Origin of the sequence: Chitinophaga qingshengii, assembly GCF_014529935.1 — a bacterium.
GTDB classification, from domain to species: domain Bacteria; phylum Bacteroidota; class Bacteroidia; order Chitinophagales; family Chitinophagaceae; genus Chitinophaga; species Chitinophaga qingshengii.
The window spans coordinates 864,880-1,095,565 of sequence record NZ_JACVFC010000003.1 but is presented as its reverse complement, the minus strand read 5'-3'; the positions used below and the strand labels follow the sequence as shown (position 1 = coordinate 1,095,565).

Annotated in this window: 218 protein-coding genes and 3 tRNA genes (2 of these 221 running past the window's edge); 126 read left to right on the top strand and 95 right to left on the bottom strand. The window is 48.3% G+C overall.

The window, feature by feature from the left end; genetic code table 11:
* Nucleotides 1–3,678, bottom strand: part of the annotated coding region (locus ICL07_RS24365) for a PKD domain-containing protein (protein WP_188090637.1) (this coding region is incomplete at its 3' end). 388 nt of the annotated region lie to the left of the window's left edge; 3,678 of its 4,066 annotated nt are in view.
* Between the two features lie 431 nt (nt 3,679–4,109).
* Between ICL07_RS24365 and rpmI the strand changes: the two genes are divergently transcribed.
* Nucleotides 4,110–4,307 (top strand): 50S ribosomal protein L35, encoded by a 198-nt coding sequence (gene rpmI, locus ICL07_RS24360; protein ID WP_078673351.1) that lies wholly within the window; start codon nt 4,110–4,112, stop codon nt 4,305–4,307.
* A gap of 49 nt (nt 4,308–4,356) precedes the next feature.
* Entirely contained in the window at nt 4,357–4,701 is a 345-nt protein-coding gene (gene rplT / locus ICL07_RS24355; protein WP_078673350.1) for a 50S ribosomal protein L20, read from the top strand.
* Nucleotides 4,702–4,704: 3 nt separating this feature from the next.
* Here rplT and ispE read toward each other — a convergent pair whose 3' ends face one another.
* The 4 genes from ispE to ICL07_RS24335 all read right to left on the bottom strand — a co-directional run bounded on the left by ispE (nt 4,705) and on the right by ICL07_RS24335 (nt 8,137).
* Complete coding sequence (gene ispE / locus ICL07_RS24350) at nt 4,705–5,514, bottom strand: 4-(cytidine 5'-diphospho)-2-C-methyl-D-erythritol kinase (RefSeq protein WP_188090636.1); 810 nt, start codon at nt 5,512–5,514, stop codon at nt 4,705–4,707.
* 74 nt (nt 5,515–5,588) lie between these two features.
* Nucleotides 5,589–6,191 carry a bifunctional nuclease family protein gene (locus ICL07_RS24345; protein WP_188090635.1) on the bottom strand — a complete coding sequence of 201 codons (603 nt, stop codon included), beginning with the start codon at nt 6,189–6,191 and terminating at the stop codon, nt 5,589–5,591.
* 197 nt (nt 6,192–6,388) lie between these two features.
* Nucleotides 6,389–7,360: an electron transfer flavoprotein subunit alpha/FixB family protein gene (locus ICL07_RS24340; RefSeq protein ID WP_188090634.1), complete on the bottom strand. Its 972-nt coding sequence runs from the start codon at nt 7,358–7,360 to the stop codon at nt 6,389–6,391.
* Between the two features lie 36 nt (nt 7,361–7,396).
* Nucleotides 7,397–8,137 carry an electron transfer flavoprotein subunit beta/FixA family protein gene (locus ICL07_RS24335; RefSeq protein ID WP_188090633.1) on the bottom strand — a complete coding sequence of 247 codons (741 nt, stop codon included), beginning with the start codon at nt 8,135–8,137 and terminating at the stop codon, nt 7,397–7,399.
* Between the two features lie 157 nt (nt 8,138–8,294).
* On the opposite strand from ICL07_RS24335, the gene ICL07_RS24330 reads away from it, so the two are divergent.
* Nucleotides 8,295–8,606 (top strand): tetratricopeptide repeat protein, encoded by a 312-nt coding sequence (locus ICL07_RS24330; RefSeq protein ID WP_188090632.1) that lies wholly within the window; start codon nt 8,295–8,297, stop codon nt 8,604–8,606.
* Between the two features lie 18 nt (nt 8,607–8,624).
* Complete coding sequence (gene tilS, locus ICL07_RS24325) at nt 8,625–9,968, top strand: tRNA lysidine(34) synthetase TilS (RefSeq protein ID WP_188090631.1); 1,344 nt, start codon at nt 8,625–8,627, stop codon at nt 9,966–9,968.
* A gap of 24 nt (nt 9,969–9,992) precedes the next feature.
* Here the strand turns inward: tilS and ICL07_RS24320 are convergent, their stop codons facing one another.
* Nucleotides 9,993–10,598, bottom strand: a complete 606-nt coding sequence (locus ICL07_RS24320; RefSeq protein ID WP_188090630.1) for a rhomboid family intramembrane serine protease — start codon at nt 10,596–10,598, stop codon at nt 9,993–9,995.
* A 28-nt stretch (nt 10,599–10,626) separates the two neighbouring features.
* The gene (locus ICL07_RS24315; protein WP_188090629.1) at nt 10,627–11,100 is read right to left on the bottom strand and encodes a 23S rRNA (pseudouridine(1915)-N(3))-methyltransferase RlmH; all 474 of its coding nucleotides are present in this window, start codon (nt 11,098–11,100) and stop codon (nt 10,627–10,629) included.
* 124 nt (nt 11,101–11,224) lie between these two features.
* Here ICL07_RS24315 and ICL07_RS24310 point away from each other — a divergent pair.
* From ICL07_RS24310 to ICL07_RS24300, 3 genes are all read left to right on the top strand, one after another.
* Nucleotides 11,225–11,298: transfer RNA gene (locus ICL07_RS24310), tRNA-Arg, on the top strand.
* A 129-nt stretch (nt 11,299–11,427) separates the two neighbouring features.
* Complete coding sequence (locus ICL07_RS24305; RefSeq protein ID WP_188090628.1) at nt 11,428–11,625, top strand: class I lanthipeptide; 198 nt, start codon at nt 11,428–11,430, stop codon at nt 11,623–11,625.
* Nucleotides 11,626–11,764: 139 nt separating this feature from the next.
* Nucleotides 11,765–11,974, top strand: coding sequence for a class I lanthipeptide (locus ICL07_RS24300; protein WP_188090627.1), 210 nt, complete (start codon nt 11,765–11,767; stop codon nt 11,972–11,974).
* Between the two features lie 81 nt (nt 11,975–12,055).
* Here the strand turns inward: ICL07_RS24300 and ICL07_RS24295 are convergent, their stop codons facing one another.
* The 5 genes from ICL07_RS24295 to ICL07_RS24275 all read right to left on the bottom strand — a co-directional run bounded on the left by ICL07_RS24295 (nt 12,056) and on the right by ICL07_RS24275 (nt 20,621).
* Nucleotides 12,056–12,748 carry a DUF4998 domain-containing protein gene (locus tag ICL07_RS24295; RefSeq protein WP_188090626.1) on the bottom strand — a complete coding sequence of 231 codons (693 nt, stop codon included), beginning with the start codon at nt 12,746–12,748 and terminating at the stop codon, nt 12,056–12,058.
* 6 nt (nt 12,749–12,754) lie between these two features.
* On the bottom strand, nt 12,755–13,990 hold the full coding sequence (locus tag ICL07_RS24290) for a DUF5000 domain-containing lipoprotein (protein WP_188090625.1): 1,236 nt from the start codon (nt 13,988–13,990) through the stop codon (nt 12,755–12,757).
* Nucleotides 13,991–14,010: 20 nt separating this feature from the next.
* On the bottom strand, nt 14,011–15,936 hold the full coding sequence (locus ICL07_RS24285) for a RagB/SusD family nutrient uptake outer membrane protein (protein WP_188090624.1): 1,926 nt from the start codon (nt 15,934–15,936) through the stop codon (nt 14,011–14,013).
* 11 nt (nt 15,937–15,947) lie between these two features.
* Nucleotides 15,948–19,226 carry a SusC/RagA family TonB-linked outer membrane protein gene (locus ICL07_RS24280; protein ID WP_188090623.1) on the bottom strand — a complete coding sequence of 1,093 codons (3,279 nt, stop codon included), beginning with the start codon at nt 19,224–19,226 and terminating at the stop codon, nt 15,948–15,950.
* 516 nt (nt 19,227–19,742) lie between these two features.
* Nucleotides 19,743–20,621, bottom strand: a complete 879-nt coding sequence (locus ICL07_RS24275) for an AraC family transcriptional regulator (RefSeq protein WP_188090622.1) — start codon at nt 20,619–20,621, stop codon at nt 19,743–19,745.
* 266 nt (nt 20,622–20,887) lie between these two features.
* Between ICL07_RS24275 and ICL07_RS24270 the strand changes: the two genes are divergently transcribed.
* A complete protein-coding gene (locus tag ICL07_RS24270; RefSeq protein WP_188090621.1) occupies nt 20,888–21,088 on the top strand; it encodes a class I lanthipeptide in 201 nt (66 codons plus the stop codon).
* A 310-nt stretch (nt 21,089–21,398) separates the two neighbouring features.
* On the opposite strand, the gene ICL07_RS24265 is transcribed toward ICL07_RS24270, so the two are convergent.
* A complete protein-coding gene (locus tag ICL07_RS24265) occupies nt 21,399–21,581 on the bottom strand; it encodes a class I lanthipeptide (protein WP_188090620.1) in 183 nt (60 codons plus the stop codon).
* A gap of 132 nt (nt 21,582–21,713) precedes the next feature.
* Here ICL07_RS24265 and ICL07_RS24260 point away from each other — a divergent pair, with 132 nt between their 5' ends.
* From ICL07_RS24260 to ICL07_RS24240, 5 genes are all read left to right on the top strand, one after another.
* The gene (locus tag ICL07_RS24260; RefSeq protein WP_188090619.1) at nt 21,714–21,944 is read left to right on the top strand and encodes a hypothetical protein; all 231 of its coding nucleotides are present in this window, start codon (nt 21,714–21,716) and stop codon (nt 21,942–21,944) included.
* 40 nt (nt 21,945–21,984) lie between these two features.
* The gene (locus ICL07_RS32830; RefSeq protein WP_188090618.1) at nt 21,985–22,206 is read left to right on the top strand and encodes a class I lanthipeptide; all 222 of its coding nucleotides are present in this window, start codon (nt 21,985–21,987) and stop codon (nt 22,204–22,206) included.
* Between the two features lie 28 nt (nt 22,207–22,234).
* Nucleotides 22,235–22,420 carry a class I lanthipeptide gene (locus tag ICL07_RS24250; RefSeq protein ID WP_188090617.1) on the top strand — a complete coding sequence of 62 codons (186 nt, stop codon included), beginning with the start codon at nt 22,235–22,237 and terminating at the stop codon, nt 22,418–22,420.
* Nucleotides 22,421–22,467: 47 nt separating this feature from the next.
* Nucleotides 22,468–22,686: a class I lanthipeptide gene (locus tag ICL07_RS24245; protein ID WP_188090616.1), complete on the top strand. Its 219-nt coding sequence runs from the start codon at nt 22,468–22,470 to the stop codon at nt 22,684–22,686.
* Nucleotides 22,687–22,932: 246 nt separating this feature from the next.
* A complete protein-coding gene (locus ICL07_RS24240) occupies nt 22,933–24,615 on the top strand; it encodes a hybrid sensor histidine kinase/response regulator (protein WP_188090615.1) in 1,683 nt (560 codons plus the stop codon).
* Between the two features lie 82 nt (nt 24,616–24,697).
* On the opposite strand, the gene nikR is transcribed toward ICL07_RS24240, so the two are convergent.
* The 12 genes from nikR to ICL07_RS24180 all read right to left on the bottom strand — a co-directional run bounded on the left by nikR (nt 24,698) and on the right by ICL07_RS24180 (nt 33,373).
* Complete coding sequence (gene nikR / locus ICL07_RS24235) at nt 24,698–25,099, bottom strand: nickel-responsive transcriptional regulator NikR (protein ID WP_188090614.1); 402 nt, start codon at nt 25,097–25,099, stop codon at nt 24,698–24,700.
* A 16-nt stretch (nt 25,100–25,115) separates the two neighbouring features.
* Nucleotides 25,116–26,327 carry a porin gene (locus ICL07_RS24230; protein WP_188090613.1) on the bottom strand — a complete coding sequence of 404 codons (1,212 nt, stop codon included), beginning with the start codon at nt 26,325–26,327 and terminating at the stop codon, nt 25,116–25,118.
* Nucleotides 26,328–26,372: 45 nt separating this feature from the next.
* Entirely contained in the window at nt 26,373–27,080 is a 708-nt protein-coding gene (gene hypB, locus ICL07_RS24225) for a hydrogenase nickel incorporation protein HypB (RefSeq protein ID WP_223152081.1), read from the bottom strand.
* A gap of 12 nt (nt 27,081–27,092) precedes the next feature.
* Nucleotides 27,093–27,434, bottom strand: coding sequence for a hydrogenase maturation nickel metallochaperone HypA/HybF (locus tag ICL07_RS24220; protein ID WP_188090612.1), 342 nt, complete (start codon nt 27,432–27,434; stop codon nt 27,093–27,095).
* Nucleotides 27,435–27,452: 18 nt separating this feature from the next.
* A complete protein-coding gene (locus ICL07_RS24215) occupies nt 27,453–28,286 on the bottom strand; it encodes an urease accessory protein UreD (RefSeq protein ID WP_223152080.1) in 834 nt (277 codons plus the stop codon).
* Nucleotides 28,287–28,372: 86 nt separating this feature from the next.
* Nucleotides 28,373–28,981, bottom strand: coding sequence for an urease accessory protein UreG (ureG, locus tag ICL07_RS24210; protein ID WP_188090610.1), 609 nt, complete (start codon nt 28,979–28,981; stop codon nt 28,373–28,375).
* Between the two features lie 25 nt (nt 28,982–29,006).
* Nucleotides 29,007–29,693: an urease accessory protein UreF gene (locus ICL07_RS24205; protein WP_188090609.1), complete on the bottom strand. Its 687-nt coding sequence runs from the start codon at nt 29,691–29,693 to the stop codon at nt 29,007–29,009.
* Nucleotides 29,694–29,696: 3 nt separating this feature from the next.
* Entirely contained in the window at nt 29,697–30,155 is a 459-nt protein-coding gene (locus ICL07_RS24200) for an urease accessory protein UreE (protein WP_188090608.1), read from the bottom strand.
* Nucleotides 30,156–30,167: 12 nt separating this feature from the next.
* Nucleotides 30,168–32,036: an urease subunit alpha gene (gene ureC / locus ICL07_RS24195; RefSeq protein ID WP_281389692.1), complete on the bottom strand. Its 1,869-nt coding sequence runs from the start codon at nt 32,034–32,036 to the stop codon at nt 30,168–30,170.
* A 45-nt stretch (nt 32,037–32,081) separates the two neighbouring features.
* Nucleotides 32,082–32,453: an urease subunit beta gene (gene ureB, locus ICL07_RS24190; RefSeq protein WP_188090607.1), complete on the bottom strand. Its 372-nt coding sequence runs from the start codon at nt 32,451–32,453 to the stop codon at nt 32,082–32,084.
* A 33-nt stretch (nt 32,454–32,486) separates the two neighbouring features.
* A complete protein-coding gene (gene ureA / locus ICL07_RS24185) occupies nt 32,487–32,792 on the bottom strand; it encodes an urease subunit gamma (RefSeq protein ID WP_188090606.1) in 306 nt (101 codons plus the stop codon).
* Between the two features lie 311 nt (nt 32,793–33,103).
* Nucleotides 33,104–33,373, bottom strand: a complete 270-nt coding sequence (locus tag ICL07_RS24180) for a hypothetical protein (RefSeq protein WP_223152079.1) — start codon at nt 33,371–33,373, stop codon at nt 33,104–33,106.
* A 358-nt stretch (nt 33,374–33,731) separates the two neighbouring features.
* Here ICL07_RS24180 and ICL07_RS24175 point away from each other — a divergent pair, with 358 nt between their 5' ends.
* Genes ICL07_RS24175 through ICL07_RS24150 form a run of 6 tightly spaced genes read left to right on the top strand, consistent with a single transcriptional unit; the run spans nt 33,732 to nt 40,262 of the window.
* Nucleotides 33,732–35,882: a TonB-dependent siderophore receptor gene (locus ICL07_RS24175; RefSeq protein WP_188090604.1), complete on the top strand. Its 2,151-nt coding sequence runs from the start codon at nt 33,732–33,734 to the stop codon at nt 35,880–35,882.
* Nucleotides 35,883–35,891: 9 nt separating this feature from the next.
* On the top strand, nt 35,892–36,902 hold the full coding sequence (locus ICL07_RS24170) for an ABC transporter substrate-binding protein (RefSeq protein ID WP_188090603.1): 1,011 nt from the start codon (nt 35,892–35,894) through the stop codon (nt 36,900–36,902).
* A complete protein-coding gene (locus ICL07_RS24165) occupies nt 36,899–37,588 on the top strand; it encodes a class I SAM-dependent methyltransferase (RefSeq protein WP_188090602.1) in 690 nt (229 codons plus the stop codon). Before ICL07_RS24170 ends, ICL07_RS24165 begins: the two co-directional genes overlap by 4 nt.
* Nucleotides 37,585–38,598 carry a FecCD family ABC transporter permease gene (locus ICL07_RS24160; RefSeq protein WP_188090601.1) on the top strand — a complete coding sequence of 338 codons (1,014 nt, stop codon included), beginning with the start codon at nt 37,585–37,587 and terminating at the stop codon, nt 38,596–38,598. The genes ICL07_RS24165 and ICL07_RS24160 overlap by 4 nt, the downstream gene beginning before the upstream one ends.
* Nucleotides 38,598–39,368 (top strand): ABC transporter ATP-binding protein, encoded by a 771-nt coding sequence (locus tag ICL07_RS24155; protein ID WP_188090600.1) that lies wholly within the window; start codon nt 38,598–38,600, stop codon nt 39,366–39,368. The genes ICL07_RS24160 and ICL07_RS24155 overlap by 1 nt, the downstream gene beginning before the upstream one ends.
* A gap of 33 nt (nt 39,369–39,401) precedes the next feature.
* A complete protein-coding gene (locus ICL07_RS24150) occupies nt 39,402–40,262 on the top strand; it encodes a hypothetical protein (RefSeq protein ID WP_188090599.1) in 861 nt (286 codons plus the stop codon).
* 22 nt (nt 40,263–40,284) lie between these two features.
* On the opposite strand, the gene ICL07_RS24145 is transcribed toward ICL07_RS24150, so the two are convergent.
* Complete coding sequence (locus tag ICL07_RS24145; RefSeq protein WP_188090598.1) at nt 40,285–41,103, bottom strand: XRE family transcriptional regulator; 819 nt, start codon at nt 41,101–41,103, stop codon at nt 40,285–40,287.
* Nucleotides 41,104–41,173: 70 nt separating this feature from the next.
* Between ICL07_RS24145 and ICL07_RS24140 the strand changes: the two genes are divergently transcribed.
* The 4 genes from ICL07_RS24140 to ICL07_RS24125 are packed head-to-tail and all read left to right on the top strand — an operon-like array spanning nt 41,174 to nt 47,257.
* Nucleotides 41,174–41,908, top strand: coding sequence for an ImuA family protein (locus ICL07_RS24140; protein ID WP_188090597.1), 735 nt, complete (start codon nt 41,174–41,176; stop codon nt 41,906–41,908).
* A 4-nt stretch (nt 41,909–41,912) separates the two neighbouring features.
* The gene (locus ICL07_RS24135) at nt 41,913–43,406 is read left to right on the top strand and encodes a Y-family DNA polymerase (RefSeq protein WP_188090596.1); all 1,494 of its coding nucleotides are present in this window, start codon (nt 41,913–41,915) and stop codon (nt 43,404–43,406) included.
* An 11-nt stretch (nt 43,407–43,417) separates the two neighbouring features.
* Nucleotides 43,418–46,633: an error-prone DNA polymerase gene (locus ICL07_RS24130; protein WP_188090595.1), complete on the top strand. Its 3,216-nt coding sequence runs from the start codon at nt 43,418–43,420 to the stop codon at nt 46,631–46,633.
* A gap of 6 nt (nt 46,634–46,639) precedes the next feature.
* Entirely contained in the window at nt 46,640–47,257 is a 618-nt protein-coding gene (locus ICL07_RS24125; protein ID WP_188090594.1) for an alpha-ketoglutarate-dependent dioxygenase AlkB family protein, read from the top strand.
* Between the two features lie 58 nt (nt 47,258–47,315).
* Here the strand turns inward: ICL07_RS24125 and ICL07_RS24120 are convergent, their stop codons facing one another.
* From ICL07_RS24120 to ICL07_RS24110, 3 genes are all read right to left on the bottom strand, one after another.
* Complete coding sequence (locus tag ICL07_RS24120) at nt 47,316–48,614, bottom strand: outer membrane protein assembly factor BamB family protein (RefSeq protein WP_188090593.1); 1,299 nt, start codon at nt 48,612–48,614, stop codon at nt 47,316–47,318.
* 125 nt (nt 48,615–48,739) lie between these two features.
* Nucleotides 48,740–48,813 (bottom strand) — tRNA-Arg (locus ICL07_RS24115).
* A gap of 146 nt (nt 48,814–48,959) precedes the next feature.
* A tRNA-Arg gene (locus tag ICL07_RS24110) sits at nt 48,960–49,033 on the bottom strand.
* A 290-nt stretch (nt 49,034–49,323) separates the two neighbouring features.
* Here ICL07_RS24110 and ICL07_RS24105 point away from each other — a divergent pair.
* The 3 genes from ICL07_RS24105 (at nt 49,324) to ICL07_RS24095 (ending at nt 50,997) form a co-directional block, all read left to right on the top strand.
* Nucleotides 49,324–49,776 (top strand): hypothetical protein, encoded by a 453-nt coding sequence (locus tag ICL07_RS24105; protein WP_188090592.1) that lies wholly within the window; start codon nt 49,324–49,326, stop codon nt 49,774–49,776.
* Nucleotides 49,777–49,802: 26 nt separating this feature from the next.
* Complete coding sequence (locus tag ICL07_RS24100) at nt 49,803–50,423, top strand: SMI1/KNR4 family protein (protein WP_188090591.1); 621 nt, start codon at nt 49,803–49,805, stop codon at nt 50,421–50,423.
* Between the two features lie 91 nt (nt 50,424–50,514).
* Nucleotides 50,515–50,997, top strand: coding sequence for a hypothetical protein (locus ICL07_RS24095; RefSeq protein ID WP_188090590.1), 483 nt, complete (start codon nt 50,515–50,517; stop codon nt 50,995–50,997).
* On the opposite strand, the gene ICL07_RS24090 is transcribed toward ICL07_RS24095, so the two are convergent.
* The 3 genes from ICL07_RS24090 to ICL07_RS24080 form a co-directional block, all read right to left on the bottom strand.
* Nucleotides 50,994–51,398, bottom strand: a complete 405-nt coding sequence (locus ICL07_RS24090) for a hypothetical protein (RefSeq protein ID WP_188090589.1) — start codon at nt 51,396–51,398, stop codon at nt 50,994–50,996. The two genes, ICL07_RS24095 and ICL07_RS24090, sit on opposite strands and share 4 nt — an antisense overlap.
* A gap of 8 nt (nt 51,399–51,406) precedes the next feature.
* Nucleotides 51,407–51,967 (bottom strand): hypothetical protein, encoded by a 561-nt coding sequence (locus ICL07_RS24085; RefSeq protein ID WP_188090588.1) that lies wholly within the window; start codon nt 51,965–51,967, stop codon nt 51,407–51,409.
* An 86-nt stretch (nt 51,968–52,053) separates the two neighbouring features.
* Nucleotides 52,054–52,452 (bottom strand): tetratricopeptide repeat protein, encoded by a 399-nt coding sequence (locus ICL07_RS24080; protein ID WP_188090587.1) that lies wholly within the window; start codon nt 52,450–52,452, stop codon nt 52,054–52,056.
* Between the two features lie 39 nt (nt 52,453–52,491).
* Between ICL07_RS24080 and ICL07_RS24075 the strand changes: the two genes are divergently transcribed.
* The 8 genes from ICL07_RS24075 (at nt 52,492) to ICL07_RS24040 (ending at nt 63,045) form a co-directional block, all read left to right on the top strand.
* On the top strand, nt 52,492–52,797 hold the full coding sequence (locus ICL07_RS24075) for a hypothetical protein (protein WP_188090586.1): 306 nt from the start codon (nt 52,492–52,494) through the stop codon (nt 52,795–52,797).
* Nucleotides 52,798–52,888: 91 nt separating this feature from the next.
* Complete coding sequence (locus ICL07_RS24070) at nt 52,889–53,092, top strand: hypothetical protein (protein WP_188090585.1); 204 nt, start codon at nt 52,889–52,891, stop codon at nt 53,090–53,092.
* Nucleotides 53,093–53,314: 222 nt separating this feature from the next.
* Nucleotides 53,315–53,755, top strand: a complete 441-nt coding sequence (locus ICL07_RS24065; RefSeq protein WP_188090584.1) for a response regulator — start codon at nt 53,315–53,317, stop codon at nt 53,753–53,755.
* 54 nt (nt 53,756–53,809) lie between these two features.
* Nucleotides 53,810–55,657 carry a malto-oligosyltrehalose trehalohydrolase gene (gene treZ, locus ICL07_RS24060; RefSeq protein WP_188090583.1) on the top strand — a complete coding sequence of 616 codons (1,848 nt, stop codon included), beginning with the start codon at nt 53,810–53,812 and terminating at the stop codon, nt 55,655–55,657.
* A complete protein-coding gene (treY, locus tag ICL07_RS24055; protein ID WP_188090582.1) occupies nt 55,647–58,334 on the top strand; it encodes a malto-oligosyltrehalose synthase in 2,688 nt (895 codons plus the stop codon). Before treZ ends, treY begins: the two co-directional genes overlap by 11 nt.
* Nucleotides 58,335–58,528: 194 nt before the next feature.
* Entirely contained in the window at nt 58,529–60,271 is a 1,743-nt protein-coding gene (locus ICL07_RS24050; RefSeq protein ID WP_188090581.1) for an ABC transporter ATP-binding protein, read from the top strand.
* Nucleotides 60,255–62,009 carry an ABC transporter ATP-binding protein gene (locus tag ICL07_RS24045; protein ID WP_188090580.1) on the top strand — a complete coding sequence of 585 codons (1,755 nt, stop codon included), beginning with the start codon at nt 60,255–60,257 and terminating at the stop codon, nt 62,007–62,009. Before ICL07_RS24050 ends, ICL07_RS24045 begins: the two co-directional genes overlap by 17 nt.
* 115 nt (nt 62,010–62,124) lie before the next feature.
* Nucleotides 62,125–63,045: a class I SAM-dependent methyltransferase gene (locus ICL07_RS24040; RefSeq protein ID WP_188090579.1), complete on the top strand. Its 921-nt coding sequence runs from the start codon at nt 62,125–62,127 to the stop codon at nt 63,043–63,045.
* Here the strand turns inward: ICL07_RS24040 and ICL07_RS24035 are convergent.
* Nucleotides 63,020–64,084 carry an App1 family protein phosphatidate phosphatase gene (locus ICL07_RS24035; protein ID WP_188090578.1) on the bottom strand — a complete coding sequence of 355 codons (1,065 nt, stop codon included), beginning with the start codon at nt 64,082–64,084 and terminating at the stop codon, nt 63,020–63,022. The two genes, ICL07_RS24040 and ICL07_RS24035, sit on opposite strands and share 26 nt — an antisense overlap.
* Before the next feature lie 14 nt (nt 64,085–64,098).
* Between ICL07_RS24035 and ICL07_RS24030 the strand changes: the two genes are divergently transcribed.
* Nucleotides 64,099–64,995: a diacylglycerol/lipid kinase family protein gene (locus ICL07_RS24030; RefSeq protein ID WP_188090577.1), complete on the top strand. Its 897-nt coding sequence runs from the start codon at nt 64,099–64,101 to the stop codon at nt 64,993–64,995.
* Here ICL07_RS24030 and ICL07_RS24025 read toward each other — a convergent pair.
* From ICL07_RS24025 to ICL07_RS24015, 3 genes are all read right to left on the bottom strand, one after another.
* On the bottom strand, nt 64,990–65,397 hold the full coding sequence (locus ICL07_RS24025; protein WP_188090576.1) for a hypothetical protein: 408 nt from the start codon (nt 65,395–65,397) through the stop codon (nt 64,990–64,992). The genes ICL07_RS24030 and ICL07_RS24025 overlap by 6 nt on opposite strands.
* Nucleotides 65,398–65,409: 12 nt before the next feature.
* The gene (locus tag ICL07_RS24020; protein WP_188090575.1) at nt 65,410–65,772 is read right to left on the bottom strand and encodes a DUF1304 domain-containing protein; all 363 of its coding nucleotides are present in this window, start codon (nt 65,770–65,772) and stop codon (nt 65,410–65,412) included.
* A gap of 114 nt (nt 65,773–65,886) precedes the next feature.
* A complete protein-coding gene (locus ICL07_RS24015; RefSeq protein WP_188090574.1) occupies nt 65,887–66,210 on the bottom strand; it encodes a KGG domain-containing protein in 324 nt (107 codons plus the stop codon).
* A 111-nt stretch (nt 66,211–66,321) separates the two neighbouring features.
* On the opposite strand from ICL07_RS24015, the gene ICL07_RS24010 reads away from it, so the two are divergent.
* The 3 genes from ICL07_RS24010 to ICL07_RS24000 all read left to right on the top strand — a co-directional run bounded on the left by ICL07_RS24010 (nt 66,322) and on the right by ICL07_RS24000 (nt 68,273).
* On the top strand, nt 66,322–66,930 hold the full coding sequence (locus ICL07_RS24010) for a DUF6496 domain-containing protein (RefSeq protein WP_246485151.1): 609 nt from the start codon (nt 66,322–66,324) through the stop codon (nt 66,928–66,930).
* Between the two features lie 116 nt (nt 66,931–67,046).
* Nucleotides 67,047–67,301 carry a hypothetical protein gene (locus tag ICL07_RS24005; protein ID WP_188090573.1) on the top strand — a complete coding sequence of 85 codons (255 nt, stop codon included), beginning with the start codon at nt 67,047–67,049 and terminating at the stop codon, nt 67,299–67,301.
* 87 nt (nt 67,302–67,388) lie between these two features.
* Entirely contained in the window at nt 67,389–68,273 is an 885-nt protein-coding gene (locus ICL07_RS24000) for a mechanosensitive ion channel family protein (protein ID WP_188090572.1), read from the top strand.
* Here the strand turns inward: ICL07_RS24000 and ICL07_RS23995 are convergent.
* Nucleotides 68,270–69,400, bottom strand: a complete 1,131-nt coding sequence (locus ICL07_RS23995) for a histidine decarboxylase (protein WP_223152078.1) — start codon at nt 69,398–69,400, stop codon at nt 68,270–68,272. The genes ICL07_RS24000 and ICL07_RS23995 overlap by 4 nt on opposite strands.
* 167 nt (nt 69,401–69,567) lie before the next feature.
* Here ICL07_RS23995 and ICL07_RS23990 point away from each other — a divergent pair, with 167 nt between their 5' ends.
* Nucleotides 69,568–70,032 (top strand): Lrp/AsnC family transcriptional regulator, encoded by a 465-nt coding sequence (locus tag ICL07_RS23990; RefSeq protein WP_188090571.1) that lies wholly within the window; start codon nt 69,568–69,570, stop codon nt 70,030–70,032.
* On the opposite strand, the gene ICL07_RS23985 is transcribed toward ICL07_RS23990, so the two are convergent.
* Complete coding sequence (locus tag ICL07_RS23985) at nt 70,033–72,036, bottom strand: tetratricopeptide repeat-containing sensor histidine kinase (RefSeq protein WP_188090570.1); 2,004 nt, start codon at nt 72,034–72,036, stop codon at nt 70,033–70,035.
* A 276-nt stretch (nt 72,037–72,312) separates the two neighbouring features.
* Between ICL07_RS23985 and ICL07_RS23980 the strand changes: the two genes are divergently transcribed.
* The 3 genes from ICL07_RS23980 to ICL07_RS23970 all read left to right on the top strand — a co-directional run bounded on the left by ICL07_RS23980 (nt 72,313) and on the right by ICL07_RS23970 (nt 75,001).
* Complete coding sequence (locus ICL07_RS23980; protein WP_188090569.1) at nt 72,313–72,588, top strand: Rdx family protein; 276 nt, start codon at nt 72,313–72,315, stop codon at nt 72,586–72,588.
* Nucleotides 72,589–72,723: 135 nt separating this feature from the next.
* The gene (locus ICL07_RS23975) at nt 72,724–73,902 is read left to right on the top strand and encodes a BamA/TamA family outer membrane protein (protein WP_188090568.1); all 1,179 of its coding nucleotides are present in this window, start codon (nt 72,724–72,726) and stop codon (nt 73,900–73,902) included.
* 85 nt (nt 73,903–73,987) lie between these two features.
* Nucleotides 73,988–75,001 carry an outer membrane beta-barrel protein gene (locus ICL07_RS23970; RefSeq protein WP_188090567.1) on the top strand — a complete coding sequence of 338 codons (1,014 nt, stop codon included), beginning with the start codon at nt 73,988–73,990 and terminating at the stop codon, nt 74,999–75,001.
* A 56-nt stretch (nt 75,002–75,057) separates the two neighbouring features.
* On the opposite strand, the gene ICL07_RS23965 is transcribed toward ICL07_RS23970, so the two are convergent.
* On the bottom strand, nt 75,058–76,008 hold the full coding sequence (locus ICL07_RS23965; protein ID WP_188090566.1) for an aldo/keto reductase: 951 nt from the start codon (nt 76,006–76,008) through the stop codon (nt 75,058–75,060).
* A gap of 113 nt (nt 76,009–76,121) precedes the next feature.
* Here ICL07_RS23965 and ICL07_RS23960 point away from each other — a divergent pair, with 113 nt between their 5' ends.
* The 5 genes from ICL07_RS23960 (at nt 76,122) to ICL07_RS23940 (ending at nt 83,174) form a co-directional block, all read left to right on the top strand.
* The gene (locus tag ICL07_RS23960; RefSeq protein ID WP_188090565.1) at nt 76,122–76,937 is read left to right on the top strand and encodes a DUF6630 family protein; all 816 of its coding nucleotides are present in this window, start codon (nt 76,122–76,124) and stop codon (nt 76,935–76,937) included.
* A gap of 95 nt (nt 76,938–77,032) precedes the next feature.
* A complete protein-coding gene (locus tag ICL07_RS23955; RefSeq protein WP_188090564.1) occupies nt 77,033–77,374 on the top strand; it encodes a hypothetical protein in 342 nt (113 codons plus the stop codon).
* 47 nt (nt 77,375–77,421) lie between these two features.
* Nucleotides 77,422–78,816, top strand: coding sequence for a TolC family protein (locus ICL07_RS23950; protein WP_188090563.1), 1,395 nt, complete (start codon nt 77,422–77,424; stop codon nt 78,814–78,816).
* Nucleotides 78,817–78,852: 36 nt separating this feature from the next.
* Complete coding sequence (locus tag ICL07_RS23945) at nt 78,853–82,056, top strand: efflux RND transporter permease subunit (RefSeq protein ID WP_188090562.1); 3,204 nt, start codon at nt 78,853–78,855, stop codon at nt 82,054–82,056.
* Between the two features lie 23 nt (nt 82,057–82,079).
* Nucleotides 82,080–83,174, top strand: a complete 1,095-nt coding sequence (locus ICL07_RS23940; protein WP_188090561.1) for an efflux RND transporter periplasmic adaptor subunit — start codon at nt 82,080–82,082, stop codon at nt 83,172–83,174.
* Between the two features lie 413 nt (nt 83,175–83,587).
* On the opposite strand, the gene ICL07_RS23935 is transcribed toward ICL07_RS23940, so the two are convergent.
* From ICL07_RS23935 to ICL07_RS23925, 3 genes are all read right to left on the bottom strand, one after another.
* The gene (locus ICL07_RS23935) at nt 83,588–84,232 is read right to left on the bottom strand and encodes a MarC family protein (RefSeq protein ID WP_223152077.1); all 645 of its coding nucleotides are present in this window, start codon (nt 84,230–84,232) and stop codon (nt 83,588–83,590) included.
* A gap of 64 nt (nt 84,233–84,296) precedes the next feature.
* Nucleotides 84,297–84,911, bottom strand: coding sequence for a trimeric intracellular cation channel family protein (locus tag ICL07_RS23930; protein ID WP_188090560.1), 615 nt, complete (start codon nt 84,909–84,911; stop codon nt 84,297–84,299).
* Nucleotides 84,912–84,975: 64 nt separating this feature from the next.
* Nucleotides 84,976–85,233, bottom strand: a complete 258-nt coding sequence (locus ICL07_RS23925; RefSeq protein ID WP_188090559.1) for a hypothetical protein — start codon at nt 85,231–85,233, stop codon at nt 84,976–84,978.
* Nucleotides 85,234–85,515: 282 nt separating this feature from the next.
* On the opposite strand from ICL07_RS23925, the gene ICL07_RS23920 reads away from it, so the two are divergent.
* On the top strand, nt 85,516–87,693 hold the full coding sequence (locus tag ICL07_RS23920; RefSeq protein WP_188090558.1) for a S9 family peptidase: 2,178 nt from the start codon (nt 85,516–85,518) through the stop codon (nt 87,691–87,693).
* A 131-nt stretch (nt 87,694–87,824) separates the two neighbouring features.
* A complete protein-coding gene (locus ICL07_RS23915) occupies nt 87,825–88,211 on the top strand; it encodes a hypothetical protein (RefSeq protein WP_188090557.1) in 387 nt (128 codons plus the stop codon).
* Nucleotides 88,212–88,218: 7 nt separating this feature from the next.
* Here ICL07_RS23915 and ICL07_RS23910 read toward each other — a convergent pair whose 3' ends face one another.
* The 6 genes from ICL07_RS23910 to ICL07_RS23885 all read right to left on the bottom strand — a co-directional run bounded on the left by ICL07_RS23910 (nt 88,219) and on the right by ICL07_RS23885 (nt 95,550).
* Nucleotides 88,219–88,860, bottom strand: coding sequence for a VIT1/CCC1 transporter family protein (locus tag ICL07_RS23910; protein WP_188090556.1), 642 nt, complete (start codon nt 88,858–88,860; stop codon nt 88,219–88,221).
* Nucleotides 88,861–88,869: 9 nt separating this feature from the next.
* Nucleotides 88,870–90,108, bottom strand: coding sequence for an ornithine--oxo-acid transaminase (gene rocD, locus ICL07_RS23905; RefSeq protein ID WP_188090555.1), 1,239 nt, complete (start codon nt 90,106–90,108; stop codon nt 88,870–88,872).
* Between the two features lie 185 nt (nt 90,109–90,293).
* The gene (locus ICL07_RS23900) at nt 90,294–91,322 is read right to left on the bottom strand and encodes a DUF4249 family protein (RefSeq protein WP_188090554.1); all 1,029 of its coding nucleotides are present in this window, start codon (nt 91,320–91,322) and stop codon (nt 90,294–90,296) included.
* Between the two features lie 2 nt (nt 91,323–91,324).
* Nucleotides 91,325–93,925, bottom strand: a complete 2,601-nt coding sequence (locus ICL07_RS23895) for a TonB-dependent receptor (protein WP_223152076.1) — start codon at nt 93,923–93,925, stop codon at nt 91,325–91,327.
* Between the two features lie 37 nt (nt 93,926–93,962).
* Nucleotides 93,963–94,934, bottom strand: coding sequence for a FecR family protein (locus ICL07_RS23890; RefSeq protein ID WP_188090552.1), 972 nt, complete (start codon nt 94,932–94,934; stop codon nt 93,963–93,965).
* A 55-nt stretch (nt 94,935–94,989) separates the two neighbouring features.
* Nucleotides 94,990–95,550 (bottom strand): RNA polymerase sigma-70 factor, encoded by a 561-nt coding sequence (locus tag ICL07_RS23885; protein WP_188090551.1) that lies wholly within the window; start codon nt 95,548–95,550, stop codon nt 94,990–94,992.
* A 340-nt stretch (nt 95,551–95,890) separates the two neighbouring features.
* On the opposite strand from ICL07_RS23885, the gene ICL07_RS23880 reads away from it, so the two are divergent.
* The 11 genes from ICL07_RS23880 to ICL07_RS23830 all read left to right on the top strand — a co-directional run bounded on the left by ICL07_RS23880 (nt 95,891) and on the right by ICL07_RS23830 (nt 110,726).
* Nucleotides 95,891–98,323 (top strand): glycoside hydrolase family 3 C-terminal domain-containing protein, encoded by a 2,433-nt coding sequence (locus tag ICL07_RS23880; RefSeq protein ID WP_246485150.1) that lies wholly within the window; start codon nt 95,891–95,893, stop codon nt 98,321–98,323.
* A gap of 110 nt (nt 98,324–98,433) precedes the next feature.
* Entirely contained in the window at nt 98,434–99,915 is a 1,482-nt protein-coding gene (locus ICL07_RS23875; protein WP_188090550.1) for a hypothetical protein, read from the top strand.
* A gap of 193 nt (nt 99,916–100,108) precedes the next feature.
* Nucleotides 100,109–101,359, top strand: a complete 1,251-nt coding sequence (locus ICL07_RS23870) for a hypothetical protein (protein WP_188090549.1) — start codon at nt 100,109–100,111, stop codon at nt 101,357–101,359.
* 105 nt (nt 101,360–101,464) lie between these two features.
* Nucleotides 101,465–102,823 carry an acyl-CoA dehydrogenase family protein gene (locus ICL07_RS23865; RefSeq protein ID WP_188090548.1) on the top strand — a complete coding sequence of 453 codons (1,359 nt, stop codon included), beginning with the start codon at nt 101,465–101,467 and terminating at the stop codon, nt 102,821–102,823.
* 78 nt (nt 102,824–102,901) lie between these two features.
* Complete coding sequence (locus ICL07_RS23860; RefSeq protein WP_188090547.1) at nt 102,902–103,657, top strand: SGNH/GDSL hydrolase family protein; 756 nt, start codon at nt 102,902–102,904, stop codon at nt 103,655–103,657.
* A gap of 62 nt (nt 103,658–103,719) precedes the next feature.
* Entirely contained in the window at nt 103,720–104,571 is an 852-nt protein-coding gene (locus tag ICL07_RS23855; protein ID WP_188090546.1) for an alpha/beta hydrolase, read from the top strand.
* A 104-nt stretch (nt 104,572–104,675) separates the two neighbouring features.
* Nucleotides 104,676–106,775 carry a copper-translocating P-type ATPase gene (locus tag ICL07_RS23850; RefSeq protein WP_188090545.1) on the top strand — a complete coding sequence of 700 codons (2,100 nt, stop codon included), beginning with the start codon at nt 104,676–104,678 and terminating at the stop codon, nt 106,773–106,775.
* A gap of 84 nt (nt 106,776–106,859) precedes the next feature.
* Nucleotides 106,860–107,981, top strand: coding sequence for an SPFH domain-containing protein (locus ICL07_RS23845; protein WP_188090544.1), 1,122 nt, complete (start codon nt 106,860–106,862; stop codon nt 107,979–107,981).
* A 75-nt stretch (nt 107,982–108,056) separates the two neighbouring features.
* Nucleotides 108,057–109,184, top strand: a complete 1,128-nt coding sequence (locus ICL07_RS23840; RefSeq protein ID WP_188090543.1) for a TFIIB-type zinc ribbon-containing protein — start codon at nt 108,057–108,059, stop codon at nt 109,182–109,184.
* Between the two features lie 215 nt (nt 109,185–109,399).
* Nucleotides 109,400–109,960, top strand: a complete 561-nt coding sequence (locus ICL07_RS23835) for a DUF4142 domain-containing protein (protein ID WP_188090542.1) — start codon at nt 109,400–109,402, stop codon at nt 109,958–109,960.
* A 196-nt stretch (nt 109,961–110,156) separates the two neighbouring features.
* Entirely contained in the window at nt 110,157–110,726 is a 570-nt protein-coding gene (locus ICL07_RS23830; RefSeq protein ID WP_188090541.1) for a DUF4142 domain-containing protein, read from the top strand.
* 79 nt (nt 110,727–110,805) lie between these two features.
* Here the strand turns inward: ICL07_RS23830 and ICL07_RS23825 are convergent, their stop codons facing one another.
* The 6 genes from ICL07_RS23825 to ICL07_RS23800 form a co-directional block, all read right to left on the bottom strand.
* Nucleotides 110,806–111,078: a GNAT family N-acetyltransferase gene (locus ICL07_RS23825; RefSeq protein ID WP_188090540.1), complete on the bottom strand. Its 273-nt coding sequence runs from the start codon at nt 111,076–111,078 to the stop codon at nt 110,806–110,808.
* Nucleotides 111,079–111,080: 2 nt separating this feature from the next.
* Nucleotides 111,081–111,512, bottom strand: a complete 432-nt coding sequence (locus ICL07_RS23820; protein ID WP_188090539.1) for a (4Fe-4S)-binding protein — start codon at nt 111,510–111,512, stop codon at nt 111,081–111,083.
* 1 nt (nt 111,513) lies between these two features.
* Nucleotides 111,514–111,915, bottom strand: coding sequence for an OsmC family protein (locus ICL07_RS23815; protein ID WP_188090538.1), 402 nt, complete (start codon nt 111,913–111,915; stop codon nt 111,514–111,516).
* A gap of 10 nt (nt 111,916–111,925) precedes the next feature.
* On the bottom strand, nt 111,926–112,555 hold the full coding sequence (locus tag ICL07_RS23810; RefSeq protein WP_223152075.1) for an alpha/beta hydrolase: 630 nt from the start codon (nt 112,553–112,555) through the stop codon (nt 111,926–111,928).
* Nucleotide 112,556: 1 nt separating this feature from the next.
* Nucleotides 112,557–113,492: a ring-cleaving dioxygenase gene (locus tag ICL07_RS23805; RefSeq protein WP_188090537.1), complete on the bottom strand. Its 936-nt coding sequence runs from the start codon at nt 113,490–113,492 to the stop codon at nt 112,557–112,559.
* 125 nt (nt 113,493–113,617) lie between these two features.
* Nucleotides 113,618–114,151: a YceI family protein gene (locus ICL07_RS23800; protein WP_188090536.1), complete on the bottom strand. Its 534-nt coding sequence runs from the start codon at nt 114,149–114,151 to the stop codon at nt 113,618–113,620.
* 231 nt (nt 114,152–114,382) lie between these two features.
* On the opposite strand from ICL07_RS23800, the gene ICL07_RS23795 reads away from it, so the two are divergent.
* The 8 genes from ICL07_RS23795 to ICL07_RS23760 all read left to right on the top strand — a co-directional run bounded on the left by ICL07_RS23795 (nt 114,383) and on the right by ICL07_RS23760 (nt 124,040).
* Nucleotides 114,383–115,837 carry a TolC family protein gene (locus tag ICL07_RS23795; RefSeq protein WP_223152074.1) on the top strand — a complete coding sequence of 485 codons (1,455 nt, stop codon included), beginning with the start codon at nt 114,383–114,385 and terminating at the stop codon, nt 115,835–115,837.
* A 12-nt stretch (nt 115,838–115,849) separates the two neighbouring features.
* Nucleotides 115,850–116,830: an HlyD family secretion protein gene (locus ICL07_RS23790; RefSeq protein ID WP_223152073.1), complete on the top strand. Its 981-nt coding sequence runs from the start codon at nt 115,850–115,852 to the stop codon at nt 116,828–116,830.
* Nucleotides 116,827–117,996, top strand: a complete 1,170-nt coding sequence (locus ICL07_RS23785; RefSeq protein WP_188090535.1) for an ABC transporter permease — start codon at nt 116,827–116,829, stop codon at nt 117,994–117,996. Before ICL07_RS23790 ends, ICL07_RS23785 begins: the two co-directional genes overlap by 4 nt.
* Nucleotides 117,989–119,161, top strand: coding sequence for an ABC transporter permease (locus tag ICL07_RS23780; RefSeq protein WP_188090534.1), 1,173 nt, complete (start codon nt 117,989–117,991; stop codon nt 119,159–119,161). Before ICL07_RS23785 ends, ICL07_RS23780 begins: the two co-directional genes overlap by 8 nt.
* Before the next feature lies 1 nt (nt 119,162).
* Nucleotides 119,163–120,533, top strand: a complete 1,371-nt coding sequence (locus tag ICL07_RS23775) for an exonuclease domain-containing protein (RefSeq protein WP_188090533.1) — start codon at nt 119,163–119,165, stop codon at nt 120,531–120,533.
* 84 nt (nt 120,534–120,617) lie between these two features.
* Entirely contained in the window at nt 120,618–121,547 is a 930-nt protein-coding gene (locus ICL07_RS23770; RefSeq protein WP_188090532.1) for a phosphoribosylaminoimidazolesuccinocarboxamide synthase, read from the top strand.
* Between the two features lie 104 nt (nt 121,548–121,651).
* Nucleotides 121,652–123,448: an ABC transporter ATP-binding protein gene (locus tag ICL07_RS23765; protein ID WP_188090531.1), complete on the top strand. Its 1,797-nt coding sequence runs from the start codon at nt 121,652–121,654 to the stop codon at nt 123,446–123,448.
* Nucleotides 123,449–123,605: 157 nt separating this feature from the next.
* Nucleotides 123,606–124,040, top strand: a complete 435-nt coding sequence (locus ICL07_RS23760) for a DUF3276 family protein (RefSeq protein ID WP_188090530.1) — start codon at nt 123,606–123,608, stop codon at nt 124,038–124,040.
* A 112-nt stretch (nt 124,041–124,152) separates the two neighbouring features.
* Here the strand turns inward: ICL07_RS23760 and pgi are convergent, their stop codons facing one another.
* The gene (gene pgi / locus ICL07_RS23755) at nt 124,153–125,805 is read right to left on the bottom strand and encodes a glucose-6-phosphate isomerase (protein ID WP_188090529.1); all 1,653 of its coding nucleotides are present in this window, start codon (nt 125,803–125,805) and stop codon (nt 124,153–124,155) included.
* A gap of 46 nt (nt 125,806–125,851) precedes the next feature.
* Nucleotides 125,852–126,658: a hypothetical protein gene (locus tag ICL07_RS23750; RefSeq protein ID WP_188090528.1), complete on the bottom strand. Its 807-nt coding sequence runs from the start codon at nt 126,656–126,658 to the stop codon at nt 125,852–125,854.
* 164 nt (nt 126,659–126,822) lie between these two features.
* Between ICL07_RS23750 and prfB the strand changes: the two genes are divergently transcribed.
* From prfB to ICL07_RS23735, 3 genes are all read left to right on the top strand, one after another.
* Nucleotides 126,823–127,918 (top strand): peptide chain release factor 2 gene (gene prfB / locus ICL07_RS23745; protein WP_188090527.1). Its coding sequence is split into 2 segments (ribosomal slippage): nt 126,823–126,882 and nt 126,884–127,918, totalling 1,095 coding nucleotides; the frame shifts between segments, so codons are not numbered across the junction.
* A gap of 102 nt (nt 127,919–128,020) precedes the next feature.
* Nucleotides 128,021–129,652: an L-glutamate gamma-semialdehyde dehydrogenase gene (pruA, locus tag ICL07_RS23740; RefSeq protein WP_188090526.1), complete on the top strand. Its 1,632-nt coding sequence runs from the start codon at nt 128,021–128,023 to the stop codon at nt 129,650–129,652.
* 88 nt (nt 129,653–129,740) lie between these two features.
* Complete coding sequence (locus ICL07_RS23735) at nt 129,741–130,121, top strand: hypothetical protein (protein ID WP_188090525.1); 381 nt, start codon at nt 129,741–129,743, stop codon at nt 130,119–130,121.
* A gap of 4 nt (nt 130,122–130,125) precedes the next feature.
* Here the strand turns inward: ICL07_RS23735 and ICL07_RS23730 are convergent, their stop codons facing one another.
* Complete coding sequence (locus ICL07_RS23730) at nt 130,126–130,641, bottom strand: peroxiredoxin (protein WP_246485149.1); 516 nt, start codon at nt 130,639–130,641, stop codon at nt 130,126–130,128.
* Between the two features lie 74 nt (nt 130,642–130,715).
* Nucleotides 130,716–131,354: an outer membrane beta-barrel protein gene (locus tag ICL07_RS23725; RefSeq protein ID WP_188090524.1), complete on the bottom strand. Its 639-nt coding sequence runs from the start codon at nt 131,352–131,354 to the stop codon at nt 130,716–130,718.
* A gap of 155 nt (nt 131,355–131,509) precedes the next feature.
* Here ICL07_RS23725 and pyrR point away from each other — a divergent pair, with 155 nt between their 5' ends.
* A complete protein-coding gene (gene pyrR / locus ICL07_RS23720) occupies nt 131,510–132,040 on the top strand; it encodes a bifunctional pyr operon transcriptional regulator/uracil phosphoribosyltransferase PyrR (protein WP_223152072.1) in 531 nt (176 codons plus the stop codon).
* 50 nt (nt 132,041–132,090) lie between these two features.
* Nucleotides 132,091–133,020 carry an aspartate carbamoyltransferase catalytic subunit gene (locus ICL07_RS23715; RefSeq protein WP_188090523.1) on the top strand — a complete coding sequence of 310 codons (930 nt, stop codon included), beginning with the start codon at nt 132,091–132,093 and terminating at the stop codon, nt 133,018–133,020.
* Nucleotides 133,021–133,245: 225 nt separating this feature from the next.
* On the opposite strand, the gene ICL07_RS23710 is transcribed toward ICL07_RS23715, so the two are convergent.
* From ICL07_RS23710 to ICL07_RS23700, 3 genes are all read right to left on the bottom strand, one after another.
* Nucleotides 133,246–136,635: a TonB-dependent receptor gene (locus ICL07_RS23710; protein WP_188090522.1), complete on the bottom strand. Its 3,390-nt coding sequence runs from the start codon at nt 136,633–136,635 to the stop codon at nt 133,246–133,248.
* A 22-nt stretch (nt 136,636–136,657) separates the two neighbouring features.
* Nucleotides 136,658–137,647, bottom strand: coding sequence for a FecR family protein (locus ICL07_RS23705; RefSeq protein WP_188090521.1), 990 nt, complete (start codon nt 137,645–137,647; stop codon nt 136,658–136,660).
* Nucleotides 137,648–137,718: 71 nt separating this feature from the next.
* A complete protein-coding gene (locus ICL07_RS23700) occupies nt 137,719–138,261 on the bottom strand; it encodes an RNA polymerase sigma-70 factor (RefSeq protein ID WP_188090520.1) in 543 nt (180 codons plus the stop codon).
* A gap of 231 nt (nt 138,262–138,492) precedes the next feature.
* Here ICL07_RS23700 and ICL07_RS23695 point away from each other — a divergent pair, with 231 nt between their 5' ends.
* From ICL07_RS23695 to ICL07_RS23640, 13 genes are all read left to right on the top strand, one after another.
* The gene (locus ICL07_RS23695; RefSeq protein WP_188090519.1) at nt 138,493–139,065 is read left to right on the top strand and encodes a carboxypeptidase-like regulatory domain-containing protein; all 573 of its coding nucleotides are present in this window, start codon (nt 138,493–138,495) and stop codon (nt 139,063–139,065) included.
* 421 nt (nt 139,066–139,486) lie between these two features.
* Nucleotides 139,487–139,975 carry a hypothetical protein gene (locus ICL07_RS23690; RefSeq protein ID WP_188090518.1) on the top strand — a complete coding sequence of 163 codons (489 nt, stop codon included), beginning with the start codon at nt 139,487–139,489 and terminating at the stop codon, nt 139,973–139,975.
* Nucleotides 139,976–140,140: 165 nt separating this feature from the next.
* Entirely contained in the window at nt 140,141–140,644 is a 504-nt protein-coding gene (locus tag ICL07_RS23685) for a helix-turn-helix domain-containing protein (protein ID WP_223152071.1), read from the top strand.
* A 33-nt stretch (nt 140,645–140,677) separates the two neighbouring features.
* Nucleotides 140,678–141,124 (top strand): hypothetical protein, encoded by a 447-nt coding sequence (locus ICL07_RS23680; protein ID WP_188090517.1) that lies wholly within the window; start codon nt 140,678–140,680, stop codon nt 141,122–141,124.
* 12 nt (nt 141,125–141,136) lie between these two features.
* A complete protein-coding gene (locus tag ICL07_RS23675; RefSeq protein WP_188090516.1) occupies nt 141,137–141,466 on the top strand; it encodes a DMT family protein in 330 nt (109 codons plus the stop codon).
* 72 nt (nt 141,467–141,538) lie between these two features.
* Entirely contained in the window at nt 141,539–142,099 is a 561-nt protein-coding gene (locus ICL07_RS23670) for an RNA polymerase sigma factor (RefSeq protein ID WP_223152070.1), read from the top strand.
* Nucleotides 142,100–142,189: 90 nt separating this feature from the next.
* Entirely contained in the window at nt 142,190–143,254 is a 1,065-nt protein-coding gene (locus ICL07_RS23665) for a FecR family protein (protein ID WP_188090515.1), read from the top strand.
* Between the two features lie 219 nt (nt 143,255–143,473).
* The gene (locus ICL07_RS23660) at nt 143,474–146,716 is read left to right on the top strand and encodes a TonB-dependent receptor (protein WP_188090514.1); all 3,243 of its coding nucleotides are present in this window, start codon (nt 143,474–143,476) and stop codon (nt 146,714–146,716) included.
* A 7-nt stretch (nt 146,717–146,723) separates the two neighbouring features.
* Complete coding sequence (locus ICL07_RS23655) at nt 146,724–148,166, top strand: RagB/SusD family nutrient uptake outer membrane protein (RefSeq protein ID WP_188090513.1); 1,443 nt, start codon at nt 146,724–146,726, stop codon at nt 148,164–148,166.
* Nucleotides 148,167–148,337: 171 nt separating this feature from the next.
* Complete coding sequence (locus ICL07_RS23650; RefSeq protein ID WP_188090512.1) at nt 148,338–150,824, top strand: PIG-L family deacetylase; 2,487 nt, start codon at nt 148,338–148,340, stop codon at nt 150,822–150,824.
* A 4-nt stretch (nt 150,825–150,828) separates the two neighbouring features.
* Nucleotides 150,829–151,002: a hypothetical protein gene (locus ICL07_RS23645; RefSeq protein WP_188090511.1), complete on the top strand. Its 174-nt coding sequence runs from the start codon at nt 150,829–150,831 to the stop codon at nt 151,000–151,002.
* A 22-nt stretch (nt 151,003–151,024) separates the two neighbouring features.
* Nucleotides 151,025–151,153 (top strand): hypothetical protein, encoded by a 129-nt coding sequence (locus ICL07_RS32630; RefSeq protein ID WP_281389679.1) that lies wholly within the window; start codon nt 151,025–151,027, stop codon nt 151,151–151,153.
* Nucleotides 151,150–152,847 carry a sodium:solute symporter family protein gene (locus ICL07_RS23640; RefSeq protein ID WP_188090510.1) on the top strand — a complete coding sequence of 566 codons (1,698 nt, stop codon included), beginning with the start codon at nt 151,150–151,152 and terminating at the stop codon, nt 152,845–152,847. Before ICL07_RS32630 ends, ICL07_RS23640 begins: the two co-directional genes overlap by 4 nt.
* Nucleotides 152,848–152,944: 97 nt before the next feature.
* On the opposite strand, the gene ICL07_RS23635 is transcribed toward ICL07_RS23640, so the two are convergent.
* From ICL07_RS23635 to ICL07_RS23615, 5 genes are all read right to left on the bottom strand, one after another.
* Complete coding sequence (locus ICL07_RS23635; RefSeq protein WP_188090509.1) at nt 152,945–153,799, bottom strand: DUF2911 domain-containing protein; 855 nt, start codon at nt 153,797–153,799, stop codon at nt 152,945–152,947.
* 24 nt (nt 153,800–153,823) lie between these two features.
* Nucleotides 153,824–154,480 (bottom strand): response regulator transcription factor, encoded by a 657-nt coding sequence (locus ICL07_RS23630; RefSeq protein WP_188090508.1) that lies wholly within the window; start codon nt 154,478–154,480, stop codon nt 153,824–153,826.
* Between the two features lie 133 nt (nt 154,481–154,613).
* Nucleotides 154,614–155,408, bottom strand: coding sequence for a sensor histidine kinase (locus tag ICL07_RS23625; RefSeq protein WP_188090507.1), 795 nt, complete (start codon nt 155,406–155,408; stop codon nt 154,614–154,616).
* Nucleotides 155,395–156,051, bottom strand: a complete 657-nt coding sequence (locus tag ICL07_RS23620; protein ID WP_188090506.1) for a hypothetical protein — start codon at nt 156,049–156,051, stop codon at nt 155,395–155,397. The genes ICL07_RS23625 and ICL07_RS23620 overlap by 14 nt, the downstream gene beginning before the upstream one ends.
* A gap of 45 nt (nt 156,052–156,096) precedes the next feature.
* Entirely contained in the window at nt 156,097–156,516 is a 420-nt protein-coding gene (locus tag ICL07_RS23615) for a hypothetical protein (RefSeq protein ID WP_188090505.1), read from the bottom strand.
* Nucleotides 156,517–156,898: 382 nt separating this feature from the next.
* On the opposite strand from ICL07_RS23615, the gene ICL07_RS23610 reads away from it, so the two are divergent.
* Nucleotides 156,899–157,786: a hypothetical protein gene (locus ICL07_RS23610; RefSeq protein ID WP_188090504.1), complete on the top strand. Its 888-nt coding sequence runs from the start codon at nt 156,899–156,901 to the stop codon at nt 157,784–157,786.
* A 70-nt stretch (nt 157,787–157,856) separates the two neighbouring features.
* Here the strand turns inward: ICL07_RS23610 and xerD are convergent, their stop codons facing one another.
* The gene (gene xerD, locus ICL07_RS23605) at nt 157,857–158,768 is read right to left on the bottom strand and encodes a site-specific tyrosine recombinase XerD (RefSeq protein WP_246485148.1); all 912 of its coding nucleotides are present in this window, start codon (nt 158,766–158,768) and stop codon (nt 157,857–157,859) included.
* Between the two features lie 42 nt (nt 158,769–158,810).
* Between xerD and ICL07_RS23600 the strand changes: the two genes are divergently transcribed.
* Nucleotides 158,811–162,266, top strand: a complete 3,456-nt coding sequence (locus ICL07_RS23600; protein ID WP_188090503.1) for a pyruvate carboxylase — start codon at nt 158,811–158,813, stop codon at nt 162,264–162,266.
* A gap of 315 nt (nt 162,267–162,581) precedes the next feature.
* On the opposite strand, the gene ICL07_RS23595 is transcribed toward ICL07_RS23600, so the two are convergent.
* Nucleotides 162,582–162,998: a nucleoside-diphosphate kinase gene (locus ICL07_RS23595; RefSeq protein ID WP_160711102.1), complete on the bottom strand. Its 417-nt coding sequence runs from the start codon at nt 162,996–162,998 to the stop codon at nt 162,582–162,584.
* Between the two features lie 164 nt (nt 162,999–163,162).
* Between ICL07_RS23595 and ICL07_RS23590 the strand changes: the two genes are divergently transcribed.
* Nucleotides 163,163–164,167, top strand: a complete 1,005-nt coding sequence (locus ICL07_RS23590) for a DHH family phosphoesterase (protein WP_188090502.1) — start codon at nt 163,163–163,165, stop codon at nt 164,165–164,167.
* Between the two features lie 39 nt (nt 164,168–164,206).
* Nucleotides 164,207–165,085: an FKBP-type peptidyl-prolyl cis-trans isomerase gene (locus tag ICL07_RS23585; RefSeq protein WP_188090501.1), complete on the top strand. Its 879-nt coding sequence runs from the start codon at nt 164,207–164,209 to the stop codon at nt 165,083–165,085.
* Nucleotides 165,086–165,208: 123 nt separating this feature from the next.
* On the opposite strand, the gene ICL07_RS23580 is transcribed toward ICL07_RS23585, so the two are convergent.
* The 3 genes from ICL07_RS23580 to folP are packed head-to-tail and all read right to left on the bottom strand — an operon-like array spanning nt 165,209 to nt 167,332.
* On the bottom strand, nt 165,209–165,601 hold the full coding sequence (locus tag ICL07_RS23580; RefSeq protein ID WP_188090500.1) for a thiol-disulfide oxidoreductase DCC family protein: 393 nt from the start codon (nt 165,599–165,601) through the stop codon (nt 165,209–165,211).
* A gap of 33 nt (nt 165,602–165,634) precedes the next feature.
* Complete coding sequence (locus tag ICL07_RS23575; RefSeq protein WP_188090499.1) at nt 165,635–166,447, bottom strand: diadenylate cyclase; 813 nt, start codon at nt 166,445–166,447, stop codon at nt 165,635–165,637.
* Nucleotides 166,448–166,468: 21 nt separating this feature from the next.
* A complete protein-coding gene (gene folP / locus ICL07_RS23570) occupies nt 166,469–167,332 on the bottom strand; it encodes a dihydropteroate synthase (RefSeq protein ID WP_188090498.1) in 864 nt (287 codons plus the stop codon).
* 407 nt (nt 167,333–167,739) lie between these two features.
* Here folP and ICL07_RS23565 point away from each other — a divergent pair, with 407 nt between their 5' ends.
* From ICL07_RS23565 to ICL07_RS23535, 7 genes are all read left to right on the top strand, one after another.
* Nucleotides 167,740–168,276 carry a DUF1599 domain-containing protein gene (locus tag ICL07_RS23565; protein ID WP_188090497.1) on the top strand — a complete coding sequence of 179 codons (537 nt, stop codon included), beginning with the start codon at nt 167,740–167,742 and terminating at the stop codon, nt 168,274–168,276.
* Between the two features lie 45 nt (nt 168,277–168,321).
* Nucleotides 168,322–169,404: a BT_3928 family protein gene (locus tag ICL07_RS23560; protein ID WP_188090496.1), complete on the top strand. Its 1,083-nt coding sequence runs from the start codon at nt 168,322–168,324 to the stop codon at nt 169,402–169,404.
* A 6-nt stretch (nt 169,405–169,410) separates the two neighbouring features.
* The gene (locus ICL07_RS23555; protein ID WP_188090495.1) at nt 169,411–170,463 is read left to right on the top strand and encodes an ABC transporter permease; all 1,053 of its coding nucleotides are present in this window, start codon (nt 169,411–169,413) and stop codon (nt 170,461–170,463) included.
* 128 nt (nt 170,464–170,591) lie between these two features.
* A complete protein-coding gene (locus tag ICL07_RS23550; RefSeq protein ID WP_188090494.1) occupies nt 170,592–171,104 on the top strand; it encodes an RNA polymerase sigma factor in 513 nt (170 codons plus the stop codon).
* Complete coding sequence (locus ICL07_RS23545; protein WP_188090493.1) at nt 171,094–171,603, top strand: hypothetical protein; 510 nt, start codon at nt 171,094–171,096, stop codon at nt 171,601–171,603. The genes ICL07_RS23550 and ICL07_RS23545 overlap by 11 nt, the downstream gene beginning before the upstream one ends.
* Before the next feature lie 41 nt (nt 171,604–171,644).
* Nucleotides 171,645–172,160: a DUF4252 domain-containing protein gene (locus ICL07_RS23540; RefSeq protein WP_188090492.1), complete on the top strand. Its 516-nt coding sequence runs from the start codon at nt 171,645–171,647 to the stop codon at nt 172,158–172,160.
* A gap of 18 nt (nt 172,161–172,178) precedes the next feature.
* On the top strand, nt 172,179–172,685 hold the full coding sequence (locus ICL07_RS23535) for a DUF4252 domain-containing protein (protein WP_188090491.1): 507 nt from the start codon (nt 172,179–172,181) through the stop codon (nt 172,683–172,685).
* 6 nt (nt 172,686–172,691) lie between these two features.
* Here the strand turns inward: ICL07_RS23535 and ICL07_RS23530 are convergent, their stop codons facing one another.
* Both ICL07_RS23530 and recF read right to left on the bottom strand, forming a co-directional pair.
* Complete coding sequence (locus tag ICL07_RS23530; RefSeq protein WP_188090490.1) at nt 172,692–172,979, bottom strand: DciA family protein; 288 nt, start codon at nt 172,977–172,979, stop codon at nt 172,692–172,694.
* Between the two features lie 153 nt (nt 172,980–173,132).
* Nucleotides 173,133–174,212, bottom strand: coding sequence for a DNA replication/repair protein RecF (gene recF / locus ICL07_RS23525; RefSeq protein ID WP_188090489.1), 1,080 nt, complete (start codon nt 174,210–174,212; stop codon nt 173,133–173,135).
* A gap of 210 nt (nt 174,213–174,422) precedes the next feature.
* Here recF and pdhA point away from each other — a divergent pair, with 210 nt between their 5' ends.
* The 7 genes from pdhA to ICL07_RS23490 all read left to right on the top strand — a co-directional run bounded on the left by pdhA (nt 174,423) and on the right by ICL07_RS23490 (nt 179,792).
* Nucleotides 174,423–175,433, top strand: a complete 1,011-nt coding sequence (gene pdhA / locus ICL07_RS23520; protein ID WP_343071112.1) for a pyruvate dehydrogenase (acetyl-transferring) E1 component subunit alpha — start codon at nt 174,423–174,425, stop codon at nt 175,431–175,433.
* A 110-nt stretch (nt 175,434–175,543) separates the two neighbouring features.
* Nucleotides 175,544–176,242, top strand: a complete 699-nt coding sequence (locus tag ICL07_RS23515; protein WP_188090488.1) for a tetratricopeptide repeat protein — start codon at nt 175,544–175,546, stop codon at nt 176,240–176,242.
* A gap of 94 nt (nt 176,243–176,336) precedes the next feature.
* Complete coding sequence (ribH, locus tag ICL07_RS23510; protein WP_188090487.1) at nt 176,337–176,840, top strand: 6,7-dimethyl-8-ribityllumazine synthase; 504 nt, start codon at nt 176,337–176,339, stop codon at nt 176,838–176,840.
* An 89-nt stretch (nt 176,841–176,929) separates the two neighbouring features.
* On the top strand, nt 176,930–177,649 hold the full coding sequence (locus tag ICL07_RS23505; protein ID WP_188090486.1) for a (Fe-S)-binding protein: 720 nt from the start codon (nt 176,930–176,932) through the stop codon (nt 177,647–177,649).
* A 16-nt stretch (nt 177,650–177,665) separates the two neighbouring features.
* The gene (locus ICL07_RS23500) at nt 177,666–178,076 is read left to right on the top strand and encodes an EVE domain-containing protein (RefSeq protein ID WP_188090485.1); all 411 of its coding nucleotides are present in this window, start codon (nt 177,666–177,668) and stop codon (nt 178,074–178,076) included.
* 155 nt (nt 178,077–178,231) lie between these two features.
* A complete protein-coding gene (locus ICL07_RS23495; protein ID WP_188090484.1) occupies nt 178,232–179,092 on the top strand; it encodes a DUF4349 domain-containing protein in 861 nt (286 codons plus the stop codon).
* Between the two features lie 22 nt (nt 179,093–179,114).
* On the top strand, nt 179,115–179,792 hold the full coding sequence (locus tag ICL07_RS23490; RefSeq protein ID WP_188090483.1) for an SIR2 family NAD-dependent protein deacylase: 678 nt from the start codon (nt 179,115–179,117) through the stop codon (nt 179,790–179,792).
* A gap of 83 nt (nt 179,793–179,875) precedes the next feature.
* Here the strand turns inward: ICL07_RS23490 and ICL07_RS23485 are convergent, their stop codons facing one another.
* Nucleotides 179,876–181,204 (bottom strand): saccharopine dehydrogenase C-terminal domain-containing protein, encoded by a 1,329-nt coding sequence (locus ICL07_RS23485; protein WP_188090482.1) that lies wholly within the window; start codon nt 181,202–181,204, stop codon nt 179,876–179,878.
* A gap of 421 nt (nt 181,205–181,625) precedes the next feature.
* On the opposite strand from ICL07_RS23485, the gene gyrA reads away from it, so the two are divergent.
* Together gyrA and ICL07_RS23475 are read left to right on the top strand one after the other, a co-directional pair.
* Nucleotides 181,626–184,208, top strand: coding sequence for a DNA gyrase subunit A (gene gyrA / locus ICL07_RS23480; protein ID WP_188090481.1), 2,583 nt, complete (start codon nt 181,626–181,628; stop codon nt 184,206–184,208).
* Between the two features lie 182 nt (nt 184,209–184,390).
* Complete coding sequence (locus tag ICL07_RS23475) at nt 184,391–185,644, top strand: tetratricopeptide repeat protein (protein ID WP_188090480.1); 1,254 nt, start codon at nt 184,391–184,393, stop codon at nt 185,642–185,644.
* A gap of 214 nt (nt 185,645–185,858) precedes the next feature.
* Here the strand turns inward: ICL07_RS23475 and ICL07_RS23470 are convergent, their stop codons facing one another.
* The 3 genes from ICL07_RS23470 to ICL07_RS23460 all read right to left on the bottom strand — a co-directional run bounded on the left by ICL07_RS23470 (nt 185,859) and on the right by ICL07_RS23460 (nt 189,231).
* The gene (locus ICL07_RS23470) at nt 185,859–186,059 is read right to left on the bottom strand and encodes a hypothetical protein (RefSeq protein WP_188090479.1); all 201 of its coding nucleotides are present in this window, start codon (nt 186,057–186,059) and stop codon (nt 185,859–185,861) included.
* Nucleotides 186,060–186,214: 155 nt separating this feature from the next.
* Entirely contained in the window at nt 186,215–188,362 is a 2,148-nt protein-coding gene (locus tag ICL07_RS23465) for a response regulator (protein ID WP_188090478.1), read from the bottom strand.
* Nucleotides 188,363–188,535: 173 nt separating this feature from the next.
* Entirely contained in the window at nt 188,536–189,231 is a 696-nt protein-coding gene (locus ICL07_RS23460; RefSeq protein WP_188090477.1) for a LytR/AlgR family response regulator transcription factor, read from the bottom strand.
* A gap of 103 nt (nt 189,232–189,334) precedes the next feature.
* Between ICL07_RS23460 and ICL07_RS23455 the strand changes: the two genes are divergently transcribed.
* The 5 genes from ICL07_RS23455 to ICL07_RS23440 all read left to right on the top strand — a co-directional run bounded on the left by ICL07_RS23455 (nt 189,335) and on the right by ICL07_RS23440 (nt 197,153).
* Nucleotides 189,335–189,637 (top strand): DUF6660 family protein, encoded by a 303-nt coding sequence (locus ICL07_RS23455; RefSeq protein ID WP_188090476.1) that lies wholly within the window; start codon nt 189,335–189,337, stop codon nt 189,635–189,637.
* A 97-nt stretch (nt 189,638–189,734) separates the two neighbouring features.
* Complete coding sequence (locus ICL07_RS23450; protein WP_223152068.1) at nt 189,735–192,866, top strand: efflux RND transporter permease subunit; 3,132 nt, start codon at nt 189,735–189,737, stop codon at nt 192,864–192,866.
* Nucleotides 192,863–194,098 (top strand): TolC family protein, encoded by a 1,236-nt coding sequence (locus ICL07_RS32330; RefSeq protein ID WP_223152067.1) that lies wholly within the window; start codon nt 192,863–192,865, stop codon nt 194,096–194,098. Before ICL07_RS23450 ends, ICL07_RS32330 begins: the two co-directional genes overlap by 4 nt.
* A 13-nt stretch (nt 194,099–194,111) precedes the next feature.
* Nucleotides 194,112–195,305, top strand: coding sequence for an efflux RND transporter periplasmic adaptor subunit (locus tag ICL07_RS23445; RefSeq protein WP_188090475.1), 1,194 nt, complete (start codon nt 194,112–194,114; stop codon nt 195,303–195,305).
* 222 nt (nt 195,306–195,527) lie between these two features.
* Complete coding sequence (locus ICL07_RS23440; protein ID WP_188090474.1) at nt 195,528–197,153, top strand: hypothetical protein; 1,626 nt, start codon at nt 195,528–195,530, stop codon at nt 197,151–197,153.
* A gap of 3 nt (nt 197,154–197,156) precedes the next feature.
* On the opposite strand, the gene nfi is transcribed toward ICL07_RS23440, so the two are convergent.
* From nfi to ICL07_RS23425, 3 genes are read right to left on the bottom strand one after another with little or no spacing between them, the layout of a single operon-like run.
* Entirely contained in the window at nt 197,157–197,846 is a 690-nt protein-coding gene (nfi, locus tag ICL07_RS23435) for a deoxyribonuclease V (protein ID WP_188090473.1), read from the bottom strand.
* Nucleotides 197,847–197,863: 17 nt separating this feature from the next.
* Nucleotides 197,864–199,063, bottom strand: a complete 1,200-nt coding sequence (locus ICL07_RS23430; protein WP_188090472.1) for a DUF763 domain-containing protein — start codon at nt 199,061–199,063, stop codon at nt 197,864–197,866.
* Nucleotides 199,064–199,069: 6 nt separating this feature from the next.
* A complete protein-coding gene (locus ICL07_RS23425) occupies nt 199,070–199,735 on the bottom strand; it encodes an MgtC/SapB family protein (protein ID WP_188090471.1) in 666 nt (221 codons plus the stop codon).
* 90 nt (nt 199,736–199,825) lie between these two features.
* Here ICL07_RS23425 and ICL07_RS23420 point away from each other — a divergent pair, with 90 nt between their 5' ends.
* The 3 genes from ICL07_RS23420 to ICL07_RS23410 all read left to right on the top strand — a co-directional run bounded on the left by ICL07_RS23420 (nt 199,826) and on the right by ICL07_RS23410 (nt 202,250).
* Nucleotides 199,826–200,023 carry a hypothetical protein gene (locus ICL07_RS23420; protein WP_188090470.1) on the top strand — a complete coding sequence of 66 codons (198 nt, stop codon included), beginning with the start codon at nt 199,826–199,828 and terminating at the stop codon, nt 200,021–200,023.
* 69 nt (nt 200,024–200,092) lie between these two features.
* Nucleotides 200,093–200,353 carry a hypothetical protein gene (locus ICL07_RS23415; RefSeq protein WP_188090469.1) on the top strand — a complete coding sequence of 87 codons (261 nt, stop codon included), beginning with the start codon at nt 200,093–200,095 and terminating at the stop codon, nt 200,351–200,353.
* Nucleotides 200,354–200,471: 118 nt separating this feature from the next.
* Nucleotides 200,472–202,250, top strand: coding sequence for an ABC transporter ATP-binding protein (locus ICL07_RS23410; RefSeq protein ID WP_188090468.1), 1,779 nt, complete (start codon nt 200,472–200,474; stop codon nt 202,248–202,250).
* 2 nt (nt 202,251–202,252) lie between these two features.
* On the opposite strand, the gene ICL07_RS23405 is transcribed toward ICL07_RS23410, so the two are convergent.
* Together ICL07_RS23405 and ICL07_RS23400 are read right to left on the bottom strand one after the other, a co-directional pair.
* Complete coding sequence (locus tag ICL07_RS23405) at nt 202,253–202,726, bottom strand: acyl-CoA thioesterase (protein WP_188090467.1); 474 nt, start codon at nt 202,724–202,726, stop codon at nt 202,253–202,255.
* Nucleotides 202,727–202,889: 163 nt separating this feature from the next.
* Complete coding sequence (locus ICL07_RS23400; protein ID WP_188090466.1) at nt 202,890–205,385, bottom strand: TonB-dependent receptor; 2,496 nt, start codon at nt 205,383–205,385, stop codon at nt 202,890–202,892.
* Between the two features lie 414 nt (nt 205,386–205,799).
* On the opposite strand from ICL07_RS23400, the gene ICL07_RS23395 reads away from it, so the two are divergent.
* Entirely contained in the window at nt 205,800–206,558 is a 759-nt protein-coding gene (locus tag ICL07_RS23395; RefSeq protein WP_188090465.1) for a DUF695 domain-containing protein, read from the top strand.
* 32 nt (nt 206,559–206,590) lie between these two features.
* Here ICL07_RS23395 and ICL07_RS23390 read toward each other — a convergent pair whose 3' ends face one another.
* Nucleotides 206,591–206,752, bottom strand: coding sequence for a DUF1328 domain-containing protein (locus tag ICL07_RS23390; protein ID WP_188090464.1), 162 nt, complete (start codon nt 206,750–206,752; stop codon nt 206,591–206,593).
* Nucleotides 206,753–206,888: 136 nt separating this feature from the next.
* Here ICL07_RS23390 and ICL07_RS23385 point away from each other — a divergent pair, with 136 nt between their 5' ends.
* Nucleotides 206,889–208,817 (top strand): BamA/TamA family outer membrane protein, encoded by a 1,929-nt coding sequence (locus tag ICL07_RS23385; RefSeq protein ID WP_188090463.1) that lies wholly within the window; start codon nt 206,889–206,891, stop codon nt 208,815–208,817.
* A gap of 17 nt (nt 208,818–208,834) precedes the next feature.
* On the top strand, nt 208,835–209,917 hold the full coding sequence (locus ICL07_RS23380) for an NAD(P)H-dependent flavin oxidoreductase (RefSeq protein ID WP_188090462.1): 1,083 nt from the start codon (nt 208,835–208,837) through the stop codon (nt 209,915–209,917).
* Between the two features lie 24 nt (nt 209,918–209,941).
* On the opposite strand, the gene ICL07_RS23375 is transcribed toward ICL07_RS23380, so the two are convergent.
* The 3 genes from ICL07_RS23375 to ICL07_RS23365 are packed head-to-tail and all read right to left on the bottom strand — an operon-like array spanning nt 209,942 to nt 212,363.
* The gene (locus ICL07_RS23375; RefSeq protein ID WP_188090461.1) at nt 209,942–210,490 is read right to left on the bottom strand and encodes a putative glycolipid-binding domain-containing protein; all 549 of its coding nucleotides are present in this window, start codon (nt 210,488–210,490) and stop codon (nt 209,942–209,944) included.
* Between the two features lie 53 nt (nt 210,491–210,543).
* On the bottom strand, nt 210,544–211,344 hold the full coding sequence (fdhD, locus tag ICL07_RS23370) for a formate dehydrogenase accessory sulfurtransferase FdhD (protein WP_188090460.1): 801 nt from the start codon (nt 211,342–211,344) through the stop codon (nt 210,544–210,546).
* Between the two features lie 8 nt (nt 211,345–211,352).
* Nucleotides 211,353–212,363: an NADP-dependent oxidoreductase gene (locus ICL07_RS23365; protein ID WP_188090459.1), complete on the bottom strand. Its 1,011-nt coding sequence runs from the start codon at nt 212,361–212,363 to the stop codon at nt 211,353–211,355.
* 144 nt (nt 212,364–212,507) lie between these two features.
* On the opposite strand from ICL07_RS23365, the gene ypfJ reads away from it, so the two are divergent.
* Complete coding sequence (gene ypfJ, locus ICL07_RS23360; protein ID WP_188090458.1) at nt 212,508–213,368, top strand: KPN_02809 family neutral zinc metallopeptidase; 861 nt, start codon at nt 212,508–212,510, stop codon at nt 213,366–213,368.
* 138 nt (nt 213,369–213,506) lie between these two features.
* On the opposite strand, the gene pncB is transcribed toward ypfJ, so the two are convergent.
* A complete protein-coding gene (gene pncB, locus ICL07_RS23355) occupies nt 213,507–214,676 on the bottom strand; it encodes a nicotinate phosphoribosyltransferase (protein WP_188090457.1) in 1,170 nt (389 codons plus the stop codon).
* Between the two features lie 62 nt (nt 214,677–214,738).
* Between pncB and ICL07_RS23350 the strand changes: the two genes are divergently transcribed.
* Nucleotides 214,739–215,134 carry a hypothetical protein gene (locus ICL07_RS23350; RefSeq protein WP_188090456.1) on the top strand — a complete coding sequence of 132 codons (396 nt, stop codon included), beginning with the start codon at nt 214,739–214,741 and terminating at the stop codon, nt 215,132–215,134.
* A 2-nt stretch (nt 215,135–215,136) separates the two neighbouring features.
* Here ICL07_RS23350 and ICL07_RS23345 read toward each other — a convergent pair whose 3' ends face one another.
* On the bottom strand, nt 215,137–215,967 hold the full coding sequence (locus tag ICL07_RS23345; protein ID WP_188090455.1) for an ion transporter: 831 nt from the start codon (nt 215,965–215,967) through the stop codon (nt 215,137–215,139).
* Nucleotides 215,968–216,113: 146 nt separating this feature from the next.
* On the opposite strand from ICL07_RS23345, the gene ICL07_RS23340 reads away from it, so the two are divergent.
* Nucleotides 216,114–216,554, top strand: coding sequence for a DinB family protein (locus ICL07_RS23340; protein ID WP_188090454.1), 441 nt, complete (start codon nt 216,114–216,116; stop codon nt 216,552–216,554).
* A gap of 4 nt (nt 216,555–216,558) precedes the next feature.
* Complete coding sequence (locus ICL07_RS23335) at nt 216,559–217,200, top strand: phosphatase PAP2 family protein (protein ID WP_188090453.1); 642 nt, start codon at nt 216,559–216,561, stop codon at nt 217,198–217,200.
* Here ICL07_RS23335 and ICL07_RS23330 read toward each other — a convergent pair whose 3' ends face one another.
* From ICL07_RS23330 to ICL07_RS23320, 3 genes are all read right to left on the bottom strand, one after another.
* Nucleotides 217,201–217,707 carry a hypothetical protein gene (locus ICL07_RS23330; protein WP_188090452.1) on the bottom strand — a complete coding sequence of 169 codons (507 nt, stop codon included), beginning with the start codon at nt 217,705–217,707 and terminating at the stop codon, nt 217,201–217,203.
* Nucleotides 217,708–218,112: 405 nt separating this feature from the next.
* Complete coding sequence (locus ICL07_RS23325) at nt 218,113–218,913, bottom strand: phosphatase PAP2 family protein (protein ID WP_246485147.1); 801 nt, start codon at nt 218,911–218,913, stop codon at nt 218,113–218,115.
* 63 nt (nt 218,914–218,976) lie between these two features.
* Nucleotides 218,977–219,495, bottom strand: coding sequence for an FUSC family protein (locus tag ICL07_RS23320; RefSeq protein ID WP_188090451.1), 519 nt, complete (start codon nt 219,493–219,495; stop codon nt 218,977–218,979).
* A gap of 106 nt (nt 219,496–219,601) precedes the next feature.
* On the opposite strand from ICL07_RS23320, the gene ICL07_RS23315 reads away from it, so the two are divergent.
* Complete coding sequence (locus ICL07_RS23315) at nt 219,602–220,663, top strand: PCMD domain-containing protein (protein ID WP_188090450.1); 1,062 nt, start codon at nt 219,602–219,604, stop codon at nt 220,661–220,663.
* Between the two features lie 17 nt (nt 220,664–220,680).
* Complete coding sequence (locus ICL07_RS23310; RefSeq protein WP_188090449.1) at nt 220,681–221,442, top strand: outer membrane beta-barrel protein; 762 nt, start codon at nt 220,681–220,683, stop codon at nt 221,440–221,442.
* Nucleotides 221,443–221,511: 69 nt separating this feature from the next.
* Here ICL07_RS23310 and ICL07_RS23305 read toward each other — a convergent pair whose 3' ends face one another.
* Nucleotides 221,512–223,056 (bottom strand): S10 family peptidase, encoded by a 1,545-nt coding sequence (locus tag ICL07_RS23305; RefSeq protein WP_246485146.1) that lies wholly within the window; start codon nt 223,054–223,056, stop codon nt 221,512–221,514.
* Nucleotides 223,057–223,146: 90 nt separating this feature from the next.
* On the bottom strand, nt 223,147–223,941 hold the full coding sequence (locus tag ICL07_RS23300) for a helix-turn-helix transcriptional regulator (protein ID WP_188090448.1): 795 nt from the start codon (nt 223,939–223,941) through the stop codon (nt 223,147–223,149).
* Between the two features lie 86 nt (nt 223,942–224,027).
* Here ICL07_RS23300 and ICL07_RS23295 point away from each other — a divergent pair, with 86 nt between their 5' ends.
* Genes ICL07_RS23295 through ICL07_RS23285 form a run of 3 tightly spaced genes read left to right on the top strand, consistent with a single transcriptional unit; the run spans nt 224,028 to nt 228,037 of the window.
* Nucleotides 224,028–225,362 (top strand): TolC family protein, encoded by a 1,335-nt coding sequence (locus ICL07_RS23295; RefSeq protein ID WP_188090447.1) that lies wholly within the window; start codon nt 224,028–224,030, stop codon nt 225,360–225,362.
* A 3-nt stretch (nt 225,363–225,365) separates the two neighbouring features.
* A complete protein-coding gene (locus ICL07_RS23290; protein WP_188090446.1) occupies nt 225,366–226,439 on the top strand; it encodes an HlyD family secretion protein in 1,074 nt (357 codons plus the stop codon).
* Between the two features lie 2 nt (nt 226,440–226,441).
* Nucleotides 226,442–228,037, top strand: coding sequence for an MFS transporter (locus ICL07_RS23285; RefSeq protein WP_188090445.1), 1,596 nt, complete (start codon nt 226,442–226,444; stop codon nt 228,035–228,037).
* Nucleotides 228,038–228,152: 115 nt separating this feature from the next.
* Here ICL07_RS23285 and ICL07_RS23280 read toward each other — a convergent pair whose 3' ends face one another.
* Complete coding sequence (locus ICL07_RS23280) at nt 228,153–229,286, bottom strand: TlpA family protein disulfide reductase (protein ID WP_188090444.1); 1,134 nt, start codon at nt 229,284–229,286, stop codon at nt 228,153–228,155.
* A gap of 29 nt (nt 229,287–229,315) precedes the next feature.
* Nucleotides 229,316–230,686: the 3' portion of a RagB/SusD family nutrient uptake outer membrane protein gene (locus tag ICL07_RS23275; RefSeq protein WP_188090443.1), read on the bottom strand. It continues 210 nt past the right edge of the window; the window shows 1,371 of its 1,581 coding nt (coding positions 211–1,581); its start codon lies off the right edge, out of view — the gene reads right to left on this strand; the stop codon is at nt 229,316–229,318.

The following is a 230,686-nucleotide window of genomic DNA, read 5'->3' as shown; positions in this document are numbered from 1 at the left end:
GAAGCCAGGCATTGCCTTGGTGGAGGCAGGTTTAATGGTGTATTTGGTGATAATACCTACCTGGTTGGAAGTAACCAGATCGAAGGTAGTACCGCTGTTACATACAGAAGCGTTTACAGCAGCGTCTACACTGGGCACTTTGTTGACGGTGAGGTCAATAGTGGAAGTTTTGTCTTTACAAACGCCGTTGCTGATGGTCCAGGTCAGGGTAACGGTTACCGGAGGAGTACCGGTTACAGTAGCGGTAGTATTGTACAGCGTCGCGTTACCGAAGCTAACATTTGCAGGGCCGCTCCATTTACCTGTTTCACCATCAGCGGTAACAGGCTGGCTGCCGTTGAGCTGGAACTTATTATTACCGCACTGAATGATCGGATCACCAGCTACACTTTCAGAAAGTGATTTGGTGTTTCTCAGCGTGATATTGGCACTGTTCTGACAGTTGTTGTTATTCTTACTACGTACTGTCCAGGTCAGGGTTACTGTTTTACCGGCTTCCAATCCTGTAACCGTCGTTTTAGGATCGGTAGGTGTTGTGATAACAGCTCCATTAGCGCTGCCGGAAATCGTCCACTCGCCTTCCTGGTCAGCAGGCAGGGTAGCGTCCATGGTGAAGTTACCGTTATCACACTGGGGCAGTACAGTGCCTGGTTTGGCTACCGGTACTTCCGTTACCACCACTGTGAAGTTTTTGGTATCGGAGCAGGTTAAGTTGGTAATGGTAACACTATAGTTATAGGTACCAGCGGCAGTAGGTGTATGTGTGAGGCTTTGGCCGGTGCTTGATTGCACAGTACCATTGATCGTCCATTTTTTAGTGTAGGTGCTGTTGGAAGCGTCTACACTCAGCGTAACAGTAGTACCCAGACAGATGGCAGCTGTTCCGCTGATGGTCGCATCTGGTTGTGCATCTACTCTTAATTTAAACGGTACATCAAGGCTACATCCCAGGTTATCATCGTTCTGTACGGTGAGGATGAAATCATAGGTACCAGCTGCTGTGTTATCAGGCAGTGTTACATTAATGGCGCCGCTGGCAGTGATGGAGCCCGTTGCATTCGGGAAACCTGACAATGGGTTGCCAGTGCCTTGTTTCACGGTGTATTTGGTAATCGCTCCGCTTCCGGCTAAAACAGTGGCGTTGACGGTAAACTGTTTAGCAGTTTGACAAACCGGGTTGGCCGTAGCGCTTACTTTAGGAGCCGGGCGTAAATGCAGGTTTACCAGTGATTTACCATCCGCGCATTTACCGTTGCTGAGCGTCCAGGTGAGGGTGATGTCCTGTGTAGTGGCGGTACCGGTAAGGGTGGCAGTGGTTTTGAATTTGGTAGGTTCCAGGATATTTACGCCGGCAGGTCCTGTCCATACGCCTGTTTCCCATGCAGCTGGTTCTGTACCGGTGATATCAAATGTCTTGTTATTACATTGCGTGATATCTACCGTAGCAGCGGAGGTGGGTTTGGGCATGTTGATCAGTACCACTTCATTGCTGGCGGAACATCTGGACAGGTTGTTGTTGGTAACCGTCCAAACGAGTGTCACTGTTTTACCTAAGCCAAGGCCGCTGACAGTAGCGTTATAGGCAGTAGGGTTGGTCAGTGTGGTGCCCTGGTTGTCGTTATTTTTGTAGGTCCACACACCGCTCTGGTCCGCCTTGGGAGGGGTGCCATTGAGCGTGAAGGTACCATTCTCACACTGTTTGATATCGGGTTGCGGTGTGAGTTTGGGCATCGAGTTGACAATCACTTCTGCCTGGTCTTGTGGTGCGCAGACACCATTCTTCACAATAACCGTATAGATATTTCTTACCGGTGGAGTGGCAGTCAGATCCGTCACCTGGGTGGGAGTATGGGTAATGGAGGTACCTGTTTCACCGGGTATTATCACACCATTATATTGCCAGGAAATAGTGTATTTACTATTTTCCTTCTCGATTTCCAGTTTGGCTTCTTCGCCTTGACAAATCGTCTTTGGTGTTACCAATGTAACATTTACAATTGGTTTCGGATAAACGACAATTTGTGCGCGGTTACTATCGCGGCAGACTTTATTATTACCGTAGGTTTTTTCGCCCACTACTTCGTAGGTGGTGGTAACGTTAGGACTCACATCGAGTTTGGTACCGTTTACCAGCGGATCTACTTTCCAGAAATAAGACGTATACCCACCGGTTACTTCCAGGTGGGCTTGCTGACCGTTACAGATTTCATTACCTGTTACCGAAATTTGTGGTTGAGGTAAGACGGTGATTTCTACCGGTCGGGAGGGAGCGGCACAGTTTCCAAGGCTAACGTTATCTTTTTCTGTGATGTTAACCCTGAAATAATAAACTTTAGAGACATTGGGATCGCCTTTCAGCGCACCAGCGGTGAAGCTCAGTACCGGTGTGGTAGCACCGGATACGCTACCAGTGTTCATCGCACCATTTGATATGGGGCTATAAGGACCGGTTGCGCTGACAGTACTCATTTCCCATTGATAGACCGGATTCGTGAAGTAAGAGGCTGGTTCCAGGTAAGCTGTCAGGTTTAACGGAGCACCACCGCAGATCTGGTCTTTTATTCTTTTTTCGTCTTTCAGGCCATCTACATATGCAAAGAGGTCTGGGCTGCAATAGGTAAACTGAATATCATCAATGGCGATGTCATTACCGCAACCACCGGGGTTGTTGTTTAGGATCGTTAATTTAACGGATGTCTTGCCCGCAGGAATCTTAAAGCTGCCACCATATTGTTGCCATTCGGGGTAGGCCAGGTTCATAGATACATCGTTGGTATTGAATCTTTTCAGTTCTGTATTGGTAACAGGATCAGTAAGAATGAATGTCACTCCCGCATAGTGGTATCCATCCGGTGGCGTATCGGATGCTCTTGCACAGGTTTTATTAAATACTTCAATGCCGTTCACGTTCATGAACCAGGCAGAGAAGTTGTAAACAGAACCAGGGCAGAGATTGTTGATGGTTCTTTGGTAAAATGCTTTTTTCTTGATAGAAGAGTTGGCGACCAGCATACCTCCCCGTTGTGGGTAGGAAACGCCGCCGGTGTGGTCATAGGCAAACACCCATTCCGGTTTGGCCTGTGTGTTCCAGTATTCTACATAGTAGTCATCGCCAATATTCAGTGGACTGAGTTTGGTAGGGAAGGTATAGGACAGTGTTGAGCCCATCCCTTCAATAATAGCGTTTTTACGAGGTTTGTCGCCATCATTGAATACACCAAAGTCCTCCTTAAAGCCGGCCATGGTACTAATGGTGCCTGTACATTTACTAATGCTGCAGTCCTCGACCTTGATCGTTTTGGAGGCACTGATATAGTTACCGTTCGAATCGTAAAGTTTTACCGTGAAGGTATAGCTCCCGACTTTTTTAAGTCGGATTGTCATCGCGGTTACTCCGGGATAGTTATCAATGTCCGGAGTACGGTTAAGCCATTCATCTGTGCCTGTTCCGTCATTGGTGTACAGCATTTCATAGTCCGTGGCGGCCAGGGCCGGAGATACACTCCAGTCCATATGGTGCACTTCCCATGATCCGCTCCATACCAAACCGTTCATGGTGGCGAAGCTGCCTGCGCAAACGGAGGTAGGGGCGTTCATAAACGCCGTTTGTGCTATCGTCTTGGCAGACGGTAACACAAAGCCCGTTAACAGGAGTAAAAAGGTTATAAGTCGTTTCATAGGTGTAAAACAGTTAAGTGAAAAAAGTATCAGTTCTGAGGGCTTTCGCCTGTTCAGTAACTGCTGTTTTTCAACCGCTTACGAGGGTCTTTTGGCTCGGAAATCCTTTTCCGGTCCGGGTGAGGGAAGGTGTAGAATGTTTTCATAGGCATCAGGTGTTTAAACGTTATATGGCTAAAATATGTGACTATTTTAAGATTAAAATTAAAAATAATATAGTAAAATAAAAAAAGTGATGTTTTTTATAATATGAAATGCACACTAGATAGGAAGAGGGGGAAGGTTAACCAAAATTGATTCTCAACCGGTTACCAATGATTAAAAAAATATTAAAAAAGTTATCCACATATAAGGGCAGGCTGGATTTATTTATCTGGTACTGTGCTTTATTAAATTATTTTCCTACCTTTGCAGACCAAATTTGATGTAAGATGCCCAAAGTAAGAACACATTCCCGCGCCAAGAAAACCTTCAAGGTTGGCGGGAACGGACAGATTAAGCGGTTTAAAGCCTTCAAAAGCCACTTACTGACTAAGAAAGCTACCAAGAGAAAACGTAGCCTGAGAGGAAGCACGCTGGTTCACGAAGCAAATCTTAACCTGGTTAAGAGAATGCTCGGCCTCCGCTAGTATCCGTCCAAACAATCGAATTTTATAACCTGAGAAAAAACAAAAGACAATGCCTCGTTCAGTTAACGCCGTAGCTTCAAGAGCCCGGAGAAAAAGGATCTTAAAGCAAGCCAAAGGCTTCTACGGTAAAAGGAAAAACGTCTACACCGTAGCGAAGAACGTCCTGGAAAAAGGACTCACTTATAGCTATGTAGGTCGTAAATTAAAGAAAAGAAACTATCGTCAGCTGTGGATCGCCCGTATCAACGCTGCCGTAAGAGCAGAAGGTCTGACCTACTCTGTGTTCATGAACAAATTAGCTGGTAAGAACATCGATCTGAACAGAAAAGTGCTCGCAGATCTGGCTATGAATGAACCAGAAACTTTTAAAGCACTGGTAGCTTCTGTAAAGTAAGCACTAACTAACTTTAAATACCCGGTAGCTGGCATCCCAACGGATGTCAGCTATTTTATTTTCAGGAAAGATACCAACCACAGCCGACCCGCTGCCACTCATCGTGGCATAAATAGCCCCGCCTTCATACATCATTTCCTTTATAGCAGCCAATACCGGATGCGCGGCAAACACCGGCGCCTCAAAGTCATTGCTGATCACTTCTTTCCACTCACTCACCGGTAACTGTATCGTTTCTTTTAATGCCCGGACAGGCGCTTGTGGCGTAATCTGCCGAAAAGCCCAGCCGGTATTGACATGAATCCCCGGGTGAACCAGCAAAAAGGAATACCCGGAAAGATCCAGCGATACCGGCTCCATGATTTCTCCCCGGCCCGTGGCGTAGCAGGGCTTGTTCACAATAAAGAAAGGGCAGTCGCTTCCCAGCCGTGCGGCATAGTTGATCAATTGCTCCTGGCTAAGCTCCAGCTGAAACTTCGTATTGAGCAGCTGCAGCATAAAAGCCGCATCGGCAGAACCGCCGCCCAGACCGGCGCCAATAGGAATGTGTTTGTGCAGGTGGATGTTGACCGGCTGTAGCTGCGGGAAATCCTGTTGTAACAACTGAAAGGCCTTTAAACATAAGTTATCGGCGGCATCACCGGGAACGGGAATACCACTGCCGGTAAACTGCAAAGTACCTGGTGCAATCACCTCCAGGGCATCGGTCACCGGAAGGGGATAAAAAACAGTCTCCAGGTCATGAAAACCATCGGCTCTCTTCCCGGTAATATACAGTCCCAGGTTTATCTTACAGTTGGGAAAAACAATCATGTTTGTGGTATTACACAGAAAACCCGCAGCGGCAGGGGGGCCCACCGGCAGCAGCTACCTGTTTTTAAAAATAATTATTTGCTTTTTCTGCTGTTGATCTCGTCGCGTATGGCGATGGCGCGGATATAGTCTTCCTGTTCCAATACCTCTTGCAGGAGTTGTGTCAGCTCGTCTACATTCATGGCTTTGAGGTCGTCTTCTGCGCCTCTTTCATGTTCGGAGATAGTAGGAGTAACCGGCTTATTGGTGCTCTTTTTACCGGCAGGATCATCCAGCAGGATGCCGGCACTATTGAGGATATTTTCGAATGTGTAAATCGGGCAACCAAAACGAACGGCCAGGGCCAGCGCATCGGATGTACGGGAGTCAATCTCGATGGTTTCGTCGTTACTGGAACAGATAAGCTTGGAGTAAAAGATGCCCTCTTGCAGGTTGCTGATCACTACTTCATGCAGCTCTATGTTAAAAGCGTTCATGAAGTTCTTCATCAGGTCATGTGTGAGGGGGCGGCTGGGTTGCATTTTTTCTAACGCTACGGCTATCGCTTGTGCTTCAAAGCCTCCAATTACGATGGGCAAACGGCGTAATCCATTTACCTCTCCCAATACCACGGCATATGAATGAGTCTGCGTAATGCTGTGCGATAAAGCAACTATTTCCAGTTCTATTTTTCTCATATCTGTCTTGCGTTGTCGCTGAATGTTTTGTAAGACCGTGAAGTTAGAAAAATATTCCTTATCTAAAAAAAATCTATCATTTTATTCGATTACGAATGACGGATTATGAATTACGAATTAAAAGAATTCTTACATAAAAACGTTTACTATATAGTGATTTTTTAATTCGTAATTCATAATCCGTCATTCCTAATTGATTATTGGCCTTTAAATTCTTTCACCGCTGCGGTCAGTTTCGGCACCACTTCAAATGCATCACCAACTATGCCATAATCGGCGGCTTTAAAGAAAGGCGCTTCAGGATCTTTGTTAATGACCACGATGACCTTGCTGCCGTTTACACCTGCCAGGTGCTGAATAGCGCCGGAAATACCGATGGCGATATACAGGTTGGGGCGTACGGTTAAACCTGTCTGACCCACATGTTCATGATGCGGACGCCAGCCGGAATCGGCTACCGGACGGGAACTGGCTGTAGCTGCTCCCAGCACTTTGGCCAGGTCTTCCAGCATCCCCCAGTTTTCAGGGCCTTTCATACCACGGCCACCGCTGACAATAATCTCTGCTTCTGTCAAGGGGATATCGCCGCTGACGGTTTCTACCTTCACTACTTTTACTTTGAAATCGGCATCACTGATAGCCGGAGCAAAAGCCTCGACCGTCGCACTGCCGGCACCAGCCACAGCAGGGAAGGTGTTGGGTGTCAAAGCAATTACTTTACGATCAGATGTAATGTTTACCTGCGCAAACGCTTTGCCGGAGAACACTGTTTTTTTAACCACAAACCCGTTGCTGGTATCAGGATAGGATACTGCGCCGGCTACCAGTCCAGCTTTCAGACGGGCTGCTACCCGCGGGGCAACCGCCTTGCCATCGAAATTATGGGGGAAAATAATCACGGTAGCGCCTTCTTTATCGGCTGCTTCCGCAATGATTTTAGTATATACGGTGCTCTCTACTTCCTGTAATCTGGCATCTGCCACATGCAGTACTTTGGTGGCGCCATAGTTACCCAGTGCAGCCAGTTCTGCATTGTCTGCAGGCCCCAGTACCAGGGCGGTAGCGCCGGTGCCCAGTTGGGCGGCAACCTTTGATCCGTATTGAACTGCTTCCAGTGCTGCTTTCTTGATCTTTCCGTGTGCCTGATCGGCAAATATTAATATAGACATGAAATTCAATGATTAAATAAACAAATAGCGAAATAATTAAATCACTTTGGCTTCTTCGTGCAGCAATTTCACCAGCTCGCCTACATTATCAGGGCTGATCAGCTTCACACCCGCTTTAGCCGGCGGTAGTTCGAAGCTCACCACGCTGGTCAGTGCGTCTGCTGCTACAGGTGCTATTACGGTCAACGGTTTGGTACGTGCTGCCATGATGCCGCGCATATTCGGGATACGCGCTTCTGCCATGCCTTTCTGGCAAGACACTACTACCGGCAGGGATACTTCACAAATCTCTTCACCTCCTTCAATTTCCCGGTTGATGGTCGCTACCGTGCCATTCAGCTGAAATTTGGCCGCGATGGACACATAGGGGAGCTCCAGGAGTTCTGCTACCATGCCGCCGATACCGGAACCATTGTAGTCAATGGTTTCTTTACCGGTAAATATGATATCGTATTGTTTTTCTTTTGCCAGTGCCGCTATCTGTGCCGCAATATAATAGCTGTCTGCACTATCGCCATTGATACGGAATGCTTCATCACCTCCGAGTGCCAGCGCTTTCCGGATAATAGCATCATTGTCGGCTCCGCCGACAGTCACCAGGTGTACATCTGCACCCACCGTTTCTTTCAGCTCCAGTGCTCTTACCAGGGCATACCATTCATCATAGGGGTTAATAATAAACTGGACACCAGCCTCATTGAATTTCGTGTTATTGTCCGTGAAAGCTATTTTTGCAGTCGTGTCCGGAGTTTTACTGATACAAACTAAAATCTTCATGGCCTTAAACTGTTTGGTTTAAAAATGCGGTAAGAGCAAATATATCTTATTTATGTACGCCAACCGCAAGGCTATATTATGATTTTAATCAGTATAATCAGCATAAATATGAATGGTATTTATAATTTGTTTACACCGGTAAAAGCACAACAACGACATGGACAGAATCGCACAGATTAAACAAATGCTGGAAACCAGTCCGAACGATAGTTTCCTGAAACACGCCCTGGCACTGGAATACATTAAATTAAACAATGACACTGCGGCCCGGCAGCTGTTTGAGGAATTGCTGGCCTATGAACCGGGATATACCGGTTCCTATTATCACCTGGGCAAACTGCTGGAACGGCAAAACGATAAGGATGCTGCCATAGCGGTATATGAAAAAGGAATGTCCATGGCCAAAGCTGCCAATGAAAGACATACCTATAACGAATTACAATCGGCTTATGAAGAGCTGGTTTATTAATCCATTTAATGCACCTCGATGCCGCAACACTTACTGACTAATTTTATTACCTATATCGCCGGACAACGGCTGTTTGACCCCTCCCAGCGCATCCTGCTGGCAGTGAGCGGTGGGGTGGACTCCGTGGTGATGGCCCACCTTTTTAAACAGGCAGGTTTCTCTGCAGGGATAGCCCACTGTAACTTTCAGCTGAGGGGAGAGGAATCCCTCCGGGATGAACAGTTCGTACAGCAACTGGCAGCTACCCTCGACATTCCGCTGTACACCACCCGGTTTGATACCACCGCCTATACCCAAAGACATAACGTGAGCATCCAGGTGGCTGCCCGGGAACTCCGCTACCAATGGCTGGAGGAGGTCCGTCAACGGGAAGGGTACAGTCATCTTGCCACCGCTCACCATATGCAGGACAGTGTGGAAACAGCGTTGATGAATTTCTGCAAAGGCACCGGTATTGCCGGACTGCACGGTATTCTCCCTAAACAGGAGCGGATTATACGGCCATTGTTGTTCGCTGATAAGGACATCCTCGTGGCCTATGCCGCCCTGCATCAAATCAATTTTGTGGAAGATAGTTCCAATATAACGGATAAGTATACACGTAATTTTTTCCGCCATCAGATCATTCCCCGCATGCAGGAGGTATTTCCGGCGGCGGTGAAAAATATGGATAACTCCATTCAGCGCATGCGTGAGGCGGAAATCCTTTACCAGGAATCAGTGGCCCGGCATCGCAAGCGGCTGCTTTTCAAAAAAGACAATACCTGGATGATCCCGGTGCTGAAGCTGCAACAGACGGTACCTCTGCAAACAGTGGCCTGGGAACTGCTGAAAGACTTCGGGTGCAGTGTTGCGCAACTGCAACAGGTGCTGCAACTGCTCCACAGTGAATCCGGCCGCTACGTGGAAACGGGCACGCACCGTATTATCCGTAACCGCGCCTGGTTGCTCATTACACCGGTGGAACAGGCGGATGCACCCATTCATGTCATCGATTCCCCCTCCGAAAATGTACGCTATGATAACGGACAGCTACATTTCCGGGAACAGGAGCGGGGACAGGCTGCTATTCCCACCGCTGCGGAGCTGGCCTGGCTGGATGCTGCTAGAGTAAGCTTCCCGCTGATATTACGGAAATGGAAACAAGGTGATTATTTCTACCCGCTGGGTATGCCCAAAAAGAAAAAGGTGAGCCGCTTCCTGATCGATCAGAAATTGTCGCTGCCGGAAAAAGAAAAAGTGTGGGTATTAGAATCTGCCAAAAGGATTATCTGGATAGTGGGGATGCGCATCGATGACCGGGTTAAAATCACTTCGGGGACCAAAAATATACTGGCAATAGCACTAAAAAACCGGGACTGATCAGTCCCGGTTTTTTTATGAAGATTAGTGATTCAGTATTTGATACAGGAACCCTCTCCACAGCTCAGGCATAAAAAGCAGGGGGGCCAGAAACCCGAATACGGCGCCCCAGAAGTGAGCATCGTGGTTAATATTGTCACCGCCTTTCCGGGAAAGATAAGCTGAAAGGAACAGGAACAATACGCCATAAATCACCGCGGGCATCTTAATAACGAAGAATACGCCGATAGACGCCCAGGGATGCATCAGGATAAAGGTAAAGAGCACGGCGGAAATTGCGCCGGATGCGCCCAGGGAAGCGTAATGGCTGCTATTGCGGTGTTTGATGTAAGAAGGAATGTCAGACACAATGATCCCCAGCAGATAATACAAGGGGTATATCAGCTTCAGGCCAAACAATTCTACAAAAATACTTTCCACATGCGGACCAAAGAAGAAAAGGGTCAGCATATTGAAAATAAGGTGGGAATAGTCGGCATGTACAAATCCCGATGTGATAAAGCGATAATACTCCCTGTGGTTTTTTACCATATAGGGCTGCATGGTCAGCTTATCCAGCTGGTCATAATTATTCAATGCAGTATAGGAAATAAGGCAGGTAACAATGATAATAATAATGCTGATGGACATAAGCTCAGGTGTTAAACTATAAATGTAACTATTGATGATGATATTTTTCCCGGTTTAATACTGTATAGGCACGATACAGTTGTTCGGTAAAAATAAGCCGCACGAGTTGATGCGGAAAAGTAAGCGGGGACAAAGATAGCTGCAATTGTGACCGTTGCAACACTGACTGGTCGATGCCGAAAGCGCCGCCGATCAGGATAATCAGCTGTCTCGTGCCGGCATTGGTACGTTGTTGCAGGAATTCGGAAAACTGTACGGTGCTCATCATCTTCCCCCTTTCATCCAGCGCCAGGAGGTAATCGGTGGGCTGCAGGAGGTCCAGGATAATTTTAGCTTCCTGTTTTTTCAGCTCAGGTACCGATAAACTGGCCGCCTGTTTTACAGTAGGGATCAGTTTTACCTCAAAATCCACATAATGTTGTAACCGTTTCTGGAATACAGCCATACCCTCCCGGATGTAAGGGTCATGCTCTTTTCCAATGCTCCAGAGTTGAATTTTCACTTGTAATAATCATTAAACTACAGTTGTAAAAGTAAGTGTAAACCAGGAAATTGCAGAAAAAAAAGATAAAGAATTTGGTAGTTTCAAAAAAAGCACTACTTTTGCAATCCCATCACAAACAACTGGCTGCGTAGCTCAACTGAATAGAGCATCTGACTACGGATCAGAAGGTTTCAGGTTTGAATCCTGACGCGGTCACACACAAAGAGGCTGATTCTATCTGGAATCAGCCTCTTTTTTTATGGCCTTCACCCCGGCATTCCTTGGGTGCCTGCTGTACCGGTGCAGACGTAAGCCCGAATTTTATACCTCACCAAAAAAAGCGTTATGAAAAAGAAGCGGCTGAATCTACCCAAACTCTCGCTCAGCAAAGAAATTATCAGCAGTTTATCACAGGAAAAAATAACAGGTGGGGCAACTATTAATACCTGCTACAAGACCTGCATCTATAACTGCCAGCCTCCAACCCTGAGACAGCTTTCCTGTATATGCCCTGTTACTACCGACTTGTGCCCGGTGAATTAGGCTATTACTGTCAGTTACGAGTTCAAAAACAGCCAGGTTCAATATGAAACCTGGCTGTTTTTATGAGTTCTCCTTTTGAAGCCTGCTGTACCGGTGCAGACGCAAGCCCGAATTTTATACCTCACCAAAAAAAAACGTTATGAAAAAGAAAAGACTGCATCTCCCTAAGCTCTCGCTCAGCAAAGAAATCATCAGTAGTTTATCACAGGAAAAAGTAACCGGTGGCATCACCGTAACCAGGGTGATCTCCTGTGCCCCGACCTGTACTTTAGCTTGTCAGGAGAGCCAGCAGGGGGTTTCCTGTATTGAAGTATGCCCTGTTACTGCTCAATTTTGCCGGAAGAATTAAGCTGTTACTGTAGGTTACGTTTGTTCAAAAACAGCCAGGTTCGATATGCAACCTGGCTGTTTTATTGCTGAAGACAGCCTGTTATTTTAGCGTGATAGTATCGCTATAGGCCACATTGAAAGTATCCAGGGCTTTCCGTTCCGGGATATAGGAAGAAAGAACGGCCACCTTTGTTCCCGGATTAACTGCATGTAATACAACGGAATCGCTTAGGGCGGGAAGATTAACGGTCTGTAGCTGATTAGCGGCATTATAAAAGCTAAGTCGTGTATTGATATTCAGCGCTGTGTCGGTGGCCGAGAAAAAAAGGGCGTAGGCGTTTCCCGATAGTGCCACCGGCGGCTTTGAGCTGTTTAACTGACGATTTACCAGGGAGGAAATATACAAGGGGCCGTATATCCTCACACCGGAAAGCGATTGGCCTACCGACTTATTCCCTTTACTGTCTGTTGTATATAAAACAAAATTCTGCACATACTCGCCCATCCCTGTGATCAGCGTTTTCAACGTATCGTTAACTGTACCGGTAGCGGGTAACTTCATTGAATCGGTATTGTTGTTCCAGTAAATGATATACCCCGTGATACTGGGATCGGGACTGGGTTGCCATTGTAATAGTGCCCGCAGGTTGCCGGACCTGGCTGTTAAGCTGCTGACGGGCCCTGTATAGATAATTTCTGTTCCGTTCAGCAGCTCCCTGTATTTTGTCGCCTCTTTTGTACAGGACGCTGTACAGGACAATAAGACCAACAACAAAAATGTATATGCTTTCATGTTAGTTTAATTAGTGTTTCCAAAAATGGTTATCTCCATGGCATGTGCGAAAGTGGCGCCGGACCAGGATTCTGAAACGGCCAGTCTCAGGAATCTCGCTTTGGGTGCGGTAAAGGGAAAGGTGAATTCCATCCCTTTGTTAAAGAAAGCTTTGTCAGCGGCAGTGGCGGCGGTAGGAGGGGCGCCTGAAGGTGGCCCCGGCCATACATAGTTTCCCATATTTACCCAGTCTCCCAGCACGGTTCCCACTTCGGCAAATACCGGCAGGGTTGCATCTGTGGGAGATGGATTATTGGAACCCCAGATAGCAAACACTTTCGGATTTCCATGGCCGTACTCATATCCGGCTCTCCCATAAAGAACAAACCGGCTTAGCTTGGCAGAAATACCCAAGCCCCAGGTAGCGGTAATGGGTAACGGCATATTCTCCTGCACGGTATGCCAGCCAGTTCCGTCGGTAGCGCCATTCCACAGATTGCTCAACGCCCAGCCGAACCCGATTTTGGTATCACTGGGTAACCGGTTTTCAAAGAATTTGCTTTTGTCGAGTTGGGTTTCAAATAAAGGGTTGACTGTTTGATAAACCGTGTCCGAATTGTTACCCCATTGATCTGTAACGTAAGTGGCAAATGCTTTGGGCAGCGTGTCAAACCCTCTCGCTGAAAAGTTGATAAGCGAAAAATCACTGAAGTTCTGCTGGTAGATGCTGTATTTAGGGTCGCTGCCCGCTTTATACAGTAATATAGCACCAACGGGCTTTTTATACGGATTGTTTGTCTGCACGTTCACACCACCGAAATCGGCCTGCATTTTAATGGTCTTTGCCACCAGCTGATAAACAGGTGTATCGGGATTCACTTTTACTGTCACTATATCTGATGCCACATCTCCACGGGAAACGGCTGTCAGTTTTACTTCATATTCTTTCTTTCTGGCAAAACCTTCAACAGTAATAGTATCGCTGTAGTAGCTGGATTTTGTTTCCCTGGCTTTTCCCGTTTCATCGTTAATGATGTAGGATGCCTTTACATACAACACATTACCTGTTTTGGGCAGTGAATAGGTAATAAAAGCTCCCCCTTTGAAGTTGGTCACTTTAACATTGGAAACCACATCGGGTTTGGTTTTATCGGAAGAAACAGGCGTATTGTAATCCACTTCTTTACTGCACGAAAAATGGATATATACCAGGGCAATCAATGCCGGTAGTGTGATTTTCAGAAAACGGGATGTCTGATGCATAACGTTTTATGTTTTTGTGGTTACCAGTAGAGTGTCTGAACAAGATTGGGATTGTTGGACATGGCCCCGTCTGAGAGCGGCCAGAAATAGTCCTTTACCGTAACAGCGGGGATGAAAAGCGTCTGCAATGTATAGAAGCCGCTGTTGCTGTTCTGGAAAATGCTCCAGCCCTGGATGGGATTAGACAATACGGTCAACATCTCCTTCCAGCGGCGGAGATCCCAGCCACTCCGGCCTTCAAAACATAATTCAATCCGCCGCTCCCGGTGAATGATTTCCCGAAGGCCTTCTTTGCTGGCTGGTTTGGAAGGGAGTTTACTGTACTGTGCCCAGGATTCTACTACGCCTTTGAGGCCTGCGCGGGCGCGTACCATGTCAATATACCGGTACACTTCAGCGCCGGGTCCAGCCACTTCATTCAGGCATTCTGCATAGAGCAGGTAAAGATCTGCCAGCCGGATACGTGGTAAACGAAAGGAGGTTTGCTGTACTCCTTCATTAAATACAGTCAGGTAATTAACCAGCTTTTTAGGCCATGCAGCCAGCATATTGATCCTTACCCTGTCTTTAGGGCCTGCCTTTGAATTGGGGCCCTTGGCTTCAATATACAACGGGTTGTTGGGATCGGTCACACCATTACCAAACCAGATGCCACCATCAAAACCAATATTGGCATAATACCTGGCCTCTCTGGCGAAATTATTTTTTACAGTCACGTACCCGTTTTTGATATAGTATTTATTGGCGTCGTTGCCAGTCTGTAAATCAAAACGGTGGGCATAGTCCCAGTTCAGGTCTTCATTGATAGGAACGCCGTTATTGGTGTAAAAAAGATCTGTGGTGAACATAGGAACGGTAAAGCTGCCAGCGGCGGAGGTGGAGTTTTCCACAGCCTTGCTGGTGAGCCTTGGTATGCAAAAGGACTGATACCCGAAATTAGGATTCAGTGCCCAGATGACTTCTGCATTGAGGTCCCATTTTTCGGTGACCGCATTTTGTATGGTCAGCACCTTGCGCAGGGAATCGTTGAGGGCAGGCAGGTTGGCAGGTTGTATAAAAGTATAAAGACGCATATTCAGGGTGGTGGCTTCCTCAAGCGCTGCCTTGCAGGCATCTGCCGCGCGCTGCCACTTGGACTGATCCGCTGCTGCGGGGAAGAGCTGTTGGCCGTCTTTGTTTTTAAACTGTGCGTAATCCGCATTGCCATTGAACAACGGGCTGGCCTGCATGGCCAGCACCTCTGCCTTCACGGTCATCGCGGTTATCCTGGTAATTCGTCCCAGTTCCAGCTGCAGGTTGCCGATCTGTTGCGGCAGATCGGGGATGGCTTCATCCAGCAGCTGTACTACATAATTGAATACGGAGTCTACCGGTTGCCGTTTTACACGGATCTCACTGATAGGAGCGGTGATGCTCTGATTGACCTTGTAAATGGGTATGGGCCCATACATCCTGGCAAGTGTATAATGATAATAGGCTTTCAAAAACTTTGTTTCTGCTATCCAGCGGGCTTTTTCCTGTGGACTGAGGTCAATCGGTTTGTCGATATTTTCCAGCATGATATTACAGCGCCGGATGGCCTGGAAGGTGGCCTGGCCGCCATTGTCACCGTCCCAGTAGTTCAGCACAGGATTGGAAATGTTTTGTACCGTACCCCGCATCAGCTGAAAGCCGGCATCGGAGATCGGTCTTTCTGAAAGGTCGTTGGGGTACACTATCTCACCGGATGTGGTGAAGCCGGGATCGTTCACCACATCACTCATATTTTGCAGGGTGCCGTAGCAGGTGAACAGGTAGTTTTCGGCTTCATTCCTGTTACGGAAGGCATAGTCGATTGTTCCCACGTTCTCCGGCGTTACATCGAGGTACTTTTTGCATCCCGGTACAATGGCCAGGGTAAAGCAAAGCATCGCGGTAATCCATATCCGGTCAACTATATATTTCATATATGCGGTGTTTATAAGTTAACATTCAGGCCGATATTGTAGACTCTCTGTATCGGATAGTTGAATCCGTTGCTGCCCAGTTCCGGGTCCCAAAGTTTGAACTTCGTGATATTGAAGAGATTCAGGCCGTTGACATAGATACGGCAATACCTTACGCCAATTCGCTGCAGCACGGAGGTGGGCAGTACATAGCCTATTTCTGCCGTTTTCAGTCGCAGGAAACTGCCATCACGCATCCACCAGGAACTTCGTTGCAGGTTGTTTTCTATGACCTGTGCACTGGTGCCCAGCCGGGGATAGAGGGCGTAGAGGTTCTGGTTTTCTTCGGACCAGTGATTGTCTGCGAACGCTTGCAGTATCTGCGACTGGCTTTGGATCTGAGGAGAAGGAGGTATTACAAAGGGACTTACAGATCTTGGATCGATGAAGAAACTTACCCTGGCTTGTCCCTGGAAACGGGCATTCAGCTCAAAGCCTTTGTAATTGATGGAAAAACCGAAACCATACATGATCTGCGGCACAGTGGGGAATCCCAGCGGGACCATGTCTGCCACGGTAATACGGCCGTCCCCATTCAGGTCGCGGTATTTAATATCGCCGCCACGTGGAGGATTACCGCCAAATGTTTGGGAAGGAGAAGCCAATGCTTCTTTATCATCCACAAAAAGTCTTTCGGCGATATAACCAAACTGCTGGTTCAGCATGGTGCCGGACACATAACGCCAGGGTTCTGCATACTGCGGCTCTTCGTAGGTGCCATAGGTGCCTTTAGAGTAGGTAAAGTTGGACATGTACTGTATCCGCAGGTTTTTCGAGAAAACCTGGTTATAGTTGGCAGTGAGATCCAGCCCGTTTACTTTAACGGTTCCCACGTTTGTCAGGATACCCGCTTCCAGGCCCATGCTCGATGGGATGTTGCGTGCCATGAGGATGTTGCTGCGGTCTTGCCGCCAGTACTCTGCGATGAAGTCAAAGTTTTTGAATAACGTGAACTCAACGCCGGCATTGAGGATTTTGGCGGTTTCCCAGGTTACATTGGTGTTTTCGTAGTTGTTGATTTTGACACCGTTGCGGTTATACCCGTTCAGTAACCCGAAACTGGATCCATTATTAGCATTGAGATTTACATCGGAGAGGTAGAAGAAACGTTGTTGCCCGATATCGTCGTTGCCGCTCAATCCATAGCTCCCCCTCAGTTTCAGTGAAGTGACCACCTTTGTCAGGCCCTCGCTCCAGAAATTTTCCCTGGACACTATCCAGGATGCGCCAACAGTGGGAAAGAAGCCGAAACGGTTGTTTTTAGAAAATCTTTCGGAGCCGTTATAACCAAAGTTGAACTCCACAAAATAGCGGGTAAGGTAATTGTAACTCAAACGGCCGGCCAGATTCAGGTTGCGGTAGGGAAGGGAGTATTGCAGACTGGGTTGCTTTGTAACCGGGTCGGTACCATTGGCAATCAGCCTTTGTTGTCTTACACCAATTAACGAGGCAGAGATATCATGATCGCCTAACTGTTTTTGATATTCCAGCTGGCCCTGGAACTGAAGAAAAGTGTTGGCGTCTTTAGTCCCCGGTGTATAGATCAGGTATTCAGTAGCAGCGCCATTATTGCCGGAGCCCAGGCTTCCCAGAAAGGTACCGCCGGGAAGAGAATTGAGCCAGGTGAGCCGGTATTCACCGGTGGCTTTGTTGTAATCTGAAGGTTGTACGGTATAATAGAAAGGGTTGTAGGCCATGGTATTGTCGAAATAGGAATAGCGGTTGGTATTGAAGAAACCATGGAGTTTCAAACCTGGTGTGATAAAGCGGAGGTCCTGGTGCAATTCCAGTGTCGCCGACATCCGTGATTCGGAGAAACGTTTGTATCCTCTCAGCATTTGAGCGTACGGATTGGAATATCCTACACCGGTCCCAATGCTGGAGGTACCACCGCTCTGGCTGGAATTACCAAACAGGATATGTTGTACCAGCCTGTTGGCAGAATCGGGAGCGTAGTAAGCGGGAAATAGTACGGGACTGGTATGTACTGCCGCGCTGTATAGGTCTGATGAAAATGATGCATCGTTGGTCATCGGGCCGTTGTAGTCATTGAAGTTGCCCCAGAGTCTTAGTATCAGCTCCGTGGTTTTAGTGAGCTTTACGTTCACGTTGGAACGTAACTGGTAGTTCTTGTAGTTTACGTTGTTGTTAAAATTGTTGGCGGGACTTTTCTTCAGCATGCCATTGTCGTTGCTGAAAGAACCGGAAACCAGGAACCGGGCGATGTCTCCGCCACCACTGACATTCAGATTAGCCCGCTGGGTACTGGCATATTTTTTAAACATCAGGTCGAGCCAGTCAACCGCGGGGTATACGTAGGGGTTACTGCCTGGTGTTTTGTCGATGGTCTGTTGAGTGTTGTATATTTTATCAGCGTCAAATACAATAGGCTGTAGCGGATCGCGGGTAGTGCCGGCCTCGTTGTATAACTTCATATAGGTAATAGGATCGGCCAGTTTGATGCTTTTCGTAGGGGTGGAAATAGCATTTTCGAGAATGAGGTTAAGCCTTGTTTTTCCTTCTTTACCTTCCTTGGTAGTAACGAGGATAACGCCGTTGGCGCCTCTTGCTCCGTACAAGGCCGTGGCGCTGGCGTCTTTTAGTATGGAGAAACTGGCGATATCATTTACCTGGAGACGTGCCAGATCATTGGTGGTGAGTTCCACGTTGTCTATTAATATCAGTGGATTCTGCCTGTACCCGAAAGTGGTGACACCCCGGATAAAAAAGTTGGAGTTGTCGAGGCCGGGCTGCCCGCTTTGCTGAAAACCAATAATGCCGGCTACCTGTCCTGCCAGTGCGTTGGTGAGATTACTGCCGGAGGTCCTGAGGTTGTCTGCTGTGATGGTAGATACAGAACCCACTACAGATTCTTTTATTTGTTTCCTGCCGAAGGCGGTTACGACAACATCTGTCAGTACGGTCTCCAAAGGTTTGAGTTGAATGGAGAAGGTATGTGTTTTCTCCGTTACAACGACCGTATCTCCCTTGAAACCAACAAACTTGAACAGTAGTGTGGTGCCGGGTTTTACCTGGATGGTAAATCGTCCGTTATTGTCTGTTGCGGCGCCGAGGGATTTATTATCCGCCGCTACAATGGTGACGCCGGGAAGTGGCCTTCCGCTGGTGTCTGTAACCGTGCCGTTGGCCGGAACCTTTTGCTGCGCGAAGGTTTGCTGCGACAGTAAAAGGAAAAGGAGGAACATGGCGTGGTAGAACCATCTTCCGAATGGTTTGTGGAATTTCGTCATGTAATTTGAAGTTATGGGTAAGAAAAAGAGATCCCCTGTTCGCCTTGCGGCAAACAAAATATTTTGGTTGATAATAGCGCATACGGGCGCTGTACGTTGTGTTTACAACATCAATGCTACTTCATAACGTAATAGATTTTTTTTGAAAAATGTTTAAGCTGTAGGAATCGATACTGGTACAAAAATTTGTTTTTACATGGGTGATTGGGTTGATATTACACTGATGGATTTTGACAGAAATAGTTCATTGCTGACTGCCTGTTGATGTTGTTTGGTCGTTCACTGTATTTCTGCAAAATGGATCTGTGATACGTGGTTATTACTATTATTCGGCTTTTCTGGTCTTCATCTTCGGGTGTTGATGGGGGGATTTTTTTCCATCAGCATGCATTATGATCGTTGTTACCAAATTTATTAATAAGAGAGAATTGATTTGCAGGTAAACTTGACTTATTTCGGCACAATATTGCCATTTTTTGTTTTTGCTATCGACAGATAGTAATAATAAAGGATCACTTATCCTGGCAGTTGAAGACTTTTCCGGTATTCCTTGGGTGTTAATCCTTTCTTTCTTTTGAATAGCCGGTTAAAATGGGTAGTGTGATTGAATCCTGCCATGGACGCCAGTTCCGACATGTTCATTTCTTTCTCTTGAATGAGTCGGCAGGCATAGCTGATACGGAGTTCATTTACAAAATCAACGAATGACTGTTGGGTTCTGCTTTTAAAAAAGCGGCAAAAGGAGTAGGTATTCATGGAAGCGACCGCAGCAATTTCGGTCAGGGGGATTTCCCGGCGGAAATGGCGGAATATATGTTTAAAAACGGCTTCCATGCGTGTTTGATCTTTATCCTTAAATAGGTTTTCATAATTCTTACTGGTCAGTAACCGGTGTTCTTTTGCTTCTGTCAGCAGGACGATCAGTTCCATGAAGGAGCTGCTTTGCCGGATTCCCTGTTCTGTCAGCATGCGTTTCATTAATGTAACGATATTGTCTTTACAGGGACCATAAAATTGAATGCTCCGCTGTGCCGTATGCATCCATGATTCCAGCTGCGACAGATTCCCGAACAGGGAAAAGCACTCTTTCAGCAGCGAAGGTTCTATATTGATGACCATAGAGCGTGCCTGTAATTGTTTTTTGTTGCCGAAGTAACTGGCTTCATTATACCATACATGAGGAACGTTGGAGCCCACAAAAACCAGTTCTCCGCTTTCGAAGTATTCCACGTTGTCGCCAATGATACGTCTGCCCGCACTTTCCACTACGTGTACCAATTGACATTCTTTATGAAAATGAAATTCCGTCGAAAATGCGGGGAGGTTAATCTCTTTTATCACAAAGAGTTTATCGGATATCAGGTTATGACCCAGGGTAGCTAAAATTGCTTTCATGTCTTTTTTTGGAAAATCAAAATAAAAAATATTCCCAAATATTTTTCCTGATAGGGGAGTGTTCTTTATAAATTTCAATCAGTTATCCTTATTATCTTTTATAATATGCATTTTATTTTAATGTATTGCTGAATGTCCTATGCAGTCCCATTGACTAACTTTAATGTATACCCTGGAATGGGACCGTTATGAAAAAGAGAAAGTAGCTTGTTACCCGCATGTATTCTTAATAGTAAACCCAATATTTTAACCCAAAAAACTTCGTTATGAAAAAGAAAAAACTACATCTCCCTAAACTCTCTCTGAGCAAAGAAGTCATCAGTAATCTATCCCAGGAAAGGATTGTAGGCGGAGCTACCGTGCGGGAGTTCACCTGTATTCAAACGTGCCGTAATACCTGCTACTGTTCTTTGCGGCTTGACGGTTGCGTTACCGCGGACCGTACCTGCCGGTATGCTGCTGATTGAGTAACAAAAAAATCCATTATGAAAAAGAGAAAACTACATCTTTCTAAGCTCTCTCTGAACAAAGCGGTGATCAGTAGTCTGGCACAGGAAAAGATAGTAGGAGGAGCCACCATGCCGTGGGAAACCTGTGGGCAAACCTGTTTTGGGACCTGTTTTTGCACGGAAATTAATTGCGTGTCCCGGGATCCTAATGGTGTTACCTGTGTGCTTGAATGCAATACAATGATATGCAGCCGGGCATGCCAGCATGGATAGATATTTTCCAAAGCGGGTGCCATTTGAGACACCCGCTTTTAGAAAGATGTTCGACCTAACATCTCGCGGTTTGACAGGTGGTCCTGGTATTACAGATAATAGCCTGTGTGGAACACATACAGTCGCTAGGTAACGTGGCGCCGCCAACGACGCCGGCTTGTTTTTCGTCGCTCAGGGCAGCGATCTTGATTTTTCCCAGCAGTAATTTTTTTTCTGCTCCGACTTTTACTTTTTTCATACGTGTGATTTTAATGAGTTCCAAAGGTCTGGTTAGTTGCCGCAGGCTTTTCTCAGTGACTAAATGATGCAGGCGCTACTGCTTATTCCCTGCAGCTGAAACAGCGATATTCATAGTTCACCAAATAATTCCATGATGAAGAAAAAAAAACTAAACCTTCCCCAACTCACCCTTAACAAAGCAGTAATCAGCAACCTGTCGCAGGACAGAATAACAGGCGGTGCGTCTTCGCCAAGGATTACCTGCTTTGAAACCTGTGTTCAGACCTGTCTGGAGACCTGTCAGTTCGGTTGCTCCGTCAGTGAAGTATCCCAAATGGGTACCAGCTGTGCCGGATGCAATACCACCATGATATGCCCATGATAATGCCTGTATTTATCGTTTAACCTAAAACAAATCTGTTATGAAAAAGAGAAAATTAAATCTGTCCAAACTTTCCCTGAAGAAAGATGTGATCAGTAATTTATCCCAGCTGCGGCTGGTGGGTGGGGCCAGCACAACAACGGACACTTATTTTGCATCTTGTCTTTGCATTACCGCAGTTAATTGTCCTACAAAAAGAGATACCTGTAATTTCTGTACTGCTGATTGCCCGCCTACACTCCCTCCGGTTTGTATTGACTGACGCCATTATTCACCCTAAACAAATCGTTATGAAGAAGAAAAAGTTAAATCTGTCCAAACTATTCCTGAACAAAGACGTGATCAGCCATTTATCCCAGGAAAAAATACTCGGAGGAGCTGCTACTGTCCTGGAGCAAACCTGCCGCAGGTCCTGCTATGCAAGTTGTATTGCCTGCGTTACCAAAGACGTTTCCTGCGTGGTTACTTCTTGTTGATTAAGTACTGAAGAGCAAATGCAACACTTAACCCAAAGCCTTTCGTTATGAAAAAACGAAAATTGAATCTCTCTAAACTCACTCTGAACAAAGACGTGATCAGTAGTTTAACGCAGGAAAAAATACTGGGAGGCGCCACTGTGGAGCAAACTTGTCGCAGATCCTGCAATGGAAGCTGCCTTTGTCCTTCCGTTATTATTGAATGTGTTACCCAATGGGCTTCCTGTCATTCCTGTATTTTTCCTGTCTGTCTGCAGGCCCGCTGATATGCGTTATTGAGTAATTGCATTGGTGAAGAGAGGAGGTTGATTCACAGGAGATCAGCCTCCTCTCTTATATTGGATAATTAACAAATTATTAACAGTTGCCCTTGGATTTGCTTCGTTTTTACTTTTAAATTCATAAGGAGCTGTATTAAAAGTAATTGCGAATTGTGTGATCGACATATAATCCAGTAAAAACAGTTTTGAGAATAGCCCTATGAATCATCCCTTCAATAATAACCTGAGATCATGAATCTGTTTAGCTCATCAACAACCGAATCAGTATTCCGCAAGATTTGTTATTTAATTGCTGCGTTGTCATTGACGCTGGGGTTGTATGTTTATGCTATATTGGATTTTGAGCCCATTAAATATATCGAAATTGGTATCGGTATTTTTTTCTTATTAATGCCGGTTTTTACCAGGTGGATCGGACTTTATCTCAATATATCCATATTCTTTATTGTATTAAATGCGGCACTGTGTTTTTATGGTATTCTGTTGGGTCCACTATCTGAAATTCATATTCTGGTTGCTTTTCTTTTAGGGGCTTCCACTTTTTTATTGAGGGGGAAAAAACTGATGATTTTTCCAGTCACCCTGGTCACCGTAATGCTTGTTTTCCTGGAACTGAATTACTATAACAGATGGTTTACTCCACTTGAAATAGATTATAGAAATGCTATGAAAGTTAGGTGGGTAGTGGTCTTTACCGGATCATCACTCTCTGCTGTAACTGTTTTTTATTTCGCGATAAACTGGGTGAATGAGAGGACCCGAAGAATAAATCAACAACTACAGGAAGCGGTTAAGGTAAACATGTACAAAACAAAATTTTTAAGTGAAACATCGCACGAACTACGCACGCCTCTCAGCAATATTTTAGGCATCGCGGAATTCCTGAACTTGCGTAAATATGACTATACTCCCGAGGTAAGAGTGGAAATAGACAGCCTGCTGCAATCTGCTTACCTGGCAGGACAAATAGTCAATAACCACCTTGACCTTGCCAGGATCGAAGCCGGAAAATTTACGGAGCTTAACCCCGAAACGGTGGACCTGAAATTTGTGGCAGATACCTGTATGGCTATGCAACGGGTTATCGCCAATACCCGGAATATTAAACTGGAAATTGAGATTGACAGCGCTCTACCGCAGTTTATTAAGGTTGATAAGGTGGCCCTGTATACCATTATCAATAACTTAAGCTCTAATGTCGTTAAACATACACCGGAGAATAAAACAGCTCAGATAAGGATCTACCGGGAGGGTGAAAGAATGATCATCGAAACAAAGAATGCAGGTCACATCGATCAGGATATCCTGCAAACAATATTTAAACCCTTTGTTGCTTCCAATACACAGAACAGCACCGGGTTGGGACTACCCATTATCAAACATATAGCCCAATTACTGAAAGGGGATGTGTACGTATATACACTTATGGAATTCGTTGTATTTAAGTTTGAAATGCCTTTGATCGCCGCTAAAGAACCAATAACCAGGCAGGTAACGAATAAAATCAAAGGGGCATTGAGAGGCTATAAAATTATGATTATCGATGATAACGACATTTTTAGAAGGAATATTGAAAGGAATGTACTGCATACAGGCGCACAGTGTATAACGATGGAAAGTGCCGTTAATGCCCTGCAAGCGATCGGAACGGAACTTCCCAATCTCATTATATGCGACATGAAATTGCCGGGCCTTTCCGGCCCTGATTTCGCCCAAAAGCTAAAACAACAACCCGGGCTGGCTCATATCCCCATTATATTTCTATCAGCGGACGCTTTTGAAACTTCTGCCAATATAAGACAAACAACAGCAGGGGATGAATTTCTATGTAAACCATATTTAAGCGAAGACTTGTATGCTTTGCTGACAAAGTACCTAACACCCATAAGGTTAATTGTCAGAGATTCTGCCTGAAAAATAATCTGATTAAATACCAAAAGGTGTCTCAAATATGAGACACCTTTTTTCATCCTTCTTTACGCCATCCTATTGCTTCTTAACTAATCTTCGTCATCGATAATTGCCCATGTATAACACCTTTTACCGCGGTCAGTGCATTGGCGAGCTGCTTTAATAACGACGCTTTCCCTTTCACGGCAATAATTTCCAGGCAGTTGTCGTGATCTAAATGGATATGCTGGGAACAGAGAATCAGGTCGTGATAATCATGTTGAATATCCGTGATCTTGTCCAGCAGGTCCCTTTTGTGATGATCAAACAATAGGGTGATAGAGCCTCCCACCACTACATCGGACTGCCATTGCTTTTCTACTTCTATCCGCTGAATCAGATGCCGGATCGCCTGTGAGCGGTTGGGAAATTGGTTGTCTTCAATATAATTATCCAACAGCTGCAATACATTTTTTTCTATAGAGACACCAAATCGTACAACTTTCATATGCGGTGTTTAATGGTTAAAATGCGTTGACTAAATACAGCACACCCACTGCAAACAGGCCGGAACGCTGCGTTGCATTGGCGTCCGCGATCACATTCCGGTATTTTACCTGGTTGTTATAATAATATCCGAACAGCTTCATATTTTGACTGGCGATAGGCTTGTATTCCAGGCCTGCCAGCAGGCCGATGTTTTCCCGGAAATTTTTTCCGAAGACACTGTTGCCTTTCGTTTGACTGGCGGATTCGAAAATACCCTTGGTTGTGAGGAACCATCCGGGGATAAACTCATAATCCAGTCTTAATACCGCACCTTTATAATTGACGTCCCTGGCAAATACCGGTGCAAAATCCGGATGGAGTTTTTGCCGGTATTTGTTGATGGAAGGGGATGCAATATTGACATAATCTACTGCCATAGCTGCCCACTGGAGATCGAGGTAACCTTTTAGTTTGTTCAGCACCACTTTATTACCCAAAGCAACGGCGTGATTGGTTTTACCGGATGCATATTGAGAAATATCATAGCTCCAGAAAGTATGCAGCTTTTGATCGAACATCTTGCCCAGCCAGCTGGCATAAACACCCATGGGTGTTTTGGAACCCTTCAGGCCATCAGCACCATAGCCGGCAGCGGTATGCGTGGTATTGAAGGCATTGTTGTAGGTGTTGTGCAGCTGAAGGAAGAAACCATGGTTTTTGTCCGCCTGGTAGCCGAGCCGGATGCCCATCATAAATAAATTCGTCTGGAAGTTTACAAACTCCGAGTACTGGTACTCGTAAGTGGGGTTCGTTTCAAATTCCCAGCTGCCTGCATAGGCGGCCTGTTTCCCTACATTGACAGACCATTTTTTATCTGTTCCGAATTTGTAGTTAACAGACGCGATGTCCAGAGAACCAGGCGCATTGTCCAGATCCCGCTGTGCCTGCGATCTATTGAGCCGGTAGCGGACCCTGAAATCCAGGTCGGGCACAATGGTACCCAGTACTTCAAACCGGGCCTCATTCAGGCGCATGGAGGACTGTTTGTCTCCATCCGGAATTTCCAGGGAACTGCGCAGCAATAAATTCATATGCACGTTTTGCAGTGCTTCGGGTCTTTTTTTGATCAAAGTTGACGGCTCCGCCCGGGTGGTATCGCTGGCTGGCGCCGATGGAGGAGCGGTCTGGGCAAACAAATAACCAGTGGAACAAATACAGGCAATGGTCAGTACGAGTTTCATTTTCATATGTCAGATTCAATTTAATAGCGAGAAAAAACGAGCCGGATAACATCACTGTTTCCGGGCTCTTTTCTCTTTTACTTTTTCTTCCAGCCAGGTGCACCATTCATCGATACCTTCTCCTGTCAGGGTGCTCACTTGTATGGCAGAAAGATCCGGATTCACTTCCTGTGCATCTTTAACAGCCGCTTCTACTGAGAACGGAACATAAGGCAAAAGATCCGCCTTGGATACCAGCATCAGCTCGCTGGTTAAAAACATCCGGGGGTATTTCTTGGGTTTATCGTCTCCTTCGGTAGATGCCAGTAAGGTAACGCGGTAGTCTTCTCCCAGATCAAACGCTGACGGACATACGAGGTTTCCTACGTTTTCGATGATCAGCAGATCTGCGTTGGTGAGGTCTATATGATCCAGCGCCTGGTATATCATCTGCGCTTCAATGTGACACATGCCGCCGGTTACGATCTGTAGGGCGTTGATACCAACATCCCGTAGGCGCACGGCGTCTCTTTCCGTTTCCGGATCTCCTACCAGAACGGCGATGCTTAATTTATCTTTCAGCCGTCTGCCGGTTTCCTGCAGCAGCGTGGTTTTACCGCTTCCGGGAGAAGAACAGATATTAATGATCAATACATCCGGCACTTTATCTTTAATCGCTTTCGCAACAAAATCGTTTGCCTTCAACAGGTTCAGGGTGGTATTATCACACTGCACAGATCCGGCAGGCATACGGTTGCTCTTAGGTTTCATATCAATCATGGTAATTATCTTTTAGGTTAAAAATTCTATTTTGCTGATACGTAGTTCTTCGCCCTGCAGAATTTTCCTGGATGGTGTTCCGCAGGCACACACGAACTTGTGGCGGACCACTTCAAACGATTGGTTGCATTGCTCGCAATGCGCTACAATCGGCAACAACACCACTTCCAGGTCAATATGGGCCAGATGCGGCTCGTCTGATATCAGCGCTTCAAAGGCATTTTGAATCAGGACAGGTTGTACATTACACAAAAGGCCGGCTTCGACTTGCACCTTAGTGATGCGGTCAAATTTGTCCGGATGACTTTCCTGTAACGTGTTGAAAATATCTCTCACTATCGGCACTTCATGCATAGTTTCGTTTTTTTATCCCTAAGCAGTTATTTTCTTTACCGGCTGTTTTTTGGTAGCGGCGGCTTTCTTTTTTACTGCTGGCTTCTCCGTTGTTACTGACTCCATTGGCGTTGTTTCTGGCATATGATGCCGGATATAACTCCAGCACATATCACCGATGTTAGACAACCATTCGTGCATAGCATCGCCACTTTCACCCAGTGTTCTTATCAACAGCGCATTCGGGTTACACATGGTAAAACCGTAATGCATGTCTGTAAACTGTTCTGTCAGCACTTCATCCAACTCCGCTTTGATGGCCTGGGCATAGTCAGAAACAATCAGTAAAGTACCCTGGTGCGTATGGCCTTCAAAGAATAACATGCGCTCCAGTGGCTGCTTACGAGGCTCCATTAGCTGGTTGTCGAAGAAAACCAGTTTCCCGCCGCGGTATACTTTCGTGCGACTATGCAACCGGGTAAACTCAAACCTTTCGCCGGAGTGGATACGGCCGCCGCCGATAATGTCTCCCCATACCAGGTGCCCGCTCTCCGCTACCTCCACCAGGTTTTCCATATCGAAAATGGAATGTTTGAAGGGGATAGTAGGCTGCGGCAGGTATTGGAATAGTGCCCTGTCTTCCACTTTGACATGCATCAGCTGGGAGGCCCCTTTTTTCATGGGGTGCACCTTATTGAAAGATTGGGTAAACAGTTTCATTTCGGAGTGCTGTGGACAATGCACACTGATTTGCAGCGCATCGCCGTCCATTACGCCGGGAGAGTAGCACATCATCATTACTTCCAGGTGGTCATGGAGCAGCTTGGAGCCGTAGTGTACTACTTTATAGGGAATGTCAAAATAACTGTTCACCAGCAAGGTTTTCGAACCTTCCCGCTTGCAGCTGATATCAACCCTGCTTGTAAGTGAATTATCCCTATTGATCATGGTGCTTCAGATTATGCTTCGAGTAATGCGTATTTCTTAATCCAGGTAATGACGTCATCCAATCCTTTCTTTTCCCTGATATTGGTCTTCAGGAATGGTTTGTCGCCCCGCATTTTTTTGGCGTCTCTTTCCATTACTTCCAGGCTGGCGCCTACATAAGGGGCGAGGTCAATTTTATTGATCAGCAGCAGATCGGAACGGGTAATGCCAGGACCGCCCTTACGCGGGATTTTTTCCCCTTCTGCCACATCAATGACGAAAATGGTCACATCGGCGAGGTCTGGGCTGAAAGTCGCCGCCAGGTTGTCGCCGCCGCTTTCAATGAATACAATTTCGGTGTCGGGATGCAGCTTCACCAGTTCCTCTACGGCTTCCAGGTTCATGGAGGCATCTTCCCGGATGGCGGTATGCGGGCATCCGCCGGTTTCTACACCGCGGATTCTCTCTGCCGGCAGTTTGGAGTTTTTGATCATAAACTGCGCATCTTCTTTGGTGTAGATATCGTTCGTCACTACGCAGATGCTGTAGTCGCCGCTCATTTTCCTCGTCAGCGCCTCTATCAGGGCCGTTTTACCGGAACCTACGGGGCCGGCTACACCTATTTTTACATATTTTGTCATGTTACGGGAGTTTAAAATTTGATGATCAGGAGATGTAAATGCGGGTACGCAGCTTTTCGTGTTGCATACACTTTATTTCCTGTCCTATGCAGCATAAGCCCAGTTGCTGCTCGTCCATGTCTTTTTGTTTTTTCACCAGTCTGGCAATGACAGGCTGCAGGTTGAACAGTATTTTCTGTCCGGCTGTCTGACTGATGGGTACTGCTTTGGCGCAGTTGGTAATAATACCATTCAGGGTATTGTAGTAAAATGCGCTCAATGCATCTTCTGTGGCGATACCGGCTGCTTTTACATACAACCCGAAGGCGATGGCGTAATGCCCATGCAATGCCGACTGCCGTATGGCTTCCGCATATTTTTTACAGGCAGGGTAGGGCTTCAGTTCCATCGTCAGTTTCAGGAACCGGATGGCCAGCTTTTTACTGGCATCTCTTATTTCGTAAGATGCTTTTATGGCTGTTACCAGTGTATCCAGCTCCGTTAGCTGGTCCCATCCCTTTTTACCGGCAGGCAGACAGAGGGTTTTATACAGAAAAGCAGCGTCGTTGTAATAAATGCTGTGCTCCAGCATAGTGCGGGCATACTCGGCGGCGGAACTGTTGTCATTGACAATCCGGGCATCCACATAAGACTCCAGTCCATAGGAATGCGTGAAACTTCCTATGGGGAACATGGAGTCATTGACCTGCAACAGCGTTAATAGTTTCTGCATTGGTTAATAGTTTGTAGTGTTACCATGGCCGTTGGCCCGCAGCATATGTGTCTGCAACAGTTTCCTTTCTTCGATGCGGGGTGCATACCCAGCCCGTTGCAGCTGCACATATAAAGGCGATTCGTAGGCAACACTGATGTTATTCTCATCATCAATATAAATGGGGATATGTTTGTTGCCGATTTCAAAACAAATAATCCCCATTTCTTTTAGTGTATTCGGTGTAAACACGATACACTCGCAGGATTTTATCACCAGCACAACGTATCTTTCATCGTCCATCCAAAGGATATCGCCATCGGCCAGCGGTACCCTGCTATTTTTCCTGATCACTAATTCCATTCCCGACTGCGTAGGACGCCGGATAATGGTTTTGGTGGTCTCATACCATTCGATCTCGAAAATGTCCTTTGTTCTGTTGCCTACAGACGGATTAGTCAATACTTCTTCTATAATGATCATCCTTGCGTGATTTTAAAACAGCAGGTAACGCTGCGCCAGCGGAAGTACCTTCAGTGGTTCGCAGGTGGCTACTTTGCCATCTATTTTGACGGTGTATGTTTCCGGATCTACTTCCAGTTTAGGCATGGCGTTGTTGTGTACCATGTCTTTCTTCTGTACGGTTCTGCATCCTTTTACCGGCAGCGATTTCTTTTTCAGCCCCAATTTGGCTATGTTGCCGGACTCGATGGATATTTTGGAAACGAAGTTGTAGCTGGTTTGTGCCAGCGCGTTGCCATAAGCGCCATACATTTTCCGGTACAGCACAGGCTGCGGTGTGGGAATGGAAGCATTGGGATCACCCATTTTCGATGCCACGATCATACCTGACTTATAGATCATCTCGGGTTTGATACCGAAGAACTCCGGTCTCCACACTACGAGGTCGGCGATTTTGCCGGGTTCAATGGAACCTACGTATTCATCGATGCCGTGTGATTTTGCGGGGTTGATGGTATACTTGGCCATGTATCTTTTTACCCGGAAGTTGTCGTTGCCCTGTCTGTTATCTTCGGGCAGCGCACCGCGTTGTACCTTCATTTTGTGGGCGGTCTGCCAGGTACGGGTGATCACTTCCCCTACGCGACCCATGGCCTGGGAATCGGAGCTCATCATACTGATAACGCCCAGGTCATGCAGGATATCTTCTGCTGCAATCGTGGAAGGACGGATACGGGAATCGGCAAAGGCGACGTCTTCCTTGATGGCCGGGCTCAGGTGATGGCATACCATCAGCATGTCTACGTGCTCGGCGATGGTATTCACGGTATAGGGCTTGGTAGGATTGGTGGAAGACGGCAGGATGTTGGGATACATCGCGATCTGGATGATATCCGGTGCGTGCCCGCCGCCGGCGCCTTCCGTGTGGAAGGTGTGGATCACTCTTCCGTTGATGGCTTTAACGGTGTCTTCGAGATAACCTGCTTCGTTTAAGGTATCGGTGTGTATGGCTACCTGGGTATCGTATTTATCGGCTACCCGCAGCGCCATGTCGATGGTGGATGGTGTGGCGCCCCAGTCCTCGTGCACTTTCATGCCCAAAGCACCCGCACGGATCATTTCCGCCTGGGCTTCTTCGTTGGATACGTTGCCCTTGCCAAAGAAGCCGACGTTGATAGGCAGCTCTTCGGATGCATGGAGCATCTTCTCCATAAAGAATTTACCGGAGGTAACAGTGGTGGCGTTGGTACCATCATTCGGACCGGTACCACCGCCGATGAGAGTCGTCAGGCCGCTGTACAGCGCTGTGTCGATGATCTCCGGGCAGATAAAGTGGATGTGTGTGTCCACACCGCCCGGAGTAACGATATACCCCCAGCCACCATGTACTTCGGTACCCGGACCGATGATCATACCTGGTGTTACGCCATCCTGCGCATCCGGATTGCCTGCTTTGCCGATCGCTTTGATTTTACCGTCTTTGATACCGATGTCGGCTTTTACAATGCCCCAGTGATCGATGATCACGGCGCCGAGGATACACATGTCCAGTACGTCTTTATCCAGGGCCGCAGCGGCTTGTCCCATGCCATCCCGCACGGTTTTCCCACCACCGAATTTATTTTCCTCTCCGTAAACCTGGAAGTCTTTTTCTATCTCAATAAACAGCTCAGTATCGGCCAGCCGCATTTTATCGCCGGTAGTAGGACCGAACAGGGAAGCATATTTATCCCGTTTGATATAAAGGTTACCATTCTCAAACCTTACTTCGTTGCTGTTTTGGGCGAAGGCCTTGTTGAGCCCCATTACCGTTAAGCCGGCGGTGGTTACCCCAACGATTTTAATCCATTCCCGCCGGTTCCAGGTACCACCTTTTTTTCTATTCTCTTTATTCTCGGACATACTGTTGTATTTAATGAAATGTGAATGCATTTCAAATGTTGCCGGTTATTTGGCGCCTTTGAAATTGTTCTTCTTTGCCTTGGCAATGGCGGCGGTTTTAACGCTGTTTTCGGAAGCGTTGCCGTCGGTTAGGTTATTGAATCCGTAGATGTTTTTCTTACCGCCGATTTCGACGAGGATCACCATCTTTTTTTCTCCTGGTTCAAAACGGACTGCGGTACTGGCCGGAATGTTAAGCCGCATACCGAAGGAACGGTTCCTGTCAAAATCAAGTGCCTTGTTTACTTCAAAGAAGTGGAAGTGTGAACCCACCTGGATAGGGCGGTCTCCCGTATTTTTCACTTCTATTCTTTCTGTTTTCTTTTTTGCATTACAGATAATATCTTCTTTCTTCAGAATAAGTTCTCCGGGTATCATAATAATTTCATTTAACAGGTTAAGCAACTGATGTTAGCGGATGGGGCTATGAACGGTCACGAGTTTGTTCCCATCGGGAAACAACGCTTCAATCTGAACGTCATGAATCATTTCCGGGACCCCTTCCATGACCTGGCTTCTGGTCAACAGCTTCGTGCCCCATTCCATGAGCTCTGCTACTGATTTTTTGCCATCCCTGGCCTGTTCCATGATTTCACTGGAGATGTAGGCAATACATTCCGGGTAGTTTAATTTCACCCCGCGCTTTAGCCGTTTGGCAGCAAGCTCTCCTGCCTGGTGTAATAACAGCTTCTCAATTTCCCGGGTGGTTAGATGCATAGTAATTGTATTTTTTTATGATGTAATATTCTTGGTGCACAGCTGTACAGGTATGCTACATACCCGGACACAGCTATCGCAGGGACAGCCGGAAAACGGCTGAACGGAACAACGTTTTAAGTCGGTATGCATGAGGGAAAGAAAGAGGATGACGCACAGGTAACAGCCTTAAAAAGGCAGTACAGCACAGCATACCCTGCACGTTATTCATAATGAAAACGAGCACGAATGCAACAAATGACAACCTTGAAAAAATGGCTGGACAGAACAACGCCTTCTACACGTTATTCATCATAGAAACGAAAATAAAATCAGGCTAAGGTAAGCGGGCGTTCCGGAGGCGGGGTTATTAATTCGAGAGAATGGTTATCCAGATAAAAGGTATCTTCTCCCATAATGTGCTGAACATGGTCTATCACAACAGTGACAGCATCTTTCCTGTCACAAAGGTATTCGGAAAGTGGTGCATCTTCTTCTACCCGTTCTTCGTTAATGCCGGAATAGGAGCTGCTATCTTCTTTACTGACAGAAGAATATATTTTGTGTTTGTTCTCTGCTTGTTTAATGAGAATATATGGCATGCTAACAGTCACCCATGTGAACAACAACATGGCGAATACGGCGGAAATGCGGCGAATAAACTGATATGTGTATTTCGATAATCGCATAGAAGCGTGACTGTGTATGAATTGCAGCGAAAGTAGTAAAAAGTTGGTAAACAACAAGAGCTTGATCAATTTATTCTACGTTGTTATAAATCTTTTAACATATCGTTGGAAATTTTTTCTGCGCGAAAGTTTTGTACTACCATAAAAAAAACGACCTTCGTGTCACGAAAATAAAATTCTTGCTACTTCTACCGGCATACATGGCTACACTCCGCTGATTCCCGGAACTTCTACTTTGCCAATTTTCATTAGTTAATTTCTTTTATTCGATATGCTTAGGAAAACTATGTCCATGGCGGCATTGGCCTTTTCATATCTGAGTGTTGCTGCGCAGGAGCGGCAGACACCGGATTCATTAAAGGTGATGTCACTGGACGAACTAACGGTGACCAGTAAATACTATAAGAAGTACAATCTTAGTAAGATCTCTTCCGATTTGCGATTACAATCGCCATTGATAGAAACACCACAGAATATACAAATTATCAGTGCTGAAGTTTTAAAAGACCAGGTTGTCTATAATATCATTGAAAGCGCTACCCGCAACGTGAGCGGCACGATGCGCGAAGAACTGCATAATGCTGTGTCGCCGGATATCTATACACGCGGCGGATATATCAATGCGCAACGGAACGGCGTAGACCTTAGACCATTAATTAAAGGTCCGCTGGGAGATGATGCGGCTATCATTGAAACAATTGAGTTTGTAAAAGGTCCGGCTGGATTTATGTCGGCTCTCAGCGATCCTGCAGGTTCCTACAACATCGTTACCAAAAAGCCAACCGGCAGAAAACACCACACATTTAAAATGATGTATGGCAGTTTCGATTTTTTCCGCGCCGAATCTGATATGGGTGGTACACTGGACACCAAAGGGAAATGGCAGTACCGCTTTAATATGATGGGCATGAGTACCAAAGGGTTTATGAAGTTCGATAATAATACCCGCATATTGATAGCACCTTCTGTAAAATATATAGCCGGTAAAAAAACATCTTTTACGCTGGAATACATTTACCAGGGTATGAATTATATGTTGCTGAGTGAAGCACAGATATCACCCTATGGTTTTGGCACGCTGCCGGTTGATTTCTCCATATCTGATCCCAACACCAGACCCTACAGAGCGAAGGATCACAGCCTTTTCTTCACGGCAGAACATCAATTCAACGACAACTGGAACCTGACGGCCCGTATCAGTAACATCAACAACGAATACAATGGCAGCATATTCTGGGTGTATGGTAAAAACAACGATAACCCGGATATACTGAACCGGTATTATGTATACGACGGTGTAGGTTACAATACTTTTTCTACGCAAGCCTATATCCAGGGCCGGTTCCGGACAGGCACTGTCAAACATGCGCTCCTGGCCGGTATCGACTTCAACGATAAAAGAAATAATACAACAGACACCTGGGGGACAGCCAGCACCGTATATCCGTTGAGTATATCCAACCCGGTATACGGCAACGTGATCAACAACCATGGTATCGGCGGCTCCTTTGATTCGGAGAATGATATCAATGGTGAAGGCAACCGTACCCAAGGCCATTTATATTATATCTCGGCCTATGTAATGGATGAAGTATCGTTAACGGATAAACTGAAATTAAATGCAGGTCTCCGTATAACCCAATCCAACGCGGATTTTAATCAATACGGCACCCAAACGGATGCAAACGACCTGGTGGTAACGCCACGCCTGGGTATCAGTTATATGCTGCGGCCTGCCATGAGCGTGTATGCTTTATATGATCATTCTTATTTACCGCAGGCAGGGGTGGCCTATGATAAGTCGCCACTGAAACCGTTGACGGGTAAGAGTTACGAGGCGGGTATCAAAAAAGACTGGCACGATGGTACCTGGAACACGACTTTGTCCGTGTACCAGATTTACCGCAAGCGTACTATCCTGAGAGACCCGGTGTCCAACGATATTTATCAGACAGGAGAAAACAGGTCAGAAGGCGTGGAGCTGGATGTGAGAGGCCGCGTAGCCAAAGGCCTGAACGTGGTCATGAACTACGCTTTTACGGAATCGAAAATCACGAAGGACGAGAAGAACCCGGAAATGGTAGGCATGGCAACGCCCAACAGGATCAAACATATCCAGAATACCTGGCTGAACTACGCTTTGCCGGTTCGTAAACTGCAGGGACTCTCCGTATCTGCCGGTTATCAGTATATGGCCGGCAGGGCAGAACGATATACTAATGCCAATCCGGAAACATTAAAGGATTTTTTCCGACTGGATGCGGGTATCGGCTACTCCCGGAAAAAGTACAGCATCAACCTGATCGTCAACAATATCCTGAACGATCACCTGTACAGCACTGCCTGGAAACGGAACAATATGTATTACTGGGTACAGACAGCACCCCGGAATTTCCGTTGTGCCCTTACCATTAACTTATAAAACCATCACATGAGACATGTTTTTTTATTGTCAGCGTTGCTGGTCTTTCTCTCAGCCTGCGGTCCCGGGCGGCAGCAGCGTAAGGAAGGAGCTATCACACTGACGGATGTACAAGGGCATAAAGTGGTATTAAACAAACCCGCCGAAAAGGTGGTGTGTTTGTTTGATCCCATGATGGACGCCATTTTTATGCTGCAAATGCAACATACACTGGTGGGAATACCGGCGGAGACATACGCCGACAAGGAATTATTTATTCCCTACAGTCTGATCGATGACCGGATCAAAAACAAGCGTCTGGCTATTCCGGGTAGTAATGAAACGGCTAATCTCGAAAGTATCATCGCGCTCAAACCGGATCTTGTCATTGCCAAACACATGAGCGAAGGTACTATTAAGGCTTTGGGAGAAATGAGCATAGCGGTATACCTGGCTTCTTCCGAAAAATATGAACAGGTGTTAAAGGAGCTGGCAGATGTAGGTCAACTTTTAGGCGCCACGGAAAGGGCCGCTGAACTGGTGGCCTATACGAAACAACAGTTCGAAATGATGCAGTCAGCTGCTGCCGCCGTACGGGAAAAAGACCGGAAAAAAGCCTATTTCACCTGGGCCAATGGCCGCATTTACGCTACCACCGGGCGTAACAGCATGATGAACGATTGCCTGGAGTTTGCCGGGGTATCCAACGTATGTACGGCGCCGGTAGATCAACCTAACGTCAACGCAGAAACGCTGATCAGCTGGAACCCGGATATGATCGTGATGTGGAATGATCCGGCAGTCTTGTTTTATGCGAAAAAGGAATTGTCAGCTATCACTGCTGTGAAACAGAAAGCAATCTTTAACCTGATGCCGATGTTTTTCTATAATCCGCATACAATCAAGTCACTGACGGCATCTATGCGTATCAAAGCATGGGCGGCAGGAGAAGCTCCGGAAACATCATTGGAAGAAGTAAAAAAAATGATGATAAAATATTACGGTGAAACTAACGGTAACAAATTAATTACACTATTATGATGCAGGAAATAGCAGCTTACTGGGATAAGCAAAGTGCCATCTGGCGGGAAGAAAAGCAAGATGCATGGATGCAGCCGGTAACACAGCAATGGCTGACTTACTTTAAGGAATTATTACCGCAACTGAAAGGAAACAAAGTGCTGGAAGCAGGTACTGCCTCCGGTTACTTCGCCAATATTTTAGCGCAGGCAGGCTACGAAGTAACAGCAGTGGATATTTCAGCGAATATGATCGCGGAAGCGAAAACGGTATCAGAAGCGCTCCATCTCCGTATCGATTACCACGTAATGGATGCGCAGCAACTCTGTTTCCCGGAAAACCAGTTCGACCTGGTATTTACACGGCTCATGACCTGGACCATACCGGATATACAGACATTTTACGCCGAATGTTTTAAAGTACTGAAACCTGGCGGATTGTTGCTGAACTTCGATGGTGACTTCGGCGCCTGTCAGTTTAGCCAGGAAGGACACGAAAGATACCCGGCGGATATTATGGAACAGGCGAATAAGATCAAAAGCCAGCTAGACATCTCCCGGCATCAGCGTCCGGCGAGGGATGTGGAAATACTGGAAACAGCAGGTTTTGTGCAGGTTTTCGCCGATGAGAAAGAAGAACGGTTACTGCGGCAACCGGAAGGGACATCTGATCTGTTTGCACTCAAAGGATATAAACCAATACATTGAAACAAGGGATTATTTATTTGATATGTTACGCGTTGCCGTTGCCGGTTATCCTGGTGTCGCTCTTTATCGGGTCTACCGGTCAGGCAGACGTGGGGGCCGCCCTGGGACTGGCGTACAAGAAGATAGCCATGTCGTCGCTTTCGCTGTTGGAGGAAGATAGCTGGGCGCTGATAAAGAATATTATCTGCAACGTCCGGTTGCCGCGTGTGCTAACTACCTTTTTGGTGGGAGCAGCGTTGTCTGTCTCCGGTTCGGTACTGCAAGGCATATTCCGTAATCCCCTGGTCGATTCTTATGTGTTGGGTATCTCATCCGGCGCCGCTTTCGGAGCGGCGCTGGCCATGACCTTCGCCTTTGTTCCGGTAAGCCTGGCGGCTTTTGCGGGTGGAATACTGGCGGTATTGCTGGCTTACCTGGTTGCCCGTTCGGGATCGAATGCAACGATTATCACTATTGTGTTGTCCGGTATGGTGATCTCCGGCATGTTCTCCGCAGGATTGGCTATCGTGCAGTATATCAGCAATCCATATAAACTGCAGGCTATCGTACAGTGGACGATGGGCAACCTGCATGCGGCGTCATGGGAGGAACTGAAACGGTTATACGTTCCGGTGATACTGGGACTGGTAGTGGTGTTCATCTACCGGTGGCGGGTAAACGTTTTGTCGCTCGGGGACGATGCCGCTAAAGCAGCAGGCGTAAATCCGGGCCTGGACAAATGGATATTGATTGGTTGCGCCACCCTGCTGACGGCCATCACCGTGGCTTCGGTAGGTATTATCAGTTTTTACGGACTGTTCCTGCCGCATATTGTTCGCATGATGCTGGGGGCAGATAACCGGAAAGCTATTCCGGCCAGTATTTTCCTGGGAGGAACTTTTTTACTGGTGATTGATGATTTCTCCCGTTCCCTGTTTGCTTTTGAAGTACCGATAGGCATCTTCACCATGCTGCTGGGCGGACCGTTTTTTATATACCTGATGCGTAAAAACAAATTAAACTGGCACTAATGGCAACAGCTATCGAGATAAAGAACATGAGTTTTGCCTACGGGAAACAAACCATCCTCAAGGAGGTGAATGTAAAATTTTGTGAACGTAAGTTCTCCGTATTGCTGGGTACCAATGGCAGCGGTAAATCAACGTTGTTTAAATCCATTACGGGAATACTGTCCGGTTACAAAGGCGATATACAGGTAAAAGGAATACCCATAATGCAGCTCACGCATAAACGAAAAGCTGCTCTGATAGGATTTTTACCACAGTTTTATCAGACCGTGTTTACGTTTACGGTAGAAGATATTTTGCTCACCGGACGTGCGGCTTTCTCTGGTTTCGCACCTACCGCAAACGATCGTACGCTGGCTCAACAGGTACTCGCAGAACTGGGGCTGGAAGGGCTTCGTAGGAAACTCTTCCCCCAGTTGTCGGGTGGAGAGCAACAGATGGTCATGATTGGCCGCCTGCTGATGCAGGACCCGGAAATTATTATCCTGGATGAACCTACCAACCACCTGGATGTATACTACCAACATTTTTTAATGAATAAGCTCCGCGGGTTTGTGGCCAATGGCCGTACCGTTATTGCCATCATGCACAATCCAACACTGGCTTATCAGTTTGCGGATGAAGTTTTTTTTATGCTGGACAAAACGGTGATGCCCGCGGTAAATGCGGACCTGCCGGACCTGGAGATGCTGAAAGCCGTGTACAATACTAATTTCCTGGATATCCGGCATGAGGAGTTAAAAATTGTATTACCAACCGGGCATAGAATATAAAGATCATTTAAAATTTTTTTAGTAATTTTTACGATGATGAAATCATTAACCCACCCCGCATTGTTTTTTTCCATGATGGTAGCCTGTACTTCCTGCGCCCAGTCCAAATCCGGACCGGTAACTTATGGCATCCACCTGCAATTAAAAGCAGACAACGAAGTATTTATAGATGATATACTGGCAGGCGCTTCTTTTCAAGAAGATGCAGACAATGCTGCTTATTTGCTGAATCCTTTTCTGCTGACGGGAGGAAAACACAGAATCCGGCTGAAAGTATATCCTACGGAGGCTGTTGCCGGCAGTATCAAACTATTGGCTACGGAAGATGCCAACGGGCATGAGCAGCTATTAGCTTCTTTCCCTGTTAATGTGAGTGCGGGTAAACCCACGGAGTTTTCCTGGGAGGTGGACTTTAAAAAGATACCATATCAACTGCCGGGATGGACTACTGGCGTGGATCTCCGTAAGGAAGACAATAATGCCTTGACAAAGGAAGTGTTATCATATTACCAACACTTGCACAGCCTTTATCAGAACGGGGGCCATGCGGCGGAACTGATAAAGCTGGAGGCTAAAGCTGCAGCAGAAAAAAACGTCTACAATTTCCGCGATAGTAAAGTGACAGCATATACTGATAAACTGAAAGCAGCATCGCTTAATGATAAAGTAAAGATGGAGCCATTGGAAGATTATCAGATGGTGATCTATGGCAATGGAAAACTGGTAACCCTGGAACGGCGTCCCATCGATAGTATTGCCGGATATCGGCGTTCATCCCGGTTTGCGCACTGGAGCGCGCTGATCGGTCATTTTGATGACGGAAGTGGTATTTACCAGCTACCGGTCATGCTCTATCGCCCTGCGCCTGGTGCGCCGCTGGAAAGGATACGCTGATAGTATCCGGTAGCTGAAAATATTATTCTGCTGTTTTATGCATCAGGGTTTCCACCTTTGCATCCAATTTCCCCAATGCCTGTAAAACCGCGTCCATATCCGATTGCGGCGCTAAGTCCGTGTTGGTCCAGTAGCTGTTGTACTTCCACATTTCCAGTACTTCACTTACCGGAAGATCGTAGGGTTTAAATAATGGATTCAATGAAACCAGGTGCAGCAGGCCGTTTGGCTGAATACGATTGTATACTACTTTAAAAACAATGCCTTCATTTTTAGTGATCACCACGCAAGGGGTGCCATCTTTCAGATGGGACCAGTCCTGTAGGTATTCTACGATTACAAAAGAGCCTTCCGGAACAGGCAGCATGGATTCCCCTTTCACCGGAAACATCCGGAACTTCCGGTCAGCCGGGAGTTGTGGCATATGGAACACCGGTAGGCTGGAAATGTAGTCAGGATCGGCATAACCCACCGTATATCCCGCCTGTGCCTGGTGGGATACCATTTCCACCTGTTCTTTGTTATCTGCGGTAATGGTAGTAGCCAGTACGCGCATTTTTTTTCCTGTGATGTAACTCATATCACCGGCTTCCAGTTCTCTTAAACGCAGTTCTCCCAGTTGAGACAGGTCGAGGCGGATAAAAGTATCGATGTCAACCTTGAAAAAATCAGAGATCAGCACCTGGTCTTCCAGCGGTGGATTTTTGGTGGCGCCGGTTTCCAATGCTTTCAGTTTGGTACGGGTACATTGAAGGGCTGCTGCCAGGTCGTCCTGTGTCATCTTTTTCCGGTTCCGGAGAAATTTCAGGTTTTGGGCCCAAAAATTATTTTGTTCTTTCATATTTTTTTGGCATTATTACTGCCGGTAATTTGGCATTATTAGTGCCAAATATAAGTCAACTTTTTGAAATATGAAACAGCCAGCTGAAAGAAATGAGGTGATAGCCAGGCTGAGAGGAGAATTGCTTTCTGCCAGGGGGCCGGTGTTTTCATCCCATTCCCATGATTATCCGGATCTGGGGCCGTTAAACAGGGCTTTTCCGGAACATTGTTTCCCTTATCAGGGTACCCATGAATTTATCAGTCATAATAGTGAGGCGGCTGCCGCTACCTTAGGGTTTATGGCGGCGGTGCTCAGCCGTTTTATGAAAGAACAGGAAACGGCCATCTGGGTAGGGGCGCATAGAACGCTTTTCCCGCCCGGGCTCAAAGCATTTTGCCTGGTACCTGACAGGATCATTTTTGTAGACCTGGTATCGGAGAAAGAAATGCTATGGGTAGTAGAGGAGTGTCTGAAATGTAATGCGCTGGCGGCAGTAGTGGGAGAGATCCCGGATATCCATCCCATCGCCTTCCGGCGCCTGCAGCTGGCCGTGGAAAAAAGCGGCGTGCCTTGTCTGCTGCACCGGCATCGGCCGCGGAATATTGAGAATACCGTTTGCACTACCCGTTGGGAAATCAGGCCGGTAGCCAGTTTGATAGAGGATGGCTTGCCTGGTGTGGGGTATCCGCAGTGGCAGGTGGCCTTACTGAAAGTGCGCAACGGCAAACCGGGCAACTGGCAGCTTTCCTGGGATGGGCAACAGTTTCAGCAGGGCAATACAACAAGCATGGAGGAACAACAGGTATATATCAAAGCAGGTTGAGTGTATGAAACGTTATATGTCCGTTTGGTTTCGTCATCTGGCGGCAGACCGGCTGGCGCTGCGTTATCCGGGGCTGGGCGGGCAGGTGTATGTACTGGTGGCGCCGGAACGTGGCCGTATGATGATTCGTTCCGTGAGCAAAGCGGCCGGGCAACTGGGCATACTACCGGGAACCGTGCTGGCAGACGCGAGGGCGGTCTACCCCGACTTATTATTTTATGATGATGATCCTGCACAGGATAAACTATTGCAATCCCTCGCTGTCTGGTGTTACCGTTATACGCCGGTAACCGGTATAGATGGCGATGACGGCCTGATACTGGATATCAGCGGCTGTGCGCACCTGTGGGGCGGAGAAGCCGCTTATTTTGAACATATCGTGAGCCGGTTGCAGGCAGGTGGTTACCACGTAAGGGCAGCAATTGCCGACACTATGGCGGCTGCCTGGGCGGTAGCCCGCTATGGTACCACGCATCCGGTGCTGCCTTCCGGCAGCCAGGCGGAAATATTGCGGCCTTTGCCTCCTGAAGCGCTGCGGCTGGAACTGCCGGTGGTGGACCGTCTGCGGAAATTAGGCCTTACACAGATAGGGCTGTTTATCGATATGCCGCCATCCGTGTTGCGGCGTCGTTTCGGTCAACTGCTGCTGGACCGCGTAGATAAAGCCCTCGGACGCATGCCGGAAACACTCGAACCGGTAACGCCGCCGGAGCCTTATGTGGAAAGGCTGCCCTGCCTGGAGCCGATAAAAACGGCGCATGGTATTGAGGTGGCTATTCAAAAACTGCTGGAAGGTATCTGCCAGCGCCTGCAACAGGAAGAGAAAGGGCTTCGTAAAGCAAGGCTGCGCTGTTACCGTACCGACGGACAACAACAATGCGTGGAAATCGGCACCAACAGCCCGGTACGTAATCACACACACCTGTTCCGGCTTTTTGAACTGAAGATCGATAGTATTGAACCAGATCTGGGCATTGAATTATTTGTGCTGGAAGCGCCGGTAGTAGAGGGGTTGACAACCCAGCAGGAACGCCTGTGGGACCTGGATACCGGCGATAAAAAAGATGCTGTCATGAAACTGCTGGATCGCTTGCAGAGCCGCATTGGCGCCGCGGCTATCCGCCGTTACCTGCCGGAAGAACATCACTGGCCGGAACGGTCTATCCGCAGTGTCAGCGACATCAATGAAACTACCAGCGTTACCTGGCCGGAGCATCAGATGCGGCCGGTAAGCCTGCTGGGGGCGCCGGTACGGATTGAAGTATCGGCGCCCATCCCGGATTATCCGCCTATGTTATTTATCCATAAAGGCAAAATCCATAAGGTGGTAAAGGCCGACGGACCAGAACGCATTGAACGGGAATGGTGGATTGAAAAAGGATTGCAAAGAGACTATTACCAGGTGGAAGATGAAGACGGTGGCAGGTACTGGCTGTTCCGTTCCGGGTATTATGGGGAACATAAACCGGAATGGTATATACACGGGTACTTTGCTTAAATAGTAACGGTATGGGCTATACGGAATTACAAATCACAACGAATTTTAGTTTCCTCCGGGGGGCATCGCATCCGGAAGAGCTGGTGGAACAGGCCGTCAGCCTGGGATATAGCGCCATCGCTATAACAGATCATAATACACTGGCCGGTATTGTACGGGCGCATGTGGCGGCGAAAGAAAAAGGTATCCGGATTATTCCGGCTTGTCGTCTCGACTTGCAGGATGGTCCGCCATTACTCGCTTATCCCACGGACAGAGCGGCTTATGCCCGTTTGTCTGCCTTACTGTCTACCGGTAATCTCCGTACGGAAAAAGGTAAATGCGAACTGTATAAAAGAGATGTATACAAGTATGCGGCTGGGATCAAATTTGTGATGATACCGCCGGCAAGCCTGGATGGCGCCTTTGAGCTGGATGCGGCATTCAAAAAAGCGGCCCGGGAATACCGGCAATATTTCCGGTCGGAGTTATACATGGCCGCTTCCTGGTCGTACCGGGGCAGCGATGGTAAAAAACTATACCGCATTGCGCAACTGTGCGAGGAGCTGCATATTGCCATGGTAGCTACGAATGATGTATACTATCATCATCCCGAACGGCGGGAATTGCAGGACATCGTGACCTGTGTGCGTGAAAAATGCACGATCCATAATGCGGGTTATCGCTTGTATCAAAATGCAGAAAGATACCTGAAACCGATCCCGGAAATGCAGCGTTTATTCCGTCGTTATCCGGAGGCATTGGAAAAAGCGCAGGAAATAGCGGTGGCCTGCCGGTTTTCACTGGACAGCCTGGAATATGTATATCCCGAAGAAATTACTACCGAAGGCCGGACACCGCAGGAAGAGCTGGAAATGCTAACCTGGCAGGGAGCGGCGGAACGTTTTCCGGATGGTGTGCCGGAGAAAGTGGAGAAAACCATCCGGGAAGAACTTTCTTTTATGGCCCGGAAAAATTATGCAGCTTATTTTCTGACAGTATACGACCTGGTACGTTTTGCCAGGAGCCAGGATATTTTATGCCAGGGACGCGGCTCTGCGGCTAATTCGGTAGTGTGTTACTGTCTCGGTATTACGTCCATTAATCCGCAAACGGTGAACCTTTTGTTCGCCCGTTTTATGTCGGATGCCAGGGATGAAGCACCGGATATAGACGTTGACTTTGAACATGAACGCCGGGAAGAAGTGATTCAATATGTTTATGCCAAATATGGACGCGACAGGGCGGGCATTGTGGCTACTGTTACGCAGGTACACTGGAAAGGCGCTGTACGCGACGTAGGAAAGGCCATGGGTTTGTCGATGGATGCAGTAGACCATCTGGCGAAATCCGGATATGAACTTACGGAAGAATGGGAAGAAGGCAAAACAGTTACCAGTGAAGGTTTTAGCGCCAAAGACCCGATGTTGATGAAAACATTGGAGCTGACGGAACAGTTCATGGGCTTCCCGCGGCAACTTGGGCAGCATACCGGCGGATTCGTCATCACACAACATCAGCTCTCTGATCTGTGCCCTATCCTCAATGCCAGGATGGAAGGCCGCACCAATATTGAATGGAACAAGGATGATATAGAAGCACTTGGATTTCTCAAGGTAGATGTGCTGGCGCTGGGAATGCTGACCTGTATTCGTAAAGCGTTTGATCTGCTCCGGAAACATTATGGCCACCATTGTACTCTAGCCAATATTCCACAAAAAAAGAAGGTGTATGACATGATCTGCCGCGCAGATACTATCGGTGTGTTCCAGATCGAAAGCCGGGCACAAATGTCTATGCTGCCAAGGCTCAAACCCCGTGATTTTTACGACCTGGTGATTGAAGTCGCTATTGTAAGGCCGGGGCCTATTCAAGGTGACATGGTGCATCCTTATTTACGCAGACGAAATAAAGAAGAAGATCCGGTGTATCCCAAACCGGAATTAGAAGCAATTCTAAAGCGCACATTAGGCGTGCCGTTATTTCAGGAGCAAGCGATGGAAATAGCCATGGTAGCGGCCGATTTTACTGCTGCGGAAGCAGACGGTCTTCGCCGCAGTATGGCAACCTTTAAGGCTCCCGGACAGGTGGCAAAATGGCGGGAGAAGTTAATATCAGGAATGGTGAAAAAAGGGTATGAACTGGAGTTTGCGGAACGCATATTTAAACAACTGGAAGGATTCGGCTCTTATGGGTTTCCGGAAAGTCATGCCGCCAGTTTTGCACTACTGGTATATGTTTCCTCATGGATTAAATGTTATTTCCCTGATGTTTTTGCCTGTGCATTACTGAATAGCCAGCCAATGGGATTTTATGCCCCCTCGCAGATCGTGACCGATGCGCGGAACCATAAAGTGACCGTACTTCCGGTAGATGTAAATCGTTCTTACTGGGACAATTCTTTAGAAGAACGTAAAGGAGATTACTGGACATTGCGTCTCGGATTCCGCCAGGTAAAAGGACTGGCGCAGGAAGAAATGGAAAAACTGATAGCAGGTCGTACTATTGCTTACACGCACATTCACGGCATCATGGATACGGGCGTGTCTTTAAGTACCCTGGAACGATTGGCAGATGCAGACGCTTTCCGCTCTATGAAAATGGACCGGCGCCGTGCTTTGTGGGAAGTATCTGCCCTGGCCGACCGGCCACAGGTGCTGTTTGAAGGACAACCATCAGAGAGTGCCAGCGAAGCGGAAGTGAAGTTACCACTCATGACGCCTTCAGAACATGTAGTACAGGATTATGCTACCATGGCTTTATCGCTCAAGGCGCATCCGGTGAGTTTTGCCCGGCAGCAGTTATTTGCCCGGAATGTATTGTCCATACGGGAACTGGAACGGTGGCCTGATGGGACACCGTTGCGGGTAGCGGGTCTGGTACTGGTTCGCCAGCGGCCGGGAACGGCCAGTGGCATTTGTTTTATCACTATTGAAGATGAAACCGGCAGTGCTAACCTGGTAGCCTTTGAGAAAATATTCAAGCGTTTCCGCAAGGAAATTGTGACCTCCCGTTTGCTGATAGTAGAAGGAACCTTGCAGCGGGAAGGAAGTGTAACCCATGTCATCATTAAAAAATGTTATAACGGTAATGGTTTGCTCAATCAGCTTTCCCTGCCTACAGACCAGGAACAATTGATGAATGCCGCCTATCAGGGTGATGAGGCTAAAGCGCCTCCGGCTGGAAAGAAAACTGCTCCGAAAATGGTGCAGGCAGAGCTTTTCCCGGCGGGTAGAAATTTTAAATAGAAAATAATGCAACTGAAATTATTTGATGATGACCGGCAACTGATGCTCCCACAGGATTTGATGGAGTACTATCCGTCTTTTCTTAGCCGGGAAGAAAGTGATCAGTTATTACAAGTGCTGTTAAATACGGTGCCCTGGCAGCAAAGCAAAATCATGATGTACGAGAAGGAAGTACTGACACCGCGGCTGTCTGCCTGGTTCGGGAGTGAGCCGATACGGAACGGGGACCAGCGCCCCGTATTACCCTGGCCGGAAACGTTGCAGGTACTGAAAGCTAAAGTGGAGGCGCATACCGGCATGTTGTTCGATGGTGTATTGCTGAATTATTACCGGGATAACAACGATTCGGTAGCCTGGCATGCTGATAAGGACACGGTACCGGGATTAAAAACGGAGATCGCATCTATCAGCATAGGAGAGGAGCGGAATTTTGATTTCCGTCGTAAAGATAATCACCGCCATCGGTACACGATCCGGTTACAACACGGCTCATTACTGCTGATGAAAGGGGATTTGCAAAAGTATTGGGAACATCGGATCGCTAAAGCTGTGCAACCCATGAAAGCGAGGATCAACCTGACTTTCAGAAAGGTAGGAGCGGTTCAGGAACGCGCTTATTCATAAAAAAAGCGGACCCCTCATGGATGGTTGAGGCGTCCGCTATGAAAATCCGTTTGATATTTTATGGCAGAACTATTCTGTTGTGCTGGTTGTAAATTATTCCTTTCTCTTCATAAGCAAATTTATTCGGGAAAATACCTGGCTTCATAGGTATACTGATGACTTCTTCACCTGCCAGGTTCAGAAAATGCATCAACGCTTTGTAATGACTGTAATCACTACTATGGCCGGAAACTGTAGGGAAAATAATATAATCACTGGTCAGCAGCGGGGCAAACATCTCTATGTCGTATTGCCCCTGCACATGTTCAAAGTGCCGCTCCCAGCTTAGTTTTTGGGTTGACAGGTCAAAACATCTGATGGCCAGTGAATCATCGCTCCGTTTATTAACGACGATTAGTTTATTATTATAATAGCTGCATCCACCCACTTCTTTCTCACGGATTGTGCCGGTAGGTGCCTGTATGCTGGCTTTTTTCAAAAGTTTTCCGTCCGCCGTGTTCAGTGTGTATACGTCATACCGGGCGTCATACAATCTTACCACTACCGGTTCATTATTGTTGAAAAATGTGGAAGTGCCCGTCAACCAGTCACCCTGGCTGGTTTGCCATTGTAAGGTACCATCGGTGGCGCTATAACAGGACACGCTTGTTTTTTCAAATGAATAAATCCGGTTATTTACCCCCTTGGGGCGGGTACTCAAATTATCATTGATAGCGGAAGTCCATTGCTGCACACCATCCGATACCCGATAGGCTGTCAGGTGTTTATGATTGGCGGCATCCATTGTGCCCAATATCACCCGATCGTTTAATACCACTGGGGTAGTATTGAAATAGCTGTTTAAAGAACTGTTATCAACTTTGACAGACCATTTCTGTACGCCGGTAATTTTATCGAAACAATACAGCATGGCCGGTGTGGAGTTCTTATCTGTGGAAGCTGTAAAAAAGACCTGGTTGTTTTGTATTACTGGTTCGCTATATAATAAGGGAGCCGGCATAAACATCTGCCAGCGAAATAGCCATTTATTGCTGCCGTCCTTTTTACTGTATCCGGCAACAGCTGTGCTACTGCCATAATAAAAAAATGTGGAATCCAGTACCATAGCACTTCCCATTGATCCAAATAAAGTATAGTTACCGCTCTCCCATATAATGGAGCTGTCAACCACATTTATTTTATTCAGTGTAGAACCATAATCCACATATAATGCTCCCGATGGCCGGTTGGGAGTGGCAGGTATTGTAGGATCGGGTACGGGACTGGTTTCAGGCGCTGTTTCATTGGTTTTGGAGCAACTAAACATGCTTGTTACCAGCAGCAATAAAACGGTGCGCGTTACAATCGATGAATGCATTAAAATAACATTTAAGTATAAGGAATTGCGCTACAATGTATACAAAAAACAGATAATGTAATCGTGTGTAATATTTTAGAAAACAAAAAAGGACGTCCCATATGGAGACGTCCTTTTAAAATTTGTGACCGCGTCAGGATTCAAACCTGAAACCTTCTGATCCGTAGTCAGATGCTCTATTCAGTTGAGCTACGCAGCCGGTTTTTCTCTTTCGAGATTGCAAAGATAAGTAATTATTTTTATCTTAACAAATTATTTTTCAATTCTTTACATCTGCTACTTTTTAACAGGATGTTTCTATTGAGCTAAAAAAAACTGCAAAGCGTGTTGCAGCATTTTTTGTTGTGACCCTGTCAGGATTCAAACCTGAAACCTTCTGATCCGTAGTCAGATGCTCTATTCAATTGAGCTACAAGGCCATTTCCCCGTTTGGGATTGCAAATGTAGGATTAGTTTTTATTTAAACAAATTTTTTTGAAATATTTTTTGACAGTGACGAGCATGAATGTCGCTGATCTCCTTAATGGGACAGGGTTTGATGGAGAGTTCCGGTAGATGGAATTTCTAAAAAAAAGACGTTGGCCCATTGACGTTAGAACGGATTTTCGCGGCTGCTTTGCGAATATTGATCCGCCTCCGGCGGATGATAAACAGGGATGATAGATAAGGAAGATTGACGGATGTTTGTACTACCAAACACCTGTTTCCCATGAAGAAAACTTTCATTCTGATGGTATTGGCCATCCTGTGCAGCGCCTGGAAAATCTCCGCACAGGATACAGATACACGTATCCCCGAACTGTATGAAGGCAGCATAGATGACAAACTGCCGATTACCTTGTACCTGGTAGCTATTCCCGGCAATTGCGGTGGAGAACCCTATTACCAGGCTATTTACCGCTACGATAAAAAAGGTCCGGATCAATGGTTATTGCTGGAAGTACGCCATAACAGGTCCGGCCGGTATGCGCTGGTGGAGGAACGTTTCTCCGGCCTGATGATACTGCAGAAAAACGATAACGGATTCTCCGGCACGTGGATACATCCGAATGGCGTCATCCGGAAAAAGGTGGTGCTACGCAATAAACATCTTCCTAAAACAGATGTAAAAAAATACGAAAACTACCTCGATGCTGCACAACGGGAAACCGATGATTGTTAATACGGCTAATACTTTATTTTTACACCATGAAAACAAATGAAATCGTTGACCAATACTTAAAAGGCCTGGAAGAAAGGCTCTCCGCCGAAGATAAAGAGCAGTTTTCCTATACTTATGGCGCCACTGCCACACAGCTGGAAAGCCTGAAGGAACATTTTCCGGACTGCCCGGATGCCTTGCTGCAATTATTATCCCGCGTCAATGGCACCTACTGGCAGGAGTATGGCGACAAGAAAGTAGTTGTATTAATACTGGGTTCGGATGTGTACGAATACCCGTATTATCTCAAATCAATAGCGCAGATATTGGAAAAAAATACTTTTAAACAAAGCATCCATGAAATGTATGCCGGCTACCTGGATGAATTTCCGGATCTGATAGGAACTGGTATCAATCCGGATCTGAACATGAGCCGTTGGCTGTGTTTTTCTGATTGTATGAATAACGGCGGCACTTCCCGGCTGTTCCTGGACTTCGATCCGGCGCCCGGCGGCACCAAAGGCCAGGTGGTCCGTTTCCTGCATGATCCGGACAGCTTCAAAGTAATCGCCACCAGTTTTGAAGAATACCTGCAGAAACTGATGGAACATGACTATGACTTTATACAGCCGGAAGAAGAGGACGATGATGATGTTCTATCAACATAAATGACAGGAAGAGTATATAACCATCCGTACGAAAATGCTTTCAGAAGTTCCTCAAAAATGTTACCTTACATAGTAAGGAAACGGAAACCCAATGGAAGTTACAAAAAAGGTACAGTCAGATTATAACAGTATACTCCGGGCAAAACTATATTTCTTTTTTAGAAAAAGCCTGTGGTTGTATTTATTGGGCATGTTGTTGCTCGCTTATGAGCTTCCCCTGCCATCATGGGGGGTTATTCCTTCAGCAATTGTTTACTTTTTTGTTTTTGTGGTGCTGGTGCTGATACCAGTATATCATTTCAGTACAAAAATGCTGGAGAAAAAAATCGGTTTTGATGCTGTGATAACATTCAGTGAGCAAAATATCGTTATCCGGCATATTAATAAGGAATTGACAGAAATAAAACAGTGGGACTGGATAAAACAAATTAACCTGGCCCCAAACGCTGTTTGGCTTGTTACTGACCAATCCTTCCGCTTCGCTATCACTTTACCCAAAAATAAGCTGGATGAAAACGAATGGGAGTTTTTCAGCAGCATGAAAACAAAACTGTCAACCGGAAAAGCAGCCTAGAACATTAACAGGTTCCTGATTTCACCCAGGAAGAGACGCTTCTTCAGAAACTCGATTTTATTTTCTCCAAAGCGATACAACTGGCCAAAGCTATAGCCGGAGTCCTCATTCATATCATACAGCTGGCAAACAATCGCTTCAAAAGTGCCATCATTCAGCTTGATATTGTCTTTGTATACCAGTATGGCGGTGGTACTATCGGCCATATCTCCCAGCAGCTCTTCGGCTATCTCAAACATCTCTTCTTCGTCACGGGTTTTTATACGCTCAATTGTATCAAGCGTATCCCCGCACAGGATGAAAGGCTGAAAGTCCCGTTGTGACTGCAATTCATCGATCGCGATATTTTCCGCTTTTACAATGGCGGCTTGCAGCGATGGTGTAAGGTCAGTATATTCCATAATATGCGTTATTCCGTTACATTGTCCTGGATAGAAATATTCACCGGAATCTTCACTTCCTTTTTTGCGCCTCCCGGTGCTGTAAATTCACAAACGATATGTCCCTGCAGCTTTTCAAAATTTTTATTGAGGGTGATCTTCAAGCCTAAACTCTGATGTGGTGTATTATCATCACCGGTAATGCCGTATAGTTGAAGATGATCAGGCTTGCCGGTGTCAGGAAAAGTGAGCTGTTCGTTTTTTTCATTGGTCAGCGTGTACCCCTTGATGATATAAGTCACCCGGTTAGCAATATCATCGTCATTATTCATCAGCGTCCCACCATTTTTCCGATAAGCTGTCAACTGCGCTCCCGAAAGGGGAAACTTCGTTACAATATGAAACTGGGATGCTGGTTGCCGGTCCCGTTCCGTCTTATCGGTAATAGATACCGTCGCATTTTTACACAATTCGTTCAGGAAAGTTTGCATGTCGGCGTTATTGACGGTGGGGGATGACTGACAGGCCACAGCGAGTGGTAATGCTAACAATACAGTAGGGCTTATCCATGTCTTAATTTGATATTCCATGCAGCTATATATAATGGGTTATTAGGTGTATCCGGCACAATTTAATACACTTCCGCCAAACAAGGGTTAATATTATCGGGAAACGTTTAGTGGTGGGCCAGTTTCTGCTGAAGATTTTCTTTTCTTCTTTTCCAGGTCACCACCTGCGCGGGTTGATTTACCGGCATCCCTTTTTTATCGGTCAATCCGAGCGCCTTCACCAGTTCCCGGCTGATACTGGCGGCTTTCCGGTTCTGTTTGGCCCAGGCGGTTTGTTCGGCTTTCACATTGTCTTCATAGGCTTTAATGGCTTCGGTAATAATACTCATCTCTTTGCGGGGTGCTTTCTGTTTCCGGTAAAGTACCATCAGCCGGTTGTAGGCTGCTGCATTCAACGGATCTTTTTTTACAATATCCAGGTACTGTTGTATGGCCTTTTCGGTTTCATGCTGTTTTTCCAGTTGCAGGCCTTTTTCCATCAGGCTCTTATGTGATTCGCGAACCATGATAATATCGGTTTGGTGTATCCTGTTCACCACAAAAATGTGACCGTTATTGAAGGCCGGAAGTGTATAGTACTTGACTTCGTATTCCAGGATAATTATCCGCTATTGCCTTTATCCCAGCTGGAAAAATTTATCCAGGAGAAAAAACATCTGCCCGGTATGCCATCCGAAAAAGAGGTGATGGAAAAAGGCATAGAAGTGGGAGAGCAGCAGGCGCGTCTGCTGCAGAAAATTGAAGAGCTCACCTGCTATATTATTGCACAAAACAAAAAGCTGGAGGAACAGACACGCCTGCTCCAGGCACAGGAAGAACGGCTGAAAGCATTGGAACAAACCACCCGCTGACGCCCCTGTTTGCCAGCAAATTGTTAAAATCATTTCCCTGCAGTTTCGTGGCACAACTCTTGGCAGGCTACAGAATAAAACCTTTGTCACCATGAAAAAAATATTGATAGCGTCTACGATAGTGGGTACTGCTGCTGCAGGGGTGATTGTTTACCTGATCAGAAAAAGCAGGGCACGGATGCTCGACCGGTCTGCCGGCGTGCTGGAAGATGATGTACATACCCGGCAAAAATTATTCAGCGATAACCATCATCCGGTAGACCAGCCAGACGTTTACAGCAACGCGATGGGGTAGCGGAAAAAATATCCCGCATATGACCGGGGTCGCCAAAAAATGACTGCCGGTTTTTTATTTTTCCTTTTTTAAACGGCCTCCGGCTACGGATACGGCGGTTATTTTACACGAAATGGGATTTTTATCTACAACGATTAAAATAACCGTAATTTTGCGCCGGCATTTCGATGATGACCTGCCGTTGTTAACCACTTTTACCATGTGACTAAACTATCCGTTAAAATGAGACAGAAGATTTCCTGCTTTTTGATTGATGAACAACGCGATAACCGTAACCAGTTCTTTCTTGCGCTCGACCTGTTACAGGCAACGAAAGCCTGTATCTGCTTTGATAATGCTGCCCACGCGTTATCCTACGCTGCTCAACAGACCGGTAAACCGGACTACATCTTCCTGCATACCCGCCAACCCACGGTAGATGGCTGCCGCCAACTGGAAGAACTATTGCAATCCCCGCTGCTGGCAGATGTTCCGGTAGTCTTTTATGCTGCCTCCTTTAATCCGGAGGATATGACCCGCATGAAATTCCTCGGCGCTACCGACTGGATGGTAAAACCTTCCAATCTGCATGCCCTGCGGGACGGCCTGAAACTGATATTTGAAACAGTACGGCAAAGGCCTCAGCCACTTTCGCCAACACTGTCTGCTGCGGTATTGGTATAGTGTGCTGCCGGTAGCCGTGCAACGAGTTGTTCCTTTCATTAAATAACTGATGAGATGATGACACGTTTCCAACAACAAGGGGCATTGCTAAAAGACAATGGAGCATGTGAGTTCAGGGTATGGGCGCCTTTCAGAAAGAATGTGACGCTACTGCTGCTGGGTGGGGAAGATGTGGCCTACCCGCTCACCCCGGAAAAGAACGGCTACTGGACTACTACCGTAGAAAACGTGACCGCAGGCACACACTACTACTACCTGCTGGATGAACAGCTGCAACGGCCGGACCCCGCTTCCAGGCGCCAGGAAAGTAGCGTACACCACGCTTCCTGCGTGACAGATCCCAATAGTTTCGATTTCACTGACCAGGACTGGAAAGGCCTGTCACCGGAAAAATTGATTATCTACGAAATACATATCGGCGCCTTCACCCCGGAAGGAACTTTTCAGGCAGCCAGGGAAAGACTGCCCGCATTGGAAGCACTCGGTATCACTGCCATAGAACTGATGCCGGTAAGCCAGTTCTCCGGCGATCGCAACTGGGGCTATGACAGCGTTTACCCATTTGCGTTGCATAACCGCTACGGTACTACCGACGACTTTAAGGCACTGATTAACACTGCGCACCACCTCGGTATGGCGGTGATCCTGGATGTGGTATACTGTCGTACCGGCCCTGAAGGCAACTACCTGCCCGATTACGGTCCTTATTTCACCGAAAAATACCAAACGCACTGGGGGCCAGGTGTCAACTTCGACGACGCCTGGTGTGACCCGGTACGGGATTTTTATATCCAGAATGCACTCATGTGGCTGGACGAGTTCCATATAGACGGACTGCGGCTCGATGCCCTGGACACCTGTCAGGATAACAGCGCCCGACATTTTGCCTGGGAACTTGCGGACGCAGTGGCGGAACTGGAACAACAGACCGGGCGCCGTAAACTACTTATTACCGCTACCGATCGTAATGATCCCCGTTATACAAACCCTGTCGCCATCGGGGGATATGGCTTCACCGCCCAGTGGGCGGATGAATTCCATCATGCGCTGCATGCATTGCTGACGGGGGAAACACAGGGTTATTACGAGGACTTCGGACAGCTGTCCCACCTGGCGCAGGCGTTTACGCAGGCCTTTGTATATACCGGGCAGTATTCGCCCTACCGCAAACGGAAATTCGGGCGCCCGCTGCGGGACAACGATGCCAGGCATTTTATCGTTTTCTCACAAAATCATGAACAGGCCGGTAACAGGATGCTGGGAGAAAGACTCAGCGCCCTCGTTTCATTTGAAGCCCTGAAACTGGCTGCCGCCACCGTCATACTGTCTCCCTTTATTCCTTTGTTGTTTATGGGAGAAGAATATGGGGAGAAGAACCCCTTCCTGTTTTTTACATCCCATAGCGATCCCGACCTGGCAGAAAAAATTAAAAAAGACCGCAGCCGTGGATTCTCTGCCTTTTTTAATACCAGTAAATCCATTCCCGACCCTCAGCTGGAAGATACTTTCCGGCGCAGTTGCCTGCAATGGGATCAGACATTGCCCCCCAATGCCGCCATGCTGGCCTGTTATCGTTTCCTGATTGCTTTCCGGAAACACCGTCCCGCTATGCAAACCGGCGATCAGGCTTCTTTGCAGATTTATCCCGCAGGAGAACTACCCTTACTGATCATAAAACGAACCAGCGGGCAGGATGCGGTGTTGATATTATTGAATTTTGATAAGGCAGTGCAAACTTATCATCATATGGCCCCAACACCATTAAAGAAAATATTTGACTCCGCGCATGAAATGTGGAACGGTCCGGGTGTGAAAGCCGTTGATGAAGTACTGGAAAATGAACCGATTTTGCTACAGCCCTTTTCGGCTGTTGTATATGAAATGGCGCATCATGAGGAATGAGTTCTTTACCCCGGTAGCCACCTACCGTATCCAGTTTAACAAGGATTTTACCTTTACCGACCTGGAAAAGCAGCTCGACTACCTGCATCAGCTGGGTATTACCACTATTTATGCTTCGCCGGTTTTTGAAACCGCGCCTGGAAGCCACCATGGCTATGATATTACGAATCCCCGTGAGATCAACAGCGCCATCGGCTCCCTGGCCCATATGCGCCAATTACATGTTAAACTCCGCGGACTGGGAATGAGCTGGATACAGGACATCGTGCCTAATTACATGGCCTTCCATTGTAACAATGCCCGTCTCATGGATACGCTCGAAAGAGGAACAGCTTCTCCCTATTACAATTATTTCGATATCGACTGGCATCATCCTGATCCGGACCTGCATGGCAAACTCATGGTCCCCTTTCTCAAAAAAACGTTAAGGGAAACTATGGACGACGGCGGTATCCGCCTCAGCGGCAGCCGGCAGGGACTTAGCCTGGCAGCCGCAGGACAGTATTATCCGCTGTCTGCCCAAAGCTATAAATGGCTCCTGAATATCCTGCCCGCCGGTACGGACCCGGTAAAAGACTGGCTCACTGAAATGAAAACCAACGTCCTCCAGCGCCGCTCACTGCTGGATTGGGACGCCATGAAATCGCTGTTGAAACCGCCACGCAAACAGGCTTTCCAACCGCTGCTGAACCTGGTCAATAATAATACACCGCTGTTATACGAACTGCTGGACCTGCAGCACTATACTTTCACTGCCAGGAGTGAAGCCGATTTCCGTATCAATTACCGCCGCTTCCTGGGTGTTAATGAACACATCGCGCTGCGGATGGAAGATAAAGCGGTATTTGATGAATACCATGGTTTTCTGCACCGGCTATACCAGGAAGGCATCATCCAGGGCTTACGCATTGATCAGATTGATGGCCTGCTGGACCCGGCACAATATATTTACCACCTGCGCGAACTGTTCGGCAACAATTGTTATATCATTGCCGAAAAGATGCTGGCAGGTCATGAAACGCTGCCGGAAAGATGGGCTGTGCAGGGGAGTACCGGCTACGATTTTCTGGCCGGCGTTAGCCAGTTGCTGACCGACGCCGAAGGCATGGAAAAACTGGGACGTTTCTACCGTACCCAGTTCCCGGGTTTCTCTCAATATTCAAAACTGGCCCGCAGCAAAAAACAGCTGGTGCTGGAAAAACATATGAACGGAGAATGGGATAACCTGGTCCGGGAGGTATTCCGGTTGAAACTGGTGCTGCCGGAAACCGACAAAGGCCGTCTGAAAATGGCGATGGGCGATTTTATGGTATGTCTGCCTGAAAACCGTATCTATCCGGAAGGATGGCCTTTTTCACCTGCGGATGTGTTGCAGCTGGATAAGGCCGTGGAAGACGCCCTCCTGCGAAACCCCGCAACAGGTACGGCGCTGGAACTGATCCGCTCCTGGTGGGACGCTGATAAGAAGCAGCAGCAGGCGCAGGCTGCGTTAACGCTGCTGAAAAAAATCACACAGTTCGCCGGGCAGCTGTACCGGGAAGGCGTAGAGGAAACGTTGTTCTATGTGTACAATGCGTTGCTGTCGCACAACGAAACCGGCGACTCGCCGGTACAGCGCAAATTTACGCTGGAAAGTTTCCATGAACGCATGGCGGTACGGCAATACCTGTCACCCTTCTCCCTCAATACCACCGCCACACAGGATACCCGTTGGGGAGAAGATGCCCGCATCCGGCTCAACGCACTGACCATTATCCCGGATCTATGGATACAACAGGTAGAAGCATGGCACACCTCCAACCGGGAATACCTGACGCTGATAGAGGAAAAACCGGCGCCCGACCTGAACGATGAATACTTTATTTACCAGGCAATACTGGCGGGCATGCCCGTCTCAGGCGAAACAGATGAAGAATTTTCCGCACATATTACCGCTACCTTCCTGAAAACAGTGCGGGAAGCCAAAGTACACAGCAGCTGGCTGATGCCGGATACCGCCTATGAACTGGCCTGCCTGCAGTTCATAGAAAAAATTCTGGCACCCGGTGGCCCCTTTGTGGAAGGGATGCGACAGCTGGTAGAAAAACTGGGGACGCATGCCCACATTTTTTCGCTGGCGCAAACGCTGATTAAAATAACAGCGCCTGGTATACCGGATATTTATCAGGGTTGTGAACTATGGGATTTCAGTGCCGGCAACGGCGATGGCAGGCACCAGGTAAACTATACCCTGCGACGTAAATTACTGTTCTCCTGGCAGACAGAAGGGCATGCCGACGGCTGGCCGAGAGAACATTCCGGTACCAAAGCAGCCATAGGAAAGGAAAAACTCTACCTGATGAGTAAAGCGTTGCAACTCAGAAATACCCATTTGTCCCTTTTTATTCATGGAGAATATATCCCGCTGACCAGCGGTGAACGTAACAACCAGATTGCCTTTGCCCGTAAATACAGGCAGGACTGGTGCATTGTGGCTGCGCCATTACTGCCGTCGGCCCACCTGGGCAAACACAACCTGGCGCCATTGTCGCTGCCTGCCAACGCCCCGGTAAAATGGAAAAATGTTTTTACCGGCGAAATACTTATCGCGCAAAATGGACAATTATTATTGCCAGGTACCCATAATTGCCCAGTGGCATTGCTTTCTCCGGTGTTGGACCAGAAATTCCACCGCTGAAAAAAATATATTTTGTAATATTGTTTTAAAATTTGAACACTGTTCAATGTTTTTGTGTCGCAAAAAATAAAATCTATAGACGGAAACAATATTTGCGGATTTCATTCGTCTTCTCTGTTGATATTATCGTAAAATTTTTAAGTTTGTATGATCGCTCATCACCCTCTTTCATACGCTAATCACCGCCCAACAATATGAAACAACCCTCCGGAAAGGAAAAAAAGTCGCCTGGCATCTTTGGATTGTTACAACCATACAAAGGATTGATAGCCCTATTGGTGCTGTTTGCCTTATTGGGCAACAGTCTCAACCTGTGGCTGCCAAAAATCATCGGGAAAGCGATTGACGACTTCTCCCGCGGCATCTTTAACTATGAATCACTGACCATCAAATTTGGACTGGCCGCAATACTGATTTTCGTTTTTACCTATCTGCAGAACATCATCCAGACATATGCTTCGGAAAGAGTGGCTAAAAACCTGCGCACCCGGCTGGCGGAAAAAATATCCCGTCAAAGTTACGCCTGGATGGAACAGTCCAATCCTTCCCGCTTATTGACCAATCTCACGGCAGACGTGGATTCCATCAAACTGTTCGTGTCCCAGGCGATCGTTTCCCTGGTATCTTCGATATTCATCATTATCGGCGCCAGTATCCTGCTGCTCACGATTGATTGGAAACTGGCACTGGTAGTCATTGCCGCTATTCCGATCATGGGCGTCACTTTTTTCCTGGTATTAAAAAAGGTAAGAAGCCTGTTCATGAAAAGCCGGGAAGTGATGGACCGGCTCAATAAGGTCATCAACGAAAGTATCCTGGGCGCGGCGCTCATTAACGTAGTAAATGCCCAGCAACGCGAATATGAAAAATTCCTCGACGCCAATAGCAAAGCGCTGGACTTCGGATTGGCTATTCTGCGGTTGTTTGCCGGCCTTATCCCGGTGATCGTTTTTACGGCTAACATGACCGGTCTGGCTATCCTGGTACTGGGCGGCCGTTTTGTGATCAACGGCAGCATGACTATCGGTGATTTCGCAGCATTTAACAGCTACCTGACCTTGCTGATATTCCCCATCCTGGTGATCGGTTTTATGAGCAACGTGATAGCACAGGCCTCGGCTTCCTATCAGCGTATCAGCGTGGTGTTAAACTCTCCGGATATGCTGGAAACAGGCTCGCTTGTGAAACAACTCGAAGGGGATATCGTGTGCGATCACATCTCCCTGAATTATGGTGAAAAGCCTGTGCTGAAAGATATTTCGTTTCACGTAAAGGCCGGATCTAAAATAGCGATCATCGGTCCTACAGCAGCTGGTAAAACACAACTGCTGTACCTGCTGATGCGGCTTATCAAACCCAGTGAAGGCACTATCAAAGTCGACGGAGAAGATATTGCAGCCTACGAAAGCGAATCTTTCCACCAGCAGGTGGGATTTGTATTCCAGGACAGCGTGGTCTTTAACCTCAGCGTCCGTGAAAACATCGCCTTCAGTGATGTGGTGACGGATGCTTCCCTGGAAAAGGCGATTGTCACGGCAGAAGTGAAGGAGTTTACCGATCAGCTGCCGGAAAAACTCAGCACCATCGTTTCGGAACGGGGCACCAGCCTGTCCGGCGGACAGAAACAACGCCTGATGCTGGCCCGCGCCCTGGCACTGAACCCGAAAATATTGCTGCTGGACGATTTTACCGCGCGGGTAGACTCCCACACGGAACGGAAGATCCTGGCCAATGTACACCGGAATTATCCGGACCTGACGCTGGTATCTGTCACCCAGAAAATAGGCGCCGTCATGCATTATGATCAGATCATCCTGCTCATGCAGGGCGAAATGATCGCCGCCGGCACCCATGAAGAACTCATGGAGAAAAGCCCGGATTACGTACAGATTTTTAACTCCCAGCAAAGCACCAGCAACTATGAACTACAATCTTAATAAACCGGTTACAGGAAAAGGCGTGTCTAACTACACTGCCTTCAAAGGCCTGCTACGGCTGATTTCCCACGAAAAACAAAAACTGGCGGTCGCCTTGCTGGCTACTATCGGTAACTCCACGCTTAACCTGCTGGGACCACTACTCACCGCTTATGCGATCGACCATTATGTGATGCAGAAGCAGTACCATGGCGTGTTGGTGTATTCCGGTATCCTGCTATTGGTGTATTTAACTGCTTTCGGCATCAACTACCTGCAAACAAAACTCATGGGCACGGTGGGGCAACGTACGCTCTACACACTGCGTAATGCTGTCTTCCATAAACTGCAACAGCTGCCGGTGGCTTTCTTTAACCAAAACAAAGCGGGTGACCTGATTTCGCGGGTAAACAACGATACGGATAAACTCAACCAGTTTTTCTCCCAATCCCTCATGCAGTTCATGGGCAGCATTATTTCCATGACCGGCGCGGGTATTTTCCTGCTGGTATTAAATGTGAAACTGGGGGCTATCGCGCTGTTGCCGGCATTGTTATCACTGATTTTTACCAGGGTACTGTCACCCTGGGTGAAAAGAAAAAACGCACAGAACCTGAAAACGGTGGGTGGCTTAAGTGCAGAGATACAGGAAAGCCTGAGCAACTTCAAAGTGGTAGTGGCTTTCGGCCGCCGCGATTATTTCATGCAGCGGTTTAATGATGCCAATCAGAAGAACTATACTTCCGCTACCGCTATGGGTATCGCCAATAATATTTTTCTTCCTTTTTATAGTTTGATGTCCAGCATCGCGCAGCTGCTGATATTGGTGTATGGAATGTACCTCATCGGAACAGGTAATTTCACGGTCGGACTATTGGTCAGCTATATTGCCTACGCCAACTATTTCTACAGTCCCTTACGCCAGCTGGCAGCGCTCTGGGCCAACTTCCAGACGGCCATGGCAGGATGGGAACGTATCTCAGAATTGCTGGTGATGGAAAACAATATGGGTACCATCGAAGATCATAGGCGGCAGCAAAGCGCACCGCTGCTGGAAATGAAACAGGTACATTTTGGTTATTCCGAAGACCGCGAAATACTGCATAACATCAACCTTAGCCTGGAGAAAGGCAAAACATACGCCCTGGTAGGGCCTACCGGAGGTGGTAAAACCACCACGGCATCGCTGATCGCCCGGCTCTATGATCCGCTAAAAGGCAGCGTATTGCTCAACGGAAAAGATATACGCGCCTACGATGCGGCCGAACGTACCCGTCGTATTGGTTTTATCCTGCAAGACCCCATTCTGTTTACCGGCACCGTCAGGGAAAATATTCTCTATGGCAACGAAGAATACGAAAACTACAGCAACGAACAGCTGGAAGAAGTGCTCCGTACCGCCAACCTGGAGAAGCTATTGGGTCTCTTTGAACAAGGACTGGAAACACCGGTGCAGTCTGCCGGCGAAGGCGTAAGCCTGGGGCAGAAGCAGCTCATCGCCTTTATGCGGGCGGTATTACGTAAACCTGATCTGCTCATCCTGGATGAAGCCACCGCCAATATCGACACCGTCACCGAGAAACTGCTGGGTGAAATCCTGGATAAACTGCCCGCTGAAACCACCCGTGTTATCATTGCACACCGGCTCAATACCATCGAAAATGCGGATGAAATTTTCTTTGTGAACGATGGCGCTGTTACCAATGCCGGATCGTTCCACCAGGTAGTGGACCGGCTGCTGCATGGATCCAGACATTAATAGTAAAAATCGTATAGGTATAATCGTTAGGGCCAGCCGTATCGGTTGGCCTTATTGTTTTACCGCCGCGCCGCCACCTTTTTGCATCCCGTTCTTTTTCATTTATTTTTACAATATGATTTCCACCCTTATCCGTCAAAGTATCGATTGTCAATACCGGCAACATGCCCGGCATAATTTCTTCTACCCCGGAAACGACATCGCCTGGACGAACGTGACCCGCCGGCTGGCGACGGACGGTCTCCCGGAAGTGCTTGCCCTCCGGGATGCGGATAAGGCCGCCGCGGTGGTGGATTATCTGACTGCCGGCGCCCGTCGTACTTTTTGCAACGTAAACCAGTACCTCGATATGAGCGCTGCCAGTACTGCCGCTTTGCGGGAGATATATACGGCCCTGGTCACCGACGTTGTAAACGCCGCGGAATCCGGCCATATGCAGGAGTCCCGGCTGACTGCCAGGCATACCCGGCGTTTGCAGGGATGGTTACGCCGTACAAACCCCTTTTTTGAAACATTATATGCAGATGCGGGGCCTCAGTTGAAACCGGTGGTTTGTGCGGAATATGAGGCTGCTTTGCAGCTGAACGTACTGCGACTGGACCTTGCCATGCTGCAACAACCGGTGCTGGATCTCGGCTGCGGTTCGCAAGCCACGCTGGTACGGTGGTTGCGGCAACGAGGTATTGCTGCTTACGGAGTAGATCGTTTCATCGCTTCGCCGGAACCTTACCTGAAAACAGGTGACTGGCTTGACATCTCCCTGCCGCCAGGATACTGGGGCACTATTATTTCCAACCTTTCTTTCTCCAATCATTTTCTGCACCATCACTACCGGGATAGTCCGGACTGTACACGGTATGCGGCCAAATACCGGGAAATCCTGCAAGCGCTGAGGCCCGGAGGTAGTTATCATTATGCGCCTGCTTTGCCGATGGTGGAAACGTATTTGTCTCCCGAAGAATTTCAGTTACAGCGCATGCCGGTGACCGGACAATTTACGGGCAGTATTGTTACAAGGCTGCCTGCAGGGGCTTGATGAGTCCCTGTTGACGGGAATGGGCGATCGCTTCTTCACTGTGCTGAAAATAACAGCAGGGGATACCGAGTGCTTCCAGCTTTTGAGCTACAGTTATTACTTCCGGTTTTTTTTGATGACCCAGGTGGCGCAGGTACACGCTAATGATCCGCTGGGGGAAATGCCTTGCGATGGCTTCATAGATATAGGGGTCCTGTTGGGTATCATCTCCCAGCAGTATAAACGGCATATGGGGGTAACTTTCCAGTATACGCGTAATACGGGTGAATTTGGTATGGTGTTTTCCACGGCCCGTCTGCAACAGCTGTGAAAAATGTTTCAGTTGGTTGAGCAGATATACGCCTTGCGGTAACCGCCAGGCATTTGCAAATACCCGGATGTAATCATAGAGGTTCCATTCGCTGCTGGAAACATAAAAAAACGGGTTTGGAATGGCAGGTGAGCTATGTCCCTCGCTGAGCAGCTGGTAATGATGCACCACGCCTTTGAATGGTTTCCTGTTGCCGGGATTATGGGTGAGCATAACCCATATTTTTTTGAACAAACGTTCCGAATGGGAAATCAGGAAGGTATCGTCTATATCGGAGATACAACCATATTGGGTGCGGTGCGGAATATATACTTCACCGGTTCCTTCCGCGATAAATTGGTTATTTTGTATGTGCGTCACCGTTACAGCATGCCAACCGGCGGCAGTAGGATATTCAGGTTTCCATTGAAAATGAAAAAAGCCGTCATCCGCTGTTTGGGTATGGATTGTTTTGCCCTGCCACTGCAATTGTACTATAGCATAAGGTGTAGGCTGCACCATAAAAAGGCGGAGCATTGCCCAGATATTGCCCAGCAGGCGATAACGGGTACGGGCCTCCGGAGCGGGACTGCGTGACAGTACATGCCCGAATACCTGTAGCTCGCCGCTATGGCCGTATCCACGGTAAACTTTTACAACGGTGCTGGTGTTGATACCGATACGCGCCCACCATGGCGAGGTGCGGTTTTTTTTTGCGGCGTCATATTTGTGTTTGCCGGTTGAATGCATATCAGCTACTGGAAATGGAAAAGAAGTTAAGATTATTATTTGTCATTAATCCTGCATCGGGAGCTGCCCGGAAAGTTGCTCCGCAAGAAGTAGTCCAACGTTTTTTGGCGTACCACGCCGGGGTGATGGGGGAGTTGTTGTTGCTCACGGGGCACCCGGCCGATGATGACGCCCGTCTGCGGCAACTGCTGCAACAAGGAGGGTGGAATGGGGTGGTTGCTGCCGGTGGTGATGGTACGGTGAAGATGGTGGCTACCTGTTTATTGCATACGGATATCCCGTTAGGCATTCTGCCGGCGGGATCTGCTAATGGCATGGCGCGGGACCTGTGTATTCCCGAATCCTGGGAAGCGGCCCTGGACCTGGTATTACAGGCGCATGTCCGTAAAATAGATGTGATTCAGATCAATGGGCGGGAAATTTCCATTCACCTGAGTGATATCGGGCTCAATGCGTTGCTGGTAAAGTATTTTCAGCAGTCGGGGGTACGGGGTATGGCCGGATATGCCCGGATGGTGGTCAAAACGTTCTGGTACCGGCAACGGTTTGCCGTGGAAATAGACAACGGAGCTGACCAGGTAAAGCGGGAGGCTTTTATGATTGTATTGGCTAATGCCGGCAAATACGGTACAGGGGCCTGCATCAACCCTGTCAGTGACCTCAGTGACGGTATTTTTGAGGTGGTGCTGATTAAACAGCTTTCGCTGCTGGAAACACTGAAGATGTTGTTTATCCGTCGCCCGTTTAATCCGCATAAAACGGAGATTATCCGGGCCCGGAAAGTATATATCCATACCCCTAAAAAAGCGGAATTTCAGATCGATGGTGAATATATGGGTAAGGTAACCACGGTGGCAGCGGAGATAATACCACGTTCCCTGGCAGTTTTTGTGCCGGCGCAGGGGTCATAGGGTTAGCTCATCGCGGCTGAGGGCATGAAAGAGGTTTTGTAACTGATGTACATGCACCAGCGGGCGGCCATAGGGCACAAATCCGTCGGCGGATTCCGTGACGGGCTGGAAACAGCCGTTTTCATGCCGGATATGGAGGCTATTGAGCCGGTTGTATTTCAGGGAGTAGATGTTTTCATCTTCCCCTTCCTCCCGTACGCCGCGGATAAAGTCGAATTTAATCAGTTGATAGAGGTCCAGTAGCACCGGGTTGGCTTTTTCGCAGGATATTTTACTGCGTGGCAGGCCGGAATTGTAGATATAACCATTCAGAATCCCTTCCACCACAAACACGGATTCCTCCATATTGTAGTCAAAATAAGACACATAATTGCCAATCCTGATATCTGCTTCGTCAATCATAGGACTCTTGTTTTACGCCAGATGAAGCAATACCAGGGTAACCAGGGCAGGTAATGCCTGCACCAGGAATATCTTTTTCTCTGCTGTGAGCGCGCCGTAAATACCAGCTACCGCTACACAGCCGAGAAAAAAGACTGCCGTATGCCGTGCCCATTCCGGGTCGGAAATTAGCAACGACCAACACAAACCTGCCGCCAGGAAGCCATTGTACAGGCCCTGGTTGGCAGCGAGTGGTTTGGTGGCAGGGAAAAGTGCTTTGGGGAATTTCTGGAAGATTTTAGGCCCTTTCGTGGTCCAGGCAAACATTTCGAACCACATAATGTAGAGGTGTTCCAGCATTACAAAAGCGATCAGGAACTTGGCCAGTACTAACATAACCTTAGATTTGATGGTTATGCTAAATATAAGAAGAATTATGACGAATTGCGGATGACGAATGGTGAATTTTGAGCTGAGAATCTTCTTCACGATCCGCCATCCCTCAATTCACTAGAAGTTATTTTCTTCAGTGGGCGCATTATTCTTCTTTTTACCGCGGTTGGTGCCACCTTTTCTTCCAATTGCCGCCATATGTTCGCGGTTGCGGCTAACAGCTTCGCCACCTTTTTTGCCGGCAGCACGGGCTTCTTCAGAGGTAAATTTATGGGCGACACCTTGCTGGTGCGCAGCCCTGCCACCTTCTCTGGAGATCGCGCGCTGTTGTTCAGGGTCCATGGATGCAAATCCCCGTTTACTGTGTTTGGATTTGTCTGTTGGACTCTTCTCGTGGTTCTCGGCACTCGGTGCGAGTTGTTGATACCTGATGTGTTCCATAATCCTGGATTTTATAGTTTAGTGAACAATATTGCGAAGAAATCGATCAATATACATGCCACCGGCTGAATCGCCTGATACCGGGCTTTTCCTGTTTATCTCCCGCTGTGGATGGGGCAATTCGTTCCACAATGCATAGAATTTTTAACACAGTTTCAGCCCCCTTTCCCCACATTTCCAATTGATTTCGACTGCTGTCAGCTGGCGTGTATTTTGTTTCGTTCATACCTGTTACTTCTTTTTTTAACCCATTTAAATCTTCAAATCATGGCAAAGTATTCCAGGAAGTCTCAGGAGAAGGTGGAAAAATCCATGCATGAGATGCACGAAGGCAAACTAAAAAGTGGCCGTAGTGGTAAAAAAGTAACCAACCCTAAACAAGCTATCGCTATCGGATTGTCTGAAGCCAGAAAAGAAGGGGCAAAAGTTCCCAAAAAAGCTGCCGCTAAAAAGTCAACCACTAAAAAATCAACCGCTAAAAAAGCGACCGCAAAAAAAGCGGCACCTAAAAAAGCGGCCGCCAAAAAAACAACGGCTAAAAGAGCTACAGCTAAGCGGGCTACTACTAAAAAAGCTACTGCCAAAAAGACAACTGCCAAAAAAGCAACCGCAGCAAAAAAGACTACCCACCGTAAAACATCTGTTAAAAAATCAACCGCGAAAAAGGGAGCTGCTGCACATAGAAAAACAACCAGGCACCATGCTATGGCCTCTGCCTGAAATGAACCGTTTTATCCTTTCATTTATATACTACAAAAGGCCGGTAACTACATGTCACCGGTCTTTTTATATGGCATAGGCCTTGCAGTTTTCACAGTGGATCAAAACCAGTTTGTATGGAAAAGTATAGTATAACGGTGATGATTAATGGAAAACCATACGGCCTGACGATTAGTATCAACAGGATTGCTTATGAAACTATTTATGAGGTAATTCCTGATGTCCGCGAACACGTGCTGGACGATTTTCAACCCCAATCCCAGACCTTCATGATCGATCACACAGATACCCCCGAAGCCAATCTACGCATTGTGGAAAGCGAGCAAATTGCACGCATTATCTGGACTGAAATACTGAATAAGATGGAATAAAACTGACGCCCGTCATCATTTGCTGCTTTTTTAGCCGCATGCCTTTTGTACTTTTTGTACTTTTGCGGGAAAGCGCGTGGGATAACTATGATTGTAACCGATAAAACCTATAAGTACACCAACCGCCGGGAGCGGATCATCTTCCTCATTAAATTACTGGTTTACGCTGGCATCATCTATTTTAACCTCGAACATCCGGCATTCTACGATGGTATCAGCTGGCTGTTGAAAGTCATGAACGCCCTGTCTTTTTTCCTGGGCGCTAATCTCGTTATCTCGCTGGCATGGCTGGTAGTACTGTCCTGGTATACCCGTCGCCACCGTACTAAGCCCATGGAGAAAGATAACTTCATATTGGGGATTAACCGCATCACTTCTGTACTGAATACCGCCTTTTTCCTGCTCGCCATTCCCATTTTTTTCGGGAAAGACCTGATGCAGCTCATCACCAGCATTACCATCGTGGCGGCAGCCATCGCATTGCTGACAAAAGACTATATCTCCAATATGATCAACGGGCTGATTGTGATGTTCTCCGATCAGCTTTCCCTGGGAGACCAGGTCAGAATAGGCGACTACAGAGGCAAAATCATGGATATTACACTGATCAACGTAGTACTGCAGAATGATGACGACGATATCGTCATCATTCCTAACTCGGTAGTATTTACAACTATCGTGGTCAACCAATCCAAACAAAATATCAAAAAACTAAGCCTCGAATTTGAACTGGACCATAAACACAAATTTACCCCCGAAGAGCTGGAAATAAGGCTGCGAAAGTGTATAGAGCCCTATCAGCGTTATTACCGCGATGATAGCTTCTCGCTTAAAACCATGGAGATCAAAAAAGACTTTGTACAGTTTAAACTGCAATTACTTGTACCGCATTCCGATAAAGAAAAAGAGCGCCTCATTAAACGGGCGCTCAATACAGAAATCATCGCAATAGCTGAAGGCGGGAAAGGTTAAACCATCACCGATGCTGCCGTCATCTCTGCCAGCAAAGCATCAATCTGTACCGTCTCCACATTGGGCATACAGATAACATGCGACCAGCCATTTTCAGAGGCCAGCTGCCACTTCCGGCGGATATTTCCGGATGGTTCCGGAAACACCACCGTGATGGAGTCGGGGTTACGCCAGGCGTCGATACCGTTTTCACGGAAACGGTCAACGGTATAGGCGGCTACGGACAAGCTGTGCCGGGCTCTCTTTTCAAGGCCGGCCAAACCAAGGCTTTTCAGCGCGTACCATAGAAACAACGGACTGTGGCCGTTTCTTGAACCGGTAATGGTGGTGTCCATACTGCCAATGTAGGCGACTGAACGGGCAATCCTGTCCCGGTAAGATTTTTTGGCTACCACCACGCCACAGGGGATAGGGGAGCCTATAAATTTATGCCCGCTGATAGCGATGCTATCCGCTCCGTCAACGAAGTCAAAGGCGGGCCTGGGGTCTAAAAATGCGCAATAACTGCCGGATAACGCGCCGTCCGCATGGATGTAATGGTGACGGATAGCTAACCGCTTCAGAATATTTTTAATGCGACCGATATCATCCCGGGCTTCTGTCATGGTGGTGCCAATATTAGCCAGCATAATCACCGGCATATGCCGGTTCATACTCATGGTTTGCTCCAGGTCGTCGTAGTCAATTTCCCCGTTAGGCAGGGTCCGGATCATAATGCTGGGCATGTTCAGCAAATGCAGGTTCTTTTGCACACTGTAATGCGTGGCTTCGGAATAATACACCATCGCTTTAGGATACAGCTCCCTCGCCAGGTACAGCCCATAGAGATTGCCTTCTGAACCGCCATTGGTCACATAACCCCACCAGTCATTGGCCGGTGCGCGGAACAAGCGGGCAAAAAATTCCACGACATATTTTTCCATCTCCCGGGAACCAACGGTATACGTGGAATCTACAAAAGGATCTCCCAGGTTATTGAGCGGATATTGTAAAAAAGGGAACAGCGGACGGTAGTCAAAGTCCTTGGATACCGGGTATCCCAAAAAATGCCGGGTATGGTCTTGCACTTCGGTCAGCAAACCCTCCAGCATGGCCGCATCTGCGGCAGGTAACGGGTGATTTTTCATAATCGGCGATTACAGGTGTATGATGCTGCGAAGCTAGGGAAATGCCATTGAATTGAACTGCTGGTATGGCATAATCAGAAAATATATACTAATTTTGATGGAATAACAGTTCTAATTAACTAAGATAGACTGCCTGCTGCCACTTTCGCAGAAAAAAAATGCTGTTTATGGAGACACTGGATAAAACAGACCGGCGCATCCTGGAAGTACTTCAGAAAAATGCCCGCCTCAATACAAAGGAAATAGCACACCGTATAGGCCTGAGCGTTACACCTACCTATGAACGGCTGAAAAAAATAGAGAAAATGGGCGTCATCCGCAACTACGTCACGTTGCTGGACCCTGATAAGATCGGGAAAACACTGGTAGCTTTCTGTAATGTGTCACTACAACTGCATTCCCAACTGCTGCTGAAAAAATTTGAATCGGCCATCAACCCGATGGAAGAAGTGATGGAATGTTACCACGTTGCCGGTACATTCGACTACCTGCTGAAAGTAGTGGTGGATGATATGCGCAGTTATCAGTATTTCCTGACCAACAAACTGGCGGTGATCGAAAATATCGCACAGGTACATAGTTCCTTTGTGATGACGGAGATCAAGCACACCACGGCTTTTGGACTGGTATAATTACCTTCTCAGCACGCTCATACCGCCAATAGGATTGTCCTGCAATACTACCGTATAGCCGCGGGCGTTAATATCCTGTTCGTCTGACAGGGGAACGGTGAAACTGAAACAGCTGCCTTCTCCGGGTTTACTTTCAAACCAGATATGGCCATGGTTGCGCTCTACGAAGTCTTTGGAGAGATGCAGGCCCAACCCGCAGCCCTTTTCGTTACGGGTGCCGGTAGTGGAGTAGTAGATATTGGAGAAAATACGGTGCTGGTCGTCTATCGGAATACCGGTACCGTTGTCTCTAACGGATACCTGCGCCTCGCCTTTGTCCAGCTGCGCTTTTAGCACAATCTCCCCACCGCCGGGAGTAAATTTGATAGCATTGTTGATCAGGTTTCGCAACACCAGCCGGATCATATCCGGATCGGCGTATACCAGCACAGCGCCTTTCAGCTCATGGGTGAGTTTTACATCTTTCTGCCGGGCCATGGTCTGCAATAACTCAAACTCCTGGTTGAGCAACAGCGTCAGGTCAAAATCATCTGCTTTTACACTGATGCCTTTCATCTGGTTGCTGGCCCATTGCAGCATATTGTCCATCATATAGGCGGTGTTTTTTACATCGCGCCATAATTCATCGGTATAAAAGCGGAACTGCTGGGCATCAATTTTTTCATCTTTCAGCAGAAACAACAAACCCTCCAGTATGGCCAGGGGAGACCGCAGGTCATGCGATATCACGGAAAATATTTTGTCTTTTACCTGGTTGAGGTTCTCCAGGGTGGCATTTTGTTCCAGGATGATCCGGTTCTGCAGCGATACCTCCTGGTTTTTGCTGTTCAGCTGCTGGTATAGCTCCTGCTGATGTTTATACAACCGGTATACCATCGCAGTAATCAGCAGCAGGGCGAGGAAAAGGGCGGCGCCGGATAATACCAGTACCCGCTGCTGCTGGATGGTGGCCAGATGCAGCTGCTGTTCCTTTTTTAGCATCACATTCTCCCGTTGTTTTTTCTCTGCTTCATACCGGGAAGTAGAACGGGTGATCTGCCGGCTTTTTTCCAGGTTGAAGTAGTCAATATTCAGTTCGCTGAAAGCCTGATAATGTTTCAGTGCGGATGCAAAATCATGGCGGGCCGAGTCCAGCCTGGAACGGATCTTATAATAGATCATTTCGTTTTTAACGTTGCCCAGCTTGTCGTTGATGCTTCTGGCGGTGTCCAGGTTCTTTTCTGCACTTTTCAGGTCGCCCAGCATCGTCTGTATTTCGGCCAGGTTAAGGCTTGCCTTGGTAATTCCCGGCAGGTTGTCGGTGGACTTATAATATTGCGCCGACAACTGATGATATCGTAATGCCGTCTCATAACGATGTTCGAGCATGGCCACAATACCCATGTTTTCATAGGTATACGCCAGCCCGCGATCATCGTGCAGTGACAGTTTGAGTTTTTCGGATTTGGCTAAATACAGTAAGGCGGAATCGGTTTGTTTCAGGGCAATGTAGGCAGAGCCGATATTATTAAGGGTTTTACTGATTTCGGGGAGTTCCTTGAGTTGCTCTTTTATCTGAAGGGATTTTTGCAGATAGATCAATGCATCCCGGGGACTGTTTTGTTCGGTGAAGATATTCCCCACATCATTATTAAGGATGCCCAGGGTACGCAGGTCTCCTTCCTCCTCTGCCATTTTCAGGGCATTTAGGGTGTACTGCAATTGTTTGTCGAGGTTGCCTTTGGTGTTTTCTACCAGGGCCAGGTTACGGGTAGCCCATATTTTTCCCTTTGTATAGGCCAGATCATTGCTGATATTGAGCGCTTCTTCACCCAAACGCGCAGCGATGCCCGCATCTTTGGTAAAGTATAGGCGTGACAGTTGGTTGAGTATGTTTACCCGAACGGTATCCCGCTGAGGGTGCGCATTAAGGTTGTGCTGAAGGCTGTCTATTCCGCTTTGTTGCGCTCTGGTAGAAGGAGAGAGCAGCAATAAACATAACGGAATAATGATACACTTTTTCAAAGGTATGGCCGGCAGCATAAGGTATTATTGTTGGCTGTGACATAGTAGAGCGATTCGGGGACGTACGCTTTAATTATGGCATAAAAATAAAGATAATGGCCGACGATTCAAAAGAACCGGTAATAAATTCCGCCGCAGGACGTGTGATTTTTGTGTTATGTTGCCTGAAATCCGAATACAGTCGTATCTTTCCTGCGCCGGGCTATCTACCGGTAATGTATATACTTGTCGAGCTGCTTCGGGCTTATCTAAAACGCTAAACATCAGATGATTATCATGAAACCAGTGCTTACTATCGAATATTGCCCGAAATGCGGCTGGCTCCTGCGTGCTGCTTATATGGCGCAGGAACTGCTGACAACATTCACGGCTGAACTGGGAGGGGTGACACTACGCCCCAGTGAAACGTCCGGTACTTATACCATCTTTATAAATGACCAGGTACTCTTCGACCGGAAGGAAGCCGGGCATTTCCCCGAAATCAAATTCCTGAAACAATTGGTGCGCGACCAGGTTGCTCCTGATAAACCGTTGGGACACTCGGACCGCTGAAGCATGTACGATTTTGGCATTTACAATTTAGACGGTGGCTCCGGGTATGGCGTCATAATGGAATTATCAAAATCCCCCCAATCGTAAATCCCCCCAATCGTAAATCGTAAATTCTAATTGATTATCTTCGCGCCCATGTATAAAGCACTTAATATCACGGCGTTGCTCGTTTCATTGGCCATCGGTACACAGGCGCAGCAGGATACAGCTTCTAACGGTAACACCCCTCCTCCGGCAGATAGCCTTGCCTTCCGGAAACGGAGCTTTTTCCCGTTACCCGTGCTCGGCTATTCCCAGGAAAAAGGACTGGAAATAGGGGCAGCCATGTTATATTCTTTTTATACAGATAATAAAAATCCGGATATCACTACCCGTAATTCTACGCTCAACCTGATACCGGCTGTTACAACGGAGAGTCAGTTCAAAATTGACCTGAAAGCCAATATATGGACCCGCGGCAATACCTGGCATTATAAAGGGAATCTGCGCTATCATAATTTCCCGCTGTATTTCTTTGGTATTGGCAACGATACCCGCCATGATACCCGCTCCCTGCTGAATAATACCCGTTATAAAGCGCAGGCGGAGGCCGAACGCCGTATTAGCGGGCACTTCTATGCAGGCGCTTCGCTGTTGTATCAAAACGATTCCTACAGCAGCCGCGATGATAAAGGTATCTATAACACCATGCAGCTGGTAGGCAGAAACGGAGGACATGTAACCTTTATTGGACTGACAGGCATCTTCGATAACCGCGATAACCAGAACTATACCCGTAAAGGGTGGTGGCTGAAATTAAACGCAGCTTATGCGCCGTCATTTCTCAGCTCCGAACCCTTGTTTAAACTGGATGCACAGGGCTCGCATTTTATCTCCCTGTCACCCAAAAGTACGTTGGGGCTGAATGGTGTGTTCAACAGTCTGCAGGGCGACAAGCTGCCGTTTTACCTGTTGCCTGAATTAGGCAACGATATGATCATGCGCGGGTATTACACCGGTCGTTACCGCGACCAGAACTACCTGGCAGGACAGGCGGAATACCGCTATTTTATCGATCCTAAAATGCACATCAGAATATGGTTTGTGGACGTGAAGCCTAAATTTGCCCTGGCAGCCTTTGCCGGCGCGGGTTCTGTGTTTAATAACCACAACTTCGCCCTGAATGGTTTTAAACCCAGCTTCGGCGGCGGTATCCGTTACTTCTACGATGAAAATGCAAAACTGACTATTCGTATAGACTATGCCGTTGGGGAAAAGCTGGCAGGAGAATCCAGGCAGAAAGGACTGTATCTGTCGCTCGCGGAAGCATTTTAAACAAGTTGGTGGGCCGCTTGTTATATGATAACAATTCTTTAACTTCCGATAGCGTCGAAAGACCTTCTCACCAAAACCACTGTTTATGAAAAAAGTGCAGCTATTAACAACAACCATGCTGGCATTGGCACTCGCAGGAAACGTCCGGGCCCAGGACCATTCCAGTGCCGCTCCTTCTTCAAAATTTTATATCAAAGTAACCGGTGGGTACTTCTTTAGTGTTTTCCCGGGACAGTACCCAAATGTTGGTCCATTTCCACCACAGGACCTGCACACTGAGCTTAATCCTCCGCGACTGGACACCATCAGCCGTAAAGTGCTCACCGGCTCCTACGGAGAAGGAGCCAGGGGAGGCCTTGCTTTCGGGTACAACATCAATAAGTATATGGCCGTGGAAGCATCGTTCAACTACTACCACAGCCGTAAAAACCTGATGACAAGAAACCTCACCACCCTGGCCGGCAGCGGTAAACAGCTGGTATCCGTTGAATCCTACGGCCATGTTAATGCAGTAGATTTTGCCCCCAGTCTTGTACTGAATCCCGGATTTGAAAAAGTAAATCCCTACGTTCGTTTTGGTGTTGTGGTACCGTTATGGGGCCGCCTGTATATCGATACCGATGTGGACCAGCTCAGCAGCCCGGCCGGTATTCCGGCAGGTACCATGGTTCACACAGTGATCCACCGCAAGGAGCAGGTGAAACCGAATATCACCCTCGGCTTCCAGGGTGCGCTCGGTGTATCCTTCTATGTGAGTCCCCGCATCGATATTTTCGTAGAAGCGGAATACCGCAATGTGCCGGTGCGAAGCAAAGAAAAGGAAATCACCGCCTACGAACAATCCACCAATATTGTCAATGCCAGCACAGGCGCAGTAGTGGCGCCGGTACCTGGTCAGCCTACCGGCCTCAACGACCTGAGTGTGGCGGAAAAAAATACGAAGTATGTGACTACGCTGGATAAAAATTCCAATACGCCCATCAATCAGCAGGGTAGTAAAGTGTATTACAAAAATGATAACGAACCATCCAACGATTTAAAATCATATATCAACATCGGTGGTCTGGGGGCAAATGCAGGCATCAAAATTAAATTCTGATAACATAAATAAAACAACGCGAGCCCCATTGATCAATGGGGCTCGTGTTATTTTATTTAGTACGCAGAAGCGGTATTCAATATCTCCACGGCTTCACTATCCAGCTTTAGCTGAACCCCCTTTATAATTTCATGCAATTGCGGCACGCTGGTAGCGCTGGCGATAGGCGCCGCCACGGTAGGGCGGGTGAGGAGCCAGGCCAGGGCTACGCCTGCAGGCGTACTGTTATATTTGTCCGCTACTTTGTCGAGCGCAACTAAAATACGCAGTCCGCGATCGTTCAGGTAACTCAAGGCTTTCTGACCACGGGCTTTGCTTTTTTCCACATCTGCTTCGTTACGGTACTTACCACTCAGGAAGCCGCTGGCCAGAGAATAGTAGCTGATAACACTTAATCCGTATTGCTCACACAGAGGCATATACGTAGTTTCAAAACCGGTGCGGTTATAAAGATTATATTCCGGCTGGAAGGTGCTGTAATGCGGAAAACCGTGCTGCTCACTGGCTTTCATGCTTTCCACCAATCTCTCTGCGCTCATATTGGAAGCGCCGATAGCCCGTATCTTACCTGCTTTCAGCAGGGCGGCATAGGCTTCCAGCGTTTCTTCCACGGGTGTGCCGGTAGCGTCGTAATGTGTCTGGTACAGATCGATATAGTCTGTCTGTAGCCGCTGTAGCGAGTCTTCCACGGCCTTGATGATATATGCTTTGGAGGTATTGACTCCCTGACCCATATCGGCGCCTACTTTGGTGGCAACGAGCACCTGGCTGCGGTTACCGCGTTGTTTTATCCATTTGCCGATAATGGTTTCCGATTCCCCGCCTTTGTTGCCAGGCACCCAACGGGAGTATACATCTGCGGTGTCGATAAGGTTGAAACCATTGCCGGTAAAGGTATCCAGCAGTGCGAAAGAGGTGGTTTCATCGGCCGACCAGCCAAATACATTACCGCCAAAAGCAAAGGGCGCTGCTTCCAGCCCCGATTTTCCCAGTTTCCGTTTTTCCATGGTAGTTAAATTTAAGTCTGTTGTAATGAATCCCACTACTAATTTAAATACTTTTATGGATGCTCCGGCCCTCAGCTAATTTCATTACATTTGAGCATCAATGGTGATTTTTTATGCAGATGCCAACAGGTATATCACAGGCGGATTTTAACTGGATGACCGCTACATTCGGCCAGCAGAGCGGTAATTCCCATATCGATACGGAAGAGGATGTGATACACGAAATATTTCCTGACAAGGTGGTGATTGGTACCCGCTTTTTGAATTGCGCTACCTATGAGCTGTCTTTTGCAGGAGAGCAGCTGGTGGTGAAAAAAAGCAGGCTTGACAATTACAAACTGGGAGAAAAAGCAGTGATGGTCACTGATGAACTGCTGGCAGAGGATGTGGAAGAACTTTCCCTGCGCTGGGATGCCATGTTACGTGGACTGAAAATGGCAGATAAACTAAGAAAGGCCGGTAATGCCCGGGAACTGTTGTCTCAATTATACTTGGATATTTTTGAAGAAGAAGCGGCGGAGGAACAGATTGCCAACCTGCCCGATACAGTACCCGCCAATGTAACCGCTATCTGGGAAGAATTACAGGTGGCGCTGCAACAGGCCGGTAACCTGGCTGATTTTGAATGGAGATCCCTGTCGGATGAAGGTGTATTTGCACTCAATGAATTGTCACCACTGGTAAATGTGGGCGCCATATTAGAAGCGCCCGCGCCGGAAGAATACGAAACGATATTAGCCGCAGAGGACTTCGCTAAGGCGCTGCTGAATCATTTTAATGACCAGCTGGAAGCCTTTGACCTGAAGATTGTGGCGATCGGTCCCTCGTTGGACGAATTCCAGTCTTTTGCCTGCTTCCCCATGCAGGATTTCCGGTTGGCCAACGCCGCCCAAAAAATGAAAGAACTTTGCCTGGTTTGCTTTTTCTAGTTTTTCCCGGAATTAAAATCTTATTAAAATGTGATGAGTGGTCTGGTAAAAGCCGCTATCATTGAATATCTTAGTAGCCATTAAGTTAGTTGGATGTGAAAATACTAAGGCTGCTATTCCTTGTACTCATTACTGTGTGCCTGCTTCCGCAAGCGGAGCGGGGTGACGGTTGTGCACTTCCCAAATCACATGATCCTTCTTTCAGCATCACCCAATATGTGCTGAAACATACTCCCCGGTATAAGACGACGATCAAAAAATTAAAACGCCGGCCGGTAGGTATTAATGAAAGCCATAGCCGGATATGTCCCGTTTATGCCGTTTCCCTTCCCCCTTATTTTATTTATGTAGATGATAACCGAAGCGGATATCATTGTAATCCTTTCCTCAGCGTTCCCGTTCCGCTACGAAGCTGGCGAGGCCCTCCTGTAGCCTGATCCCTCCTTTAGTGTTTTTTTTCTTTTACTAATCTTTTCAGCGAATTATGCGTATACATATGACCGCGAAAAAGAGGTATGGGCTATTGTTATGTCTGCTCCCGTTCACCTCTTTGTTCGCAGGCCCCGTCGCGGACAGCCTTTCGCTTAAACAGGCTGTCGACCTGGCCATTACCCATTATCCTGCCGTAAAGGCTAAACAGGCACTCGTGAAAGCAGGACAGGCCAATATCACCGATGTGAATCACAATTGGTACCCGGCCCTTAAACTACATGAGCAGATTGATGCAGGCACCGACAACAGTATCTACGGTTCCTATTTTACCATGGGCATGATCCCATCTACCTCCGGCGGTATCCGGAATGAAAACAATGCCGCCCTCATGAGCGGCAACATCGCCATGGCCTCCATGCAGTGGGAAATCTACAACTTCGGCGCCTATGGCTCCCAAAAAGCCGCCGCCCGCCAGGATTTACATGTGAACGAGGCGGACCTGGGCAACACGACCAACCAGCTTACGGTAACGGTTATCCGAGACTACCTCGAACTGTTACGGCTAAACGAACTACAGAAAATACAGGAAGATAATATCCGCCGTAATGGCGAAATGGCCCGCGCAGTGACCGCCATTGTGCTACACGGCCTGAAACCGGGCGTGGACAGCGCCGTGGCTGCGGCTGAGCTATCCAAAGCCCGCCTGAGCCTCCTGGAAGTATCTAACCGCTATAACCAGGTACGTATTGAACTGGCTTCCCTGACTGGTCTTGATACGGCGCAGGTGGTGCCGGTATTTGGTAGCGGCGCGGCTTTGCCGCAACTGCTGCAACCGGATTCGGCGCAACTAGCAGACAGCCACCCGTTGCTGGAATACTACCATGCCCTGTATCAGCGTCAGCAGGCACAGGAAGATGTCGTACGCAAACAACAGCTGCCTAAAGTTAACCTGATGGCCGCCGGCTGGATGCGCGGCTCCAGTGGCAGTTTCAATGATGTGTATGATAAAAATCTCTTCAGCGGTTTGGGATACAGCCGGTATAACTACCTGCTGGGATTAGGTATCACCTGGAATGTGGCCGATCTCAAACATACCCGCGACAAGCTGGCCGTGCAACGGCAGAAATCAGCCGCTGCGGAGCAGGAACTGGCTACCTCCCGCACCAACCTGCAAAGCCTGTATCAACAGGCTCAGGCCGATATACTAACGGCACAGGCTAAACTAAAAGAGCTACCCCTGCAGCTGCAGGCTGCCCAGGCTGCCGCCAAACAAAAAATGGCGCTGTACAAACACGGTCTTACCAGTATCATCGACGTCACCAACGCGCTGTTTGTGCTCAACCGGGCAGAAACAGATATGGTCCAGGCCCACGACGAAGCCTGGAAAGCGCTGTTCAGGGCAGCCTATGCGGATAATAACCTCCGGCAGCTGATCGGCAGCCTCTGATAAGGGCAACGGTTTTTTCATTTTAAAGTAACGCTTATGTCTTTAGTCTCTTCAGCCTTGAAAAAGCCAGTCACGGTGGTGGTGCTCACCGCCGGTCTGTTGCTGTTTTCAATCCTGGCTATGTTTAATATACCCATCGATATATTTCCCAAACTAAACCTGCCCACGATATACGTGATAGAACCTTACGGTGGTATGTCGCCTAAACAAATGGAAGGTTTCTTCGCCACCCGTTTGCAGGACCAGTTCCTGTATGTAAACGGCGTAAAAAATATCACGACCAAAAACATACAGGGGTTAACGTTATTAAAACTTACCTTCTACGAAAGCACTGATATGGCGGAGGCTTCCGCCCAGGTGGCATTACAGGTGAACAGGGCTATGAAATTTTTCCCGCCCGGCGCTTTGCCGCCACAGGTGCTGCGCTTCGATGCGTCGTCTTTACCGGTAGGGGAACTGGTGTTCAGTAGCCCCAACAAATCGCTGAAAGAGATTTATGATCTGGCGGCCACCCGTATCCGGCCTATGTTTGCGTCGGTGCCGGGATTATCGGCGCCGCCACCTTTTGGTGCCAACTCCCGCTCTGTAGTGGTGAACGTTGACCCACAACGGTTGCGTGCCTTCAACCTGTCAGCAGACCAGGTGGTAGAGGCCATCGCTAAAAACAACGTGATGACGCCTTCCGGCAACATCCGTATTAATAATACCATGTTTGTCACCACGATCAACTCTCTCGAAAAAGAAGTGACTGATTTCGGGGAGATTCCGATCGTGACCAACGGTAATGCGACTATCTTCATCAAAGACGTAGCCCGCGTGGCCGATGCAGCCGACGTTACCGTGGATTATGCGCTGGTCAATGGCAAACGCTCGGTATATATCCCGGTGGTAAAAACAGCCGATGCCTCCACCTGGGACGTGGTAAAAAAGCTGAAAGCCAAACTGCCGGAGATGCAGAGCCTGCTGCCGGATGACGTGAAAGTATCCTATGAATTTGACCAGTCCGTGTTTGTAATTAATGCTGTGAAAAGCCTGATCACAGAAGGTTTGCTGGGTGCCTTGCTCACAGGGCTGATGGTGCTGTTGTTCCTGCGCGATCTGCGCAGTAGTCTGGTAGTGGTGATCACCATTCCTATTGCAGTGCTGTGTGCGGTACTGGGCCTGCAAATGGCCGGACAAACCATCAACCTGATGACGTTGAGTGGATTGGCGCTGGCCATCGGTATCCTGGTAGACCAGGCTACGGTGACTATCGAAAACATCCACCAGCACCTGGAAATGGGTAAACTGGTAAGGCGGGCTATTTACGATGCTTGTGAAGAAATCGCCTTCCCGTTGTTGCTGATCCTGTTGTGTATCCTGGCGGTGTTTGCACCTTCGTTTATTATGACAGGCGTGCCCAGGGCCATGTTCCTGCCGCTGTCCCTGTCAATCGGCTTTGCGATGATTGCTTCTTTCTTTGCCGCACAGACGCTGGTTCCGGTGGTATCCAACTGGTGGCTGAAGGCGGAGAAGTTCAGCCATGGCCATAGCCATGCCGGGCTGGCGCTGGATAATGCGGAAGTGAAAGAAGTAAATGAACACCTGGAATACCAGGAGACGGAGCCGGAACAGAAGAAGGATTTTTTCGAACGTTTCAAAGGCAGGTTTATCGGCATATTGGAAAGAAGTATGAAACGTTCCGGACTGATTGTCGGCATCTACGTAATCGGTGCCATAGCATTGGCAGGCGGCTGTTACTGGTGGATAGGGAAGGACCTGATGCCCCATGTAAACGCCGGTCAGTTTCAGCTGCGCCTGCGCATGCCCGATGGTACCCGCCTGGAACGGACCGAAGCCAGTCTGCATGAAGCCCTTCATATCATTGATAGTACGGTAGATGGACATGTGGCTATCAGCTCCGCATACGTAGGATTGATTCCCAGCAGCTACGGCACGAGTAACCTCTACATCTTCAACAGTGGCACCCACGAAGCGGTGCTGCAGGTAAACCTGGATGAAGATTATAAAGTAGATATAGAAAAGCTGAAAGACCAGCTACGGACCAATATTACCAATAAGATACCGGACATCCGCTTATCATTTGAACCCATAGATCTTACCGAAAAAATCATGGCGCAGGGGGCATCCACCCCGATAGAATTGCGGGTAGCGGGTAAGGATATGAAACAGATTGCCGGTTATGCAGAAGGACTGGTATCGCAACTCAAACAGTTGTCCTTCCTGCGGGATGTGCAGATAGCGCAGCCGCTGCATTTCCCGGTGATCAGTATTGAAATAGACCGTCTCAAACTGGCGCAGATGGGGCTGAATATCTACCAGGTAGCGCGTTCTGTGACAGCGTCCACTTCTTCCAGCCGTTTCACGGAGAAGAACCAGTGGCTGGACGAGAAGGTGGCTTATACCTACCAGGTGCAGGTACAGGTGCCGGAATACAGTATGACTGCCATCAACGATCTGAAGGAAATACCGCTGGTGCCGGGGCAGCCAAGGCCGGTACTGGCTGATGTGGCCACTTTCCGTACCACGGAAATGCCTGGCGAATACGATCGTGCCGGTCCACGTAGGTTCGTTACCGTTAGTGCCAATATCACGGGGAAAGATTTGGGAGCGGCGACTGCTGCCGTACAGAAAGTAGTGGCCGATGCCGGTACGCCGCCGAAGGGACTGATCGTGGAATTAAAAGGAGCTTCAAGCCTGCTGGTAGAAACATTGGACAGTCTCCAACGCGGACTGGCTATGGCAGTAGTCGTGATCTTTTTGTTACTGGCAGCCAATTACCAGTCTTTTAAACTGTCACTGGTAGTGCTGGTAACGGTACCTGCGGTAATTGCGGGCGCGTTGCTGGCTTTGCTGATGACAGGGGCCACGCTCAATCTGCAGTCCTATATGGGCATGATCATGTCTACGGGGGTATCGGTGGCGAATGCTATCCTCATTGTCACCAATGCGGAGAAACTACGGTTATCCTATAAGGATGCCGGTAAGGCGGCCATTGTCAGCGCTGGTATCCGTTTGCGCCCTATCCTGATGACAAGTCTGGCGATGATTGCGGGAATGATACCCATGGCTACCGGTTTGGGAGAAGCCGGCGACCAGACCGCGCCATTAGGCCGCGCGGTGATTGGAGGGTTAATAGCCTCCACCCTGGCAGCATTGCTGGTGTTACCACTGGTATATGCACGGATGCAAAAGAAATCCACGCTCGAATCTCCTTCTTTAATGCCTGCTGATCTTTAAATTCTACATAAAAAATTATATATATGAAAAATATGACTGCTAATTGGATGATATTGGGACTGGCGACAGCGTTGGCAGCCTGTCATTCGACTGCTGCACCTGAACACAAGCCGGTGGCACATGAAAAGCAGTACCAGACGGCTAAAGTGGTACAGGAACCCCTGACAGGCAGTATCCGTCTGCCTGGAACGCTGGAAGCATTTCAGAAAGTAAGTATTTACCCCAGGGTGAATGGTTTTATCAACCGTATACTGGTAGACCGCGGTTCCCGTGTAAAAAAAGGCCAGGTACTGCTGGTGCTGGATGCACCGGAGGTAACGCAGCAATATTATGCGGCGCAGTCCAAATACCTGCAGGCAGCGGCTATGCATGAAGCCAGCAAGGACAACTACGAACGCACGATCGCTACAGCCAATGAAACACCCGGTACTATTTCTCCGCACGACCTGGAGCTGTCAAAAGCCCGTATGCTGGGCGACAGCGCGCTGATGAACAGTGAGCAGGCCAACTTCCGCGCCCGGGGCGTTATGCGCGACTACCTGACTGTTACCGCTCCTTTTGATGGCGTAATTACTGAAAGGAATATCCATCCCGGCGCCCTGGTAGGTCCGGATACTAAAGTAGGTGATAAGCCCATGCTAATGCTGGAACAGGAAGATAAACTGAGGCTGATATTACAGGTACCCGAAATATATAGCGGTCAGCTAAGAGATAAGGCAGTGGTTAACTTCACCGTCAACGCAATGCCCGGGAGAGTTTTCACCGGTGCTGTTTCCCGTGAAGCGGGTACTTTAAATGACCGTTATCGTTCCGAAGCAGTGGAGGTAGATGTGCAAAATACAAATGGCATGCTGAAAGCCGGTATGTATGCAGAAATCACCATGCCGGTCAATGGATCGGCATCCGCCATGGTGGTGCCGGCATCCGCAGTGGTGATGTCTACGGAAAGAAAATATGTGATCGTGGTACGCGATCACCGGACCATGTGGGTGGATGTGCAGGAAGGCAATCATCATAATGATTCTACGGAAGTATTCGGCAACCTGAAAGCAGGAGATGAAGTGATCGTAAATGCTACCGACGAAATCAAAGATGGTGTTACGATTCATAATGATTAACACAAAAACGCCGTCCCGATGATTCGGGACGGCTTTTTGCTAACTGTTCCGTCTATATTGATTTCTTCTTGTTCCTATTGAAAAAAGGGAACGGTAACATCCACCTAGTAATCAATAACGGATATTTACCTGTTGTTCAACTAAGAAAAATGTACACATAAGTATGAGGGCATGCCTTGCGGCATGAATCGTTGTAAAATTGAAGAAAGGAGGATTGGTTAAATCAGACTGCCCTGTATTGCATAACGTTTGTCAGGCCGGGTTCCAACATGCCCCGGATCACTGAATATAAACTCAAAGTGGTCAACGCCAATAGCTGTTTATCAAATCACAGAATAAATACATACCTGTCTCGCTCGCGTCATTGTTTAAATAACACGAAACGTTTTGAAATTGTTGACGAGAAATAAAAATTACAGATTGAACAGTTCTTTGATGCCGAGGGCCAGCATTTGTACACCAATAACGGCGAGTATCAGTCCCATCATTTTAGTTACCACCATCATTACATTGGTGCCGATCACTCTTACAATGCGTTCTCCGGCGATGAAGAGTAAATAGGTGATGTAACATATAACTGCGTATACCGCCATAACAATGGCAAGGTGCGTCAGGTCTTTGGCTGCGGAGTAACTCATGGAAGTGGTAATAGCGCCCGGTCCGGCCAGTAGTGGCATCGCCAGCGGGGTGATCGCTACACTGATGCCCTGGTCCGCTTTTACGGGTTGGTCGCCCAGCTTCTGCGACTGGACAGCTTCATCCTTGCTGCGCACCATTTCATAACCGATCACAAATACCAGGATACCACCGGTCACACGCAGTGCGGCCAGTGTAATCCCGAATACGTGGAAGATCAGTTTGCCCGCCACACTGAAAACCATGATAATGCAAAAGGCTATCAGCACCGATTTGGTGGCGATGTTGCGTTTCGCTTTTTTATCCATGTAGGAAGTCAGCTCCATGAAAACCGGTATAGCGGAAATTGGATTGACAATCGCCAGCAATCCCATGAACACGGTGGTGGCAAACGCGAAGTAGTTATCGAACAGAGACATCATACCTCAATATAGGAAATTTATTAATTCGTAATTTCCCAAAACCGGTTTCCGGAAAGATTATTTTTTACTGCCGTAAGCGGGGGAGTTGCCAGTTGTAACGCAGGCTTAAAAGACGAATACCTACTATAACGGCAACGGATATACTCTGAACGAAGCCGCCTGGCAATGGCGTGAAAACACTGGCCAGCACATATAGTGAGCCACCGGCAATGGAAGCTACGGCATAAATTTCCCGGGTAAAAAGAATGGGTTGTTCTCCGGTGATCACATCGCGGAGCAGGCCGCCGAAAGCGCCGGTAATTACGCCGAGGGCTACACATACGGGAATAGGAAGGCCTGCGGCGATACCTTTGTTAATACCGGTAATGGTAAACATACCCAGCCCGATGGCATCGAAAATATTCAGCCAGCGTTGAAGTATTTTAACGTAAGAGAAAAAGAGTGCAGCGATGACGGCAGCAACAATGATAGCAGTATTGCTCAGTTCATCCGTCATCCAGGCCACAGGGGTGGCGCCGATCAGCAGATCACGGATGGTACCGCCGCCGATAGCGGTAACAAAAGCCAGGGCCAGCAGCCCTATGACGTCGTAGGATTTATTGATGGCCGCCGTTGCACCGGAAATGGCGAAGGCAAAAGTACCGGATAGCTCCAGTCCCTGAATAAACGTGAGTGACATTCCCCTGTCTGATTTTCGCGCTAAGATAGGCAGTATAGGGGAATATCCGTAGGAGGGGGATAGATCAATAATCGTAATCGTATTCGCCGCGCAGTGTACGCTCTATCTGGTTACGCAGGTCGTTGCTGAAACCTTCTACTTCAATTTTAGGGTGAGCATCCAGATTGATACGGAAACGGCCTTTTTCAACGGCCAGGAGATCATAGATATCTTCCAGCAGGGCATATAACAGTTTTTTGGTGTTCTCTGCTATCTGAGCCAGGAAAGTATCTTCAAATTGAAAGAATTCGCGGTTTTTATAAGATAAGGTAACTTGTATCATAACTAGATGGTTTTTCCAGGATTTAGAATTTGTTTTCAGGAAGGTTGGCCAGCCTACTAACCAACTGATAATCATTATTTAATTATTAATATTTGCATAAAAATATAAAAAAAGAAATAAACTTTTCCCTATACCGGTTCTTTTTTATCCACATTGGACAAAAAATGTTAAAAAAGGTTATATCTTCAAAAGTTGGCCGTCCGGCACCGACCCTCTCCACTGGCCACAATCTTGCTTTTTACTTTTAAAATTTTGGTTACCATTGTGTTTTATATATCCACAATGAAGAAAATAACACTATTGGTCGTCTTGCTGACGGTGAGCTGTTTCACCGTTTTTGCACAGCCAGGCAAAGGAATCAGATGGTCGCGCGATGGACGGGCCACTTTAAAGGCAGAACCACAAGGAATCGTTGCTACTCCATTATCCGGTGCGGCACCTGCGGTGATAGTACCAGCGCAGAAATATACGCCCGCCGGCACTGCCAAAGCACTTCCCATCCGGGACTTCTCCTTCTCAGCAGACGAAAAAAAATTGCTGATCTACACCAATTCAAAAAAAGTATGGCGCTACGAAACGCGCGGTGACTACTGGTTGCTGGACCTTTCGACCGGCAAACTTCAACAGTTAGGCAAAGGTCATGCCGCTTCTTCGCTTATGTTCGCGAAACTGTCGCCAGACGGCACCAAAGCGGCTTATGTGAGTGATCATAACCTCTACGTGGAAGACCTGTCCACCGGCACTATCAAAGCCTTAACCGCCAACGGTACCCGGCGCTTTATCAACGGTACCTTCGATTGGGCTTATGAAGAAGAATTTGGCTGCCGCGACGGCTTCCGCTGGAGCCCCGACAGCAAAAGCATCGCGTACTGGCAGATAGATGCTACCAAAATCCGCGACTTCCTGATGATCAATAATACCGACTCCATCTATTCTTTCAATGTACCGGTAGAATACCCGGTAGCCGGCCAAAGTCCGTCCGCCTGCCGTATCGGCGTGGTGGACGTCGCAACTGCCACCACCCGCTGGATGGACGTTCCGGGGGATCAGCAACAACATTATATTCCCCGCATGGAGTGGGTGCCCGGTAAAAAACAACTGATCATCCAGCAACTTAACCGCAAGCAAAATGAAAGCAAAATCATGCTCTGCGACGCGGCCAGCGGGAAAGTACACACGCTGTACACAGAAAAAGACAGCGCCTGGATCGATGTGAAATCCCGTTGGGATGATGATAATATCGCCGGCTGGGATTTTATCCGTAACGGTAAAGACTTTATCTGGGTAAGTGAACAGGACGGATGGCGCCATCTGTACAGTGTTTCCACGGAAACAGGTAAAGCCACCCTGCTGACGCCGGGCAACTACGATGTGATCACCATCGCTAAAATAGATGAAACCGGTAACCAGATCTGGTTCACCGCTTCACCTGATAACCCGGTGCAGGAATACCTTTACCGCATTCCGCTGAGTGGCGGGAAAGCCGACCGTATCACACCGGCTGATCAACCCGGAAGCCATGAATACAGCATTTCTCCCTATAGCTCCTGGGCTGTGCATTCTTTCAGCAATGCCTGCATGTATCCGGTAAGTGAAAACGTAGAACTGCCGGCGCATAAAAGCAGCCCGGAGGTAATGCAAACCCTGAAACAGGCAGCTGCACAGGGTAAATGCCTGGAGTATTTCGAGGTACAAACTGCTGATGGTATCAACATCGGCGGCTGGATGCGTAAACCGAAAAACTTTGATCCGGCTAAAAAATATCCGATTGTATTTTATGTATACGGCGAACCTGCCGGCGCTACTACCCGTGATGTAGCCGGCGCTGGCCGTAACTTCCTCTATGATGGCGATATGGCGGCAGATGGTTATATCTACGCTTCCATGGACAATAGGGGCACACCGCTGCCGAAAGGCCGCTACTGGCGTAAAAGCGTCTACCGTAAAGTGGGCGTGCTCAATGCGCGCGACCAGGCGCAGGCTACCCAGGCGCTGCTGAAAAAATATTCCTTCATCGATCCTGCCCGTATCGCTGTTTGGGGCTGGAGCGGCGGCGGTTCCATGACGCTTAACCTGATGTTCCAGTATCCGGAGATCTACAAAACAGGGATTGCTATCGCGGCGGTAGGTAACCAACTGACCTATGACAATATCTACCAGGAACGGTATATGGGTTTACCGGAAGAAAACCGGGAAGACTTTGTAAAAGGATCTCCCATCACCTACGCCAAAAATCTGAAAGGTAACCTGCTGTACATTCACGGCACCGGCGATGATAACGTGCATTACCAGAACGCGGAAATGCTGCTCAATGAACTGATCAAATACAACAAACAGATCCAGTTTATGGCTTATCCTAACCGTACCCACAGCATTTCGGAAGGAGAGGGCACTTTCACGCACCTGTCTACTTTGTATACCAATTACCTGCGCGCTCATTGTGAGCCGGGTGGCAAGTAAGATTTAGTTATTTGGTTATTTAGATATTTAGCCATTGGATCAAACTGTTCATCAATAGATAAATATCTAAATAACCAAATAACTAAATGATCAAATGTCCTAACTTGCGCTTTCTTAATAAACTGAATTACATGTCTAAGACTTCTGTTATCGGGATTATTGCTGCGGTGATAGCGATTATTTGTACATTCTTTCCCTGGGCTACAATTGAAAGCCGGCACCTGGTGTTTACCGGTTTAAATACAACGGGATCTTCTTTTGGTGAACCGGGGAAACTGAATATTTTTCTGGCGGTATTGGCAGCAGTTATTTTTCTGGTAAAGAATAAATGGGTAATGCGGATGAATCTTTTCGTTGGTGGTTTCCTGTTGGCCTGGTCTTTCCGGAACATGCTGTTGTTTTCCCGTTGTGAAGCAGGTGTTTGCCCGCAAACAGGCATTGCGCTCTACATTGCTTTGGCGGCGGCTGTGGTGGTATTCGTTTGTGTGCTGCTGACCCGCACCCCGGTAAAAAAATAAGGAGCTATCAGAATATTTTATGCAATAACCAGGCGCCGCACCATATACCGGCGCCCATCAGCCAATAACGGATGATAATGGGTAATGGGCGCTGGCTGGTTATCTTCGCTTTCATAAAGCTAAATACGGTTAATCCCAGGAAAACGAGCAGCATACTGGTTTGAGACGCGGCCGGAAAATTTTCGTTCGACAAATAAGGCCCCACTGACAATACTCCTCCCAATAAAAAAAAGAAGGCAGTAAACAAAGCACTGCGGATAGCACGGCTACGGCTAAACGTAGTTTCCACTACCTGTTCCTGTTGTAAAGTGTTTTCCCATAATACGGCATCCTTCTGCATTTCATCGGCAATCTGCGCGATGGTATGGTCGTTGATGTCCAGGTGTTCCAGCTTTTTCCGTTCATCATCGGAGAGGAGCGCGCTGTCGTGCTGGGCATCGCCTTTATTGGCCTGGTAGGTGCTGTACATCACCAGCAGGCTGCCTGCCAGCAGGATACCCAACTGGAGATTGTAGAAGGTCTGCACTTCCATCGGGAAGGTCTGCATAACCTGTGTGGCAAAAAATAACAGAAACAATCCATCGGGAAAGCCGATCAGCAGATCGGTTTTCCATCCGGAACTGCGGATGGCCTTATGTGATGCTGTCATACGCGGTGGTTAGCGGAATGCTTTTTCAATGCTGTTCCCTATAATCTGAACGCATTCGGTGATTTGTGTGGCATTGATCGTCAGCGGCGGCGCAAAACGGATTTTATCGCCATGGGTGGGTTTGGCCAGCAGGCCATTTTCCTTTAAAGTCAGGCAAAGGTCCCAGGCTGCTTCCGGATCGGGATGGTTAATCACGATCGCATTGAGCAGTCCTTTTCCGCGTACGGTTTTAATATATGGCGATTGCAGCGCCTCCAGTCCGTTGCGCAGCAACTGACCCATGGCAGCAGCATTTTCCGTCATCTTTTCATCTTTCAATACCTGGAGCGCGGTGATAGCCACTTTACAGGCAAGCGGATTGCCACCGTAAGTAGAGCCGTGTTCTCCCGGTTTGATGGTCAGCATAATTTCATCGTCGGCCAGTACGGCGCTTACCGGCAATGTACCACCAGAGAGCGCTTTACCGAGTATGAGTATATCGGGACGTACATTTTCATGGTCGCAGGCCAGCATACGGCCGGTACGGGCCAGGCCGGTCTGAATTTCATCAGCTATAAATAATACATTGGCATCCTGGCAATAGGCATGGGCTTTGGACAGATAACCCTCGTCCGGCACTACCACACCGGCTTCACCCTGAATAGGCTCTACCAGGAAGCCGGCAACGTTCTTGTCCTGCAGGGCTTTTTCCAGCGCCGGCAGATCGTTGAACGGAATCACTTCATACCCGGCCATAAACGGACCGAAGTTATTACGGGCCACCGGATCGGTGCTGAAAGAAATCACGTTGAGGGTACGGCCATGGAAATTATTGCTGCAAACAATAATCTTTGCCTGGTTTTCCGGAATGCCTTTTACCATATAAGCCCAGTGACGGCAGAGTTTCAGCGCTGTTTCCACCGCTTCCACACCGGTATTCATGGGCAGTACTTTATCATAACCGAAATAGGCGGTAATATACTGTGCGTATTCTCCCAGCAGGTCGCTGTGAAATGCCCGCGAAGTGAGTGTCAGTTTCTGCGCCTGTTCTATCAGCGACGCAATGATGCGGGGATGACAGTGTCCCTGGTTAACGGCGGAATAGCCGGAAAGAAAATCGTAATAACGTTTACCATCCACATCCCATAAATAGGCGCCTTCACCGCGGTCCAGTACTACTGGCAACGGATGATAATTGTGTGCACCATATTGCTCTTCCAATCCAAGAAAATGCTGAGTCCTTTCGCTTATCGTAAATGCTGGTATCATATCCCAAAAATACGGAATTGTTCTCGCAAAGAGGGCAAAGTGAGCAAAGAGCGCAAAGGTTTTTTGTTAAGTTTAATAGGAAAGCAAAGGAGCGAAGACCAATATTTGGTCTTCGCTCCTTTGCTTTCTTAATATTCGCTTCAGTCATCTTGGTGCTCTTTGCTCACTTTGCCCTCTTTGCGTGACTATAAATTGTCGTAATACAGATAATATGCTACCTGGCTGCAACCGCCAATTACACCCAGTCCGCCGATGGCATTACTACGTATCTGAATGGCCTGTATCAAACTGTTGAGGCCGGGATTGCGCCTCACTTTTTCATAGGTAAGCAGGAAATCATAATATTCCTGGGTAACGGATTTTACATTCACCAGTACCCGCCCAATGGGTGGCTCTACTTCCGTACTACCGGCGGTGAGCGCAGTGGCATTGATGTAAAACTGGGTGTTCAGCGGTTTGCCACGCTGTGTAAAAAGAATACTGTTGTAGTTTTCATTGAGCCCGCCTACCTGGTTGTTGTCGGCATTTTCATCCTGGGTATATACCGGAATACGCAGGTAACTATTCAGGTACAAAGTGTCTTTTACGAAAGTTACGCCCGGTTCGTTTTTTACCTGGTTAAACAGCGCGCGTCTATCGCGCACGCGGTAGCGTACATTCCGATAGGTAAAAATAGTATCCAGCTGCGCCAGCTGTTTCAGCGCTTCCATAACAATGAACTGTTTACCATTGGCAGGCGGCGCCTGTATATTGAAATGGAAACGCAGTACGTCCCGTCCGTTCAGCGTGGTACGCAGGGAGTCCTGAAGTTCCACTTTGATTAATGGTGGAATAGTGGTGCGGGCGGTCACATCTTTGGTGTCCGGTACTTTTACCTGTATATAATAGGTTTTGTTGGCATCAATACGGGTATTACCCCGGTAGAAGGCCATATTGGTAGAGGTGTCTTTTACATAGTGTAACTGTTCCAGCAGCTGACTGTCGGCGCCCAGCAGCTGGGCGGTGGCGTTGGTTACCGGTTCAAAATAGTTGTTGATATCCGGGCCTACCGGTTTGCTTTTACCGACCCGCATTTCGGCTTTTCTGCCTGCTACCAGTTCGCTGTAAACCACAGCTCTGGCCTTGCCGCTGGTGGGAGGCACCGGCAGATCGCGTATACATCCTGTCAATGCAGCCACGCTGAAAACACACCAGATTTGAAACAGATACTTCATCACTAAAATTTAAGCGTATAACTGATATAAGGTAAGGTTCTGAATAGGCTGTACTGGTATAACTGCAATGGATAAATTTCATCGTAGGACATCGTCACAAACTGGTCATAGCTGACAATAAACGGATTACTGCGGGAATACACATTATATACGCCGGCGGTCAGCGTATGATGAAGCGTCCGCGTACTGCCCAGGTAGATGGTGGTGCCAATGTCCAGATGATGTACAGGATTAAGCCGGAAATTATTGAGCCGGGTGATAAAGGGCAGATAATTGATCTGGTTATTGGAAAAAGGTGAATAACGTTCATCCAGTTTTCCGTTGATATTACGCCCCCAATCATAATCCGGGAAGATTTGTGCCGGTAGCGTGAATGGTGAGCCACTGGAGAATTTCCAGGAGGCGGACAGGCTCCAGCCTGGCTTTACCCGGTATTTAAGTGCCAGCGAAAGATTGTGACGGCGGTCTTCCTTATAGGGGAACATTCTTCCGCTGTTCAGCGTGCGGAATTCCCGCCAGGCCCAGGCCAGGGTATAGCTAAAGATACCGGTGAGTCTGCCGGTGTTTTTCTCCAGCAGTAATTCACTGCCGTAGTTATAACCATCGCCGCTGATGACTTTTTTCTCCCACAGGTCGGAGTTATCGAAGATATTGAGTACCGTGTTGGTCGTGACAATATCTTTTAATAATTTATAATACAGGTTGATGTTGAACCGCCATTTGGTCTCCCATTGTTTCTGATAGGACAGGCTGTAAGAGTAGGCCCTTTCCGGTTTAATGTTTTCGGTACTGGGCACCCATAAATCGGTAGGGAGGTTGATTACCGGGGTGGTCAGCTGATGAATGAACTGGGTCATCTGGGCAAAGGAAGCCTGGATGTATTGTTCATGAGGGAAGTCCCAGCGGGCCATCATCCTGGGTTGCAGGCTTCTGTAAAGCGAACCGCGTTGTATCAGCGCGCCAAAATGCGCACCCGGACGGAGCGTCAGCCGGTCGTCGAAAAGACGCAGCTCATCTTCGCCGTACATGGTAAGCTCCGACATGTAGTATTTGGGTGCCGGGCGCTGGATGGCGTCCCCCGGATTTATATTGCTGCTATAGGCTGTAGGGGCGAAGTTATGGTAGGTATAACCGCCGCCGAAGGACAGCTTCTGTGTGTTGCTGACGTTGAATTCTGTTTCATTATGCAGGGCGATATCACGGATTCGGGAAACGCCTTTACCATTAAAGTTCACCGCGGCAGACGCCAGTTTAAAGTCCGAGTTTTGGGAGAAGGTGTTGTAGAACCGGCTGTACGTGGCAGTGGTATTGGTAAACACCTTCGGGGAGATAACACGGGTCCATTTCAGGGCTGCGGTGATATTACTCCAGGAAAAACGGTAGTCGTCATCCAGGGGAAAAGGCGTGTTATCCCTGGGAATGAACATATTGTCCTGCCCTTTATAAAAACTGAGGTACACCCGGTTTTTATTATTGATCAGCTGGTTGAGTTTGAAGTTGATATCAGAAAGGGCATACTTGCCATACTGCCGGGTAAGGGATCTTCCATAAAGCCAATCCATCAGGGAGCGGCGATAGGAGAGGAACATAGCGCTTTTATCCTTTACCAGCGGTCCTTCCAGCTCCGTGCTGACAGATACGGGGCTGACAGTGGCTTTCCCATGCCATTCCTTCATATTACCATCGCGGGTGCGGATGTCTACTACGGAGGAAAGGCGTCCGCCAAAACGGGCGGGAAATGCGTCTTTATAGAGTGATACATCTTTAACGGCATCGCCATTAAAAATGGAGAACAGGCCGAAGAGGTGGCCGGTATGGTACAGGGGCACGCCATCGAGCAGATAGAGGTTCTGATCTACGCCACCACCACGGATCAGCAGGTTGCTGCTGCTTTCCAGGGAACTGCCCGTACCGGGATAGAGCTGCAGCGATTTCAGCACATCTTTTTCGCCCAGCAGGGAAGGGAAATTGGATACATACCCCACGGGCATCCTGATATACCCGGCCTGTAGCGTTACCGAATCCTGGTCGCCGTTTACCACTACGGTTTGCAGCGGGTTACGGGGTTGCATATGGATATCGAGCTGGCCATCATCCGGTGGAGGAAGCGGGTGGAGCAGTGTCTCATAGCCTATATGGGAGAATATGATGCTGGTGCAGCTATCAGGCACCTGGAGGCTGTAGAAGCCGTAGGAGTTACTGATGGTACCGCGCCGGGTAACCGGGTCATATACCGAGGCGCCGATAATGACTTCCTTACTGTTTTCTTCCTTGATAAAACCACTGATGGTATAATACTGGGTCTGGGAAGATTCGCGTAACAGGAATATTTTACCGTTGACAGCTGCCGCCTGGATGCCGGTGCCCTGCAGGATGGTATTGAGTACCTGGCCGGTACTGTGTTCACTGCCGGTGAGTTGCACTTTTTTATTCAGGTGCAGGAAACTGGAACTATAGGAGATGCTGATGCCGGTTTGGCGCTGGATATCCTGGATAAAGAACAGGATGGTGCCTTCGCGGGAGGGAGGGTTATAAGCCTGCTGCAGCATGGGGTCCTGTTTGGATTGCGCACGCAATACTCTCACAGGTGCCAGTAGCAGCAAGCAACTAATGATACATGTAATAAAGTAGTTTATTGGTCTACTTGCCGATGACGATCGTATCGCCTTCCTGTTTATAGTTGAAACCAAGCAAAAGTTGTAATTCATGCAAAACCTCGTCGCAAGACTGGTTCTGGAAGCTAATCGTCGCTTTTTGCTGTGCTGCAGTAGCTTGATAGCCATCCTCAATCCTGATGACTTTGCCGTAAAAATCGGTTAATTGTGGCAATATTTCAACAAGTGATTGATCATTAAATTGCAAAATTCCTGTTTTCCACGCCATAAAGTTGGGATCGTCGTTGTTAACGGCACTTAATTCGCCATTACCCCAGGTGCCTTTTTGGCCACTGGTAAGGATTACAGAGGAAGTGTCGTTTTCCATGCCCAGCCTTACTTTTCCGGAAGCTACGATCACGGTGGTATGGGCGTCGGCAGTTTTTACGCTGAAAGAGGTGCCCAGTACTTCTACAACGGACTGGTTGGGAGTTTTAACGAGGAAAGGACGGCGTGGGTCGGTAGCTACATCGAAAAAGGCTTCTCCTTCCAGGGTCACCACCCGTTCGGCGCCTTCAGAATATTTGATCCTGGCGCCGGGGCGCAGGGTGATCACTGATTTGTCGGCAAGTTCCAGGGTTCTGATTTTACCATCATTGGCAGCGAGTTCCTGTACTTTCAGGGAAGGGCGGCTGGCGATCCACCAGGCGCCGGCTGTAAGGGCAATCAGCAGCACGGCGGCAGCCACCAGTTTAATAACGGGGAGCCGGACAGTTTTAGCGGAAACCACCGGTTGTTGCAATACCTGGTCTACCTTAGCCCAGGCTGCGGCGGTGTCAAATTGTTTTTGCCGGGGAAGGTGATGTGGCTGTGCATCTTGCCAGATTTTGCCGGCTTTCTGAAAGTCCGCCTCATTTTCAGGTGAAGCTTCCCGCCATTCGCGAAGGATGGCATCTTCCTCGGGTGTAGAAGTGAATGACAGCTGTTTCGCAATTATTTCATATATGTAGGTATCCATGTTGTACAGTGTGTGCTCTTAATAGTAAAACGTCGGAATAGGCGTTGGCCCTCTATTATTTGTTAATAATTTTTAACAAAAAAAGTAAAAGAATCGGTAAACCGTACTGTCCCAGGTACTTACGTAATATTTTAAGTGCCCTTCCCATATAGTTTTCCACGGTTTTGGCTGACAGACCGAGTTTTTCAGCTGTTTGCTGATGGGTCATGCCCTGCAGCCGGCAACAGGTAAATACTTCCCGGCACTGTGGCGGGAGGTTGGCAATCGCTTCATAAATCAGCTGATCGTAAAACGGTTTCGCTTCGGCTTTTTCCCGGGCATCCGGATCTTCACTGACATCAGCCAGCCATTCAAATCCCTTGTTGCCCGTTTCTTCGGCCGTACGCTTCCTGATCACTGAAATGGAATTGTTACGCACCGCTCTATATAAATAAGCTTTGATATTCGGTATGCCGATCAGCTCACGGTGTTTTTGCCATAACCGGATAAATGTCTCCTGTACTACATCTTCTGCAGCTGCTTCATCATCCAGAAAACTGGTGGCATAATTACACAGCTCATTATATAGAGAATGGAAAAGCTCATTGTACGCTTGATAAGAAGGTGATGTTATCATTTAACCTTCATAGAGTTTTATAAGTGAAATGATGTCCGCTAATGTAGTCAATATTTTTATTTTTCCCGATAGAGGGATGTGTTAAAATCCGCGTTATAAAGATGTATAACGCCTAAGCCTATATGCTGTTATCGTTTAATCTATATGCTGTCAATCGTCCTTTAGCCTATATGCTGTAAATGTCCTTTTCAGTTTTTAGTTTGTGTTTTTTAGTTACCACCGGTTGCATATTCGTTATGCAACCGTTTTTTTTGCCTTTTCCAGAATCTTATCTTTTACTGGTGCAATTTTCGGCTTTATTTGCAATCCGCCCCTCCGGCCTTTAACTTAGGACCTGCCTATGAATGGCGTATCAGACATGCACAAACCAATTCATTATTTTTCTGCAGTGGCCCTGGCTATTGCCTTGTGGGGCAGCCCGGCTGCGGCCCAGCAATCGCCCATTTACCGGCAGGGCTGGATTGATTTTAATAAAAACGGTAAAAAAGATATTTTTGAAGATCCTGCCCAATCGGTGGAGAAACGGGTGGCAGACCTGCTGTCACAAATGACACTGGACGAAAAAACATGCCAGATGGCCACGCTTTATGGCTATGGCCGGGTATTAAAGGATGAAATGCCTACCCCGGAGTGGAAAAACAAAATCTGGAAAGATGGTATCGCCAACATCGATGAGGAGCTGAATAGCCTCCCTTTTAATAAAAAAGCGCAGACACAGTGGTCCTTCCCCTACAGCAAACACGCTGGCGCTATCAACACGGTACAACGCTGGTTCATAGAGGAAACCCGCCTGGGCATACCGGTGGATTTTACCAATGAAGCTATTCACGGACTTTGCCACGACAGGGCCACACCTTTCTGTGCGCCCATAGGTATCGGCAGTACCTGGAACAAAGCGCTGGTAGCCAGGGCCGGACATATTGCCGGCCGGGAAGCCCGGCTGCTGGGATATACCAACATTTACGTTCCCATCCTGGACCCTGCCCGCGATCCCCGCTGGGGCCGCGTAGTGGAGTGTTACGGTGAAGACCCGTTCCTGATCGCGGAACTGGGTAAACAGATGACGCTCGGCGTACAAAGTGAAGGCGTGGCGGCTACTCTTAAACATTACGCGGTGTACAGCATCCCTAAAGGCGGACGTGATGGCGACGCCCGCACCGATCCGCATGTGGCGCCCCGCGAAATGCACCAGATTTACCTGTATCCTTTCCGCCGCGTTATCCAGGAAGCCAAACCCATGGGCGTGATGAGCAGCTACAACGACTGGGACGGTGAACCGGTTACCGGCAGCTACTATTTCCTTACCCAGCTGCTGCGCCAGGAGTTCGGCTTCGAGGGCTATGTAGTGTCCGATAGCGAAGCGGTGGAATACCTTTTCAGTAAGCACCATGTGGCTGCTGATTATAAAGACGCAGTAAGACAGGCGGTGGAAGCCGGCCTGAATGTGCGCACCAATTTTACCCCGCCGGAAAATTATATCCTGCCGGTAAGGGAAATGGTAAAAGAAGGCCGCCTCTCCATGAAAACGATCGACAGCCGGGTGGCGGACGTGCTACGCGTGAAATTCAAACTGGGCTTGTTCGATAAACCCTATTCCGATCCCAAACTGGCCGATAAAGGGGTACATACTGAAGAAGACGAGGCTTTTGCACTGCAGCTGAACCGGGAATCCCTGGTACTGCTTAAAAATGAGAAGGAAACATTGCCGCTCGATAAAAAGCAGCTGAAAACTATATTGGTCACCGGTCCGCTGGCGGCAGCTTCTACACATGCTATCAGCCGCTATGGCCCTTCCAATAACCCGGTAACCACGGTGCTGGACGGTATCCGTCAGCATCTGGGGAAATCTGTGAATGTACAATACGCGAAAGGTTGTGATATCATCAACCCCGGATGGCCTGGTACGGAAATCGTTCCCACGCCGCTGGACAGCACCGAACAGGCCGGCATCGCGGAAGCGGTGGCCATGGCCCGCCAGTCAGACGTGATCATCGCCGTGGTAGGCGAAGATGAAAAAAGAGTGGGAGAGAGCCTTTCCCGCACCGACCTCGCCCTGCCGGGCCGCCAGCTGCAGCTGCTGCAGGCGCTGCATGCTACCGGTAAACCGGTCGTCGCGGTGCTGATCAACGGGCAACCGCTGACCATCAACTGGGAGCAGCAAAACCTGCCGGCTATCCTGGAAGCCTGGTTCCCCGGCCCGCAGGGAGGTACCGCTATCGCAGAAACGCTCTTTGGCGATTATAATCCCGGTGGCCGCCTGTCTGTTACCTTTCCGAAATCACTGGGACAAATAGAGCTGAACTTCCCATTCAAACCCGGTTCCCATGCCGGTCAGCCTTCTTCCGGTAATAACGGTTTCGGACGTACGAGCGTCAACGGCGCCCTGTATCCGTTTGGGTATGGTCTGAGTTATACCACCTTCGCTTACAGCAATCTGATGGTATCTCCAGAAAAGCAGTCACCACAGGGCGATATACAGGTAAGTGTGGAAGTAACCAATACGGGCAAACGAAAAGGAGATGAGGTAGTGCAATTGTATATAAAGGATAAGGTCAGCAGCGTAACCACCTACGTGATGCAGCTCCGTGGCTTTGAGCGGATTACCCTCAACCCGGGTGAAAAAAAGACGGTGCAGTTTACGCTGCATCCGGACCACCTCGCCCTGCTGGATAAACATATGCAATACACTGTGGAACCGGGCGAATTTGAAGTCCTGATCGGCAGCTCCTCCGAAAATATCCAGGCACATAAAAGTTTTACCATTGTTCCCTGATAAATAACTTAGGCTGAATGAAGTCTGAATAAGGATTTCGTTCAGCCTAACCAGTTATCATCTATCTATCACTTATTTTATTATCTTGCCACCCCAAAAAACCTTCCCCTATGAGAAGATTAGCAACTGTGTTAATCCTGGTGCCGGCAATGGCATTCTTTTCTTGTAATAACAGTAGCAGTACTGGCGAAGTACCGCTTGCCGATAGTGTAAAGACCGTATCTTTTGATTTTAAAGAATGGCTGAAACATTTAAAACCGGTGGAACCGCCAGTAAATACTTATGACCTGGAAAACATCGACAGTACACTGGGGCCTTTTGCACAAAGCGGTTTCCATAGTGTGTCTGCCGGTATTGTTTCCAGGCACAAAAATTATGTGGCCATTGCCGCCCAATGTATTTTTAAGAAAGATAATTATGACAACACTGTATTACTGCTGGTCTATAGTCCCGACGGAAAAGAGATTGCCCGCCAGGAAATAGGCTCCGATAAAGACGAAACGAAAAATAACGAAACGAACTCAATGCATAAATGGCCGGAGTTCCTCAACGACACTACTTTTTGGGTAAAGGAAACCTGGTATACCCAGAAAAAAGGGGATGACGTTGGAGACAGCAAAGCCCGTATGAAACAATTCCGTATCGATTATACAGGGAAGATAACCGCGGTTCCACAGGAAACCGTGACTTTTGACGCTTATGCCAGCCGCTTTAAACCATTGACAATACCTTTTACTATCACCTATCCCAACGTGGCAGGCTTAAAGCCGGTATCGCTACAGACACCTTTCCTCGATTTTTCTGAATGGATTTATTTTGAGAAAGTAGACCCTTATCACTACGGCAAAATAGACCTTCCCGGAAAAGGTACTTACCTGTTATACGCTACCGGGCAGCTGAATGGCGGAGAATCTGTGATGGACTCCACCGTGCAGTTGGTCTACCATTCACCCGACGGAAAAGAAAGCAGCAGTATCCGGTTGAATGGCTATTCCGGCTCCGAAGGATACTACACTGCATCCAAAAACGCATCTATTGCAGCGGATGGCACTATCCGGGTAATAGAAGAATCCAATGATAACGGAGGCACCGGAGAAGAGCTGTACTTCGGCAACACTATGGAAGACGAGGTGACCTATACCCCGAAAGAAGGTGGAAAGCTTAAGCGTCAACTGGTGAAGAAGAATTTTATTACAGAAGAACTTTCCGTAAATGATCTGAAGGAACTACTGGCAAACAGGCGCAGCAACTATGCGGCCAATACAGAACCTAAGACGGAGATTGATCAATCATTGTACAGCATTCAACGGAATGATATCGTTTTGGTACGTATGCATGTTTACGATAATGGCGCCGAACAGCTGGTAGAGCTGTATACCATCAAACCCGACCTGAAGGTACTGGACCGCTACGTATTGTTGAACACCCTGAAGTCAATGCCCTATGATAAAGTAAAAGCGGCAGACGACGTGGCGTTGGAAGGAGAGCATTACAAAGCAGATAACCTGCAAATACTGAATGGGCCTGCTATCGTTACTTTAAAAGACAAGGTATTACAAATCACCCCGGAAGGAAAGTTCCAGGTACAATAAGTTATCCATGACCCGTTATTCATTTTTGTTTCCCCTGGTTTTCCTGTTTTCGTGTGGGGTATTTGAATCCCGTCAACCGTCAACGAAAACCGATAGCATACCAGTTAATACTGCAGCGGTAAAGGCTTGGCTGGACAGTATACCCGCCATTACGTCAAATGAGGGCGGCCAATATCTGTTTATCACGAAGGATATGGACCCGGGACCTTTTAAAGACCGGACATACAGCCGTTTCCTCGGCGGAAAACTACCGGGTAAATGGTCGTTTGTGCCGGTACTGGTGCGCTGCGAGTTCGATGTAAAGGAGCCGCTGAAAGCATTGGAGCTGTTGGTAACGTTTACGCCTGATGGAAAAGAAATCTCCCGTCAGGAAATCGGCCGGCATGAAATGCTGAATGACGCTGCCACAGAAGCCATATATAGCTGGCCGATGCGCTTGAATGATACCACCATTGAAGTGCGGGAAACCCGTACCAACAAAAATCCGGCTATCCGCTGTTATGTGCTGGCAAAGGATGGCGTGATCCGGGCGTTGCCCATGGAAAAGACTTCGTTTGAAGAATATACCAGCCGTTTCCCTGCCCTGCAGGCGCCGCTTGCTATCGGTCAGCCCGACATCACAAAGCTGAAAAAGGTTTCCCGTTTAACACCCTGGATGTCTTATAGTGAAGTGATCAGCTATGATAACCTGGATGTTTATCATTATGGTAAGGTTACACTGCCCGGAAAAGCGCCGTTGTTATTGTATGCTTACGGCCCCACAGGGTATGATGAGGGAGAAGCCCATGACAGCGCTGTACAGGTAGTGGCTTGCAAACCGGACGGCACTGCTACAGATCAGTTATTGGTATATGCCACGATCTCCGGTGAAGACAATACGCGGGAGAGCCGGAATGCAGTAATACGCGAAGACGGAACCATTACACTGGATGAGTTGGACATTGACGGAGGGGAGATGGCCTTGTGGAGTCTGGGCAGTACCCTGACCAGATCAGTCGCTTACCGGATAGATACAGAAGGAAAGTTCAAACAGGAGATCCGCGGTATCACGTACCGGGTATCGGACTATTCATTGGCTAAACTGAAGGAGGTATACGAAACAAATAAGGAACATTTTGCCCAGCAGGAAGAAGGACACCTGACGGAAATGTTGTTCGCCGTGCATGACCGCATGCCGCTGGGGATGGAGGTACGGGTGCATTTCTACAAAAAAGGGAATACCCGGCTGGTAGAGCTGTACACCACCGATAAAACCGGTAAGCTACTGGACCGTTACGCATTGCTCAATCAATTGGAAGGAGCAGATTATCAGTCTGTAGACATACCCGCCGACGGAGAAATCAGGGGCGATCAAGCCGAAACGCCTTATGCCGGTCCTATTACCATTCACCTGGGCAGTACTGCTTTACAGGTGACACCGGAAGGGAAATTCCTGGCGCTCTAAAGAGATATATCGTAATATAAACAGGCTACGGGCCAAAGCGGGAATGATACTTGTATCGTTCCTGCTTTGGCCCGTAATTCGTATTTTCACGTAAAACCATGTAGTATGTCCGGAACTTTCTCAAAACTGAAGAATGCCTATCATCTGCTGAAGAGCATCGATTTTAAAATGCTGGCAAAGCTCTCTGAAAAAGTAGATCTGTCGCAGGTGATGGCCTCTGTCGCTAAAATGGATGATAACCAGTTGAATGGCCTGATGAAGATGTTGACCAGCAGAGGCAGCAAGAAAAAACTACCGCCCATAGAAGGGGACTTTTATGATATCGGCAGCCGCTTAAGTGCGGAAGACAGGGCGTTGCAGTTGAAAGTACGCGCTTTCATGGAAAAGGAGATACAACCTATCGTGAACGAATATTGGCTGAAGGCTGAGTTTCCGTTTGAAATCATATCGAAGTTCAGGGAACTGAATATTTGTGGCGTCACCTACGATGGTTACGGTTGCCCTAACCGCAGCTACCTCATGGAAGGTATTATAGCCATGGAAATGGCCAGGGTAGATGCTTCCATTGCAACGTTCTTCGGGGTACAGAGCGGTCTGGCGATGGGCTCCATTTATATGCTGGGCTCCGAAGCACAAAAAGACGAGTGGTTGCCGCGTATGCAGCAGCTCGAAACCATCGGCGCTTTCGGTCTCACTGAGCCGGAAGTAGGCTCCGGCGCAGCTGGCGGTCTCACTACCACGGCTAAACGGGAAGGTGACACCTGGATACTCAATGGGCAGAAAAAATGGATCGGCAACGCCACCTTTGCCGATGTGATTGTGATATGGGCCAGGGATGTGGATGACAACCAGGTAAAAGGATTCCTGGTGCGCAAAGGTACACCGGGCCTTGCTGTAGAGAAGATGCAGGATAAGATGGCGCTGCGCATTGTACAAAACGGTCTTATCACCCTGAAAGACTGTCGCGTGGCCGAAACCGACCGCCTGCAGCGGGCCAATAGTTTCCGTGATACCAGTAAGGTACTCCGCATGACCCGCGCCAGTGTAGCCTGGGAGGCAGTAGGGTGCGCCCGTGGCGCCTATGAAAATGCATTGGCGTATACCCGTACCCGTGAACAGTTCGGGAAACCGATTGCTTCTTTCCAGCTGATACAGGGACACCTCGTAGAGATGTTGTCCAACCTGACGGCTATGCAGACCATGGTGTTCCGCCTGTCGGAGATACAGGACGAAGGCGCTTTGAAAGACGAACATGCCTCCCTGGCCAAAGTATTTTGTACGCTGCGTACCAGGGATGTGGTACGGGGTGCCCGGGAAGTGATGGGAGGCAATGGTATCCTGCTGGAATATAATGTGGCCCGCTTTGTGGCCGATGCAGAAGCCATTTATTCCTACGAAGGCACCAAGGAAATCAATTCCCTGATTGTAGGCCGCGCCATTACCGGGTTTAGCGCCTTTGTATAAAAAATCAGAATCTTTTTTATAGATTTAAGGGCTTCGCTGGCAGGACCGGTGAAGCTCTCACTATTTTAAAAATCCGTTATGAATTCATCGAACCGTCGAAATTTCCTGAAAAACGTATCTATGGGCACACTGGCCGCTGTCAGTATCCCCAACATTGTATCTGCTGCCGTATCTGCTGAGAAAGGCAAAAAGCTGACCCTGAAAAAAGAAGGTGTGATCCTTTTCCAGGGCGATTCCATCACCGATGTGGGACGTAAACGCGATGCCATGGACGCCAATAACGGCGCTGCCCTGGGTGGTGGATACCCACACCTGGTTGCGGCCAACCTGTTGCTGAAAAGAGCCGGCGATAATCTGAAGTTCTACAACAAAGGTATCAGCGGAAATAAGGTGTTCCAGCTGGCCGACCGTTGGGATGCCGACTGCCTGCAGCTGAAACCGGATGTGTTGAGCATCCTGGTCGGCGTAAATGATTTCTGGCATACGCTCAATGGCAACTATAAAGGTACTTCCAAAGTGTACCGCGACGACTTCGATAAGCTGCTGGACCGCACCAAACAAGCATTGCCAGATGTGCAGCTGATCATCGGGGAACCCTATGCGGTAAAAGGTGTAAAAGCCGTAGACGACAAGTGGTATCCTACGTTTAACGAGTACCGTGCTGCCGCCCGCGAACTGGCCGATAAGTATAAGGCGGTCTTCATACCTTACCAGGCTATTTATGACAAAGCCCTGCAGACGGCACCTGCTGCCTACTGGACCCCGGACGGGGTACATCCCAGCATTGCCGGTGCACAGCTGATGGCCGAAGCCTGGCTGCAATGCGTCAAATAAAATTTTACAGGCGCGTAAAACAACCATCGTTTTACGTGCCTGTGTTAACTGAAATTCCCGTTATGAAACCATTTATTATCTTCATCGTGCTGCTTGCACCATCTATCATGATACAGGCCCAACGCAAAGAAACCATTCACATCTGGCCCGGTGCGGTACCGGGTGAAACAGCTGCCCGTCACGCTGCTACGCCCACGCCGGATACCAGCCGGGGCGTTATCCGGCTGACGGATGTGACCGATCCTATCCTGGAAGTATATCCCGCCAACCCGGCTCACGCTAAAAACGTAGGGGTGATTGTTTGTCCGGGTGGTGGCTACAGCATCCTGGCTATCAACCTCGAGGGCTATGAAATTGCGCAATGGCTCAATCAGCTGGGATATACCGCTTTTGTGCTGCAATACCGGGTACCGAAGAAAGAAGCCGGCGCCCTGCAGGATGCACAACGGGCTTTACGGGTAGTACGCAGCCGCGCCAAAGATTGGAAACTGGATCCTGAAAAAATAGGTATGATGGGCTTTTCCGCCGGAGGTAGCCTGACAGCGAGGGTGGCTACGCAATATAACGTAAAGGCATATACGCCAGTGGATAAGGCCGACTCTCTTTCGGCCCGGCCGGCTTTCGGGATGCTGGTGTATCCGGCTTATCTCGACAGGGGAGAAGGGCATAAACTGACTCCCGAACTGATCCTGACTAAGCAAACGCCCCCCATGTTTCTTTTTGCTACTGCCGATGATCCTCATGGCAACAGCGCCCTTGTGATGGCCGGCGCCCTGCGGGATGCCGGTGTGCCCGCTGAGTTGCATTTTTATGCCAAAGGCGGACATGGTTATGGTCTTCGTCCCGGCAATCCCGCTGCGGAAGTATGGCCGGCACTGGCAGCGAAATGGCTGCAACAGCTTAACATCCCATAATCCTGTAAATATCTTCCCGGATTATATAAAGTTTTCGGTGGCATATTCGGCAATTTTACAACAATTAAAACACACAGTTGTAATAGTTAAAACCGGGTATTGTTATGGAAAAGCACCAACATATGCATATGCACATGGACCATGATCATCACGATCGGGAACCGGAATATCACGGTCAAGGGCATACGGAACACGCTGAACATACTTCACATAAAGAACAACCTTCCCATCATGAACATCAGGAGCATGCCGGTCACGGTGGTCATGCGGGGCATGACCATCAGGCAATGATCCGTGACTTCCGGCAACGGTTTTATGTGGTACTGGTCCTTACCATACCCGTTATGTTGTTGTCAAAAATGATCCAGCATTGGCTGGGATGGCAGATTAGTTTTCCGGGAGATAATTATGTTTTGTGTGCGCTTTCTACCGTTATCTTTTTCTACGGTGGCTGGCCTTTCCTCTCCGGCTGGTGGTCTGAAATGAAAATGCGCAACCCCGGTATGATGACCCTGATCGGGTTTGCCATCACGGTTGCTTTTATATATAGCGTGGCTACCTTGTTCGGTTTGCAGGGGATGGACTTTTTCTGGGAACTGGCGACGCTGATCCTGATCATGCTGCTGGGGCACTGGATTGAAATGAAATCCGTAGCCGGCGCTTCCCGCGAACTGGAACTACTGGTGCAGCTGATGCCTTCGGAAGCCCACCTGGTAGAAGGCGGTAACATCCGGGAGGTGAAAACGGATAGCTTGCAGCCAGGTAATATCGTTTTGATAAAACCCGGTGAAAAAGTAGCTGCCGATGGTACGGTAACGGAAGGCAATAGTTATCTCAATGAATCTATGTTGACCGGCGAATCCAAACCGGTGAAAAAAAATATAGGCGATAGGGTTATTGCCGGCTCCCTTAATGGTAACCAGGCATTGCATATAAAAGTATCGCACAATGCGGCGTCCTCGTATTTGTCGCAGGTAATTAAACTGGTCAACGATGCGCAACAGGCGAAGTCCGGCACCCAGTTACTGGCCGACAAAGCCGCCCGCTGGTTAACGCTCATCGCTATCACAGCAGGTATCGCCACTTTTGCCTACTGGCGTATCGACGGGCAGTCTATTTCATTTGCTATGGAACGCATGGTAACCGTGATTGTGATCTGTTGTCCGCATGCGCTGGGCCTCGCTGTTCCCCTGGTAGTAGCCCGCTCCACCACCGTGGCGGCTAAAAACGGATTGCTGATCAAAAACAGAACTGCTTTTGAAAACGCCCGCAAAGTTACGACCCTGGTATTCGATAAAACCGGTACTTTAACCGTTGGGAAATTCCAGGTAGTAACACTCGAAAGCCTTGATAGCCGCTACAATCAGCAAGAGATACTGTCGCTGGCGGCCGCGGTAGAGCAGCAGTCCGAACATCCCATTGCTACCGGCATTGTGGATAAAGCCCGCTCCGAAAACATACAGATTCCCGCTGCCAGCGATATGCAAGCCATGGCCGGCAAGGGTATCAGCGCTACGATCAACGGGAAAACAGTACAGGTGGTAAGTCCCGCTTACGTAAAGGAACAGTTCCCGCAACAACCTGCCGTTACACAACAGGATACCGGCACCTTGTCTTTCGTGATCGTTGACGGTCAACCGGCCGGCTATATTGTACTGGCAGATGAAATCAGGCCGGAGTCCCTGCCTGCCATTCAGGCGCTGAAAAAAGAAAACATCGCCAGTGTATTGCTCACCGGAGATAACAAAAAAGTTGCTGCCGCCGTAGCACAACAGCTGCAACTGGATAACTATATCGCGGAAGTACTGCCGCATCAGAAACTGGAAGAAATTAAAAAACTGCAGGCGGCAGGGCAGTATGTGGCTATGACTGGCGACGGCATCAACGATGCGCCGGCACTGGCGCAGGCAGATATAGGCATCGCTATTGGCTCCGGTTCCGATATCGCCGCGGAAACAGCTGGTATTGTGCTGGTCAACAGCAACCCGCAGGATATCGTTAGCCTGATTCGTTTCGGAAAAGCGACCTATCGTAAAATGGTACAGAATCTCGCCTGGGCTACCGGTTACAATGTAATTACCATGCCGTTGGCCGCCGGTGTATTGTACCACTGGGGCGTGCTGCTAAGTCCCGCTGCCGGTGCGGTTTTGATGACAGTAAGTACGGTGATTGTGGCGATTAACGCCCGGTTATTGAAATTGTAAATTCCCTGCAGGACTACGATTGATTTGCTTTTCCAGTAAATATTTCTATAAATTTGGCAGAGATGTTTCTAAAAACCTGTTAATATGGGAATATTTGATAAACTCCGGAATGAATTTATTGACATTATTGAGTGGACAGACCCGTCCGCGGATACCATTGTATGGAAGTTTCCCCGCTACCAGAATGAAATAAAAATGAACGCCAAACTGACGGTGCGTGAATCGCAGGTGGCTGTTTTTATGAACGAAGGTAAAATAGCGGATGTTTTTCAGCCGGGCATGTATACACTGACAACACAGAACATGCCTATCCTGACCACATTACAGGGATGGAAATACGGGTTTAACAGCCCTTTTAAAGCGGATGTGTTTTTCATCAGCATGCGGCAGTTCACCAACCAGAAATGGGGTACTAAAAACCCGGTGATGTTGCGCGATGCAGAATTTGGCCCGCTGCGCCTGCGCGCTTTTGGTAGCTATGCCTTCCGCGTGAGCGATGCTGCGATGTTCCTGAAAGAAATCGCCGCTACCAACCCGGAATACACCGTAGATGGTATCAACGAGCAATTGCGTAACCTGGCTGTTTCCCGCGGTATGGACGCCATTGCCGAGGCTAAAATCCCGGTGCTGGACCTGGCAGCCAAATACGATGAGGTTTCTCAGCTGATCACGGATAAAATACGGCCTGAGTTCAATGAACTGGGACTGGAACTGACCAAGTTCCTGATTGAAAATATTTCCCTGCCGCCTGAAGTAGAGGAAGCGCTGGATAAACGCAGCAGCATGGGCATCGTGGGTAACCTGGGCGCCTATGCGCAATTCCAGGCTGCCAACGCGATGGAGAAAGCTGCGGAAAATCCATCCGGCGGCGGACTGGCAGCTGCCGGTCTGGGGGCCGGTATGGGCGCTGCCATGATGGGACAGGTGGGCAACGTATTCCAGAATAACCAGGTCAACCAACAGCAGGCTGCCGGTGGAGGTGCTGGTACGCCGCCGCCGTTGCCAGGTACAGAGCCTTACTTTGTGGCTGTAGGTGGCAAACAGGCTGGCCCTTACAATATGGATCAGCTGCGCCAGCTGGCCGCTTCCGGCGACCTGCAGCATCAAACGCTGGTATGGAAAACAGGTATGGCAGCCTGGACTGCCGCGACTGCGGTACCTGAACTGGCGCCGGTACTGGCTACTATTCCACCGCCATTACCCTGATCATTAATCTTCTTATACGCATGATACCCGGCTGTTGAAGCGCGGGTATCATGCGTAACGCTTTATAACATTCCTATGTCTTTTGAGGAAAAAACCAAGGAAACGGTGTCCTCGCTGAAATGTCAGAACTGTGGCGCCATATTGCACTATGCACCCGGTACCAACAGCCTGAAATGCGAGTATTGCGGTACCGTTAATACCATCGAAGAGAACGTCATACCACAAGGTATTCACCCGGTTGATTACGGCACTTTTATCGCCGATCTGGAACGTCATACAGAAAACACGGAACAGGCGGTGGTAGTGAAATGCGGTAACTGTGGCGCTTCTACTACCATGTTACCTAACGTGACGTCCGATGCATGCCCGTTTTGCGCATCGCCGCTGGTGGTGCAGCAGGGCGACGCAACGGCAATGCTGCAACCGCATTATGTCTTACCTTTTATAATCAATGATAAGGATGCGGGAACACTCTTTCAGCAATGGATGGGCAAACTGTGGTTTGCACCGTCCGACCTGGTGAAAAAAGTAAAGGATACTTCCTTCCGGCAGTTGAAAGGAATCTACATCCCGCACTGGAGCTACGATACAGATACGTCTACTACTTACACCGGTCAGCGCGGAGAGTACTACTATACAACGGAAACCTACAATGTGGAAGTCAACGGGAGAACGGAAACCCGTACCCGGCAGGTACGTCATACCGCCTGGTACCCTGCATCCGGGCGAGTAGACAATATTTTCCGGGACGTACTGGTGTCTGCCAGTCCTTCGTTGCCGCGCAAAATGGCGGAAATACTGGAGCCCTGGCACCTGGACCAGCTTAAGGCCTACGATGGCCGCTACCTGAGCGGCTTCCGGTCAGAATTGTACCAAACCAGCGCACAACAGGGTCTCGCTATTGCACAACAAAGAATGGATCCGGTCATTTGTGACGAAATACGCAGCGATATTGGTGGTGATGAACAATCGATCAGCCACTATGATATTGACTATAACAACCTCGGCATAAAGTATATCCTGTTGCCCGTATGGTTGAGCGCTTATCGTTATAACAATAAACTATACCACTTCGTAGTCAATGCCAGTACCGGCGAAGTAACGGGAGACAGGCCTTACAGCTGGACGAAAATCGTTGGTCTGATCCTCGGTATCATTGCCGCCATATGGTTCCTCTACGAATGCTTCGGTAATCAACAATAGTATCTTCTTTAACTGCCGGAATATTTCCGGCAGTTTTCTTTTACATAATGGGGAAAAGCCTCTACAGGCAATCGCCCGCTTTCAATTATCCCTTATTGACCTCTTCCTTGTAACATAGCCTTCGGGCTTTATTCTAAAGCTTCTGTCTGCCTTTAATTTTTTGTCAATCCTTTTGAGGCGATTCTGTTTTAAAACCCAATAAAATATCTCTGGCTATGAAAAAGATCACCTTTATGGCGGCTGCACTGTTGGGTACCTGGATGTTGTCGTCCTGTGGTAACAATGCCCGTCACCAGGAGACGCCGGTAGATTCGGCGAAAGCTGCCAACAAAACAGATAAAGCGGTAGATCCGAAATCTGCGGACTTTGCTGTAAATGCCGCCAATGGCGGCATGATGGAAGTAGCATTAGGTAAGCTCGCTCAGGAGAAAGCGGTAGACCCGCGTGTGAAGGCCTTTGCAACGATGATGGTAAATGATCATACCAATGCCAATAACGCGCTAAAGGTCATCGCAGAAAAACGAAACCTCACCTTGCCTGCTGAACTTTCTGCAGAATCAAAGAATTTTCTCGACAGGCTAAGCAAAAAAAACGGGAAGCAGTTTGATAAGGAATATATACGCGAAATGGTGGATGATCATGATCAGGATGTAAAAGATTTTGATAATGCGGCCAACAACCTCGAAGATGTCATCTTGCGGGAATGGGCGAGGAAAATGCTGCCCACGCTGATGATGCACCAGGATTCGGCCAGAGCCATCAAGGATTCTCAATGATCTTTGATAATTTATAGGAGGACTGAATGGGGAAAAGCCTCTACGACAAAGCATCCGCGGCCGTTTAGCCGTTAAGGTGACCTCTTCCTTGCAAACGCACGAAGCTACAAGGCTTGGCGTTCAGGGCATCGGCATGGTATTTTTTTTGTCAATAGATCATGGAAACCCATTATAAACCTCATAAATTTCTGTGATCATGAAGAGAACAATCTTTTTTGTAACGGCTGTGTTAGGGACGTGGATGCTGACATCCTGTAACAGTAATACACGTAATCCCCAGAACGAAAAGCCGGTAGATTCTGCGCAGGATATCAATGAAACAGTGAAACCTGTTGACAACAACTCATCTGAATTTGCCGTAAAAGCAGCGAATGGCGGCATGTTGGAGGTACAAATGGGGAAACTGGCACAGGAAAAGGCCCAGAACCCAAGAGTAAAGGCATTTGCTACGATGATGGTCAATGATCATTCAAAGGCAAATGATGAACTGAAGGAACTTGCGACGAAGAAAAACATCACGCTGCCGGCTGAATTGTCCACTGCTTCAAAAGATCATATCGATAAACTTAGCAAAAAGAGCGGAAAGGACTTTGATAAAGATTACATGGATATGATGGTCAATGACCACGATGAAGATGTGAAGGAGTTTGACAAGGCTGCTGGTAGTCTGGAAGACATGGATCTGAAATCATGGGCCGGCAAAACATTACCTACTTTGCGAACACACCAGGATTCAGCGAAAGCTATTAAATCAGCCCTTAAGTAATCAATAAATAACAGCGACGAATTACGGACGGGAGTACCCAATCATTCATTGGTGGCCTCAAAATCCGTAATTCGTTGTTTTAAAGCAGGTCGTTGTATTCAGGATGCCTTTTCATATAGGCGTGCACGTAAGGACACAGTGGTTTTACCTTCAGATGATTTTCTCTCGCATAATCCAATACATACTTCGCCAGTTGTGAGGCGATACCTTTGCCTTCCAGTTCTGGTGGCACCTCTGTATGGATATAGGCAATGCCGCCCGGAAAAAGTTTGTAGACAATAAAGGCGGTATGCCCGTCTACAACAGTTTCAAACTGGTGTTTGGTGGTGTTTTGCTGAATAGTCAGTTCCATAATTATTGATTGTCTTTGTATCCGTTAGTAATGTGGGTACCGTCGCAGTAGGGCATATTGGCTGAGCTGCCGCACCGGCACATGGCGGTTACCCTGTGTTGCCGGGTTTCTTCACCGGCGGCGTTTTTAGTCACGATATTACCATATATCAGGCGCGGACCGTTGGGTACCGTTTCATCCAGACTGCTCGCGGAAATCTCTGCGGCATCGCTGGCGTCTTTATCCAGGTAATAGGTGAGGGCGCCGGAAGGACATCTTTTTACCACCTCGATGATCCGTTCGGTAGTACTGCCTTCTGCATTGATCCAGGGTTTTGCCTTGGGATCAAAAACTTCCGGAAGGCCGTGGAAGCATATTTCGGAGTGTTTGCACACTTCCGGCTTCCACACGATGGTGACTTCGCCATTGCTGTATTTTTTGGTAATCTCTTTCATATCAATCTTCTTTGGTATTGATAATTACGGGGTTGGTAAGCACTTTATGTATGGGGCAGGCATGGGCTATTTCCATGAGCCTTTTTCTTTGCGCTTCGTCCAGATTGCCGGTGATGTGTACCAGGCATTCGATCACGGTGGTCTGCGGATCGGGCTTGGCTTCACTGTTGAACCGAAGCTCGATATCTATTTTTTCTACCGGCCATTTTTTACGGGCTGCATACATTGTCAGCGTAATAGCGGTACAGGAACCGAGACTGCTCAGCAGCAGCTCACCGGGATTGGGGCCTGTATCACCGCCGTTGATATCTGCTGGTTCGTCGGCCAGCCAGCGGTGATCTCTGGCTGCAATAGAAACCTGATACGGGATTCCTTCGATACTTACTTTTACTTCTTCGTCCATGATGTGGTGGTTACCGGAAATTTTCCTTTACCCAGCCTGCGGCCAGGTCAATATCCTGTTGTGTTAAATTATGTCCTGTGTTGATGTCGTGGCTGCTTACCTGAAAGCCGTTGGCGCTCAGCAGCGTAGCATAGGCGGCGGTGGCAGCGGGATTAACGGTGCCGTCCATTTTGCCGGAACTCATAAATACAGGCTGTTGGCGGCTGGTTTCGAACGGATCTTCAATGCCATGCAACGGCTGCATGGGCCTGAAAAGAATAGCGCCTGCCAGTAGTTCCGGGTACAGCATGAGTACGGCTCCGGCAATATTGGCGCCGTTGGAATAACCGGCGGCCACTATCTTCTGTACATCAAATCCTTCCTTGTCAGACAGCTCCCGCAGGAAGTGCACCATCTCGTGTGTTCTGAAATGTACGTCCGGTTCGTCAAATACACCCATGCCAAGGCGACGGAAAAAACGGGGCATACCATGTTCCTGTACATTGCCACGGAGGCTTAGTACATGAAAGTCTTTTGCCAGCTCAGGGGCCAGCGGCAGCATATCCTGTTCGTCGCCACCGGTGCCGTGCAACAACAATAACGTGTAGGCGTCTTTGTTGGCTGCCGGCTGGTAGATATATTTCATGGGTTTAAAATCCATCTTAATCGAGTTTTATAAGTTTCTGTTCTATCTCCGCGCGTTGCGGCTCAAACTGTGCGGGCAACATCAGATGCGTGCCCAGCTGGTCTACCGGTTCGTCTACGGTAAAGCCGGGTGTGTCGGTAGCCAGTTCAAACAATACGCCGCCTGGTTCCCTGAAATAAACAGAGCGGAAATACTTACGGTCCAGCTGCTGGGTAGCATGAAGGCCCATGGCTTCTATCTTTTCACGGTAGTGTTCCTGCATGGCATCATCTTTCATCCGGAAAGCAATATGGTGAACACTGCCACCTGCTACATGTCCGCGAGGTTCTCCCTTGGCTTCCACCAGGTCTATATAGTTGGCAGTATCACCGGCCGGACTCACAAAACGGTAGCGGTTAGCCAGATTTTTTTCGAGTTTATAACCAAAAACAGATACCAGCAGGTCAGCCGTAGGCTGAATATCCTCCAGGGTGAGCGTCACATGGTGGAACCCCCTTAATGCATGGTCAGCACTGATGGCATCGGTTACCCACGGCTCCCGGTCGTCGGTTTTCTCTGCAACAGTCAGCTCTATCTTTAACCCGTCAGGATCCAGGAAAGTCAGGTATATTTCCCCGAATTTGGAGGACGGCTTGTTATAGATCATATTGGCTGCTTCCAGGCGTTTCTGCCAGAAATCAATACTGCCTTCAGGGATGGAATACCCGATCTCTGTGGCCATGTGGGTACCTCTTCTGCCTGCCATGATATCTTCCCAGGGGAAGAAAGTCAGGATAGTGCCGGGAGTACCGGTTTTATCGCCATAATAAAAATGGTAGGTATGTGGGTCATCGAAGTTGACGGTCTTTTTTACAAACCGTAATCCCATCGTTTTAGTATAAAAATCAAAGTTCTTTTTAGCATTACCGGAAATAGCGGTAATGTGATGCAGTCCTGTTATTGCTTGGTCCATACCTTTTATATTTTGGAATTTTGGGATTTTCGATTTTTTGATTTCGGGGATTGATCAGAGCGAAGATGGAGTATTCGCTGCATTCTAAATCCGTAAATCCATAAATCGAAAATCCCAAAATGATTTTATTGTTTCAACAATTGTATTTCGCCGTGTAATCTCACTTCGTCACTTACCATTACACCACCGGCTTCTGTGGTGGCATTCCATGTCAGCCCGAAATCTTTACGGTTGATTTTTCCGGTGATGGTAAAACCGGCTTTGGTATTGCCCCACGGATCTTTTACGACACCGCCGAATTCAACGGCCAGTTTGATGTTTTTGGTGATATTACGGATGGTCAGATCGCCATAAAGGTCATAGGAACCGTCGTTGTCCACACTTTCACTTTTGGTGGCTTTGAAAGTGATATTACGGAACTGGTTAACGTCAAAGAAGTCCGGAGAACGCAGGTGTTTATCGCGGTCGGCACTACCGGTGGTGATAGAGTCAACGTCTACGGTGGCGGAGGCGGTGGCAGTGAGAAAATCTTCCCCTTCCGTTTCGGCGGCTACCTGGAAATCGTTAAACCTGCCGGTAACGTTGGTGATCATCAGGTGTCTGATTTTAAATGTCAGTTCACTGTGAGCGGGGTCGAGTACCCATTTTGTCTTTGCCATAGATGAAGATGTTTTGTTTGTGATAAATATGAATAATGTTATTGTTAATGCAAATGTCCGTTAAAGCACAGGCGGTAAAAATGGATTAAATAAACATAACGATGTACTTTTTTTTGTTGTCCTGCAGATCATGCGTGTATGATGGGTTTTTCATGCATAATATAAACATTATGCATGAAAAATTGTTTAAGTGTGTTGATATTCAGGTTAATCCGGATGAAAAGATATCTTATGAAACATCTCCTGTTATTAACATTCCTGCTGCCACCGATGTTTGCCAACGGACAGGAGAAAGGAAAACAGCTGACGTTAAAAGCCTGTTATGAATTGGCCCGGCAGCGCAATGCGCTTATAAAACAGGCCGAACGTTCCCTGCAGGCCAGAGAATACGCTTTACAGGCCGAGAACCGTGCCTATTTTCCTAAAGTAGACCTGCTGGCGGGGTACAACTACCTGGGGAAACCGCTTGAAATCAACCTGCAACAGGTAAAAGACGGGGTGGTGAATGGTTCCGCCGCTCAAAGCGTGAACACTGCCAACACCGTTTTCCAGCAGATCACCGGGCAACCTTTGCCACAAAATGTGCAGGAGGTGATCTCTAACGCTACCAAAGGATTGATCAACGCTTTTTATCCCAACTATAACCCCCAACTGGCCAAACAATCCTATTTCGTGGCAGGGGTAGGCGTAAGGCAACCGATTTACCTGGGCGGAAAGATATCGGCGGCGCAGGACCTGGCCCGCTCCCAGGTGACAGCCGGACAGTTCAATAAACAAGTGGTGGAGCAGGGGCTGTACTTCCTGATCAGTGCCCAATACCTCCGTATTATGTACCTCAATACCATCCTGGCCCATGAGGCGGTAATTGTGGATGCTTTCCGCAAAAACAGGGATTATGCCACGTCACTGAAAGATAACCAGATACTGCCGCCGTATCTGCTCAACTGGGCTAAAGTGTCCTACACACAAGCGGCTAACCGTTATAGTAACCTGGAACTGGAAAAAGAAAATGCCCTGCTGGAAATGAACCAGCTACTGGGCCAGCCGATCGATACCCCTATTTTTATTAGTGATACCCTGCAATACGAACAGGCCGGAACGGGCATGGGGCAGGACACTGCCTTCTGGCGTAATAATCCGGCTTACCGCCTGCTGGAAAGTAAAACCGACCTGGCCAGGGTAGCGGTGAAGGCTACACGCTCTTTGTCGCTGCCCAACTTATTCGCGATCGGTAACGTATCGCTTTACCAGAAAGACCTGCCGGTAACGGTGCCGCCTTGGCTGATAGGCGTGGAACTGCAATGGACGCTGTTCGACGGTTTCCAGCGGAATAAACGTACCAAAGCCAGCAAGATGCTCGTGGAAGAAGCAACGATGGCGGCGGAGAATACCAAAACATCGCTGGAACTGCAACTTCGTGTAGCCACCAACAAAGTGAAGGCTTTGCAACACGATGTAGCCTCGCTGGATAGCGCCCGGCAGCAGGCCCATCTCACCACCACACTGGTAACTGACCGCATGGAAAATCAGCTGTCGTCTGTTAAGGATGTCAACGACGCATTGTTACTCGAAGAAGAAATGCATAAAGTGTATTATACTGCTGTCATGGGCTATTACCTGGCCCTGGCGGAGTACTGGAATATTGCAGGCACACCGGAATATTTTGCCACATACGTTAACAACTAATACATAAGAACGATGTTTAAAAACTATTGGGCCTTGCTGATACCTGTGGTAGTGCTGATCATTGCACTGATCTTTTTTCTGAAAAAGCCCGCTACGGCGGATAACACGGTGATTGGTATGGTAGATGCGGATTATGTGGACGTGGCCGCAGAGTTCCCCGGGCGGCTGGATAGCCTGCTGGTGCAACAGGGAGATACGGTGAAAAAAGGACAGTTGCTGGGAGTACTACGCTCTACGGAAATCAATGCTATCCGTAACCAGGCACTCGCAGCTATTGAAGCGGCACAGAGCCAGCTGCGGTTGCTGGAAAAGGGCGCCCGGCCGGAAGCCATCAAAGCGGCGGATAATCTTTATAACATCACCCAGGAGCAATATAAACTGATGCAGAAAACCTATCAGCGAATGGAGAACCTGTTCAATGATGAGGTCATCTCCGGTCAGGAAAAAGACCTGGTATACTTTAAATTACAGGCTGCCAAAAAAGAAATGGAAACAGCCAAACTGAATATGGACATGCTGAAACAAGGCACGCGCCCGGAGATGTTACAGGCGGCGTCGGCTATCCTCAAACAGGCACAGGAAGGTTATAATCTTACCAAAGCCTTGTCGGATAATACGTATATCCATGCTCCGTCAGATGGGATCATCTCTTCCATGGTGATAGAAGAAGGGGAAATTGTATCCATCGGTTACCCGCTTATCACCCTGCAAAAACCCAATACTTACCATGTCAGGTTTAATATCCGACAGGATGATATGAACAAATTGCCTGTAGGTACCCGTGCACAGCTGGATATACCTGGCTGCAGCCCGGAGAAATTTGAAGCGGTGGTGTATAAGGTAGCACCCTCGCTTACTTTCGCCAATTGGATACCGGTGAAGGAAAAAGGTACATTCGAACTGCGCACCTTCACGGTAGATCTCAAACCTGTTAACCCGTCCGGCTTGCAGGGACTGCGCCCCGGCATGACGGCCGCTCTCAAACTACCATGATACGTTCCATCTTTAACGTTACCCTGCGGGAATGGAAACGTATCCTCACGTTTCCGGTGTATTACCTGGCTATGCTGGTACTGCCGCCGGTATTGTGTTTGTTGTATGCCGGTATTTACAATAAACATTTTGCAGAAGACTTGCCGGTGGCCATCTGGGATGAAGCCAATTCTCCTTTATCCAGGCAGTTTACGTTTATGCTGGAACAAACGGAGAGCATCCACATCACGCAACAGGTACAAAGCGAAGGCGAACTACATGCCCTGTTGCACAATGGTACCGTGATGGGCGCTATTCATTTCCCCCGCCGGATGGATGAGCATATCAAAAGCCGGCAACCGGTTTATATTACCATTTATACCAACGTATCTTATCTGGTGCCGGCCAAACTACTTTACAAAGATGCTGCACAAGTGCTGCTGACAGCGGCGGCAGGCGTACAGCTGCAGAAACTGATGAAAACGGGTATGCCGGCAGGTAAGGCGATGGCCCTGGTGATGCCGGTACAACTACAGTCGTTTACGTTATATAATCCGCGGTACGATTATCAGCAATACCTGGTACCCGGCGTTATCGCCGTTGCCATGCAGATGATGATGATCATGGTGGTGGCACTGGCGCTGAACTATGAACATAAAACCGGTACGATAGAAGCGTTGTATGCTGTCAGCAACGGATCTGCTTCCAATGCTGTCATCGGCAAAACGTTGGCCTATCTCAGCATAGCCTGGCTGGACTATCTCATGATCACGCTGGTCATCTATCCGATATTCGCATCCGGCACGCAATTGTTCAGCCCGGACTTATTTGTCATCTTCACCTTGCTGATGCTGGCCTGTATCAGCATTGGCATGATGGTGTCCGCCATTTTCAAAGACCTGCTGCTGGCCTGCGATGTCGGTATCTTTTATACTTCTCCGGCCTTTGTATTCAGCGGGTTTACTTTTCCGCGCTGGGGCATGCCCTGGTATGACCAGTACTACGCCATGATCATGCCGCTGACACCTTTTGTAGATGCTTTTTTTAAAGTGTATTTTATGGAATTGCCGCTGCGTTATGTACGACTGGAAATGGCGCATATGCTGTTGTTTACGGCAGTGGGGCTGCCTGTTGCCATCCTGTTGTTTCAACGTTCTCTTCAACCTTCAACCCTGCAACATGCCTGAGAAGAAAAACAATATCGGGTATTTGTTCCTCCGGGAAATAAAGCTGATAGCGGGCAACCATAGCCTGTTACTCACGTTGTTGCTGGCGCCGTTGTTTTATGTTTTCTTTTATGGTACTATCTATAGTTATAAGGTAGAAGAAAAAGTAGTGCTGGCAGTGGCTGATGATGACCGGAGCGAGATGTCGCGCATGTTTGTGGAGCAGATGAACAACATGCAGGTGGTATCCGTCATGCGGGCAGTGTCGCTGGAAGAGGCGCAGGAGCGTATGTATAGGGGAGAGGCACAAGGATATTTTTATATCCCGAAAGGGATGCAGGCCAAGGTACTGTCGTTGCAGCAGGCCAATGTAGTGCTGGCCGTCAATGGAGCGCGGTTCCTGCCATCCAGCGAATTGACGGGTGCTATTACCCAATTGGGACTAACGATCGGTGCGGGCGTGCGCCTGCAATACCAGGAAAAAATGGGGCTCAACTCCACCATGGCTTTACAGGAAGCAATGCCGGTAAACATCGACTACCGGCCGTTGTATAATCCACAGGCCAGCTATGGCGGCTTTCTGTTGCCCGTATTGCTGGTGCTGATTCTGCAACAGACGTTGCTGCTGGGCCTCTCCGGCAGCGTGGCCCTGGAAAGGGAAAATAACAACATTGCCCGGCTGGTGACAACGGGTGGGGGACTATCCGGTATGTTATATGGTAAGGCATCTTTCTACCTGTTGCTATACCTGGCATATGCGGCTTTTTTTATGACGGTTAACTATCAGGTGCTGCATCTGCCGTTTCGGGGTAGTTACCGCGACCTGGCCATTATCCTCTTCCTTTTTATCCTCACGCTGATCCCTATGGGTATCTGGATAGGTACGCTGTTTAAGAGTCAGCTGCTCGCCGCTCAGCTGATGGCTTTTTCCACATATCCGTTTTTTCTTATATGCGGTTACGCCTGGCCATTTGAATCCATGCCGCCGTTGCTCCGGGGTTTATCATCCCTGTTGCCGTTGACGCCTTTCGTGAAGGTGTACACGTCGGTTGTACAAACGGGCGGCACCCTTCGGGACCATGCCGGATCAGTGATTCACCTGGTGCTGCTATGGATATTTTACCTTTTGCTGGCATTATGGGGAATAAAGCGGTGCAACAAAAAGCAACAACCTTTATCTTTGTAAGGTGTACGCAATTGTCGATATAGAAACCACCGGTGGGCACGCCAGCGCCAACGGCATTACCGAGATAGCCATCTACCTGTTTGATGGCCGTGAAATCACGCAGCACTACCAGACGCTGGTTAATCCTGGAGTGCCCATTCCTTACTATATAGAGTCCCTGACCGGTATCACCAACAGCATGGTTGCCGGGGCGCCGCCGTTTGAAGCGGTGGCCCCTCTGGTGTATGAACTGTTGCACGACAAAATCTTCGTGGCGCATAATGTCAACTTCGACTATTCGTTTGTGAAGCATCACCTGGCGGCCTCCGGATTGGACCTGCAATGTAAAAAGCTGTGTACGGTGCGGCTCGGACGGAAAATTTTTCCGGGATTGCCTTCGTATAGCCTTGGCAACCTCTGCCGTCATTTGGAGATTCCCATCAATGGGCGGCACCGGGCAGGAGGGGATGCGGAAGCCACCACCAAACTCTTTGGCCTGTTGTTGCAGCACGACAAGGATAAGGCCATCGCGGGCGCGCTGAAAGCCGGTTCCAAGGAGCAGTTCCTGCCACCCAACCTGCAACCCGAGGTAGTGAAACAGCTGCCGGAAGTGCCCGGGGTTTATTATTTCCACGACGTGAAAGGAAAAGTAGTGTATGTAGGAAAAGCCAAAGACTTGAAGAAGCGTGTCAATAGCCACTTTACCGGTCATAGCGCCAGCCGCCAGCGGCAGAACTTCCTGCGTACGGTATATAATATCACCTATCAGCAAACCGGTACGGATCTGATGGCCTGTATCCTGGAGTCGGTAGAGATCAAACGCCTGTGGCCTGCATTCAACGCAGCCCAGAAAAGAGTAGAGTTCCGTTATGGTTTTTATCTTTTTGAAGACCAGGAAGGTTATCTGCGTATTGCCATTGAGAAAAAACGCAGGTTCAGTCATCCGGTACATTCCTTTAACCTGCTGATAGACGGGCACCGCCTGCTGCGGGCCCTGATCCGCCAGTTTGAACTGTGCCCTAAGTTATGTTTCCTGCAGAAGGGAGACGGGACCTGTGCCGGCAAAACGGCGGCTACCTGCCATGGCGCCTGTGAAAAAGCGGAAGCGCCTGCGGTTTATAACGAAAGGGTAAAAGCGGCCATCGCCTTTCTCCAGGAACAACAACCTTCCGTAGTGATACTGGACAAAGGGCGTAACAGCGACGAACAAAGCTGTATCCTGATGGAGAAAGGCCGTTTCTATGGGATGGGCTATGTGCCTGCACACCTGCAGACATCGGACGCCGAACTAATAAGACCCCACCTGACACCTTATCCTGAGAATGAAATCATCATCGGTTTATTAAGGTCATATACCGGTAACGGTCAGCAGTTATCATCTTCCCAAAAATGAAGGGCGGAAAAAAATTGAAATCATGCCTTTCATGATTTACTTTTGCACGCACAACAGTGATAATTCATTCTTAATTCTATATTCATGTTAGAGTCAAATTTCAAATTCCCGGGTCAAACCGCCTTCTACAAAGGGAAAGTACGTGATGTTTACACCATTGAGGACAGACTCATGGTGATGGCCGTAAGCGACCGCATCTCTGCGTTCGATGTGGTATTGCCCCGCCCTATTCCTTACAAGGGACAGGTACTGAACCAGGTGGCTGCCATCATGCTGGAAGCTACCAAAGACATCGTGCCTAACTGGGTAAAAGCTACTCCGCTGCCTAATGTAACCATAGGTTTGAAATGCGAAACATTCCCCGTAGAAATGGTCGTTCGTGGTAACCTCACCGGCCATGCCTGGAGGACCTACAAAACCGGTCAGCGTGTACTCTGCGGCGTTACCATGCCGGACGGAATGAAAGAAAACGATTTCTTCCCTCAGCCGATCATTACACCTACTACCAAAGCGCACGAAGGTCATGATGAAGATATTTCCCGCGAGGAAATCATCGCGCAGGGACTGGTAAGCAAAGAAGATTACGAACAACTGGAAAAATACACCCTCGCGCTGTTTGCGAGAGGGAAGGAGATGGCAGCAGAACGTGGCCTGATCCTCGTGGACACCAAATATGAATTCGGTAAAATCGGCGATACCATCTATGTGATCGACGAAATCCATACACCGGACTCTTCCCGTTATTTCTATGCAGAAGGTTACGAAGCCAACCAGGCAGCCGGCAAGCAACAGAAACAGCTGAGCAAGGAGTTCGTGCGCGAATGGCTGATGGAAAACGGTTTCCAGGGCAAAGACGGTCAACAGGTACCTGAAATGACCGACGAATTCATCAACAGCGTGAGCGAACGTTATATCGAGCTGTTTGAAAACATCACCGGCCGCAAATTCGTAAAAGAAGATGTGACCCGCGATGCAGCAGAAGCGAAAATCATCGAAACGCTGAAACAGCTGTAATCATCAGCATTACATTATACAGGAGCGGAGGTCGAAGCATGAGCTTTGATCTCCGCTCTTTTTCGTAAGCTACTTTGACTTACTTTTGTGTCAAACTTATCCGATTGAAACATTTAGCCGCGCTCAATAAATATTTTATGGCCAACAAATGGCGCCTCATCCTGGGGCTCTTGTTTACGGCCATCTCGATTGTCTTCAGTGTTTTTCAGCCTATCATGGTCCGGCAGATTTTCGACCTGCTGTCGCTCAACCTGGACGAATATCGCCTCTTGAGTGACACCAGTCTGAAGGGTGCTTTCCGGGCCGACTTCTCCCGTATCCTCGCTTTTTATGGTGTCAGTATCCTGGCCTTTGCCTTGCTGAGTGGGTTTTTCCTGTTCCTGCAACGGCAAACGCTCATTGTAATGAGCCGTCACATTGAATTTGACCTCAAGAACGAAATTTATCAGCACTACCAGAAGATGGACCTTAATTTTTTTAAGATGCACCGGACGGGTGATTTGATGAGCCGTATTACGGAAGACGTTTCACGGGTACGGATGTACGCCGGGCCGGCAATTATGTATGCATCGCGTACCCTGTTGCTGATCGTGATTGTGGTATACCTGATGTTGGAGGTCAACCCGCTGCTGACGCTGTATACTTTGTCACCGCTGCCTGTTCTGGCATTGATGATCTATTATGTGAATAAAATCATCCACCGTAAAAGCGAAAAGATACAGGCAGAATTATCCAATATCACTTCTATTGCCCAGGAGTCTTATTCCGGTATCCGGGTGATTAAGTCCTATGTGCAGGAAGATGCCAGCGGGAGGCATTTTGAAGATGCCAGCGAAGCGTATAAGCAAAGCTCTATCAGCCTGGCTAAAACCGATGCCCTGTTTCAGCCGGCGATGGCGCTCATGATTGGTGTGAGTGTGATACTGACCATCTTTATCGGCGGCTTCCAGGTGATAGCTGGAAATATTACGGTCGGTAACCTGGCGGAGTTTGTGATCTATGTAAATATGTTGATGTTCCCCTTCCTGTCTATCGGGCTGGTGGCAACGATGACACAAAGGGCGGCGGCCTCACAGCAACGGATAAACGAATTCCTGAAAATCACCCCGGAAATCAAAGATGAGCCTGCTGCTAAAACGGTACAGTTAGAGGGTGGTATTCATTTGCAGGGGGTAACATTTACCTACCCTCATACCGGTATTACGGCACTCAAAGAGGTGAATCTGCAGGTACAACCCGGACAGAAAGTCGCTGTGATCGGGCGTACCGGTTCCGGTAAAAGCACGCTGGCGCAGTTACTGATACGCATGTACGATCCGCAGGAAGGCAAGGTGATGCTGGATACCCACGATGTCCGCTACATGCACCTGGAACAGCTGCGCAGCCAGATCAGTTATGTGCCGCAGGATGTATTCCTGTTCTCCGATTCCATTGCCAATAATATCCGTTTCGGTGATCCTGCGGCCAGTTTGCAGGCAGTGCAGCAAGCGGCCCGGCAGGCTTCGGTCGAGAAAGATATCCTGGGCTTCAGCGACGGTTTTGATACCGCCATAGGGGAGCGGGGCGTTACGCTCAGTGGTGGCCAGAAACAACGTATATCCATTGCCAGGGCACTTATCAAAAACCCGGATATCATGATTTTTGACGATTGTCTCTCTGCCGTAGACGCCCGTACGGAAAAGGAGATCATCGGTAACCTGTACGCCTACCTGAAAAACAAAACCGCTGTAATCATTACCCATCGTATCTTTTCCCTGTTTGAGTTTGATAAGATCATTGTATTGGATGAAGGACGTATTGTGGAAGAAGGAACACATGATGAATTATTATCATTGAATGGTTACTACGCAGAGTTGTATGCAAGACAGCAATCCGGCGACGAAGAAAGTATAACTGAATAACAATCACCTTCTTGTATATCCTCCGCCACGGCCTGTTACAGCCGGGTTTTATGATTTTTCAAAATCATTTAAAAATATTTTGATATTTGTAAAACAATAGTATATTTGTTCCTTATTGTAACAGGATTTGATTCGTTAACACTTAAATCTATCAACTGTGGCGTACGAAAACACCAATCAACAGGAAAGAAACAATGATAGCATCTTTTCTAAACGATTGAAAGCGGGTAAAAGAAGGACGTACTTCTTTGATGTAAAGACCACTCGGGGAAACGATTACTTTCTGACCATCACGGAAAGTAAGAAACGTTTTAATGACAACGGCTACGACAGGCACAAAGTATTCCTGTACAAGGAAGACTTCAACAAGTTCCTGAATGCGCTGACAGAAACTATCAACTACGTGAAAACTGAGTTGATGCCCGATTTTGATTTTGATGCCTACAATCACGATTATGTGCAGGAAGATCAGGACGAAACAGACGGCGACAACAACGAGGTATCCCGTACCGCAGAAGTAGCCGCTGTTGCCACTCCAGTTGCGGCGTCCGCCCCCGCTTCACATAGCGCTGACGAGGTAGACAAATGGTAACCGTGATTTCCCTGACGACTATTGCATAATGCAGGAATCACCCCGTAAGTTATAAAAGAAGAACGCCCGCTGAATATTCAGTGGGCGTTCTTCTTTTATGTACTATCCTTCGTTATTTTCTTAACGCTTTAAAGGCATTGATCAAACCATTGGTGCTGGAATCATGATTGGAGATATAATCATCATTCTGCAGCTCCGGAAGGATCTTGCCGGCCAGTTGTTTACCCAGTTCCACGCCCCACTGATCAAAACTATAAATGTTCCAGATAACGCCCTGTACAAAAATCTTATGCTCATAAAAAGCAATCAGCATACCCAGCGAACGGGGCGTGATTTCTTTCAGCAGGAAGGAGTTGGACGGACGGTTACCGGTAAACACCTTATAGGGTAATACCCGTTGGATCTCTTCTTCCGGAGTATTGGCTTTCTTCAGTTCTTCCAATACTTCAGCTTCGGTTTTGCCATTCATCAGCGCTTCCGTTTGTGCGAAGAAGTTAGACAACAGTTTTACATGATGATCACCAATCGGGTTGTGGCTGATGGCAGGTGCTATGAAATCGCAGGGGATTAACCGGGTACCCTGGTGAATCAGCTGATAAAAAGCATGCTGCCCGTTGGTGCCGGGTTCACCCCATACAATGGGACCGGTTTCATACTGTACAGGTTTGCCGTTACGGTCTGCATGTTTACCGTTACTCTCCATATTACCCTGCTGGAAGTATGCTGCAAAGCGGTGCATATACTGGTCGTAAGGCAGTATGGCTTCTGTTGCGGCGCCGAGGAAGTTGCCGTTCCAAAGGCCTACCAGGGCCATGATGGCAGGGATGTTCCGGTCGAGCGGTGTTTGTGAGAAATGTTTGTCCACTTCATGTGCACCGGTCAGCAACGCCACAAAATTTTCGTAACCGATAGTCAACGCAATAGACAAACCAATAGCGGACCACAGGGAGTAACGGCCGCCTACCCAATCCCAGAATTCAAACATGTTGTTGGGATCTATGCCGAAGGCTGTCACCGCTTTTTCGTTGGTAGACAATGCCACGAAATGTTTGGCGACAAACTTTTCGTCTTTCGCATGTTCCAGGAACCAGTTACGTGCAGTATGCGCATTGGTCATGGTTTCCTGTGTGGTAAATGTTTTAGACGCAATGAGGAAAAGTGTTTCATCCGGCGTTACCTGCTTCAGTGTTTCCACGATGTGTGTGCCGTCTACGTTGGAAACGAAGTGCGGCTGTATGCCCGGTTTCCAGTAGGGTTTGAGCGCTTCGGTCACCATCACCGGACCGAGATCTGAACCACCGATACCGATGTTGACGATATAACGTATAGGCTTGCCCGTATATCCCTTCCATTCCCCGTTGTGTACCTGGCGACAGATGTGGTCCATCTTGCTGAGTACGGCCAGTACATCCGGCATTACATCACGGCCATCGAGCATCACGGGTTTGCCGGAGAAGTTGCGCAGCGCGGTATGCAGCACGGCGCGGTTTTCCGTTACGTTGATTTTTTCCGCACCGAACATAGCCTGTATAGCAGTGTTGACACCACATTCATCTGCCAGCGAAAGCAGCATGCTGCGGGTCTCTTCAGTGATCAGGTTTTTGGAATAGTCGAACAGGATGTCTTCCATCTGGAGGGAAAACGTTTTGAAACGTTCCTGGTCTTCCATAAACAAGGCACGCATCTGTACCTTTTTCATTTCATCGGCATGCTTTAACAATGCCTGCCACGCTTTCGTGGCTACTGGACTGGTAGATGGAAACATATAATAGCTTTGATTAATTGCAGCTCAAAAATAATCTTTTTACTTTTTAAGATCGGGGTTTCCTGTATAAATGCCAGGAAATAGCGATCGCAATAACGCCAATAGCAATCACACAGGAATGGATGACCGGTTGTTGTTCCATGATACCAGCTTCTCTTCTTTTAATGAGGATGCCATAGAAGGCCCATACTGCTACCAGTGCATGGGGTATATTGTTACGGCGGAATATCATGACGATACTGATGAGGGTACCCAGGGCAATCATACTGACGGTCCACCATACCTGGAAGGTAACGTCGCCGGTCCACCCGGCATATACCAGCAGGGTAGTAATGTTGGCCAGTGTGGCAATACTGATCCATCCAAGATAAATGCTGAAAGGAAAATGAATGAATAACTTTTCCGCGGTGCCAGGCGCTACACGCCCCATGCCGAAGTTCACATGAATGATAACAAGAGAAGCCATCAATATCAGCATCAGTCCCACGCTTACCGGCATCAGTTCATAATGCCAGGCAAACAGCCAGGTGGCATTCGCCACACAGCTGATAAGAAACCATTCTTTCATACAGCCCATTACACGGGCCAGTACGTCCGGACGTTTGCCGGAAAAAGCCAGCCATAGCTGATATATGACAAAGCCCAGCAGGGACAGGTAGATAACACTCCAGATAGAAAAGGTGAAACCTGCCGGTACAAACAGATTGGGATATTCATCTGCAACTTCCCCTGTTTGTTTACCATTGATAGGCAGCAGCCAGGCCAGTGCATTGGCGGTCATCATAAAGAGGAAAGCGAGGGCATTAAATACCGATTTGTTTTTATAGTGGAGGGTTTCATGGGATACCGTCATCGCAATAGGACTTTTTTTTAATATTATTTAAAAATATTACTGATATGGTTTCCCGCTCCAGCTGCAAAAATTATGCTAAAGCGCTGTTAAAGGATAACAGCAGCAGGAGATAGAATTGTGGTGATATTAGCAGAATTGCACATTTTTACCTACATTTGCCCGCTATGACAGCAGAGCAACTTAAAGCTATGAGGGACCGTCTTTATGTCCTGGGAGGTTTTCTTTAACGTACCTGACCGTTTAGCTAAAATCGAAAATGACAAACAGTTGAGCCTGGCCCCGGGATTCTGGGATGATAACGCCAGGGCGACTTCTATCCTAAAGGAAATCCAGGTAAACAAATACTGGGTTGACCTCTACGATAACGTGCACACTGCCATTGAAGACAGCAGTGTACTCAACGATTTCTTCAGAGAAGGAGAGGCCACCGAAGAAGAAGTAGCCCAGGCTTATGAAACCGCCAAAGCTGCTTTGGAAGACCTTGAATTCAAATCCACCCTTAATCAGCCGGAAGATGAAATGCCGGCGGTATTAACCATTAATTCCGGCGCCGGCGGCACTGAAAGCCAGGATTGGGCTGAAATGCTGTTGCGTATGTACCGGATGTATGGTGAAAAACAGGGCTGGAAAGTATCAGAAATCGATACCCAATACGGCGATGGCGCCGGTATCAAATCTGCTACCCTGGAGTTCGACGGCGATTTTGCCTACGGACACCTGAAGGCAGAAAGCGGTGTACACCGGTTGGTGCGTATTTCGCCCTTTGATTCCAATGCCCGCAGGCACACCTCTTTTGCTTCCGTATATGTGTACCCGTTAGTGAACGACACGATCGAGATCGCAGTCAATCCTGCCGACCTGGAATGGGAATTCTATCGTTCCGGTGGTAAAGGCGGACAGAACGTAAACAAGGTGGAAACAGCCGTGCGACTCAAGCACATTCCTTCCGGTATTATCATCGAATGCCAGCAGGCGCGTACACAAGGGGAGAACCGCGAAAAGGCGCTCACCATGTTGAAATCACGCTTGTATGAGGAAGAGCTGCGCAAACGCGAAGAGCTGAAAAACGCTGCCAACGCCAACAAACGTAAGATCGAATGGGGTTCCCAGATACGGTCCTACGTATTCCACCCTTATAAGATGATCAAAGACCACCGCACCGACTATGAAGTGGGTAACGTGGGTCCTGTGATGGATGGTGAGCTGAACGGTTTTATCAAGGCTTACCTGATGATGCAGAAGGAAGAGGACAATAATTGATAATTATAGGTAAATAATTAATAGGTTTCTGCTGCAAATTTGACCGTAAATTTGCAGCGGAAACTTTTTTTGTTTTAAACAGTTACAACAAAATCTGAGGAAATGAATACAGGATATTTTCAATACGCAGCACCTGCCAATGAGCCAGTGTTGAGTTATGCGCCCGGTTCTCCGGAAAGAGCTGCACTGAAAAAACAATTGGCGGCATTCAAAGCTGAAGTAGCAGATATTCCGATGTATATCGGTGGTAAAGAAGTGCGTACCGGTAATACCGTTGACCTGCGCCCTCCGCATGAAATCAGGCACAAACTGGGTCATTTCCACCAGGGCGACGCTACCCATGTAAAAGCAGCCATCGCTGCCGCACTGGAAGCAAGAGAGAAATGGGCTAACATGGACTGGGAAACCCGTGCGGGCATCTTCCTGCGTGCTGCTGACCTGATCGCTACCAAATACCGTTTCCACATGAACGCGGCCACTATGCTGGGTCAAAGCAAAAACCCCTACCAGGCTGAGATCGACAGCGCATGCGAACTGATCGATTTCCTCCGCTATAACGTACACTTCCTGAGCGAAATATACCGTCAACAGCCTGTGAGCGCGCCACTGACCCACAACCGTGTGGAATACCGCCCGCTGGAAGGTTTCGTACTGGCTGTAACACCTTTCAACTTCAGCGCCATCGCTGGTAACCTGCCTACTTCCGCCGCTATGTGTGGTAACGTGGTAGTATGGAAACCTGCCAATACCCAGGTGTTTGCTGCCAGCATGTTCATGAAGATCATGATCGAAGCTGGTCTGCCGGAAGGCGTGATCAACCTGGTATATGCCGGCGGTCCGCTGATCGGCGATATCTGCTTCGCTGACCCTCACTTCGCTGGTATCCACTTCACCGGCTCTACCGGCGTATTCCAGACAATGTGGAAGACTATCGGTGAAAACATCCACAAATACAAAACATATCCCCGTATCGTAGGTGAAACCGGTGGTAAAGATTTCGTGCTGATCCACAAATCAGCTGATGTTGACATCTCCGTGACGGCACTCGCCCGTGGCGCCTTCGAATACCAGGGCCAGAAATGTTCTGCCGCTTCCCGCGCATATATACCAAACAATCTTGCTGACCAGATAAAATCCAAACTGGTTGCTGCGCTTCAGACCATGAAAATGGGTACTACGGAAGATTTCAGCAACTTCATCAACGCTGTGATCGACGAGCGCTCTTTCGATAAGATCGCTCAATACATCGAGAACGCGAAGAAAGATCCGAAAGCGAAAATCATCGCTGGCGGTAACTACAATAAAACAGAAGGTTACTTCATCGAACCGACCGTCATCGAAACAACCGATCCTAACTACGTGACCATGTGCGAAGAAATCTTCGGCCCCGTATTAACGATCTATGTTTACGACGGAGAGAAATTTGAAGATATCCTGCACACTGTAGACAGCACCTCCGAATACGCCCTCACCGGCGCCATCATCGCGCAGGACCGCTACGCGGTGGAACTGGCTACCAGAAAACTGGTGAACGCTGCAGGTAACTTCTACATCAATGACAAACCTACCGGTGCGGTAGTAGGTCAACAGCCTTTTGGCGGCGCCCGCGCTTCCGGTACCAACGACAAAGCGGGTTCTATGCTGAACCTGTATCGCTGGTTAAGCGCCAGAAGCATCAAGGAAACTTTCGTTCCGGCTACCGATTACCGGTACCCGTTCCTGAATGAAGCATAAGAACACCAAATGTTCATGATATACAAAAGGCGATGAATATTTATTCATCGCCTTTTACTTATTTTGTACCTGAAATAAATAATAAGACATGGAGACAGGAAAGGAAGCAATCGTACAACAGTATTTTGGAGAACCTCATAAACAGTGGCGCGTGGCTGATCTGGAGCAACGCCTCGTTGCTGGTGGCTGTTCCCGTGAGGAGGCAGCACAGCAGGCGGTGTTGGCTTACGACGGCTACTTCAGCCGGCAAATGAAGAAAAAAGGAACCAAAGTACTGATCTTCCTGGTATGCGCCGTGCTCTTTCTGGCAAGAATATTAATGATGGCCGATAAAATGGGCAATGTAAAAGAGCTGTCCGTCTTCCTGGCATTGACTGCCTATACCCTTGTACAGGGACTGATCTGGAGCATTCAGCTGTTTCAGTTGAAAGAGGAGATATCTTCGTTCAGGGATCTGCGTAAGCTCTGATCGCCTACATCTTCTTCAGCGCCGCCAGTGCTTCGGTGACGTGTTTTTCTCCATCACGCAGGCTGTTGAACTCATGCACGACGACTCCGTTTTTGTCCACGATGTAGGTCACCCGTCCAGGAATGACAAACGTTTTCGGCACGCCAAACAGTTTACGCACCTCATTTTTAGGATCGCTGAGTAAAGTGAAGGGGAGGCTATGGTGGGTAGCGAAGCTCCGGTGGGAAGCTACATTATCGGCGCTGATACCGATGACCATGGCGCCATAACGCTGAAAATCCTGGTACGCATCCCGGAAGGAGCAGGCTTCTTTGGTACATACGCTGGTTTCATCTTTCGGATAAAAATAGATGACCAGGGGCTGTTTGCCCACTACGGTGCTAAGGTCAAAGGTTTTTCCATTTTGGTCTTGCAGGCTAAAAACCGGGACCTTGTCCCCAACTTTAACCTGACCTGCAGAAGAAGAACCCCAGAATTGAAGGAAAGCGGCCATGGCGATGATAAGCTTGAGTGTTTTCATACCAGTGATTTGGTACGACTAAAGTACGACAGATAGCGGGAAATTAGTGCAACTAATTTCCCGCTGTTGTTTTTTTAGAAGTGGAAGTTGATACCAAATGTAAAATTGTTGAAGCCAAAATTTTTAAATAGCCCCACACTGGTATTGGTTGTTTTGAAATCTCCACCTGTCTGTTTTTGTGTTCCTGAACCGGCGGCGAACACACTGCCCATGTTGGCGGTCAGTGAGAACGATGGTGTCAGGTGAAACAGCAGTCCTGGCACAATCGAAAGACCATAGTTGGTGCTTTTAGAGTCCTGGGTCCAATTGGGTTCATGATAGGAATCGCTTTTGGCAGAGTTGAAGTAGAGGCTACCATCTGTGTATACAGAAAGATGGCTGCTCCAGATAGGTTGTTCGTACCGTACAAAAGGGCTAACGCTAAAGAGCTGGGTTTTCGTTTGAGGTCCGTTTTCAGATGAACCTTTCTTGCTGTGGCCATATCCAACAGCTATGCCAATGGCCCAGCGTTCCCTGAAATAATACCCATACGCCGGAGAGATACTGAAATTAGTGTTAGAGTTGTCATACTGGTTGCCATTTGCGGTGTACTTGTACTTTTCGTTTGAAACATTAAAGCTGGCATTAATGAAGTTTTTCTTTTGCTGGGCAAACAACTGACCGCCGGCCAGAAAGGTGGCGGCTGCCAGTACAGGAATGATGAATTTTTTCATAAAACGGGATGTTTAAATATAAATTTGATGCTATATAAATGAAATCTTTAACCCGAAAAAATGAAAGATGCCATAATTTATCTTGCAGCTTTATGATATTCATCTTTTTATGTGTGGCATTAATCCGTATTTTTGGCGTCTAAAAGCGTATAGTTTTGAAGACCATACTAAACGGTAAGCAGCTGGCTATTACGATAGACAGACTTTGCCATCAACTGATCGAGAATCATTTGCAGTTTGAAAACACGGTACTGATAGGGTTGCAGCCACGCGGCATCTACCTGGGGGACAGGATTTATGAGACGCTGAAGAAACTGTTGCCGGGCGCCATTATCCATTACGGCAAACTGGACATTACATTTTACAGAGACGATTATAACAAGGGCAAAACCTTACATGTGCCCAGCGAAACCAACATTAATTTCTCCATAGAAAATAAAAAGGTGGTGCTGATAGACGATGTGTTGTATACCGGCAGGACTATCCGTTCGGCCCTGGATGCTATGCTCGACTTCGGCCGGCCGGCTTCGGTAGAACTACTGGCGTTGATAGACCGCCGGTTCAGCCGCCAGCTGCCCATTCAGCCCGATTATACCGGGCGCACCATCGATGCTCTTATTTCCCAGAAAGTAAGGGTATTATGGGAGCAAAGAGATGGGAAAGATGAAGTTATTCTGGTTGATTAATACAAACCGGATTTTTCAATTCAGATTTCACCCTTTATATTTGCACATTAATGTCACTTTCTGTAAAACACTTACTCGGAATTCGCGATCTGCAGCGCCAGGATATAGAACTTATTTTTCAAACCGCCGACCAGTTTAAGGAGGTTTTACAAAGGCCGATTAAAAAGGTTCCCACGCTGCGCGATACTACCATCGTTAATTTATTTTTTGAGAACTCAACCCGTACCCGCATTTCTTTTGAACTGGCGGAAAAAAGGCTGGGCGCAGATACCATCAATTTCTCTGCTTCCGGCTCCTCCGTTTCAAAAGGGGAAACGCTGATCGATACGGTGCACAACATCCTGTCCATGAAAGTGGATGTGGTGGTGATGCGTCATTCCGCCAGCGGGGCGCCGCACTTCCTGTCACGCCATATCAATGTGCCGATCCTCAATGCCGGCGACGGTATCAACGAACATCCCACTCAGGCCCTGCTCGACGCTTTCTCTATCAGAGAGAGACTGGGTAGCGTAGAAGGGAAAAAAGTCGCTATCTGCGGTGATATCATGCACTCCCGGGTGGCACTGTCCAATATCTACTGCCTGAAAAAACTGGGCGCTGAAGTAACAGTGGTTGGTCCTCCTACACTTATTCCAAAACATATCGGCGCCGCCCTCGGCGTGAATGTCAGCTACAACATCCGGGAAGCTTTGCAATGGTGCGATGTAGCCAACGTGCTCCGGATTCAATTGGAAAGACAAAACACCCCGCTGTTTTCTTCTCTCCGCGAATATTCCCTGGCTTATGGCGTCAACCGTCAGCTGCTGGATAGTCTCCATAAAGAAGTGGTGATCATGCACCCCGGACCTATCAACCGCGGTGTGGAACTGAACTCCGACGTGGCAGACTCCGGTCAGTCTATCATCCTCGATCAGGTGGAGAATGGTGTGGCAGTGAGAATGGCGGCATTGTATCTGTTGGCAGGAAAAAAGGAACTGTAATAGCCAGGATGAATGCTGATTTCGCTGATGAGCGAAGATGGGTGGAATTTTTTATATTGATAATTTTTAGGAAGATAAAAAGAGCCGTCTCGTAATGAGGCGGCTTTTCTTTTATGGAAGATGATTGATGCCGGCAATGATGCTAACAAATTCAGGCAAAATCTCAATTCGTTTCTATCTCCGCTAATCAGCGAAATCATTAGCCCAGGGCTTCAGTCCCGGGAACTAGAAGGATGCATTTAACCCGATCGTATACGATCTGAAAAACGGATACACGTTACCGTTATATCCTCCTGCCTGCTCAGGGTCGTAGTAGCGTATTTTCATCCGGGTGCTTTCCCATAGGTCCTGTCCGGAGAAGTAGAGGCGCAGATTTTTAACGAAGATTTTCTTCAGCCATGCAGCGGGCAGGTTGTATCCCAGTTGCAGGTTCTTCAGGCGTATGTAGGCCCCATTCATCACCCAATGGCTGGAAGGAGCGGTGTTTTGATCGTCATGGAGATACAGACGGGGAAACAGGGCATTGGGCCGGTTGGGTGTCCAGTAGTCCTGGTTGATGTCCCATGGCTGTTGCCAGCCATCTGTATAGGGAAGGTTGTAACGTGGATCGGGCATGACCTTACGGTTGCTGACGCCCTGGAAAAAGATGGAGAACTCCAGGCCTTTCCAGGCGAAGCCGGCATCGATACCGTACGCCAGCTGCGGATCCGTGCTGCCCAGGTATACCAGGTCGCTGTTGTCTATTTTATGGTCGCCATTAACGTCGCGGTATTTGATATCACCGGGAGCGGTATGGGCGCTCTGGAACGCATGCTGCTGTACTTCGCTGCTGTTCTGGAAATACCCGTCAGCGATATAGCCAAACAGGGAAGAATAAGGATAGCCGGGGATGCCCAGGTTCCAGCCTGCCTGCGGTGCAACGCCGTCGTTACGTAAAACCTTTGTCTGATTGTTGAACAGGTTGGCATTCAGGTACCAGGTGAAGGGCCCGTGTGTGCTGCGCCATCCGGCATTCAGTTCCCATCCCCAGGCGCGCATTTCGCCGGTATTGAAGCGCAGCGGCCATGCACCGGCCGTAGAAGGCAACTGTACCGGTATACGCATATCGCGGTTGTGTTTCACGAAGTAATCGGCGGACAGCGTGAGTCGGCCACGGAACAGGGTGGCATCCCATCCGTAATTATAAGTGGAGATGTTTTCCCATCCGGATGCCTGCGGAACCGGGTTCTTATAAACAAACGGCGAAAGCGGATTATTATATCCGAAGGTAAAGGTACTGAGGCGTTCGTCGTTGTCAATAGTATTCCAGCTGTTGACATTACCTAATCTTCCCCAGGACCAGCGCAGCTTAAATTCATTGAAAAAATGGAAGGCATGGTAAAACCATTCTTCGTTGTTGAGCCGCCACCCGGCAGAGAAAGAAGGGAAAGCCTGCCATTGCTCTATGGCTGGAAAGGCGCTGCTGCGCTGTGACAGACGGCCGCCAATAAGGTTAGCCTCCAACAGGTAGCGATTGTCGTAGTTGTAGTTGACTTTTCCAAACAACGACATCAGGGAACCGGTGGTGAACTGTGTCATGGTATACTGAGGCGTGCCGCTAAACCGATAGGCGTTGACGTTATCCGGTGAAAGATCATAAGAGGCTGCCGTATATTGGTCGGTGTTATAGGTCTCCTGCGTATAGCCGCCAAGTATATGAAGGTTGTGTTTATTGACTTTGGTGTCGTAATCAGCCAGCAGCTGGAGGTTGCCGCCTTTGCCCTGTAGCTTGCTTTTCTGTAGCAGACTGCGTTCCTGCAGGGTAGACACGGGTGCTGTCGCATTCCACAGTTGAATGCTGTTGCGGCCAAGGTTGTCGTACAGGGTATGCTGCTGCGGACTATACACCAGTCGCAGGGTGAGCCCTTTCGTCAGACTGTCGGCCCGCAGGGTAAAAACGGCGTCAACATAATTGTTTTTCTCCTCCCGGATACCGCCATCGTGTAATATAGCGTAGGAGGCTGCACCGCCAAAAGCATAATGTTGTGTGCCGGGCACAAATATGGGCACATTGGAGGCGCCCCGGTAAAGCCCTGCCAGCAAGCCTTGTGGGCCTTCCACCGGTTGGGAGGGTGAGAAGGTGTTTGTCTGCGCGTAAGACAGGCGCGTTTCCAGGCTGATATGTTTACTGAAACGGTTATTGAGATTGATGCGGGCATTCAACCGGTGTGTTTTGTCCGGCCCTTCCACCAGTAAACCCTGACGGCCGAAGTAGCCGAAGGAAGCGGAAAACTGGTTCAGCGAATCACCACCTTTGACAGAGAGGTTATAGTTCTGTACACTGGTTTTCTTTTTAGTAAGCAGCGGTAGCTGGTTAAAATTATAATAGTAGCGGTAGAATCCAGGATTCGTATAGTCATTCGCGTAATAGTTGCCTTTCTCCATCAGCGCGATCTCTCCGGGTTGCCAGGGAGCGAAGCCTCCTGCGTTTACCGTCGCTTCATTTTCCATCGTGGCTTGTTGTGCGGATGACAGGCGGTGCGGAATACGGATCGGTGTTTCATAACCCGCCAGCGTGTTGAAGTCCACCGAAAGTTTGCCGGGTTTCCCGGTGCGGGTGGTAACCAGTACCACTCCGCCGGCGCCACGGGCGCCGTAGATGGAAGCGGCAGACGCATCTTTCAGAATAGATACAGACTCAATATCATCCGGATTGAGCACGGCGAGGGAGCCGGGTACACCGTCCACAATAACAGGCGTATTGTTGCCGCCGGTATTGACGCCACGAACCTGGATATTAAAACCTTCCTTACCGGGCTGACCGTTGCTACGGGTTACGACGAGGCCGGTGGCGGTGCCCTGGAGGGCAGCGATGACATTGGGTACCGGTCTGCTTTTCAGCCGGGCGCCGTCTACCTGTGCAATGGCGCCGGTGATATTGGCACGTTTCTGCAGGCCGTAACCGAGTACCACCAGTTCATTCAGTTTTTTCAGGTCGGGTTGCAGGGTAATGGCAATGTTATGCCGGTCCCTGACGGCGATTTCTTTGGTTTCAAAACCGATGAGCGATACGGAGAGTACTGCCTGTGCGGATGCTACTTCCAGTTTGAAGCTGCCGTTTTCGGCGGTGGCGGTGCCATTGGAAGTGCCTTGCTCACGAAGGGATACCCCGCTGAGCGGTTCCTGTCCGTCGGTGACAATACCAGTCAGTTGCCATTTATTATTATCAACGGGTTTGTTGTTATTATTACCGGAAACGTCAGTAGGAGTGGTGTTCTGTGGGATAACGATAATCTGGCCGTCTCTGATTTCCACTTTGTAGCGGGTAGCGGGGAAGAGTTGCCGTACTACATCGGGAAGGGCGGCATGGTGTACATGAATGCTGACGCCTTTACGGGTTTCCAGTTCATCCGTAGAGATAGCGAAGGTGTATTTGGTTTGTTTTTCGATATCCCGGATGACGGTCTTCAGGCTGGCATTCACATATTGAAGGGAAACGCGTTTCGGTGGGGCATTAGGAGTCTGAGCGGCTATAGAGAAGCCGGTGAAAACCAGGAAAACAACATAAAAAAAGAAGACAGGCACGCACCTTGACCTGGTATAAGAGCGCGGCGCCTGTAGCATTGCATGCTGCATAAGCAAGAGGGTCGGGCGCCGGTTAGTAGATTTCTACCAGGTTATTTTTATAGGTGATATTGATTTGAAGTGTTTTCCGCATGATGTCCAGCACTTCCTCCAGCGGCATATTGGGGAAGGTGGCCAGCAGTTTTTTGTCGTTCAGCTGCTGATTGCTGATGTTTACCTCTACGTTATAGAAGTCGGACAAGGCAGCTGCTACTTCCGGGAGCGGAGCGTCGTCGAAAGTCAGGCATCTTGTTCTCCAGGCGAGGATGTTATTGTTTTTCTTGTAAAAACGGGTATCCACAGCGTTGCCATGGCGGGCGAGGGAGGCTTCCTGGCCGGGGGTCAGGATGACTTCTTTGCCGCTGCCTTTACCTTTAAAGGCGACCTTTCCGGATTGTACAAATACTTTCACGCCTGATTGCGCTGTTTTAACGTTAAAAGCGGTACCCAGCACCTTTACTTTCACATCCGGAGCGTCTACCGTGAAGGGGAGGCCATCGTTTTTTACCACGTCAAAGAAGGCTTCTCCCTTATCTATTTTGATATGGCGGTTGTTTTTGCCAAAAGTCCGGGAGTAGCGTACAGTACTGTTTGTATTGATATATACCATCGAGCCATCCGGCAAGTGGAGGCTATCGATGTTTTGTGCAGTGGTAATGGTTTTATAGCTACCAGGTCCCAGCCAGGTCCAGGTAAGGCCTATCGCCAGTACGGCAGCAGCAGCCCACCAATAGCGTGTTTTGATGTTGACTACGCGGGTATTGCGGGGCGCGGCGACAGGTGTGGGGGCGATGGTGGCCGGCAGGGTATCGAGGGTTGTACTGAGTTGTAGCCATTGGCCCTGGGTATCAAAGGCGGATGCTGCCGGAAGTGGATCTCCCTGCCACATCGCTTTCATATCCAGAAAAATATCCAGATTAGCGGTGTCCTGTTGAATCCAGTCGTTGAGCTGCTGCTTATGCTGCTCGTTGTCCGGATCTTCCAGGTAACGGATCACTATATCTATGTCAGTTTTCTTATTCATGGCTACTTATTAACTATACAATCAGAGAAAGGGTTACCATTAAGCGGTACAAAAAAAAATCCTGGTTGCTGTTATTCTTTATTGATGAGTACTACCCGCAACTTTTTTAAGGCGGTAGTCAGGTGGGCATATACAGTATTAATAGATATATTCAGTTGCTCTGCTATTTCTGCGGGGGAGAGGCCTTTGAGCCGGCTCATTTCAAACACACGACGGCACTGTTCGGGCAGCTTGTCGAGGGCCGACCGGTACTGTGCTTCCAGCTCCTTATGTTCCAGCTTTGAATGGGATGTTTCTACCGGGGAGGCTGTCAGCAGTTGTTCCTTTGCATATACTTCTTTCCGTTGTTCTTTTTTGATGCGATTAAGACAGGTGTTGACAGTAGCACGCGCTAGGTAATGGTTGACGGGGGCCCTTTCATCCAGGTTCTCCGCGCCTTTCCACAAATTGAGGAATACATCCTGCACCATGTCGTTGGCATCATCTTCATCTTTTACATAGCGAAAGGCAATATTATACATGGAAGGGGCGAATTGTTTGAAGACTGCTTCAAACACCGCTTTATTCCTGCTTCTGATGCCTTTGACTATTTCGTCGTTACTTAATTGCAACATGCTTTGATCTTTTGTTTCCGCCAGTGCGAAGATAAATTTTAATCACTTCGCATTCCGTATTTACAGAAATTTTTGTCTTTAACATTTCTTTCACTAATGGTAAGTGCATTGTCGAATGTATTGTTAGTATACAGCCGGTTAATAGATTGCTGCACATATCGCAAAAATCATGCACAATCAACTGGTTACACGGTTGTCATCATAATTTTAACCATACAAAAAATTGAAGCCATGAAAAAAACAATCACAGGAATGCTCGCTTTAGCCGCAATGGTAGTAGGGATGTCTTCGTTTAGAAGTGCTGATGCAACGACTGTTAAGTCTTTGGATAGTGCATCAGTTAAAGTTGATTCACTGATGTCTGTTGACTCAGTTGCACGTTTTGATTCCCTGTCGATAGATTCGTTGATGGGCCTGGATTCAGTTGCCCGTATCGACTCTTTTGCCCGCGTAGATTCTTTTTCCCGTATTGATTCCGTGTCCCGAATGGACTCACTGTTCCGTTACGATTCACTGCGTATGGATTCCGTAAAAGGTATGGATTCTCTCCGTACTGTTGACGGCGGTTCCATTAGCGGTAAAGTAACACCTGCCGACGGCGCTACTGAAGTAGAAGCGGACAACGGCAGTGAAAAACTGAAAGGTGCCGTTGCAGATGGCGCTTTCGCAATTCCGGCTGCCAAAGCTGGTTCTTATACCATCACCATCGTAGGTAAAGCGCCTTATAAAAGCGCAGTGATCAAGGATGTAAAAGTGGAAAATGGTAAAGCTACCGATCTTGGCGAAATCAAGCTGGAACAATAAACCAGTATAGCATCCAACAATTCAATAGCATCCTAAAATGGAAACCCATTTTGGTTTGATCTCAGGGGAGCTTTTTCGGCCCCCCTTTTTTTGTGCCTGTAAGTCAAACAATTATTCGCTACTTATTTACTTATAAGTGTATTTTTGGTCTATATTTATTTTATAAAGAATAAAAATTGATTTATAAATCAATAAATATTTTTTCATTTTGAAAAAGTTTCCTACATTTGATCCTGTATTCGTATTTGAGTGAATTTTTTGTTTTATCCATGTCTGTTTGTAACAACCCTGAAAAGAGCCGGAAACGGCTCTTTCTTTAAAATCAGGTTTTTTATGCAGCGCGGATTTGTTTTCTTTTAAGCTAATTTTTGTACGTCACACATCAACCATTATCTGAACTCGTTAAACCCAAGTGATCTACGTGAATTACGAAATCATTGAACTACAGCAGTTTTCCGGAAAACGGGCTGGTATCTATTCTGTTATGGTAGCGAACGACAATCTGACTTTGTTCGATCATTTTGTCAAAGCGTATGTAAAAGAACATGCCGGTGAAATAAGAAGCATTACCCAGTATCTTGCTTATATTGGCAACCGGTACGGTATACAGAACAGGTTTTTTAAAGTGAAACGTGGCTGGTCCGCTGAGGTGAGTTGCGCCTTGTTTGACCATCCGGAGAAAAAACTCCGGCTCTACTGTTTCCGCATAGGAACCGCAGCGTTGATCATTGGCGGCGGTATGCCCCGGACAGGCAGAACAGGAAGAACCGCCAGGATGGGAGTGCCGGAAAAGCTACTGGACCGGATATCCCGGGATATCAGCCGGAAAATCCAGACAGGGGATATCTACTGGTCGGACCAGGATGGCCGGCTGGAAGGGAACTTAATATTTACCACAGAGGGAGATTAAATATCCGGAGGATATGAAAAGAAAATGAGCATTGGCATCAGGCGAAAGCAGGTAGCCGGCGGGTGGCTGGTATTTAGCAGGAAATGGGTGTCAGAATGAAAGTATACAGCTGGCAGGTGGCGGGTATAAAAACAACAACCGGCAGACGGCCGGCATTTAATAGAAATGCGTGTCCGGGTAAACAAACAGCCGGCAGGTAGCAGGCATCCGATAGCAAATGGGCATCAGATCGAAAACCAACAACAAACAGATGATCAGATCGAAAACAAACATCAGATGGAAAACAAACAACAGGGCGCCAGAAAATACAGCAGCAAAATTATCGCTGATGTAATGGCCAGCATTACGCCGCTGGAAAGTCTGCAGGTGGAAACCCGTTTTATACTGGCTGGCCGCATCGCCGGTATTATGGATGGAAAACGCATGAGTAATAAAGAACTGGCTGCCAGAATGAAAAAAAGCCCATCGGAAATTTCGCGCTGGCTCAGTGGTACGCATAACTTCACCATCGATACCTTGTCTGAAATAGCCATTGCCCTGGAAGTGCCGGTCATGGCCTTTTTTATGCCTTCCCAGCCCAGGGTTGTCAGAGATGTCCGGCTGACCGTCCGCTCCGGCGATATCCCACCGGATAATATTTCTTTTGTGCCGGTAACCTCCGCCTATTGATGCTTTATCCTATTTTTTTGCCAATTTACGTCCATGACTAAACGATCATTACCTGCCAAACAAGGGCCGCAACACCTCGCCCTGCAAACGATAGAACTGTTGGAAAGCTCCCTGCATTACCCGGGAGAACATCCGCCATTCAATAGTTTTCATTTCGATATTCATATTACCAGTAAAGCGGACGATGAAAAAAGTCAGGTATGGGTAATCGTAAAAATCGTGGTTTACCACGAAAACATGACACAACAACTCGGAAGTCTCGCGGTGAATTGTATCTTTACCATGAGTAATTTCCCGGAAGTGGTGCGGCTGAATGCTGCCGGTCAGCCTGATATGCCGGATGAGTTGGTGGAAACACTCCACAGTACCGCATTATCCACCACAAGAGGCGTGATGTTCGCTACCTTCAGAGGTACATTCCTGCACCATGCTGTGTTACCGCTGATAGCGCCGGGTTCTGTTACGGAAGACAAAAAATAATATCATTCATTTATGCGCACGGTTATCCTGCTTCTTATTTCCAACACATTTATGACTTTCGCCTGGTATGGTCATCTTAAACATCAGGATACAGCTATGTGGAAAGTAATCCTGATTAGTTGGGGCATCGCTTTTTTTGAATATTGTTTTATGGTGCCGGCCAACCGCTATGGAGCGCAGGAAGGGTTCAGCGGCTTTCAGCTCAAAACGATCCAGGAAGTGGTTACGCTCACTGTTTTCAGTGTGTTTGCGGTATTCTTCCTGAAAGAACCGTTGCGCTGGAATTACCTGGTGTCTTTCGCCTTTTTGATCGGGGCGGTATACTTTATGTTTAAAAAGTAGCTGGATTTTCGCGATTCCTGATTATCTTTAGCCATTGCATCTCAATCAACCTGAAAATAACCGGTCATCCAATTGAGGGAGGAAGCGAATATACAACTGCTGGTGGAACGCATTGCGTCGCTCGGCGATGAACAGGCCTATAAGGCCTTATTTCGTTTATTCTATAAACCACTCAGCCAGTTTGCCTTCTCGATTGTCAAATCCTGGGAGTCGGCCGAAGAGGTGGCATCCGACGTATTCATGAACATCTGGAGAAACCGGGAACGGCTGCTGCAGGTGCAGAACATAAAAGTGTATCTCTACGTTTCCGCTAAAAATATTGCACTGAATTATCTCACCCGCGCCGCCCGGACACAACATTTTAGTCTGGATGAACTGGAAGTGGATGTCAGTGGGGGCTATGCCACACCGGAACAAATATATATTTCCGGGGAAATGATCAAAAAAATAGAAGCCGCCATTAATCAACTGCCACCTAAACGGAAAATGATCTTTAAGCTGATCCGGGAAGATGGACTGAAGTACAAGGAAGTGGCGCAGATACTGGACATTTCAGTGAATACTATCGATGTGCACATGGCCCAGGCATTGAAAAAAATCAGTGAAGTCATTCACCTGAATCTCTCCCGCTAAAAAAAAAATAAAAAAAAACTTTGAGATGGAGTAGTAGATTTTTAAAATCTGCATGTCCTTCTATTACAATCATGCTTTTGCATCAACGACATGGAACAGGAAAGAATTTGGTTATTGCTGGGAAGAAAGGTATCGGGCGAGGCCACTATGGCGGAATTGCGCGAGCTGGAGGAGTTGTTGGTGCAATATCCGGAGCTGAGATATCAGGCTTCCATATTGGGAAGTTTGCCTGTACCCGTTGCTACAGTAGCATGGAAGGAGAAAACGGAGCTGGCGCTGGAAAAGCACCTGCTCAGACTGGGGAACGATCTGACCATGACAGCACCTTCCGATGAGCTGACAGCAGCACAGGACGGTCGCCGCCGGGGCAGGGCAGGAGTATTGGTAGCGTTGTCGGCCCTTGTGGTCATGCTGGGCGCCTATTGTGTTTTCCTGCTCAACAGTAAACAGGCCCTCAAGGTACCGGCTGAAATGGCGGAAATTCAAACCCGCAACGGTTCCCGGTCCCGCGCCACCTTGCCGGACGGTACCGAAGTATGGCTCAACGGCGGAAGCCGCATCACCTACCAGCGGGACATGAACAACCAGCAAAAACGGGAAGTATTTCTCTCCGGAGAAGCCTATTTCAAAGTAGCCAAAGATGCGGACAACCCATTTGTTGTACGCACCGACCGGATGGCGGTCAATGTACTGGGTACTGCTTTTAATGTAAAAGCATATCCCAACGAGGAACGCTCTGAAACATCCCTCATTTCAGGAGCGGTGGAAGTGGTACCGGCAGATGACCAGACCCAAAGGGTAAAACTGCAACCCAATCAGAAATTTATTATCAGACATACACAGGACGGTAATGCCAAACCCACTTTGGGCTATAGCATGGAACAGGTAAAAATGAACGGACAGGACGACCTGATCAATGAAACAGCCTGGTGCGATAATGTGCTGGTTTTTGACAACGAAAACTTCGCGGCAGTGGCACTCAAAATGGAACGCTGGTTTGGCGTGAAAATTTACCTGACGGACAAAAAACTGAAGACATACCGGTTTACCGGTACTTTTAAAAATGAATCACTGCCTCAGATTTTAGAGGCGCTGAAGGTTACATCAACATTCCGTTGCGAAATAAAAGGCAACGAGGTATTTATCAACCAGTAGCACATTATGTCTGACAAAAAAGAAAAGATACCATTGGCATAAAAAAAGGGCAAATGCTGCAAACATTTACCCTTTTGTACAGATCCAACGGCAGGTAGCTTCACTTGGCAATGTAGTACTGTCGTCGTTTTATTGATCGTTAACAACCTAAATGTATGTAAAAAAATCATACATTTTGTTATCCTTTTGCACACACATAAGGAAAATGTTGTACTGCTAATGAAACTGGTGTCCTTTATTATTCTGATTACCGCTTTACATATAACAGGTCGCGCGTTCGGGCAAAATGAACGGATATCGCTGAAAGTAGAGGAGATGCCGCTGACCCGCCTGTTAAAGTTAATAGAGAGGAAAAGCAATTGTCGTTTCGTATATCGCAACGACCTGATACCCGCACATATACGGGTTACAATTGAATTGAAAGAGGAACCAGCAGCGGAAGCCCTCCAACACATATTAAATGGTACGGGGCTTTCGTTTAAACCGCTAACCGGTGGCCTGATAGCCATCGTACCCGGAGAACAGGCAGTTACACCGGATATCGCTGTTAGCGGCCAGGTGACCGACATTACTGGTCACCCACTGCCAGGGGTAAGCATCCGGATTGCTGGTCTCAATAAAGGCGCAACCACCGGTACTGACGGACAGTTCCGGATGACAGCCCCACCATCAGGGACACTGGTATGCTCTTTCATCGGTTATGAAGAACAGAAAATAGCGATCAATCAACGATCAACGTTTAATATCGTCCTTAAAGACGACGCCTGTGGATTAAATGAAATTGTGGTAGTAGCCTACGGCGTACAAACAAAAGGTTCTTTGACAGGTTCAGCTGTTATGGTTAACTCCGCCTTGTATGACAAGGCGCCCCGTAGCAGCTTCCAGGAAAGTTTACAAGGAAATGTCCCGGGACTACAATCTACTAATGGTTCCGGCCAACCCGGATCGGTTCCCAGCATCCGTATCCGTGGTATAGGCTCTATCACTGCCGGCAGCACCCCCCTCTATGTAGTGGATGGTGTGCCGGTGGTGACAGACGACCTCACCGACTTTAATGTGAATTCATTAGCCGGTATCAACAGCGCTGATATTGCTTCCATTTCCGTGCTCAAAGACGCAGCGGCTGCCTCTATTTACGGCTCCCGCGCAGCCAACGGGGTCATTCTCATTACCACTAAAACCGGTAAGCCAGGCAGAACACGGATCAATGTCAGTGCGCAACAAGGCATCAACGGCCTCACTATTCCGAAGAGCAATTATCCGCTCAATACCCGCGAAATGATAGAACTGTTGCGGGAAGGATGGTACAACAAAAACGATGGCAGCGGAGAAGCCGGCTTCCAGCACGAGCTACAGGCCCGCGGCATCGATACGACCGTTAATACAAACTGGATGCAGCTGCTGACACGCTCCGGCAGCTACACACAAGCCAATCTATCGGCCGCCGGCGGAACAGATAAAACCCGGTTTTATGTGTCCGGCGGTTATTATGATTCCAAATCCGCACTCCGTGGTGTTGACTATCAACGGATGACCGGAAAACTGAATCTCAGCAACGAGGCCACTGACAGGCTCTCGTTTAATGTTAACCTGTCACTGGTATATCAGAAAGCCAATGCGGTAGGAGATGTGGGACTACTGGCTAACCCGGTACGGTCACTTGCCCGTATGCAGCCATGGCTACAAATCTACAACCCCGACGGCTCTTACGATTTTAGTTATAACAATAGTTTTAACCCGGTGGCGGTACTCAATGAGGTGACCAGAACCGGTTCCATCTACGGGCTGCTGGCCGGCGCAGGTGCTAAGTACCATATATTGGATGACCTGTCGCTCGAATCCAAGATCAGCCTCGACCTTAACTATGCCCGCAGCCATTCGTTCTACCCGCCCTATTTTGGCGATGGCCGGAATACGAACGGCAGGGCATATATCAATAATAATCTGTGGAATAACTGGGTATCTACCAGTATTCTCCGATACCAGCACCGCTGGGGCCAGCATGGCCTGAACACCTTCGCAGGATTTGAAGCGCAACGCACCGGCAATACCGGCAACAGTATGTCTGCCACCAACTTCCTGCCCGGCAAAAGCGAACTCGCCGATGCCTCCAAACCCGAATCCTTTAATTCGGTTAACGCCGCCAATTCCCTGACAGGAGTATTCCTCAACGCAGGATATGACTATCAGCAAAAATATTATCTCACCGGCTCCATCAGAAGAGACGCTTCTTCCCGCTTTGGCGCACAGAAACGGGGCGCCAACTTCTGGTCGCTCGGCCTCGCCTGGAATATCTATAAGGAAAGCTTTATGCATGATATTCCCGGCATCAACGAATTAAAGTTACGTGCTAGCTACGGCAGCAACGGGAACCAGGCTATTGATAATTATGCCTCTTTGTCGCTGTACAATCCGGCCAATGATTATGATGGGAAACCGGGGTATGTATTGGTACAATACCCCAATCCCTATCTTACATGGGAACAAAATCAACCCTTCAATGCCGGTATCGATTTTGCAATATTAAAAAATCGTATATCCGGTACCGTTGAATATTATAACAGGGTTACTTCCCGGTTGTTACTGAATGTACCTGTCTCTTCCACCAATGGCATCACTACAGTATTCCGGAATAACGGCGAGATGCGCAACAGCGGCTGGGAAATATCACTCAGCACGCGTAATATATTGCCCGGAACACCGGAAGGTTTTACATGGCGCACGGACTTTAACTTCTCTACCTTAAAGAATACAATCACCAGGCTGGACAATCCGATGACCAGCAGTATCTATAAACGTGAAGTAGGCAGCGATTTTTACCAGTTTTACCTGGTGGGATATGCCGGCGCAGATCCTAACACCGGCGAAGCGCGCTGGTATACCAACGCCAGCAAAACCACCACCACCAAAGTATACGGCGAAGCACAACGATTTAACCAGGGGAGTGCATTGCCAAAATTTTATGGCGGTTTAACCAATCACTTCAGCTATAAAGGTTTTGATCTCAGTTTTCAGATCTTCTATAACTGGGGCAACAAAGTGTACGACAACTGGGGCTCGTTTACAGAATCGGATGGCAGCGGCGGTTTTGGCGCTACGTCCAAACTCTCCCGCCGTACGTATGAACACCGCTGGCAACATCCGGGAGATGTGACCAGCATACCGAAAGTAGTTTTCGGCGGCACGCAGACCGGCCTTAGCAACCAGGCTTCTTCCCGTTTTCTGTATGATGGGAGTTTCATCCGCTTAAGAGATGTGATGCTGGCCTACAATCTGCCGAAAGAATGGGTTTATAAAGCCCGCCTGAGCGAAGTCAGAATATATGCCAGAGGAAATAATCTATGGACTTATGTTAAAGACAAACAGCTGACGATGGACCCGGAAGTACCGGTGACCGGCGATTATGATCAGCGGCCACCGATATTCAAAACCTTTCTTTTGGGAGTAGACGTTAATTTTTAACACACACATGTTACGACATCAACATATTGTCTGGGTTTTGATTGCTGCACTGCTTGCCGGTTGCGGCAAGGACTTCCTCCAGCAGGACCCAACGGCAGCAACGGAAACACGTCATGCGATCAGAGATTTGGCAGGCCTTCGTGCCGCCATCAACGGGGTGTATTCACTGATGCAAAATGAAAACTATTACGGACGTACCATGTTACTGTTGCCCGATCTCAGAAGTGACAATGAATATATCAGTGTCATCAACAGTAACAGGTACCGTAATCTGGACCAGTACATTGTAACAGCCAATGATACATATATCACCGATAGCTGGAACCAGCTGTACAGCGTGGTAGCCAATGCCAACATGGTGATACAGAAAGGCCCTTCGGCGCTGTTGGCACCATCGGCCGCAGATAGTGCGGAGGCAACGCATATTGTGGCGGAAGCCTATGCTACCCGCGGCCTGGTTTTCTTCGACCTTGTACGGATGTATGCGCAGGCATACAATTATACAGCGGATGCTTCGCATATGGGGATCCCACTGGCTGTCACTACAGATGTGGACGCGGTGCAATCACCTTCCCGCAGCAGTGTGAAAGACACTTATGCGCAGATCATCGCCGACCTGAATGAGGCCATCCGGCTTTTCCGCGATAGCAAAAACAGCGGTTATGGTGCCGGCCGTATGAACCTTTATAGTGCACAGGCACTGCTGGCCAGGGTACTGTTGTACAAAGGTGATTGGGAAGGCGCGGCCGCCCTTACCGGACAGGTGATCAACAGCAGCAAATACAGCCTGTTGCCGACCGATAAAATGGTTAGTGATTTTAACCAGGCCGGAAACAGCGAAACAATTTTTGAAATCATCAACACGCCGGTAGATAACCGCAGTACAGACGCACTGAGTGCCATGTTTAATCAAACCGCCTATGGCGATGTACTGGCTACTGACGACGTATGGAAGATATATGATGAAAAAGACGCCCGGCTTGGATTTCTGAAGAAAGATAAACGGGCAGGCAATGGGGGAGAGAACCCGGCGATTATCATCACCAAATACAAGGACGTGACCACTTTCGCAGAAAACATTAAAGTGATGCGGTTGGCGGAGTTGTACCTGATCAGGGCAGAAGCCCTGGCCCACCTTGGAAACGACGGAGAGGCAAGGCAGGCACTCGATTATGTAGTGCTGCGGGCCAATCCCGGAGCGGCGCCGGTAACGGCCGGCGGTAAAGCGCTGCTGGATACCATTGCGCTGGAAAGACGCAAGGAGCTTGCATTTGAAGGGCACCGGCTCTTTGATATGGCCCGTACAGGGACATCCTTTGTAAAATTCCTGGCTAGTAACCGAATCATAACGGTGGCTTTGCCCAGTCCGAAAATAATCTTACCTATCCCACAAAGGGAGCTGGATGCCAATCCGAATATACGCCACCAGCAAAACGAAGGATACAACTAATCTAAACCGCCTTTGTTGACAATTGGTTTTTGCAAGCTGGTTGGTTTTTGCTTGTAGGGTCCCGGTGACACACCGGGACCTTTTTTATTTATTCGCCGTTCAACCAATAATCCCTTCCTTCGCATAAATTTATTCCTATTTTTGGCGACCTGTAAAATCACGTTTGACTACATGCTTTTAAGAATCCGTACTGCACTGGCTTTATTCATAGCGATGATGGCCGGTATCCAGGCGATAGCGCAACCATCGCCCGTTTGGAATGCCGCCGATATTAAGCTGCAACTGAAAAAGCTGGATACGCTGGGTAGCGTATTATACCTGGCCGCCCATCCTGATGATGAAAATACCCGTTTGCTGGCCTACCTGGCCAAAGAGAAACTGTATCGCACCGGCTACCTGTCGCTTACCCGTGGAGATGGGGGGCAAAACCTCGTCGGCAACGAGCAGTCCGAACTGCTGGGACTGATCCGTACCCAGGAGCTGCTGGCTGCCCGCCGTATCGATGGCGCTGAACAGTTCTTCACCCGCGCACAGGACTTTGGCTTCTCCAAGAACCCGGCAGAAACCTTTACCATCTGGGATAAGAAAAAAATCCTGGGCGACGTGGTATGGATGATCCGCAAATTCCAGCCAGACGTGATTATCTGCCGTTTCCCGGCCGATAGCCGCGCCGGTCACGGACATCACACCGCCTCCGCCATGCTGGCTGCAGAAGCCTTCACTGCCGCTGCTGATCCTAAACAATATCCCGAACAACTGAAATATGTTAAACCCTGGAAAACGACACGGCTGTTGTGGAACACTTTTAACTTCGGTTCTGCCAACACCATTTCGGATGACCAGTTTAAAATAGATGTAGGTGCCTATAACTACCTGTTGGGTAAAGGTTATGGGGAAATCGCCGCTGAAAGCCGCTCCCAGCACAAAAGCCAGGGCTTCGGCGTACCCGCCGGCAGAGGCTCCGCCATGGAGTATTTTGCCACTATCAAGGGAGATGTCCCGAAACAACAACTGCTGGACGGCGTTAATACCGGCTGGTCCCGGATTGACGGGGGAGCCACCATTGGCGCTATGGTAGATAAAGCCATCGGGAACTATAACATGGACGATCCGGCTGCTACCGTACCCGCGCTCCTTAATATCCGCAAAGCCATACAGGCGCTGCCCGACGGCTACTGGCGCAACCAAAAGCTGAAAGAAACGGAACGGCTCATCTATGCCTGTGCCGGATTATGGGCAGAAGCCTATAGCGCTACGCCTACCGTAGTACCCGGATATAACCTGGAAGCTACCGTGCAGCTGGTCAACCGCGGACACGTTCCGGTACAACTGCGTAAGGTAGACCTCCCCGGTAAACCTGATGCTGCCGGCGCCCGTACCCTGGCATTCAATCAAATCAATACTATTTCCCAATCACTCACCGTTCCTGCTGATACAAAGATTTCCCAACCTTACTGGCTGGCAGAAGCCCATCCTTTGGGTACCTACGCGATCCCGGATCCGCTGCAGGTGGGTAACCCGGAAAATACGCCGCCACTGGTAGCCCGTATTCACCTGGAAATAGGCGGACAGGAATTCCTCATCGACCGCCCGCTGCAATACAAATACACCGACCCGGTAAAAGGAGAACTGTATGAGCCGTTGGTGATAGCGCCGCCGGTAGTAGCCAACCTGGCCAACCAGGTTTTCGTTTTCACCAGCAACAAACCACAAACGGTACCCGTGAAAGTCACGGCGGAAGCCGATGGCGTAAATGCCACCATGAAACTGCGACTGCCGGCGGGGTTTGAAGCGGCGGAAAACAGCCGGTCTTTCCAGTTGAACAAAAAAGGCGATGAACAGGAACTGCTGTTCCATATCCAGCCGAAAGCAGCGGCTACCGGCAATCACGTAGATACGTTCACGGTAGTGATCAGCTGTAACGGTAAAGAATATACGCAGAGTATTCAGCAAATCCGTTATGATCATATTCCGGTAATCACTTTATTCCCGGATGCTTCCGCCAGACTGGTAACCGTGGATCTGAAACACAACGGCAGCAAGCTGGGATATGTTCCCGGCGCCGGCGATATGGTTGCCGCTTCCCTGCGTCAGGTAGGTTACGATGTAACAGAGCTGGGAGAAAAGGATATCATGGGCGGCCAGCTGTCACAATACGATGCCATTATAGTAGGGGTGAGGGCGTATAACACCAATCCCCGTATGAAATACTGGCAACCCCAGCTGATGGAGTATGTCAACAAAGGCGGTACCATGCTGGTACAGTATAACGTCAACAGCGGGCTGGTAACCACCAACCTGGGACCATTTCCGTTTAGCCTTACTCGTGATCGCGTAACGGAAGAAGATGCGCCGGTAACTTTCCTGCAACCGGATAATTCCATCATGCATTACCCCAATGAGATTACCAGTGCGGATTTCAACGGTTGGGTACAGGAGAGAGGGTTGTATTTCCCGGCAAACATTGATAAAGCATATACGAAATTATTTTCCATGAATGATAAAGGCGAATCACCGCTGGATGGCTCTACCATTGTAGCGCAATACGGCAAGGGCAGATATGTATATACCGGTCTGGCGTTTTTCCGTGAACTGCCGGCTGGTGTACCAGGCGCCTATCGTTTGTTCGTGAACCTGATTTCTGCGAAACAGCATTAAACAAATGGCTAAAAAACATGTACAGAACCGTCCCAGGCTTAGGATTGCAGCTATCCTGTGTATCCTGCTGGGACTGTTCATCGGATTTGAGATAAAGAAAGTCCACATCGGACTTTTAATTGGTATTGGCCTGGGATTGCTGACTGGAAGCATGTGGACCAAAAGCTCAGATGATTAATTCAACATTTCAAAATTTTCAAATGTTCAAAGGTCCGGAAGAAGAGAAACCACCACTGTTCCCCACCTGGGGTTACTGGTATGTACTGGTGATCGCCTGGTTGGTGTTGCTGATCGTGCTCTTCTATCTTTTCACCAAAACGTATTCATGAGTTTATTAGACTGGGTGGTACTGATCTCCACCCTTGCCATCATTATATTATACGGCATATGGAAAAGCCGGGGCGAGCAGAATATGGAAAGCTACTTCCTCGGTAATCAATCCATGCCCTGGTATATCGTGCTGTTGTCTATCATCGGTACGCAGGCCAGTGCCATTACTTTCATCTCTGCCCCTGGTCAGGCGTATACAGACGGGATGCGCTTTGTACAATATTACTTTGGCCTGCCGCTGGCGATGGTGGTATTGTGTATCACCTTCGTACCTATTTTCCATAAGCTCAAAGTATACACCGCCTACGAGTTCCTGGAAAAACGTTTCGATCTTAAAACCAGAACGCTGACGGCTTCGCTGTTTCTGATACAGCGGGGACTTTCCACCGGTATCAGCATCTGCGCACCGTCTATTATCCTTTCGTCGTTGCTGGGCTGGAACCTGTACTGGACCAATATGATCATGGGCGGGTTGTTGATTATTTACACTGTTGCCGGTGGTACGCGTGCAGTAGCCTATACACAAACCATGCAGCTGGTGATTATCTTTGGGGGCATGTTCCTGGCCGGATGGATGGTGGTGCACCTGTTACCCACTGATATTGGCTTCAAACAAGCGTTGCAGGTGTCCGGTAAAATGGATAAGCTGAACGTGATCGTTACCAAATTCGACTGGAAGGACAAGTATAATATCTGGAGCGGGCTGATAGGCGGCTTTTTCCTGGCGCTATCCTATTTTGGGACCGACCAGTCACAGGTAGGGCGTTACCTCACCGCTAAATCCGTCAAGGAAAGCCGTATGGGCCTGCTGATGAACGGTCTCGTAAAGGTACCCATGCAGTTCCTGATCCTGCTGATTGGCGCTATGGTATTTGTGTTTTACCTGTATTTCCGCGCACCGATCTTTTTTAACGAAGCCCAGTTGGCCAGGGTGCGAAACACCGCACAGGGGCCGGCACTGGAGCAGCTGGAACAACAATACGGACAACTCACCACCCAAAAGCAACAACAGGTAAAACAACTGGCGGCAGCGCTGGAACAGGATGATGCCGCGGCTGCGGCAATAGCGAAGAAAGTACTGCAACAAACCGATGAACAGGCCCTGGCGGTAAGAACAGCAGCCTTGTCGCTCATGAAAAAAGCCGATCCTGCAGCTGATACCAATGATACGAATTACATCTTCCTGCATTTTGTGGTGAATAATCTCCCTAAAGGCCTGGTGGGCTTGCTCATCGCTATTATCTTCCTGGCCGCCTGGGGAAGTATTGCGGCGGCGTTGAATTCCCTGGCATCTACCACGGTGATCGATATCTATCAGCGATTGTATAACGGTAACGCTACTCCGGAGCACTATCTGCGGGTGTCCAAATTATGGTCGCTCATATGGGGTGTGTTCTGTATTGTGGTAGCACAGTTTGCCAGTGGATTGGGAAGTTTAATTGAAGTGGTGAATATATTAGGCTCCTGGTTCTACGGGGTTACCCTGGGTATTTTTATGGTGGCCTTTTACCTGAAGCGGGTAGGCGGAACAGCCACTTTCTGGGCGGCCATTGCGGCGGAAGCAGTGGTGTTGGTAATGTATGGAATGGAGAAGGTATCCTTCCTGTGGCTCAATGCCATCGGATGTGTACTGGTGGTCGTCTTTGCACTGATGATAGAACCCTTTGTCAAACAACGCAATTTAAAAATTTGATTATTTTGATATTTTTTTATTGAAAATGCAGCGGATATAAGATGTGTTCTTCGCTGCATTTTCAATAAAAAAATATCAAAATAATCAAATAGAAAAATTATTTCAAAGTGGCCAGCAGTTTGTTGTTCAGCGCTACATAATCATCGTTCTTAGCGGCTTTGGCGAGTTCGATAGATTTCAGTGCAGCTTCTTTAGCACCTTTTACATCTTTTGCTTTCGCATAGATTTTTGCTTTCTGATGCCATACCCAGAAGGCCTCAGGGCTTTGAGCCGCTGCCAGGTCTATCCATGTTTTAGCTTTGTTGATGTCGAGGTTGTGTTCCAGGTAATAAACGGCTGACTGGAAGTAAGGCTTTTTATCGCCGGGAGCCTGCATCGCAGCATCAATCTGGCTCAGTACTTTAGGCTCGATATCAGCAGTAATGGCAACGGGAACTTTTACTTTGTCCCAGCTGATCACCAGGTTCATGGAAGATTCTTTCACATCGTCAAATGCGATGGTGAAGCTTTCTTGTGCAGCAGACAAGGCTACTGGTTTCACCTGTACACGGGCCACATCGTTTGCCTCTTTGTAGAGAGAAGGGCTGTTTACATCCAGGCTGCTGGTTAGAATCACCGTCCATTGCTGTGCACCGGGGATGGTCAGCAGACCGTATTTACCGGCTTTTACCGGTTTGCCGCCGAAGTTCACATCTTCTCCGAAAGTAATAACGGTAGGGGAGTTGGCGCCTGTTCTCCATACTTTGTTGTAGGGAACGATGTCACCCATGATCACCCTGCCTTTTTTTACCGGGCGGGAGTAGTTCAGCTCCACGCTGGAGAGGGCAAAGTCTTGTTTAACAGTCTGGCCAGGGCTGGGAGCTGGCATCTTGATTCCTTGTGCTACAGTAGTACCGGCATATAATAACAGCATAGCTGCGGTGGATGCCGTCAGGTTTCTGACAGTTTTCATATATAGAGTATAATTGGTGGCAAATTATTCAATCATGCCGTTACGGAAGGCATATAACACCAGGCCTACGCTGTTCTTCACATTCAGCTTCTCCAGCAGCTTCTGACGGATTCCTTCCACCGTGCGGGGGCTCAAAAATATCTGTTCAGATATTTCCTGTGTGGTGAGCTCCTGGCAAATCAGTTTCAATACTTCCTGTTCGCGGTCATTGAGCTGGACTTCATTCTTAAGGGTAGGCTTGAATTGTTGTTTATTCTTGTGTAGAACTTTCTTTAATAAGGCCAGGTTTACGTTTTCATTAAAATAGAAGCCTTTCTCATAGGTCGTGCAAATGGCTTCATAGATTTCTTCCGGATCAGCGTTTTTCAGCAAATAGGCATTGGCGCCATTTTCCACCAGGTGTACAATGAAGTTGTCATCTTCATACATGGTGAGAATGATCACCTTCACATCGGGATATTTCTCCTTTACCTTGATGGTGGCCTCTATGCCGTCCATGTTGGGCATCTTCAGATCCATCAGGATCACATCCGGTTGATGTTGTTCCATGTGCTGTAACAGGTGCAGCCCATCGTCTGCTTCAAATACAAAACGAATGTTGTCATACGGTACCAGCGTGTTGATCACCCCACTGCGGAAGATCTTGTGATCATCTGCAATGGCCACCTTAATGTGTGCCATAGTGAGCAGTTTATAGAGAAATAAATTATTTTTTTGTTAATAAATTACTGTAAGTCATGTTGTTACATATGGGTACAACAAAACCGGATGGCAATTTAGTAATAAAACAACATATCCATTCACTATTCTGTACCTAGGCTTGATAATTTTCCACGGTGATGGTAGCGAGGGTACCATTCGGTTGACCCGGGGCGAAGTTAATCTTTCCGCCGATTATATTAAGACGGCTCTCAATGTTTTTAAGGCCAAGGCTCCCTGTTTTCTTTTTGTTGGCATCCAGGGATGGCAGCAGTTGCCCGTTTCCATTGTCCGTTACCGTAATGGTCAGCAGGGAAGGGGTAGTTTGGTAGGCAATGGTAACCTCCGTTGCTGCGGCATGTTTCAGAATATTGTTGATCAGTTCCTGTACAACACGGTATATGTTGAGCGCCTTTTCCTTGTCTACCGGTGGAGGGTTATCGGTTACCTTAAATTGGATCTTCACCGCCTTGTTTTTATTCATCAGGCTACAGAAGGAATCCAGTGCATGGGCGAGCCCAAGGTTTTCCAATGCCTGGGGGTGCAGGCTTTGAGAGATGAACCGGAGTTGTTGTATAATAAGATCAGTAAAGTCTTTCGTTTCTTTGAGTCTTTCCGCTTCGCCGTTGCCGGTTTTGAGCAATGGCATTAATCCGCCGATGCTGAGTTTAAGCACGGACAGCTGCGCACCCACTTCATCATGCAGGTCTTCCGCGATCCTTTTGCGTTCCTGTTCCTGGCCCTGTAATACGGCTACCAGTCGTTCCCGTTGTAGTTGCAGATCTTTATCCCTGATCAGCAGTTTATGTTGTATAACCTGTTTTTGCTGAAACATCACGAGCAAAATCACGATCACTCCGAGGATTAACATTACTGTAGTACCAATTACAATAATATCAATTGTCTGCATACCCTAACCTTTTAGTTTTTGTGAGGCCAATATACAGCAGAATCATGGTAATTATCGCAACAATGTAATTGACACTGATAAGCGTGAGCACCATGTCCCGTTGTAATACCACTTCTTCAATCTGTGTTTGAATGAGATTGTAGCTAATGGAAAAGAGAAAAGAGCTGCAAAAATAGATGAAGATACCTGAGTTGTACCAGAATACGGATAGCGTGTTGATGTAAATGGCATTTTCCAGTAGGTCCTTGTCGGTTAATAACTGTAGGAAGAAGATAACACCATAAGCGATAATGATACCGGATTTCAGACCGGCACTGATAGAGTTGTAGGATGCAAAACCTTCAAATTTCAGGAAGTCGGCGATACAAAGGCCTAATACCAGAATGGGTAGGTAAGTAATGACTATTCTGACCGTGGGGTGTTTGATAATGGACCAATAAAAGCAGGACAGCAGGAGAAACTGTACGAAGTTCATCAGACTGAACAGCCACATATTGTTGATATGCAGATTAGCCAATATAGACGTAGAGATGGCAAAGAAGAGACTACTGATAATATAGTAGCACATCCATCTGCCGGGAGCGTCCAGCGTTTTAAACTTTAACAGGAAGGGGATCAAAATAATAATTTCGATCCCCATCATTGCGTAAAATGTTCCAAGGAATATATTCAGCGTCACGATGTTCCTTTATTGAGTGGGTGGTTTAGTGCCTCCGCCGGAGCAAAAGTTAGGACAAGGAAGGCCCTGATCGAGGATCAACGCAGCACTCATACTTTTGGCAACAGAACCGGTAGCCGGATCGCTCGCAGGCGGAAGAATGTCATTACCTTCACTGTCTACCGCTACCAATACCATTTTCTTTTCTTTGATACCATCCCCATCGGTATCGATTTTCAAACCATAATAAATTCTCAACGCAGTGCAGTCTGGCTGACTAAGCAGTTCCAGCACTTTATCTTTACCGAAACACATGGCTTTAACATGCGTGCCCATAGATTTCTGCTGGGCATGCTCGTCGTCATGGTTCTTACATAATAACTCCATTTCCTCTCTGGAAATGAAGCCCCCTGCGTCAGCAGGAATTGGTCTTTTTGTAGAATCGCTCATAGTTGTGGGTAGTTTAAGGTTTTGGGGTAAAATTATTACAATAATACACGTTTGCAAGAAGGATTGTAAGCCGGTACTTTTCAGTGATTAACGGGGTGGAATTCGTAAATGCAGTATGATAGCGGTTTTTCGCAGAAATGAGCAGAACAGGGACCACTGAAATAACGTAACACCCACTCAAAAATGCGTATTTATACGCATTCCTTTTTTTCAGGTTTACAACGCTTGACTGGCAGCCTGATGTTAGCAATCTTTGTAACTGCAACCAGATCGAACTATAGCTAATATACCTTGGATCCAGTCAGCATTATAGGCCTTTCTACCATGTTTGTTTTTAAGTTTAGTATGCAGAGGGTCATTAACCCCTTTAAAATTAAAAACAATGAGCTATCTGTTAATTGGAAACATCTCCGCGCTTATCTGTGATGATTGTATTGAGCCACTCGTGAATGCCCGGATACGTGTTTACCTGCCCGACAACCGCTACCCGGTTGTCAGTCACAAAGGGATCTTCAGTGATCTGCAACCATTGTCAGCTAAAGATGTACTGATGAAAGCAGACCGGCTCCTGGCCGAAACAACCCTGGATGAACAGGGTAATTTTACGCTCTCCTGGCAGCAGATACATCTTTTCACCGAACCCCTGGAACTGGACTTATGCCTGGATTCATTGCCTGGCAGAACCGGTATCCGCCAACCCCGGAATTTCCATCTTTGTAAAGCGGTGCTGCACTGGAAACGTAGTGTCAACGGTTACATTGGTGCCTATGCCTACGTAGTGCCATCCAACCACTGGAACGCCATCTGCGGCGATGCGGGGGCATGGGTCATCACCGGCACGGTGAAACAACGCCGCGATAACGGATATCCCCAGCCAACGCTTCGGGTGGAGGCCTACAACGCTATCACCGGTAAGCTGGTCGGCTCCGCCTTTACGAATGAATATGGCCGCTATACGCTCCGCTTTTCCCGCAAAGACCTGTACCATGGCTCTTTACAGCCGGTTAGACAGGGACGCATCCATATGGGGCCGGATGTTTATTTCCGGATTTATCAAAACGACCGCCTCGTATTGGAAGAAAATGAAACACATGCCAACGCGCCGGAAAGACAGGACCTCGCGCCCTGCAGCTGCCATCATCTGTTATACCGCCCCTCTGTTATGAAATGGGCCTCCGGCCACATCCAGGGGTGGATCAACGATGTAAAGGCCCTCTCCGGTAAAAGCAAAAAGAAAAAAGAACTGTATTTAAGCAGCGCCCTGTTTTAACCCCCCTCAAAAGATTTTGTTTGACCCCTTTTTTTATCGTGTACCAGCCGCCTTCGGGCGGCTGTTTGTTTTAAAACCGCGGATGAAAACGCGATAGGGTGTCACGGAGGAATTCCCTGTCCAGGTGTGTGTATATTTCTGTAGTGGTAATACTTTCATGACCCAGCATCTGCTGCACGGCGCGCAGGTCTGCGCCGCCCTCCACCAGGTGGGTGGCAAACGAATGCCGGAAAGTATGCGGTGACACATTTTTATGGATACCGGCCAGTTTGGTGAGCTCCTTGATCACCAGAAAAATCATCACACGGCTAAGTGCGCCGCCACGGCGGTTAAGGAACAGAGTATCTTCTTCGCCGTATTTAACGGGCAGGTGTACCCGTATATTACGCCGGTATACATCAATATGCTGCATGGCATCCCGCCCGATGGGTACCAGCCTTTCTTTATTGCCTTTACCCACCACCCGGATAAAACCTACATCCATATGCAGCTGGGTAATCTGAAGATTGATCACTTCGCTGACACGCAGGCCGCAGCTATACATGGTTTCCAGGATGGCTTTGTTACGGTGCCCTTCGGGCGTGCTCAGATCTACCTGGGCAATGATCTTTTCTATTTCTTCAAAAGTCAGCACGTCAGGCAGTTTGCGCTCCAGCTTAGGCGCTTCCAGCAACTGCGACGGATCTTCCTTCGTCATGTCTTCCATGAGGAGGAACTTATAAAAGGCTTTGATACCGGAGATCGTCCGGGCCTGTGAAGAGGGTGTCATACCCAGTTTAGCCAGCCATTGTACACAGCCCTGGAGGTCAGCCAGGGTGACGTCCTGCGGGCGCAGTTTTTCTCCGCCATGCGCCTGGAGGTACTGCTCCACTTTTTCTACATCGCGCAGGTAGGCTTCTATCGAATTGTCCGACAGAGAACGCTCCAGCTTCATATATCCTTTAAATAGTTTACGGAATGATTCCCACATAATTGAAGGCAAGTTAAAAGTTTTAGCCTATTTTTAGCTAAACCGATCTTTATTATGTCTGCCCCCACGTATAGAAAAATCACTAAACTCCTTGTGGCCAACCGCGGCGAAATTGCCGTACGGGTATTAAGAGCTGCCGCGGAACTGCGTATTCGCACCATCGCGGTGTTTACGTATGAGGACCGTTATTCACTGCATCGTTATAAGGCGGATGAAGCCTACCAGATTGGCCGTGACGATGAACCGCTGAAACCTTATCTCGATATTGAAGGGATTATCAACCTGGCAAAAACGCAGCAGGTAGACGCAATTCATCCGGGTTACGGATTTCTTAGCGAAAATGTTCAGTTTGCCCGCCGCTGCCGGGAAGAAGGTATCATTTTCGTAGGGCCGTCACCGGAGATCATGGCGCAGTTGGGTGATAAAGTCGCTGCCAAAGTCATTGCCCGCGAAGCGGAGGTTCCGCTTATTGCAGACAGCCAGGTACCGCTGACAGATGTCGGCATCGTGCAGCAGGAAGCACGGCGTATAGGCTTCCCGGTGATGCTCAAAGCCGCTTCCGGCGGTGGAGGCCGGGGTATGCGCATGGTCGCTGAAGAATCAGCCCTGGAAAGGGCTTTCCTGGAAGCGCGCAGTGAGGCTGGCAAGGCCTTCGGAGACGATACCATCTTCATCGAAAAATTTATCGAAGACCCTAAACATATTGAGGTCCAGCTGATGGGCGATCAGCACGGCAACATCGTACACTTATATGAACGCGACTGCTCCGTACAAAGACGATTCCAGAAGGTGGTGGAGATAGCGCCCTCACCTAATTTGCCGCAACATACCCGCGACAAGCTGTATGAATACTCCCTGCGCCTGGCGCATAAAGTAGGGTTCAACAACGTAGGTACCGTAGAGTTCCTGGTGGACAAGGCCCATCATATTTATTTTATAGAAGTAAATCCGCGTATCCAGGTAGAGCATACCGTTACGGAAGAAGTAACCGGTATTGACATTGTGCGTTCGCAGATATTGATTGCAGAAGGGCACCGCCTGTCGGACCCGGAGATATTCCTCAAAGGGCAAAGTGATGTACGGCTCAATGGTTTTGCGATTCAATGCCGTATTACCACGGAAGACCCGGAGAACAACTTCAAACCCGACTATGGCACCGTGATCGCCTACCGTAATGCCGGCGGTTTCGGGATACGCCTGGATGAAGGCAGTACTTATTCCGGGGTAAAGATCTCACCCTTCTTCGATTCCATGCTGGTAAAAGTGACGGCCTGGGGGCGCACGCTGTCCGGTGCTTCCAGCCGGTTACACCGTACCCTGCGGGAATTTCGCATCCGTGGGGTGAAAACCAATATCCGCTTCCTGGAGAATGTGATTACCAACGACGTTTTCCGCAAAGGGAACTGCACCGTTGCTTTTATCGACCAGCACCCCGAGTTGTTTAAACTATCCCAGATAAGGGACCGGGGTACCAAAACACTGATGTACCTGGCAGATGTGACGGTCAACGGCCACCCGGATGTAAAAGGTAAAGCGGAAAACAAGGTGTTCCGTACGCCGGAGATACCGGCCTATGAGCCCCTGCAACAATATCCTGCCGGTATGAAAGACCGGTTGCAGGAAATGGGGCGGACGGATTTTGCCCGCTGGCTGCGGACAGAAACGCCGGTCTATTATACCGATACCACTTTCCGCGATGCGCATCAAAGTCTGCTGGCTACGCGGGTTCGTACCAAAGATATGCTGGCCGTGGCCGAAGGGTACGCCAAAAACAACCCCGAAATATTTTCCATGGAGGTGTGGGGTGGCGCCACCTTCGATGTGGCGATGCGCTTTTTGCACGAGTGTCCCTGGCGGCGGTTGCAACAACTGCGTAAAGCCATGCCGAACATGTTGTTGCAGATGTTGTTCCGGGGGGCTAACGCGGTCGGCTACTCGGCGTACCCTGAAAACCTGATTGCCGCTTTTATAGAAAAGGCTGCTGAAAACGGCATCGATATTTTCCGGGTTTTTGATTCACTCAATTGGGTAGAGGCGATGGCGCCCAGTATCCGGTTCATACGGGAACGTACCAACGCTATTGCCCAGGCAGCTATCAGTTATACCGGCGATGTGCTGCGGCCGGTTAATAATAAATACACCCTGCAATATTATACAGACCTGGCCCGACGCCTGGAGGATGCCGGCGCGCATATGCTGGCGGTAAAGGACATGGCCGGGCTGCTGAAGCCGGAAGCGGCATCGGTATTGATAGGAACGCTTCGCGATGCGGTACAGTTACCGATCGTACTGCATACGCATGATACAGCCGGCATACAGTCGGCCACCTACCTGAAGGCCATTGAAGCGGGCGTGAACGTGGTGGATACCGCCATCGCCTCGCTGAGCGGGCTGACGTCGCAACCTAACCTGAACTCGCTGGCGGCCATTATGGAGGGGCACCCCCGGGGCCGGAAGATGAACCTGGTCTCGCTGAACGAACATAGTAATTACTGGGAGGATGTACGGGAGTACTATTACCCCTTTGAGTCGGATATGAAGGCGGGCACGGCGCAGATATATGAGAATGAGATCCCTGGCGGACAGTATTCCAACCTGCGACAGCAGGCGGAGTCGCTCGGACTGGGGGATAAACTGGAACAGATCAAGCGGAACTATGCCGTGGTGAACCAGCTCTTTGGCGATATCGTAAAGGTAACACCCAGTTCCAAAGTAGTGGGCGATATGGCTTTGTTTATGACCAGCAATCAGTTAACGGCAGAAGATGTGCTGGACGAATCGCGTAACCTGGCTTTCCCGGCTTCTGTCAAAGGTTTTTTCCGGGGAGAGCTGGGCGTGCCCTATGGCGGGTTCCCGCCTGTGTTACAACGGATCGTGCTGAAAGGGGAAAAGCCGTTGGAAGGAAATCCCAATGCGCAATTGCCCCCGGTAGATTTTGAAGCCGACCTGGCCGTGTTCCAGGCGAAGTACCCGCATGCGGAGTTCCTGGACTACCTGAGTTACCAGATGTTCCCCAAGGTATTTGACGAGTACTACCAGCATGCGATGATATTTGGTAATGTGGAAGCTATTCCTACGCCCGCGTTTTTCTACGGGTTAAAGCAGGGGGAAGAGATCCTGATCACCCTGAGCAAGGGCAAGACCATTATCGTGAAGTTGTTGTACATATTACCAGCCGATGAGCATGGAATACGTACGGTGGTATTTGAGCTCAATGGGTATACGCGTCGGGTGCAGGTAAGGGACCATGCGGTGAAAAGTATGGTGATCATGAACCGCAAGGTTACCGATCCGGCGGTGGAGATTGGAGCGCCTTTACCGGGCCGGTTGTCCCGTGTATTGGTGAGTACCGGGATGACGGTTACGCCTAACACGCCCTTGTTTATTATCGAGGCTATGAAGATGGAAACCACGGTAACGGCTACCCGAAACGGTAAGGTGAAAAAGGTGGAATTAGGGGAGGGAAGTATGGTACAACAGGACGATTTGGTGGTGGAAATGGAAAAATAGGCTTTTGTTGAATAGGATGCTTGAAGCAGATGATGATATTGTATTGTAAACCAGTTTTTTAGATGGATGTATTTTTCGGTATGAAAAACTGCTTTTCGGGGGAAGATACCTGCCTTTTGCACCTTGAAAATCAACCTGATTTCCTCTTTTGTCGGATAAATATTGTCAAATGTCTGATTATTAAATCAATTACTTTAGATAATTATTGTTAAATTGTTTAAAATCAATCAATTGGAATTAAATAAACATCAAAATGTATAGATAAAAAAATAACCTGGCAAAGCCAGGTTATTTTTATCTTCCGATGAAAGGAGATTAGAATTTTTCGAGGCCGCTGAAGAAGAAATCTCCTTCGATAGCAGCGTTCTCATCAGAGTCAGAACCGTGAACGGCGTTACGGCCGATAGACTCAGCGTATTTTTTACGGATAGTACCTTCTTCTGCGTTAGCAGGGTTGGTAGCACCGATCAGTTTACGGAAATCTTCTACTGCATTTTCTTTTTCCAGGATAGCTGCTACAATATGACCGCTGCTCATGAATTCTACCAGTTCGCCGTAGAAAGGTCTTTCTTTATGCACTGCATAAAACTCACCCGCCTTAGCTGCTGACAGTTGTGTCATTTTCATGGCTACGATGCGGAAACCTGCGGCATTGATCATGTTCAGAATGCCACCAATATGCCCGTTTGCTACCGCATCAGGCTTGATCATTGTAAATGTTCTGTTGCTCATATATGTTTTGTTCCGAATTACAGATTAGGCCGCAAAAGTAATTACATTTTCTTTAGTGGTAAAAAATTTTGAAATTCTGGCCCAAATAAAGATCTTCGCACTTCGTTTTCTGCTACAATCTATTGGTTGTGACCAGAAATTTGTTTTAACATTACAGTTTTTTAATGAAGCCGATCGAGGAAATTAAACCTTTACTGGACACGCCTAAGAAAGTGGTCATTACGATGCATCAGAAACCCGATGCAGATGCGATGGGATCTTCACTGGCATTATACCACTATCTGACGCAGAAAGGACACCAGGTAACGGTCATTTCTCCCACTAATTTCCCGGACTTTTTAAAGTGGATGCCAGGAGCGGAGGGTGTGATTGATTATGAATCTTCTACAGACAAGGCGATGGAAGCCCTGAAAGGTATTGAATTACTTTTCTGCCTGGACTTCAACGCGTTGTACCGTACCAAGAACCTGGCGCCTCACCTGGAGGCCCTGGATTGTACCAAAATTTTGATTGACCATCACCTGGAACCGCAGCCGGACTTTGACTATGGCGTAAGCGATACGTCGGCCAGCTCCACGGCTCAACTGGTGTATGAAACGATCTATAAACTGGGTGATGAAAAGCTCATCAACCTGGACATTGCCCAATGTATTTATGCCGGCACGGTAACAGACACCGGCTCTTTCCGTTTTGCATCCACTACCGCCCGGGTACACCGGATGGTAGCTGACCTGATGGACAGAGGCCTGCGGCATGAAATCATCCACCAGGAGATCTACGACAATTTCCTGGAGAACCGCCTGCGTTTCCTGGGACATAGCCTCCTGAACCGTATGGAAGTGTTCTATGAGTTCAATACGGCCATGCTCGCCATTCCCTATTCCGACCTGAAACGGTTTGATCTCCAAACCGGTGATACTGAAGGCCTGGTGAATTTCCTGCTGTCTATTCAGGGTATTAAAATGGCCGCACTGATCATTGACCGCAATTCCGAGGTGAAACTGTCGTTCCGTTCTAAAGGTAACTTTGACGTTAACACTTTTGCACGTAAATATTTCGATGGCGGAGGCCACTTCAACGCTTCCGGCGGCAGAAGTACAGACTCCCTGGAGAAAACGGTCAACCGCTTCATTAAAGCAGTGGAGGAAAATGAAACCCTTTTACAATAAAAGATAACTGTTACAAGTATCAACTACTAATACAATCAAATGAAAAGAAACAATCAGTTATTAGTTGCAGCGTTCGGCTTACTGATAGCCAGCTGCGGAACAGGTGTTAAGAAAACACCAGGCGGTATTGAATATATCGTTCACAAATCCGGCAGCGGAGCACAACTGAAGCTGGGAGATACCGCCCTGTTGAATGTGACACAGCGTATTAACGATTCTTTGCTGGGTGAATCCCGCAAGGTAATTGGTGCTGCTATTCCTGTTGCCATTTCCAAACCTCAGAACAAGTACGATCTGATGGAAGGCCTGGCACTGCTGCACGAAGGCGATAGCGCTACCTTTGTAATTCCCTGGGATTCATTGCCTGCGCAGGAGCGTCCTCCTTTCGGTAAAAAAGGCGATAAGCTGAAAATCACTTTCGCGGTAGAAGGCAAATACTCTGCTGCTTCCCAAAAGGAGAAAGATGAGAAAGCTATCAAGGAATACATGGACAAAAACAAAATCAATGCTACCAAAAATGCTGAAGGCGTATACATCGCTATCCAGCAGGAAGGTACCGGCGAAGTTCCTAAAACCGGCGATACTGTCGTAGTTCACTACACTGGTAAACTCGCTTCCGGTAAAGTATTCGACTCCAGCCAGGATTCTACCCTGCGCCCGGGTATGCCTTTAGAGCCTATCAAATTCCCGATCGGTCAAGGCTTCGTTATCAAAGGATGGGACTCCGGTCTGGGTAGCCTGAAAAAAGGTACGAAAGCAACCCTGCTGATTCCTTCTACACTGGCTTACGGTTTACAGGGCAGCCCTCCGGCAATTCCTGCTAACTCTATCCTGATCTTTGATGTACAACTGGTAGACGTTAAACCTGGTACTGCAGCTCCTGCTCCGGCAGCGGCTCTTCCGGCTCCTAAAAAATAATCCTGCTCCGGCAGTGACTATATTAAAAAAGCCTCCCGCACCGGGAGGCTTTTTTTGTGGGATGATGGCATATCTTGTCCCCAGCCCTGGGTTTCCGGGCGAACGAACCATTTGTCTCCCATTTTATGGCAGGAACCTGCTCCGTATCTCCGGCGTCGGTATCATACACGCGTCCTTTTTACCAAACCAACGGTAACGGTTACGCGCAATCAGGTTATAAATACTGTCGCGTATAAACCTGGGAAGAATAATCCCGGCATACAACAGTTTCCATGGGAAGGGAAGCTGCCGGGCTACCCGAAGGGCGGCCGTACTTTTCGTATACGCTTTCCCGTTCTGGATCAATATAAACGAGTTCAGTTCACCGGTATCTATTTGATGAGCAGCCCCCAAAGTGGTAGCAGCAGCGGATTGCAATGGCGCAAACCGGAAACGTTGCTGCCGGTCATGCCGGATCACAAAATTGATACCGGCATTGCAGAAGTTGCAAACGCCATCAAATAAAATGATGTCCATGTTTAAATCGTTGTGCCGTTTACGTTAACTACCTCATGCATAACCATCGATCAGTACTTCGTATAATTTTACTTTAAGATCTTCCAAAGAAACATCCGTTACCAGATTGCCATCCTGCGCATAGGAGATAGTACCTCTTTCTTCAGAAACGATGATAGCCAGGTTATCGCTGTGTTCTGTAATACCCACTGCTGAACGGTGGCGCAAACCTACGCGGGTAGGCAGGTTAGGGTTTTCAGAAACAGGCAGGATCACCTTGGCAGCCAGAATTTTATTGCCAACAATAATCAGGGCGCCGTCGTGCAGCGGACTATGTTTGTCGAAAATACTCTCTATCAGCTTCGCGCTTACATTACCATCAATGGTGATGCTGGAGGCGGTATCAAACTTCAACCGGTAGGTGGTGGCAATCACAATCAGGGCGCCGGTGTAGGTGGACTGCATATGACTCACCGCTACAATCACTTCGTTGATAATGTTCTCTTCGTCTTTATAACTCTTGAACTTGTCGGGCAGGAATAGTTTGGTCAGGAAGCTGTCCTTGCTCAACGGGGTCTTTTTACCCAATACCAAAAGGAACTTCCGGATCTCCGGCTGAAAAATAATGATGATGGCAATGATACCAACATTGATAAAGTTTTGCAGGATACTGGTAAGGATAGGCATCTGTAATGCCCTTACCAGGAAATAAACAGCATATACCATCAGCAGGCCCACAAAAATATTGAAAGCCAGGCTGCCTTTCAGCAACCGGTATAGCTGTATAATCAGAAAAACAACGATCAGCAGGTCCAGAACATTCAGCCAGCGAAACTCATATCCATAAAATTGTATTACTTCCTTCATAATGTGTAAAAATACTAAGATTTAATTGCCTTTCATTTTCTCTGTAATCCTGACTGCTTCCACTGCTGCTTTTACATCATGTACCCGCAGGATGTGGGTGCCATGCATCAGGGCAATGGTATTGAGTACGGTGGTGCCATTCAGCGCCTCCACAGGGGTGATGTCCAATAGCTTGTGAATCATTGATTTGCGGGAGATGCCCGTCAGTACGGGCGTGCCCAGCACCTGGTGGAACAGGGCCAGGTCTTTCATCAGTGCGTAGTTGTGTTCCAGGGTTTTGCCAAAACCAAAGCCGGGGTCCGCAATGAAATCACGGATACCGGCAGCTCTGCATGCAGCCAGCTTCTGCACCATATAGTCCAGCACTTCCCGCACCACATCCTCATAGTGCGGTTTGTGTTGCATGGTGGCGGGCTTGCCCTGCATGTGCATGGCGATGTAAGGTACCTGCAGCCGGCCGGCGGCAGGAATCATATCCGGGTCCAGCTCACCGGCGCTGATATCATTAATAATAGCAGCACCGGCATGAATGGTTTTTTCTGCGACAGCGGCATACCAGGTATCTACTGAAATAATGGCTTCGGGATAATGGTTCAGTATAGCGTGAATGGCCGGCAGCAGCCGGTTCAGTTCTTCTTCTGCGCCCAGCATGGTGGCGCCCGGACGGCTGCTCTGTGCGCCCAGGTCCAGTATGGCGGCGCCTTCCTGCAGGTGCTGACCTGCTTTCTCCACCACCTGGTGCAGCCCGTGCATGCGGCTGCCTTCATAAAAAGAATCGTCGGTAACGTTGATAATACCCATCACTACCGGCCTGTCCAGCGAAAGCAGCTGACCCCGGCAATTGATAGATGGTTCCCGTAAAGTGTTGATATGGTGCGAGTTCATTGAATAGCTTTTACTCAATATATTATCTGGCGAAAATAAATGAATAGCAGCGAACTCTCGCTTTATTTTTCCGGGGAACCTAAACGACCTGATATTTCCACCGGAGTAATACTGTCTCTGACAGGTAGGCCGGACGGTATGGTCAGGTTTAAGGAAGCTGTATATGCTGATTTCCCGCTGATTAAATTAATCAAAAATCAGTTTCCCCCAAAAAACGGCAAATGATTTTTATTCTTTATTTTGCCCCCTGAATCACTATTCATCAATTTAAGTAATACAGAATAAAGGAATTACATATATTAAAGCATCAGGTAAACGCCGTAAAAACCGCAGACTTTGATTTGTACTTTTTGTTTACGATCTTTACCAGATTGCTTTTTCGGGTGTAAGCCTTACCATACAGGACCATGAATACATTAGCACAATACGATGCCGCGGTAGCGGGCTGCAAAGACATTTTCATTAAAAAAACCAAAGATTACGGCACTTCCTGGAGGGTATTACGTCCCATTTCAGTGGTAGATCAGATCTTTATCAAAGCGCAACGTATTCGCAACCTGCAGGAAATCGGCGTACAGAAGGTGGAAGATAATATTGAAGGGGAGTTCAAAGGAATCGTGAACTACGGTGTCATCGGGCTTATCCAGATGACGCAACACGGGAACCCCTACACGGACTTACCGGTGGAAGAAGTGGAGCGGCTCTATAACCAATACATCCAACAGGTAAAAGACGTCATGGAGGCCAAAAACCACGACTATGGCGAAGCCTGGCGCGATATGAGCCAGGAGTCTTTTGTAGACCTGATATTAACCAAATTACTGCGAATTAAACAAATCCTCCGTAACCAGGGAAAAACCCTGATCTCGGAAGGAATCGACGCCAACTATACTGATATCATTAACTATGCACTGTTTGCGCTGATCAAAATCAGCGAGGAATAACCATCAGGGTGTTCCTGTTTCATTGCTTAACCATTAAACTATTTTATGAAAGTTGTCCTGAACCTATTGCGGATTATTGTTGGAGTGCTGTTTATTTTTTCAGGCCTGATCAAAGCCAATGATCCGCTGGGCCTGAGCTATAAGATGGAAGAGTTCTTTGAGGTGCTGCATCTCACTTTTCTGTCGCCCTATTCCCTTGCTTTCTCTGTGATCATGAACGCTTTCGAGATCATCGCGGGCGTGGCTGTACTGGTGGGATACCGGATGCGTATCTTTTCCGTGCTGCTGTTGCTGCTGATCCTGTTCTTTACCTTCCTCACCGGTTATGCCCTGTTCAGCGGTACCATCCGCGAATGCGGCTGCTTTGGTGATTGTATCAAACTCACGGCGGATCAGACTTTCTATAAAGATATTGCCCTGCTGGTAATGATCCTGGTGATTTTCTTCTTCCGTAACAAGGTACAGCCACTGTTCAAAGGAGCGGGCATTACCCTGTTATTATCGGCTGTAGCGGCTTTTGGTATTCAGTGGTACACCCTCCATCACCTGCCGTTTTTTGATTGCCTGCCTTATAAGGTAGGTAATAATATACCGGAGAAAATGAAGCTGCCTCCCGGCGCTACTCCTGATGTGTATGAAATGATCTTCATTTACGAGAAGAACGGGGAGAAGAAAGAGTTTACAGCAGATAACTACCCCTGGTCAGACAGTACCTGGGTGTTTGTGGACCGTAAGGATAAACTGATTAAAAAAGGTAATGCCGAACCGGCGATTAAGGATTTTATCCTGACAGACCTGGATGGTGTTAACCAAACCGAAGCCATTCTGAACGAAGACAAACCTGTATTCCTTTTCCTGGTGCAGAACGTGGAAAAAGCCGGCAAGGGCTGGGATAATAAAATGAAAGCCCTGCAACAACAATGGAAAGAGCAGGAGATACTGATCTATGGCGTTTCCGCTTCTACCAAAGAACAAATCGCAGCATTCAAAGCGCAGCACGGACTGGAATTCCCGTTTGTGCAAATGGACGGCGTGGCGATTAAAACTGCCGGCAGAAGTAATCCGTGCCTGATTGAACTGAAAAAGGGCACCATCAAAGGTAAATGGCATTATAACGATATTCCGTAAGACACTATGTTACGCTTTCTTCTCCGGAAAACAGGATATGGGCTGCTCGTACTGCTGGGCGTAGTAGTACTGGTGTTTTTCCTGTTCAATGTACTGCCGGGCGATCCGGCCCGGCTTACGCTCGGTCAGCGCGCCGATGTGTCTTCCCTGGAAAACGTCCGTAAAGAACTGCACCTCGACCAACCGGTAGGGGTGCAGTTCCTGCTTTATGTCAACGACCTGTCGCCCATAGGCGTACATCCGTTGGCCGAAGCACGGCAAAACCTGCATTATATTACTCTCGCTGCTTTATCCGGCGATAACATCCTGGTATTGAAAACGCCTTACCTGCGTCGTTCCTACCAGGGTAAGAAGCCGGTTTGGGAAATACTGACGGAAGCGTTGCCGGGTACCCTGTTACTGGCTTCGGCGGCCATGCTTTTCGCTACCATCGTGGGGATCGGCCTGGGGGTACTATCTGCTGTCAAACAAAACACCTGGATGGATACCAGTGCGGTATTTGCCAGTGTGATCGGTATTTCAGCGCCTTCCTTTTTTGCAGGTATCGTACTGGCGTACCTGTTAGGATTTGTGCTAAGCAGTTGCACTGGCCTGCACATGACGGGCAGCCTTTTCGATATAGACCCGTTCCGCGGCCGTGTACTCAACCTGCGTAACCTGGTACTGCCGGCGCTCACGCTGGGCATCCGTCCACTGGCTATCATTGTGCAGCTGACCCGCAGCGCCATGCTCGATGTGCTGCACCAGGACTATATCCGGACGGCCTATGCCAAGGGGCTGTCCAGCCGGGTAGTGATCTGGCACCACGCGTTACGGAATGCGCTCAACCCCGTCATTACCGCTATCACCGGTTGGTTTGCGGAATTGCTGGCCGGCGCTTTCTTCGTGGAGTACATTTTCGGTTGGAAAGGTATCGGTAAAGTGACAGTGGATGCATTGGATAAGTTTGATTTCCCTGTGGTCATGGGCGCCATCCTGTTTACCGCCGGAATTTTTGTGCTGGTCAATATCCTGGCAGACATGTTATATTCGGTGGTAGATCCCAGGATTAAGTTGTAATATATTTATAATCAATTGTTTATATTGATGAATACACCCAGGGCGATTGCCCTGGGAATTTTTTTTTAGAAATGTTGTAACATCGTCTTTCCTGAGTCGTCTTCTTTTCATAAAACACAATATCCCGCATGTCATTAGACTTATTTCTCAACCAGGTAGTTCCCGTCAGGCAAAAGCTTTTCCGCTTTGCATACCGGCTGCTGGGTAATGAGGAAGACGCGCAGGATATTACCCAGGATGCGCTGATGAAAGTGTGGAGCCAGCAGGAGAAGATGCCGGAACTACAGAACATGGAGGCCTGGTGTATGCGCATCACACGCAACCTGGCGCTGGACAAGATCAAGTCGCGTAAATACCGCCTGGCCGATGAACTGGACAGGGCAGGGGAAGTACCGGCAGCCCAGCACAACCCACATGCGATGGCGGAGAAAAACGATGTGATGGGAAAAGTGAGACAGATGATTCATGAGTTGCCGGAGAAATACCGGACCCTCATACAGCTAAGGGACATGGATGGTTATTCCTATCAGGAAATAGCCGACATCCTGGAGCTGGATATGAACGACGTAAAAGTAAACCTGCACCGGGCACGCAAGGCGGTGCGGGAGAAACTTCAAAACATACAGGTATATGGATTATAATCAGATCATAGCCATACTGGACCGGTACTGGGAAGGGGAAACCTCCCTGGAGGAAGAGGCGTTGTTACGCCGGTTTTTCAGTGAGCCTCATCCAGATATGCCGGAACCGTTGCAGGAAGCAGTCCCTTTGTTTGGCTACTTCCAGGAGGAGATCGCTAACGAAGCAGCCTTACCTGACATGCCGGAGATACCCGTGGTAGCTACCAGTTCCGCCAGGGTAGTGCGGTTGTCGCCCTTCCGCCACTGGATGAAATACGCAGCAGTATTGCTGATGGCCATTGGTATGGGATACGCGATGAAACAGTATCAACAGCGGGAGGTAAAGGCCAGCCTCGCGGAAATACAGCAACAGAAGCTGGAAGCAGAAACACGGATGGCTTACCTGGAAACGAAGAAAGCCCTGGAACTGCTGGCTAAAAACCTGAATAAAGGGACCACGCAGATGCAGAAGCTGTCTTATTTCAACGACGCTACCGGTATCATTACAGGAACCAATTAAACAATGCCCATTTTAAAACCTGATATAAATTCCAGAACAAGATGAAACGTTCACTTTTATTACTGGTAGCGGTTTTTGCCAGTATGCACCTCTTCGCCCAGAGTAGCATTGACCGCTTTTTCCAGAAGTACGAAAACGACCGGAACTTTACCCTGGTCAGTATCACACCGAAGATGTTCTCCATGTTTTCCAAACTGGATATGAACGATCCCGACGCCAAAAACCTGATGCGGGTGGTACAAAAGCTCAAAGGGCTGCGTATCCTTGCCAAAGAAAACACCAAAGAGGGGCCACGGCTTTACAAGGAAGCTGCGGTATTGCTTACGGGGGATTTTGAAGAACTCATGACGGTACGTGACAAGGACAGTGATCTGAAGTTTATGGTCCGCGAAAACAGTAAAGGCAATATCAATGAGCTGATCATGCTCGTAGGGGGTGCCAATGATTTCCTGGCTATGAGCCTGGTGGGAGACATCGATCTGAATGAAATTTCCCAGATCTCCAGCTCCGTCAACATCCAGGGCATGGACAAGCTTAAGAACCTGAAGAAGAAATAACCCTAAAATCTTTCTCCCATGAAAAAATTATTGTTAGGTGGTTGTTTGCTGTTGGCCGGTGTTTCCACCGTCATGGCGCAAGACAAAGCCCTGCGCGAATTCCGGAACAAATACCGTGGCAAGGCAGAGGTGGTGAGTGTTAGACTAGGTAGTTTCCCTTTGCGGATAGCGGGTTTTGTGATGTCATTCTCTAATGACAAGGATGTAAAAACGCTCCGTCCTATTTTAAAAGATGTGCGTAAGATAAAAGTACATACCATTGAAAATTGGCGGGAGCGCAATGTTTCCAGTGAAGACGTAGCCACGCTGATGCACAAATTACAGGACAGGGATCATTTTGAAACACTTATGGAAGTGCGTGACAAGGGGACCCTCGTGCATATTTTAAATAAAGGGAAAGATGATGAATTGGGTAATGTAGTAATGCTGATTCAGGAAGAGGGCGAATTCGTGATGGTGAACCTGCGAACCTCGCTCAAAATAGCAGATGTCAACCGACTGATCAACCAGTTTGCTTCCAACTGATTTTTATTAACGGATCATCACTTCCTTTACCACATTTTCTCCCAACATTTCGTTGACCAGTTTGATGATCTTGTCTTTCGAGTAAGTTAATTCCTGCTTTAACGGTGCCACTGAAGTTGTAATGATGAGTTTCCGCTCAATCAGCTGGACGCTCTGTGTATAACGCGCAATGGTTTTGCCCATGATATTCTCCCAGTTCTCCTGAATTCTGACTTCAGTAAGACGGGGTTTAAGGCGGCTTTTGTTCATAAATTCCCGGAGGGCATCTCCGATACTGGTTGTTCCGTGGCGCATAGGGCCAAAGCTACGAATATTTTGTTATTTGGTTATTTTGAAATTTGATCATTTTTTCGGATTCCTTTGACAGCTGTAACTGTTCTTAATGAAGCAGGACCAAGCGTACCAAGGGATTCATAAAAGTAATCAAATTTCAAAATAGTCAAATTTCTAAATGTTTATCAGCTGTATCGTTTGCGCCGTTTCATCAAAAGCATGTTGCAATCGTTCGGTGTGCGTGTCTGTGATGAACACCTGGCCGTAGGACGGGCCGGATACCAGTGCGATCAGGCGGGTCACGCGTTCCTGGTCCAGTTTTTCAAATACATCGTCCAGCAGGAGCAGGGGAGCGAACTGTTTGAATTGTTTGATCACTTCAAACTGTGCCAGCTTCAGTGCAAAGAGAAAACTTTTGCGTTGTCCTTGTGAGGCGCTGCTTTTCATGGGATAGTCGTTGAGCAGGAACTGCAGATCGTCGCGGTGGATGCCGGTAGAAGTGCGTTGCAGCTGGAGGTCTTTATAACGGGCGGTATGGAGCTGTGTAACGTAATCTTCTTCCTGCAGGGTGCATTGGTAGCGGATATTCACCACCTCATGGGTGCCCGAGATATAATCGTAGAGCTGCTGTACCCGGGGGATGAAGCCGGTGAGGAAGCTGCGGCGTTGTTCAAATACGGGGATGCCATGCTGTACCAGCTGTTCATCAAATACATCCAGCAGGCTGTGATGTTCCTGACCGTTGCCGGTGATGTTTTTCAGCAGGGTGTTGCGTTGCACCAGTATTTTCTGGTAGGCGATCAGGTGTTCCAGATAATCGGGATAGAGCTGGGATAGCAGCGTATCCAGCCATTTGCGGCGTTCTTCGCTGCCACCGAGGATAATTTCGGCATCGTCCGGTGCGATCATAACAGCGGGGAACTGACCGATATGGCGGGAGAACCGGTCATATTTTTCATCATTGAGCGATACTTCCTTTTTACCGTCTTTTACGGTACAGATGATCCGGGCCGGCTGGCCCTGCTTGTCGAAATAGCCTTCCAGGCGAAAGCCGTTGGTCTGGTATTGGGTATTCTGGCTTTCGTTGCTGGTAAAATAGCTGCGGGTAAAACAAAGGTAGTAGATGGCGTCCAGCAGGTTGGTTTTGCCGGAGCCGTTTTTGCCGGTGATGCCTACCACCCGTTGGGTGAAGGGGAAGTCCTGCCGGGTATAGTTTTTAAACTGAGTCAGTGATATTTTCTGTATATGCAGCAATGAAAATAATTATGTGTATAAAAAAATATGCAAATTCTGCAATATTTATAACTGATAAAGAGCCCTGTCAGTGGCCCTTTATCTGCCGATAAACTGCAATTAAATGCAAAACTGTTTGAAATTGATGAATTTGCATAATTTAATAACAATTGATTTTGATATTTACATTTTAGGATTTTCCTGTTATATTTGCCAACAAATTTAGAAAGAGTGCAAACTAAAACAGACGTGAAGACGAAATTCACCAAAGAGACATATCTGTACTGGTATGAATTGATGCTTTTGCTGCGCCGCTTTGAAGAAAAGACAGGCCAATTGTACGGAATGCAAAAAATCCGTGGCTTTTGTCACCTGTACATCGGTCAGGAGGCAATTGCTGCTGGTGCAATGACTGCGACGAAACCGGAAGATAAATTCATCACTGCGTACCGTGATCACGCTTTGGCAATCGCTAAAGGTATTTCTGCCAAGGCTTGTATGGCGGAGATGTATGGTAAAGCAACCGGATGTTCAAAAGGTAAGGGAGGTAGTATGCACTTCTTCTCCAAAGAACACAACTTCTTTGGCGGTCATGGTATCGTAGGTGCCCAGATTGGTACCGGCGCCGGCCTGGCGCTGGCAGAACAATACCAGGGTACTGACAATGTGGTGCTGTGTTTCTTCGGTGATGGCGCCGCCCGTCAGGGTATGCTCCATGAAACCTTCAACATGGCGATGACCTGGAAACTGCCGGTAATTTTTATCTGTGAAAACAATATGTACGCCATGGGTACTTCTGTAGAACGTACCTCCAACGTACTGGATATCTATAAGCTCGCTGATGCTTACGAAATGCCTGCCGATTCTATCGACGGTATGAGCTGCGAAGCGGTACACGAAGGGGTGGACAGAGCGGTAAAACGCGCCCGTGAAAACGGTGGCCCGACCCTGCTGGAAATCAAAACTTACCGTTACCGTGGTCACTCTATGAGCGATCCCGCCAAATACCGTACAAAAGAGGAGCTGGAAGAATACAAACAGAAAGATCCGATCAACCAGGTATTGGCTGTTATCCAGAAAAATAACTGGGCTACAGAAGCTGAAATCGAAGCTATCAACGACCGCGTAAAAGCGGAAGTGGAAGAGTGCGTTCAGTTCGCTGAAGAGTCTCCCTGGCCGTCTGACGATGAGCTGCTGAAAGACGTTTACGCCCAGCAGGATTATCCTTTCATCGTTGACTAAAGCTTAATAGTACGCAGCAGTTAGCTTTCCACCTTTTCCAAAAGGCTGAAAGCTAACTGTTGTTCATTGATACCTATTAAATAACCAAGCAATCACAATTACCTTTTAAAATGGCAGAAACTAAAGATAAAGCCACCACGCCGCAACCTGCAACAAATTTTGACCTGGAAAAGTCCATGCACCAAGCGGAAGACTTTTTCGTTAAAAACAAAAACGTCATTACTATCGCCCTGTTGGCTGTAGTAGTAGTTGTAGGCGGTTTCTTCGCCTATAACCGTTTCGTTAAACAACCCAATGAAACCAAAGCACAGGAAATGATCTTCCACGCACAGAATTACTTCGCCGTGGACTCTTTCAAACTGGCTTTGAATGGCGATGGTAACAACTACGGTTTCCTGCAGGTAGTAAACAAATACGGTGGCACTAAAGCTGGTAACCTGGCAAAATACAGCGCCGGCGTATGTTATATCCGCCTGGGTGAATATCAGAAAGGTATCGACATGCTGAACTCTTTCAGTGCAGACGATCTGCTGCTGCAGCCTACTGCACTGGGCCTGATCGGTGACGCTTATATGGAGCTCAACAAAACCGCTGAAGGTATCGAAGCTTATAAAAAAGCCGGTCACTACAACGATAATGAACTGACTTCTCCTGTTTACCTGTTCCGCGCTGGTATGGCACTGGAAAAAGCTGGTAAACCACAGGAAGCCATCACTATCTATAAAGAAATTAAAGAAAAATTCCCACTCACCAACGAAGGCCGCGAAATGGATAAATACCTGGCCAGACTGGGAGACGTAAAGAACTAATATCCATTACAAATGACGAGTTATAAATGACGAATGAAGGATTCCCTATCATGCATCATTTGTAACTCGTTATTCGTAGTTTTAAATTGAATGTATGTCTGACAATAATAAAAGCTTGTTAAATGATGCTGGCATTCTCAACCTGGAGGATGCCAGTGTTGTTATAGTGTATACCGAATGGAATGATACCATCGTCAATGAGCTGGTAGCCGGTTGCGAAAAATCATTAGCACAATACAAAGTGTCCAATACCTCAAAAATCGTAGTGCCGGGCGCGTTTGAATTGCCCTACGCCTGCAAACAGTATTGGGAAAACACCAAAGGCACCCCAAAGCAACCTGGCGCTATTATTGCTTTCGGTTGCGTGATCCGCGGCGAAACACCGCATTTTGACTATGTATGTAAAGCTGTGACAGAAGGCATCCTGCAGCTCAATCTTCAATTGCCCGTTCCCGTTATATTCGGGATATTGACAGTAGACAATGAGCAACAGGCGAAAGACCGGCTGGGCGGCGTACATGGCCACAAAGGCGAAGAAGCTGCTATCACCGCACTGAAGATGATCGCGTTACAAAGAGACCTGGAGAGAGGAGTTTAGCACCGTACCAATGGTTGTCAGCCTTTATTCATTGTCCGATGTAACCATCCCTCTGCACAACCTGCGGTTCACCGCTAAAAAATACTAAGATGAATGTACAGTTATTTATACCATGTTTCGTAGACCAGCTGTTCCCCGAAACCGCTTTCAATATGGTGAAAGTGCTGGAGAAACTCGGATGTAACGTGATGTATAACCCGGAGCAAACCTGTTGCGGCCAGCCCGCCTACAATGCCGGATACCAGGACGAATGCCGGACAGTGGGCACCAAGTTTATCAAGGACTTTAAAACATTCGATTATATCGTTGCTCCCAGTGGGTCCTGCACGGGTTTTGTCCGTAATTACTATACTAAATTATTCGACAATTCCGCCGTTCATAACGAAGTGAAACTGTTGCGTAAAAACCTCTACGAGTTCACGGAATTCCTGACGGATGTATTGCACGTTACAGACCTGGGCGCTACGCTCAACGGCGTAGGTACCTACCACGATGCCTGCGGCGCTTTGCGCGAATGCGGTATTAAGGAAGGCCCCCGCAAACTATTGGAAAAGGTGAAAGGCCTGGAACTGAAGGAGATGAACGATTGTGAAGTATGTTGCGGATTCGGCGGTACTTTCTCCGTAAAATTCGAACCTATCTCCGTCGGTATGGGTGAACAGAAAGTCAACAACGCAGTCAACAGCGGCGCAGATTATCTCATCTCTACCGATTTGTCCTGCCTGATGCACCTCGACGGCTACATCCGTAAACACGGTACTCCTATTAAAGTGATGCACATCGCCGATGTACTGGCGAGTGGATGGTAAACCAAAAAAGTAACACATGAACTACTGGCTTGTTAAATCGGAACCTTTTAAGTATTCGTGGGACCAGTTCGTAAAAGATAAAAAAACCTTTTGGGACGGTGTCCGTAACTACCAGGCCCGTAACAACCTCAAAGCCATGAAAAAAGGCGACCAGGTATTGTTCTACCACAGCAACGAAGGCCTCGCTGTGGTTGGTCTGGCTGAAGTGGCCAAAGAACATTACCAGGACCCTACCACCCCGGACCCTAACTGGGTAGTGGTGGACCTGAAGCCGGTCAAAGCCTTTAAGGTACCCGTTACCCTGGCTCAGATGAAAGTGGAAAAAAAATTAGCCGACCTCTCGCTGATCCGCCAGGGCCGCCTGTCTGTATGCGACGTGACCAAAGATCAGTTTGACGTGATCATGGAAATGGGAGGCATGAAATAAGATTTTCGATTTTTTGATTTTTTGATTTTCGAATTTTTGCGTTTAAAAGAATTGTTTTTTTCAAATGCAAAAATTCGAAAATCAAAAAATCAAAAAATCCCTAAATGATTATGGAGTTTCCAAATTCCCCGCATCATACCGGAAATTCCATTACGATGAAGTACTTAACCCTTGTTTCCGCCTTTTGTATACTGGTAGCCTGTAGTCACCCCAATACACCCGCCGCCAGCATAGCCCCCGCACCAGCCGCCGTTGAAAACGAAACCGCACCTGCCGGGCTCATGGCCCCCGTGGAAGATGCAGTCGTGAGCGATGCAAAAATGGTGACTGAGCAACCCGCCGCGGACGTTCCCGACCAGAAAATCATCAGAACAGCCCGGATCGTGTATTCCGTAGAAGATTTTTCCGTAGCAAAAAAACGTATAGCCGGTATTGTTAGTAAATCCGGTGGTTTTATTTTAGCCGAAACACAACATGGCGATGGTACGCAGATCCGTAACCAGCTGGATATTAAAGTGCCGGCAAAAGCGTTCGACAGTTGCGTGGAAAGCCTGACCAGCGGGGTGTCCCGGCTGGATGAAAAAAGCATCAACTCACAGGATGTCACTACGGAATATGTAGATCTGGACGCCCGTATGAAAACCAGGGTAGCTACCGAACAACGTTATCTGGAAATCCTGAAACAGGCGCATAACGTAAAAGAGGTATTGGAAGTGGAAGCCCAGCTGAAATCTATCCGTGAAGAGATTGAAGCGGCCAAAGGCAGACTGCAATACATGGACCGCCAGGCCAGTTATAGCACCATCCACCTGGAGTATTACCAGGTACTGGCCCTGTCCTCACCGGAAGCACCGGGCTTCTTTCCGAGAGCCTGGCTGGCTCTTCATGAAGGCTGGAACAATGTACTGGGACTGTTAATTGACGGAATGAGCTGGTGGCCTTTGATACTTGTTGCCGTTTTTCTTTTTATATTTATCAGAAGGCGCCGGAGGAAAAACAAAGCCCTGGCAGCCTGATTCATTTAAACGTTACAAACATATGAAACCAAGATTAGTGGTGCTGACCGGAGCCGGCATCAGCGCAGAAAGTGGCCTCCGGACTTTTCGTGACACCGACGGGTTATGGGAAGGTTATGATGTGTATGAAGTAGCTTCTCCCAAAGGCTGGGAGAAGAATCCAGGTCTGGTGCTGGACTTTTATAATAGCCGTCGCCGTGATGTGAAAAACGCGCACCCCAACGCCGCGCATACAGGGTTAGCCCGGCTGGAAGAGAAATACGACGTGCGTGTCATCACACAGAACATTGATGATCTGCATGAGCGGGGTGGTTCTTCCCGTGTGTTGCACCTGCATGGAGAAATTTTTAAGATGCGCAGTGTGAAAAACGAAGAAGCGATTTTTGATATACAGGACGATATCCGTCTGGGTGACCTGGCGGAAGACGGGGGCCAGTTAAGGCCGCACATCGTGTGGTTTGGGGAAGCCGTGCCGATGATTGAACAGGCCGTGCGTGAAGTGATGTGGGCTGATATTTTTGTGGTGATCGGCACTTCGCTGCAGGTGTATCCGGCAGCCAGTCTGTTGAATTATGTGCGGCCGGAAACGGCGATTTATCTGATCGATAAAAAGCTGCCCGCAGTGGAAGATTACGATAAACTGATCTGTATTGAAAAGCCGGCTACGACCGGTGTAGCGGAACTGCTCACGCTATTGTAAAAATAAAAGCTCCCCGTTCAGGCGGGGAGCTCTCACTAAATCCTTACTTCTCCGTTAGTGTTTATCATAGGAAGCCATATCTTCTACTCAAAACTTTCTTCAAAACGGATATCAAATTCTTCGAGTTCTTTCAGTACTGGGTTGTAGACCTCCGGCATTACGGGTATTTGCAGACCGGTGAGCGTAATCTTTTCCTGCAGCAGCAGTTTGGCGAAGATACCCAGCGGCAGGCCTACGGTTTTAGCCATCGCTGTGCGGACGTTGTCTTCTCCCTGGGTGATCATATAACTGTGCATGCGGGTAGCCATGTTGCGGCGTTCAAACTCAATTTCATGCATCATTACGATCATGTCTTTATCGGAAGGTTCCATTCTGAGTTTATCTTCCACCACATGTTGCAGTATTTCCGCGTTGGTTTTTTCTCCCAGGTTGATCTGGTCGCCGTTTAGCAGTCCGAGGAACTTCAGCTGGCGGATCACTTTGGATTTACTGCTCACTCCCAGGAATTTAGCCATTACTTCTTCATGTCCGGTGTGTTTATCGGCGCCTTCTATGTGTTGGATGGCCCAATCGAAGTAACTGAGGTTGTCTGTTTGTGATTTACCGTTATCGGTAGTGAGCCCGAGTTTAACCAGGGCGTTCCAGCCTTCGCAGAAATCGGGGTAGCGGAGGGTAGCGCGCATAAACGTAGCGATGTTCTCCAGTTTATATGCTTCCATGTAGCCGAGGGAGTCGCGGTTGGGGTAGTAGGCGAGTTTGCCCAGTCCGGGTACCTGGATGGTTTTATTATGATCGAACAGTTGTTCGTAAGTTACTTCGCGGGTTTTGCCCTTGTCGCGATAAATGGCCCCCGAAGCGCCGGCCAGTACTACGTTGCGGGCATTCCAGGAAATTTTGTACTGCCAGGGATTATCCAGGCTTTCCGGGGAGATGAGTCCACCGCAGTAAGATTTAAAGGAGAATATTTGTCCGCCTTTTTTCTCAATAGAGTGAATGAGTTTCATGGCAGACATATGATCGATGCCGGGATCCAGCCCCATTTCATACATGAACAGGAGGCCGGCTTTTTCAATATCTTTTTCGAGTTTACGTACTTCGGGGTCTATATAGGAAGCGGTGAGGAGGTTTTTATGGAACTGGAGGCAATCCTTGGCCACGGTGATATGCAGGTGGGGCGGGAGCAGGGAGATTACCAGGTCCGTTTCCTGGATGAGTTGTTGCCGGGCAGCCTGGTCTTTAATGTCGATAGCAGCCGGGGTGGCATAATATGATTTGCCGGTTTTGGATTTGATGAGCATCAGGTCATGGTCCGCTACCGTGATATGCCATTTTTGTCTAGGAGCATTGGCCAGCAGATAATCGATCAGGCTGGTCGCCGATTTTCCGGCCCCAAACAACAATATATTCTTCATAGTCTTTTTTAGAAAAGGTTAAGAATCAGGGGAATAACAGCATTTGTGATGTTTATGTTCGAACAGACAGTAAATTTCGGTGCATATTCCGCCCAATAGATAACATTGGATGATTGGATCTATTGATTATCAGTCTATTAAAAACAAATACTTTGCCAATATTTAATTTCCGATATATTTCCGTATTTATACATATTTTAGATAAAGTAAAATTAAACCATTACACATACTAACGCAGAAAAGTAAAAAATGGTTGTTGATTATGGGAAAAATCAGTCATATATCGAATGCGCTATATAATTGATTAACACAATGATGTTTTTATTCACATTTCTTCGATTTTAGGCCTGAATAAGGGCCGAAATGGCTATATTTGCCTTTATCTGTTTTCAGCAGAAAAAACTGTAAATCAACACACAAAATGACAGAGCACACGGAAAATCAGCAGGAAGGGAGAATTGTCCAGATTAATATCGAGGAACAAATGAAGACGGCCTACATCGATTACTCGATGTCTGTAATCGTGGGTCGTGCCTTGCCCGATGTGAGAGATGGTTTAAAGCCTGTTCACCGACGCGTTTTATTTGGAATGAATGAGTTGGGCAACCATAGCAACAAGCCCTACAAGAAGTCAGCGCGTGTGGTGGGTGAGGTAATGGGTAAGTATCACCCGCATGGTGACGCCTCTATCTACGATACCATTGTACGTCTGGCCCAGCCCTGGAGTATGCGTTATCCCATGGTGGACGGTCAGGGTAACTTCGGTTCCGTAGACGGTGACATGCCCGCTGCGATGCGTTACACCGAGATCCGTCTGCAGCGTATTGCGGAAGCAATGCTGGAAGACATCGAAAAAGAAACGGTAGATTTTACCAACAACTTCGACGACACGCTGGAAGAACCCACCGTGTTGCCTACCCGTATCCCGAACCTGCTGGTAAACGGCGCTTCCGGTATTGCGGTAGGGATGGCCACCAACATTATGCCCCATAACCTCACAGAGGTGGTGGATGGTGCCGTGGCTTATATCGACAACCGGGAAATCACCGTTGAAGAACTGATCAAACACATTAAAGCCCCCGACTTCCCTACCGGTGGTATTATATATGGTTTTGAAGGCGTTAAACAGGGCTTCGAGACCGGAAGGGGCAGAGTAGTGGTAAGAGGCAAGATCATGGCGGAAACGGCTAAAAATGGCCGCGAAAGACTGGTGATCTATGAACTGCCTTACCAGATCAACAAGGCGGTGCTGCACCAGAAAATCGCCCAGCTGGTCAACGATAAAATCATTGAAGGAATTACCGATGTACGCGACGAAAGTGACCGTGAAGGTATGCGCCTGGTGATCGATCTCAAGAAGGATGCTATTTCCAACGTGATCATCAACCAGCTCTATAAATACTCCGAGCTGCAGACTTCCTACGGTATCAACAACGTGGCCCTGGTGAAAGGCCGTCCGCGTATCCTTAACCTGAAGGATATGCTGGCAGAGTTCATCGATTTCCGTCACGAGGTAGTGGTAAGAAGAACACGCTTCGATCTCCGCAAGGCAGAAGAAAAAGCACATATCCTGGCAGGTTATCTCATCGCCCTGGACCACCTGGACGAAGTGATCGCCCTGATCCGTGCTTCCAATACGCCGGACGTAGCGAGAGACGGTCTGATGAGCCAGTTCGGTCTTTCTGAAATACAGGCCAAAGCCATCCTGGAATTGCGTCTGCAACGCCTGACCGGTATGGAACGTGATAAGATCCGCGCTGAATACGACGAGATCATGAAACTCATAGCCTGGTTAAAAGACGTACTGGCCGACGAAGGTCTCCGGATGAAAATCATCAAGGACGAACTGGAAGAGGTGAAAAAGAAATTCGGTGACGAACGTAAAACCGAAATCCAGTACCTCGCCAGCGAAATGAGAATCGAAGATATCATCGCAGAAGAAGATGTGGTGATCACCATTTCCCACCTGGGTTATATCAAACGTACTTCCGCATACGATTACCGTCAGCAGAAACGTGGTGGCCGCGGCGCCATCGGTGGTAAAACACGCGATGAAGATTATATCGAACACCTGTTCGTCGCTTCTACGCACCATACCATGCTGTTCTTCACCGAGAAAGGACGTTGCTACTGGCTGAAAGTATACGAAATTCCGGAAGGAGAGAAGAGCGGAAAAGGCCGCGCTATCCAGAACATGATCCAGCTGCCGGGTGACGATAAGATCCGTGCGATCATCGACATCAAGGACCTGGGTGATAAAGACTTCATCAACAATCACTATATCGTTCTCTGTACCAAAAAAGGTATCATCAAAAAAACGCTGCTGGAAGAATTCTCCCGCCCGCGTCAGAACGGCGTGAACGCTATTACCATCAACGAAGGCGATCAGCTGCTGGAAGCTAAACTGACCACCGGCGACAGCCAGATCATGATGGCTATCCAGAGTGGCCGCGCTATCCGCTTCCCGGAAAATACCGTGCGTGACACCGGTCGCGGTGCTATCGGTGTAAGAGGTATTGAAGTAGACAGCGAGAAAGACGAAGTAGTTGGTATGATTTGTGTGAACAAAGAGGACGAATCACGGACCGTGCTGGTGGTTTCTGAAAAAGGTTTCGGTAAACGTACCAATATTGAAGAATACCGTATCACCAACAGAGGTGGTAAAGGGGTGAAAACCATTAATATCACTGAGAAAACCGGTAACCTGATCGCTATTCTGGACGTAACGGAGAAACACGACCTGATGATCACCTGTAAGTCCGGTATCACCATCCGCATGGCGGTGGCCGACATCCGCGAAGCAGGACGTGCTACACAAGGCGTTCGCCTGATCCGCCTGGACGATGCTGATGAAATTGCAGCAGTTGCCCGCCTGGATGAACAGGAGGAAGAAACAGAAGAAGGAATGGAAGCTGTAGCCGGCGAAGAAGGTACTGTAGCCAACGACACTACCGAACAACAGGATACTGCAACCGCAGAAGAGCCTGAAACGCCGCAGGAATAGTTCACCACATACTGCAAAAAAAATTAACCCGCTTATGGCAGGAGATGCCCCCGCAAAGGGCGCCTCCTGCCTAAACTGATAAAAAAAATACAGCCGGCTTTAGTGGTAACGATGAGTTCGATTGTATTACTTTATCGGGAGCACCATACTCTTATTGTAATCAGCAACTAAAAACTAGAGACATGAAAAAATTATTGGTATCTCTTCTCTTTTGTACGGCCGGCGTATCGGTGATGGCCCAAAGAGCAAAAGTAAGCAGCGCAGATGAGAACCTGAAGAAACAAGATCTGGAGAAAGCCAAAGCAGATATCGATGCAGCGTTACAGAACGACAAAACCAAAAACGATGCAAAGACATGGCTGGTAAACGGCAAAATCCTCGAGGCAATGGGCACTAAACAAAAAAATGCTGCCCTGGCCCTTGACGCCTATAACTCCTTCAAAAAAGCGTTGGAAATCGATCCGAAAATGAAAGAAGCCATCCTGGAAATGGGTGGACCTATGTTCAATGTATACGCCACTGTAGCTAACGCTGGTTACGGCTTCCTCAACGAACAAAAATGGGATTCTTCTCTGGTAGATTTTAAACACGCCTTTGAAATCGCTGAATTCTACAACGGCAAAAACCTGGGCTCTACCATCCCAACAGATACCGCACTGACTTTCTACACCGGTTACGCTGCTAACCAGGCCAATAAAAAAGACGATGCATTAACCTACCTGAAAAAAGCCGCTGAGCTGCAATTCAAAGGTGAACCTGCGTTGTACGTAGTACTGGGCCAACTGTATGAAGAAAAAGGCGACCAGGCTAACTGGCTCAAAACCATCGAACAAGGTAAAGCTTTATTCCCTAAGGATAAACGCTTCAACGATATGGAAATGGCTTTCTATAGCAAAACCGGTAAAACCAACGAATTACTGTCTATGCTGGAGAAAAAAATGGCCGACAATCCTAATGACGAAGCTGCGGTACTGGACTACGCTATCCGTGTAGACAACCTGGCTAATCCCCGTGACGAAAAAGGTAACGACGCTCCTAAACCAGCTAACTACGAAGAGCTGATCGGTAAAGCAGAAAATGCCTATAAAAAAGTGCTGACACTGAATGCAAACGACGCTACTGCTAACTTCCAGCTGGGCGCACTGTACTTCAACAAAGCAGTAGTTTACAACAAACAACTGAACGAACTCGATAGCAAACAGCAGACTTCTCCTAAAGCAAAAGAACTGCAGGGTAAGGTAGAAGGCCTGATGAACCAGGCATTGCCTTTCTTCGAGAAAGCTGATGCCAGCTTCACTGCTAAAGCCAGCAGCCTTGATGCCGGTGACAAACAGACTTACGAAAGCTGCCTGTATGCACTGCAGAAAATCTACGCTATCAAAAACCAGACTGCGAAAGTAGAAGAAGTGAAAAAGAAACTGGATGCACTGAAATAGTAAATAGCATATACATTATAATTGAAAAAAAAGTCCGCCGGCAACGGCGGATTTTTTTTGTTTACAGGAGCAGGGAATTGATGTATTATGCCTTGTGCTTTATGTTTGAAGCCAAGCCTTTAAACAAGCGCTTATAATCATGTAGTCATATAAAAGAAATAGCTCCGGGGCATACCCGGAGCTATTTCTTAACTCAAACGCTGTATATAGTGAATTAAGCAGCTTTTTTAGCAGCAGGCTTAGCTTCAGCTTTTTTGTGATCGTGAGCTTTTTTAGTTGTATCTGCAGCTGGTTTAGCTTCTGCTTTAGCTTCAGTTTTAGCTTTTTCTTTTTTAGCAGGTTTAGCAGCAGGAGCCTGTGCGAAAGAAGCAGCAGAAATGCTCAGTACCAGTGCAGCAGCGATAACTTTTTTCATGATGATTGTCTTTTTAAATGATTAAAGATGTTTTGTTCAGTATTGTGATGTAAAAATAATACCAGGAGTGAAGCAAATGGGGGCTGTTTCGGTGAACAGGGTATTACTGTCGTTGAAAAAGGAAAAATGAACGGTCGTATCTGCGGATAACCGGATCAAATAGTGATGTCAATGGCTTCCTGTATCGCTTGTAAACACAGCTGTTTCAAGGTATAGAACAGTTCGTTGGCCGTATCGGCGTTGTAGTTATGTTCGTCGGTTTGTTCGAGTTGTTCCAGAATGGGATAGAGGTGTGTTTCCAGACCGGTGAAAGACACGGTTGTTTTAAGGTTATGTGCGGTAGCCCGGATACTTCCCGGATCATTGATCACGATCGCGTTTTTAAGCATGGCCAGGTCTTCCGGCAACTGGGAGATAAACTGTTGCAACATGTTCTTTTCAAAGGTTTTGTCACCCTTGGAAAGATCACGGAGGTATTGCATATTGAGCAGATGTGAATGCCCGTTTTCTGTGGTGTATGGGGCCGGCGGTACTAACTCCCGGGCGGAGAATTTGCCGGTATACACCTGTATCATGCGATAGAGGGTATTTTCATCAATGGGTTTGGAAATATAATCGTTCATGCCCATTTGCAGGCATTTTTCGCGTTCGCCTTCCATGGCATGGGCTGTCATGGCAATTACCGGGATATTGGAGTGCATTTCCTTACGGATTTTGGCTACGGCGGAATACCCGTCCATTTCCGGCATCTGTATGTCCATCAGCACCAGGTCGAACACTTGTTTTTCCAGTGCCTGCAGGGCTTCTTTACCATTGTTGACTACCTTGAATTGTAATTGCCAGCTGCTGAGTAAATGCCGTAGCAGGTTCTGGTTCATGCGGTTGTCTTCTGCCACAAGCAGCCAGGTATGTGGATGGAGCGGATGGGGTTCGTTTTCAGCGTAGTGGGTATCTGGATTTTCTGTCGTCATTTCGCCCAGGGCATAGGGTAATTCCACTTTAAAGGTGGTGCCTTTGCCAGGAAGGCTTTCTACGGAGATAAAGCCGTTTTGCAGCTCTACCAGCTGTTTAACGATGGTCAGCCCCAGCCCGGTACCACCGTATTTACGGGTGGTAGAGGCTTCTGCCTGGTTAAACCGGTCGAAGATACTGTCCAGCTGTACGGCCTCAATACCGATACCGGTGTCACTAACGGTGAACAACAAACGAACATTTTTATCTTCTGCCCATGTTTTGGTGACGTGTATCTTCACATTCCCATCAGCCGTGAATTTGATGGCGTTGCTGGTCAGGTTGACCAGCACCTGGGTAAGGCGCATCACATCACCGTAGAGGATGTCAGGAACTTCGTCCTGTATACTGATGCTGAGATGCAGGTGTTTTTCTTCCGCCTTGGCACGAAAGAGGGTATCGATGGAATGCAGTACGCCACGCAGACTAAAAGAGGTGGCCTCGATGCGCATCATACCGGATTCTATTTTGGAAATATCCAGGATATCGTTGATGATTTCAAGGAGATTGCGGCCCGCACCGGCAATAGCGTTAACATATTCTTTTGATTTGTCGTTGAGCGGCTGGGCCTGTAACAGGTGCGTGAAGCCCAGCACGGCGTTCATCGGGGTGCGGATTTCATGGCTCATATTGGCCAGGAACTGGTCTTTTATCGCAGCCAGGTTTTTCTCCTGTTGCTGTGATTCATCCAATGCTTCAATCAATTGCTCCTGCCGGTGAATGCGGCTGGTGATGTACAAAAAAGCGAGCAGACTGGTAAGACAGGCAAAGAGCACCAGCACGGTGCCCCAGCTTTGCGCTTTTTGTCCGCTGGTGTCAATGAGCCGGGTGGTACGGTTGACTTCCGTTTGCCGGGTAGTGTCCAGCTGATGCAGGATACCGGTAATCGCTTCTCCCAGTCTTTTGCCCCGCTGGTTGTTGATCATCTTTTCAGCGGCGCTCTTCCCGCTGCTGTAGAAGGTATCCAGTATCAGCAGATTGAAGCTGTTTTTCTGATCTACCAGGTAATTGAGCTGGGTAAGCAACTTTTCGGTGCTATCGTTTTTAACAATCTTATTGATTTCTTTCAGGTCGGATTTGATGATGGCTATCTCTATTTCGATACCGGTAACATGGGTGGTATCCTGTGAGATCACGGCGCCGCGTACCTTGCTGTCCGTCTTGGCGAGGGAGGTTTGCAGTTTCTGTATTTCGTTTTTTACGTTCAGCTCCTGCAGCAGTTGTTCATTACCGGAAATCAGCTTGCGGATATTCTTGGCGGAATTGAATTGCAGCACTACAAATAAAATCATTCCTGTAATAAACAGGCCTAGCAGGTAATATTTTATTCTTTTCGGCTGCATGACATTATTAACGCTGATGAAGGAAAGGCGGTTCAAAATACGATAATAAAGGTCCGCTCTGGTAAATTATGGTTCAACGGGCAATAGCTATCGGTCAAAACCGATAAATGGTCGTTAAAGTGTTAAAGAAAGTTTAATTTATTATTAAGGGCCGCTTTGTAGGTATCGGCTACCGGAATAGCGTTTTTTTGGATGATGATATTGCCGTCTTCTATACTTTCTATTTTGTCGAGGGCTACCATGTAGGAGCGGTGTACGCGCATGAACTTGCTGGGCGGTAGTTTCTCTTCCAGGGCCTTCAGCGTGGTGTGTATGGCATGGAACTTCTGTGCCGTGTATAGTTTTACGTAGTCGCCCATGGCTTCCAGGAAGAGGATGTCTTCTGTACGGATTTTTTTGAGGATGCCATTGTCGCGGATGAAGACAAATTCTGTATCGGATACCTGTATCTCGCGGTGGTTGCTGTCGATGATTTCGCGGGCTTTTTCGATGGCCTGGATGAAGCGGGCAGGGCTTACCGGTTTAATGAGATAGTCGGCTACATTCAGCTCAAAAGCCTCCACCGCGTAGTCTTTGTTGACGGTGGTGAAAATAATGACCGGCCTTTTTTTGCCCAGGTTGCGGGTCAGTTCCAGTCCACTCATACCGGGCATTTCGATATCCAGCAGCAACAGGTCTATTTTTTCCTTCTGGATAAGGTTGTAGGCCTCCATGGCACTGCTGCATTCAGCGGTTACATGCAGCTGTTCCACATGGCTGGCCAGTTGTTTCATGGCTGTGCGAGCCAGCTTATTATCGTCTACTATCAGGCAATTCATGCGGCTAATTTAGGAACAAATCGTAATATAAAATCATCTGCTCCGCAACAGGGATGCAGTTTTTCCGGGCGTGTTTTTCTTTTTAAGTTTTACATTTGCTGATATGAAATGGCTGATATACCTGTTAAGCGTTTATATCCTGGTGTTGTCCTGCATCCCCTGCGACGACGCCCGGGCAGCGGTATATCAATCGGCTGAAGTAACGGCTGCCGGTGAGCATCACCATGAGGCGGCGGATTTCTGTTCCCCGCTCTGTATCTGCAGCTGCTGCAACGTACAGGTAACGCCTGCCACTGTCATCCATTTCCCGTATATCCATCATCAGGTGCTGATAGAATTCCCTGTGCTGCGGGAAGCACAGCTCCCATTGTTGTATACCACCATCTGGCAACCGCCCCGGTTGTAATCTTCCCCGTCCTTATTGTGTTTGATGATGCGCTGATGTGATGCTTCCCGGCATGGCACGGCCACCATACCCTCTTTTATTTTATTCCAACCATTTTATGCTCGATAAGATCATTCGTTTCTCTATCAGAAACAAGCTTATTGTGGGAATCCTCACGCTGGCACTGGCCATCTGGGGTATCTTCTCACTGACACGGCTACCCGTAGATGCGGTGCCGGATATTACGAATAACCAGGTACAGGTGATCACGCTGTCACCCTCCCTGGCAGCTCAGGAAGTAGAGCGGCTGATCACGTTCCCTATTGAACAAACGATGGCCGTGATACCGGAACTGAAGGAAGTACGGTCTATTTCCCGCTTTGGCCTGTCGGTGGTGACCATTGTTTTTCATGACGATGTGGACATTTACTGGGCCCGCCAGCAGGTGAACGAGAAGCTGGGAGAGGCGAAATCCAATATCCCTCCAGGCATCGGTATGCCGGAGATGTCACCTATATCCAGCGGTCTGGGAGAAATTTACCAGTACGTGGTACATCCTGCCAAAGGCTACGAAAAAAAATACGATGCCCGCGAACTGCGCACCATCCAGGACTGGTACGTGCGGCGGCAGTTGCTCGGTACTCCGGGCATTGCGGAGGTGAACAGTTTTGGCGGTATGCTGAAACAGTATGAGGTTGCCCTCAACCCCGACAAGCTGCGTAGCCACAACCTGAGCATCAGCAACGTGTTTGAAGCGTTGCAAAAGAATAATGAAAATACCGGCGGCGCCTACATCGATAAAAAGCCCAATGCCTATTTTATCCGCAGTGAAGGCTTGATTGGCGGCATTGCCGATATTGAACGCATTGTGGTCAAAAACATTCCCAATGGAATACCGGTATTGATGCGCGACATCGGCACGGTGCAGATCGGGAGTGCCAACCGCTATGGCGCCCTTACCCGTAACGCCGACGGGGAAGCGGTAGGCGGCATCGTGATGATGCTGAAAGGTAAAAACTCCAATGAGGTGGTGAAAGCGGTGAAAGACCGCGTGGAGCAGATCCGCAAGACCTTGCCGGAAGGCGTGGTGATAGAACCGTTCCTGGACCGCAGCGATTTTGTGGGTCGCGCTATTGGCACGGTAGAGAAAAACCTGATAGAAGGGGCGCTCATCGTGATTTTTGTGCTGGTGTTGTTCCTGGGTAATATGCGGGCAGGGCTGATCGTAGCCTCCGTGATCCCGCTGGCGATGCTGTTTGCCATCGCGATGATGCATTTGTTTGGCGTATCGGGAAATCTGATGAGCCTCGGGGCCATTGACTTTGGACTCATTGTAGATGGTGCGGTGATCATCGTGGAAGCCACGTTGCATCACCTGGCGGGCCGGGTGACGGGTAACACACCGCTGAAACTCACGAAAACGGAAATGGATGAGGAAGTTTATACTTCCGCTATCCGTATCCGTAGCTCTGCCGCCTTCGGCGAGATAATTATATTGATTGTATACCTGCCTATACTGGCACTGGTAGGCATAGAAGGGAAGATGTTCCGGCCTATGGCGCAGACCGTGTCTTTCGCCATCCTGGGCGCCTTTATCCTGTCGCTTACCTATGTACCGATGATGTCGGCGCTGTTCCTGAAGCGAACGATCACCAACAAGGCTACCGTGGCGGATAAAATCATGCGGTTCTTTCATCGTATATACGATCCCGTTATCCGCATGGCCTTGGGCCGTAAGGGTATCGTGACCAGTTCAGCGGTGGCATTATTTGTGGTGGCGCTGTTCCTGTTCGGCCGCATGGGCGGGGAGTTCATCCCTACGCTGGAGGAAGGCGATTTCGCCGTGGAAACCAGGCTGCTGACGGGCAGTTCACTGACGGAAACGGTGGACAAGGTGAGCAAGGCTTCAGACATCCTTATCAAAAAATTCCCCGAAGTAAAAGAAGTGATTGGTAAAATAGGGGCTGCCGAAATACCCACCGATCCAATGCCGATGGAGGCCTGTGACCTGACCATCCTGCTGAAACCGAAGAAAGAATGGACCAGCGCTTCCAACCGGGAGGAACTGGCGAATAAAATGCAGGAAGCGCTGGAAGCCATACCGGGCGTTAGCTTCGGGTTCTCGCAACCGATACAGTTGCGTTTTAACGAACTGATTTCCGGCGTGCGACAGGATGTGGGCGTTAAAATATTCGGAGAAGACCTGCCTACGCTGGCATCGCTGGCACAGAAAATAGGCGCCATCGTGAATCGCACCGAAGGCGCACGCGACCTGTACGTAGAGCAGATTGGCGGCTTACAGCAGATTGTGGTATCTATAGACCGTAACCGCATTGCACAGTACGGACTGGATATCGCTACCGTGAATCAGGCTATCAATACGGCTTTTGCAGGACAAAGCGCCGGCCTGGTATATGAAGGTGAGAAACGTTTTGACCTGGTCGTGCGCCTGGACAAACAAAGCCGTCAGGATATCCGGGATGTACAGGGACTGTATATTACCACTCCATCCGGCAACCAGGTACCGTTGCAGCAGCTGGCTACCGTTGAATTTGCTACTGGTCCCAATCAGGTACAGCGGGAAGATGCCAAGCGGCGCATCATCGTTGGCTTTAATGTAAGAGGAAGAGACATTGCCAGTGTGGTAAAAGACATAGAGGCAGCCATTGAAAAAGAGGTGAAACTGCCTACCGGTTACTTTATCCGCTATGGCGGACAGTTTGAGAATCTCCGCGAAGCCAATGCGCGTTTATCCATTGCCGTGCCTATCGCGCTGCTGCTGATTTTTGCGCTGCTTTATTTTACGATCAGCTCCGTAAAACAGTCCTTACTCATTTTTACCGCTATCCCCATGGCCGCCATTGGTGGCGTGTTTGCGCTGTTGCTGCGGGGAATGCCATTTAGTATATCCGCAGGCGTTGGTTTTATTGCCTTGTTTGGCGTAGCTGTATTGAATGGTATTGTATTGATAGGAGAATTTAACCGGTTGAAAAAAGATGGGTTGACAGACCTGCGCGAGATTGTATTGCAAGGGACGGCTACCCGTTTACGGCCGGTACTGATGACCGCTATGGTGGCCTCACTGGGCTTCCTGCCGATGGCATTGGCCACCAGTGCCGGAGCGGAGGTACAGCGACCGTTGGCTACCGTGGTGATAGGCGGACTGGTGACATCCACTTTACTCACGTTGTTGGTGTTGCCCTGCCTGTACATCTATTCTGAAAAATTATTTCAAAAGCGTAACTCATGAATTTCCGGATAATCATATGCCTGTTATTTCCGATAACGGCATTTTCACAATCGCAACCGCTGACGATGGAAGAGGCGGTGCAAATAGCATTGGCCCAGAATAAAGGGCTACAATCGGCTTCCGCCAATATAGCGTATTACAAAGACCTGGTGCGTACCAGCGGCGAAATACCTAAAACAGACGTAGCACTGCAATACGGGCAATATAACAGCTATGTGCGCAACGATAACAATTTCAGCGTGTCGCAAAGTATTCCTTTTCCCACGGTGTTTGGTGCTAAGAAAGCCTTAGGCAACGCACAAACGGAAAAAGCAGTGTGGCAGAAAGCGGCCACTCAGAATGAACTGGTATTCCAGGTAAAGCAGGTGTATGTGCAGTTGCTGTTCCTGCGGGAACAACGCGCCCTGTTAAACAGTCAGGATAGCCTGTTCACCAGCTTCTCGCGCAGTGCGGACCTCCGTTATAAAACAGGTGAAAGCCGGCTGATAGAGAAAACAGCTGCCGAGGTACGGGTACAGGAAATACGCAATCTGCTGCGTCAGAATGAAGCCGATGAAACCATTTTTATGGCCAGGCTGCAGGCGCTGTTAGGCAGCACTACATCCGTAGCTATTGCCGGCGCCAGTATTCCGCCTGCCAGTGTAGGTATACAAGAAGACTCAATGGCGGTAGCCGATAATCCGCAGCTGCATTTTGCAAAGCAGGATATCGCGATTGCAGAAAAACAAAAGAAGGTCATCAGCAACAGCATACTGCCGGATCTTACCGTGGGATACTTTAATCAGTCGCTCATTGGTACACCGGTGAATGCTGCCGGATCACCACTGGCTACGGGTAGTAACCGTTTCCAGGGTTTCCAGGTGGGACTGGCATTGCCGCTGTGGATGGGACCTATGAAGGCCCGGGTACGTGCAGAAGAAAAACAGCAGCAGGCAGCAGGATTGTTTTACGATAACAGCGTGTTGCAATTAAAAAGTCAATACCGGCAGGCGCTACAGGAGTTTATAAAACTGCGTAACAGCCTGGATTATTATACCGGTAACGCGTTGCCGAATGCTGACCAGCTGCAACTGCAGACCGTGAAATCCTTTACGCTGGGAGATATCGGCTATGCCGAATATTTTATGAACCTGGAGAAAGTAATGGCAGTGAAGCAAGGGTATCTGCAAACAAGACATGACATCAAACAATCGGAATTATATATTGCTTACCTCAGTGGGCATCAACTTTAAAAACCAACCTCGTATGAAAAAACGTTCATCTCATATATACATAGCCGTTATCCTGCTGGTAGCCGGTATGGGCCTGGCCTCCTGCGGCAGTAAAAAAGCACCGGCAACAGCCGAAAAAGAACAAGGGAAGGAACATGACCATGAAGAGGAACCAAACACGGTAACCCTCACCCCTGAGCAGTTCAAAACAGCTGGTATTGTTTTCGGTCTTCCGGAAAAAAGAGATATCAGCAGTGCTATTAAAGTAAACGGACTGCTAGATGTACCGCCGCAGCAGGCTGTCAGCATTTCTGTGCCTATGGGCGGCTTTATCCGGCAAACCACCATGCTGCAGGGTATGCCTGTTAAAAAAGGCCAGGTACTGGCCGTATTGGAAAACATGGACTATATACAATTGCAGCAGGATTACCTGGATGCCCGTAGCCAGCTGGAATATGCCTCCACGGAGTACACCCGTCAGCAGGAGCTGTCCAGGGAGAATGTCAACGCATTGAAAACCGTGCAACAGGCTAAAGCTACCTACGAATCACTACAGGCCAAAGTAAAAGGTTTGCGGGAAAAGCTGAATCTCATCAACATCAATACTGCAGCCCTGGAGAAAGGGACCATTCAGCGGAGTATCAATGTATATGCGCCTATCAGCGGCTATGTAACGCAGGTGAACGTTAACCTGGGCCAGTTCGTAAATCCCGCTGACGTGTTGTTCCGTATTGTGAATACCGAGCACCTGCACGCAGAACTGACTGTATTTGAAAAGGATATTCCCCGGTTGAAGATAGGTCAACCGGTACGCTTTACCCTTGCCAATGAAACGCGGCAGCGGACTGCCACCGTGCATCTCATTGGCCGGGAAATAAGCCAGGAACGTACCGTCAGGGTCCACTGCCACCTGGAAGAGGAAGACACCCAGCTGTTGCCCGGTACTTATCTTCAGGCGATGATAGAAGCCGGCGCCGCTAAGGTGCAGGCCTTGCCCGAAGCTGCCGTCGTGAATTTTGAAAACAAGGCTTATGTGTTTGTAAAAGATACTGCCGGTGCTGACAGTACATTTCATTTTAAAATGCTGGAAGTGCAGCAGGGGAGTAGCGAACAAGGATATACCGAAGTTACTTTTCCCGAGGGTGTACAGCCCAAAGAAATTGTGGTCAAAGGGGCATACGACCTGCTGGCCAAAATGAAGAACAGTGGCGAAGAACATGGACATTAAACAGGTGGAAAAGCCCGGGATCATCCCGGGCTTTTTGTTGTATCATGAATGACTCCTGTTAAGCCTTCGTGGCTGCTGTTTTCAGGAAAAATTTATTCGTGCGCCAAGAGGGGAGGGAGCTGTTGCCAGGAACCCCGCGGGTTAATAACCTTCCGTTAAACCACATCTATATAATTAATAATTATGAATATTTACATATATTTGAAATTATTAATTAATAAAATGATGTCCTATATCAGATCAGTTGTTTGGTTATGTTTGTTTTTCATCCCTGCCTGTTTGTACGGCCAGGTGCCGGTAGTTACGCTGGGCCCCGCGGTAGATGAGCCATTAGATGGATGGGACAAATTGATGCAATTAAAAAACGGTCATACTTTCTGGTTACATTTCTCCAAAAAAGAAGGCCTGCGGGTAGCGGTATATAACTACAAACGGGAGTTGGTAACAACGGATTCTGTGGCTTGCAGTCTATGGGACGCTACCGACCTGGAATCAACGGAGATAGACGGGATTTATGAAATCAACGGTCAACCGGTTATCTTCCTGCAACAGCTGGTGAAGTACGTTCCGGTATTTTACCGCCTGATACTGGACCCGCAAACCGGTAAATTACTGCGGGAAGACAAGCTCGGTGAACTAGGCACTGTACAGCACCGCAGCGTTTATGTACAGGAGAACGTGGCCTCCCATGATTGTTATGTGGAGAAAGATCCCAACAGCGATTACTATGCGGTAGCTTTTTTTAATGGCGCCGAGATACAGCGCAACGACAGCGCCCGGCAGCGTATCAGGGTCATGCATTTTTCCCCTTCGCATGAACTGATCAACACCGGGATGTACTATCTGCCTGATTCGTCGTATAGCTATTTCAGTTATATCCATCTGACGGTACAGGGTAAAAATAAAGTATACCTGAGCACGGTAGGATTTAATACCAAACGGAAAGGCAATGAGCCCTGGTCCAAGGTGATTTTTTCAATGTTGTCGCCCGATTCCACCACCTTCGCGCACCACGTGCTCGCCTATACGGGCAACTACGGTGATGTAAGCGGTTACCAGGCGTACCTGCCGGCCAGGGATGAAATAAAACTGGTATTGTATGCGCCGGGACAGCGGTCAGACGGCGGCAGCGGTATCTTCCTGAATACGATGATGGCCTCTGGCAAGTTGCGCAAGCATCATGAGCTGTTCTTCCCGGAGCTGTCAAAAAATGTACGGGCCAATCTGGCTTATAAAGACGACTACAAAGGTGTACCACAACGTTTAACCTTCAGGCCTGATGGCAGCTTCACCATTCAGCTGGAAGCGCTGACCCGCTATAAGCAAGGGAATAACCAGATCAATAAGCTGCATACCAATATGGGAGATATCGGCGTGGCTACATTGGATACCTCCGGAAGAGAAGATGAAACGGTGGCTGTAGCCAAATACCAGTCCATCACCGGCGTGTGTGAGCCTTTTTCCCTGTACCGCCGCACGAAAAGCGAATGGGTGTTTCGCAACAAGATTGCTGCGCTGAATACCAACACCTACCTGTCATACGATTATGTGCAGGCGCCCAATGCTACCTTTGTATTATTCAATGATTACCTGCAATACCTCGATGGCAACCAGGACAAGGGGAAGAAACCGCTGAAATACATATCAGACGCTAACTTCGTTTGTTACCGGTTCTATAACAACAAAAGCGACCGGCTATTCCTGTTCGGAGCGCCGGAAGTTACCAAAGGTTACTATTGTATGATGGGGGCATCAGACTATGACGCCAGTCAGCGTGTATACGCTACCGTGATGATCAGCCGTAAGGGCACGGAAAAGAAAGCTTGTGTGGCCTGGATACAATTTTAATGATCAGGCGGGTGAATAACCTTCCGGGAGCGTACCCAACCTGAACTGGTTGACCGCATTATGCGCCAGCCGTGTAGGTTCCGGGAGCCGGTATTTGCGGATGCATTGTTCAATGAGGGCGAGGCTGCCCGGCACATCGATCAGGTGTCCGGGGGATACGAAGATGGGTTTTACCTTTTGTTTGCTGCGTAATACGGTGCCCATCACCACACCCTGTCTATCTACCAGCGGTGTATGGGCGCCCTGCTTTTCTCCGGGTTCTTCGTATATGCCATACAGTTTTTTCTTGGCGCTGCCCACGGTCACCTGGCCTGTCTGCACCCCAAAATGGGAGGCGATGCCCATGCGTCGCGGATGTGCGATGCCATGCCCGTCTACTACCAGTACATCGGGTTTTTGCGGAAGCTGTTGCCAGGCATCCAGCAGGGCCGGCACTTCGCGGAAAGCGAGGAACCCCGGCACATATGGAAAGGTGACCTCCTTGCGTACAAGGCTGTATCCAACCGGCTCCAGGCTGGGGAAACGCAGCAGTACGATACCTGCATATACGGTGGTGCTGAATTTATTAAACGAGATATCTGCGCCGCCAATCAGTGCTATCTTCCCGTTGAAAGGCGCCGTGATCACTTTATTGCGCATCTCCTGCTGTAGCAGGGTGGCTTCCGGCACGGTGAGGGTATTGTAATCTTTCATGCAGGTCCGCTATTGGTTCAAAATAATGATAACTGGTCTCCGTTTTTGGGGGGCGCCGCTTTCCCGAATACCGTGCGTCCTCCATATTTCCAGGAGTCTTTTTTTTCCTGGGCTATTACCTTATCGAAATTAGCGTTAGGTTCAAAGTCTTTTTCTATTTGTTGAGCCATGACCGACAGTTTGCGGATGGCTTCCTGTTTGTCGGTATGACCAATCTTCGCTTTGTTGAGCGCATCCCGTAAGGTTTCGATGGTTTCGTCATATATGCGTGTGGGCACCGGGAAAGGGTGACCGTCTTTTCCTCCATGGGCGAACGAGAAACGTGCCGGATCTTCGAAACGCGAAGGAGTGCCATGTATGACTTCACTGACGAGCGTCAGTGATTGCAGGGTACGGGGACCTACACCTTCCAGCATGAGGAGGGATTCAAAATTTTCCGGGTGTACCTCATGTGCCAGTGCCAGGACGCTGCCCAGCCGTTTGAGGTTCACGTTTTCTGCGCGTACGTCATGATGGGAGGGCATCACCAGGTTGCGTATTTCGGGCAGCAGGTGCGCTGGTTTTTCTTCCAGCAGTTGGAGGATACCGGTTTTGGTGGCAGCCGCCTGAGTGTCTGTCAGGTTCAGGATGAGGCCCTGGTTGCGGCCATAGATAAACGTATGCGGCGCTTCGGTATAGGAGCTAAACGCGGATGAGTGCCAATGATAGCGGCGTGCCATGCTGCTGGCGTCGTTCATTCCTTGTTGTACCACGGCCCAATCGCCATCCAGGGAAAGTATAAAGGAGTGCAGGTATAACTGGAAACCATCCTGTATGGCAGTATTGTCTACTTTGGCGGTGAGTTTACTGCTGTGTACCAGTTGTTCGCCAGGCAGACCGGTTTTATCTGCGATACGCATCAGTTCAGCGGGTGTTTCCCGGCTGTGGCGGCCTTTTCCACCGCAAATATAAATACCCAGCTCGGAAGAACGGGGATTGATAGCTTTTTTCAGCGCTCCCATCACGCTGGTGGTGATGCCGGAAGAGTGCCAGTCCATGCCCAGCACACAGCCCAGGGCCTGAAACCAGCATGGATCGCTCAGCCGCCTTATCACTTCACTTTTACCGTAATCTGTCACAATAGCCTCTACGATAGCGCCACCCAGGAGTGCCATTCGTTTGGCCAGCCAGGGTGGTACGTGACCATAATGTAAAGGCATGTCTGCATAAGAAGGCATGTAATATCAGAGTGGATTTAATTGAACCTTAAATTCGGTGATAAATTTGTTCTGTAGCAAAAATTCATCTAATCGTTCCATTTTAGCACGGTTTCCACGGACTGTGTAACTGAGTTCTATCAGGTCCGCCTTGCGGACGATAAGCATCCTTTTATATTTTAAGCCAAAGGTGACAAGGATATGTTCTATATCTACCTGTGGAAATTTGTCTTCCTGAAAATAGATGACATAATACCTTTTATCATTGACTTCTGCAATACTCTTTTCAGTGAACTCCATCAGGATTAATACAATCAAAGCGCCTGCCAGTCCGCCTATGGCGAGCACATACTGACTCATGCCGACGGCCATTCCCAGGGCTGCGGCAATCCATATGGAGGCGGCGGTGGTGATCCCATCGATGGTATAATCATTTTTGAAGATGACGCCGGCGCCGATAAAACCTACGCCGGTGAGAATATTGGAGGCTACGCGATCGGGGCTGTTGGGGTAGCCCAGTTCGGCAGACAGGATGGTGAAGATAGCGCTGCTGACACAGATGAGGGTCATGGTGCGCATGCCGGCGGCTTTTCGTTTATACTCCCGCTCCAGTCCCAGTATAGCGCCTATCAGCAGGGCAACGCATACTTTCAGTATCTGGTCTTCCTGAATAACTTGTAATACATGTTTCATATTGAAGGGGGAAAATATGTTCCTGCAAATGTAAGGGTTGGCACAATTCTTTCCTGCTTGTTGTCGATTAAGACAATAAATACCTGCCATATGAAGCCTTTCATATATAAATTTTTTATGGTGACCTGTATTACAGGTGGGTTATGTATCCTGCTATTTGCCTGTAACAGCAGCAAGGAAGCTTCCAAAGAAGCAGATTCCGCTGCAGTATCCGTCCCTAAGGTAGACAGCACCAGTGTCATACCGGTGGACAGTGCCCTTACCAAACCAGATACGATGCGCCGGTAAGTTTTTAGCGGGTGAAGCTTCGTTTTATACCCTTGTAGCTGTTTACTTCACCCTTTAAAACAACGGATCATGAAGAAAGTATCGTATTTGTTGCTGGTAGCCGGCATTTCGGCCGCCATGCTGACGGCCTGTGGCAATGGTGCACAACACGAAAACCAGGATTCCATGAACCTGAACAACAGTGGCACTACTGACACGGCGGCCATCATACCAGACACCGCACCGGCGGCGCAAACGCCTCCGGGAGCCATTAATCCGGGCGAAGATTCAGCCCGCTTTGGAACCGGGGCCGGAGATTCCTCCAAAAATCCGGGGCATAAATCACAATAAGCCATCAGCCCGCGTTCATGCCTTACTACGGAATAAAATTGTTTTATCCGCAGTAAGGCATTTTTTTATACAATATCTTTGCAGGTATATCGTCCCCATTAACAAAGTATATATCCTAATGCAAAATGAAACCACTGCTGTCCCAGCACCCAAACCAAATCTGAAATGGACATCCCTGAAAAAGACCTTTCGCCTTTTCCGTTATGTAAGACCTTATTGGGGAGAATTTACCCTTGGTATGTTGTTCCTGCTGTTTTCCAGCCTGGCCGGACTGGCTTTCCCCAAGTTGCTGGGCAACCTGGTGGACCCCAAAAGCGCTATAGATCTGCTGCATGGCCTCAATAAAGCCGGCCTTATGCTGGTGGTGGTGCTGATAGCACAATCCGTTTTCTCGTTTATCCGCACTGTCTTATTTGTGAATGTGACGGAAAAAACGCTGGCAGCTCTCCGGCAGCATGTCTACAGTCACATGATCAAGCTGCCGATGCGCTTTTTCCTGGAAAGAAGGGTTGGCGAACTAAGCAGCCGTATTTCTTCCGACATCACCTTGTTACAGGACACTTTTACCACCACCCTGGCGGAATTCATCCGTCAGATGATCATCATCATCGGCGGTGTCATCATCCTGCTGATCACCTCCTGGAAACTCACGGCCTTTATGCTGGCTATTTTGCCCATCATGATGGTGGCGGCCGTATTCTTCGGCAAGTTTATACGCCGTTTCTCCAAACAGGTGCAGGAGCAGGTGGCTGCCGCCAATACGGTGGTAGAAGAAACCCTGCAGGGCATCCTCAATGTAAAGGCTTTTGCCAATGAACATTTTGAAATTGCCCGCTACCGTAAACGCACCAACGAAGCGGCCCGCATCGGCATGAAAAGCGGTAAATACCGTGGCGCGTTTTCTTCCTTTATCATATTGGGTATTTTCGGCGCCCTGGTGGCAGTGATCTGGAGAGGGGTGTCTATGGGTATGGGTACGCCGGAACTGTTGTCGTTTATCCTGTATTCGGTGTTTATCGGCGGTTCCATTGCGGGCCTGGCGGAAGTATATACCAGTCTGCAGAAAAGCATCGGCGCTACAGAGAACCTGCTCGAAATACTGGATGAACCGGAAGAAGCTATCACGCCGGTGGAACAGATTGCGCTGGCCGACCAGCTCGGCGGACAGATCTCCTTCCGTGATGTGTCGTTTCATTATCCTTCCCGGCCGGACCTGACCATCCTGCAGGATATCAGCTTTGAAGTGGAGGAAGACCAGAAAGTGGCACTGGTAGGGCCCAGCGGCGCCGGTAAAAGTACCATCGTGTCGTTACTGTTACGCCTCTACGAACCTACTGATGGCAATATCCTGTACGACGGCAAGGACGGAACTTCTATTCCCTTGTCGGTGCTGCGTTCCCAAATGGCCGTAGTACCGCAGGACGTATTCCTCTTCGGTGGTACGATCCGCGAAAATATTGCCTACGGTAAACCCGATGCTACAGAAGAAGAACTGGAAGCGGCAGCGCGTAAGGCCAATGCCTGGGAATTTATCCGGCATTTCCCGCTCGGACTGGACACGATCGTAGGAGAGAGAGGGATACAGCTATCAGGCGGACAACGGCAGCGTATCGCTATCGCCAGGGCGGTGCTTAAAAATCCCCGTATCCTCATCCTGGATGAAGCTACTTCCGCATTGGATTCTGAATCAGAAAGATTGGTACAGGACGCGCTGGACAAACTGATGGAAGGCCGTACTTCCATCGTTATTGCCCACCGGCTTTCTACGATCCGGCAGGCAGATAAAATTATCGTACTGGATAAAGGCCGCATCGTGGAAGTAGGTACCCATGCGGAACTGATCGAAGTGGACGGAGGGCTGTACCGCATGTTAAGTGAAATGCAGTTCAGCCATTAACGTTACATATAAGGTTTCATCTCTTCATCAATATCTTTCCGGAGGTCCATCAGCTTTTTGGCGTAGGTCTCCATACTGATCTCACTGGCCGTACGCGGTGTCCATTTGGGCACCGGTATGGTTTTGCCGTTGTCATCTACGGCTGCAAATACCATGACACAGTGGGTGGTTTTCTGCTTTTGCTGCTGCCTGGGATTGCCGGCGAAAACATCAATGGATATATGCATACTGGTATTGCCGGTATATATAATGGTCGCGGTAATCTCCACCAGGTCGCCGATAGCAATGGGCTTGAAGAAACGGATACCGCCTACATATACGGTCACGGCATATTGCCCGCTCCAGTTGGCCGCACAGGTATATCCTGCCTGGTCTATCCACTTCATCACAGAGCCTCCATGTACTTTGCCACCGAAGTTGACATCAGAGGGTTCCGCTAAAAAACGCAGGGTAATAGTGTGATAAATAGAGTCCATGTGGTGTTGTTTGTGGGTACTAATGTACTGAAGTTCACGCAAAGGCGCAAAGCAGCAAAGCGCGCAAATTTTTTTTTAAGATTACAAAGAAAGCAAAGGCGCGAAGATCAAATGCTGATCTTCGCGCCTTTGCTTTCTTTGCTGCTTTGCGTCTTTGCGTGAACTACTCGCCTTTGTCGCCGCCGCCCATATCGTTACCATTCTCCTTACCGGATTTATTGTTCTTCCGTTTAAACAGATTGTAGTCCATCTTTCCGAAGCGCCAGGTAGCATTGAGGCGTAGCTCACGCGTGAGGCGTTTGCGATAGTTCTCTGTTTCGGAGAATGCGGTAGTGGTATAACTGAGGTTACGGTCTGAGTTAAAGATATCGTTCAGCGTAAGGGAGATTGACAGTGCTTTATTTTTCAGCATATCTTTTTTGATACCCGCGTCTACTGAGTACTGTGGTTTACGTTCGCCTTGTGGAAGGATCTGGCGCGACTCGTATTCACCAGTCACCTGCAGGGTAAGGTTCCAGGGCAGCTTGGTATTGCTGTTGAGCTTACCGAACCAGGTAAAGCCCTGGTTGCTGAGGTTATCCCCCTGGTTGCTGGCACTGATTTTTGTCTGTGCCAGGTTCACATTGGCGGTCAGGTCCCAGTTTTTGGTCAGCTGACTTCTCACGGTAAATTCAGCGCCATAGGAATTGCGGGTGCTGGCATTGATGGGGTAAGACAATAATACCCTTTGCGATTGCCCGTTCAGGTTAAGGGTGGTATCTACATAAAAATCAGTAATGGCATTATCGGTGCTACGGTAGTACAACGACACGAGGATATTGTGTTTATGCGCGAAATCTTTCAGATAAGATAATTCAAATGAGTTGGTGAATTCAGGACGCAGATCAGGATTACCACGGCTGGCGGTTTGACCGCCGTAATCGATGGTAGGCAGCAGATCGCGGAACCAGGGGCGACGGATACGGCGGCTATAGTTGAGTTGTAACTCATGGTCCCCTTTGAATTTCTGAGACAGGAACACGCTGGGGAAAAAGTTGATCGGGTAGTTGATCTTATAGGATGCCATTTCTCCGAAACGCGTTTCACCGTTGTAGTTAGACTGTTCCGCACGTAAACCGGCCTGGTAGCCGAAGTCGCCGTGGGCGCCGGTATAACTTACATATCCTGCATTGATCTGCTCCTGGTAGTGATAGTTGTTGGACAAGGCAGAATCAATGACGAATGCACCACTGGGATAGTTCTGGCCGAAAGTATTGGTAAAGTTGTCAAACTTGCGGGTGTTGGTGCGCAGGCCCATTTCGATTTTTGACTTCTCATTAAAAGGACGTACATAATCTATCTGCCCGGTGATATAAGTTGTTTTACCTTCTCCGCTACCGTAGCGGTTTTGCGGCTTAATCGGGCTGTTGATAGTATCACCTTTCAGGTTATGGTATTGTAATGAATATTCGGAGGCGTTATCGCCGGTGGCGTAGTTGTAGGTAAAGTCGGCCGTCAGTTCTTCGCCTTCGCGGGCGAAGGTGTGCTTGTAACCCAGTTGGGTAGCGTAGTTGCGGAAACCGTTTTTAGTATTGTTGATACCTGTGCCATAACGGACCAGTTCCCGGTTGATGTCCATATCATTTTGGGTCTGGTCGTTATAACGGTTGAAATTACCGCCGGTAAGGCCTTCGGAGATGGTGATGGTATTACGGTTATCGATGAACCAGTCGAAACCCACGCGGCCGGTCTGGAAGTTACGGTAGAAAGTACCATCCTGCAGCTGGTCGCTGTAGTTAGTCGTATCAGCGAGTATATTTTTCCGGGAGATACGGCTGGTCATGGGGGATCTGCGGTTACGGGAACTGTAGTTAATGAAGAAGTTAAACTTCTCCTGCCGGAGATTAAAGTCGATGCCTGTGTTGGTACTGCCGAGCGACGTAACGCCGGCGCTGAGCTGGCCGTTGATGCCTGCTTTTTTATTTTTTTTGAGAACGATGTTTAAGATACCGCTCATGCCTTCTGCGTCGTATTTAGCGGAAGGGTTGGTGACTACTTCGATGTTGGCGATTGCATCTGCCGGAATCTGATCGAGTGTGAGGGTGGTAGGACGGCCATCTACAAAGATAGTAGGGGCGCCATTGCGCACGCTCACATTGCCGTCGATGTCCACATTCACAGAGGGTACCTGTTTCAGTACATCCGTTGCCGTGCCACCGATGCTGGCCAGGTTCTTTTCTACGTTAAACACTCTTTTGTCGATGGCCATGGTAAAGGCCGGTTTTTCTCCCACTACGTTGACGGCAGCGAGTGATTTTACATTAGGGTGAAGTTTAATGTTTCCGGCATCCAGGCTGGTACTTTTTGGGCTCAGCTGTACCGGTTTGAAGAAGGCTTCATAACCGATGAAGTTAATTTTCAGGATATATTTACCGATAGCGAGATTATCAAAATTAAAATCACCGTTTGGTTTGGATAACATACCGGTGAGCACGGAAGAGTCTGGGCGCAGGAGCGCTACAGAAGCATATTCTACCGGTTTGCCTGTTTGTGCATCCAGTAGTTTTCCGTAGATCGTTCCGGCAGTAGCAGCGGCATTTTTTGCACCGGGTTGCTGTGCTGTCAATGCAAGGTTAAACAAGAGCATCCATCCTGTCAATAGCAATACAACTTTTCTCATAATATCTTTTACTAGCGTCCAACAATTTATAGCGGGGGTAAATTTAGTTTTAATGCAGGAAGAAAATCACTTTTTTAGGATGAAAGGTGTGATAGAACCCTTTACAGTAACATGTTTTAACTTCAGAATCGAGCAGGATTCTTTGCAGGTAATGGTTTCACAAAGGGTGTGCCTGAAAATCCACGAATGTTAATTAGTGTTAAGCTCACGCAGAGGAGCATAAGACCTGCATTTTTTGGTAAGAGCGCTAAGAAAAAACAGGCAGTATCCGCTTCTTAGCGCTCTTACCAAAAAATGCAGGCCTTAAATTTTCTTTGCGAGAAAAAAAAGCGGGATAATTGTTTTATGATTTCGAAGATAACATATAGGTACGTATCTTTACAGCCAGCTGTTGCGTTATTTTAATTTTTTTATATGCATAAGGATTACCGACCGGACTGGGATATTTACACGTGCCATATTGAAGAAAGTCCAGCAGTAATAGGCCTTGACCTTGATCTGAGACGATTTGCACCATTGAAGGAAAAGCCGAATGCCATATATATTACGGTATACCTGAACAATCCGCGGGAAGACGGATTTCCACAAAATGATGAATTCGCCATTATGGGCGAGATAGAGGATGCTCTGGTAGAACAGCTAACAACCAAACTGGACGCGCATTTTGTGGGACGTACTTTTTCCAATGGCGTACGTGACTTCTATTTTTATACAGGCAATACATTACTGCATGATAAATTCATTGCAGATGCAATGATTAGTTTTCCGGACTACCGTTATGATTATGGTGTAAAGGAAGACAATAACTGGGAGCTTTATTTCGATTTCCTGTTTCCCGATGTTTACGAATTCCAGCGTATACAGAACAGGAAAGTATTGCGGATGCTCCGTCAGCATGGTGACATGTCTGACCGCGAACGTCCTATTGAGCATTGGATACATTTCCGGACGCAGGAAGATAAAACAGCCTATTGGGAACATATCCGGGAAAACGGCTTTGTCATAGCCCACGATATGGCCAATGACAATCCGGAGTTTCCGTTTAAATTATGTATATCGAGGTCTGACAAAGCCAGTGAAGCAACCATAGACAGTGTGGTCATGAGTCTCTGGGAGCTGGCACAGCAGGTCAATGCGGAATATGACGGCTGGGAAACCAGCATCGTAAAATAAAGGAAAAAAGCAGGGAAAGTTTCCCTGCTTTTTTATTTCCTGAGAAGACCGGATAACAGTGAAATGACGAACAGCACCAGGAAGATGTAGAACAGTATTTTGGCAATGGACGCGGCGCCTGCGGCAATCCCGCCAAAGCCGAAGAGGGCGGCTACAATGGCCACAATAAAGAATATTAAAGCCCAACGTAACATAGCAGAAGGTTTTAGGTGAACAATGAACTTTTCCTTTCTGTACTGCTTCATTCAATTATTATTCCGGCTCAGTACAATAATTGCATTAAGCGCAATACCATTTTTTTTTAATATACTTGTCACCTTCAATCAACCCTTGAGGACGGAACTAAAAATATTAGCTGCTATTGCTGTTACCTGCTGGCTCCTTTGCTGGTGCCAGACGACGTTTGCCCAGGAACCGCCGGTAGCGGACACGGTTGGTAAAAAAGGCAATAGCCTGATGAAAAAGATCGGCGAGTACCGTGATTCCCTGCGGAATAAAGACTACCGGCAGTCGTTTATCCGCCGTATTACCCGGCAGGATGTGGAAACCCCCGACCAGGATGCGGACAGTGTGATTACCAAAAGTGAGGCGTATTTTACCCCTTTTGTAGGTAAAGTGATCCGGAACATATACTACCGCAAGGTGAAAGTTTTCGGTCCGCGTAACATCAACGATACAACGTTTACCACCAGCATGAAGCTGATTCACCTGGCTAACAGGCTCCACTTTGATTCCAAAGAGTGGGTGGTTCGCCAGTCGCTGTTTTTCAGGGAAGGCTCCAGGCTGGACCCATACGAAATGGCCGACAACGAACGTTACCTGCGTAACAGGCCCTTCTTCTCCGACGCCCGTATCCATGTACGGAATGCTAATCCCGATTCCGATTCGGTAGACGTGGAGGTGATTACCAAAGATGTATTCGAGTATGGTGTGGACCTGTCGCAGTTCAGCGCTAAAGATATCAAGGCCCGGGTGTCCAATAATAACCTCCTGGGCGCCGGACAGGCGCTACAGCTGGGCTTTCAGTGGCGCAGCGATTATTCGCCTACCTGGAATACCGAGGCCCGCTATACGAAGTACAACGTGTTGGGTTCTTTTGTGGACGTGAGTGTCGGTTATTCTACCTTGTACAGTACTACCCCGGTGATGCCGCTGGATACCAATGTATACGAAGGTTCCTTATACATCAGCCTGAACCGGCCGCTATACCGCAACGCGGCCAAATGGGTTGGCGGGTTCACGGCGGCCAACAACTGGTCTATCAATATTCATGGTACTGAGCGCCAGACGCAGGACAGCCTCTTATACCGCGATTACCGTTATACCGTTCTCGATGGCTGGATAGGGTACAACTTCATCAACAACTACGAGCATAACGGCACCAGCAGCAGTAAGCCCAACTTCGCGGCCCTGTTTCGGCACTATAATCTCAACTTCTCCAAAACCCCCGACCAGGAGCAGTTTAAGATAGATCCGGTCTATAATGACCATCGTTTTTACCTGCTGGAACTGCAGATGTACCGGCTGGACTTCTTCAAGGCACACCAGTTCTTTGGTTTTGGCCGAACGGAGGATATCCCGCTGGGGTATAACCTGAAAGCCGCTACCGGCTGGGAAACCTGGAAAGACCGGCACCGTTGGTACACCGGTATCGAAGCCCAGAAGTTCTGGACCACACGGCGGCAGGGACTTTTTAATACCACCTTTGGCATCAGTACGTTCTGGCAAGGCAGCAGGATAGAAGATGCGGTTATCCACGGACGGGCGGAATATTATAGCCGGTTGTTTTCTATCCGCAAATCCCGCTTCCGCCAGTTTATTAACCTGGACTACCTGGAAAGCCCCAATCCATTTTTCTATAAACCGCTGAACATTAATAACGACGACGGTATCTGGGGATACCGTTATACCAAGCTGAATGGTTACCAGCGTCTGAATTTCGGGTCGGAAACCGTTTACTATAGCCCGCTGCGGTTCCTGGGATTCAAGTTTAATTTCTTTACTTCCCTGCAGGCGTCTATGATTACTGCCAAAAATGACAACCTGTTCAGCAACCCTGTTTACCTGGGTGTGGGCGGTGGTTTCAGAGTGAAGAATGAAAACCTGTCGCTCAATACCATCAAGGTGTCTGGGTATTATTATCCCAATGCACCGGCTTTTCAACCCAGGACCTTACTGGAAATTACTACTATCGTGGATTTCAGGTTTGATATTTCGGCGTTGAAAGCCCCTGCATTCCTGAGTTTTGATAATCGTTAACGGAAAAAATGAAGTGTATGGAATGGCAAAACAAACTAACCTCTTTGTTGGGTATACCATACCCATTCGTACAGGCGCCCATGTTAGGTATTACCACACCGGCCATGGTAGCGGCGGTGAGTAATGGCGGCGGACTGGGTTCCCTGCCGGTCGGCGGGCTGGCGCCTGAGCGGGTCGCCGCGCTGATACAGGAAGTGAAAGCGCTTACCTCCAAACCCTTTGCCGTCAATCTGTTTACTTACGAGATACCGCCTGCCGGCCAACCGGACACATTTGAGCCGATGCAACGGTTTCTGCAACAGCTGTATACCGCCAGCGACCTGACGGTGCCGCTGGTGGACTATGATGCCATAAAAATTTATTCCTATAAAGATCAGCTGCCGGTACTGTTATCCGCCGGCGTATCGCTGGTGAGTTTTACTTTCGGCATCCCCGATGCGGACAGCATCGCACAGTTGAAAGCGCGAGGTTGCCTGTTGCTGGGTACCGCTACTTCGGTGGAAGAAGCGGTAGCGTTGGAAACAGCCGGCTGCGACGCAGCGGTAGCCCAGGGTATAGAAGCCGGCGGTCATCGCGGCACTTTTTTACCTGGAGCCTTACCGCAGATAGGCACTATGGCGTTGGTACCACAGATAACAGACCGTATAAGTCTGCCCGTTATTGCCGCCGGCGGTATTGCCGACGGACGCACCGCAGCCGCAGCTTTCTGCCTGGGCGCCAGCGCCGTGCAATGTGGCAGCGTGCTGTTAAGGAGTCCGGAAAGCGCCGCTACTCCCCGTCACAAAGCGAAAGTAGGAGCGGTTACGGATATGGGTACACGCCTTACCCGCGCTTTCTCCGGACGCTGGGCCAGAGGAATCGGCAATACGCTTATGGACGCTGTGGAAGCATCCGGCCTGCCGCTGAATGTATATCCGCTGCAGGATGCGCTTACACAGGCGGTCCGTAAAGTCGCCAAAGAACTGGACGATCCTGCATTTATTGTGATGTATGCCGGTCAGGCAGCTCAGATGGCGAGGGAACTTCCGGCAGCGGAAATCATGGAGGAGATCAGAAAGGCGACGGAGAAAATATTGGATACCGGGGGAACCCAGGGCTAAAGCCCTGGGGGCTGGGAACCCGTATCAATAAACCCGTGTAAAAATACCCGGATAATCTTTCACCACCCCGTTCTCATCAACCGGCAGCTCCGCATGGAAGCCACTGTCGCCGTTTTCATACAGATACAGCCTGTCTTCCAGTTTGGTATAGTATTGCGGCAGTTTTTGCAGTTCAAATTCCGGTAACTTGATGTAGAGCATATGCAGCAGTTTCCTTTCACCGGGTTCAAAGTCCAGTCTGCGTATAGGGAGTGTATTGGTAAAAGGTGTCAGGGAAATATCGATGTCGGTGCAGTCGTCGAATGCTTCTATGTGATTCCCGTCTTTGTCGAACCAGTGTCCGTTCAGATCGGAGGTTAGTTTCAGCGCGGTGGGCTGAAGGCCGTCACGCTGAATATGAAAAGAGGATACTTTCCAGTCCGGGGTGATTTCAATATCATACCGGATAGAAAACGGTTGTCTTTCCGTATAGCCGTTGATGATACCGCTGGCCATGCTGTTGTGTTCCTGCTGCGTTACTGTCAAAAATTCCGTTGCAGGCCATTTGGTAGCCTGCCATACTATTGGTCCCATGAGTTATCTTTTTATGGTGGATGATTTAATTTTTCTGCTGCTTAAATAATAGTTTAGGTATATTGGTTATACCTGTCTTCTTTTAAAAATCCGATCAGGGTGATATTCCATTGATCCGCCATTCTTACGGCCATGCTGGAAGGCGCGCCGATGGCTGCTATCATGGGTATGCCCGCCATAGCGGCTTTCTGTATCAGTTCAAAACCTGCGCGGCCACTCAGCAGCAAAAGGCTTTGCTGCAACGGGAACTGTTGCGCCAGGGCAGCTCCGATGATTTTATCCACTGCGTTGTGCCGGCCAATATCTTCGCGTAGTAGCTGAATTTGTCCGTCGTCATCCACCAGTGCAGCGGCATGGAGCCCACCGGTATGCCGGAAAAGTGCTTGCTGGGCACGCAGCTGCTGTGGCAACTGTGATATCCAGGTACCAGGGGTACGCCGGGCGGATTGGTTAACGTTAACGCCTGTATGAATATTTTCGATGGATGATTTACCACACATACCGCAGGCGGCAGTCGCCTGGAAATGGCGCTGGCTTTTATCCAGAAAAGGGATGATCTGTTCTTTGAGCGATACGGTAGCCAGGCTGCCATCAGGTGTTTCGGCCAGCACCACTTGTTTAATGGCGTCCGGGCCAGGGATGATACCTTCGGTGAACAGGAACCCGGTAGCCAATTCGGCATCTTGCCCTGGGGTACGCATGGTAACAGCGATATTCTGTTGGCGGCGATTATGGGTAGGACCATGTTCCAGCCTTATTTCCAGCGGTTCTTCCGCAGCCAGTACGTCTTCTGTGTCTGTAATTCCGGCGGCAGTTACTTTTTTGATACGGGTATGCACTACGGGATTCGTCATAGTTAAAATTACACTTTCACGATCATCTTACCGCTGTTTTTACCGGAAAATAATCCCAGCAGGGCGGTGGGCAGTTGGTCAAATCCTTCTATAACGGTCTCGGCATACTTTATTTTACCGGCGCGTATCCATTCGCCCAGCTGCTGCATGCCTTCGCCATAGCGCGGGGCATAGTTGCCGATAGTAAATCCCTGCATCAGCACGCTGAATTTGATCAGCGTGGGTTGTACTCGCGGCCCCATGGGGACTTCTGTGCTATTGTATAAGGCGATCTGTCCGCATACCGGTATCCGGGCAAAGAAATTAAGGTGCTGCATAACGGCATCGGAAATTTCGCCGCCTACGTTATCAAAGTAGATGTCCACGCCATTAGGGCAGGCAGCGGCAATGGCCTCGTCCAGGTGTTTATTGTCTTTGTAGTTGATAGCCGCATCGAAGTTAAACTCGCCGGTCAGCATTTTTACCTTTTCTTCGCCGCCGGCGATACCTACTACGCGGCATCCCTGTAACCTGGCTATCTGGCCTGCTACCAATCCCACCGCGCCCGCTGCGCCGGAAATCACCACCGTTTCGCCGGCCTTGGGTTTGCCGATGTCCATCAGTCCGAAATAGGCGGTAAGGCCTGGCATACCCAGCACGCCGAGGTAGTAGGAGGGAGAAATACTGCCGTCTATTTTACGGAGATGATCGCCGGGAAAAAGGATACCAGTGGCCCAGGGGAAGAAATTACGGCCACCACCCGGCATTACCAGGTCGCCGGCAGTAAAGCGGGGGTCTTTACTTTCTACAACAGTAGCCACACCACCACTTTCTATCGGTTCCCGGACCCTGAAAGGAGGGATATAGGAGCGGGCATCGCTCATCCGGCCGCGCATGTAGGGATCTACAGAAAAGTAAAGCGGCTGCAGCAGTACTTCTCCATTGGCAGGCGCCGGCAATTCAGTTGTAACGGTTTTAAAGGTATCAGCGGTGGGTAATCCCTCCGGCCGTTCGTTCAGTAAGATCTGTTGTATTTTCATGAAAACTGGTTTATAGGTATATTCTCTTTAACGGGGAAAAACAACTTTTGTTTAATGATGGATGGTTCTATAGACCCACTGCTGGGAATTATCCGGTAATAATGTATTTTAGGGCCGTAATTAACCACTAAACCCTAACTGTCTATGCGTTTGGATGATGAAAGATTAAGCGACAATGTCGAGAAACGTTCCGGTGGCGGAACGCGGAAACTGATTGGCGGCGGTATTGGCGGCGTCATCGTTATAGTGCTCGCGCTGTTGTTTAAACAAGACCCCAACCAGGTAAACCAGGTACTGCAACAGGTGCAGGGACCCGGTGGCTCCGAAAAAGTGGAGAAGCTTACCAAAGAAAATGCTTCTGCTATTGAATTGTTTTCCTCCAAGGTATTGGCCAGTACAGAAGATGTATGGACTGCCGAATTTCAACAGCTCCGTATGCAGTATGAACCGCCTAAAATGGCATTGTTTGAAGATGCTACCACATCCGGTTGCGGTGCTGCCGAATCAGCCATGGGACCATTCTATTGCCCGGCTGACCAGAAAGTGTACCTGGACGTGTCTTTCTTCAAAGAGCTGGAAGACCGTTTCGGTGTAAAAGGCGACTTTGCCAAAGCCTATGTGATTGCCCATGAAGTAGGGCACCATGTACAAAATCTGCTGGGTATCAGCCGGCAGGTACAGGCTATGAGAAGCAGACTGAGCGAAACGGAATATAATAAACTCTCTGTAAAACTGGAATTACAGGCCGACTTCCTCGCCGGATTATGGGCTAACCATGCACAGCAAATGCGTAACATCCTGGAGAGGGGAGACATTGAATCCGGACTGAGTGCTGCCAGCGCCGTAGGCGATGATAAGCTGCAGCAGGCTGCCACCGGACGCGTAGTACCGGATGCCTTTACACATGGTACATCTGAGCAACGAATGTTCTGGTTTAAAAAAGGTTACGATACGGGCGATCTGTCACAGGGAGACACCGGTATCGGGCTGGGACAAGCCAGATAATTTAGTTATTTTTTTATTTGGATATTTTGATATTTAACTATCAAAATATCCAAATAAAAAAGCCAGCAGCCAAATGAGAAGCCCCACTTACCAAGTCCCTCCAAAATATAGACACCCCAATAACCAAATTTCAAAATATCAAAATAATTCCAGCATCTCTTTTGCCAGCATGATCATCTTTTCATCACCGGTATATTTTCCTTTTTCATCCGATAGTTTTACCACCGGCGTCCAGCGGGGAGCGTCTTCCGGCCGGGCTTCATACATTTTCACCACAATATTCAGCGGTGTCAGGCCCACGTCGTTGGTGAAGTTGGTACCAATGCCAAACGACATCCCTATTTTCCCCCGGCAGTGGGCGGCAATGGTGGCTACTTTGTCATAGTCCAGGCCATCAGAGAAAATAATGGTTTTAGACAAGGGATTGATGCCTTTCTCCTGGTAATGCAGGATGGTGCTGTCTGCAAACTGCAGCGGGTCGCCACTATCGTGCCGGACACCGTCAAACAGCTTGGCGAACTTTTTATCGAACTGCTCAAAGAAAACAGGGGTGGTATAGGTATCGGACAGCGCAATACCGAGGTCGCCACGGTATACCTGTACCCAATGCTCCAGCCCCAGCATATTGGCCATTTTAAAGCCGTATTTGGCGGCATGGAACATAAACCACTCATGGGCATGGGTACCCACCGGTTTAATGCCGTTGCGCATAGCCAGGTGCACGTTACTGGTGCCGATGAAGGTTTTTTCTCCATACTGCCGGAGGGTTTGTACCACCAGTTTCTGTACGGCAAGGGAGTGCCGGCGCCGGGTGCCAAAATCGGCGATGGTAATATGGAGGTCTTTGTAACGTTCTATTTTGGCACGGGTAATCGCTATCACTTCTTCATCCGGTACCCGTTGCTGGCCGGTGGCTTCGTAATACAGTTCACATATCAGCGACATAAGCGGTACTTCCCAAAGGATGGTCCGGTACCAGTAGCCGTCGGCATGTACTTCCAGGGCTTCGCCATGCTGGGTAATATGTATCTCCGCAGGATCATACCGGTAACCCTGCAGAAAATCCAGGTAGGTTGGGTCCAGGTAGGGGCAGGTAACTGCCAGGAAGTCCTTTTCTTCCTGGCTTAGCTGCAGATAACGCATGTCGTCTACAGCCTGCCGCAATAGCTTGTCGAATCCGGGAGGAAAAGCATGGTGGCCACGGTTGATGAATTTATAACGGGCACGGGCCTTCGGAAACAGTTTTATCACGCAGTGCTGCATGGTAAACTTGTAGAAGTCGTTGTCGAGAATGGAATTTAGCTTCATGACCGGCTATTTGTGTGACAATAATATTGTATTTTTACGCTCTTAATCATATCCAATTTAATATGAAACAGTACAAAGTAAAGTTTGCCCTTAACCCGGAAGAAACCGTTTTGTTCAAAGTAGACGGATCTTACCTCAAAAGCAAATGGGTTGCAAAACCCGGCGCCCTGTGCCTCACCAATGAAAGGATTGTCATCGAAGGTAAATCAACCACCGCATTTTTATTGTTTGGTGTGATAGGCTGGTTGCTCACCCGTAAAAAGGTCCTCAAGGAATTTGCCCTGAATGATATTACCAATTTCAGCAGAGGCAAACAAGGCTTTAATAAAAAGGTAGCCGTATTTGAACTGTTCGACGGTTCTACTGTACGGATGGCGATCACCGGTAAATGGGAGATCTTTGACGCTGCTTACCAGAAAGCAATGATCGATGTAAAACCACTCTTCTCGGTAAAATAGCCTTATAATTTCGAACCACAGAATTTACAATAGTCCGCATTGGCATCGTGTCCTTCACGCATACAATGCGGACATACTCTCAAGTCCACATCTTCCTTGTCCTTCAGTCTGCTCATTTCCACCGTCACAATCCCTGTTGGCACCGCAATAATAGCATAGCCCATAATCATGATCAATGCAGAGAAGGCCTGTCCCAAAGGCGTTACAGGCGCGATGTCGCCATAACCGACCGTTGTGAGGGTTACCACCGCCCAATAAACGCTCACGGGTATACTGGTGAATCCGGAGTTATGCGCTGATTCTATCACATACATCAGCGATCCCAATACGACTGTCAGCAATAAAATAAAAAAGAGAAAAACGGCAATCTTGCGCCGGCTGTGTTCCAGTGCCAGCGCCAGTTGTTTACTTTCGTTGAGGAAGGGCACCAGTTTAAAGATCCTGAAAATACGCATCAGACGCAGTATGCGGATGGTGAGCAGGAAATGCGCACCCCCGAAAATAAATTCTACATAGGTAGGTAATATACAGAGCAGGTCTATCAGCCCGTAAAAGCTGGTAATATAGGCTTTAGGGCGGTAACTGCACCAGACCCGGAACAGGTATTCCAGGGTAAACACGATGGTAAATGCCCATTCCAGCAGGGTAAACAGCCGTTCATACCGCTGTTGCATACTGGCCACGCTCTCCATCATCACAACAATCACGCTGAGGAGAATGGCGGCCAGCAAGATAATGTCGAACAGCCGGCCGGCAGGAGTGTCTGCCTCAAAAATGATATTGTGCCAGCGTTGCTGAAAGGGGGTTAATGTTCTCCGGTCCTGTTTTGCCATCAGTTATTGTTATGTTGAATCAACAATTATAAGGGAATTTATGTTTATCCTCCGCCATCCCGCAAAAACCATGTCAGACAAAATAGTCAAATAGTATATCCGTTCCCGTATATCAGACGTAGCCAATAGTTCCTTATCTTAGCTTTATGCTTACAGAAATATTAATCAACTTATTTGAACGGGACCTGAGTAAACTGGAAGATGAAATAGCTGCTTATGAAAACGAGGCGGCCATCTGGCAGGTAAGGGAGGGTATTAAAAATTCAGCCGGTAATTTGTGTCTGCACCTGTGTGGTAACCTGCAGCACTTTATTGGCGCTATATTAGGTAAGACGGGCTATGTACGCGACCGCGACCGCGAGTTCAGTGATAAGCATGTACCGCGGCAGGACCTGCTGGCGCTGGTGAGTGTTACCCGTCGTACGGTATTGACCGTTATCGTGGGTCTTTCTCCCGAGAGCTTATCACAGCCATTTCCGGAAAAAGTCCTGGGAGAGATGTCTACCGATAAATTCCTCGTGCATTTATACGGGCATCTGAATTATCACCTGGGACAGATCAACTACCATCGCCGGTTAATCCAATAATTATATGTTGCAGCCTTCGTTTGCGCAGCGGTTGCTGCAGGTGTACCAGCAATTAAAAATGCTGATATGGCCTTTTATTGGCCTCGTTACGATCGTGTTTATTTTCCGCAGTATTTACAGCCGGGAAGAGGTGTATTTCTATGTAAACCGCCTACACACCAGCTGGGGGGACTGGCTGTTCCCGCATATCACGGAGCTGGGCAGTACAGCAGCCTGTGTGGTGCTGACGGTATGGTTGTTTTTCATCAACCGGCAACAGAGTATTGTATTGGCCGCAGCATACCTGTTTAACTCCATGGTTAATTTTGCGTTGAAGTTCATGATCGCATTTCCGAGGCCCCGCCGTTATTTTATTGAGCGGTTGTATGATATTTATTTTGTGCCTGGTGTAACGGTACTCGATAATTTCAGGAGTTTCCCTTCCGGGCATAGCGTATGTGCTTTTACGGCAGCAACGGTGTTGTCGTATTATGTCAAAAACAAGTATTGGTCATGGGTGTTCCTGTTATTGGCGGCTTTAGTGGCTTATTCCAGGATGTATATGAGCCAGCATTTTCTGGAAGATGTGACGGCGGGTGCTACGGAAGCGGTGCTGCTCACTACCTTGCTGATTACGCTGATCAAAGATAAAGTGCCGGCCAAATAACTATTGTTCCAGCATCAGTATCTGGTAAAGCAGGCCTGGTTTCAGTTCTGCGTTGTCTATCCAACCCATATGTGGTGCTGATGGCTGCGTGTGCGGGTAACAAAGCGGTGCAGGCGTATAACGCGCCCAGATAATTTCATAGCCAATATAGATAGGAGATTTTCCGTCCTGTACATTGTCAACATGTCCCAGCGTCCGTTCAGTGCCGGGAGCGAGGTTTTCCATGACCCGGATGCTGGTGGTGGTGCCTACCGGTGTGCTAACAATTTGCCGGATAGCTACCGTCACAAAACGGTCCGTTGAGGCGTTGCGGATATTGCGCAGGTACCTGGTAACGGTGAAAGTGCTGTTGGTGATACCGGTGATGAGTACCGCTGCGATAGCGTTCTCACCTTCGGGTGGCACCGGAAGTGCCGATATCGCTGCAGATACAGTCGTACGGGCTTTATAGATGGCATAAGCCACCATACCGGCAAACACGAAAGTGAGGGTCAGGACAATGTACATAAATGGGTCTGGGTTTATTCGCAGTATGGTATCAAATATACTACTACCAGATTCTCCAAATGTAAATACGATGTTAATGTATCGGGATTTGATAATATTATTTTCTTAATAATAGGTGTAGAATTAACGCTTCTACTTTTTTAACGGGATTAACAATTGACTCACAAAATAAACAAACAGAAACCCCCAATTTTGCCTGACGTTTTTTTAGGGTGTTTGTAACCTTGTGCTGTCTTTAGTTTGATGTAAATGTCTGTATTTGCCCCTGTTTTTATGAATGTTTGTCGTTAACGCTTCCGGATAAACGGAATCTACGCTACATGCGTGCCTGTAACCGGCTTGCGCCGGGAGAAGCCGCGCTGTTGCCGTTAAATTATCTGTTGGTTATTTAAAAAACCGGCGGGATTACCGGCAAAAGAAAGCGACGCTTAACCCGGCGCTGTGCCACTGGGCATTGTAGTAAGGCAAGATCATCGTAGAGGCGTGCTTGTTAGTATCTTTAAACAGTTTACGCTGTACCCAGGGATAAATCCAATAGGCCGCTTTGGTGCTGAGAATACCAAATCCGGCTCCCGCCACCACATCACTGAACCAATGTTTATTATTGTACATTCTTAAAGCACCTGTTGCGGTAGCCGCTGCATAACCTGCTACGCCATACCAGGGTGAAACATCCTTGTATTCCTGGCGCAGGAATTCGGCGGAAGCAAATGCGGTAGCCGTATGCCCGGAAGGGAACGAGTAGTTATCGCTGCCATCGGGGCGTGTTTCGTGAGATACGTGTTTGACCAGTTCCACTGAACCGGCAGTCAGTACTGCGGAGATGCCCAGGATAATAGTACGGTCACGGAAGTTATGTTTACCTTTTACGCCGGCGAGATTGAGTACATACACGGCTGCCACCGGCGCATATTGCAGGTAGCTGTCTATGGTAGTGTGAAACCCGGTATTATCTTCCTGTATTTCTTTGTTGGTAGTATGATTAAGATCGGAGAGCGGATGCCATCGCAGGGCGGCCACACCATATCCGATCATCACGGCGGGTACTACCAGCCCGGTAGCTGTTGTGCGGAAAGCCGGTACCGGTGACGGTTTTATCTCCAGATGAAAGGAATCTTTAACGGCTGTAGCGAGGGTATCTGTCTGTAACTGGGCTTTGACAGGGCTGGTCATGGCGCCCAGGGCCAGGCCAGTAGAAAGTATCATCTTTTTCATGCATCACTCCTTGACCATTCAAAAGTAAAGGCCGATTCTGGAGCAATTCTGTAGTTACTCACCGCCGCGGTCTGTTGTTTTGGAAAGGATCATCTCTGCTGTTTGTTTGGTATAGCGGTTATGGAAGATAAAGGTGATCAGCAGTCCCAGTAGACAGCCTGTGAGTACGGATATCACGCGGCCTACGGCGGTGTCCCACAGATGGGCGCCTGCTTCATGCGTCATCACAATGATAGTAGCGGCTAAAGCTGTACGGGTGGCCGCTTCCAGGTTAAACAGATTGCACAACACCACGGTAATGCATACCGCAATACTCATGGTGATCAGCAGGTTGGGATGAAACAGTAACAACAGAAATCCCGATGCTGCTCCAATTACATTGGCCTTGATCCGGGTAACGGCCAGCGTAAGAGCATCGGAGCCGTCCGGCGACAATACCAGCATCACAGAAATCAATACCCATACAACATCCCGGTAGTCCAGCAACCAGGACAGTAACAGTACTATCAATACACCGCTGACACACTTAGCTGCATAGATCAGTATCCGTTGAACGCGCACTTTATTCATCATACCACAATGTTAGGGATTTTTGTTACATATCTGTTTAACATATATATAGGGGATTGAAATTTAGTTTTGCTACCTTTGGCGCTATTTCGTTAACCAACTGATAACCATGAGACTACGGAAACTATGCTACGTCGCGGTACTCGCGGGGTCGATGCAGGCCTGTATCAAGGATGCGCCGATCAACCCGGAGGCCGACATTGAAACGTTTACATTTGACAAGAGCCAGATGGCCAGCGATGTGTTTATTGACCAGGCCAACGGCGCTATTATGCTGTACCTGACTCCTGATGCATACGAAAAGGGGATCGCTCCCAGACTAACACTCTCTGCCGGCGCTACAGTAACACCGGCATCCGGAGATTCCCTTCGCTTTAATACCGCCGACACCCACCAGTATGTGGTGACTTCCGCCAACGGGTTGAATAAAAAGACCTATAAAGTGGAGGTGGTAAATATCGGGGTATGGAAATGGGACTTTGAAAAATGGATGCTCAATGCGAAAGACAAATACCAGTATGTGATCAACGACGACAGTACTGTGTTCTGGTCTTCCGGTAACCCTGGTATCGCCTTGTCAGGTGTACCCAAAGATCCGAAGGAATACCCGCTCCGCGCTACTACAGAAGCCTATCATGGCGCGTATGCAGCGGAAATGGTGACCCGCAAGGGCACGGCATTGTCCAACCTGGTGGGTATTAAGCTCTTCGCAGGTTCCTTGTTCCTGGGGGTATTTGAATCGAAGAATGCGCTTTTTGAACCGCTGAAGGCAACCCAGTTCGGACAACCTTATATAGGCCAACCTTTGCGTTTCACCGGGTACTATAAATACACCCCCGGGGCCAACTACCAGGACAAGTCCGGTACTATTATCCCGGGTATGATTGATTCCTGCTCCATTTACGCGGTATTGTACACCGGTAGTTCCCGCCTCGATGCGACCAACATCCACAATTCTGACCGGATCATCGGCACCGCCTACCTGCCCGACGGCTCTGCCAGGGAAAACTGGACCCGATTCGATATTCCTTTCGTGCTGAAAAGACAGGTCAGCAGCAAAGAAAAGCTGATGATGGCTATCGTAGCTTCTTCCAGCAAGGATGGCGACAGCTACAAAGGCGCTATCGGTAGCCGCCTGGTACTCGACAACCTCGAAATTGTTCACCAATAAAGATCCGCAATCAACCCATGAATATAAAAATGAAAGGGCTGCTGGCCGCGCTGTTACTGACAGCGGGACAGCTTTCCGCCCAGCAAAACGATAAAGAAAAGACTGACTTTACACCTCACCTGGAACATAGGATCATGGCGGGGTTTAACTTTGGCGCCACGGCGCCGGTAGGTTTACCTAACACTATCCGCAAAATCAACAGCTATTGGCCCGAATTCAGTCCCTCGCTGGGCTATGAACTGGGATACCGCATCACTCCGAAATGGGGCGCTTCCCTGGGCGTAAAGCTCGACTATAAAGGAATGGGCACAAAAGACCAGGTACAATATTTTTCTACTATCATTACCACGGAAGATGGTGGCACTTTCGCCGGTCAGTTCACCGGGAAAAACAAAACGACTGTCCGCAATGCGTATGTGGTGTTCCCGCTTAGCGCCACTTTTGCACCGAGTAACAAATGGCGCTTCCAACTCGGCGGTTATGCTGCCTGGCTGTTTAGTTCCAATTTCTATGGCAGCGTATCCGACGGCTATATCCGCAATGGCGGTCCTACCGGCGAAAAAGTGATGATCGATCACGCTACCTTCGACTTCGGAACGGATGTCCGCAAGTTTGATATTGGCCTGCAAGGCGGAGCCCTGCGTAAAGTAGGCAACAAACTGGAAGTAATGGGTAACCTGAACTGGGGCCTGAGACCAGTATTTGCCAACGAATTCAAAGGCCTTGACTTTCCGCTGTATAATATATACCTGACGTTGGGAGTGGCTTATAAAATCTGATGTAATAAGGCATAAAAGAAAAGGGCGAAGACAGCAACTGTCTTCGCCCTTTTCTTTTATATAGATAGATTAATACTTCGCAGGCTGACCAGCTTTCGGTATAGATTTCCGGATAAACTCGCGGATATCTTCATTGCCTGTTGCCAGGTCGTCTTTCCGCAGGTACATCATATGTCCGCTACGGTACCCTTTCCAGGACAGCCGGTTCTTCAGCCTTCCGCCAGGGTCGAGCTGCCACATGCTGTATTTGGCATTGAAATAATCACAGGCGCCGTCGTAGTACCCTGACTGTATCATCACATGCAGGTATGGGTTGGCAGCCATGGCCTGACGCAGGTTCTCGCCGGTTTTATCGTTGCTGCGGTCCCAGGGATGCACCGCGCCAAACATCATGTATTTCAGGTCGGTCGTGAATTTCAGCTCATCGCGGAGATAGATGTTCATTGCCGGTGTGAAGGCATGTAACCAGGAAGTCAGCTCCGCATTGTAATCCGGAGCGGCGCCGGCATCTTCCTTGTCCTGCCCCAGGTAGCGGGAATCCAGCCGGCCTACGGTATAACCACGGTCCCGCAGTAATTCTTTCCAGAAGAAGTCTGCCGGTATGTTCAGGTTGTGTTGCAGGATAACTTTCTCTGAAAGACCTGAATAGCGGGCCATACGGGCTGCGATGTCTTTTCTTTTTTGTTCATCGAGGAAACCGCCCTGGCTGATGGCTGGTATCAGCTCCTGGATGGTGAAGTTCTCCACTTCCGGCAGCATAGCAGTGAGATCTTTCTGTTGCAGGTCGGGAGCGAGGGCTTTATGATACCAGGCGGTCGCAGCAAAGTACGGCAGGGAGAGTGCGGCGTCGATAGGACCGCTGCGGGCGATACCCAGGTCGGTGGGCGATACCAGTATCACGCCGTTCAGGTACATCCATTGAGCGTTTTGTAGTTCCAGTGCCAGCCCGGAAACGCGGGTGGTGCCATAACTTTCCCCGATCAGGTACTTCGGTGATGCCCAGCGGTTATACCGGGAAACAAAGGTGTTGATCCATTCCGCGAGGTATTTGATATCTGCGTTAACGCCGAAAAATTTCTCCCGGGGTGCATCTTTATTAATCCGTGATAAGCCGGTATTGGCGGGGTCTACATATACGATGTCCGCAATATCCAGGATGGACTGTGGATTTTCGTGTATGCCATAGGGTTGTATCGGATAACCTTCGTCATCGATATTGAGCAGGCGGGGACCGGTATAGGCGATCTGCATCCATACGGAAGGGGTACCTGGCCCGCCATTAAAAGAGATGACCAGCGGCCGGGAAGCCCTGTCTTTTACATCGGTTCTTTCATAATAAGTGTAAAAAAGTCCGGCCATGACCTTTCCATCCTGGTCCCATACAGGCTGGGTGCCGGCAATTGCTTTGTAAGGAATTTTTTGTCCTTTAACGACGACATCATGGTAGCTGGTGACAGTGGTGTCCGGGCTAAGGGTGAGTACCGGGTTGGCGCCGGTGAGCTCTGTTTTAGGCGCCGGTTTGCCGGAGGCAGGCGCCGGTTGGGCCTGTACGGCTGAGAGACTGGTTAAACCGGCCAGAAACAGCGGCATCCAGGCCTTGTTGATTACGCTCATAAGTAGATCAGATATTTGGTGATAAGCATTGTTGTGATGCTATTTATAACCAAATATCCGTAAATCCAAACCGGTCATCCCTTTCCCGGTTTAACGCACCTGGTAATCGGAAGGGCGTTTGCCGACCAGTTTGAAAAAGGTATTGCTGAAAGCGGAAACACTGTTATAGCCGGTATCCCAGGCTATTTCACTGATGGTTTTTTCCGTCTCCAGCAGGTAGCCCATAGCTTTGATCATGCGGGCCAGTTTCAGGTACTGGAAGAAGGAAATATCCATGGTGGAGCGGAACAAGCGGGTCAGCGTCCGTTCACTGATGTTGAATTCAGTGCCGATATTTTCCAGCGTCAGCGGCTCGGACAGGTTTTCATTGATGTAGCGTAATATGGGTTGCAGCCGCTTATTGTCGGTAGTGGGCAGGTTGATAGGCAGCGGGGAGGTACTGATGTCCGGCAGTATGTTTTTGATGGACTTCACAAACCGGTAGCCTTTGGAGCCGGGTAATACATCCTTGTCCCATTTGGTGGTATAAAGGATCATCTCCAGCAACAGGTTGCTTACCGGGTAAATACCGGTACGCTGGTAAAAAGGGTCCAGCTGGTCATCTTCATCCTGGAAAAAATAAATCGTGCGGACAAAATTGGCCGGATAGCGGTGGGCAAAATAATGTTCTACACCCGCGGGTACCCACATATAGTGCCGTGCGGGAAGGAAATAGGTTTTATCTCTTGTATACAAAAAAGCTACGCCGCCCTCAACATAGGTGAGTTGTCCTTTGTTATGCTTATGAAAGGGAAAGTGATGCTCCGTTTTCCAGTGCCATATATAGGCGGATTCCGGTATCCTATCCACTTGCTCGATGATCAGTTCTGGTTTAAATTCTTCCATTTGGCCGGATTTAGCAAATTAATGGCAATTTATAACAAATAATTTAACCGGGATGAGTGGAACTTTGCATCTTCATCAGATTAAATATGTCTTCAATTAGTAATAAATGGTTTGCAGCTATCATGCTCTCAGCATTGTTAGCCGGCAAAACAGCCATTTGTCAGAGCCCTGAGCAGAGCCCCTTAACGTTAACGGATGTATGGAATAAGGCTGCCGTGTATAACAAACAATTACAGATGCAACACCTGCGGGTGGCTGGCGCGCAACGACGTGTACAGGCAGCAAAAGACGAGCGTTTGCCGGAAATAAAAGCCAGCGGCTCTTATTCAAGGGTGTCCAATCTGCCCATGTATGAGAAAGGCCTCCTGAATGCGCCTACCCAGTTTCCGGTAGTACATCAATCTTACCAGGTAGGAGCAGATGCTTACCTCAACGTATACAACGGCGGGAAAACATCCCGTGAAATCACCGTCCGGCAAACAGAAAGCGAGCTGGCGGAAGAACAGCGCAACCTGACGAACGCGGAAATAAAATACAAAGCCGCCGGTTATTACCTGGATATATACCGGTATCGCATGTACGAAAAAGTGATGTTGCAGGATATTCGCGACCGGGAAAAGGAACTGGAAGAAATCCGGCAACTGTTAAAAAACGGCGTAGTCCTGAAAAGTGACGTACTGCGCGCGGAACTGAAACTCTCCAAACAAAAAATGACACTGCTGGAAATCAGGAACAGCCTGATCATCGCCAATCAACGGCTTAATATTATGATTGGTCAGCCTGATAGCATCAATAACCAACTGTCGCTGGACACCCTGTCCATGGCCACTATTCCACAAAGAGATTATGATGATTACCTGGCAGAAGCCTATGAACATGCTTTTGCTTTTAAGATTTCGGAAAAGGAAACAGCCTTGAGTGAGCTGAAACTCAAGGAAGTAAAATCGAACATACTACCTAAAGTGGGATTGTTTGCAGAATACTCCTACGCCTATCCGCAGATTTTATTCTACCCTTATGCTATCAGCCTGTATGGCCTGGGACAGGTAGGTGTGAAGGCGGGGCTGCCTATTTCTGCCCTGTATCAGAACAAACATAAAAAGGAAGCAGCGAAAATAGACCTGGAACGCCAGGAAATAGAACACGCTGATACAAAGGACCAGGTGAGGGAGGAGGTCAGGGCTGCCTATCTCCGTTACAACGAGGCGCTGGAGCGTATCCGGGTGGCGCAGGAAAACATTCTTCAGGCACAGGAGAATTTCCGCATCGTCAACAATACCTACTTCAATCAGCTTTCCCTGCTGACCGACCTGCTGGATGCAGAAACACAGCTGCTGCAATCCCGCTTTGATCTTACCAACGCCGCTGTGACGGCGCAATTGCAATACTATCAATTATTGAAAGCAACAGGCAACCTTTAATATATGAGCAACACACACACGAACACGAACACGAACAAAACAGACAGGATTATTTCGAGGATCACCACTATCGTTGCCTCCATTGTGGTGATATGCCTGGCCATATGGGGCATTAGAACACTGTTGCACCAATGGAAGTTTGAAGAAACCAACGATGCCCAGGTAGACGAATACATTAACCCCGTCGTGGCTAAAGTAACCGGCTATGTGCAGTCCATTCGTTACGAGGAAAACCAGGTGGTAAAGAAAGGGGATACGCTGGTCATTATCGACAACAGCGAATATGCGGCCCAGCAGCAGGAAGCAGATGCAGCATTACTCAATGCGAAAGCGCAGGTAAGCGTTATCCAGAGTAACGTGAATACTTCCGGCCAAACGGCTAAAGTATACGAGTCGCAGATAGCGGCCGCCAAAGCGAAACTGCAGAACCAGGAACAGGAATACGACCGCTACAAAAAACTCTATGACGCAGAGTCTGCCACCAAACAACAGCTGGAAAGAGTGGAAGCCGCATTGGCCGTAGCCCGCTCCGAATACAATACGGCTATCGATGCCCACAACGCAGCCCTGGCTAAAATCAACGATGCCCGGGTACAGCAGAGCGCACTGGAAGCGGAAATCAAAAGGAGAGAAGCGGTGGTGCAAAACAGAAACCTCACGGTGTCTTATACCATCATCACCGCGCCCTATAATGGTAAAATGGGCCGCCGTACCATTCAACCGGGACAGCTGGTACAAGCCGGACAAACACTGGCTTATATCGTGGACTGGGAAGCCGGTAAATGGGTAGTGGCCAATTTTAAAGAGACACAGATCCGGCATATGTATATTGGAGAAGATGCGCATATTGTGGTAGATGCTTTCCCTGGTAAAAGTTTTACCGGGAAGATAGAATCCCTGTCAGGAGCCACCGGTAGCCGGTTTTCGCTGCTGCCGCCGGATAATGCCACTGGTAACTTCGTCAAGATCGCGCAGCGTATTCCCGTACGGATACGGCTAAACGGTACGCCGGAAGAACTGCAAGCCCTTTCTGCCGGTATGAGTGTAAACGTATCTATATCTAAAGCCCATCAGTGATCATGAGTAAAGGCAACCCCATATTCAGGTCATGGGCTCCGGAATGGCTCATCAGGCTGACGATCTTCCTGGTGATGCTGCCAACGGTGATGCTGTTTGCATTGTCCACCGCCAACATCAGTGCGGCAACAGGTTTCTACGGTGTGGAACCGGCGGACATACAGTTCTCTATGCTGTTGTATTACGCTGCCCTCGCCAGCTTCACGCCATTGGAGCGCCGCTTTTTCAGCCGGGTATCTACTAAAGAATATTTCCTCATATGCCTCGTATTACAGGTAGTGATCAGCTATGCGTGTTATCATACCCGTACATTACCCGTACTTTTTGCCTGCCGTTTCCTGCAGGGAGTGGTCAATTGCGGAGTAACCAGTATCTGTCTGACATTGCTTTTCGGGAGATTAAAATCCGAGCATGCCAGGGAAACAGGGTACGCTATCTTTTATACCATGATCCTGTGTTCGGCTTCACTCACCTCCCTGGTCACGGCACCACTGGTCGATAACTATGAGTACAATGTACTCTACAAACTGATCATCTACACGTTTGTACCCGGTGGTATATTGTTACTGCTGCTGATGAACAAGGTACACCTGGTCCGGAAAACACCCCTGTACCAGCTGGATTGGGCCAGCTTCTTCCTGTATAGTCCCATGCTGATACTTATCGCTTATGTGGTTACCTACGGTCAGCAATACTACTGGCTGCAGGATGATACCATTGTGTGGAGTATTATCGGTATTGTTTTTCTGGCGATCATATTTGTTGCCAGGCAACTTACGCGGAAGCGCCCTTTTATTCACCAGGAAGTATTTCAGTCGAGGGCATTTTTGTTTGGTATTTTTCTGATCGGGATGCTGTACCTGATCCGGGGCGCTTTTTCTATTACGACTACCTATTTCTCTACGGTGCTGGGGCTGGACCCGATCAACCTATACGAGCTGCTGATTTATAATATCGCGGGCATTATCATGGGTGCGGTGATATCCGGGAGACTGATTATCAAAAAGAGGCCGCTTCAGTTCATCTGGCTGGCCGGTTTTGCCTTGCTTTTATTATTTCATGGTGGAATGTATTTTCTGTTTGCCAGCGAAGCTGATATGAACACCTTCATTATACCGTTGATGATACAGGGAATGGGCGCCGGTATGGTGTTTACGCCGATACTGTTGTTTACTATTTCTTCTGTACCCACAGACCTGAGCCAGTCGGCCGCAGCAGTAGGCGTATTTATCCGCTTTGCCTTTTTCGGTATCAGTACGGCACTCATTAATTACTTCTCGCTGTATTATTCCGGTATCCATGATATGCGGTTGAGCGATCATGTTTCGCGGGCAGATAATGGTTTGCAGGAGAGGCTGAATCTGTACCAGTCTGCCTTACATGCACGCGGTATGCAGCCCGACATGGCGGCGCGTGCCGCTACCGGTTTACTGGACAAGGCTATTAAGAAACAGGCATTCCTGAAATACGCGATGGATTATAACGAGATGGTAGTGATATTGATTCTGGGGGTGATGTTACTGATTATTATGGCGCCGTTTATAAATCGTACTATCATTGACGTTAAAGCCAAACAGCCTGCTGCGGCTACCTTCTAGCATTGTGTGAATAGCGGTTTTATAATCAGCTGATTTTGAAAATGATATCCTGTAAAAAAGAAAAGACGCATGAACTGCGTCTTTTCTTTTTTAAATTGGTTGGTTTGATATTTTACTACGGCAGCAATTCTTTCAGCTTCTTGTCGAGTGCTTCTCCTTCGAGTTTTTGCGCGATGATTTTACCCTTGGGGTCCAGGAGGAACAAGGTAGGCAATACCTGTACGTTGAACGTATTTTTGGATACTTCGCCTTTGTCGTCATGGGCTTGCGGCCATGGGTTGTTTTCATCTTTCGCCGCTTTCAGCCAGGCAGCTTTATCACGGTCAGTGGAGATGCTCAGTATTTCAAAGTTCTTGTCTTTGTATTGTGCATACAGCTCACGCATATGTGGGAAAGCCGCGCGGCAGGGACCACACCAGCTGGCCCAGAAATCAATCAGCAGGTATTTACCGCGGTAGTCGGACAGTTTAACCGCTTTTTCCACTTCATTCTTCAGTGTGAAGTCTGCAGGGGTGGAACCGGTGCTGCTCAGCTTACGGGCGCTGAGTTCTGTTTTAACGGCTTCTCCTTCACGCAGGGCTTTTACCGCCGGTGTGAGCCGCTCATACAGGGCAGCCAGTGTTTTATTATCCAGTGAACGGCTGTTGCGTTGCAGAATGAAAGCGGCGGCATAGGAGCCCGGATTTTTGCTTACATACTGGGATACCAGTTTGCTGGCGGCTTTCATTTCCATCTCTTCCAGTTCTGTAGCGGCGGCTTCATTCGGCGTTTTGCTATAGAGGCTCTTGATAACATCCGGACCGTATTTCTTTTTCAGCGCCGCTTCGTTGGCGTCAGACACTTTGTCAAACGCAGCGGAGAAAGCAGCGTATACCTGTTGCGCAGCGCCATCTACAGAGGAGTAGTGGGTGCCGGTGCTGTCGATACGGGCTACTACATGATAAGTGCCGGGTTTGTCGATCAGAATGCCTTGTGGTGCATAGCCGCCTCTTACCTTCGTGTCATACTGCGAAGCAAACAGCAAGCGGTAAGGCGCATCGAAAGTGGTTTCGCCGCCAAAGGTGTTGTTTACCACAGTCATGGTGTCATACCGGTCAGGATTACGGCTGTACATGTCAATGCGGTTGTGTCCTTTGGTATCACCGATAACGGTACCTTTAATGATAACGTTTTTTTGCTGGGCATAGGCGCCTGTGCTCAATGCTGTGAATAGCAGCAGCATACGGGCGCTGGTTGTCATTTTATTCATGCTGGTTAATTAATGGTTGATGTTGTAATTTACTTCCAATCCGGGTTCTGAACTAATTCTTTTCCAGCTGGATATTTATTTAACACTGTCTGCGGAATGGGGAACAGATACATCATCGGCGCGATAAATACCCGGTCTTCAATTTTGGTACGGGTGTAGGTACGTTTACCGTTGACCACACTTATTACCATACCGTAGGTAGGCTGACCGATGATCTCAGGTCCTTTTTTCCAGCGGCGTATGTCTGCCCAGCGTTGTCCTTCAAAGGCCAGTTCCACGGTTCTTTCCCGCTCGTATTTATCCCAGGTCATTTCGCCCGGTAAGATTTCCGGCATACCGGCACGGGCACGGATCAGGTTCACATAAGTACGGGCTTCTTCCGGATTGCCCAACTTCAACTGACACTCTGCGTAGTTGAGATATACTTCACCCATGCGCATGATCACACAGTTGTTGAAATTCGGAACAGATAAGCCTTTGAGGTCATAGGTCGTATCCAGGAATTTTTTCAGGTAATAACCGGTAGGTGTGCCTCTGTCGGTAGGATTGGCGGCGCTACCTAAACGCAGGTCCAGGATTTCGCCCCGGAACATGATACCATCGTACAATACGCTGGCATACAGGCGCGGGTCCCGGTTATCATAAGGATGATCAGGATTATACAGGGGAGATTGATCCCAGGGTTTACCATCTTTCATCAGGAACGCATCTACGATATTTTGGGTAGGATCATTTACACCACTTGCAAAACCGGTGAAGTTACGCGGATATTCATAGCTGTTCAGATCATGTTTTTGTTTGCTTTGCAGGCTGCCGAACTGTTTGTCGAAAATCACTTCCACGTTGTTGTCATTCGCTGGCTGGAACATGGATTTGAAGTCAGGAAACAGTTTGTACTGGTTCAGGTCCATCACCTGTTTGGCCGCCGCAGCTGCGCCCTGGTAATCCAGTTCATTGAGCAGCAGCCGGCACTTCATGGCATAACAGGCGCCTTTGGTAGCACGGCCTGTTTGCGCAAGATCGGTGTATTTAGCCGGAAGAATAGCTGCTGCTGCTTCCAGGTCTTTCAGGATGAAATCGACGCAGGCTTTATTGGTAGCTCTTGGAACGGCTAGTTCGTCGTTCAGGCCCAGTGCTTTGTCGATAATCGGGAATGCACCGAAATGCTGGTAGATATCCATATAAAACAGTGCCCGCAGGAAGAAGGCCTCACCACGCATACGTTGTTGCAGCGCAGCACTGAAAGGGGCTGACTGCAGCTGTTCCAGCAGGGTGTTACATTTACGGATGCTGGTGTAGTTGTCGGTCCAGGAGCTTGAGAACACACCGGTAGCAGCGTTGTATTGCGCAAAATTTACCAGCTGACAATCCAGGTAAGGGCGGTTTGCTTCGCCTTCGTC

Coding starts and splice junctions, on each gene's coding strand:
- gyrA (WP_188090481.1), top strand. CDS start 181,626: ATGACAGAGCACACGGAAAATCAGCAGGAAGGGAGAATTGTCCAGATT.
- ICL07_RS23440 (WP_188090474.1), top strand. CDS start 195,528: ATGATGTCCTATATCAGATCAGTTGTTTGGTTATGTTTGTTTTTCATC.
- ICL07_RS23325 (WP_246485147.1), bottom strand. CDS start 218,913: ATGATACTTTCTACTGGCCTGGCCCTGGGCGCCATGACCAGCCCTGTC.
- ICL07_RS32330 (WP_223152067.1), top strand. CDS start 192,863: ATGAATTTCCGGATAATCATATGCCTGTTATTTCCGATAACGGCATTT.
- nikR (WP_188090614.1), bottom strand. CDS start 25,099: ATGAAAGTTGTACGATTTGGTGTCTCTATAGAAAAAAATGTATTGCAG.
- ICL07_RS24175 (WP_188090604.1), top strand. CDS start 33,732: ATGCTTAGGAAAACTATGTCCATGGCGGCATTGGCCTTTTCATATCTG.
- ureA (WP_188090606.1), bottom strand. CDS start 32,792: ATGCATCTAACCACCCGGGAAATTGAGAAGCTGTTATTACACCAGGCA.
- ICL07_RS23650 (WP_188090512.1), top strand. CDS start 148,338: ATGCTTTTAAGAATCCGTACTGCACTGGCTTTATTCATAGCGATGATG.
- ICL07_RS23875 (WP_188090550.1), top strand. CDS start 98,434: ATGAGAAGATTAGCAACTGTGTTAATCCTGGTGCCGGCAATGGCATTC.
- pncB (WP_188090457.1), bottom strand. CDS start 214,676: ATGAAGCTAAATTCCATTCTCGACAACGACTTCTACAAGTTTACCATG.
- ICL07_RS23910 (WP_188090556.1), bottom strand. CDS start 88,860: ATGACAGCATCACATAAGGCCATCCGCAGTTCCGGATGGAAAACCGAT.
- ICL07_RS23420 (WP_188090470.1), top strand. CDS start 199,826: ATGAAGCCTTTCATATATAAATTTTTTATGGTGACCTGTATTACAGGT.
- ICL07_RS23535 (WP_188090491.1), top strand. CDS start 172,179: ATGAAAAAATTATTGTTAGGTGGTTGTTTGCTGTTGGCCGGTGTTTCC.
- ICL07_RS23810 (WP_223152075.1), bottom strand. CDS start 112,555: ATGGATTTTAAACCCATGAAATATATCTACCAGCCGGCAGCCAACAAA.
- ICL07_RS24000 (WP_188090572.1), top strand. CDS start 67,389: ATGATTGTAACCGATAAAACCTATAAGTACACCAACCGCCGGGAGCGG.
- ICL07_RS23945 (WP_188090562.1), top strand. CDS start 78,853: ATGTCTTTAGTCTCTTCAGCCTTGAAAAAGCCAGTCACGGTGGTGGTG.
- ICL07_RS23595 (WP_160711102.1), bottom strand. CDS start 162,998: ATGAGCAACAGAACATTTACAATGATCAAGCCTGATGCGGTAGCAAAC.
- ICL07_RS24085 (WP_188090588.1), bottom strand. CDS start 51,967: ATGGAATATCAAATTAAGACATGGATAAGCCCTACTGTATTGTTAGCA.
- ICL07_RS24105 (WP_188090592.1), top strand. CDS start 49,324: ATGAAGAAAACTTTCATTCTGATGGTATTGGCCATCCTGTGCAGCGCC.
- ICL07_RS23465 (WP_188090478.1), bottom strand. CDS start 188,362: ATGATTTTATTTGTAGTGCTGCAATTCAATTCCGCCAAGAATATCCGC.
- ICL07_RS23900 (WP_188090554.1), bottom strand. CDS start 91,322: ATGAAGTATCTGTTTCAAATCTGGTGTGTTTTCAGCGTGGCTGCATTG.
- ICL07_RS23505 (WP_188090486.1), top strand. CDS start 176,930: ATGAATGTACAGTTATTTATACCATGTTTCGTAGACCAGCTGTTCCCC.
- ICL07_RS23490 (WP_188090483.1), top strand. CDS start 179,115: ATGAAACCAAGATTAGTGGTGCTGACCGGAGCCGGCATCAGCGCAGAA.
- nfi (WP_188090473.1), bottom strand. CDS start 197,846: ATGAAAGATTACAATACCCTCACCGTGCCGGAAGCCACCCTGCTACAG.
- ICL07_RS24135 (WP_188090596.1), top strand. CDS start 41,913: ATGAAACGTTATATGTCCGTTTGGTTTCGTCATCTGGCGGCAGACCGG.
- ICL07_RS24290 (WP_188090625.1), bottom strand. CDS start 13,990: ATGCATCAGACATCCCGTTTTCTGAAAATCACACTACCGGCATTGATT.
- ICL07_RS23350 (WP_188090456.1), top strand. CDS start 214,739: ATGAAACAGTACAAAGTAAAGTTTGCCCTTAACCCGGAAGAAACCGTT.
- ICL07_RS23990 (WP_188090571.1), top strand. CDS start 69,568: ATGGAGACACTGGATAAAACAGACCGGCGCATCCTGGAAGTACTTCAG.
- ICL07_RS23750 (WP_188090528.1), bottom strand. CDS start 126,658: ATGACGGTATCCCATGAAACCCTCCACTATAAAAACAAATCGGTATTT.
- ICL07_RS23615 (WP_188090505.1), bottom strand. CDS start 156,516: ATGAGCGATTCTACAAAAAGACCAATTCCTGCTGACGCAGGGGGCTTC.
- ICL07_RS23585 (WP_188090501.1), top strand. CDS start 164,207: ATGAAAAGAAACAATCAGTTATTAGTTGCAGCGTTCGGCTTACTGATA.
- ICL07_RS23845 (WP_188090544.1), top strand. CDS start 106,860: ATGGGAATATTTGATAAACTCCGGAATGAATTTATTGACATTATTGAG.
- ICL07_RS24050 (WP_188090581.1), top strand. CDS start 58,529: ATGAAACAACCCTCCGGAAAGGAAAAAAAGTCGCCTGGCATCTTTGGA.
- ICL07_RS23400 (WP_188090466.1), bottom strand. CDS start 205,385: ATGAGAAAAGTTGTATTGCTATTGACAGGATGGATGCTCTTGTTTAAC.
- ICL07_RS23700 (WP_188090520.1), bottom strand. CDS start 138,261: ATGTTGCAATTAAGTAACGACGAAATAGTCAAAGGCATCAGAAGCAGG.
- ypfJ (WP_188090458.1), top strand. CDS start 212,508: ATGCGTTTGGATGATGAAAGATTAAGCGACAATGTCGAGAAACGTTCC.
- ICL07_RS24335 (WP_188090633.1), bottom strand. CDS start 8,137: ATGAAGATTTTAGTTTGTATCAGTAAAACTCCGGACACGACTGCAAAA.
- ureB (WP_188090607.1), bottom strand. CDS start 32,453: ATGATACCCGGAGAACTTATTCTGAAGAAAGAAGATATTATCTGTAAT.
- ICL07_RS23795 (WP_223152074.1), top strand. CDS start 114,383: ATGAAACATCTCCTGTTATTAACATTCCTGCTGCCACCGATGTTTGCC.
- ICL07_RS23630 (WP_188090508.1), bottom strand. CDS start 154,480: ATGGCACACATTAAGGTGGCCATTGCAGATGATCACAAGATCTTCCGC.
- rocD (WP_188090555.1), bottom strand. CDS start 90,108: ATGATACCAGCATTTACGATAAGCGAAAGGACTCAGCATTTTCTTGGA.
- ICL07_RS23285 (WP_188090445.1), top strand. CDS start 226,442: ATGAGTAAAGGCAACCCCATATTCAGGTCATGGGCTCCGGAATGGCTC.
- ICL07_RS24340 (WP_188090634.1), bottom strand. CDS start 7,360: ATGTCTATATTAATATTTGCCGATCAGGCACACGGAAAGATCAAGAAA.
- fdhD (WP_188090460.1), bottom strand. CDS start 211,344: ATGACGAATCCCGTAGTGCATACCCGTATCAAAAAAGTAACTGCCGCC.
- ICL07_RS32630 (WP_281389679.1), top strand. CDS start 151,025: ATGTTCAAAGGTCCGGAAGAAGAGAAACCACCACTGTTCCCCACCTGG.
- ICL07_RS23835 (WP_188090542.1), top strand. CDS start 109,400: ATGAAAAAGATCACCTTTATGGCGGCTGCACTGTTGGGTACCTGGATG.
- ICL07_RS23930 (WP_188090560.1), bottom strand. CDS start 84,911: ATGTCACTCACGTTTATTCAGGGACTGGAGCTATCCGGTACTTTTGCC.
- ICL07_RS23445 (WP_188090475.1), top strand. CDS start 194,112: ATGAAAAAACGTTCATCTCATATATACATAGCCGTTATCCTGCTGGTA.
- ICL07_RS23695 (WP_188090519.1), top strand. CDS start 138,493: ATGAAAAAAACAATCACAGGAATGCTCGCTTTAGCCGCAATGGTAGTA.
- ICL07_RS24090 (WP_188090589.1), bottom strand. CDS start 51,398: ATGGAATATACTGACCTTACACCATCGCTGCAAGCCGCCATTGTAAAA.
- ICL07_RS23555 (WP_188090495.1), top strand. CDS start 169,411: ATGTTACGCTTTCTTCTCCGGAAAACAGGATATGGGCTGCTCGTACTG.
- ICL07_RS24070 (WP_188090585.1), top strand. CDS start 52,889: ATGAAAAAAATATTGATAGCGTCTACGATAGTGGGTACTGCTGCTGCA.
- ICL07_RS23975 (WP_188090568.1), top strand. CDS start 72,724: ATGTATAAAGCACTTAATATCACGGCGTTGCTCGTTTCATTGGCCATC.
- ICL07_RS24250 (WP_188090617.1), top strand. CDS start 22,235: ATGAAGAAGAAAAAGTTAAATCTGTCCAAACTATTCCTGAACAAAGAC.
- ICL07_RS23730 (WP_246485149.1), bottom strand. CDS start 130,641: ATGAAAACACTCAAGCTTATCATCGCCATGGCCGCTTTCCTTCAATTC.
- ICL07_RS23675 (WP_188090516.1), top strand. CDS start 141,137: ATGCGCACGGTTATCCTGCTTCTTATTTCCAACACATTTATGACTTTC.
- treY (WP_188090582.1), top strand. CDS start 55,647: ATGAGGAATGAGTTCTTTACCCCGGTAGCCACCTACCGTATCCAGTTT.
- ICL07_RS23515 (WP_188090488.1), top strand. CDS start 175,544: ATGGCAGAAACTAAAGATAAAGCCACCACGCCGCAACCTGCAACAAAT.
- ICL07_RS23340 (WP_188090454.1), top strand. CDS start 216,114: ATGCTTACAGAAATATTAATCAACTTATTTGAACGGGACCTGAGTAAA.
- ICL07_RS23565 (WP_188090497.1), top strand. CDS start 167,740: ATGAATACATTAGCACAATACGATGCCGCGGTAGCGGGCTGCAAAGAC.
- ICL07_RS23305 (WP_246485146.1), bottom strand. CDS start 223,056: ATGAGCGTAATCAACAAGGCCTGGATGCCGCTGTTTCTGGCCGGTTTA.
- ICL07_RS23805 (WP_188090537.1), bottom strand. CDS start 113,492: ATGGACCAAGCAATAACAGGACTGCATCACATTACCGCTATTTCCGGT.
- ICL07_RS32830 (WP_188090618.1), top strand. CDS start 21,985: ATGAAAAAGAGAAAATTAAATCTGTCCAAACTTTCCCTGAAGAAAGAT.
- rpmI (WP_078673351.1), top strand. CDS start 4,110: ATGCCCAAAGTAAGAACACATTCCCGCGCCAAGAAAACCTTCAAGGTT.
- ICL07_RS23725 (WP_188090524.1), bottom strand. CDS start 131,354: ATGAAAAAATTCATCATTCCTGTACTGGCAGCCGCCACCTTTCTGGCC.
- treZ (WP_188090583.1), top strand. CDS start 53,810: ATGATGACACGTTTCCAACAACAAGGGGCATTGCTAAAAGACAATGGA.
- ICL07_RS24245 (WP_188090616.1), top strand. CDS start 22,468: ATGAAAAAACGAAAATTGAATCTCTCTAAACTCACTCTGAACAAAGAC.
- ICL07_RS23655 (WP_188090513.1), top strand. CDS start 146,724: ATGTTACGACATCAACATATTGTCTGGGTTTTGATTGCTGCACTGCTT.
- ICL07_RS23610 (WP_188090504.1), top strand. CDS start 156,899: ATGAGCTATCTGTTAATTGGAAACATCTCCGCGCTTATCTGTGATGAT.
- ICL07_RS23450 (WP_223152068.1), top strand. CDS start 189,735: ATGCTCGATAAGATCATTCGTTTCTCTATCAGAAACAAGCTTATTGTG.
- ispE (WP_188090636.1), bottom strand. CDS start 5,514: ATGATTGTTTTTCCCAACTGTAAGATAAACCTGGGACTGTATATTACC.
- ICL07_RS23635 (WP_188090509.1), bottom strand. CDS start 153,799: ATGAAAACTGTCAGAAACCTGACGGCATCCACCGCAGCTATGCTGTTA.
- ICL07_RS23965 (WP_188090566.1), bottom strand. CDS start 76,008: ATGGAAAAACGGAAACTGGGAAAATCGGGGCTGGAAGCAGCGCCCTTT.
- ICL07_RS24020 (WP_188090575.1), bottom strand. CDS start 65,772: ATGTTAGTACTGGCCAAGTTCCTGATCGCTTTTGTAATGCTGGAACAC.
- ICL07_RS24240 (WP_188090615.1), top strand. CDS start 22,933: ATGAATCTGTTTAGCTCATCAACAACCGAATCAGTATTCCGCAAGATT.
- ICL07_RS23330 (WP_188090452.1), bottom strand. CDS start 217,707: ATGTACATTGTCCTGACCCTCACTTTCGTGTTTGCCGGTATGGTGGCT.
- ICL07_RS23935 (WP_223152077.1), bottom strand. CDS start 84,232: ATGATGTCTCTGTTCGATAACTACTTCGCGTTTGCCACCACCGTGTTC.
- ICL07_RS23950 (WP_188090563.1), top strand. CDS start 77,422: ATGCGTATACATATGACCGCGAAAAAGAGGTATGGGCTATTGTTATGT.
- ICL07_RS23500 (WP_188090485.1), top strand. CDS start 177,666: ATGAACTACTGGCTTGTTAAATCGGAACCTTTTAAGTATTCGTGGGAC.
- ICL07_RS23780 (WP_188090534.1), top strand. CDS start 117,989: ATGCCTGAGAAGAAAAACAATATCGGGTATTTGTTCCTCCGGGAAATA.
- ICL07_RS23825 (WP_188090540.1), bottom strand. CDS start 111,078: ATGGAACTGACTATTCAGCAAAACACCACCAAACACCAGTTTGAAACT.
- ICL07_RS23530 (WP_188090490.1), bottom strand. CDS start 172,979: ATGCGCCACGGAACAACCAGTATCGGAGATGCCCTCCGGGAATTTATG.
- ICL07_RS23415 (WP_188090469.1), top strand. CDS start 200,093: ATGAAGAAAGTATCGTATTTGTTGCTGGTAGCCGGCATTTCGGCCGCC.
- ICL07_RS23880 (WP_246485150.1), top strand. CDS start 95,891: ATGAATGGCGTATCAGACATGCACAAACCAATTCATTATTTTTCTGCA.
- ICL07_RS23815 (WP_188090538.1), bottom strand. CDS start 111,915: ATGGACGAAGAAGTAAAAGTAAGTATCGAAGGAATCCCGTATCAGGTT.
- ICL07_RS24130 (WP_188090595.1), top strand. CDS start 43,418: ATGGGCTATACGGAATTACAAATCACAACGAATTTTAGTTTCCTCCGG.
- ICL07_RS23470 (WP_188090479.1), bottom strand. CDS start 186,059: ATGAAAAAAGTTATCGCTGCTGCACTGGTACTGAGCATTTCTGCTGCT.
- ICL07_RS23685 (WP_223152071.1), top strand. CDS start 140,141: ATGCGTGTCCGGGTAAACAAACAGCCGGCAGGTAGCAGGCATCCGATA.
- ICL07_RS24120 (WP_188090593.1), bottom strand. CDS start 48,614: ATGCATTCATCGATTGTAACGCGCACCGTTTTATTGCTGCTGGTAACA.
- ICL07_RS23425 (WP_188090471.1), bottom strand. CDS start 199,735: ATGAAACATGTATTACAAGTTATTCAGGAAGACCAGATACTGAAAGTA.
- ICL07_RS24230 (WP_188090613.1), bottom strand. CDS start 26,327: ATGAAAATGAAACTCGTACTGACCATTGCCTGTATTTGTTCCACTGGT.
- ICL07_RS23550 (WP_188090494.1), top strand. CDS start 170,592: ATGTCATTAGACTTATTTCTCAACCAGGTAGTTCCCGTCAGGCAAAAG.
- ICL07_RS23380 (WP_188090462.1), top strand. CDS start 208,835: ATGGAATGGCAAAACAAACTAACCTCTTTGTTGGGTATACCATACCCA.
- ICL07_RS23865 (WP_188090548.1), top strand. CDS start 101,465: ATGTCCGGAACTTTCTCAAAACTGAAGAATGCCTATCATCTGCTGAAG.
- ICL07_RS24180 (WP_223152079.1), bottom strand. CDS start 33,373: ATGCCATATATTCTCATTAAACAAGCAGAGAACAAACACAAAATATAT.
- ICL07_RS24145 (WP_188090598.1), bottom strand. CDS start 41,103: ATGAAAGAACAAAATAATTTTTGGGCCCAAAACCTGAAATTTCTCCGG.
- ICL07_RS23970 (WP_188090567.1), top strand. CDS start 73,988: ATGAAAAAAGTGCAGCTATTAACAACAACCATGCTGGCATTGGCACTC.
- ICL07_RS23980 (WP_188090569.1), top strand. CDS start 72,313: ATGAAACCAGTGCTTACTATCGAATATTGCCCGAAATGCGGCTGGCTC.
- rplT (WP_078673350.1), top strand. CDS start 4,357: ATGCCTCGTTCAGTTAACGCCGTAGCTTCAAGAGCCCGGAGAAAAAGG.
- ICL07_RS24100 (WP_188090591.1), top strand. CDS start 49,803: ATGAAAACAAATGAAATCGTTGACCAATACTTAAAAGGCCTGGAAGAA.
- ICL07_RS23410 (WP_188090468.1), top strand. CDS start 200,472: ATGCAAAATGAAACCACTGCTGTCCCAGCACCCAAACCAAATCTGAAA.
- ICL07_RS23870 (WP_188090549.1), top strand. CDS start 100,109: ATGGACCCGGGACCTTTTAAAGACCGGACATACAGCCGTTTCCTCGGC.
- ICL07_RS24285 (WP_188090624.1), bottom strand. CDS start 15,936: ATGAAATATATAGTTGACCGGATATGGATTACCGCGATGCTTTGCTTT.
- ICL07_RS23335 (WP_188090453.1), top strand. CDS start 216,559: ATGTTGCAGCCTTCGTTTGCGCAGCGGTTGCTGCAGGTGTACCAGCAA.
- ICL07_RS24150 (WP_188090599.1), top strand. CDS start 39,402: ATGATGAAATCATTAACCCACCCCGCATTGTTTTTTTCCATGATGGTA.
- ICL07_RS23280 (WP_188090444.1), bottom strand. CDS start 229,286: ATGAATAAAATGACAACCAGCGCCCGTATGCTGCTGCTATTCACAGCA.
- ICL07_RS23430 (WP_188090472.1), bottom strand. CDS start 199,063: ATGCCTTCTTATGCAGACATGCCTTTACATTATGGTCACGTACCACCC.
- ICL07_RS24015 (WP_188090574.1), bottom strand. CDS start 66,210: ATGGAACACATCAGGTATCAACAACTCGCACCGAGTGCCGAGAACCAC.
- ICL07_RS23540 (WP_188090492.1), top strand. CDS start 171,645: ATGAAACGTTCACTTTTATTACTGGTAGCGGTTTTTGCCAGTATGCAC.
- ICL07_RS23710 (WP_188090522.1), bottom strand. CDS start 136,635: ATGCAGCATGCAATGCTACAGGCGCCGCGCTCTTATACCAGGTCAAGG.
- ICL07_RS24265 (WP_188090620.1), bottom strand. CDS start 21,581: ATGAAAAAAGTAAAAGTCGGAGCAGAAAAAAAATTACTGCTGGGAAAA.
- ICL07_RS23995 (WP_223152078.1), bottom strand. CDS start 69,400: ATGAAAAATCACCCGTTACCTGCCGCAGATGCGGCCATGCTGGAGGGT.
- ICL07_RS23495 (WP_188090484.1), top strand. CDS start 178,232: ATGAAGTACTTAACCCTTGTTTCCGCCTTTTGTATACTGGTAGCCTGT.
- ICL07_RS23620 (WP_188090506.1), bottom strand. CDS start 156,051: ATGATGGGGATCGAAATTATTATTTTGATCCCCTTCCTGTTAAAGTTT.
- ICL07_RS24165 (WP_188090602.1), top strand. CDS start 36,899: ATGATGCAGGAAATAGCAGCTTACTGGGATAAGCAAAGTGCCATCTGG.
- ICL07_RS24200 (WP_188090608.1), bottom strand. CDS start 30,155: ATGATCATTATAGAAGAAGTATTGACTAATCCGTCTGTAGGCAACAGA.
- ureG (WP_188090610.1), bottom strand. CDS start 28,981: ATGACAAAATATGTAAAAATAGGTGTAGCCGGCCCCGTAGGTTCCGGT.
- ribH (WP_188090487.1), top strand. CDS start 176,337: ATGTCTGACAATAATAAAAGCTTGTTAAATGATGCTGGCATTCTCAAC.
- ICL07_RS23660 (WP_188090514.1), top strand. CDS start 143,474: ATGAAACTGGTGTCCTTTATTATTCTGATTACCGCTTTACATATAACA.
- ICL07_RS24005 (WP_188090573.1), top strand. CDS start 67,047: ATGGAAAAGTATAGTATAACGGTGATGATTAATGGAAAACCATACGGC.
- ICL07_RS23405 (WP_188090467.1), bottom strand. CDS start 202,726: ATGGACTCTATTTATCACACTATTACCCTGCGTTTTTTAGCGGAACCC.
- ICL07_RS24125 (WP_188090594.1), top strand. CDS start 46,640: ATGCAACTGAAATTATTTGATGATGACCGGCAACTGATGCTCCCACAG.
- ICL07_RS23300 (WP_188090448.1), bottom strand. CDS start 223,941: ATGGAAGAATTTAAACCAGAACTGATCATCGAGCAAGTGGATAGGATA.
- ICL07_RS23315 (WP_188090450.1), top strand. CDS start 219,602: ATGAGACTACGGAAACTATGCTACGTCGCGGTACTCGCGGGGTCGATG.
- ICL07_RS24140 (WP_188090597.1), top strand. CDS start 41,174: ATGAAACAGCCAGCTGAAAGAAATGAGGTGATAGCCAGGCTGAGAGGA.
- ICL07_RS23715 (WP_188090523.1), top strand. CDS start 132,091: ATGTCACTTTCTGTAAAACACTTACTCGGAATTCGCGATCTGCAGCGC.
- ICL07_RS23735 (WP_188090525.1), top strand. CDS start 129,741: ATGGAGACAGGAAAGGAAGCAATCGTACAACAGTATTTTGGAGAACCT.
- ICL07_RS23915 (WP_188090557.1), top strand. CDS start 87,825: ATGTCTAAGACTTCTGTTATCGGGATTATTGCTGCGGTGATAGCGATT.
- ICL07_RS23320 (WP_188090451.1), bottom strand. CDS start 219,495: ATGATGAATAAAGTGCGCGTTCAACGGATACTGATCTATGCAGCTAAG.
- ICL07_RS24155 (WP_188090600.1), top strand. CDS start 38,598: ATGGCAACAGCTATCGAGATAAAGAACATGAGTTTTGCCTACGGGAAA.
- ICL07_RS23705 (WP_188090521.1), bottom strand. CDS start 137,647: ATGAATAAGAAAACTGACATAGATATAGTGATCCGTTACCTGGAAGAT.
- ICL07_RS24065 (WP_188090584.1), top strand. CDS start 53,315: ATGAGACAGAAGATTTCCTGCTTTTTGATTGATGAACAACGCGATAAC.
- ICL07_RS24320 (WP_188090630.1), bottom strand. CDS start 10,598: ATGTCCATCAGCATTATTATTATCATTGTTACCTGCCTTATTTCCTAT.
- ICL07_RS23680 (WP_188090517.1), top strand. CDS start 140,678: ATGACTAAACGATCATTACCTGCCAAACAAGGGCCGCAACACCTCGCC.
- ICL07_RS23395 (WP_188090465.1), top strand. CDS start 205,800: ATGCATAAGGATTACCGACCGGACTGGGATATTTACACGTGCCATATT.
- ICL07_RS24035 (WP_188090578.1), bottom strand. CDS start 64,084: ATGCATTCAACCGGCAAACACAAATATGACGCCGCAAAAAAAAACCGC.
- ICL07_RS24025 (WP_188090576.1), bottom strand. CDS start 65,397: ATGATTGACGAAGCAGATATCAGGATTGGCAATTATGTGTCTTATTTT.
- ICL07_RS24095 (WP_188090590.1), top strand. CDS start 50,515: ATGGAAGTTACAAAAAAGGTACAGTCAGATTATAACAGTATACTCCGG.
- ICL07_RS23855 (WP_188090546.1), top strand. CDS start 103,720: ATGAAACCATTTATTATCTTCATCGTGCTGCTTGCACCATCTATCATG.
- ICL07_RS23665 (WP_188090515.1), top strand. CDS start 142,190: ATGGAACAGGAAAGAATTTGGTTATTGCTGGGAAGAAAGGTATCGGGC.
- ICL07_RS24040 (WP_188090579.1), top strand. CDS start 62,125: ATGATTTCCACCCTTATCCGTCAAAGTATCGATTGTCAATACCGGCAA.
- ICL07_RS24300 (WP_188090627.1), top strand. CDS start 11,765: ATGAAAAAGAAAAGACTGCATCTCCCTAAGCTCTCGCTCAGCAAAGAA.
- ICL07_RS23580 (WP_188090500.1), bottom strand. CDS start 165,601: ATGGACATCATTTTATTTGATGGCGTTTGCAACTTCTGCAATGCCGGT.
- ICL07_RS23295 (WP_188090447.1), top strand. CDS start 224,028: ATGTCTTCAATTAGTAATAAATGGTTTGCAGCTATCATGCTCTCAGCA.
- ICL07_RS24080 (WP_188090587.1), bottom strand. CDS start 52,452: ATGGTTCGCGAATCACATAAGAGCCTGATGGAAAAAGGCCTGCAACTG.
- ICL07_RS24010 (WP_246485151.1), top strand. CDS start 66,322: ATGGGGCAATTCGTTCCACAATGCATAGAATTTTTAACACAGTTTCAG.
- ICL07_RS23310 (WP_188090449.1), top strand. CDS start 220,681: ATGAATATAAAAATGAAAGGGCTGCTGGCCGCGCTGTTACTGACAGCG.
- ICL07_RS23640 (WP_188090510.1), top strand. CDS start 151,150: ATGAGTTTATTAGACTGGGTGGTACTGATCTCCACCCTTGCCATCATT.
- ICL07_RS23455 (WP_188090476.1), top strand. CDS start 189,335: ATGAAATGGCTGATATACCTGTTAAGCGTTTATATCCTGGTGTTGTCC.
- ICL07_RS23345 (WP_188090455.1), bottom strand. CDS start 215,967: ATGGCAAAACAGGACCGGAGAACATTAACCCCCTTTCAGCAACGCTGG.
- ICL07_RS24295 (WP_188090626.1), bottom strand. CDS start 12,748: ATGAAAGCATATACATTTTTGTTGTTGGTCTTATTGTCCTGTACAGCG.
- ICL07_RS24330 (WP_188090632.1), top strand. CDS start 8,295: ATGGACAGAATCGCACAGATTAAACAAATGCTGGAAACCAGTCCGAAC.
- ICL07_RS24170 (WP_188090603.1), top strand. CDS start 35,892: ATGAGACATGTTTTTTTATTGTCAGCGTTGCTGGTCTTTCTCTCAGCC.
- ICL07_RS23600 (WP_188090503.1), top strand. CDS start 158,811: ATGTCTGCCCCCACGTATAGAAAAATCACTAAACTCCTTGTGGCCAAC.
- ICL07_RS23840 (WP_188090543.1), top strand. CDS start 108,057: ATGTCTTTTGAGGAAAAAACCAAGGAAACGGTGTCCTCGCTGAAATGT.
- ICL07_RS23770 (WP_188090532.1), top strand. CDS start 120,618: ATGTTAGAGTCAAATTTCAAATTCCCGGGTCAAACCGCCTTCTACAAA.
- ICL07_RS24345 (WP_188090635.1), bottom strand. CDS start 6,191: ATGAGAAAAATAGAACTGGAAATAGTTGCTTTATCGCACAGCATTACG.
- ICL07_RS23575 (WP_188090499.1), bottom strand. CDS start 166,447: ATGAAGGAAGTAATACAATTTTATGGATATGAGTTTCGCTGGCTGAAT.
- ICL07_RS24205 (WP_188090609.1), bottom strand. CDS start 29,693: ATGCAGAAACTATTAACGCTGTTGCAGGTCAATGACTCCATGTTCCCC.
- ICL07_RS23545 (WP_188090493.1), top strand. CDS start 171,094: ATGGATTATAATCAGATCATAGCCATACTGGACCGGTACTGGGAAGGG.
- ICL07_RS23920 (WP_188090558.1), top strand. CDS start 85,516: ATGAAGAAAATAACACTATTGGTCGTCTTGCTGACGGTGAGCTGTTTC.
- ICL07_RS24305 (WP_188090628.1), top strand. CDS start 11,428: ATGAAAAAGAAGCGGCTGAATCTACCCAAACTCTCGCTCAGCAAAGAA.
- ICL07_RS23460 (WP_188090477.1), bottom strand. CDS start 189,231: ATGAATTGCCTGATAGTAGACGATAATAAGCTGGCTCGCACAGCCATG.
- ICL07_RS23390 (WP_188090464.1), bottom strand. CDS start 206,752: ATGTTACGTTGGGCTTTAATATTCTTTATTGTGGCCATTGTAGCCGCC.
- ICL07_RS23485 (WP_188090482.1), bottom strand. CDS start 181,204: ATGAAGAATATATTGTTGTTTGGGGCCGGAAAATCGGCGACCAGCCTG.
- pruA (WP_188090526.1), top strand. CDS start 128,021: ATGAATACAGGATATTTTCAATACGCAGCACCTGCCAATGAGCCAGTG.
- ICL07_RS23625 (WP_188090507.1), bottom strand. CDS start 155,408: ATGCAGACAATTGATATTATTGTAATTGGTACTACAGTAATGTTAATC.
- ICL07_RS23885 (WP_188090551.1), bottom strand. CDS start 95,550: ATGATAACATCACCTTCTTATCAAGCGTACAATGAGCTTTTCCATTCT.
- ureC (WP_281389692.1), bottom strand. CDS start 32,036: ATGTCCGAGAATAAAGAGAATAGAAAAAAAGGTGGTACCTGGAACCGG.
- ICL07_RS24030 (WP_188090577.1), top strand. CDS start 64,099: ATGGAAAAGAAGTTAAGATTATTATTTGTCATTAATCCTGCATCGGGA.
- ICL07_RS23820 (WP_188090539.1), bottom strand. CDS start 111,512: ATGAAAGAGATTACCAAAAAATACAGCAATGGCGAAGTCACCATCGTG.
- ICL07_RS23800 (WP_188090536.1), bottom strand. CDS start 114,151: ATGGCAAAGACAAAATGGGTACTCGACCCCGCTCACAGTGAACTGACA.
- ICL07_RS23590 (WP_188090502.1), top strand. CDS start 163,163: ATGAAGCCGATCGAGGAAATTAAACCTTTACTGGACACGCCTAAGAAA.
- hypB (WP_223152081.1), bottom strand. CDS start 27,080: ATGATTGATATGAAACCTAAGAGCAACCGTATGCCTGCCGGATCTGTG.
- ICL07_RS23925 (WP_188090559.1), bottom strand. CDS start 85,233: ATGATACAAGTTACCTTATCTTATAAAAACCGCGAATTCTTTCAATTT.
- ICL07_RS23290 (WP_188090446.1), top strand. CDS start 225,366: ATGAGCAACACACACACGAACACGAACACGAACAAAACAGACAGGATT.
- ICL07_RS23790 (WP_223152073.1), top strand. CDS start 115,850: ATGTTTAAAAACTATTGGGCCTTGCTGATACCTGTGGTAGTGCTGATC.
- ICL07_RS23785 (WP_188090535.1), top strand. CDS start 116,827: ATGATACGTTCCATCTTTAACGTTACCCTGCGGGAATGGAAACGTATC.
- ICL07_RS23860 (WP_188090547.1), top strand. CDS start 102,902: ATGAATTCATCGAACCGTCGAAATTTCCTGAAAAACGTATCTATGGGC.
- ICL07_RS23850 (WP_188090545.1), top strand. CDS start 104,676: ATGGAAAAGCACCAACATATGCATATGCACATGGACCATGATCATCAC.
- ICL07_RS24220 (WP_188090612.1), bottom strand. CDS start 27,434: ATGCATGAAGTGCCGATAGTGAGAGATATTTTCAACACGTTACAGGAA.
- ICL07_RS24260 (WP_188090619.1), top strand. CDS start 21,714: ATGATGAAGAAAAAAAAACTAAACCTTCCCCAACTCACCCTTAACAAA.
- ICL07_RS23365 (WP_188090459.1), bottom strand. CDS start 212,363: ATGAAAATACAACAGATCTTACTGAACGAACGGCCGGAGGGATTACCC.
- ICL07_RS23375 (WP_188090461.1), bottom strand. CDS start 210,490: ATGGGACCAATAGTATGGCAGGCTACCAAATGGCCTGCAACGGAATTT.
- folP (WP_188090498.1), bottom strand. CDS start 167,332: ATGAACTCGCACCATATCAACACTTTACGGGAACCATCTATCAATTGC.
- tilS (WP_188090631.1), top strand. CDS start 8,625: ATGCCGCAACACTTACTGACTAATTTTATTACCTATATCGCCGGACAA.
- ICL07_RS23560 (WP_188090496.1), top strand. CDS start 168,322: ATGAAAGTTGTCCTGAACCTATTGCGGATTATTGTTGGAGTGCTGTTT.
- pgi (WP_188090529.1), bottom strand. CDS start 125,805: ATGTTTCCATCTACCAGTCCAGTAGCCACGAAAGCGTGGCAGGCATTG.
- ICL07_RS24275 (WP_188090622.1), bottom strand. CDS start 20,621: ATGAAAGCAATTTTAGCTACCCTGGGTCATAACCTGATATCCGATAAA.
- ICL07_RS23890 (WP_188090552.1), bottom strand. CDS start 94,934: ATGGATACCTACATATATGAAATAATTGCGAAACAGCTGTCATTCACT.
- ICL07_RS24270 (WP_188090621.1), top strand. CDS start 20,888: ATGAAAAAGAAAAAACTACATCTCCCTAAACTCTCTCTGAGCAAAGAA.
- ICL07_RS23940 (WP_188090561.1), top strand. CDS start 82,080: ATGAAAAATATGACTGCTAATTGGATGATATTGGGACTGGCGACAGCG.
- ICL07_RS23645 (WP_188090511.1), top strand. CDS start 150,829: ATGGCTAAAAAACATGTACAGAACCGTCCCAGGCTTAGGATTGCAGCT.
- ICL07_RS23960 (WP_188090565.1), top strand. CDS start 76,122: ATGCAGATGCCAACAGGTATATCACAGGCGGATTTTAACTGGATGACC.
- ICL07_RS24280 (WP_188090623.1), bottom strand. CDS start 19,226: ATGACGAAATTCCACAAACCATTCGGAAGATGGTTCTACCACGCCATG.
- ICL07_RS23830 (WP_188090541.1), top strand. CDS start 110,157: ATGAAGAGAACAATCTTTTTTGTAACGGCTGTGTTAGGGACGTGGATG.
- ICL07_RS24045 (WP_188090580.1), top strand. CDS start 60,255: ATGAACTACAATCTTAATAAACCGGTTACAGGAAAAGGCGTGTCTAAC.
- ICL07_RS23475 (WP_188090480.1), top strand. CDS start 184,391: ATGAAAAAATTATTGGTATCTCTTCTCTTTTGTACGGCCGGCGTATCG.